We start from the raw sequence: 230,686 nt of genomic DNA, 5'->3' as shown, positions 1-230,686 counted from the left end.
TTATAAAGAATTATTGGTGGTACCAAATTTTTTGGATTATTGGCAGTCCACTTTTCTTTTCCTTCTATTTTTATAAAACATCAAAAAATATTGTTATAAAAAAAAGTATTAAAATAATCGCTTTTTTCTTTTTACTTACTTCTTTTTTACTATTAATATTTAAATGGAATGCCCTTAACTACGGATTTATTAAAATTATAGACTTGCTTAGTTTGGCAGTGGTATTGTTTTTAGTATTTAGCTATTTTTTTGAACTTTTAAGATCTAACCAAATATTATACTTCTACAAGCTTATAAACTTATATATAAGCATTGGTATTTTATTATTTTGGTTAATAGTAACACCTATGACATTTTATGAAGTTTATTTCTATGATGCAGATTGGAACTTTATTATTTTAAAATGGCAAATATTCTTATTTGCAATTCTATTTATGTATACCATATTCACCATTGGATTAATTGTTTCTAAACCAGAAAAAGCGATAAAACCAAACGAGAAATTAAAATATTGAAAGAATTTTTTATAGCATATTATTCCATAATAATAAAAGCACTTGAAATTCTTGCTGCTGTTACAGGAATTATTTGTTTTAAAAAGTTTAAAGGTCATCATGAACGGTATTTTATATACTTTTTAATTTATATTTTATTTGTTGAAAATATTGGGTCTTATACTATATATATAAATAAGTATGAAAGTTTACGTTTTATAAAAGAATTAGTTGCTGGTACAATATTTCAAAAAAATTATTGGTGGTATCAAATATTTTGGGTTTCAGGTTCAGCATTGTTTTTATGTTTTTATTATTATAAAATAGAAAAGAATAAAAACGCTAAAAAAAATATTTCCAGATTGGGTTATGTATTTCTATTAATTTCAATACTTTTAATTGTTTTTAAGAGCCAAACTCTAAAAAATAATAATATTGAAATTTTAGATGTATTAAGTTTTATTACAATACTTTTATTAATTATTAATTATTTTTTTCAAACTTTAAACACAGAAAAAATTTTAAAATTCTATTACAACTTAACGTTTTATATAAGCTGTGGTTTTTTAATTTTTATAATTTTAATAACACCATTAACTTTTTTTGAAAGCTACTTTAATACCTCAGATTGGAATTTTATTATTTTAAAATGGCAGATAATGTTTTTTGCAAATGTATTTATGTATAGTACTTTTACCGTTGGATTAATTGTATCTAAACCCAATAAATTAATAACATAAATAAACTAAGAATTAGTGGTAGATTTTTTAACTAAGTATTTCAATTACATAACTTATGTATTTGAGTTTTTTGCCCTAATTGTTGCCGTTTTTTATTTTAAAAAATTTAAATACACATCTACTAGAGTTTTTATTTTTTATATAGCTTATGTAATGTTTGTAGAGCTTGTGGGTATTTCATTTTTTTATTTTAAATCATTTCCTATCACTAAATATTTAATTAGTTTAAACTTTTATTCTACTGCGTGGTATAACTTAGCTTGGTTATTTGGAAGTGTAATATTTGTGCTTTATTATATTCAAAAAGTATTAGAAAACAATACAAACAAATGGATAGTTAGAGTTTTAAACGTTATGTTTTTAGTAATAATGCTTAGTCATTTTTTGCTTTATCCTAATGTGTTTTTAAAAGAACATCATCCATTATATCAATTTTTAGGAGCTTTTTCAATATTAATCGCTTGTAGTATATATTTTTTAGAGTTTGTAAACTCAAATAAGTTACTAAACGCATTTAGCACTTTTAGCTTTTATGCTTTAAGTGCATTATTAATTTGGTGGTTAATTATAACTCCAATTCTATTTTTCAATATTTATAATACCGAAGCAGATTGGGATTTTGCAAATTTAAAACGACGCATTTTTGTTTTTGCCAATATCTTTATGTATTCTTGTTTTGCTATCGGTCTAATTATCTCTAAACCAAAGATAAATAAATGAATAACCTTTTATTAATTTTATTTCAACAACCTAAAGTTTCTACAGCTGCAGAACGCTATTTATTAATTTATATGATAGGCGTTTTAATTATTGTAACCACTTTAGTTATTCTATTTTTTATTGTTTTTCAAAAACGAAAAAACAAATTATTAATTGATAAAATCAAACAACAACAAGCTTTTGAAGAAGAGTTGTCTAATGCACAAACCGAAATTCAAGAGCAAACTTTAAAAAATATTGGTTGGGAATTACATGATAATGTAGGTCAATTATTGGCAGCTGCAAGTATGCAAATGAATATTTTAAAAACACAAATTAGTGAAGAGGTAAAGGATAACTTCTCTGAGGCAGCAAGTACGGTAAAAGAAAGTTTAAAAGAAGTACGTATGTTATCACGATCTTTAAATAATGAGGTGATATTAAATATAGGATTTGAACAGTCTATTACTAACGAATTAAATAGGCTTAAAAAAATGAAATTCGCTTCGGCAGAATTACAAGTTAAAGGAGATGTTGTTCCGTTTGCAAATAAAAAACATGAAATTATTGTATTTAGAATTTTACAAGAATTCTTTTCTAATACAGTAAAATATTCTGAAGCTAAAAACCTTAGCGTAATTTTAAATTATAAACCAGAAAAGCTAATAATTACTGCTAGTGATGATGGCATTGGTTTCGATATGTCAACTATTAAAAAAGGTTCAGGATTACTAAACATGAAAAGTCGTGCAGAGTTAATAAATACAACTTATAATTTAACCTCTAAAGTTGGAGAAGGCACAATGTTAAGTCTTGAATACCCTTACGAGCACGTAGATTAATTATAACCACTTTAAAAACCTTTTTATTTTTTTTAATTTTCCGTTATACGGTGCGTAGCGTAGCGATATATCTAACCAATTAGCTTTTTTTACAACTGGTTTTTTATGTGAAAAAGTATCAAAAGATAGTTTACCATGATAAGCACCAATACCACTATTACCAACACCTCCAAAAGGTAACCTGTGGTTTGCAAAATGTACAACGGTGTCGTTAATACAACCACCACCAAATGAGAATTTTTCTATTAATTTTTTAGCATCGTTTGTTTTTGTAGTAAATATATACAGCGATAATGGTTTATTATAGCTAGTAATTATAGTTTCAATTTTGGTTTTATCTTTAAAAGAAATTACGGGTAAAATAGGACCAAATATTTCATCTTTCATAACTTCACTATCACGATTTGGCTCATCTATTACTGTTGGAGAAATGTAAAGCGATTTTTCATTTACTTCACCACCAATAATGCAGTTTTCATTTTCTAACATTTTAGTTAAACGCTTAAAGTTTTTAGTATTTACAATACGACAAAAATCTTTAGAGTTTTCTGGGTTTTTTGAATATGCATTTTCAATTTCAATTTTAATTGCTTTATAAAACGATGCTTTTACACTGTCGTGAATTAATATATAATCTGGAGCAATACAAGTTTGTCCTGCATTTAAAAATTTACCCCAAACAATACGTTTTGCGGTGAGTTTAATATTTGCTGTTTGATCTATTATACATGGATTTTTCCCGCCTAATTCTAAAGTAACCGGTGTAAGATTCTCGGCAGCAGCTTTGGCTACAATTTTTCCTACGTTAACGCTTCCTGTAAAAAAAATATAATCCCAACGTTGTTTTAATAATGTTGTAGAAACATCAACGCCACCTTCTACAACGGTAACATGTTCTGGTTTAAATACGTTAGATATTATTTGTTTTAATAGAGCAGAAGTATGCGGAGTCAATTCGCTGGGTTTTAAAATAGCAGTATTTCCAGCTGCTATAGCGGCAATTAATGGCGCCATTGCTAATTGGTAAGGATAATTCCATGGTGCTATAATTAAAGTTTGTCCATAAGGCTCTGAGTATAAAATATCTGTAGAAGGGAAATTAATTAAACTAGGAAGTACCCATTTTGGTTTAGACCATTTTTCTAGATTTTTAATCATATGGTCCAACTCTGATAGTACTACAGATGTTTCTGTTAAAACTGTCTCAAAAGCAGGTTTATTAAAGTCTTTGGCTAAAGCTTCAATAATTTTACTGTCTTGGTTTACAAGTTCAGCCTTTAATTGTTTTAAAGATTTTTTTCTAAAGGCTACATTTTTAGTTTCTTCGGTTTTAAAATAGCTTTTTTGAGATTGGAGTAATTCAGGAATCATAAAAAATAATTAGTACTCCTAAGTTAGTAAATATTTTATAAGGTGTAAATTATGTAGTGCTAATCTATACAAGCATTCCAAATTGCATCGTTAGGTAATGGCGCGGTAATATCTAAATCAATTTTAGAAACAGGATGTATAAACTTTATGTTTCTAGCATGTAAACTTATACTAGCATCTTTATTACTGCGGTCAAAACCATATTTTAAATCACCTTTAATTGGTGAGCCAATACTTGAAAGTTGCACACGTATTTGGTGATGGCGTCCAGTTTCTAAGTTAACTTCAAGTAAAATATAGTTATCTAAAACCTTAATGGTTTTATAGTGTAAAATTGCTTTTTTACTGTCTGGAACTTCTTTTATATGTGCTCTAGACTTATTGTTTTTAGGATTTTTTTTAAGCCAATGTATTAAAGTATCCTTTTCCTTTTTTGGTTTATTTTTTACTAAAGCCCAATAGGTTTTTGAGATATCTTTTGATACAAACAATTTGTTTAAGCGTGGTAAAGCCTTACTGGTTTTAGAGAATATTACTAATCCTGTTGTTGGTCTATCTAGCCTATGTACAGTTCCTAAATAGACATTTCCTGGCTTATTATATTTTTCTGCAAGATATTCTTTAACAACGTCGCTTAAAGGCTTATCTCCAGTTTTATCACCTTGTACAATATCGCCCGCACGTTTATTAACCACAATTATGTGGTTGTCTTCGTAAATAACTTGAAGATTATTTTTATTTGATAGTACTTTTTCTAAAAATTTAGTCACAAATACAAGAATAATAATTTGCTAACTGCTTAATATTGCTCACTATCATTAGGGAAATCACCAGATTTTACATCTTCACCATATTGTGTAAATGCATTGGTCATTTCTTCATATAAATTCATGTAACGACGTAAAAAACGCGGATTAAATTCATGCGTCATTCCTACCATATCATGTGTTACTAATACTTGGCCATCTACACCAGCTCCAGCACCAATACCAATTACTGGTATAGAAACACTTTGGGCAACTTCTTGTGCTAATTTTGCAGGAATTTTTTCTAAAACAATAGCAAAACATCCTGCTTTCTCAAGCATTAAAGCATCTTCTTTAAGGCGTTGAGCTTCTTGCTCTTCTTTTGCTCTAACGGTATAGGTTCCAAATTTATAAATAGATTGTGGCGTTAAACCTAAATGTCCCATTACAGGAATTCCAGCATGAAGAATACGTTTTATAGACTCTTTTACTTCTTTTCCACCTTCCATTTTTACGGCATGTCCACCAGACTCTTTCATGATTCTAATGGCAGAACGTAAAGCTTCTTTAGGGTCACTTTGGTAGCTACCAAAAGGTAAATCTACAACAACAAGTGCACGTTCTATAGCACGAATAACAGAAGATGCATGGTAAATCATTTGATCTAATGTTATAGGTAAAGTGGTTTCGTGTCCTGCCATAACATTACTGGCAGAATCTCCTACTAATATAACATCAATACCAGCGCCATCAACAATTTTGGCCATGGTATAATCGTATGCTGTTAACATGGAAATTTTCTCTCCACGTTTTTTCATATCGATTAAAGATTTAACGGTAACTCTTTTGTATTCTTTTTTTGCTACAGACATTTAATTTAAATTAAGATAGACTGTAAAAATACTAAATTTACGATATATAGCGCTATTTTTATTTAATTCTGAAAAACAGTACATTGCATTTATATATTTAATAATTATGAAATATCTACCTGTAGTTTTAGCTTTTTTTTTAATAACCAGTAGCAAGGCTCAATCTAAAACAGAGTCCAATTCAAATTTAGAAGTAAAACAAGTAATAGAACGTTTTTTTGAAGGTTTTCATAAGCAAGACACTACAATATTAAAATCTGTAATTTATAAACAGTTACAGTTGCAAACTATAAATAAAGATAATAATGGAGTCGTACAGTTGTCTACAACAAAATACTCTAATTTTTTAAAGTCAATAATGTCAATACCAGAATTTCAGGAGTTTAATGAGAAAATTTTAAATTATACCATAAAAATTGATGGTAATATGGCAAATGTTTGGACAGATTATGAGTTTTGGTTTAATGGCCAACTTAGCCATTGCGGTGTAAACTCATTTCAATTAATAAAAACAAGTGATGGTTGGAAAATATTTTATATAGTAGATACTCGCCGACAAAAGGGATGTAGTAACTAAAAAATAAATATCAAAAAATAAAATTAATAATATACCGTAATTTCTAAAATTTACTGTTAGTATTAACAATCTGCCATATTCACACGTATAGCCAAGCCACCTTCACTAGTTTCTTTGTATTTGTTATTCATGTCTTTAGCAGTTTCCCACATAGTATCAACCACTTTGTCTAAAGGCACTTTTACATTCTTAGGGTCAGTTTCTAAAGCAAGTTCTGCAGCATTAATAGCTTTAATTGCGCCCATAGAGTTTCTTTCTATACATGGTATTTGAACTAAACCACCAATAGGGTCACAAGTTAAACCTAAGTGGTGTTCCATTGCAATTTCTGCAGCAATCATTACTTGTTCTGGAGTACCACCAAGTACTTCTGTTAAAGCTCCAGCTGCCATGGCGCTAGACACACCAATCTCTGCTTGGCAGCCACCCATGGCGGCAGATATTGTGGCTCCTTTTTTAAAGATACTTCCTATTTCTCCAGCAACTAATAAAAATTGTTTAATATGTTTAAAATCGGCATTATGGTTTTCAATAACCATATAGTACATTAATACAGCTGGAATTACTCCAGCACTACCATTTGTAGGCGCAGTAACTACACGACCAAGAGAAGCATTAACTTCGTTTACAGATAAAGCAAAGCAGCTAACCCATTTTAAAATTTGACGAAATTTAACTTCACTTTGTCTAATAGATTGTAACCAATCTTTAGAGGTAACATAAGGCACTTCAATATTTAATTTTTTATGCATATCAAAAGCACGACGGCGTACATTTAATCCGCCAGGTAAAGTACCTTCAGTATGGCAACCAATAAACATACAGTCTAACATAGTTTGCCAGATGCGTTGTAGCTCATGATCTATAGTTTCATCATCTCTAAGAGAGCGTTCATTTTCTAAAACAATTTCAGAAATAGATTTGTTTTCGGTGTTACAAAAGTTTAAAAGCTGTGTTGCGGTGTGACTTGGAAAAGGAAATTCTTTTATTAATTCTTTATTTTCGGCATCAACAGTACGTTCTTCTTTTATAACAAAACCGCCACCAATAGAATAAAACGTAGATTGATGAATTTCGGTATTTAAGCTAAAAGCAGTAAATGTAATGGCATTAGAGTGAAACGGAAGAAACACACGGTTAAAAATAATTTCAGAGTTTTTATCGAAATCTATTATCTTTTCATTTCCTAAAACCAGTTTTTCTGTATTTTCTATAGAGGCAATAATAATATCTATAGTATCTGTAGGTATATATTCTGGATCGCTTCCGCTTAAACCTAACATTACTGCTAAGTCTGTGGCATGACCTTTACCGGTTAATGATAGAGAGCCATATAAATCTACCTGAATTCGTGTAATATCCTTAAAAACATCATCTTGTTTTAATTCGTGCAACCATCTTTCTGCAGCACGCCACGGTCCTAAAGTGTGAGAACTCGATGGTCCAACACCAATTTTAAGCATATCAAAAACCGAAATACATTCCATAATTTATGTTCCTTTTTATAATCCCGCAAATATAGGTTTTTGCTTTCTATCGTATTTTAAAATACTTCACAATTTTTTTAATTTCTGACAACCTGTCATATTTTTTTCAATGGCATAATCATTGACTTAATGCTACCGTAAATAATTAATAAAATTAAGTTTCGCTTTTAAATTGAAAACATTCAGCATTAAAGCGAAAAAACATAAAAACAAAACATAAAACTATGAGTAAGATTATTGGAATCGATTTAGGAACTACCAACTCTTGCGTTTCTGTAATGGAAGGTAACGAGCCAGTAGTTATCCCAAATGCTGAAGGTAAAAGAACAACACCATCAGTAATCGCCTTTGTTGAAGGTGGAGAAATTAAAGTTGGAGATCCAGCTAAAAGACAAGCAGTAACAAACCCTACAAAAACAGTTTATTCTATTAAACGTTTTATGGGTAACAAATACTCTGAGTCTAAAAATGAAGCAGAACGTGTACCATATAAAGTTGTAAAAGGAGATAACGATACACCACGTGTTGATGTTGATGGCCGTTTATATACGCCACAAGAGTTATCTGCAATGGTATTACAAAAAATGAAAAAAACAGCTGAAGATTACTTAGGAACTTCAGTAGGAGAAGCAGTTATTACTGTACCAGCATATTTTAACGATGCACAACGTCAAGCTACAAAAGAAGCTGGTGAAATTGCAGGTTTAAAAGTACGTCGTATTATCAACGAGCCAACAGCAGCAGCTTTAGCTTATGGTATGGACAAAAAAGGAACAGACCAAAAAATAGTAGTATTTGATTTTGGTGGAGGAACACATGATGTTTCTATATTAGAGTTAGGTGATGGTGTTTTTGAAGTATTATCTACAGATGGTGATACTCACTTAGGTGGTGATGATGTTGATGAAAAAATCATTAACTGGTTAGCAGATGAGTTTAACGCTGAAGAGTCTATGGATTTACGTAATGATCCAATGTCTTTACAACGTTTAAAAGAAGCAGCAGAAAAAGCTAAGATTGAATTATCATCTTCTGAGCAAACAGAAATTAATTTACCATATATTACTGCTACTGCAAGCGGACCAAAACACTTAGTACGTACATTAACACGTTCTAAATTTGAGCAATTAATCGATGATTTAGTAAAAAGAACGATCGAGCCTTGCCAAACAGCATTAAAATCTGCAGGATTATCAAAATCTGATATCGACGAAATTATATTAGTTGGTGGATCTACACGTATTCCAGCAGTACAACAAGCAGTAGAAAAATTCTTTGGAAAAGCGCCAAGTAAAGGTGTAAACCCAGACGAAGTTGTTTCTTTAGGAGCAGCAATTCAAGGTGGAGTTTTAACTGGAGATGTTAAAGATGTATTACTTTTAGATGTAACACCTTTATCATTAGGTATTGAGACAATGGGTAATGTAATGACAAAACTTATTGAGGCAAATACTACAATTCCTACTAAAAAGTCACAAGTATTCTCTACAGCAGCAGATAATCAACCATCTGTAGAAATTCACGTATTACAAGGTGAACGTGCAATGGCTGGAGATAATAAAACAATTGGACGTTTTCACTTAGATGGTATTCCACCAGCACAAAGAGGTGTACCACAAATTGAAGTAACGTTTGATATTGATGCTAACGGAATTATTAAAGTATCTGCTACAGATAAAGCAACAAATAAATCTCAAGATATTCGTATCGAGGCATCTTCTGGTTTAACTGAAGAAGAAATACAGAAAATGAAAGCAGATGCTGAAGCCAATGCAGAAGCAGATGCAAAAGCAGCAGAAAATGCTAAAAAATTAAATGAAGCAGATTCTATGATTTTCCAAACGGAAAAACAATTAGAAGAGTTTGGTGATAAATTATCTGCAGATAAAAAAGCACCAATAGAAGAAGCTTTAACAGAATTAAAAGCTGCTTACGAAACTAAAGATATAGCTGTAATCGAGCCAGCGTTAGAAAAAATTAACGAAGCTTGGAAAGTAGCAAGTGAAGAAATGTATAAAGCACAGCAAGAAGCTCAAGGTGGAGCACCTAATGGTGGACCAACAGATGCAGGCGCTGGAGCAAAAGGTCAAGCAGCAGACTCTACAGATGATGTAGAAGATGTAGATTTTGAAGAAGTAAAATAAGCAGAGAACCAATTTTGCTTAGCAAAACTGTGTGAATCGCTTATGCTCAGATTGACTGAGTAGCTCTTCAAGAGATATTAAATATTAAAAAACGCAATCATTAATTTGATTGCGTTTTTTTGTTAAAATCAATATTTAGTTTAATCGTTAATGTTTGTAAAAAACTATGCATGCATAATAAATTATTGATTATATTTGTTCAAATAAAATCAACAAAATGCAAACTAAACTCACACAACTTTTAAATATAAAATACCCAATAATTCAAGCACCAATGTTCCTGGTTTCTAATGTAGCAATGGTTACAGAAGCTATGAAAGGTGGTATTGCAGGCTGTATTCCAGCTCTTAATTATAGAACTTTAGATGAGTTACGTGCAGCAATTAGAGAATTAAAAGCAAATAAAGTTGAAGGTGGCTCTTTTGGGTTTAACCTTATTGTAAATAAATCTAATATTAAATATAAAGGACAATTAGAAGTTTTATGCGAAGAAGGTTGCGATTTTATTATTACTTCTCTTGGTAGTCCAGAAGAAACTATAAAACAAGCACACAAAGTAGGCATTAAAGTTATTTGTGATGTAACCGATTTACGTTTTGCACAAAAGGTAGAAAGTTTAGGTGCAGATGCAGCAATTGCTGTAAATAACGAAGCTGGTGGTCATAGAGGGAATTTATCTCCACAACAATTAACAAATCAATTAAGCGAAGCATTAACTATTCCGGTAATTTCTGCTGGTGGAGTAGGTTGCAAAGCAGATATAGATAAAATGCTTAGTTATGGAGCAGAAGGCGTTAGTGTTGGAAGTCCGTTTATAGCATCAGTAGAAGCAGGAGTTACAGACGAGTACAAACAAGCCTGTGTAGATTATGGCGCTAAAGATATTGTAATGACTCAACGTATTTCTGGTACACCATGTACAGTAATAAATACACCTTATGTTCAAAAAATAGGAACAAAAGAATCTTGGCTTGAATCTATTTTAAACAAAAATAAAAAATTGAAAAAATGGGTTAAAATGATTCGTTTTTCAATAGGTATGAAAGCTACCGAAAACGCTGCTAAAAAAGCAACTTATAAAACAGTTTGGGTTGCAGGACCAAGTATAGAGCATACCAAGGAAATTTTACCAGTAAAAGCGATTATAGACAATTTAGTAAAATAGTAGCTTGTTATATTTATTATTTAAACCTTCTTTTTAAAAAAAACAAATTTTAAATAAGCTAAAAACTCTTTAAATAGAACAATCATTTCTCAATCAAAGTTTTTATTTTTAGCCTAGCGATTAAAATAGACAATGAAAAAAATAGGAATGTTTTTTATAGTATTATTGGTAGTATTTATACTACTAGTATATTGGTCGTTGTCTAGTACAGATAAAGTTTTTGAAAAAGCCGATATATTAAATATAGATAATATAGAAACATTTAATTTTAAATCTATAGACTCTGTAGTTATTAGCGCTAGTACATTATACAAAGCAAACACTGTAAAAACAATCATGCAAGGCGAGCAATATCGTAAGGCATGGGAAACACCAATAAAAGTACCGGTTGTATTTTTAGACTCTTTAAAAGGAGGAATGGAAGTAATAAAAAAAGGTGGAGGAAAACAAACACACTCTTTAAAATTACAATGTGAAAATGGCGTAAAATATACTTTAAGAAGTATAAATAAAGATCCAAAAGCACTAATTCCAGACTTTGCTCGTACTTTAGGTTTAGAAAATATTGTTGTTGATGGTATTTCGGCACAACATCCATATGGTGCTGTATTAGCTTCAGAAATTGCAAAATCTGCAAATATTTTAAGTACTCAGCCTAAAATTGTATTTGTACCAAAACAAAAAGTATTAAAAAAATACAATAAGAAATTTGGTAACAGATTATACTTATTAGAATATGAGACCGATAGCCATAAAAACTGGACAGATTATAGTAGTGTAACAGAAATTGTTGAAACAGACGATTTACAAAAGCTAAAACTTAAAAAAGAAAATAAAGTTGCAATAGATAAATCTGCATTAATAAGAGTGCGCTTGTTTGATTTTCTTATTGGCGATTGGGACAGGCATGCCAAACAATACGGCTGGGTTATTAAAAAAGTAGAAAATAATTATACAGCAATACCATTAGCAGGTGATCGTGATAATGCTTTTTTTAAAACCGAAGGTATAATACCAAGCATTTTAGCAAACAAGCATATTGTTCCAGAGTTACAATCGTTTGAAAAAGAAATTAACTTCATGCCAGGTTTAGTTTATCCGTTTGATCGTTATTTTTTACTTAATACCAAAGAATCGCTTTTTATAACCGAAGCAAAATTTCTTCAAAATCAAATTACAGATAGCGTTTTAAACAATGCTTTAAAGATTTGGCCTAAAGAAATCACTGCTATAGATGGTAATGAAATTATTGAAAAAATAAAAGCCAGAAGAACAAATTTAGTAGCTTATGCTAAAGAATTAAAAAAAGTAATAGACGAAAAAGGTGTGGTAACAGAAGCTTTAAAAGGCTCTGAAAAATTAAATTTACCAGAAAACTTATTGCATTGTTTTGAATGTAAATAAACTTTTTTTTTGTAAATTAGAATACACTTAGTTTTATATACTATAGCATATAAGTGAGTTTTTAAATATTTTGTTTATGGATAATTTTTGGATGGCAATAACAGCATTATTAATTTTTGTAACATTTATTTTTCTGTATTGGAAACTTACACGAGAATATGGCAAAAATGAATTTGGCTCAAAATTATGGAGACATTGGCCAACACGACTTTCTTATTGGCAAGGCGCTATTTTATATAGTGTAGGTTTTACTTTTATAACTGTATCTGTATTAAAATGGATAAATGTTTTACCTTATTAATAATTATTTAGTTACAGTCTAAAAATAAATCGTTTTTAAGCGAATGCCATTCTCTTTTTAAAATACCATAGCAACAAGTACTGCGTCTAAAACCATCACTCATAATTTTATTTTCACGCAAAATACCTTCAAAAACACCTCCAATTTTTTCTACAGCTTTTCTAGATTTTAAATTTCGTTCGTCTATTCTAAACTCTACTTTTTCAAAATTCATGTTTTCAAAAGCATACTTTAACATTAAATATTTAATATTTTTATTTAATCCTGTACCTTGAAATTCTGTGCCTAACCATGTCCAGCCAATATGTAAAACTTTATCAGTATAATTTATTAAACCAAAACGAGTTGAGCCTGCATAAGTTTTAAATTTTTTATCGTAAATAATAAATGGTATCGCTTTTTTATTTTCATATTCTGCAAGAGCAATATCTACATATGCTTTGTACTTTTCAGGAGTCGAAATATCGCTTGGAGAATAAAAAATAATATGCTCTTGGTTTGCAATGCTCGTAAGTTCTTTAAAATTATTTAAAGTAAGTAAAGTAAGTTTTGCTCTATTGTTTTCTAAAATCATAGAATAAAAAAGTTTCTATAAAGCTAAAAAATTAAACAAGACTATTAATAATTTCTACATTAACAACATGTTTACCTTTAAAAGGAATAATATTTAAGTTGCTTTTAAATAGTGTTTTAGCGAATTTAGTTTCTTGAGCAATTCGTTCTTCATTTAAATATTCGTCTTCAGTACCATAAATTAAAGATACTTTAGCAGTTAAATGTTTAAAGTCTTCAGCAATTAATTCTTTAGGTATACCACCAGAATGTAAAACCAATTGCGCACAATTAAATTCACGATTTTTCACATATCTAGTTGCAACACTCACACCTTGAGAATACCCAAAAACAATAATATTTTTATCGCTAGGTATATTTTCTTCAGCTAAAATAGCATCAAAATATTCCATTATATTTTCAGTTTCGGCTAAAGTGTTTTCTTTTGTTAGCCAGCTTGCACCAACATGCTTAAAACCTTTTTGGTAGTATAAACTAGTAGCTTGTGGAGCAATAATATAATTTTCTTTTTCATTTAATCCATTAAAATAACGAATAAAGTATTTGCTTAAATAACCCATACCGTGGCAAACAAACCACACATTTTTAGTAGAATTAGTTAATGTATTTAAAGTAGCGTATGGTTTTTTTGTTGTGTAAATTATTTCCTTTCGGGTAGATTGCATTGTGCTTATGTTTCGTATTTTTGGAGTTGTAAAAATACAGTAAATAGATGAACTTATCTAAAGACGAAATACTAGCAAAAGCAAACATTGCCAGCAAAAATACCTTAATGGAAACTTTAAACATTGAAATGGTAGATTTTGGAGATAACTTTTTAATAGCAAGAATGCCAGTAACACCACGAGTACATCAACCAGACGGCGTATTACACGGTGGAGCAACAGCAGCTTTAGCAGAAAGTGTTGGTAGTTTTGCGTCGCATATTTTTATAGATACAGAAAAAATGTTTGTACGTGGTTTAGAAATCACTGCAAATCACTTAAAAAGTATAAAAGAAGGTTTTGTTTATGCAAAAGCAACCTTTTTACATAAAGGACGCACAACACAATTGTTAGATATTCGTGTAACAGATGAAGCCGATAATTTAATATCTATTTGTAGATTATCAACAATATCATTGCCTAAAAAAAAGTAGGTTTTCGCTTTCGCGGAAATATAAAAACTCTTGAAAATGTTAGACAAAGATTTTTTTGAAATAGCCCAAAATCATTTTAATGAAGCATTACCATTTGTATTGTACAAAAAGCCTAATGCAGCAATAGTAAAAGGACTTTTTCAAGAAAATGATGATATTTATAAGTCTATAGATTTATTAGAAAGTGGTTTTGTGTTTTCTCCTTTTGATAATGAAAAAGAGACTATTTTAATTCCTGAAAACAAGTCTCAAACCTTAGAAACAAATTTTAAAACAAAGGAAGAAGACGTTAGTAATAAAGACTTAGAGAATACTATAGATCATGAAGCAAAAAACAATCATGAAAATTTAGTTTTTAAAAGTCTGCAAAGTATAGAATCTGGTATTTTACAAAAAGTTGTAGTTTCAAGAAAAAAAATAATTCCACTTAAAGAAAAAAATGCAATAACATTATTTTCAAGATTATTAAACACATATCCAAAAGCTTTTGTTTACTGTTGGTATCATCCTAAAATAGGGTTGTGGCTTGGTGCAACACCAGAAACATTGTTAACAGTAACAGGAAATAGATTTACAACAATGGCTTTGGCAGGAACACAAAAATTTAAAGGCGATAAAAACCCAAAATGGGAAGCTAAAGAAATTGAAGAACAGCAATTGGTAACAAATTTTATAGTAGAAAATTTAAAAACTTCTGTAACTAATTTTAGCGTAGCTAATGTAGAAACAATTAAGGCAGGAAATTTATTACATTTAAGAACTAAAATTTCCGGTATTTTAAATTCAAACTTAAAAACAATTGTAAACGCATTACATCCAACTCCAGCAGTTTGTGGTTTACCAAAAGAACCAGCAAAGCAATTTATTTTACAGCATGAAAACTACAATCGAGAATTTTATACTGGTTTTTTAGGAGAATTAAATATAACCGAAAAAAAATCAAGAAATAACAATAGGCGTAACGTAGAAAATAATGCTTATACCTCTGTAAAAAAAGTTTCTAACTTGTTTGTAAACTTACGTTGTATGCAACTTACAGATGTAAATGCTACTATTTATGTTGGTGGCGGAATTACCAAAGACTCTATTCCAGAAAAAGAATGGGAAGAAACAGTTAACAAAACTCAAACCATGAAAAAGGTGCTGTTTTAATATGGTTTAAAATAGTGAATATTGTATTTTTGTAGTTAGATGAAATACCCAAAAATACCACTCGCACAAACCGTTGTTCAGCTTTTAAAAGCTAAAAACATACAACATATTGTATTATCTCCAGGTAGCCGTAATGCACCATTAACTATTGGTTTTACTTACAACACATTTTTTAAATGTTATAGTGTTGTAGATGAGCGTTGTGCCGCTTTTTTTGCTATGGGTATTGCACAGCAAATACAACAGCCTGTTGCAGTTGTATGTACATCTGGTAGTGCACTTTTAAATTATTATCCTGCCGTTGCAGAAGCTTTTTATAGTAATATTCCTTTAGTCGTTTTAAGTGCCGATAGACCTAAACATTTAATAGGCATTGGTGATGGGCAAACTATAAATCAAGAACATGTTTTTAAAAATCATATTTTATATTCGGCAAATTTAAAGCAGGATTTAAATGAAGAAAACAAGCTCGAAAAAGATAACTTACCAATAATTAAAAGTATTGAAAATAAAATAGAAAAATATCTAGAATTACAGGAGACCATTCAAAATTATAATGAAAAGGAGATTAATACAGCATTAAATATATCTATATCTAAAAATGGCCCAGTACATGTAAATATTCCGTTTAATGAGCCATTATACGATATTGTAGAAGAGCTAACTGTGTCACCACAGCTAATGCCTATTAAAGAAAGTAATTTAGAAATAGAAAATTTAGAAGCTTTCAAAACAATTTGGAAAGCTTCAAAACGAAAATTAGTTTTGGTAGGTGTAAATCAACCAAACAGTGTAGCGCAAAAACACCTTGATAGTTTAGCAGAAGATGATAGTGTTTTGGTACTTACAGAAACGACTTCAAACATTCATCACCATAAGTTTATTCCAGGAATAGATAAGTTAATAGGAGCTTTTAATCAAGATGATTTTAAAAAATTACAACCAGAAATATTACTTACTTTTGGAGGTTTAATAGTCTCAAAAAAAATAAAAAAATTTTTAAGAGAATTTAAACCCAAACACCATTGGCATGTAGGAGAACATAATGCAAACGATACCTTCTTTGTACTTGACAAAGTTTTTAAAACTTCGGTAAATACATTTTTTTCTAATTTTTTAGAGAATACAACCACAGTTAAAAGTGACTTCAATCCATATTGGTTAGCACAATTTAATAACCGAAGAAAAAATCATAAAACATATATGGAAGCAATTCCATTTTCAGACTTTCAGGTTTTTAATCAATTATTAAGTACAATTCCAGATAATTCAATTTTACAAGTTGGTAACAGCTCAGCAATTAGGTACACGCAGCTTTTCGACTTAAATAAGACTATAAAAGTATTTTGTAATAGAGGAACCAGTGGTATAGATGGTAGCACAAGTACTGCAATAGGTACAGCAGCCATAGCACAAGAACAAACAGTATTTATAACAGGAGATTTAAGTTTTTTTTACGATAGCAATGCACTGTGGAATAAATATATACCTAATAACTTTAGAATTATTGTAATTAATAATAGTGGTGGCGGTATTTTTAGAATACTACCAGGACATAAAAACACCAGTAATTTTGATGAGTTTTTTGAAACAAAACATAATCTAACAGCTAAGCAATTATGTAGTATGTTTAATTTTGAATACGCCCAAGCTAGTAGTGAAATAGACTTAACTGAAAATTTACAGCATTTTTATACAAAAAGTGAAAAACCTAAGTTATTAGAAGTGTTTACTCCAAGTAAAATTAATGATGAAATTCTCCTTAATTATTTTAGTAAAATAAAGTAGCTTACCGAAAGTTTTTTCTTTTTGTCGATATATTACTTATAATATATTGTTGTGTTAAAATTTTTAGATTAAAAAAATTGTATATTTAAAAGAAATTTAAAACAACTTAAAACTATAATTATGAGTAAAAGAGACGACCTTATTACTAAATATGCTGCAGATCTTAAAGACAAGTGTGGTGTAAATCCCGATATGGATTTTTTAACTAAAGTTACAATTGGTTGTGGTCCTTCAATTTATAACAGAGATGCAGCTACAGTTTCTGGATCTGATGAAAAAGAATTAGCGACAGTTAAAAACAACTTTCTAATTAAAAAATTAGGCTTAAGTGATAGTGATGATTTAGACAAAGCTATTGATTCTGTTATAGAAACTTACGGTCGATCTAACAAGACTAAGTATAGAGCTGTAATTTATTATTTACTAGCTAAGCATTTTAAAAAAGAGTCTGTTTACAAATAGAATTATCTTTATAAAATATTAAAAACGCTGTAATTCATATTATAGCGTTTTTTTTATATTTAAATTTCAAATTTTATAGATTAAAAAAAATCTAATTTGATTTTTAATATTAGTACTTTTGCAAAATGATTAATATAGGAGAATACAATACTTTAGAAATTCTAAGAGATACAGAGCCAGGATTATTTCTTGGAGACGAAGATGGTAACGAGGTGTTACTGCCTAACCGTTATGTAGAAGACGTGTTTAAAGTAGGAGATGATGTAGAAGTATTTATTTACTTAGATAATGATGAGCGCTTAGTAGCAGTAACAGATGAGCCATACATAACAAGAGGTGATTTTGCAGTTTTACGTTGTAATGCAGTTAACGATTACGGCGCATTTTTAGATTGGGGAATGGTAAAAGAATTATTTTGCCCATTTAAAGAACAAGCCTTTAAAATGAAAAAAGGAGGTTGGTATTTGGTACATTGTTATTTAGACGAAAAAACAGAAAGGCTTGTAGCGTCAAGTAAGACTAATAGGTTTTTAGATAATACAACATTAACAGTAGCAGAGTTTGATAAGGTAGATTTAATAGTCTCACATCCAAGTGATATAGGGATGAATGTTATTGTAAATGGTAAACACACAGGATTAATTTATAAGGATAATATTTTTCAGGAAATTAGTGTAGGTGATAGATTAGAAGGTATCGTTAAAAAAATTAGACCAGGAAACAAGCTAGATATTGCCTTAGGAGAAATAGGGTATAGAAATATAGAGCCTAATGCTAAGAAAATATTAGAAACTTTAGAAGACAATAGCGGTTTTTTACCATTACACGATAAATCTTCTCCAGAAGCAATAAAAGAGACTCTAGAAATGAGTAAAAAGAATTTTAAAAAGGCCATTGGTACACTTTATAAGCAAAAGCAAATCACTATTCAAAACGATGGTATAAAATTAGTTTAATAAATAAAAAAAAGCTGCTAGATAAAATCTAACAGCTAGTGTAGGTAGGGCAAAAAATATATTGGGTTACTTATTCTATTAAACTTTTGGTAACTGTTTTAAAAGTCCAGTTAAAAGCTTCTTTAAAATCTTTAGTTATAAAAAAAGGTTTTGATGTAAAACGTTTTTCTATTTCAACATTCATATTATCATATTCATTATTATAAGTAATAGAGCAAAAAGATTCTAAATTCTCTAATTTGTCACTATACTTTTTAATATCTAAAGGGTTTACAGAAAATCTATTAATTCTATTTGTAATTATTCCAAAAGCTTTTTTACTTGAAAAAAACGATTTAGATAAATTAATAAATGTTTCCGAAGCAGATAAATCAATATGTTCTCCTTCGTTAAATTCTGTAACTACAAAATATTCAAAGAAATAAATACTACCAATAGGTAAATGGTGTGTTTCTTCAATATATTTCGATAGACTAGAGTCAATTAGTCTCATCTTGAGGGGTTTATAAAATAGATTAATAACTCTACAAAGGTATTTTACAAATCATTATTTCTGTTTTTATAAAAACCCAAAACAATAAACATCGTTAAAAGGTGTTAAATAATCGATAAAATACATGTTTTAATAAGCAATTGGTTTTGTAATATTAAAAGCGATGTATAATTAAATTAAATAATTCTATTTTTTAATGTATAATTATAAGTTTAAAATTAGTACAGAACATCCTAAATTATGTATTTTTAATGCCGATTAATACAAAATAAAATATGAGCGAGATAACATGGACAAAGGTTAGAGATTATGAAGATATAACCTATAAAAAATCTAATGGTGTAGCAAGAATAGCATTTAATAGACCAGATGTGAGAAATGCATTTAGACCAAAAACTACAAAAGAACTTTACGATGCCTTTTATGATGCGCAAGAAGATACAAGTATTGGTGTAGTGTTACTTTCTGCTGAAGGTCCTTCAAGTAAAGATGGAATATACTCATTTTGTTCTGGTGGCGATCAAAAAGCTCGAGGTCATCAAGGTTATGTTGGTGAAGATGGTTACCATAGATTAAACATATTAGAAGTTCAAAGACTTATTCGTTTTATGCCAAAAGCTGTAATCGCTGTTGTTCCAGGTTGGGCTGTTGGTGGTGGTCATAGTTTACATGTGGTTTGCGATTTAACTTTAGCAAGTAAAGAACATGCCATTTTTAAGCAAACAGATGCAGATGTTACTAGCTTTGATGGTGGTTATGGGTCTGCATACTTAGCAAAAATGGTAGGTCAAAAAAAGGCTAGAGAAATCTTTTTCTTAGGAAGAAATTATAACGCTCAAGAAGCTTACGAAATGGGTATGGTAAATGCCGTAATACCTCATGATGAGTTAGAAACTACTGCATACCAATGGGCTCAGGAGATTTTAGAAAAATCACCAACATCTATTAAAATGCTAAAATTTGCAATGAATTTAACAGATGATGGTATGGTAGGACAACAAGTGTTTGCTGGAGAAGCAACACGTTTAGCATACATGACAGATGAAGCAAAAGAAGGTAGAGATGCGTTTTTAGAAAAACGCAAGCCTAACTTTCCAAAACAGTGGATTCCATAACAAGTAGTAAATGAAAAATATTTCAATTTGGTTGTCTGCAATCCGTTTAAGAACATTACCACTATCCATTTCAGGAATAATTGTAGCAGGTAGTTTGGCAGAGTATAATGGTGTTTTTGATGGCTTAATATTTACACTAGCAATTGCAGCTACTTTAAGTTATCAAATATTATCAAACTTAGCTAACGATTATGGTGATTTCGAAAAAGGTACAGATAACGACCAAGATAGAGTTGGGCCAACCAGAGCAATACAAAGTGGAAACATCACGCAATATGAAATGTTTCATGCTATTAGATTAAATATTTTAATATGTATAGTGCTCACTATATTTTTAATATTTACTGCTTTTGGTGTAAAACACTTATTATTATCGCTTTTATTTTTCTTTTTAGCTTTTCTCTCTGTTAGAGCAGCTATGAAATATACTATGGGAGATAAAGCTTTTGGTTATAAAGGGCTTGGAGATATTTATGTATTTATATTTTTTGGTTTAATAAGTGTTATTGGTTGTTATGTACTATTTGCAAAACAGTTTGATCATGTAACTATACTTCCTGCAATTACAATAGGTTTATTAAGTGCTGGCGTATTAAATTTAAATAATATGAGAGATGCTATTGGAGATTTAAAATCTAATAAAATCACTTTAGCTGTAAGGTTAGGTTTTGATAATGCAAAAAAATATCATTACTTTTTAATTTTAGGCGGCATAGTAGCATCTTTCTTTTTTGGAATGTTATACTATGTTTCACCATTTAATCTAATATTTTTTATAGCATACATCCCATTGTTTTTACATTTAAAAAGAGTAAAAGCAATTACAAATCCTGTAGATTTTGATCCAGAACTAAAAAAACTAGCACTGTCTACAGTTTTATTAGCACTTTTACTTGGTGCCGGACATTTACTATAAAATATGAAAGCAGTTTACCATAAACATATTTTAAATTTTAAAATGCCAAGCGGTACATCACGAGGTATTTTAAAAACCAAAGAAACTTGGTTTATAATAATAAAAACCGAAGAAAATACCGGTATTGGCGAGTGTGGTATACTTAGAGGTTTATCTATAGACGATAGGCCAGACTACCAGCAACAATTAGAGTATACTTGTAAAAATATTGATAAAGGTTTAGAGTATTTATTAGAAAAAAACTCAGCATTTCCTAGTATACAAATAGGTTTAGAAATGGCTTTTAAATCTTTAAAGGCTCAAGATAAATTTATACTTTATCCTTCAGCTTTTACCCAAGGTCAAGCAGCAATAAACATTAATGGACTAATTTGGATGGGTACAAAAGCGTTTATGAAAGACCAAATTAAAAACAAAATTGAATCTGGTTTTAATTGTATTAAGCTTAAAATTGGAGCTATAGATTTTAATACAGAATTAGAAATATTAAAAGATATTAGAAAACATTTCCGCGAAAGCGATATAGAGTTAAGAGTAGATGCTAATGGTGCTTTTAAACCAACCGAAGCATTAGAAAAGTTAAAGCAACTATCACAGTATAACCTTCATTCTATAGAGCAACCAATAGCTGTAAAACAGTTTGATGAAATGGCTACGCTTTGCGAACAAACACCTTTACCAATTGCTTTAGATGAAGAGCTAATAGGTGTATTTTCTAAACACGATAAAAAACAATTATTACAAACTATAAAACCTCAATATATTATTTTAAAACCTAGTTTTATTGGTGGTTTTAACGGTACAGACCAATGGATTGAATTGGCAGAAAATAATAATATAAATTGGTGGATTACAAGTGCTCTTGAAAGTAATGTAGGTTTAAATGCAATAGCACAATATACTTACAAAAAAAACACAACAATGCCACAAGGCTTAGGTACTGGCAGTTTATTTACAAATAATTTTGATTCGCCATTACAAGTAAAAAATGGTACATTGCAATACAATCCAAATTTACCTTGGAATTTTAATTTATAATTTATGTATATAGCTCAAGCATATAAAGTAATGCACGAATGGTGGCGTTACTTATTAGGAATAATTATCGCTGTAATTGGTGTATTTATATTTTCGCTTCCACATTTAGCAGCCATTTTTGTAAAAAAAATGGAAGCAAACGTAGATTTAGCAAGATTAGATGATACTAATTATCTATTAAGTCTTTTTGATGCTAATACAAATCTGGTATTTATTTTATTACCATTTGCTGGCGGATTAATTTTTCTATTATTAGCTGTGAAATTTTTACACGCTCAAACTATAACATCTCTAACTACAGCAAGAAAAAAAATAGATTGGAAACGTATTTGGTTTGCTTTCTTTTTTTGGGGAATACTATCTTCTGGAATGGTACTTTTAGATTACTTTTTATCTCCAGATAGTTATTTAAATAATTTTGAGTTAAATAGATTTTTAATTTTAGCAGTAATCGCAATTATACTAATTCCTTTTCAAACCAGTTTTGAGGAGTATTTATTTAGAGGCTATTTAATGCAAGGTTTAGGTGTTATAGCAAAAAACAAATGGGTGCCATTAATTTTAACTTCTGTTATATTTGGTATGTTACACATTGCAAATCCTGAGGTAGAAAAATTAGGTTACTCTATTATGGTCTACTACATTGGTACAGGATTATTTTTAGGTATTATAACACTTATGGATGAAGGTATGGAGCTTGCTTTAGGTTTTCATGCTGCCAATAATTTATTCACAGCATTATTGGTAACAGCAAATTGGACGGCATTTCAAACACATTCTATATTTAAAGATGTTGCAGAACCAGAACTTGGTTTTTTAGATTTAATATTACCTGTATTTATAATTTTTCCAATTTTAATTCTAATATTTAGTCGTCTTTATAAATGGACTAATTGGAAAGAAAAACTTTTTGGAAAAGTAATAGAACCACCAAAAGAAAACTATAAAATTTTAGATTAAAGTGGTACCACATTATACTAAAACACACGAAAACTTTAAACTTAACGGAAAGCATTACAATGCCCAAACATTAAAAACGCTAAGCGAAACATTTTTAAAAGGTGATGTTTTATATAAAAAAGATATAGGAGCGTTTCTTTTAAACTGGTTAGATAATAAAGACTTAATTGCATTAAAAACATCAGGCTCTACAGGAAAACCTAAAACAATAACTATTAGTAAACAACGCATGATTAATTCTGCAATTGCTACTAGAGATTTTTTTAATTTAAAACCAGGAGATAAAGCACTTTTATGTTTACCAGCGCATTATATTGCTGGCAAAATGATGTTAGTTAGAGCACTAATAATTGGTTTAGAAATAGATAGTATAGAACCCAAATCTAAATTAATAATAGATAAATCTAAAACGTATAATTTTGCAGCAATGGTACCGTTACAATTGCAAAGCAATTTAAATTCTATAGATAATATAAAAACCTTAATTGTTGGTGGAGCAAAAGTATCAACAGCATTAACAAGAACACTACAAGATTTAAAAACAACTGTTTTTGAAACTTATGGGATGACAGAAACGGTATCTCATATAGCCTTAAAGCAATTAAATAATTTTGAAGCGCAACAGGCTTCGGGCGTATTTAAAACGTTACCAGGAGTTACTATTTCTCAAAATGAAAATAATTGCTTAGAAATTGAAGCACCTTTGCTTTCTTCGGAAAAAGTAATTACAAACGATGTAGTAAAACTTCATACAAAACAGACTTTCGAGTGGTTAGGTAGGTTTGACAATGTTATAAATTCTGGCGGAATAAAAGTATTTCCAGAACAAATAGAAAATACACTTCAAGAAAAAATTAGTAATCGCTTTTTTATAGCTTCAGAAGAAGATGAAAAATTAGGAAACCGTATAATTTTAGTTGTTGAAGGAGAAAAGGATTCTATTATTTCTTCAGTGTTTAATGATTTAGAACCTTATAAAAAACCAAAATACATTTACTATTTAGATGCTTTTGCCGAAACTACTTCTGGTAAAATTCAAAGGTCAAAAACATTACAACTATTAAAAAAGTAGTGTTTACTCACTAAAAGTAACCGTTTACTCATTGGGTATTTTTTAAAACAAGCTTTGGTTATAGTTTTATTTTAAACTTTAAAACCATAGCATCATGAAATACATTCTAAACTTTCTATTTGTAAGCTTTTTTGTAATACAATTACAAGCACAACAAAAAACAATTTCTGGTATAATTACAGACGAAACAGGTATACCACTTCCTGGAGTTACAATAGTTGAAAAAGGTACCACAAATGGTACACAAACAAATTTTGATGGAAAATATACTATTAATGCAACAGCAGGTAATATTTTGTTATACAGCTTTATTGGTTATGTAAGAGAAGAACGTACTGTTGGTGAGCATTCTACAATTAGTTTTTCTATGCAACCAGATAAAAACAGTTTAGATGAAGTTGTTGTTATGGCATATTCTAATAAAAGAAGAAATCGTGCTAAACCAACTTCTGCAGCGCAATTAGTTGCCAATAATAACCATGTAGTTAATACACTTCAAGGTAAAGTGTCTGGTGTAAGCGTTCAAAATGCTTCAAAATCTCAAAAAAAAGATACTAATTCTATTGTTATAAGAGGCACTAATTCTATAAATGGTAATGTAGAGCCTATGGTTATTATAGATGGTAAACCTTCTACACAAGAAGCTTTAAGAAAACTAAAAGCTAAAAAAGTAAAAGAAATTAAAATATTAAAAGATGCTGGAGCAACAGCTATTTATGGAAATAGAGGCGCAAACGGTGTTATATTAGTAAGTACAAAAAAAGGAAACTATACCATGCCAGATGTGCATAAAATAGCTAACGAATCATATACTAAAATTCATGAAAATAAATTTAAATTAACAAACACATCTGCATTATCTACATTTTCTATAGACGTTGATAAAGCATCGTATAGTAATGTTAGACGCATGATAAATAATGCACAGCATATTCCGGCAGATGCTGTTAAAATTGAAGAAATGATTAATTATTTTAATTATAATTATTCACAACCAAAAGATGAACATCCTTTTGCTATTCATACCGAAGTAGCACAAACACCATGGAACAACCAAACCAAACTTGTTAAAATAGGATTACAAGGTAAAACCTATGAGAATAAAGAGCTTCCAGCTGCAAACCTTACTTTTTTAATAGATGTTTCTGGCTCTATGAGTCACGAATTAAAATTATTAAAATCTGCTTTTAAGCTATTAGTAGATCAATTAAGAGATAAAGACAAAGTATCTATTGTAGTATATGCTGGAGCAGCAGGCGTTGTTTTAGAGCCAACCTCAGGAAAAGATAAAAAGAAAATTTTAAAGGCTTTAAATAAATTACAATCTGGCGGTTCTACAGCTGGTGGAGCTGGAATAAATCTAGCTTATAAATTAGCTGAAGAAAATTTTAATAAAAACGGAAATAATAGAGTGATTTTAGCTACAGATGGTGATTTTAATGTTGGAGCATCTAGTAATCAGGCAATGGAAGATTTAATTGTTGAAAAAAGAAAATCTGGTGTGTTTTTATCTGTTTTAGGCTTTGGTTACGGGAATTATAAAGATGATAAATTAGAAACTTTAGCAGATAAAGGTAATGGTAACCACGCTTATATTGATACTATGCAAGAAGCTAAATTAATTTTTGGAAAAGAGTTTGGTGGTACACTATTTACCATAGCAAAAGACGTTAAAATTCAAGTAGAATTTAATCCTACAAAAGTTCAGGCTTATAGATTAATAGGGTATGAAAATAGATTATTAGCTAATGAAGATTTTATAGATGATACTAAAGATGCTGGAGAATTAGGTAGTGGTCACAAGGTTACTGCTTTATATGAAGTAATCCCGGTTGGTGTTGAAAGCAAATATATAAAAGGAGAAACACAATTAAAATATACAAAAACAGTAGAGCAGAAGCAATATTCTAATGAATTATTAACAGTAAAGTTTAGATATAAAAAACCAGATGAAGATACTAGTATAGAAATGGTACACGTAGCTACAGACAAAACAACAGAAGCATCAGTAGATATGAAGTTTGCATCGGCAGTGGCTTTATTTGGTATGCAATTAAGAGAATCTCAATTTGATAATAATTCAAATTTAGACACTGTTATAAAACTTGCAAAACAAGGTAGAGGTGAAGATGAAGATGGTTATAGAGCAGAGTTTATAAGGTTAGTAAAATCGTCTCAAAGTATATAAAAAGGCACAGTAAAAAAAGCATTTAATTTTTAAATGCTTTTTTTACAATGTTTATAAAATAAAACCGAAGCTAACGTACCAATCAACGAAAAACCACTCATAATAGCAAAAACATGTCTTAATCCCAAAGCTCCTGGGTTTTTATCTAAAAAATAGCCCATTAATGGTCCTGCAAATATATCTGGTGTGTAGCCTATAATAGAAACGACACCAACGGCAGTACCTGTAATTGCAATAGGAATTTTACTTTCTTCAAAAGCAGCAAAATATAAAACTCTAGCAGAATATACGCCTAAAGCCATTGTGCCAATTGAGAGTACGAAGAGTAATGTAAGATTTTCATTAATTATTCCGCTAGCAAAAAGCGCGCTTGTTAATAGCATTATAATAAAACCAATTACAATCCATAAAGATGCTCTGGTTCTATCGGCAAGTAAGCCTATAATCACACCAATTAGAGGTCTTAAATACAATAAGTAAGTACCAACTTTTGCAGCTTCAATTTTATTATATTTCATAACATCTTCTGCATATTGACTAAATAAATCTGTCATTTTATAACTAAAATAAGCACAAAGTATAATAATCATTAAAAGCCAAATGGCTTTAAATTTTAATACTTGTTTAATGTTTTTTAAAGTTGGCTGATTAAAGTTTTTGTTAGAAATGTTATTTGGTAATTTTCGTAATAGAAAAAACACTAATAAAGAAACAAGAACAACAGCTACAGAAAAATAAATTATAACTTGTTTAAACGCTAAGCGTCGCTCTGTTATAGAAGTAATCTCAATATCTGTAGAAATAAACATAGAAAAAACATAAACACCAACCGAACCAAACAAGGCGGCAACAAGTCCACGTCCACCATCTAAAAAGCCAAAAGCGAGGCCTTGTTTTTGTGTTCCTCCCCAAATTCTAGTAGCTTTAATCATTGCAGCCCAAAACAAAAAAATAGTAGTAAAACCCCAAAAACCATATAAAATATGGAGGTTAACTAAATCTGGGTATGTAGAAAGGTAAAAGCCTCCAAGTGCTGTTAGTAATAAAGCCACAGACATAAGTGTATGTGGTTTAAATTTATCTGCAATTGGTCCGCCAAATAAATAAGAAAAAAAAGCAACCAAACCGTAAACTGAAAAACAACTTCCTAGTTCGGTTTGACTTATATTAAAAGCCTCTAGAAACGTTGTTCTAAAGATCCTGACAATAACAAAAGGTAATATAAAAACTGCCTCACCAGCTAGTATAAGTAACAAGATTATAAAAACTGGTGATTTAGATTTCTTTTTCATAATATTAAACCTGTAAAACACCCATATTAAAAGGTTTCTCTATAGGAGCATGATTAGCAGCCTCAATACCCATAGAAATCCAGGTTCTTGTATCTAATGGATCTATTATAGCATCTGTCCATAAACGTGAAGCAGCATAATATGGAGAGACTTGATTGTCATATCTATCTTTTATTTTAGAGAATAACTCTTCTTCCTTTTCAGGTGTAATTTCTTCGCCTTTTTTTAGTAAAGAAGCTTTTTCAATTTGTAATAAAACCTTTGCAGCACTATTACCACTCATAACAGCCAATTCTGCACTTGGCCATGCAGCAATTAACCTTGGGTCGTATGCTTTACCACACATTGCGTAGTTTCCTGCACCGTAACTATTACCAACAACAATTGTAAATTTTGGTACCACACTATTACTTACTGCATTTACCATTTTGGCACCATCTTTTATAATACCACCATGTTCACTTTTACTACCAACCATAAAGCCGGTAACATCTTGTAGGAATACTAATGGAATTTTTTTCTGGTTACAATTAGCAATAAAACGAGTAGCTTTATCTGCGCTATCGTTGTAAATAACACCACCAAATTGCATTTCTCCTTTTTTAGTTTTTACTAATTTTCTTTGATTTGCAACAATACCAACTGCCCAACCATCTATTCTTGCATAAGCTGTAATAATAGTTTGACCATAGCCTTTTTTATATTCATCATATTCGCCATTATCTACCAATCTTGAAATAATTTCAAGCATGTCATATTGGTCGGCTCTTGATTTAGGTAAAATACCGTAAATGTCTTCAGGATTCTCTTTAGGTTTTTTAGCTTCAACTCTATTAAAACCTGCAGTATCGTGATCTCCAATTTTATCTATTAATCTTTTAATAGTATCTAAAGCATCCTTATCATCCTTAGCTTTATAATCTGTAACACCAGAAATCTCACAGTGAGTTGTAGCACCACCAAGTGTTTCGTTATCTATAGTTTCTCCAATAGCAGCTTTAACCAAATAGCTACCAGCAAGAAAAATACTTCCTGTTTTATCAACAATCAAAGCTTCGTCACTCATTATAGGTAAGTAAGCGCCACCAGCAACACAACTTCCCATAACAGCGGCAATTTGTGTAATGCCCATACTACTCATTACTGCATTATTTCTAAAAATTCTTCCAAAGTGTTCTTTATCTGGAAATATTTCATCTTGTAATGGTAAATAAACACCAGCACTATCTACTAAATAAATAATAGGTAATTTGTTTTCTATTGCAATTTCTTGAGCACGTAAATTCTTTTTACCAGTAATAGGAAACCAAGCTCCAGCTTTTACTGTAGCATCATTGGCAACTACTATGCATTGCTTACCACTTACATATCCTATTTTTACAACAACACCACCAGATGGGCATCCACCGTGTTCTTCGTACATACCATCACCTACAAAAGCTCCAATTTCAATACTTTTACGCTTACTGTCTAATAAATAATCAATACGTTCTCTAGCAGTTAGTTTTCCTTTTTCGTGATGCTTATCTATTCTTTTTTGGCCACCACCAAGTTTAACTTTTGCAAAGCGATTACGTAAATCTGAAACTAGTAATTTATTATAATCTTCGTTTTTGTTGAAGTTGATATCCATGTATTTAAATTTTTAAGCTAAAATACAAAGTTTAATCACAATAAAAATAGTTAATAAAGTATTAAACACCGCGACATTATATTCTATGGAAACTAAATTGATTATATTTGAGATAAACAAAAGTATTTATGAAAAAAGTAATTGCATTTGCAGGAAGTAATAGTAAAGCATCTATAAACAAACAGTTAGCAACTTATACAGCTAATAAATTAGAAGATATAACAGTAAAAATTTTAGATTTAAACGATTATAATTTACCGTTATATGGTATAGATTTAGAAAATGATCAAGGCATTCCAAAAGATGCACATTCGTTTTTAAAAGAAATAAAATCGTCTGATGGAGTAATTATCTCTTTAGCAGAACACAACGGTGCTTATACAACAGCATTTAAAAATACTATGGATTGGTTATCTAGAATTGAAAATAATTTTTGGGATAATAAACCAATGTTACTAATGGCCACATCACCAGGAAAACGCGGTGGACAATCTGTGTTAACTATGGCTAATGATAGATTTCCAAGACATGGCGCAAAAATTATAGAAACATTTTCTTTGCCTTCTTTTTACGAAAACTTTTCAAGTGAAGGTATAAAAGATCAAAATTTAAATGCAGAATTAGAAAACGCATTAACTAATTTTAAAAATAATATGTAATGGGAGATATTTCAAAAGAAATACAATCTTCATTTCCTAGCAACGATTTAAAAGCTTATATAAATATATTATATACAGCAAGTTGGATAAATAGTGCACAACAAAAGTTGTTAAAACCTTATAATATTTCTGCACAACAATATAATATTTTAAGAATTTTAAGAGGAGCAAAGAAACCTTTAAAAGTGCAAACAGTAAAAAGTAGAATGGTTCAACGTTCGCCAAATGTTACGAGGTTAATGGATAAGTTATTTGCTAAAGATTTAATAGATAGAGTATCTTCTACTACAGATAGAAGAGTTGTTAATATAAGTATAACAGCTTTAGGTTTAGATTTATTAGCAGAAATAGACAAAAAATGGAATCCAAAATTCCTTGAAAATTTAAATGAAGAGGAAGCAGGCCAGTTAAGTGATTTGCTCGATAAAATAAGATAAAACCTATAAAAAATAAAAAAGACTATTATGAAAACAATTCTACATAAAGCAAATAGTCGAGGTCACGCAAACCATGGATGGTTACAAGCTAATTACTCGTTTAGTTTTGCAAATTATTATAATCCTGATAAATTACATTTTGGAGCGTTAAGAGTTTTAAATGATGATATAATTGCTCCCAAAATGGGGTTTGGTACACATCCTCATGATAATATGGAGATAATTACCATTCCTATAAGTGGAGAATTAAAGCATAAAGACTCTATGGCTAATGAGTGGTTATCTGTTATTCCAGGAGAAGTACAAGTAATGTCTGCAGGATCAGGTTTACAGCATTCAGAAATTAACGGAAGTCTTACAAGTCATTTAAATTTATTTCAAATATGGATAATTCCAAATAAAAAAAATGTTACACCAAGATACGACCAAAAACATTTTAGTTTAGAAGGCCGAAAGGATAAGTTTCAAACCATTGTGTCCTCAATAGATAATGATGACGATGGATTAAAAATTCATCAAGATGCCAAAATTTCTAGAGTAGATATTTCAAAAGAAAAAACATTAGAGTATAAAACCATTTCAAAAAATCACGGTGTATATATAATGAATGTAAACGGAAGCATATCTATAAGTAACACAAACTTAAATTCAAGAGATGCAATAGCAATTTCAAATACAAATAATTTTTTAATAACAGCCAAAACTAATTCAGAAATACTTTTAATTGAAGTCCCAATGCTTTAAACAAGGTAATTAACTATTAAAAACACAGTAATTACGATGCTTTTTTTATAAAAAAAACGATATTTGTAATCCCTTTAAAATATAAAATATGGCAATGAATAAAAATACAGTGTTAGCATGGGCTACCACTATAATGATAATAGTAGGATTAGGTTTAATAGCAATGGGAGCTTTTAAATATCAAGAAGTAGCTGGTTGGGGATTCGCGGCAGTTGGTGTTGGTTTTTTTGCAATAGCCTGGGTTTTTAACGCTTTAAAAGGAAGAGTATAAATTATGAGTGACGATAAAAAAATAATATTTTCAATGTCTGGTGTAACCAAGACATTTCCAAGTGCAAACACACCAGTTCTTAAAAACATTTATTTAAGTTTTTTCTATGGTGCTAAAATTGGTATTCTAGGTCTTAACGGCTCAGGTAAATCTACCTTATTAAAAATTATAGCAGGAGTAGATAAAAACTATCAAGGAGACGTTGTTTTTTCTCAGGATTACTCTGTAGGTTATTTAGAACAAGAACCACAGCTTGATGAGAATAAAACGGTAATGGAAGTTGTTCGTGAAGGTGCAGCAGAAACTGTAGCTATTTTAGATGAGTATAATTCTATTAACGATCAATTTGCTTTAGAAGAAGTTTATAGCGATGCAGATAAAATGGAAAAGCTTATGGCTAGGCAAGCAGTGCTTCAGGATGAAATTGATGCCGCTAATGCTTGGGAGTTAGATACAAAGTTAGAAATTGCAATGGATGCTTTACGTACTCCAGATGGTGATAAAAAAATAGCAGTTTTATCTGGAGGAGAAAGAAGACGTGTAGCTTTATGTCGTTTACTATTACAAGAACCAGATGTATTATTGTTAGATGAGCCAACAAACCACTTAGATGCAGAATCTGTACACTGGTTAGAGCACCACTTAGCGCAATATAAAGGAACTGTAATTGCAGTAACGCACGATAGATACTTTTTAGATAATGTTGCAGGATGGATTTTAGAATTAGATAGAGGTGAAGGAATCCCTTGGAAAGGAAACTACTCATCTTGGTTAGACCAAAAGTCTAAACGTATGGCTCAAGAAAGCAAAACAGCATCTAAAAGACAAAAAACATTAGAGCGTGAGCTAGAATGGGTTAAACAAGGCGCAAAAGGAAGACAAACAAAACAAAAGGCGCGTTTAAAAAATTACGACAAGTTAATGAGTCAAGATCAAAAACAGCTTGACGAAAAACTTGAAATATATATTCCTAATGGACCACGTTTAGGAACAAATGTTATAGAAGCCAAAAATGTTGCCAAAGCGTATGACGATAAGTTATTATACGACGATTTAAACTTTAATTTACCACAAGCAGGAATAGTTGGTGTTATTGGTCCAAATGGTGCTGGTAAAACCACTATTTTTAAAATGATAATGGGTGAAGAAACTCCAGATAAAGGAGAGTTTATAGTTGGTGAAACAGCTAAAATAGCTTACGTTGACCAAAAGCATTCTAATATAGATTCAGAAAAAACAATTTGGCAAAACTTTAGTGACGAGCAAGAGTTAGTAATGATGGGAGGAAAGCAAGTAAATTCTCGTGCTTACTTAAGTCGTTTTAATTTCAGCGGAAGTGAACAAAACAAAAAAGTAAAGTTATTATCTGGTGGTGAGCGTAACCGTTTACATTTAGCAATGACGCTTAAAGAAGAAGGAAACGTATTACTGTTAGATGAGCCAACAAACGATTTAGATGTAAATACACTAAGAGCGCTTGAAGAAGGCTTAGAAAACTTTGCAGGTTGTGCAGTTGTAATTAGTCACGATAGATGGTTTTTAGATAGAATTTGTACACATATTTTAGCTTTCGAAGGTGATAGTCAAGTGTATTTCTTTGAAGGTGGATTTAGTGAATATGAAGAAAATAAAAAGAAACGTCTTGGTGGAGATTTAATGCCAAAACGTATTAAATATAAAAAGCTAATTAGATAATTATATTTATAATACAACAAAAAAAAGAGCAGGCTTTATATAAAGTCTGCTCTTTTTTTATTGGTATAAATGTCCGTCTGTGAAATCTTCGTATTTAGTAGAAGCTTTTTTCTTAAGTAAATTTAAACGTTTACTTTCTTTTTCAAGCTTTCTTTTTTGTTTTCTAATTTTTATTTTCTGTAATGCTACTCCTAAAATTAAAAATAAAAAAACAACAAAAACTCCAATTAGTATAGAAGAATTAGTTTGGAGGCTAATCATCATATTGGTTATTTCGTTTATTAAGTTTTTTTCTATTTCTTAAACTAATAATTAATAATAAAAATACCGCACATAAGGCTAGTGATAAAACTATAGTTATTTTTTTGGAAAAAATTTCCTCAAAAAAAGAGACAAGAAAAAATTGTAGGTCAAAAATTATGGATGTCATTGATAATTAGCGAATTGATTTCTCAAATATATAATAATTATCTTTAAAAACTATGTTTTTTTCGTTAAACGGTAATTTTTATTTCATTTTAATTATTTGAGTACCATTCTAATTGAGTGACTTTTATATCTTTATTTTTAGAATTAACTATAGATTTAAATTGTTCTACGTCACTATAGCCTTCTGTTCCTCTATAATGGTAAGGAAAGACCTCTAGAGGCTTAAAGCTTAAAACTGCATCCGCAGCACTTTCTACAGTCATTGTATATGGTAAATTCATACAAATAAATGCTTTATCTATATTTTGTAAAGCACGCATTTCAGGAATATCTTCAGTATCTCCAGAAATATAAACACGTTCTTTACCAAAAGTAAAAACATAACCGTTTCCTCTACCTTTTGGGTGAAATTGTAAAGCTTCTTCCCTTAAATTATACATAGGTATAGCCTCAATATTAAAAGTTTCAAATTTTTCTTTAGCACCATTAATCATGGTAGTTGTGATAGCTTTTATATGTTCTGGCAAATTTTCATAAACAGCTTCAGGAGCAATTACTTTGGCATCACCTAAATCTAAAGATTCAAGAGTGTTTAAATGTAAGTGATCGCTGTGAATATCTGTAATAACAACATAATCTGGCTTCTTAAATGTTTCAAAAGCGTCCTTTCCACCAGTAGGATCAATGTATATTGTTTTGTTGTCATACTCTAAAACCATTGTTGCGTGTTCTATTGGAGAAATTTTTAATTCAGGTATCTCTTCAACATCAATATCTTTATTATTTGTTTTTGCATCATTTTTACAAGCCATCAAACAAATGGCTAAAACAAGAATTAGGTAGTTTTTCATTTTGTATATATAAGAGTTATTAGATTTGTTAAAGATAATTTCTTTATTTCAGAAAGTAAAATTGTAACATTTAAATTAAAGTTAATACATATAAGTATGCAATTTTATTTTAAAAATAGATTTTTTTAACGAAATTGCTTAGCATAAAATGTACAACCTTAAAACTAAAAATACCTTATGTCTGACGATTTTGACTTACTAGAAACAAATTCAAACGAAAAAACAGAAAAAGTAGATGTTAATTGGGGAAAAGCTATAGATACCATGAAGTCTAAGCTTGCTCAAGAAGACGATCCAGAAAGCCGTCAAAAAATTCTTAACGCAACATTAGACGATGTTGTAAACATGGCAGAAAAAGATCGCACCACACTTTTAGATGCGATTAAAGACTTAACAGATTATCAAGATGAGGTTGGTATATTGTTCGAGCGTTTTTCTTCTTTAAACGAAACCGAACAAAAAGTAATAGACGATGCACAAAAAGCATTAGAACGAGCAAAGGTTGAACTTGAAGACGCACAAAACAAACCAGACACCTGGTGGAATAACCTTTGGGGACGTAAAAGCAAAATCGCAAAAGCAGAACAAGCATTAAAAGATGCAGAGAAAGTTAGAGCAGGAGCAGACAATAAGGCAAAAGCAATGTTTCAAGAGCGTATAGAAAGCGCAGATGTACAAACATTATTAAGCGAGTTATCATACAAATCTCAAGCAGCAGTAACGCGTTTAAAAAACCGTGAAGTAGAGATTAAAGAAGTAGAAGAAAAACTTAAAGACGCTATTGTAGAAGCATCTAAAAACCATACAAAAGCCTTAGAGAAAAAGAAAGAAACCGAAGCGAAGCTAGAAGAGCAATACGCTTTACTTAAACAAGCACGTCAAGCACTAGAAGAAATAGTAGATAAACAATCTGCCGAATACTCAGAAGCCTTATCAAAAGTTACCACTTTAGAGCAAAAAGTAGAAGAGTTAGAAGGACTTAAAAACGCTTACACAACACTAGCCGCTTCAAAAGACAGTTTCGTGCATAAACATAATTTAACCATTAAAGTATTAACATCTTTACGTAGTAATTTACAAACGCATCGTGCAAAATTAAAAAGTGATACAGACGAGCGTTTAAAATATTACGATGGTTATGTAGTGGCTTTAAAAGCAAGAACAGACCAAGAATTCGCAGCAATTTTAGAACATTTAGGTGTTAAAACCGATGAGCATATTGGAGAAACACTAGCATCTATGCATACCGCAAGTGCAAAAGCAAGACAAGAAATGATGGACAACATTCCAGTTCACGAAAAAGTAATGCAAGGCGTTTACGGTAGTTATGCAGAAGCTTTAAGCGAGATTCGTGCAAAAGATGTAGACATCCAAAAGAACTTTGCAGAACGTTACGGTATAGACATGAAAGAAATTTTCGAAGACTATTACGCAGCAGATGCAAACGCACCTTCAGGCGATGGAGATAATGCTCCAGCACCAAAAAAGGAAGACACAAGCAACGACGATTTGCTAGGATAAAATAATGATGGCGTTACCTACTTTTGCTTTTAATGGCAAAAGTAGGTCAGGCTTTCACTACTCGCTCTCTGTGAGGAGCTCAAACAAGCCGTTCAATCCTTAACGCATATGCGATTAAGTGTAAGGAAACAAGTAAGGACTTTTTACTTCTAACTATTAACTTTTCACTAAAAGAAATGTCAATAAACCACATAGTAACACCATTAGACTCAGCTGTTTTAGACAGTAAAGAACAATACGTGTTCTATCATAAAAAAGTAGATTTTGCATTAAAAGAACTCATTACAAGTGTGCAATTCAACACATTATGCACAGTACAAGAAATGACGTATTTTAAACAATACTGCGACCTACTATTATATTCTATCGAAGCCATGCGTGTAAAATACATGTACGACGATGAAGATAATATGAAGGTAGATTTAACAGATTCTGGTTTCCCAAACTACTTAGAGTTTCGTTATCTGTACAACGATTTATCGCTACGCGATAATTACTTAAATAAATTAAAAGACGTAAGCGAATTACAAGAAGAGTTTTTAACGCAATTAATGCATAAAAAGGAACCTGTAAGACGCGACAAACTCTTTCAAGCAGCATCCATTGTTTATTACACTTCTGTAGAACAAAAATATATATTCAATCGTTTTGTACAAGGTAAAATAATAGAAGCAGAAGCAGGAAGTCAAGCAGAATATATGGTAAGTTGGAGTTTTTACGACGTGGCATTAAACAGACCATTTATCTGTTTTATGTATTTCTATTACGATGGTAAAAACCCAGAAAGTATAAAAGAAGAACTTTACGATACACTAAAAAACGTTGCAGACAGAAAAATGCCGTTAGACACTATGGCTTATGGTATAGACAGACGATTAAAAGACGTAAAACCTAAACACATAAAACGTATAGATTTAGGGCCATTCCATAACATTTTTGCAAAAGACGAAAATATTTTAACGCACAGTATTTTAGAAAGCATAGCTAAAAAAGAAATACCATTAGAATCCTATGCATTATCTCTAAAAATAGATGAGGTTTTATCTGGTAGTGAATTTAAAGAAGGTGGCTATTTTAGTAAACAAACCTTACAGAAATGGAGCGATGTAATAAAGCAAAACTACGTGTTTGCACCACATCGTATCATTCAATTATTATACAACAAAAATCCTGAAATTATGAACAAGTTGGCAAAACCACCTTTTCAAGTAGCAGATCTTAAGATGAAATAAAAAAGTTTATGTGTAACTTCTGCTTTAATATAGAATATGAAAAATTTGCAACACAAATAGATTTTGTCGAATTTGATTTATTGTTAAATAAAAAGTTAGAAGCAAAAATATTAGTTGTATTAGGTCTAAGAGAGCATCGCAAATTAGTTTCAGATTACATATATAAGTGTACAAAGTGTGATGTTATTTGGTGTTTATCAAGTCCAGATAATGCGTGGAGAGGTTACTTCTTAAAAGAAAGAAATGCTAATAAATTAATAAAGAAACTAAAAGATAATCAAGAAAAAAAGGACAAAGGATGTTTAATGGTGCTATGCATTACAATTATTATCATCTTAATTCTTGCTTTCATATAATTTAAAAAACATGGAGCATAACTCTACTTTCCCTATAAAACAAAACGAATTAAACATGCTTCGAGACGAAGCTAGTGGTTACCTAAAAAGTATACAATGGGAACAAGGCGCAAGAGCTAAAAATAAAGATAAAGACGCAAAAGATGAATCTATTTTATTGTATTTATCTCGTGCCAATAATGGAAGTGGAGCGACTCAGGTAACTTCGGTGTCAAAAACCATATTAGCTTTAAAAAAGCGATTATTACCAGATTCTATTGCCATTCCTGTGCATTTAAATCAAACATTATACGCAGTTCAAGAAGGTATAGCATTAGGTATTTGGGTGAAAGATAGTTATTACGATGCTTCAGGTTTATCTGGTTTGCATGAGCGTAGAAGTGCTTTAGATAGTAACGGAAAACGAGAATACGAAAGTAAAATGCATACAGCAACAGCATTTATGCTGTTTTCTATGGCTTACAATGTGCTTCATAATTTAAAACCACATGCATCAGACGATTTATCTGTAATGAAACAAAAATTTGCTGGACTTCCAGAAGTTTCGTTTATGTCACCATTAAAAGGTATTGCGTGTAGTTTATTTTACTACGATAAATATTTAGGACATCCAGAAATAATAAAAACCGATAAAGATGTAGTAGATTTTACAGTGGTTTATTTCGAGGCATTAATAGATGAAATTCAACTACGTAAAAGCAGCTTAGAGTATACTGAAACCATTGTCGATAGAACCTATAAATTAGAAAATAGCGATTTTGCCATTTCAGGTTGGGACAACGTATTTGCAGGAACAGCAAAAAGCGTTGAATTTAATAAAATACAATTCGAACAAATAGTAGGAAACAGAGATGCAAAGCACTTTGCAAGACGTTTAACAGAACGTATGCTAAGCTACGATTTCGAGGCTAAAAAGAATCCGTTTCAAGAGCTTGGTGGTTTTATGCCAGTGTTTATGGGTTACGGTATTCCTGGAACAGGAAAAAGTATGCTTATTGCAGCCATTGCAACACGATTAAAAGAACATTGCGATAATTTAGATATTCCGTTTTTATTTCATCCAATGCCAGATACTTTAATAAGTACATTTCAAGGTGGAAGTGCAGAGAAAATGGTAGAATGGATGAAACCAATGCAAGATCCTTCAAAATTAATTTTTGCACCAATTGATGATGCCGAAAATAATTTACAAGAAAGAACAGCACAAGGTGTTTCGGCAGGTGTAAAAGAAGTTATTGGTGTTTTTCTGCGTTATACAGAAGGCGCTTACGCTGTAAATTATGGTAATAGCTCAATTGGCTTATTCACCAATTTACCAGAAATGTTAGATAAAGCGGTAATTTCTCGTGTACAAGGTCGATTTAAAATTGATGGTGCAAGAACAGAGCACGATTTCTTAGACCAAGACCACTTATGGTGGCGAAAACTTGAGCAAACCATGCCAGAATTTATAAATATGAAAAGCCCAAGTGATTACGAATATTTAAAAGCGCAAGGTTTAGCAAAAAACATGGGAGATATTTTAAATACTATAGAAAAACCAACCGAAGCTAGAGTTTTAGAAGCTTACCATAAAGCCGAAAAGCAAAACAAGGTTAACGAGCATGAATTTTTTGCTAATTTATATTTAGAGATTCAAAAAATATTTCCATTCTTTTCTTCAAGAGATGTTAGAAATATTCAATCGGCAATATCATTACGTTTAACCGATTTTGATTTAGAACAAGATTGGTTTGATAATCCAGAAATTTATTTCAAAAAAGATTACAATACCAAGTTAAATATGCTTCAGGAATTAATGAAGCAAAACATGAAAGGTTTAGATTTTTCTGAAATTAGAAGACAAGAAGTTGTACGTTATTTAGATAATGTGGCAACCATTGCAGATACCGATTTTAAACGAAAAGTTGATGCACGCGTAAATCAATTAAATATTGAAACCAAAGCAAGAGAACAGTTTGGGAAATAGAATAAAAAATATAACAACAAGAACCTTACATAAAGGTTGGGCAACTTTAAGCGAAATTTTTTTCGATTATAAAATGAGTTCTGGCGAATGGACGCATAAACGGAGAGAATCTTACAATCGTGGTGATGGCGCAACAATTTTATTATATAATAAAGAAAAGCAAACTGTAATTTTGGTAAAACAGTTTAGAGTTTCGGCATATTTAAACCAACATAAAACTGGTTTTATACTAGAAACTTGTGCAGGGATGTTAGATGACGATACACCAGAAACCTGCATAATTAGAGAAGTAGAAGAAGAAACGGGTTATAAATTACCTAAAGTCACCAAGATTTTTGATGCCTATTCATCACCAGGCGCATTAACCGAGAAACTTCACTATTTTGTTGGAGAATATTCCAGTGATATGAAAGTGAGCTCTGGTGGTGGCGTTGAAAGTGAACAGGAAGATATCGAAATTATAGAGATGCCTTTTAAAACAGCTTTAAAAAGCATTGAAACTGGAGAAATAGCAGATGCTAAAACCATTATTTTATTACAGTATTTACAAATAAATAATTTGTTATAGTTTGTATTTAATATAAAATAAATCCTTTGTGCAAATTAAACTTTGAGTAATTAAATTAAGATTACCGCTTTCGCGGAAATAAAATGGATAAATTAAAACAAGCAAATCTTTATAGAAGCGAACTTATTCCTATTAGCGGTAAGCTAGTAGAACGTTATAATAAGTGCTTAGTAAAACTTGGTTTTTTACCAACAAAACTCACTACATTTTCTATAGATGGAAAAGGTTGGAGTCCAGAAATAGCAGAAGAAAAACAAAATTTGCATTATCTTAATAATGGTGAGGCAAATATGCACGCTATTATAATTTCACCATTACAAAAAGGCAAACCCGTTTACGTACCATTTCACACGTTTGATCGTGAAATGATGCAACATGTATTTAGAACACACGAAGCTAAAATTAATAATATAACTCGAGACAGTGCAATTTGTTTAGATTTTGATCAAAATATAGACGCGTTTTACGAACCGTTAGATGTTTTAAAATACGATGTTGTTACTATAAATTTTCATTTAATAGATAATTTAGATACCATACAAAAAGACCAATTAGAGCTTGTAGCAAAATTTAAGCACGGTAATAATTTTATAGACGAAGACATTCATGCGCAATTACTAGAATCAGCTAAAAAATATGGCGATTTAAGAACACGAGATTTAAAGTTGCATGAAATTCAGTTTACAACAAGTTCATTCTACACAAAAGCTTTTGGCGGTGTTTATGTATTACGAGATTTTATAAAAGAAATTGTAGTTTTTGAAGATAAAAAATGGCATAAAGAAGCAATAAAAGATACAACTCATGATGTGTTAATATACCATATCTCGCAACCAGAATTAATGGATAAATTACGAGATCATATAATTATAGAATATGATTTAGAAAAAGAGATTAAAACACCAAGATATGAGCGTATAAAAAAGTTTGTTTTTGCCGAAGCTATAAAAGAAGCACAACATCCATTTACTAATATTTTAAACGATAAAGTGTTATATAAAAGCTATTTAAATAAGCTTAATATAGAAAGTAGAAAACGTGTAATGAGCGTAGAACGTTATCTGGAAAAATTAGAAGTAAGTAACGAATTTAAAATTGCAGATATTGTAGATGTTAAGTTTTTTGAGGCTTTACATAAACCACACTCATCTTTACACGCAAAGCATCAAGACTTAATATGGAAGCTATTAATAAATGTTTCTGCTAAAGATGTTTTATTTTTATATTGGTATGATAAAGAACAATTTTATAAAACATACGAGACTTGGAACGACTCTTTAAAAGATTGGGTAATAGAAGAAATTAGTAACAATATTTAATGTTTTGCTACTTATAAGTAAATAGATTTTACGTCATAGCGCAGAATAACAAAACATAATATCATAAAAAAACTACTCAAATGACAATAGAAATTATAATATTCATCGCATCAATTCTTTTTGGAATACTACTATATTGGAGAGAATCTAAGAGTAATAAAATTTATAAATTTTTCAATAAGCTGTTTTATTCTAAAGAGCTACAAATGAAAGACGATAGTAAAAAAGGCTTTTTATATCAGCAGTCCTTTTTAATGCGATTGGTTTATATTGGTGTTTTGTTTTTAATTGGTGTATTAGTTTTAAGATTAATAATTCCAATAGATATGTACACCATTCAACTATTTATTGCTAGTATATCTGGAACATTAATCGGTACGTATTTAGCTAATTTTGTCTTTAAATCTTCAGAAGTTATGGATGAAAAAGGAGATTCACTTTTCGATGCAGTAAAAGACACTGTAGATAAAGGTAAAGACTTTATTAAAGATCTTGAAACTAAAGACACAAAAGCAGTGCAAGAAGCAAAAAAAGAAATTAAGGAAGAACCAAAAACTCCTAAAAAAAGTGCAAGACAACGATTAAAAGATAAAGGACATTTGTAATTCTGTACTTGATTCTGAACCTATAGAAATTAAATAACAACTAAACAGATTCCTGCTTACGCAGGGAAATATTATGATAAAAAATTACTGGAATAAAGGCGGAAAACAAAAGCGAATAGTCATTGTACTAAGTCTAATAATTGTAGCATTATTATTCTTTATGCGTGATGATTACCAACCAGCATTATTATTTATTAGAAAATTTATTTTCATCATATTACTTTGTGCTATCGTGTTGTTTTTTGGGTTAAAAACATTTAGAAAGCAAGCCGAAACAGGAAAGCGTATTTTAATACTAGCTATTTTGGCTGTATTTTTTGGTGCGTTATATTTTGTAGGTTGGAGTATGCAGTTATACGATTATATGAAAACCTATAACGTGTTTAACGACTTAAATAAAATTGAAATACATGATTTACCATTAACACAAAACGAACGCATACAACCATTAAAAAATATCCATTCTATGGGAAACGAAAGTGTTGGTGAAACTAAAGATGTTTCTTTACCACATTTAGTTAGAGTAGATGGACAAAATAAATGGACCATGGCCATACAACCAACCGAGAAGTATTACTGGCAAGGTATGCGTGATAATACCGAAGAGGTTTTTGCCGTTTCAAGTACAACGCCATTTCCGCGTTTTTCTAACGAGAATAGAATACCAGTAACATTTTCTATTGGCGAATCGTTAAAATTTAGTAGAAACACTTACAATGCAGTTGTGCAACGTTTTAATCCTTGGATGCTTATAAATTATGAACCAAGCGATACGTATTACATGAAAAACGATACAGGTCAATGGGTTGAAGTTGTAAGTTTAATAAAATGGAAAGGTTTCTTTTTTCCTTATCCAAGTTTTGGTGGTGTTATGGTTATTGAAAACGGTGAGCATGATGTAAACGATTATATTGAACGTATAACAATAGGTAAAGGACAATACATTGCACCAAATGAAATGAAAAATTATCCATACCTAACAAAACAAAATACATTAGCAGAAAAAGTATCAAGACTTCAAGCAGAATCGCTTAAATTTTTAGGTGGTTTTAGCGACCCATTACCATGGAATATGGAAACTGCAGTTAAAATTCCAGATTTAGCAGACGACCAAAACCAACAACCATTTGTAACCGATTTTAATTTTGAAGATACCAAAATAGACGCTTATAGCGGTTTATACCATTGGTTCGGTTTAGAGCCAGTAGGCGATGAGCGCACAAGTTTAACATACAGTGTTTTTATTCCTGCCGATGGTACAGATAAACTGTTTTATTATGATCACGCAGCAAAAAAACAAGGTTATGCAGGAGTGTCTGCAATGCCATTAAAGGTTATAGAATCTCGTAAAGAATTTGATTGGACAGTAAATAAACCGGTAGAGTTTAGACCTTATATTAAGAATATTGCAGGAAGAAAGCGATTGTTTTTTCTAGGAACAATAGCCGCTATTCGTGAAGGATCAGATAATTTTGATGGTTCTGCAACACCAGATTTAGCCTTAATAGATAGCGAATATCGTGATGTTGTATGGATAGATGTTAAACATCCAAGCGGTTGGGAAAAAGAAGTTTATAACCAATTAAATGAAGCTTGGAGATCAAGCGAAGGTATTGAAGAATATTTTGTTGAAGACACTAAGATTATTGATGTTGTTGGAGATGAATTAGAATCAATTACTATAGAAAATTTAAACGAAGACAATACAGAAGAAACTGTTGAGTCCTTACAACGTAAAGTAGATTCTATTAAAAAACTAAAAAAAGAAGAAGAAATAAAGCGTTTAAAAAAAGAATTAGACTCTTTAAAAGGTATTTAAATTATGAAAAAAGCTTTACCATTTATAGTAATTTTAGCAAGTATTGGGTTAATATTTGTAAATATTTTAGACTCTGAAGCCTTCGATAAACAATTCTGGCTTCGCACCGTTTCTAGTGTTTTATTAATTGTAGCTATGATATTTACTATACGTTCTCAAAATGCATCAGAGGATTAATTTATAAATCGAAATATTCCATCTTTATATTACAACGTTCGTACGGGCAATCTTTTTCTACATCAATATCTTTAAAGCCAAATTTTCTATATAAATAGATCGCATTTTCAAGCTTTGTGTTAGAGTAGAGAAGGAGTCTGTTAAAATTATTGTTTTTAGCAAAATCAATACCATATTGTAATAGCTTTTGCCCAATTTTAAAACCTCTATGTTTAGGAGAAACAGCCATTTTTGTTAGCTCATAAGCATTATCTTCTTTTAAAGGCATTAAAGCAAATGTACCAACAATTGTATCTTCTATTTTAGCGAAAAAAATAAAACCACCTTTGTTAATTATATACTGGTCTGGATTTGTGAGTACTTCTCTATCAAAAGGTTCGACATAAAAAAAAGTTTCTAACCACTCTATATTTAAGGCATAGAAATCTTTTGAATAGTTTTTGTTAAAAGGAATAATATTAACGTCCATTAGCTCTAATAAAATCGGTTATTAAGTAAGAAATTAATTTTCCAACTTGAGTTGCTGTTTTATTGGTTGGTGCAGCTTCACAAATATGCAAATATTTGGCGTTTTTATCACTACCAAAAAAATGAACAAATTGTCGTGTTTTGTTAACAGAAAAACCAGAAGGTGTTTTAGCACTACTTGGTATATTAATTATAGCATCGCAATCTATTTCAATACCAAAACTACTTTTAGAAATAAATTTTAAAGCTTTTTTCATTTGCGGCTTAAATTTAAGTGTTTTTTCTACTTCTAATTCTTCAAAAGTATTGTATTTAATTCTTTTTTCGGCATTTAAAGCTGTATCAAAAATAGCTTGTGAAGTATAGTTTTTATGTAAGCCAAAAATAAAATACCTATTTAAAAAGCCTTCTGCGAAAGCGTAACTAAAACCATTTCCGCTATGTCTGCCTTCTAATGCTCTAAAATCTGTATGCGCATCAAAATTAATAACATTTATTTTTTTGTTTAATGCTAACGATGTGCCTTTTATGTTTCCATATGCGTTATTATGACCGCCACCAATTATTATAGGTTTTTTGCCTGCTTTAATAATTTTACAAATTATATCTGTTACATCTTTATCTATTTCTTCTGTTATTTTTGCTGCTTTTTTTAAATCTGAACTATTTGTATTTTTTAAATTAGAAATTAATTTTAACTCTTTTGAAAAATCTAAATAACCTAACAAAAGCACTTTTTCGGCATTATTTTCTTGGTTAAATTGAGTATTTAACAAAATTTTAATTGTTGCTTCCCATGCCTTATTAGTACCCGTATTTCCTTGGTTTGCAAATACTCCAATGTCTTCTGGTAAACCTAATATTACATATTTAACGTCTAAATTTTTTAACTCACCGTATATGTTATCATACGTGGATAAATATTTTATGCGTTCACCAAATTTAATTTCGCCATTGCGTTTATTAATAATGTTTTTAGCTTTGTTTGCTTTATATAAAACAAGTTTACTCATTTAATAATTGTTTTGAGAAATTAAAGTATTTTAAAAATAGAAATATAATTAATAATTAAAAGAATCAAAGATTATTCTTAAACATTTAAATTATGGCAAATTCAGGAAACACAGGATTAAAAGTAGCTTTAGGTATTGCAATTGCATTATTTATTGGCGTTGGCGTATTTTCATCTTCTTTATACAAGGAAAAACAAGAAAATGAAAAAGTATTAGCTCAAGAAAAAAATAAAGTTATAAAAGAACTTAATGAAATGGCAAATCGCTATGATGTTGCAATGAGCGAAAATACAGTGGCAAACCAAAATTTGGTTGAAGCAAAAGAGCGTATTGAAGGATTAATAGACTCATTAAAAGTTTCTGAAACGAACTTAAAAAGCTTATGGAAATACAAAAATAAATATCTTGCTTTACAAGATGAAATGACTGTTATTTTAACGGAAAACGATAAGCTAAAAGTTGAAAATCAATTACTAGCAACTGCGTCTGACAGTTTAAAAATACAATTAGAAGAGCGTACAACTTTTACAGATTCTTTATTAGTGCAAAACACAGCTTTAGCAGATGTTGTTGAAAGTGCAGCAGTTTTAACAGCAAATAGTATGAAGGTAAATGGAGTTATAGAACGTTCATCTGGAAAACAAATTCCTACAGAAAGAGCAAGAAGAAGTGATAAAATAAGAGTTTGTTTTACAGTTGCTAAAAATAGATTAGTAGAGGCTGGAGATAAAGAATTATTTGTACAAGTTATAGACCCAAAAAATAATATTTTAGGTTTAAATAGTCAGGTTAATTTTGGCGAAGAATCTTTAAACTATAGTTTAATTAGTAAATTTAATTACGAAAATAACAGCATAGATATTTGCGAATTTATTGCAAAGACAGATGAGGACACAGATTTTGAATCAGGTGTTTATAAAGTAAATGTTTTTAACGGAAAAGAATTAGTCGCAAATTCACAATTTTCTTTAAAGTAGATTTAGTCGCATATTTTTACTTAAAAAAACTGAAACTTAATAGTTTCAGTTTTTTTTTATTTTGATAATTGCTTAATACAAGCTTCTCTAATTTTCCATAAGGTTTCAAAAGACAATGACTTATTATTTATTTTCTGCCATTTGCTTATAAAATCTTTATGTAATGTTACTTTATAAGTTCCAATTTGATTAGGACTTATTTCTATTTCTTTAATTAAATCTTTTTTAAATGATGTATTAGATGTTTGAGTACTTGTAATATCTAAAATATTATTATTAACTTTTAAATAGGTATGCGCTTCTGGTATGTAGTCTAGATTAAAAGTATTTAAAATAGAACCAATGCCTTTGGTGTTATTTTCATTCATTTTATAAATGCCAATAAAGAGTTTTACGCTGTCTTGGTTGTTTTCTAAAGCTACGGCCTTTAAAAACGCATGTTTTGTTGAGCAAGTTCCTTTATTTTCTTTTAAAATCGCTTGATAATCACTTCGGTTTTTAGTTCTACCATACGGTAAAGCTTTAATAGCATTAGATAATGAATTAAAATCTGTAAGCCCAATTGATTTGCTTAAAAGTGAACAGGTGGCATTACTTTTAATGTTAAAATTAAATAAGTGATCCATTTATTATTACTTGATCTATATTATTTTCGCCAAAAGAATATGGTAAATAGTTATAACTAGGAACAGGTTTAGTTATAATTAAGTTTGCTTTTTTACCTTTTGTAATACTACCATAATTGTTAGCAATTCCCATTGCATAAGCTCCATTTATTGTTGCTGCATTAATGGCTTCTTCTGGAGTTAATTTCATTTTTATGCACGCAGTACTTACAACAAAATTCATGTTTCCAGATGGTGTAGAACCAGGATTATAGTCTGTAGCCAATGCTAATGGTAAGCCTGCATCAATTATTTTTCGTCCAGGAGTGTAAGGTATACTTAAAAAATATGAGCAAGAAGGTAAAGCCACTGGCATAGTTTCACTGTTTTTTAAAGCTTTAATGTCTTCATTATTTAATTCTTCTAAATGGTCTACACTTAAAGCATTATGTTTTACAGCTAAAGCAACACCACCAAAAGCATTAAATTGGTTAACATGAATTTTAGCACGCAAGTGATATTGTTTTGCAGCATTTAAAATTTGTGTTGTATCATCTAAAGAAAAATAGCCTTTTTCACAAAAAACATCAACATAATCTGCAAGATTTTGTTTAGCTATTTTAGGCAGCATGTCATTAATTATTAAATTAATATAATCTTGTTTATTTTCTTTATAAATTTTAGGAACAGCATGTGCACCTAAAAATGTTGCTTTTATTTTAATGGGAGCGTTTTGCTTTATTCTTTTAATAACGCGTAGCATTTTAATTTCGGCTTCTGTAGATAAACCGTAACCAGATTTAATTTCTAAAGCACCAGTGCCTAATTTCATTATTTTGTTTACTCTATCTATAGATTGGTTGTACAATTCATCTTCAGTAGTGTTTTTAAGTGTTTCAGCACTATTTAAAATACCGCCACCACGTTTTGCAATGTCTTCGTAGCTTAAGCCATTAATTCTATCTACAAATTCTTGTTCACGATTTCCAGCATAAACAATATGTGAATGAGAATCGCACCATGTTGGAAGCACTATTTTATTTTTGGCATCTATAACTTTATCAGCCTTAATACCAATTGAATCTTCCATTTTACCAAAATCTACTATAGTATCGTCAATTATTAAAACAAACGCATTTTTTATACTTGGCAGCGTTTTCATTGCTTCACCACTAACTTTGGTAACCTTTATATCTCTTACTTGTAAAAGTTCTTTAATATTTATTATAAGTGTTGACATGTTTTTTTAGAATTTAAGAGAAATTTAAGGTATATATTTTTACTGCAGCAAATACCATAAAAATAATTCCTGCTAAGCTAATTAGCCAATTGTATTTTTTAAAAATAAATCGAGATATAAAATAGATAATTAACGTAAATAATCCGATAAAAGCAGGTGTCCACTTCACTAATACTCCTTCTATACCAGTGTAGTTGTAATTAGCTGTAAATGTAATTGTTAAGGTAATTATCTCTGTAATTATAATAGCGATAATATTATGTTTAGGGTTATTAAGTAGTGTATTCATAGGATCAAATATAGATAAAATGCACATAATTGAACGTCTGTACAGTTTGTGTTTTGTATCGTTTATTGTATTGTTTACAACGAAAAATAATTTTTAGTGTCTATAATATAATTACATTGATAAAGTAAATGTGTAATAGAAATATAAGTTGCTAATATATTTCATAAAAATAAAGTATGAAACCATACTATCAAGAGAGTTTTGATTTTATAAATTCTTTTTCACCAATATCTGAATCTGTATTTGAAAGATTATATGATTCTGCTAAATACCGAGAAGTTAATAAGAACACTAAATTATTAAATTTAGGTAACATATCTCAAAAAATATACTTTGTGACAAAAGGTATTGTAAGGTCTTATATGAGTTTTGATAACGGAAAAGAAGTTACAAAAGCACTTTACGACTCTAAGATGTTTTTTGCTTCTTTTAATTCTGTTTTAAATAAAAAACCGTCTGATACAATATATGAAGCAATAACAGATTGTCATATTTTTGAAATAGATTTTGATTTTTTCAAACGTTTATGTGCAGAAAATGTATCAGTTTTAATGTTATATACTAAATTTTTAGAGTTTCTTATTTTAGAAAAAGAAAAAGTCTTTTTACAGGTTACAACTAAAACTGCGAAAGAACGCTATTTAGAATTAAGAGAACGTATTCCTGATTTAGATAATATTATGCCACAATACGAAATTGCAGCTTGTTTAGGAATTACTGCTGTACAATTAAGTAGAATTAGATCTAAACTTAATACTATAATTAACTAAGTTTAACCTATGTTAATGTGAGATAAATTAAAAAGTTTTAAACTTGTGTATTGATATTTATTATTATCCCTTATAATAACTAACTAATAAAACCAAAAAAACCAATTGAAGTAATTCAATTGGTTTTTTAAATTATACAGTTTTTTTCTATTTTAAACCGCTTACCATGTTTTCTGGTCTTACCCATTCGTCATACTCCTCGGCAGTTACATAACCTAAGTTTATAGCTTCGGTTTTTAATGTAGTACCATTTTTATGGGCTGTATTTGCAATTTCAGCAGCTTTATAATATCCAATTTTAGTATTTAAAGCAGTAACTAACATTAGAGAGTTATTTAATAATTGTGTAATTACTTCGTGGTTTGGCTCAATACCACTTGCACAATGCTCTGTAAAACTCACACAAGCATCACCAATAAGTTGCGCACTTTGTAAAATGTTAGCAGCCATCATTGGTTTAAATACATTTAACTCGTAATGCCCTTGAGTACCTCCAATTGTAACAGCAACATCGTTACCCATTACTTGTGCACAAACCATTGTTAAGGCTTCACATTGTGTAGGGTTTACTTTTCCTGGCATAATAGAACTTCCAGGTTCGTTTGCTGGTATAATTATTTCACCAATTCCAGATCTTGGTCCAGAAGCCATCATTCTAATATCGTTTGCAATTTTATTTAGAGATACAGCTATTTGTTTTAAAGCACCATGTGTTTCTACAATAGCATCATGAGCAGCTAAAGCTTCAAATTTATTTTCGGCAGTAATAAAAGGTAAGTTTGTAAATTTAGCAATGTATTTTGCTACAAGAACATCGTATCCTTTAGGTGTGTTTAATCCTGTACCAACAGCAGTTCCTCCAAGAGCTAACTCAGCTAAATGTGGTAATGTATTTTCTAATGCTTTTAAACCATGGTCTAATTGTGATACGTAACCAGAAAATTCTTGGCCTAATGTTAATGGTGTTGCATCCATTAAGTGTGTTCTACCAATTTTTACAACATCTTTAAAAGCTTGAGCTTTATCGTTTAATGCGTTACGTAATTTTATAACACCAGGAATAGTATTTTCTACTACTTTTTTATAAGCGGCAATATGCATTCCTGTTGGAAAGGTATCGTTAGAAGATTGTGATTTGTTTACATCATCATTTGGTTGTATAGTTTTTTCACCTTCGCCAATAGTTTTTCCTGCTATTTGGTGTGCTCTATTTGCAATAACTTCGTTCACGTTCATGTTAGATTGTGTACCAGAACCTGTTTGCCAAATTACCAACGGAAATTCATCATCATGTTTTCCTTCTAAAATTTCATCGCAAACTTGTGCAATTAAATCACGCTTATTATTATCTAAAACACCTAATTCTGCATTAGTATAAGCTGCAGCTTTTTTTAAATAAGCAAAACCATAAACTACTTCTAATGGCATAGAAGCAGCAGTGCCTATTTTAAAATTATTTCTAGAGCGTTCTGTTTGTGCTCCCCAAAGTTTATTTGCAGGCACTTTAACATCGCCCATTGTATCTTTCTCTATTCTAAATTCCATGTTTTTTGGTTTATTTTAGGTACACAAAATTACAAAATTAAAGTGTATTTTCGCTTAATAAATTATATCAATGAATATCGTTTTTTTAGTTTTTGGTACTGACTATAAAAATTACCAACAAGCTTTATTTTCTATGTTAACTTTTCTTTCTAAAATGAAAGAAGAAGACCATATTATAGTTTTAACAGATACTCCAGAATATTTTAAGGTAATTGAAGAGCATATAACTATTTCATTATTAAATGAAGAACTTCTTAACACTTGGAAAGGAGATTACAACTTTTTTTGGCGTATTAAAATTAAAGCACTTCAGTTAGTTGAAAAAGACTTTGGAGGCAAGCCTTTTATTTATTTAGATGCAGATACTTTTTTATTTAATGATTTAAATAAAATAAAAAAAGGTTTAGCTCAAGGTTATAACTTTATGCATTTAAATGAAGGTAAACTTAGTGAACTAAGTTCTAAAACCGAAAAGCGCATGTGGAAACAACTAAAAAACACTGTGCACGCAAATGTTTTGGTAGATGAAAGCTCATGTATGTGGAATGCCGGTGTTATTGCTATTGGTACAAAAATTAAAGAAACACTACAATTAAGTTTAGATATTTGTGATAGTATGTGTGCACAAAATGTAACACCACGACTAATAGAACAATTCGCATTTTCACTAGCTTTAAATAAAGAAAACAAGCTTATTGAAGCAGATGATACTATTGGTCATTATTGGGGTAATAAAATACAATGGAATGAGAAAATATCTGCTTTTTTTAATGAAAATTTATTGAAAAATATCTCTTTAAAATCTCAAATTAAATTACTTGATGATTTTAAATTTGATGCACTTCCTGTTAATATTAAAGTACCAAATACTAGAAAGCGATTAAACACAAAAATTGAACATTGGTTTCCTAATAAATATGAAATTTATATTAAAAGGTAAAACCAATTTTAATGCCTCCCCATTTTGCAGATGAACCAGAATTAAATTCCTTCGTTATAAAATAACGAGAATACTCAAAAAACAAAGTCCTTGTTTTTAATATAAAACCATAAGAATATTGTCCAGTTAAGCGTTTAACTTCGCCAGATGAAATTGTGTATGTGCTAGAATTATTAAACATACCACCTTGTAGTGTAGCATCGTAAACAACTGCAGTACCAATAGATTGCAAAAAGCCATAAAATTTAAATTTTTTAGCACTGTTTTTTATTGTAAACGGTTTATCTATAATGCCAAAAGTAGCATTTAAACCTAAAGATGCATTTGTAAATAATGTACCAGCTTTAATGTTAGATTGAGCTTGTAAAGACAAAAAAGAAGCTACTGTAATGATTTGTTTTTCTAAACCAATTTCATAGTTTATTACAATATCGTTTTTAATTTGATTTTTCCATCCTTTAGGAATTTTATTGCCAGTCCATTTATGTATTCCCACCTGCATATCTTCACCAAAAGCTGCAGGACCAATAATACCTAAATTAAATGAAGAGAAAAGTCTTAGTTTTTTATTTGTATTAACAGTAATAATCATACTTTTAAGCATGATTGCAGATGCAAATGGTCGATCTCCAAACTGAATGTTTTCACTTACATAATCATCTGGAGTAAAACCTATATGCTCTAATGCTAAACCGTATTTTTTTATTGAATTTTTTGGTTTGAAGAAAAGAAAATTAATAGGATTTTTTTTTAAGCTTTTTAAGAAGAGTTCAAAATTATAACCTTGTGTATAGTTTTCGTCTCCATTTGCAAAATAATCGTTTTCATAATTAAAACGAAAATAAGAGGCATTATCTATATCTCTAAAAGAAACTAAATTATCTATTTTTTGAGCATTACTAAATGTAAGGCACGTGATAGTAATTATAAAAAATGTAAATAGTTTTTTCATAATCTATTTACGGTTTTATAATAACTGTGGTTTTATTTAATTATTAAAATTTATATTTTTTATTATAAAATTGAATATAGTTAACAACTATGTTAATAATTACAAAGTTTATATTGTATAAAAAAACAGTTTAACTTATCTTTGCTGCAAGATTTAAAACAAGACACATCAATTATGTTCGAATTTGACCAATATTTAGGCTTTTTAGCATTTTTAACTATCTTAACCATAGGATTTTGGTTAATGATTTTTTTATTAACTTTTGTAATTCCTTATTGGATTGGAGGAAGTTTAATTGAGCGTCTTAAAGAAATTAAAGAAGAAAGAGACGCAAAGAAAAAAGCTTAATTAGCTTTTAAAATATAAAAAAAAGGGAAACTTATAAGTTTCCCTTTTTTTGTTTCCCAACGTTGGGACTTAAGTTTGAAAGCTATTAACCTTCAAACTCATCGCCACCAACATCATTATTTTGTTGTCTTTGTCTTCTGTCTTTTTTCTGATTGAATCTATAAGTAAACGATAAGTTAAAGCTACGTTCTCTCCATTGAAACTCACTCTCGCTCATAAATGTTGGAGTAGTAGTGGTTTGAGATCTTACTCGGCTATTAAATAAATCACTTACATTAAAAGCTATAGATGCTTTTTCGTTAAATAAATCTTTACTAAATGCTAAGTTTGCAGAGAATATACCATCTCTTTCGTTTTGGGCATCTGCACTTGGACCTCTATAAACTAAACGAGTTTGCCAATCTATTTGTCCTGGTAAAGTGTATTTGTTATTTAACCTAGCAAACCAAGATGTATTTGTGTTTCCTAAGTTTAAACCATTTGGTGTAATACCTTCAGTTTCATTTTGGAAAATATTAAAGTTAGCATTAATATTCCATTTTCTAGATGGTCTATACCCTAAAGTGAACTCGAAACCTAAGCGCTCTTCTGTTGCTAAGTTTATAGGTGTTCTATTAATTACAGGAAGTTCTTCTCCGTCAACAATAACAGTTTGCCCAGTATCAAAGCTTACAAAGTTAAAAACATCTGTTGCTCTTGAGAAATAAGCTGAGGCATCTAAAGTATATTTTCCAAAACGTTTTACATATCCAACATCTACCGTACCAGAATAACTTGGTGTTAAACTTGGGTTACCTTGAAATACACTAGTTACACTCGAACGTGATGGGAAAGGATTTACAAAACGAGATCTTGGTCTTCTTAAACGACGGTTATATGCTAATGTTACATTTTCGCTATCACTTAATTCATAACTAAGATTTACTGTTGGGAAAAATCCAGAATATTGATTTTTTACAAAACTACCAGATGTTGGTTGGTCTAAGGTAATTTGAGTATCCTCAAATCGAAGTCCTAATAAATATGAGAATTTCCCTATTTTACTTCCAAATTGTGTATAAAAAGCTGTAAGATACTCTCTATAATTAAAAAGGTTACTTAAGTTATTATCAACTTCAAATTGGTTTGTTGTTTCGTTTAAAAATTCTACTGTATAATCTGTACTTTGATTATTAAAGTTACCACGATATCCTATTTCAAATTGAGATTTTTCTCCTATAGGTAATACGTAATCTGTTTGTAATAAAATACGTTCTTGATCTTCTAGAGTTGCAACTTTTTCTGAGTCTAACCCATTTACATTAACTAAAGAGTTTTCATCTTCAGAGCTTTCTTCATATTGAAAATCAAATGTAAATTTATGTCCGCTAGTATCAAATTGCTTATCAAAATTAACAGCGTATTGTATTGTTTTATCATCTTCAAATTCTGGATCTAAACGTAGTGTAGAAGAGGTTAAGTTTCTATTACTATCAAATTGATTTAATAGATTTTCTGTATTACTTTCATTATCACTTTCACTATATAAAATAGAAGTTGTTAATGATGCAGAATCATTTATATACCATTCTACTCCAAAGTTTGTGTTAAATCCTTTTCTAATACGGTCGAACTCACTAGATTCTTCAACAAATGTATCTGGATTATCTACTATTAAATTACCATCATCATCAAACTCTTTATTAAAATTAGTTCTAGAATCGCTAGTGTTTCCTGGTATTTCTCTGTAATTATAACTTGTAGTATTAAATATATTTAAATCTCCAGTTCTATAGTTTATGTTTCCAGATAATCCTGCAGAAGGATTATAGCCTGCATTTGCTGTAATTGCACCATTTAAACCTTGTAATTTACTACGGCGTAAAATTATATTTAAAATACCTCCAGTACCTTCGGCATCATATCTTGCTGATGGTGAAGTGATAACTTCAACTCTTTCTATAGATTCTGCAGGTAACTGTCTTAAAGCATCTGTTGAGTTTAAACCTACTAAACCAGATGGTTTACCATTAATTAAAATGGTAACATTTTCGTTTCCTCTTAAAGCTACATTACCTTCAACATCTACAGATACAGATGGTACATTGTCTAATACATCACTAACAGTTCCGCCTCTAACCGTTAGATCTTTTCCAACATTGTATATTTTTTTATCTAGTTTTATTTCAACTGTTGTTTTTTCAGCAATAATTTCTACTTCTGCTAAAGCAGTAGCATCTTCAGATAAGTATATGGTTCCAAAATTTTCATCTTTTGAGATTACTTTCTTTTCAATTGTACTTGATTTAAACCCAATATATTCAAATGATATAGAATAAGTTCCTGTTTCGACTTCAACATTAAATTCTCCGTTTTCATTGGTAATACCACCAGTTGCTAATTTTCCTGGTATATTACTTTTAATAACTACAGTAGCATATTCTAATGGTGTTTTTGTAGCTTGATCTAGAATTTTACCCGTTAATTTTACTTCGTCTTGGGCATGTAAGGTAAATACACCTAAAAAAATAAATAGGGTGTAATAAAAAATTTTGTTCATAAAATTGGTAGTTTCTTTTGTGATTTTTTTAGTTAGATTACAAAAGTACCTCAAGGTTTAACCGCCTTTGGTTAAAACTTTGTTAAATAAAAAAACCTTGAAATAATCAAGGTTTGTTTATTGTTAAGATGATATTTCAAAAATTTTTTTTGATTGTTTTCCTATTACTGCTTTTTGGCCATTTATTACAATAGGACGCTCTATAAGTTCTTGGTGTTCTATCATAATCTCAATATATTCTTGGTCTGTAAATTCTACACCACTTTTAATTAAATGCTCGAATTTTTCTTTCCAAAGTGGCTCGTTAGTTCTTATAATTTCTAATGGAGAAATTTTTAAGATGTTAATTATTTTTTGAAGCTTAATAGCATCAAGAGGTTTGTCTTGATATTTTATTTTTTGTGTATCATGTTTACTAGTTTCTAAGATTTCTAAACATGAATTAGAATTTTTAGAATCTGGATTGTGATATATTACTATCATTCTGGTTTTAGGGATTAATTATTGCTATCAATTATTATAATGTTAGTTAAGGGTAACATTGTTTTATCTCATATAATAGTATTTATTAGTTCTGTTGGTCTTCCAATTACTGCTTTATCATTATTTACAACTATTGGTCTTTCTATTAATTTTGGGTGTTTTACAAGTATAGAAATAATTGCATCATTTGATAGGGCTTTGCCTTTAAAGTTTTCTTTCCAAATACTTTCGTTTTTTCGTACTAAATCTATAGGCTCTATCCCTAATTTTTTAATAATACTAGTGAGTTCTTTTTCACCAATATTATCATTAAGATATTTTACAACTTCAAATTCTTTATTTGAAGTTTCTAAAACGGCTAAACCTTGTCGAGATTTACTACATCTTGGATTGTGGTAAATTTTTATCATTAGTATTTTTTTTAATTGTTTTAAAGATATTACAAAAAATTATAATTGGTTAGAATCTGATGACTGTTGTCCCATAGACATTAAATATGATTTTAAAAATGGAGTAATGTCTCCATCCATTACGCTATCAACATTACCTGTTTCAAAACCTGTTCTAACATCTTTTACTAACTTGTAGGGATGCATAACGTAGTTTCTAATTTGGCTTCCCCACTCAATTTTCATCTTTGCAGCTTCAATATCTTCGCGTTGCGATAATTGTTTTTGTAATTCAATTTCATATAATTGAGATTTAAGCATTTGTAATGCTCTGGCTCTATTATCGTGTTGCGATCTTGTTTCGCTACATGAAATTTGTATACCAGATGGTTTGTGCGTTAATTGTACTTTAGTTTCAACTTTATTAACGTTTTGTCCGCCAGCGCCACTTGAGCGTGCAGTTGTAATTTCTATATCAGCTGGATTAATTTCAATTTCTATAGAATCATCTACTAATGGATATACGTAAACAGAAGCAAAACTAGTATGCCGTTTGGCATTACTATCAAAAGGAGAGATTCGTACTAATCTATGTACACCATTTTCACCTTTTAACCATCCAAAGGCATAATCGCCTTCAATTTCTAATGTCACAGTTTTAATACCCGCAACATCACCTTCTTGAAAATTAAGTTCTTTTACTTTAAAGTTGTTTTTTTCTGCATACATTAAATACATACGCATTAACATTTGAGCCCAATCACAACTTTCTGTACCACCAGCTCCAGCTGTAATTTGTAAAACTGCACTTAAACTATCACCTTCTTCAGATAGCATATTTTTAAACTCCAATTCTTCAATTAAAGTTTGCGCTTTTAAAAACCTATTATTTACATCTTGGGCAGTAGCCTCATCTTCTTTATAGAACTCATAAATAACCTCTAAGTCTTCTATAAATGTTTTTGCAGTATTGTAGTCTTCAATCCATTTTTTTTTACCTCTTAAGCTTTTCATTATAGTTTCTGCAGCTTTAGAGTCTTCCCAAAAATCAGGATTAAAAGTTTGTTCTTCTTCGTTGCTAATTTCTATTAGTTTAGCATCTATGTCAAAGATATTGCCTTAACAAAGTTAGGCGGTTTGAGAGATCTTTAATTTGATCTTGTGTTATCATTATTTTTAAAAATTTTAAAACAAAAATAGAATTATTACAATGATATGAAAATTATTACCTCCTTATTTTATAGTTTTATAAATTAAAAAAATAAAAATGATTATAGATTTAAGAAGTGATACGGTAACAAAACCTACAAAAGAAATGCTTGAAGTTATGTTAGAAGCAAGAGTAGGAGACGATGTTTATAAAGAAGATGAAACAACTAATGAGCTTGAAACTAAAATAGCAAAAATGTTTGGGAAAACCCATGGTTTATTTTTTCCAAGTGGTACTATGGCAAACCAAACAGCGATAAAGTTGCATACAAATCCTGGAGATCAAGTTATTTGCGATAAATATGCACATATTTTTAATTACGAAGGTGGTGGCGCATCTTTTAATAGTGGAGTTTCTTGTAAGTTAATAAATGGCAATCGAGGTATGTTTACAGCAGAGCAAGTAATAGAAGCCATTAATCCTCCAGATTTTTATCACAGTCCATTAACAACATTAGTTGAGATTGAAAATACAACAAATAAAGGTGGTGGTGCTTGTTGGGATTTTACAGAAATTTTAAAAATTAGAGAAGTTTGTGATACAAACAATTTAGGACTTCATTTAGATGGCGCTAGATTATGGAATGCATTAGTTGAAAAAAATGAAACTCCAAAAGATTTTGGAAATGTATTTGATACTATATCTGTATGTTTAAGTAAAGGGCTTGGGTGTCCAGTAGGTTCTGTACTTATTGGTGATGAGAAATTCATGAAAAACGCTATAAGAATTAGAAAGATTCTTGGTGGTGGAATGCGTCAAATTGGTTATTTGGCAGCAGCAGGAATATATGCTTTAGATAATAACTTTACTAGATTAATTAAAGATCATAATAAAGCCAAAGAAATAGCCTCGGTTTTAACAAATTGTTCATATATAAATAATGTTGAATTAGTAGAAACAAACATTGTTATTTTTAGTTTAGCTAAAGAAATTGACGAAACAAAATTTATAGAATTACTAGAACGAAAATCTATTCGAATTAGCAATTTAGGAAGTGGAAAAATGAGAATTGTAACGCACTTAGATTATACCGATAAAATGCATGATAAATTGCTAGAAACATTAAAAACTCTTAAGGTTGGTTAGTTGTAAATAATTGATTGTCATCTGGTTATTGAGTTAAATAAAATTTTAACGAGGTTTATTGCATTTCGTCGAAATATTAAGGAAACTTTAACAAATTAAATAAGATTCTGTTTGATAACATATAATTTTATCGGAAATTAGTAAACATGGCTGATGGTAAACATTAGTTAATTAATCTTTAAAATAACCATAAAACTTTCAAAAATGAAAAAAGTATTACTAACAATTTTATCTTTTGTAGTCTGCACAATTGCATTTGCACAAGATTTACCAACAAACCCAGATCCGGGAAAATGTTACAAGCGATGTGTGACGCCTGATGTATGGGTAAATCAAGATGTGACTATACAAGTTGCGCCAGCGTACAAAAAGTTAAAAGTTGTACCAGCACAGTATAGAACAGAAAATGAAGAAGTAGTAGTTCAGTCTGCTGGTCAAGAATTATCAGTAGTACCAGCTCAATACGAAACTCAAACTTTCGAAGTAGAAGTACAAGGTCCATCTCAAAGACTTGAAAAAGTTGCTGGATCTACAGATACTACAACTGAAGAAATGATTGTTCAACCAGGTTATCAAGAATTAACAGTAGTACCAGCAAAGTACGAAACTCAAAATTTTGATGTAACAACTTCTGAAGGAGGACAAACTTTAGCTGTAATACCAGCAAAATTAGGAACTGAAAACTTTGAAGTAGTTGTACAAGAAGCTAGTCAGAGATTAGAAGTAGTACCTGCTAAATATGAAACAAGAACAGAAACTGTAATTGTTCAGCAAGCATACCAAAAACTAGAATCTATTCCTGCACAATATGAAACAAGAACAGAAACTGTTGTTGTTACAGAAGCTGGACAGCGTATGGAAGTAGTACCTGCTAAGTGGGGAACAGAAACTGTTGAAGTTGTTGTGCAACCTGCATCTTCTAGATTAGAAATAGTACCAGCTCAATATGGTACAGAAACTGTTGAAGTTGTTGTTAGCGAAGCTAGCCAACGTTTAGAAGTTATTCCTGCTAAATGGGGAACAGAAACTTTATCTTATAAGAAAAGAGAATATGGTTCTACATTAACTGTAGTTCCAGCAAAGTTTTCTTCAGATTACCAAGTAATAGAAACTAAGCCTGCTACAGCTAAATGGGGTATGAGTGATACACCTGCTGCAGATTGTGCTTCAAGTGATCCTAATGATTGTAGATACTGGTGTTACAAAAATGTACCAGCTCAAAACATAACTGTAAATACAACTACTTTAGCAGCAGATGCTCAAGTAATTACTAAGCCAGGATGTGATACTGCTACTAATAATGGTGAAGATTGTGGTATGGGAACTTATACTAGAAGAGTTGTACAAACTCCAGCAACAACAAGAGTCATAGAAATTCCTGCTGTAACTAAAACAGTTAAAAAAACGGTTATGACTCAGCCTCCAACAACAAGAGTAATAGAAATTCCAGCTGTAACTAAAACAATTAAAAAAACTGTTTTAGTTGCTCCAGCAACAACAAGAGTAATTGATATTCCTGCAGTAACTAAAGAGGTTACAAGAAGAGTTATGGTAACTCCTCCAACAACAAGAGTAATTGATGTACCAGCGGTAACTAAAGAAGTTAAAAGAACTGTTATGGTAACGCCTCCAACTACAAGAGTAGTAGAGATTCCTGCAGTAACTAAAACAATGAAGCGTACTGTAGTTGCAACACCAGCAACAACAAGAGTAACAGAGATTCCTGCTACAACTAAAACTATGAAGCGTACTGTAATGGCAACGCCTCCAACTTCTAGAGCAATTGATATTCCTGCAAAAACAACAGTAATTAGAAAATCTGTTCTTTCTCCAGAAACTACAAGAGCAGTTGAAATTCCAGCAGTAACTAAAACAATGAAGCGTACAGTAATGGTTACGCCTCCAACAACTAGAGTAATTGAAGTCCCTCAAAAAACAGCTACTTTAAAGAAAACTGTTTTAGCTAACGATGCTAGAGTAGAAGAAGTAACAATACCTGCTGTTAACAAAACTGTAACTAAAGAAGTTTTACAAACAAAAGGTGGTTTAACAACTTGGGCTGAAGTAGATTGTAAATTAGTAGAGTATAACAGTCTTAATATAAACTGGGATTTAGGTTCTGCTACATTAACTCCAGCAGCAAGAGCAGAAATTGATAGAGTATTAATACCTGTATTAGCAGATGGTGTTTCAGTAGAAATTGCATCTCACACAGATTCTAGAGGTTCTAAAGCGTCTAACCGTTCTTTATCTGAAAGAAGAGCACAAGCAGTAACTAACTACTTAATTTCAAAAGGAATTAATTCTTCAAGAATTGTTTCTAATGGATTTGGTGAGTCTAGATTATTAAACAATTGTTCAGATGGTGTTTCTTGTACAGAAAGAGATCATAGAGTAAACAGAAGAACTCAATTTAGAGTTATTGATGCTAATTAAGATAAAGTAATCTTATTTCATTATAATAAAAAAGGAAACCGAAAGGTTTCCTTTTTTTATTAAATTTTTAACTACACTTTTTACGTTTAAAATCTGTGTAGTTTTTTTTTATTTAAACATATCCATACCTGGTATATTAGGCATACCTTCTTTAGTTACCGCAGCAATTTCAGTTTCATTAACTTCTGTAGCACGAGCAATGGCTTTATTTAGTGTAAGAATTAAATAATCTTCTAATTGTTCTTTATCCTCTAAAAGAGAATCGTCTATAGCTATAGATTTAATACTTCTATTGGCAGTAATAGTAACATTTAATAAATTATCGTTACTTTTTTCATCAATTAAAACACTATCTAAACGCGTTTTTGTTTCTTCAACTTTCTTTTGGGTTTCTTTTAATTTGCCCATCATTCCCATTAAATCTCCAAACATAATTTTCTTTTTTAAATTAATTTTAATACAAATTTATTAAAATCAATGGTTAATAACCAATAGCATATCTATTATAAAATTTAGAGTTTTTATTTCTATAAAACTTACTTTTGTAAATTCTAAAAATAAATTACTCATGATATTAAATAATGAAGCTTTAATAAAAGAACCAAAAGCTAAAAAAATAGAAAAAAAATTAGAATGTCATAATGATGTAAGAATAGACAATTATTTTTGGATGAATGATAGAGAAAATCAAGAGGTAATCGATCATTTAAACGCAGAAAACAACTACACAAAATCTATTTTAAAACATACAGAAGCCTTTCAAAAAGAATTATTTGAGGAGATGAAGGGTAGAATAAAAGAAGACGATACTTCAGTTCCATATAAATTAAATGGTTATTGGTACATAACTAAATATGAAAAAGGAAAAGATTATCCAATTTATACAAGAAAAAAAGAAAGCTTAGAGTCAAAAGAAGAAATAATTTTCGATTGTAATGAAATGGCCAAAGGTCATGCTTACTTTAAACTTGGAGGTATTTCAATTAGTCCAGATAATACAATGGCTAGTTTTTCTATAGATACAGTAAGTCGTAGACAATATACTCTACAAGTAAAAAATTTAGTGACAGGCGAAATTTTTTCAGATAAAATAGAAAATACCACAGGAAGTTCAACTTGGGCAAACGATAATAAAACTTTGTTTTATACAAAAAAAGATGCTGTTACTTTACGCTCAAATAAAATTTATAAACATAAATTATATACTAAAGAAGAAGATGACATATTAGTATTTCATGAAGAAGATGAAACCTTTAATGCCTTTGTGTATAAAACAAAATCTAAAAAATATATTGTAATAGGATGTTCAAGTACATTAACATCAGAATATCGTTTTTTAGACGCTAATACTCCAGACGCTGAGTTTAAAATATTTCAAGAGCGAGAACGTAAGTTAGAATACTCTATAGCCCATTATGATGATAGTTTTTATATAATTACAAATAATAATGAAGCTACAAATTTCAAATTACAAAAAACATCTATACATGCTACAGAAAAGTCAAATTGGGTAGACGTATTACCACATAGAGAAGAAGTATTATTAGAAGATATAGAGATTTTTAAAAATTATTTAGTTGTAAATGAGAGAGAAAATGGTTTAAATAAAATAAGAATTATAAGTTGGGATAAAACAGAAGACTATTACTTAGATTTTAACAGTGAAACCTATACAGCAAGTTTAGGTAATAACCCAGATTTTAACAGCAATACACTTAGGTACAGTTACAACTCATTAACAACACCAAGCTCTGTAATAGATTATAATTTTTCAACAAAAAAAAGTGAAGTAAAAAAAGAACAAGAAGTATTAGATAAGAATTTCGATAAAAATAATTATACATCACAACGTGTATGGGCTACAGCAAAAGATAATACAAAAATACCAATGTCTATTGTTTATAAAAAAGGAATAGAATTAAATGGAGAAAATCCAGTATTACAATATGCTTATGGCTCTTATGGTTCTACAATAGATCCATATTTTTCAACCATAAGATTAAGTTTACTAGATCGTGGTTTTATATATGTAATTGCTCATGTTCGAGGTAGCGAATATTTAGGCCGTGAATGGTACGAAAATGGAAAACTATTAAAAAAAATAAATACGTTTACAGATTTTATAGACTGTTCTAAATATTTAATTGAAAATAAATACACATCACCAAAGCATTTATACGCAATGGGTGGCAGCGCAGGAGGTTTATTAATTGGCGCAGTTATAAATATAAATCCAGAGCTATATAATGGTGTAATTGCAGCAGTACCATTTGTAGATGTAGTTACAACAATGCTAGATGATACTATACCATTAACCACAGGAGAATATGATGAATGGGGAAACCCAAATGAAGAAACGTATTATAAATACATGAAATCATATTCACCATACGATAATGTTGCGGCTAAAAACTATCCAAATATTTTAGTAACAACAGGACTTCATGATTCGCAAGTACAGTATTTTGAACCAGCAAAATGGGTAGCAAAATTAAGAGAATTAAAAACAGATAAAAATAAATTAATTTTTCATATCGATATGGAAGCGGGTCATGGCGGTGCTTCTGGAAGATTTGAAAGTTTAAAAGAAGTTGCATTAGAATATGCTTTTTTATTAGATTTAGAAGAAATAGCCCATTAAAAATAATTTTCTTATTTTTGCGAGGTTTTTGGTTACAATTCTAACTAAAGTAACAGATCAAATATTGTTTATGGCACAAAACAAACAAGTTTTTGAAAATGTATTAGACTTAATTGGTAATACACCTTTGATAAAACTAAATAAAATGACATCAGAGTACAAAGCTGATTTTTTCGCAAAAGTAGAAGCTTTCAATCCAGGTCACTCATCAAAAGATAGAATAGCGCTTTATATTATTGAGCAGGCTGAAAAGCAAGGCATCATTAAACCGGGTGACACTATAATAGAAACTACTTCTGGTAATACAGGATTTAGTATAGCTATGGTTAGTGTAATTAAAGGTTATGATTGCATATTAGCAGTAAGCTCTAAATCTTCGGCAGATAAAATAGACATGCTTAAAAACATGGGAGCCAAAGTTTACGTTTGCCCAGCAAATGTAAGTGCAGATGACCCAAGATCTTACTATCAAGTAGCAAAACGTTTACATGATGAAATAAAAGGTTCGGTTTATATCAACCAATATTTCAATCAATTAAACATAGATGCTCACTATGCAACTACAGGTCCAGAGATTTGGAATCAAACTAATGGTGAAATTACACATTTGGTAGCTTGTAGTGGTACAGGAGGAACCATTTCTGGTACAGCAAAATATTTAAAAGAACAAAACCCTAATATTAAAGTAATAGGAGTAGATGCTTTTGGTTCTGTAATAAAAAAATATCATGAAACTAGAGAGTTTGATGATAAAGAAATTTATCCATACCGTATTGAAGGTTTAGGTAAAAACTTAATACCAACAGCTACAGATTTTGATGCAATAGATAAATTTATAAAAGTAACAGACGAAGAAAGTGCTCACACAGCACGTGAAATTGCTAAAACCGAAGGTTTATTTGTAGGTTACACCTCTGGTGCAGCAATGCAAGCAGTAAAACAATTAGTTGAAGCAGGAGAATTTAAAGCAACAGACAAAGTAGTTGTTATATTTCCAGATCACGGTTCACGATACATGAGTAAAGTATACAGTGATAAATGGATGAGTGATCAAGGCTTTTTTGATAGTAAAAATGAAGAAGCAGCACAGAGCATTCAATATATAAAATAATACATATTATTATGTAACATAAGCTGATGCACTACGTATCAGCTTTTTTTTGTTAACAATAGTATATAAAAATAATAGGCAAAAAACACAGAATTATGTAGTTTTGTAAATTCTGAACTAACGAAATAGCATTAATGAAAGATTTATTTGAAAAAATATACAGAGATAAAGGACCATTAGGTAAATGGGCTGAACAAGCAGAAGGTTATTTTGTTTTTCCTAAATTAGAAGGTGAAATTTCCAATAGAATGAAATTTCAAGGAAAAGAAGTTATTACTTGGAGTATTAACGATTATTTAGGTTTAGCAAATCATCCAGAAGTTCGTAAAGTAGATGCAGAAGCAGCTGCAGAATATGGTTCTGCTTACCCAATGGGAGCAAGAATGATGTCTGGTCACACAGAGTTACATGAGCAATTACAAAATGAATTAGCAGAGTTTGTAAGCAAAGAAGCAGCTTACCTTTTAAACTTTGGTTATCAAGGTATGGTTTCTACTGTAGATGCATTAGTTTCTAAAGATGATATTATTGTTTATGATGTAGACGCTCACGCATGTATTATAGATGGAGTTCGTTTGCATATGGGTAAACGTTTTACTTACAAACACAATGATGTAGAAAGTCTAGAAAAAAATCTAGAGCGTGCTACAAAAATGGCAGAACAAACAGGTGGAGGAATTTTAGTGATTTCTGAAGGTGTTTTTGGAATGCGTGGTGAACAAGGTCGTTTAAAAGAAATAGTTGCACTTAAAGAAAAGTATAATTTTAGGTTATTTGTTGACGATGCTCACGGTTTTGGAACCTTAGGTAAAACTGGTGCAGGAGCAGGAGAAGAGCAAGGAGTACAAGATGGTATAGATGTTTATTTTGCAACCTTTGCTAAATCTTTAGCAAGTACAGGAGCATTTATAGCTGCCGATCAAGAGATTATAGACTACTTAAAATATAACTTAAGATCTCAAATGTTCGCAAAGTCACTACAAATGCAATTAGTTGTAGGTGCTTTAAAACGTTTAGATATGTTGCGTACAATGCCAGAGTTAAAAGAAAACTTATGGAAAATTGTAAACGCATTACAATCTGGATTAACAGAAAGAGGTTTTGATATTGGAACCACACAAAGTTGTGTAACACCAGTATACCTTAATGGTAGTATTCCTGAAGCAATGGCTTTAGTAAAAGATTTAAGAGAAAACTATGGTATATTTTGTTCTATAGTAGTGTATCCAGTTATTCCTAAAGGATTAATTTTATTACGTATGATACCTACAGCTACACATACTATTGAAGATGTAAATGAAACTCTAGATGCTTTTGATGCTATTAGATCGCGTTTAGAAAATGGTACTTATAAAAGAATGTCTGCTGCTTTAATGAAAGCAATGGGTGAATAATATATTTAAGAATACAATAAAAAAAATCCGATTCGTTAGAATCGGATTTTTTTTTTAATACGTTTAGTAAGTTATATCTTTTCTAAAAGTTTTTCTACGCTTTACAACAACAGGATCAAAATGCTTCCAAATTTTATGTATGGCTTCATTATCTTCTAATTCTGGAGTTCTATAGCAGTTTATAATTCCTTTTTCAGTAAATATTTCATAATATTCATTAAAAATAACAGCATGAATACCTTTGTTTTGATATTCTGGATGTACACCAATTAAATAGAAAACAACGTCTTTACTATTTTTTTTAGCGTTTAATAGTTTTAAAAAACCAAAAGGAAAAAGTTTACCTTTCATTTTTTGTAAAGCATGAGCAAATCTAGGCATTACAATAGCAAAGGCAACCATCTCATCATGCTCGTCTACTACAAATTTAATGTATTCAGGATTTATAAATGAAATAAATTTTTTCTTAAAATAGGCTTTTTGTATATCAGTAATTTCAACAAAAGAGGATAAAGACGCGTAAGAGCTATTAAATAAATCGAACATCTTATCTGCATAAGGCATAACTTCTTCAGTTTTTGTAAACTTTAAAGCTTTTAATTTATAGCGCCTTTTTATTAATTCCTGAGCTTTTTTAAAGAATTCAGGTTTAACATTTTTAAACGGGAATCTACTTTCAGAATAAGATTTTTCAACAGTATAGCCTAGAGCTTCATAATGTTTTACATAATATTCATGGTTGTACCAAGTAATCATATTACTTATCTCTTCAAAACCTTCGGTCATTACTCCAACTTTATCTAAGTTAGAAAAACCTACAGGACCTTCTGTATACTCTAAATTATGTTGTTTTCCTATAGAAACTACTTGTTCTAAAAGTGCTTTAGATACTTCTAAATCATCAATAAAATCAAACCAACCAAATCGCATTTTCTTTTGGTTTTGATTTTTTACTTCTAGCCAATTAATTATAGCTGCAACTCGACCTACAATTTTTCCGTTTTTATATGCTAAAAAGAAAGTAGCTTCAGCATCATTAAAAATTGGGTTTTTATCCTTACTAAAAGTTTCTAATTCTTGATTTATAATAGGAGGAACCCAATATTTAGAATCTTTATAAAGCGAAAAAGGAAAAGTTACAAAAGCTTTAAGCTCTTTTTTAGTTTTAGCTGGTTTTACTGTAATCATATATTAATCTTCATCATCAAAATCGATGTCTTGTAATTCTTTTTTACGTTTTTTATCGCCACCAGAACCATCTTTGTCTTTATTTTTCTTCTTATTTCTTCTTTTATTGGCTCTACGTTCTGCTTCTTCTTCGGCAGAAGTACCATTGTCAAGACCTGGATCTTTATGGAAATCTAAACGGTAAGATACACCAAAGTTTACACTAAAAACTGATGGAGTATCTTTAGTATTAAAGGTTAGTGCAGTATCTAATTGAAAGTTTTTATTCCATAAATATGCGCCTCCAAATCTAAATAAATTATCTGCATAAAAATCACTTTTTATACCTTGAGTTTCTCCAAATAAAACCCATTGATCACTTATAGACTTGGTAAGTGTTAATATATATTGAAATTCGAAAGGGTTTACTGGTTCGCCATTTACAAATACTTCACCTCCAGTATCAGATTTTGTTTTTGTAAACGGTCTATTTCCAATAAAATTCATTACAAAAACCCAACCACTAGAAAAATTGTTTTGAGTAGCTATCATGATTTTAGGACTAAAACCACTAACTCCTGGTGGCGTATATGGGTTGTCTTCTGTATCATAATTACCGCCAACATAAACTGCAACAGCAGGAATTAAATCTCCCCATTTAAAGCGTTTATTCGCATGGTAGCTATATAGATTTGGTTTTTCTTCTCCTTTGTTTTTATAAGGATCATAAACTAAATATTTTGCACCTAAAGTAAGTGTTTTAAAATTTGCACGTTTTTGTTCTGTAGTTATAAATGAGCGATAATCTGTTCTGGTATCGTTTTGGTAAGAACCTTCTAAATTAATTTCTAATTGTGGTAATAACAAGCCATATCTAGCAGCAAAGTCAATACCAAAACCTTTATCTTCTCTCTTTAAAGGTGTGTGTTCTTCGTTAACTGTATAAGGTCCAGCTTCAAACTGTACAACATTTGTACCTACAGAAAAAGCCGATCTAGATACTCCAGGTCTATTAGAATTTATAACTTCGGTATATTGGGCATTAGCCATATAAACAAAAGCAAACAGAAATATTAAAAGATAAATTTGTCTTAGACGCATAAGTGATAGGTTTGCCTCAAATATAGAGATTTTATATTTTTTTTAGGTATTAATAATTAAAATTAAAGCCTAACTATTGTATTTTTGTACAGCAATTATTGAAGTAGATTATGTTAAAAATATTATTAATTATATTACTTGTTTATTTTGGTGTTAAAATTCTCTCTAGACTTTTTGCACCTGTATTACTTAAATACTTATCTAACAAAGCTGCCGAGCGTTTTGGAGGTCAGTTTAGAGATTTTGGTAATCAAAAACAGCAATCACCAAGACAAAAAGAAGGTGAGATTTCTATAGAAAAAATGCCAAATAAAAAAGAATCTAATACTACAGTTGGGGAATATGTTGATTACGAAGAGATTGATTAAGTAGTAATTTCATTTTACTTACAACACTTTTCTAAAAAATTATGATTAATTTTCACTTTCATAATTTCAAACTATTTTATGCAACCACCGTTTAAAAAACTCCTACCACATTTATTAGTATTTATTGGTTTTATAATCCTTTCTTTGGCTTATTTTAGTCCAGTTTTACAAGGAAAACAAATTTTGCAAAGTGATATCGTTCAATATAACGGTATGGCAAAACAGCAGCGTGATTTTAAAGCTGCTACTGGACAAGAAACCTATTGGACTAATAGTGCTTTTGGTGGTATGCCTACGTATCAATTAGGAGCAAGATACCCTCATAATTACATTAAAAAATTAGACTCTGCATTACGTTTTTTACCAAGACCTGCAGATTATCTTTTTCTGTATTTTCTAGGATTTTACATACTGCTAATAAGTTTAAAAGTAGATTTTAAATTGGCAGCACTTGGAGCTTTAGCTTTTGGTTTTTCTACATATTTAGTAATTATTTTAGGAGTAGGCCATAATAGTAAAGCACATGCTATTGCTTATATGCCTCTAGTTTTAAGCGGAATTATTCTCACCTTTAGAAAAAAGTATATTCTTGGCTTTTTGGTCACTGCTATCGCTATGGGATTAGAGTTAGTTGCTAACCATTTTCAAATGACTTACTATTTGTTAATACTAGTAATTATATTAGGTATTGCATACTTAATAGATGCTTATAAAAAGCAAATATTACCACATTATTTTAAATCTGTTGGTATTATGGTTGTAGCTGTTATTCTTGCTATAGGAATGAATGCTACAAATATTTTAGCCACACAAGAATATGTGAAAGAAAGTACCAGAGGAAAAAGTGAATTAACCATAAACCCAGATGGCTCTCCAAAACCAGTAGCTACAGGATTACCAAAAGAAAAGATTACAGAATATAGTTACGGGTTTTTAGAAACATTTAATTTATACATTCCAAGACTTTTAGGTGGAGGAATGAGTGAAAATGTAGGTAAAGATTCTGCTTTTTACGATTTCTATATTTCTCAAGGAGCATCGCCATTGCAAGCTAAAGACGCAGTAAAAACGGCACCGCTTTATTGGGGAAGTCAACCTATTGTTGAAGCTCCAGCGTATGTAGGAGCAGTAGTTCTTTTTCTTTTTGTTTTTGCTTTATTTTTAATTAAAGGACGATTAAAATGGTGGATTGTTGGAGGCGCAGTAATTTCATTACTACTATCCTACGGAAAGAATTTAGAATTTTTAACCAACTTTTTTATAGATTATGTTCCTTTTTACGATAAGTTTAGAGCAGTAACTTCTATACAAGTAATTTTAGAATTATGTATACCAATACTTGCAATTTTTGGTTTAACTCGATTATTTAACAATTTTGAAAAAGAAGAACAAAAAAAGAAAGCTTTACTGTATAGTGTTAGTATAACAGCAGGATTAGCTGTAATATTTCTTTTATTTAGATATACTGGAATTTTAGATTTTGAAGGCGGAAGAGATGCTAGTTTTAAACAAAATTATGGTCCAGATTTTTTAAACGCTATAGTTGAAGACCGAAAATCTATTTTCACCACAGATACATTAAGATCATTAATATTAGTTTTATTATCTGGAAGTATTATTTACCTGTTTATAAATAAAAAAATATCTGAAGTAAAAGTTATTATTGCTTTTGCAGCACTTATAATTTTCGATTTAGTTGGTGTAGATAGGCGTTATGTTAATACCGAAAATTTTGTATCTGCAAGACAAGTATCACAACCGTTTCAAGCCAATGCAGCAGATGCCCAAATTTTAAATGATAAAGAAAACTTTAGAGTGTTTGATGTTGCTTCTGGTGGAGCAAAAGCATCATTTTTCCATAATTCATTAACAGGATATCATGCAGCAAAATTAAAACGTTATGATGAGTTATTCGATTTTTATATTGCTCAAAATAATTTGAATGTTTTAAATATGCTAAATACTAAGTATATTATAGCTCCAGACGAATCACAAAAACCGTATCCATATTTAAATAAAGATGCAAATGGAAATGCTTGGTTTATTGAAGATTTAAAGAAAGTAAATTCTGCAAATGAAGAAATTACAAGTTTAGCAAATTTAGATACTAAAAAAGAAGCGGTTTACACTAATGAAGAAACATTAAATTCAAAATATAAAGTAGATTCTTTAGCATCAATTTCTGTTTTAGAATATAAGCCTAACTATATTAAATACGAATCTAAAAACCTAAATGATGGTTATGCAGTTTTTTCAGAAATATATTATAAAGAAGGATGGCATGCATACATAGATGGTACTAAAGCACCTTTTAACCGTGTTAATTATGTACTTAGAGGTATGCAAATTCCAAAAGGAAGGCATATTATAGAGTTTAAATTTGAACCAGAAGTTGTGCAACAAGGTATTACAATCTCACTAGCAAGCTCTGGAGTATTGTTACTTTTAATTATAGGCGGATTATTTTACAGTTTGAAACAAAAAAATGAAGAATAAAAAGGTTTTAATTATTACATATTATTGGCCACCAGCTGGAGGACCAGGCGTACAACGTTGGCTAAAATTTGTAAAATATTTGCCAGAATTTGGCGTAGAACCTATTGTTTATTGTCCTTATAATCCTATTTATCCTCAGGTTGATGAGAGTCTTCTAGATGAAGTACCTGAGAATATTACCATTTTAAAGCAACCTATTAGAGAACCATACAAGCTAGCTAATTTTTTTTCTAAACAGTCTAAAACAATTAGTAAAGGCATAATTCCAGAAAACGAAAAACAAGGACTGTTGCAAAAAGCAATGCTTTATATTCGTGGCAATTTTTTTATACCTGATGCACGAAAAGGTTGGGTTAAACCATCGTTTAAATATCTATCTACTTATATTTCAGATTTTGATATAGATACTATTATAACTACTGGTCCGCCACATAGTTTACACTTAATAGGATTAAAATTAAAAGAAAAATACAGTGATTTAAATTGGATTGCAGATTTTAGAGATCCATGGACAACTATTGGCTATCATAAACAACTAAAATTAACAAAAGCTTCTAAAAAGAAACATAAAATTCTTGAAAAAGCAGTTTTAAACTGTGCTAACCAAATTTTAGTAACGAGTAATAATACTAAAAAAGAATTTGAAGCAATTACCAATAATCCAATAACTGTTATTACAAATGGTTATGATAACGAAAACATAGAAAGTGTACCTTTAGATAAAGCATTTACATTTTCACATATTGGGTCTTTACTTTCAAAAAGAAATCCTGAAAATCTTTGGAAGATATTTAAAGAATTAATTAATGAAAACGAAGCATTTAAAAAGGCGTTTAAGTTAGTATTAGTAGGTTCTGTTAGTGATACTATTTTAAAATCTATTGCAGCATATGGTTTAACCAATTTTTTAGATAATGTAGGCTATGTATCTCATAAAGAATCTGTTAAATACCAAAAAAAATCTCAAGTATTATTACTTATAGAAATAGATTCAATAGACACTAAGGCTATAATACCTGGAAAGTTATTTGAGTATATGGCTTCACAAAGACCAATTCTTGCCATTGGGCCAAAAGATACAGATGTAGAACGTATTTTAAAATCAACCAATAGTGGTAGCTATTTTAATTATAATAGTGATAACGATTTAAAAAATGAAATATTAAAACATTTTGAAGCCTTTAAGCATAACAATTTAAAAGTTAATGCTATAGGTTTAGAGCAATATAGTCGTAAAAATTTAACAAGAGAATTATCTAAAGTTATATTAAAGCCTGTTACGTAGTAGCATATTCTTCAGGTTTTAAATTTTAAAAATATATGGGAGTAGTTGTAAACCAATCTATTAAAAATACTATAATCACTTATATTGGTTTTGGTATTGGTGCAATTAACATCTTGTTTTTATTTACCAATTTTGTTAGTGATACCTATTTTGGTTTAATAACATTTATATTTTCTACGGCAAATATTTTAATGCCACTCATGGCATTTGGTGCACATAACACAATTATAAAATTTTATACTTCTTTTAAAACAAGGCAATCTCAAAACAATTTTTTAAGCTTAATGTTGTTATTGCCGTTGTTACTTATTATTCCTGGGATTTTAATAACTTATTTTTCTTTCGATTTTTTAAGTAACTGGTTGTCATCTCAAAATAGTATTGTAAAAAGTTATACATGGTATATTTTTATTAGTGCAATAGCCTTTGCATATTTCGAAATTTTTTATGCATGGAGTAGAGTGCAAATGCAAAGTGTTTTTGGAAATTTTATGAAAGAAGTATTTCATAGAATTACAACCACTATTTTATTAATTCTATTGTATTTTGGACTCCTTACGGCAGAAGAATTAGTACTTTGTATGGTTGCCGTTTATGTACTTAGAATGTTAATTATGAGTGCTTATGCCTTTAGTTTAAGGTTTCCTATTTTTAAAAGTTTTAAAATTTATAACGGAATTAAAATAATAAAATATGCAGCCTTAATAATTGTTGCAGGCTCTGTAGCCAATATGATTTTAGAAATAGATAAATTCATGATTGGTAAATATGTAACCATAGAAAATGTAGCGTATTACGGTGTTGCTATTTACATTGCAACAGTTATAGGAGTGCCAGCTAGAGCAATGCAGCAAATAACGTACCCATTAACAGCTAAGTTTTTAAATAATAAAAATAATAAAGAGTTAAGCCTACTTTATAGAAAAAGCTCATTAAACCTTTTTATTATTGGTGGCTTTATTTTTTTACTAATTATTTTAAATATAAATCAACTTTATAAACTTTTACCAACCGATTATAGCGAGGGTTTAATAGTTGTTTTTGTAATAGGTATATCAAAACTTTTTGATACTATTTTAGGAAATAATAATGCCATTTTATTTTATAGTGATTATTATAGAGTAGTATTATTAATGGGCGTGTTTTTAGTAATAGCTACCGTTTTATTAAATGTATATTTTATTCCAAACTATGGTATAAACGGAGCTTCTTATGCAACAGCACTAGCCATATTTTTATATAATATTATAAAACTAGGCTTTGTTCATTTTAAAATGAAAATGCAACCATTTACAGTAGCAACAGGTAAAACATTTTGTTTAATTATTGCATGTGTTTTAGCATTTTATTTTTGGGATTTTAGGTTTCATTCTTTATTAAATATTGCTGTAAAATCTCTGTTGCTAGCTATTTGTTATGGCTTTATTGTGTACAGGTTTAATCTTTCAGAAGATGTTACAAGCTTGATAAATAAACTTATAAAACGCTAAAAACCCTGCTAAAATGCTTTGGGAGCACATTATAACAGGATTTTATTTTTTCTGTGTAAATACAGAAAATTCTATATTTTAACCTCTACGGTTTCTTGAGTTTCTAGACGTACTTTTAGAACGTGAACTCGAGCTTCTAGAACTTTTACTTTGTACTTTACTACTTTTTCTAGGTGTAGATTTTACAGCACTTCTAGTTTGTTTTGTTCTAGTAGAACTAGGCCTTACATTTTTAGTTCTAGTACTTTTGGTTCTAACACTAGAACGCGTTATTGGTGTTGCCGCTTTTGTATTGCTTCTTACATTTCCACGCGTATTACTTTTTCTAGTTGTACTCCTTTTAGGTTTAGCATTACTATTATTACGTTGCCCACTAATAATAGCATTATTTCTTGTTCTAGATCTTGGAGCTGTAGCCGTATTATTACGCGTTCTAGATCTTGAGTTTGTAACATTTGCATTACTTCTTCTTGTATGGTTTGCTTTAACGCGGCCATTGGTTCTTGAAGCATAACTTCTATTTCTTACTACAGTATTTCCTCGTCTGCTTGCAACAGCAGTAGTTCTACGGTAGTTATTTCTATAAGGTCTATCGTATCTATAACGAATAGGTGTATAATATTGTCTGTATGGTCTATTATATACTACACAGTAATTTACAGGAGGAATAGCATAAAATCTATGCCAAGGTCTATAAACATAAGCTCTGTTGTAAACATTTATAAAACCAGTATAATGAGAAAATACATTATATGTATTATAGTGAACATATAAACCTCCAACACGAGAAATGTAACCTCTGTTATTATAGTTTATAAAAACATCACCAGCCTGTACAATTCTACCATAGTGGTCGTAAAATATTGGAGTATTTTCAATTTGAATAACGGCGCCAAACTCATCATACTGTACATAAGCGCTATAATCGTAACCCGTATTAAAACTAATATTTACATTATTGGTATTAACCGAAACACCAACATTTGGACCATAATTAGGCATATAGAAATCAAATTGACCATCTGCATAAACAGAGAATTCTATACCTTGTTCATTAAATATAAAAGATTTACCATAACCTCTATAAGCATTTGTAGTATTGGTTTCTATAGATTTTAGCGTGTTAGTATTGTCTGCATTTACAGTAAAACTCGTAAAAAGTAATGCTGAAAAAAAGTACATTAAATGTTTCATAATAATTCGTTTTTAAGATTGAATATTAAGTAAATTACAAGCATCGTGCCAAAATCGAAAAGGTGTATGTTTTGTAAACCGAAGAAATACACGTAGTTTCGCAGTATACTTATAATTAAGCAGTAAAATATGTCTTTTAAAAAATTGAATCCTGAAATTTTAGAAGCTTTAGAAACTAATGGTTTTGAAGCTCCAACACCTTTTCAAAAAAAAGTAATACCTATTATAAAAGGTGGTGCAAATGTTTTTTGTATTGGAAATAAAGGCTGCGGAAAAACAACAGCAATTATTATTAGTGTAATGCAAAAATTAAAAAGTAAAGCCATAGGTGATGCTCCTAGAGCTTTAATTTTAGTTGAAACTAAAGCTGATGCCTTAAAATTAAAAGAAGAATTTGAAAAATTTACAAGACGAACAGATTTAAGGATTTATACCGCTTACGACGAGCAAACTTTAGAGCAACAACGTGAAGAAGTTTATTATGGTCAAGATATTTTAATAGCTACGCCAAAACGCTTAAACAAGCTTTATTTATTAAATAGTTTAGATTTAAGCCAATTAAAAATGTACATTTTAGAAGATGCAGAATTTGCAGAAAAAGGCGCTTATTTTGCAGCAATAAACCGTATTCCAGAAAGTATAGACAAATGTCAATACCTAATATTTGCCGAAAAACTAACACCTAGATTAAAGCGTTTTGAAGACACCTTTATGTTTTTAGCTCAGGTAATAAAACAATAAAAAAAATCCCATAAGCCGTTAGGTTTATGGGATTTTTTAATTCTAAATAATTAAATATCTATTGTTTTGGTTTTACTGTTTTAATTTTTTTCTTTTTTAAAACTTTACCATCTTTTTTATAATAGTAGTGACCGTTATTTGTATTCCAGTTGCTACCTTGATTATTAGAGTGATTACCAGGACTAGTTTGTATTAAATTACCCTGATGTTTATTTCTAAAATTTACAAAACCAGTTGTTTTAATAATTTGCCCGAAACGGTTATACTTTATACGTAAACCACCAACTTGTGTTAACCACCCTTTACGGTTATATTTCATGTAAACACTGCCTAAACGTTTTACCTGGTTGTAACGGTTATAGTTTACAAATACATTACCAACACGTCTTACTTTACCATCGTTATCATGCGTTACAATTACACCGCGACTTCTTGGAGTAGAGTAAGTAACTTGAGTTCCTGGTGCACCAAATGTTCTATTAACACCACTACGTTTTGTGTTTGTATTTCTATAATAACCATCATTATAATTATTATGGTTAGATTCTATATTTGTATTAAAATCGAATGCGCCATCTAGAAAAATTAAAAATTCTACACCGCGCTCAATAAATTGAATAGGTTCTATAAAATTATAATTGTTATTACTAATTCTATTTTCTAATTGTTTAACTTTATTTAAAGATTTCTCTTTTTTTTCAGTTGCTGTTACGGTTGTTAATCCCATTAACAATCCTGTAAATAATAGTACTAATTTTTTCATAGTATTACGGTATTAAATTTATGCGTATTTCTGAGCGTTTCAGAAAAGCTTAAAAGCCTACGCGATTTGTTATATACGTTTTCAATATACGTGCCAAACTGTAAAAGTGTTATTTTTACTAGGTGTTTCAGCCTATTTTAAATAGAGTTTAGTTATTGTTTAAGTTTTTCAAAATTGGTTTTTTATACTATATTTACATGTAGAAACCAACCCAATGTCTTTAGAATATAAAAGCTGCAAAAACTGCGATTCTAATTTTAGAAGTAGTTATAAATACTGTCCAGAGTGTGGCATGAAATCTAAAGAAGAACTTACCTTAGGTGTACTCTTTTACAATACAATAAATAACTATTTACTTTACGACTCTAAGTTTTTTAAAAGTTTTATACCATTAATGCTTAAACCAGGTTTTTTGGCTAATAAATTTATAGCTGGAAAGCGTTTGTCTTTTTTACATCCTGCCCAATTGTACTTGTTTGTAACTTTTATTTTCTTTTTTATGTTCTCGTTTGTAACCAATAAGCAAGAATTAAAACTAAATCAAGAATTTAATAAAGCAACTACAGAAATTAAAAATGAATTAGAAGCTCAAAAAAGTGATTCTTTAAATAGAATAGAATTGTATAACACTTTAAAAAAAACACAGCAGTTTACAGGACAAAATGATAAAGTAATAGATTCTATTGTTGCAAATACAGATTTTAGTAAATCTAAAAATAAAATTAGTTTTGGTTACGATGTAAAAAAAGTAGATTCTTTATTAGATATTAATGCACCTAAAAATGATATTTATCTAGAAATGGGTATGCATGAAAACCCTTACTGGATAGAGAAAATAATCTATCCACAAGTTTTAAAATTTCATCAAGAGCAAAATATAGGAACCATTTGGAATTCTATGATAAAAGCAACGCCAATAGCTCTATTTATACTTTTACCAATATTCGCATTATTATTAAAAATTTTCTATTATAATAAAGGAAAATATGCATACCATTTAGTATTTACATTTTACTTTTTTTCTTATTTGTTTGTAGTATTTAGTATTCTTTTAATTGCCGATTTTATAACTACAGTACCAGGTTGGATAGATTTATTAATATTACTATCTACTTTTATATACTTGGTAATTGCATTAAAAAAGTTTTATAATCAAGGTTGGTTTTTAAGTTATTTAAAAAGTTCTTTAATTACTTTTTTCTTTTTAATATTTGTAATGCCTATAGCTTTTGTAGCACTTGGTTTTATTACTTTTTTACTATACTAAAAAGCAATTTAAAACATTATAATTTTTCTTTTAAATACTTTCCTGTTTCAGAGGTTTTTACTTTTATAATTTCTTCTGGTGTACCAAAAGCCACTAAATTACCACCGTTTTCTCCACCAGTTGGACCTAAATCTATAATGTGGTCTGCACATTTTATTAGTTCTAAATTATGTTCTACAACAATAATAGAATGTCCTTTTTCAATTAAAGCATTAAAAGATTTTAGTAGTTTTTGTATGTCATGAAAATGTAATCCTGTTGTAGGTTCATCAAAAATAAATAATGCAGTTTCTTTAGTGTTTCCTTTTCCTAAAAACGATGCTAATTTAATACGTTGTGCTTCACCACCAGAAAGTGTAGAGGAACTTTGACCTAAGGTTACATAACCTAAACCTACGTCTTGTAAAGGCTGTAATTTATTTTTAATTTTAGTAACATGATTGGTGTCAAAAAATGCAATGGCATCATCAATTGTCATGTTTAAAATATCGTCAATATTCTTATCGGCAAAAGTAACCTCAAGTACTTCTTTTTTAAAGCGTTTACCTTTACAGGTTTCGCATTCTAAATGCACATCGGCCATAAATTGCATTTCTATAGTTACTTCACCTTCACCTTTACAAGTTTCACAACGTCCGCCATCTACATTAAAACTAAAATGCTTGGCTGCATAATTTCTTATAGTACTAAGTTTTTGTTTGCTGTAAAGTGCTCTAATATCGTCGTATGCCTTTATATAAGTTACAGGATTTGATCTAGACGAGCGCCCAATAGGGTTTTGGTCTACAAATTCTATATGTTTTACGTTGCTATAATTCCCTTTTAATTCTGAAAATTGTCCTGGTTTATCACCAAAGCCTGTAAGTTCCTTTTGTATTGCAGGATATAATATTTTTTTAACTAATGTACTTTTTCCACTTCCTGAAACTCCTGTAATTACTGTTAGCATTCCTAATGGAAATGAAACATCAATATTTTTTAAATTGTTTTCGCGAGCACCTTTAATATCTATACTGTATTTAGAGGTTCTTCGTTTTTTTGGTACTTTAATTTTTAAAGATTCATTTAAATACTGTGCTGTTAAAGAGTTAGAAGCTAATATATCTTTAAAGGTTCCTGTTGCAACAACTTGACCTCCAAGTGTACCAGCTTCTGGTCCAATATCTATAATCTCGTCGGCTTCTTTCATTATATCTTCATCATGTTCAACAACAATAACAGTGTTTCCTAAGTCACGTAATGCTTTTAAAACTAAAATTAATCTTTCGGTATCTTTTGGGTGTAAACCAATACTAGGCTCATCTAAAATATACATAGAACCTACCAAGCTACTACCAAGGGAAGTTGCAAGGTTTATACGTTGGCTTTCTCCACCAGATAGTGTGTTAGATTTTCTGTTTAATGTTAAATAATCTAAACCAACATTAGATAGAAATTCTAATCGGTTTTCAATTTCTTTTAATAAGCGTTTTGCAATAGTTGTATCGTGGTCGTTTAACTCCAGTTGTTTAAAAAAGCTGGTAAGTTTATCTAGAGGCATTTCAACCAAATCTGTAAGTGTAGCATTACCAACTTTCACGTAATTAGCTTCTGGTCGTAAACGTTTACCGTCGCAAACTTTACATTTTGTTTTTCCTCTGTAACGGGATAACATAACGCGGTTTTGAATTTTGTAGGCTTTACTTTCTAATTCTGCAAAAAACGAATTTAAGCCTTCAAAATACTTATTGCCTTTCCAAATTAAATCTTTATTTTTTTGACTAAGTTCAAAATAAGGTTTGTGGATAGGAAAATCGAATTTATGCGAGTTATTAACCAATTGATCACGGTACCAACTCATACTTTCACCTCGCCAAGGAAAAATAGCATTGTCGTAAACAGATAATGCAGTATTTGGTATTACTAAATCATCGTCTATACCAATAACATCGCCATAGCCTTCGCATTTTGGACAAGCGCCGTAAGGATTATTAAAACTAAATAAATGAACATTTGGTTCTAGAAAAGTAATACCATCTAACTCAAACTTATTAGAGAATTGCTGCGTGGTATTATCGCTTAATTTTTCGATAAAGCATTCGCCTTTACCTTCAAAAAAAGCAGTTTGTATAGCATCAGCTAGGCGGTTATAAAAATCTTCATCATTTTTAGTTACAATTCTGTCTACAACTAAAAATAAATCTTTAGTATTTTCTGTAATAGCTTCTGCTTTATCTAAACGTAAAACTTCTCCGTTAGCTTTAATTCTAGCATAACCTTGTGCATTTAAAGCTTTTAGTTTGTCACTCATTTCACGACCTTCTTCCAAGTGAATAGGAGCGAGAAGTAGTAGTTTTTCTCCAGGAACAATAGATTTTATATAATTTAAAACATCTGTAACTGTGTCTTTTTTTACTTCTTGACCAGAAATTGGTGAATATGTTTTACCAATTCTTGCAAAAAGTAATTTTAGGTAATCGTAAATTTCTGTTGTTGTTCCTACTGTAGAGCGTGGGTTTGTAGAATTTACTTTTTGCTCTATAGCAATAGCGGGAGCAATACCTTTTATATAATCTACTTTAGGTTTATTAAGCCTACCTAAAAACTGCCTAGCATAACTGGAAAGGCTTTCTACATAGCGTCTTTGTCCTTCGGCATATAAAGTGTCGAATGCTAAACTAGACTTTCCAGACCCAGATAAACCGGTAATAACAACTAATTTATTTCTTGGAATTACAACATCAATATTTTTTAAGTTGTGCAATTTTGCACCTTTAATAATAATATTTTGTTTAGGATTTACTTCGGAAAGCTTAATATTCATAGGTATTTTAATCTAAAAGAAAAACAAAGGTAATACTTATATAGCATCTTATAAAAAAGTTTATTGTGCAATAAAATGTTAAAAATTATTTTTTTTTTGTTTTTTCGGAATGATTGTTGTTATATTTACGCTAATTATAATAAACTAATTCTCAAGCCTATAGTATAATATTACTTTTTTTTTTACAAACCCAAAGCTGAAGCCCTAACTTCTGCAATAAAAGTAATAATATGCGACAAGAACTTATATCTGATGCTACTTTAGTAAGTAGTTATATTAATGGCGACGAATCTTCACTAGAAGTTTTAATTAAAAGGCACAAACAACGTATTTATAGTTTTATTTACTCTAAAGTTTTTGATAGAGATGTCGCTGAAGATGTTTTTCAAGATACTTTTATAAAGGTTATACGTACCTTAAAAAAAGGTAAATATAATGAAGAAGGTAAGTTTTTACCTTGGGTTATGCGTATAGCTCATAATCTTGTTATTGATTATTTTAGAAAAAATAATCGTATGCCCAAGTTTGATAACGGTGGAGAATTTAGCATTTTCTCTGTATTAAGTGATTCTACATTAAACGCAGAAAAAGCAATTATTAAAGATCAAGTAGAAAGTGATGTTAGGCGCTTAATAGAAGAGTTACCAGGCGACCAAAAGGAAGTTTTAGTAATGCGTATGTATCAAGATATGAGTTTTAAAGAAATCTCTGAACGCACTGGAGTTAGTATAAACACTGCATTAGGGCGTATGAGATATGCATTAATTAACATGCGAAAAATTATAGAAAAACATAATATTATTTTAACAAATTAATATTTACAATATTAGAAAGAAAGTTGCGTTATATATTTGATTTTAAACAAACAAATACATGGCAAAACTTTACTCTAAGAATTCAAAAACGAACAAACAAATGAACCCAAAAGATGAGACAGTAAGTTTCATTCTTAATTATTCCAAGGCTTTAAGTGTTATAAATTATAAAAAAATGAAGTTTGAAGCGCTTCTGAATTAGACTAAAAAATCCTGATTTAATAAATCAGGATTTTTTTATTTATATCTTAATATATTATTTTTTAAGTTTCTTGTATGCTTTTAAAACTGTACTTCTACCAATAGTTTTAGTAATAATATCTTTTTCTAAATCCCAACCACGAGCTGGTGAATATTCTCTACCATACCAAATAATTTGAAGGTGTAAATCGTTCCAGGTTTCTTTAGGGAATAAACGCTTGGCATCTTTTTCGGTTTGAGCTACACTTTTTCCATTAGTTAAATTCCATCTATACATTAATCTGTGTATATGCGTATCTACAGGAAAAGCTGGTACTCCAAAAGCTTGAGACATAACTACACTTGCTGTTTTATGCCCAACGGCTGGTAAGGCTTCTAGAGCTTCAAAACTTTCTGGAACTTCACCATTATGCTTATCTATTAATATGTGAGACAATCCATGAATGCCTTTACTTTTCATTGGCGATAATCCACAAGGTCTTATTATTTCTTTTATTTCTTCAACACTCATTTTTATCATATCGTAAGGATTGTCTGCTTTTGCAAACAATAAAGGCGTAATTTGGTTTACTCTTACATCTGTACATTGCGCAGAAAGTAAAACAGCAACTAGTAAAGTGTATGGATCTTTGTGATCTAACGGAATAGGAATTTCTGGATATAATTCATTTAACGTATTTATAACGAAATCAACCTTTTCTTGTTTAGTCATTAATTGTATTTTTGATAAAAATTATTGAAAACTCAAAATTACAACTATGAATACATTAAAGCAAGGAGATAAAGTACCAGATTTTACAGTTAACGATCAAAGTGGAAATGCTATTTCATTAAGTGATTATAAAGGAAAAAAATTAATAGTATTTTTCTATCCTAAAGCAAGTACACCTGGTTGTACAGCAGAAGCTTGTAATCTTACAGATAATTATAAAGCATTACAAGATGAAGGTTATGAGATTTTAGGTGTTAGTGCAGATTCTCAAAAACGCCAGACTAATTTTAAAGAAAAATATAAATTCCCATTTCCACTTTTAGCAGATGAAGATAAAGAAGTTATTAATGCTTTTGGTGTTTGGGGAGAAAAGAAATTTATGGGTAAAACCTACGATGGTATCCATAGAAAAACCTTTTTAATAGATGAAAATGGAGTAGTGGAGCATGTAATTGATAAAGTGAAAACAAAAGATCATGCGGCACAAATATTAAGTTTATAGGTATAAATCTATAAATCATAAAAAAAGGAACTATTTTAAATAGTTCCTTTTTTTTTGTGCTTTATTTTTTATTAAGCCTCTGTACTTTCTTCCATGGTATGATACACGTTTTGCACATCATCATCTTCTTCAATTTTCTCTAATAGTTTTTCTACATCTGCTTGTTGTTCTGGAGTAATTTTTTTTGTGACTTGCGGTATACGTTCAAAGCCAGAAGATAATATTTCTATTTCACGTTTTTCTAATTCTGCTTGTATGGCTCCAAAACTTTCAAATGGAGCATAAATTAAAATACCGTCATCATCGGCAAAAACTTCTTCTGCACCAAAATCTATAAATTCTAGTTCTAATTCTTCAGGATCTAAGCCTTCTGCATTAATTCTAAAATTACAAGTATGGTCGAACATAAAAACTACAGAACCTGAAGTACCTAAACTACCATCACATTTATTAAAATAGCTACGTACATTTGCTACTGTTCTTGTATTGTTATCTGTAGCTGTTTCTACTAAAATGGCAATACCGTGTGGTGCATAACCTTCAAAAATTACTTCTTTATAATCACCTTGACCTTTTTCACTTGCTTTTTTTATAGCACGCTCAATATTGTCTTTTGGCATATTTACAGACTTCGCATTTTGAATTACTGCACGTAGTCTAGAATTAGAATCTGGATCTGGACCACCTTCTTTTACTGCCATTACAATATCTTTTCCAATACGTGTAAAGGCTTTACTCATAGCAGCCCAACGTTTCATTTTTCGTGCTTTACGAAATTCAAAAGCTCTTCCCATTTAAATATTTATATTTTTATAGTTTTTGTTATTTTAATTTGAAATGCTTTAAAAACAAAAACCTATTAGTAAATTATAGTATTTTGACAAATTTAAAAAAATCTCTTTAAAATTTAGTCTTTTGGTATGTGTCTCTCTAAAAACTTTGACTTTGTAGTTTCAAGTTTTTCTAACACTTTTTGTCGTTCTAAATTTAATTGATTATTTGTTTTATTGTAAGTGGTTCCTGCTTTATTTATTTCTTTAATTTTTTTGTTATAAGCATCTACCTGAGGTTTAGTTCTTTTTTTCTGTGGTGTTTTTTCTAATGTGTTTTTTATTGTTTTAAAATCTTCTTGTAAAATAAAAAAATCTGCTATTACAGGAATTTTATTTTCAGTTTCATCTATAAAAAAATCAAAAACTGCTTTTGTAGCTAAAATTATGCTTTTGTCATTTTTATAAGGTTCTATTGTTTTTAAAATTTCTAAGCCTTCTTTTGCAGTTTGGTTTAATGCATTTGCATTTTGTTGTATACCACTAACGTCGTTTTTATTTATAGCCTCCCATAAATAAACTTCATTTATATAGACTTTAAAAAAGATTAGATATAGTGCATTAGAGTGATTAAATACAGCATTAGATATGGTCATTTTCTTTCCTAAATCATTATCACTTTCAATAATATTGATATTATGTTTTGCTGCATATGCATAGAAATTTGCTTCATATTCTGCTTGAGAGTCTGCCATTTTTTTATCGGCTAATTCTTGAGCTAAAATGTAGGCTTCCATTAAATCGTAAGATTGTTCTGCAACAGCTTTCATGTCAATTATTTTGGCATAATCTTGTTTTAACAAACTCTCATTTAAACGTATGTGTTTTAAAACATTGCTCTTATAATCATCATTATTATAAGCTTTAGCTTTTTCAATTTTACTTATAGCTTTTTCTACAGTTTTGATAAGTGTTTTTCTTTTATTATTAATGTTACGGTCGCTTTTACTGTGTGCAACCGCTTTTGTGTATTTCCAAGTGCTTTTTGTTACAGTTTCAAGTTCTTCTCCTAAGAATTCTAAATATTCTACAGCGGTATTAAATTGTTGCGCATTACTTTGAAAAGAAATAAAAAATAATAAAATTATGCATGATTTTGTTAGTGTTTTCATGTGTTAGTTAGATGTTTGTGTTAGGTAATCTATTAATATATTAAGGGATTCTTTTATAACTATATCCTGAGATATTATTTTTTTTATTTTTTCGTTTTCTACTTTATCTTCTTCATTAAAGTTTATAATTTCCTGAGTAGATGTTGTATTAAATGTTTTAAAAAGAATAGGTGCTTTTGCATCACTATTAAACACATAATCCATTATTTTTTTTCGATTTTCTTTTTCAAGAGCAATACCTCTTAAGGATAATGGGTATTTTTCACCTTTGTTAAATAATAGTTTGTGTAATGTTTTATTAGTTGCTTTTATTTTAGAGAAGTTACTATCTAAAACTAAACGCGCTTTACTTTTTTCTGCAATACTTTTTACCCGTACTAATTTTAAAGGTTTATGCTTAAGTTTTATGATTGTAGAGTCGTTTTTTAGTGCGTAAGGTTTAAAACTTTCGGCAGTTTTAAAATTATCATATAGCGATGGAAACGTTATATGTGGTATAACACCTATGGATTGATGACTTTTACCTGTTGGTCTATAAAAAACATCTGTTGTTATTTTACTAAAACCGTGATTTTTATTGACGCTAAGCGGAAGAATTAATTGTGCGCTAGATTTACCATAGGTTTGAGAACCAACTATAATTGCACGATTATAATCTTGCATTGCAGCTGCAAAAAGCTCTGAAGCTGATGCACTAAATTCATTAACTATTATAAGTAATGGTTTGTTAAAAAATTGGCCTCTTTTATTATCTCTAATTGTAAAATTTTTATTGTCTTTAGATTGTATTATTGAAATTGGGCCACGATCTATAAACATACCAGATAATGCTATAGCTTCTTGCATAGATCCACCACCATTAAAACGTAAATCAAGAATTAATGCACTAATATTTTCTTTTTGAAGTTTATAAAGTTCTTTTGCAATATCACTAGTTAAACCTTGACCGTTAGGCGATTCTCTATCTGTATAAAAACTGGGTATTTTTATATAGCCTATTGTTTTATTTGAATTTAATAAAAAGCCTCTTACAGCATTATCTTCAACATTAATTTTACTTTTTACTAGTGTAATGTTTTGCAGTGTTCCATTTTTCTTTTTTAGAGAGAATGTGACTTTTTGATTGTTTTCGTCTTCTAAAAACATATTTACATCTTGATTAGAAACGCAAAGTATTTCTAGACTGTTTTTGTTTGAAGTTAAGGATTTTATAACATCATTTTCTTCAATTTTACCATTTTTAAATGCAGAACTTCCAGGAATTATATGTGCAACTACAATATCTCCAGTATTATTTTTTTGTGTTATTATACCAAAGGATTGTATACTTTTTGATAGTTGGTTTTCGTAAGTGGTTTTTTCGGTATTATTAAAAAAAGTTGAGTTAGGATCGTTAACTTGAACCATTGCATTTAAAAAGGCTTCTTCTGCAAAGCGCAAAATGCCATTACTTTTATTTAAAAACTCTTCTAATAAACATAATTCGTTATTTATAACTTTAGTTTTGGCTTCTGCTTCTAAAGTATTAAAATTAGCTTCTATGGTATTAATATCTTTTTGCTCCTCAATTAATTTTGAAATTATTTTATAACTAATTCTTTTTTTTAATCTTAATTCTTGGGCACTTTCAGTTTTACTATAGCTAAAGTCTTTACGTGGCGTAAATTGCAGCGTTAAATTTCCAGAATAATCAAGAGGTTCGTTTTTTAATGCTTCAATTTTCTTTTTTAAAGTATGTATTCTTTTTTCTAAAACTAGTGCATAATTATTTAGAAATTGGCAATTTGAATTTGAAATATAATTATCGAATTTTAGTTCTTCTGTTTTAAATTTTAAAATATCACTTTCTAGAAAATAGTCTTTTTCAGGATCTAAAATTTTAATAAATAATTTAAAAATACCTTGAGATGTACTATCATTAAGGCTTTTTGCAGAATAATGTTTTGCATTAATTAGGTTTTGTAGTGCATTTATTTGCTCACAAAAGTGCAAATTGTCTTGCGAAAAACTTAAAAGAGAGCAAAAAAAGAAAAAAAGAAGTGTTAGTTTTTTAATCATTTAAGGGATAACAGTAAAAACCGTAAAGTACAAAAAAAGAGTTATTTATAAAGTTTTAGTCTTTTTTATTACTCTTGTTCGTCTATAATATCTTCAATTGCTTTTGCTAATTCAATATCTTTTAAAGTAACACCATTCTCGTCATGTGTAGATAATGAGATGTTTAATGTATTGTAAACGTTTGCCCAATCTGGATGATGGTTTAATGCTTCGCACTCAAAAGCGATACGAGACATAACACTAAAACAGTCTTTAAAATCTTTAAATTCAAACTCTGTATGGATAGCATTATCTTTAAAATTCCAACCAGGAAGGTTTTGCAGGTGTTTTTCTATTTCTGTTTCTGTAAGCTTAGACATTTTCAATTTTTTTAAATTTATAAGCCTAAGTTAATAATTTAAAAGTATTAAACTTCTAATTCGTTTAAAATTTCGTTGCTATATAGTTGCAAATGTTTTGGTAACTTATTGTGTTTGCTCATTACTGCTAAATAGCGTTCATTATTTGTAGTGTATACGTTTTTTAACGATGGTTTACTGTATCCTAAACTTTGTATAATTTCTTTAAAAAAATCGTCGTGATGTACAAGGTCATTACTTCCTAAATGAAAAATACCATGTTTATTGCGATTAATAATGTAATGTATTTGTTGTGTTACTTTAGTATCTGTAGTAACATTCATTACCAGATTAGGAAATACCTCTATTGGTAAACCTTCTTTTATAAAGGCTTTTATTTCTTTAATTCTTGGTGATTGTGCACCAAAAACCATTGGTAATCTAAGTATGGTTGTATATTCTTTTGGTAGTCTAAGCAGCATGTTTTCAATTTTAATTTTAAAATGGCCGTACATGCTATGGCTTAATGTTTTGTCGTTTTCGTAGCTTGGGAATTTGCTATAGGCATCAAATACATTTGCTGAAGATAGAAACAAAAGTCGTGCATTATTTGCTACTATATATTCTATAATATGCGAATGTGCTAATACTTGTGCTGAAAAATTTCCGCGTAGTGCCGAAATAATTACAGTTGGTTTTAAGGCTTCTAAAATTTCGAAAATATCATCTTCTTCAACATTATATTGAAAGTAATGCTGGTTTTTATCAAAGCTATAATTGTCTGTTCTATAAGTGCCAAATGTTCTAAAATAGGAGCATAGTTCTTTATAAATTGCTTCGCCAATAAAACCACTGGCTCCAATTATTAAAATTCTATGTTTCTTATCTATTTCGTGCTTCATTAATACTATTTACTATTAAAAAATAGAACGTTTTGTTTTTGTAGTGAATTGTTCTAAAGCTTGCATTCCTATTAAAGAATTTCCTTTTTCATTTAATCCTGGTGCCCAAGTAACAATTACAAAATCGTTAGGTAAAAGAGCAACAATACCGCCACCAACACCACTTTTCCCAGGTAAACCAACCTCGAAAGCAAATTCTCCAGCTTCATCATAAAAACCACAGGTAAGCATAATTGCGTTAATACGTTTTACTTGATTTAATGTAAGGTGCTTTGTTTTATTTATACATTCTCCTCTGTGAGTAAATAAATAGAAAGCATTAGCCAGTTGCTTGCAACTCATTTCTATTGCGCATTGGTGAAAGTAAAAGTCTAAAACCTCTTCTACATCATTGTCGAGATTATTGTATGCTTTTAAAAGATTTGCAGCTGCATAGTTATTAAAACCAGTACGCTTCTCAGACGCGGCAACTTTTAAATTAAAATCTATAGTTTGATCGCCTGTAATTTCTCTAACATAATTTAAAAAGTCTTCTTTGGGATTTTTTAAATGTGTTACTAAAATATCTGCAATAACAATAGCACCAGCATTTATAAGTGGGTTTCTAGGTATGCCGTTTTCCTGTTCTAAAAGCGATAAGTGATTAAACGGGTTTCCAGATGGTTCTACATCTACACGTTGCCATAGATTTTTATTTTCGAAAGTAATAGCTTTAGATAGAGCTAATACTTTCGAAATACTTTGTATAGAAAATGGTACATCCCAATCTCCAGCGTGGTAATCTTTACCGCCTAAATGTTTTAAGTATATACCAAAATTAGAAGCACTTTGTTTTTCTAGTTCTGGAATGTAAGAAGCTACAGTACCTTTGTCTTTAGTGGTTTTTAAATCACTATAAATCTCATTTATAACTTCTTGAAAATCTATCATTAACTATTGTTGTTTGTAAAAAGGTAGTTTTACAACTGTTGCAGGCACTGCTTTTTTACGAATTTGAATATTAATTTTACTATTAACGTCTGTAAAAATAATTGGCACATAACCTAAACCAATACCTTGACCTAAGCTTGGAGACATTGTGCCAGATGTTACTTCACCTATTTTTTTACCTTGGTTATCTACAATATCATATCCTTGTCTTGGAATACCACGCTCGTCTAATTTAAAAGCAATAAGTTTACGGTCTACACCTTGGCGTTTTTGCTCTTCTAAAGCATCAGAGTTTGTAAAATCTTTTGTAAATTTTGTAATCCAACCTAAACCAGCTTCTAAAGGTGATGTAGTATCTGTAATATCATTACCGTAAAGGCAATATCCCATTTCTAGACGTAAAGTATCTCTGGCAGCTAAACCAATTGGTTTTGCACCAGCTTGTGTAACTTTATCCCAAATTTGTTTTACTTCATCATTTTTACAGTATATTTCAAAACCGCCACTACCAGTATATCCAGTTGCAGAAATAATTACATTTTCTATACCAGCAAAATCACCAACTATAAAATTGTAAAATTTAATTTCAGCTAAATCATGGCTAGATAAAGGTTGCATTTTTTCTACTGCGTTGGGACCTTGAATTGCTAATAAAGAATAATCTTCACTTAAATCTCGCATATCTGCATTTACATCATTTTTAGATGAAATCCAGTTCCAATCTTTTTCAATATTACTAGCATTAACAACTAGTAAATAGGTTTCTTCTTTTAACTTATATACAATTAAATCGTCTACAATACCACCATCATCATTTGGCATACAAGAATATTGTGCTTTACCAACAGTTAGTTTAGAAGCATCGTTACTACAAACTTTTTGTATTAAAGCAAGCGCATTTGGTCCTTCAATTAAAAATTCTCCCATGTGAGATACATCAAAAACACCACAATCCTTACGTACAGCTTCATGTTCTACATTAACACCATCGTATTGTACAGGCATATTATAACCAGCAAATGGTACCATTTTAGCATTTAAGGCTTCGTGTGTTTTTGTTAAGGCAGTATTTTTCATAGTCTTGTATTTTATTATTCCGCAAGTGCGTATTCTATTTTAGATTGATTTTGAAAAGCAAAAGTATTGAAAAATATCGATTTGACTTTCACTATAAATCGATAAAAAAAGTGTTAATTTCTTTAACGCTTTTAAGTATATATACTTATAAATGATTAATTTTCAACATCGAAAAAACTATATATAAATGAAAACTAAACGTTTACTCTTTTTTATACTTCTTGCAGTTAATATAATTTTCGCTCAAGATGGCAATCCTACAGATTATTTAAAACCAGAATTTCACAAAGGAAGACGAGATGCTTTAAGAGCAAAAATGCCAAAAAACAGTGTCGCTGTATTTTTTGCAAATCCTGTAAGAAATCGAGCTAACGATGTAGACTATATTTACCATCAAGATCCAGATTTTTATTACCTAACGGGTTATAAAGAACCTCATACTGCTTTAATTGTTTTTTCTCAAAACCAAACAGATAGTGATGGAAAACAAGTAAATGAAATTTTATTTGTACAAGAAAAAAATAAACAAGCCGAAATGTGGACAGGCTCTAGATTGGGAGTAGAAGGAGCTAAACAAAAACTTGGATTTAAAAACGTTTTAACAAGTAAAGACTTTTTAGATTTGGATATAGACTATTCTAAATTCGACAAAGTGTTTTTTCATAATTTTAATGATGATTACCGTGATTCTTCAAGAAATAAAGCAGATTTATACAACTTGATAAATACATTTAAAACACAAGTGAATTTTGAAAAAGATAAAGAGTCACCAATGGTGAAGCAAATAAAAACTATTATTAAAGCTACAGAAATAGAAAACAGTGCGAATGTAGCACAAAGAATAGGTGAAGTAATAACGCAATTTCCAGAGGTTAAAGAAGATGAAGAAATAATGCAATATGTAGAAGCCGAAAGTAATAGCATTAGAGATGAAATAAAAAAACAACTTATTAAAATTGATGCTAAGCCAGAAGAAAAAAATTACGATACCAGAAGTTTATCTACATATATGGCAGAGTTGAGAGAAATTAAAACAGCCGAAGAATTAGTATTATTAACCAAAGCGATTCGTATTTCTGCTCAAGGTCAAATTGAAGTTATGAAAGCCATGCATCCAGGCATGTCTGAAACCGAAATACAAGGTGTTCACGAATTTGTGTATAAAAAATATGGTAGTGAGTACGAAGGTTACCCAAGTATTGTTGGCGCAGGAAACAATGGTTGTGTTCTACACTATATAGAGAATACAAAAATGAAAGTTGAAGACGATTTAGTGCTTATGGATTTAGGAGCAGAGTATCACGGTTACACAGCAGATGTTACAAGAACAATTCCTGCCAATGGAACTTTTAGTAAAGAGCAACGCGCTATTTATGATATTGTCTTAGAAGCACAAAATGCAGGGATAGAAAAATGTCAAGTAGGAGAAGTGTTTTGGGCTAGTAATCAAGCTGCACAACAAGTAATTAATAAAGGTTTAGCTAGGTTAGGTATTATAGAAAATGAAAATGTAAAGCATAATTATTTACCTCACGGTACATCACACCATATAGGTTTAGATGTTCATGATCCAGGCACTTATGGACCTTTAGCAGCAAATCAAGTAATAACGGTAGAACCAGGTATTTATATACCAGAAGGAAGTGATTGCGACCCAAAATGGTGGCGTATTGCAGTTAGAATTGAAGATGATATTTTAATTACCGAAAAAGGACCCGTTAACCTTTCGGCTGAAGCACCAAGAAAGGCAGATGAAATAGAAAAACTAATGAAAAAGAAAAGTGCTTTAGACGATTTTAAACTACCTAAATTAGATTAAAAATAAAGTTATTATTCTGTCCATAAATAGCCACAGGAATAGGTTTTAGCATTACCAGAAATTATAACGCGGTTTTCTTTATTTATACATGATAAGTGTCCGCCGCGTTTAGAGAGCTGTATTGCTTCTAAACTATTTTTTTGTAAATATTTAGCCCAAAATGGTACTAAAGAGCAATGCGCAGAACCTGTAACAGGATCTTCTAAAATAGAAGCTTGTGGTGTAAAAAAGCGTGAAACAAAATCGCAAGTATTTCCTTTTGCAGTAACAATAACACCACCAGGATCTAAATTAATTTTATCGAAAACAGCGCGATTTACTTTAATATTTTCAATAGCTTTTTGTGAGTCGTATACTAAAACATAATCTCTTGATTTATATATAGCTTTAGGTTGAATGTTTATAGCATCTTTTATTATACTTGGTAAAGTTGCTTTAACAGGCATTCTAGATGGTAAATTTAAAGCGTAAGTATCATTATTTATTAATACCGTTAATTCTCCACTTAAAGTTTTAAATGTAATTTTATTTTCAGGATATTTTAAAATAGTTTTTATGCAATGTGCAGTAGCAAGTGTTGCATGACCACACAAATCCATTTCAATTTCAGGTGTAAACCAACGCAAATGAAATATGTTATCTGTTTTTACAAAAAAAGCAGTTTCTGCAACAGCATTTTCTTTAGTGATATTAAACAATGTTTTATCTGGTAACCAATAATCTAAAGGTACTACACAAGCAGGATTACCTCCAAAAATGGTATTAGTAAAAGCATCTATTTGGTAAAGTTCTAATTTCATACACTTTAAATATATAAAATATTGCTTTATAGATATATTTAAGTGCATTCTTAAAATTACTATAATTATATATTAAAAGCGCGTTAAACCTGTATTAAAATGGAGTTAAACACTTTAAAATATTACTGTTACAGGTTTTATTATAATTACTTTTAGAATATGGAAAATATATTAGTAGCAGGTGCAAACGGCACCACAGGAAAACAAATAGTAAATCTTTTAAACGAATCGCAATACTTTAATCCTATTGCAATGGTTAGAAAAGAAGAGCAACAAGAACAATTTAAAGCTAAAAATATTGACACCGTTTTAGCCGATTTAGAAAAGAATGTAGACCATGCTTTTAATAATGTAGATAAAGTAATATTTGCAGCAGGATCTGGAGGTAAAAAAGTTAAAGAAGTTGATGAAAATGGTGCTAAAAAAATGATTGATGCTTCAAAAAACACAAACGTAAGAAAGTTTGTTATGTTAAGTTCTATGGGTGCAGATAATCCAGAACAAGCAGAAGATCTTCAAGAGTATTTAAAAGCAAAACATAATGCAGACGTTTATTTAAAAAATAGTGGTTTAGATTATACTATTGTTAGACCAGGAACTTTAACAAACGATAAAGCAACAGATAAGATTGAGCTTCAAGAAAAATTAAATAAAAGCGGTGAAATTAGTAGGGCAGATGTGGCACAAACTTTAGTGAGAACTCTAAAAGATGATATTTCAAGCCATGCAACTTTTGAAATTATAAAAGGCGATACACTTATTGGTAAAGCATTAGAGCCAGTTGCTGTATAATTAGCTTCAATAAATAGATAAAAAAAAGAGAAGTCATTGACTTCTCTTTTTTTTATCTATTAATACTATAAATATTACTCTACTGTAACATCAAAAGTAACTTCAATATCTGTTTCTCCACCAGCGTCACTAGCTCCTGTGTTAGGTTTTGTTGGTTCGTGACGTAATGTAAATGTTAAGGTTCCAGCACTAGCAGTTAAAGCTTCTAAATCAAACGTTGTACCTAAAGGGTTGCCATCTGTATCAAAACTTGTATACGTTGTACTTATGTCAAGGTTTCCGCCAACAGTATAGAAAAATTGGTGTTCAACGCTTTCTTCTTCAACTTCTTCTGTAATAACTTCTGCAGGATCTTCAGTTTCGTTTAATAATTCAATTGTACCATTATAAGTTGTTCCTGCAGTTAAATTTCCAGAAACAGTTACCGTTGGTAAATTTGGTCCATCACCATCTAAATCTTGGCTAGAATACTCAACTACAGTTCCTCCACCAACAGGTGTTAATGTTACATTAATTGTTGTAATTAATTCTTCTTCGTTAACAGGAACTATTGCTATAGCATCATCATCATCTGAACATGAAACAGTTAATAAAGAAGTAAATAAGATTGCTGCTAAAATTTGTATTTTTTTCATTTGTTTTGTGTTAATAGTTAATTTTAAGATTTATTAAAAAATTTCTACCTAAATCGTCTGCATAATAACGTAAGCGATTTAAGTAATTTCGGTAGGATTTATTAAAAATATTAGAAACATCAAAACCTACCGTTATTGCTGTTCCTTTGTTAATTTTAAAATCTATACTAGAACTAAAATTTAATAAATGGTAAGCATCTGGTGGTGTACTTACATCTACAGTTTCCATTGTTCCGGTTTCGGGAACAAAGACTTCAAAATTATTATTAGGGTATTCGTTTTGTTCAAAAACATAATCACTTTGTAATTTTAATCTCAGATTATTAAGTTTTGAATTTTTGTAAATAACCTCATTTTTAATATTTACTGGAGGAATATTTATTAAAGCTTCATCTCTTGTTTTATCGTAACCTTTTACTAAAGAAAACTGGTGATTATATTGAAAATTATTTGCAAAATTATAAGCGGCATCAATATCTAAACCTATAAGTTGCGCATTTGTTTGCCTATATTCCCAAACTTGAAAATTACCTCTAATGGTTTGAGAAACTCCAGTTGGCTCTATAACAATAAAATCGTTTATAAAATTAATATAAGGATTTATAGAAAAGTTAAAAACATTACTTTCTCGTTGTAGCGTTAATGAAATTTTGTTTGCTGTTTCAGATTTAAATTGCAAATCTCCATATTCTATTCTTGAAGCAGAGTGGTGCAGTCCTTCGCTAAAAAGCTCTGAAGGATTTGGTGCTCGTGAAGCTAAAGAGTAGTTAAACAATAACTTATATGTATTGTTAAATTTATATGTAAAACCTGCTGTTGCAGATGGATTGTAAAAATTTAATTTTGGATTCGCTAAAACTTGGTCTCCAAAATCTCCTTCAATAACAATATCTTGAAAAATTGTATCGTAATTTCTGCTTTCCCAAAACGATGTTCTATAAAACTTTAAAGCGTCTACATGCGTATAATCAAACCTGGCTCCAAGTTCTAGTAAAACCTTGTTATTAATTTCACTATTATAAACTGCATAAGCGCCTAAATCGTACTTATCGTAGTCTGGTATTAACCTACGAACACCAGTATTTGGATCTGCAAAATTGTTTTGATACTTAGCCATCACACCTGTTTTTAAGTTAGATTTATTAGATAATTTTGAGTCTAAATCAAAAAGTAAAGTGTGTGTTTGTAAATTTAAATCTAAAGATGGTTTGTCTTTATCATCGCCACGTCTAATATCAAATTCTAACCTTTTATTTTGTTGATAATCATATTGAAAACTTAATCTACCAAGGTTTTCTAATTTTTTAAAACCTTTTAAAGTTGCTAAATGATGTTCAACATCCTGTTTTGGTGCGTCTATATCGTAAGAAAAATCACTTACAAATAAAGGTTGAGGATTGTTAATTGCTCTAACTTGATCTTGTGCGCCACCTAAGTGCGATGCTCTTAATATTCCAATTTCACTTTTATATAACGAGTAATAAGCCTCGATACCGTAATTAAATTTATTTAAGCCACCACTTAAAGAAAAATTACGCTCAAAAACACCTGTATTACTTAAATTGTAATTTGGAGCTTCAAAATCACCAAACCTTTTTAAAGTACCTTGAGCTTTTGCAAACCAACCACTTTGAAAGCTTTTGGTAAGTTGTGAGGTTATTGTTCCTCCACGTCCATTTGATGCTCCTGTAATAATGGTTTTACCATATAAAGTATCTTTTACCGGTGCTTTTGCAGTTTCGGTTATAATAATACCACCAATAGCATTACCGCTATATTGTAATGCGCTTGCACCTTTAATTACTGTAATATTATCTACAGCATTAATATCAACATTTGGAGCATGTTCTGCTCCCCAATCTTGATCTTCCATTCTAACGCCATTATTCATCATAACAACACGGCTACTGTGTAAACCATTAATTAATGGTTTTACAATTGCATTTCCTGTATTTAAAGATGAAACACCAGAGACACCATTTAAAGCATCTCCTAAAGAAAAACTACTATAACGTTCTAATTCATCTTTTGAAATTTTACTTTCTAAAGTTGTATTTGTCTTGTTATTATAATGATTTCCTTTTATTATAATTTCATTTAACTCTTCTAGATGATGCTCTAGCCAAAACACTTTATTTAAATCTTTAGAGATATCAATATAGTGAGTTTGTGTTATGCAAAATGGATGAGATATTTGAATTGTATATTTGCTATCACATAAATTAGTAATAGAAAAAGTACCATCTGCATTAGCTAAAACAGTTTGGTTTGTTTCAATTATTTCAACCTTAGCATCAACCAAAGCTGTGTTGTCGTGACTGTCTATAATTTTTCCAGAGAATGTATTATTGCAGTTTTGTGAAATACCTGCAAAACATCCTATAAAAAATAATATTAGCGTTAAAAAGCGCATATGTTTTATGTGTAATTGAATTTTATTAATTATTAGTTTAGAAATAATTAATAAAGAATAAATATATAATCATGATATAACAGCGTTAAATTGCTGTAAATCATGTTATAAATTGTGTTTTAAATATGTTGAGAGAGAATTTCTCTTTATGAGAAAATATAGTGTGGTGGACCACGTTGTTTTATGTCAAAATAATTTTGACTGACTATGGACTTGTAAAAAGAATAAATACGTTTATTCTTATATTCTTGCTTAAGTATAGTTATTTTGTTAAAAACTAAAGCGTAAGCATTATTTAATTTAAATTTATAAAATTCACATTCAAAATCTGTAGCATGAATGTGAGTTGTAGATTTATCAACACAAACAACGTGTTCGTGAGATTCAAATACATGAAATGCTTTTACAACCGTAGGTAATGCAACAGCTAACACTAATAAAAGTGAAGCACATTTAATAATTATATGATTTTTAATTTTTTGCATTAATCTAAAAAGCGTCCTAAACCAAAACGGCGTAACATTTTTTTCTCAAACTCCCAGAAAAATTTGCCTTGACCTAAAAGCCAACCAATAGTTACTAGTAATATTTGATAGAAAATAAGCCCAATGATAATATATAAAACCCAGTATACAAATATATTTAAGTTTTCTTTAGTAATTCCTATAAATTTAATTATTGGTTTACCTACTAATACAGAGGAAGAACCAGTGATAGCAAATACAATAAATATTCTTATAATTTCCCAACGTTGTTTAACAATCCATTTATTTTCTAATTTCTTAAAAAGTAACAATGTAATTTTTAATAGAAAAAATGTAATTAACAAAGCAAATGCAATTTGAGCTGCTATATGATATTCTTTTCTAAATAACCCTGTTAATCTATATGCCGAATAAAAAAGTCCTAAAAGACCTAAAGCAGGAAAGAGTAATTGCCAATTCTCTGTTATTTCCCAACGCTTTTTAAATGCTTTCATGTATTAAATTTGGCAGCAAAGGTAATTAATTTGTGGGAACAACACCTCCTAAAAGGTTTTGGTTATATTGATTTTGAAAAAAAATGAAATAATTATAAAGTTTGTAGTTAACATCGTAACCGTAATCTATATTTGGTTGATAATCTATTTGCATTTCGTACAAATTAGGATTATAACGTTGTGGTCTTAATACCCTAGTATTCCATTCTACCACATAGCGTTGGTTTTTATTTTCTAAATAGTTTTGCGTATAGTAATTTTTTGGTTGCGCTCTAGTAGCTAACCAAGTACTAAAACCAGGTTCTATAATAATAATATCGTATTCAAGTTTATCGCTAGATATTGTTAAAGTATCTCCAACTTGAGCTTCTGCTTTTTGTATTGTATTAGAATTAGTAGTATCTGTAGTTTTACAGCTTATTATTAAAATAACAATAATTACAATGAGACTTATATTTTTCATGATTTTATTTTAAAAATACAAAATATATAGGAGTTGTATAAATAAAAAAGAGCCAAACAAAAGTTTGGCTCTTTTTTTATATTAAGTTTAAAGATTTATTTTCCACCAAAAAGGCCTCCAATTAATCCACCAAGACCACCTTTTTTCTTAGCGCTTCCAAGTACCATACCAGCAACATCATCTACAATACTACCATCACCATCTGAATCTAAAATTGATTCTAAAAAGCTTTGTTCTTTAGCTGCAGAACTTCCACCTAATAAACCACCTAATAAATCTCCAATACCGTTAGACGAGCTTACATTTTGTTGTTGCGCTTGTTTACCTAAAACACCCATTAAAATAGGAGCGGCTACTTTTAAAATATTACTAACAGATCCAGCATCAAGACCAGATTTTTCTCCTAATATTTTTTCAACACCTTGTTTTTTAGCACCTAGTACGTGACCTAGAATTTTATCTCCATCTTGCTTAACCTCTTCATCAACACCGCCACCAAATAATCCTCCAAGATTATCTAATATACTACCATCGTGCTTTCCTTGAATAGCTCCCATTAAACCTTCGGCTCCTTGAGGAGTTGCGGCGTTGCGTTGCATCGCTTTCATTAAAACAGGAAGTGCCATTGTTAATACACTACTTGTTTTGTTTGTATCGTTTCCTGTTGATCCAGCAACACCACTAATAATAGTTTTTCCTAAATCACTTTGTAATAAATCTAAAATTCCAGACATTCTAATAATTGTTTTAAGTTATAATTGTTTTGAAAAGGTACATAAAAAAAGCCTCAACGTTAAAATTGAGACTTTCATTTTATTTGAAATTTTATTTTTCACCGATTAAGTGTTAGTTTTTATCGACAAGCAACAGGTTTTTTATTTGTGATGCTAACTCTAAACCAATACGGTCTTGAGCTTCGTTAGTAGCTGCACCAATGTGTGGTGTTAATGAAACTTTAGGATTCATTAGTACTTGAACAGCTGGTTTTGGTTCGTCTTGAAAAGTATCTAATCCTGCAAAAGAAAGCTTACCGCTATCTAAAGCTTTTATTAATTCTACTTCGTTAACAACACCTCCACGAGCAGCATTTATTAATGCCGCACCATCTTTCATCATTTCAATTTCTTTAGCACCAATAACATAGTCTTTTTGTGCAGGTACGTGAAGTGTAATAAAATCTGACTGCTTTAAAACGTCTTCCATTGGTTGCGTTTCAATAGTAATATCTATAGATTGCCCATTAAAAAATTCAACTTTAATATCTGCTTTATCCAAAAATTTATCGCTTGCTATAACTTTCATTCCAACGCCTAAAGCGATATTTGCAACTTCTTGGCCAATACGTCCAAAACCTATTATACCCAAGGTTTTTCCTTTTAACTCAACTCCTTTAGCGTAATTTTTCTTTAGTTTTTTAAACTGAGTATCACCATCTAAAGGCATATTACGGTTTGCATCAAATAAATAACGAACACCTGTAAAAAGGTGAGCGAATACTAACTCTGCTACAGAGTGAGATGAGGCTGCTGGAGTATTTATTACATGTAAACCTTTGCCACGAGCATAATCTACATCTATATTATCCATACCAACGCCGCCACGACCAATAATTTTTAAACTTGGACAAGCATCTATTAAATCTTGTCTTACAGTTGTTGCGCTTCGTACTAAAAGTACAGTAATATTATTTTCGTTTATATAATTTATTAATTGTTCTTGAGCTACTGTTGTTGTAGAAACCTCAAAACCAGCTTCTTCTAAAGCGTTAATTCCACTTTGAGAAACACCATCGTTTGCTAATACTTTCATTTAAAAAAGGTCTTTATAAATTCCGTTATAACGGAAATAATTTTTATTTAATTTTTAATTACTATAAAATTATTAAGCTTTGCTTTCAAGCTCGCTCATAACTTCAACTAAAACTTTTACACTATCTAGAGATAATGCATTGTACATAGATGCTCTATATCCACCAACACTACGGTGACCATTAATACCATTAATTCCAGCTTCTTGTACCATGGCATCAAAAGTTTCTTTTAAATTTTCGTTTTCTAATGTAAAGGTTGCGTTCATTTTAGAACGGTCTTCTTTTGCTGCATAACCTTTAAATAGCGGATTTAAGTCTATTTCAGAATACATTAACGTTGCTTTCTTTTCATTTTCTTCTTCTATGGCTTTAATACCGCCTAAGTTTTTAAGCCACTCCATGGTTAGCATTGATGTGTACACTGCAAAAACTGGAGGAGTATTAAACATACTTCCTTTTTCTATATGTACTTTATAATCCATCATAGATGGTATTTTACGAGAAACTTTTCCTAAAATATCTTCTTTTACAACAACAAGAGTTGTTCCTGCTGGTCCCATATTTTTTTGTGCACCAGCATAGATTAAATCAAATTGAGAAAAATCTAAAGTTCTTGAAAAGATATCGCTACTCATATCGCAAACCATAGGAATATCTATTTTTGGAAAACTTTTCATTTGAGTACCAAAAATGGTATTGTTTGATGTACAGTGAAAATAATCGTAATCTGAAGGGACATCGAAACCTTTAGGAATATAATTATAATTTGCATTTTTTGAAGATGCTACCTCGTAAATATCATCGTAAATCTTGGCTTCTTTAATGGCTTTTGCACTCCAAGTCCCTGTATTTAAATAACCAGCACGTTTTTCTAATAAATTTAGCGCAACCATTAAAAATTGTGTACTAGCTCCGCCTTGTAAAAATAGAGCTTTGTAGCCTTTGCCTTCAAGACCTAAAAGCTCTAAAGCAAGTGCTCTGGCTTTTTCCATTACATCTACAAATGGCTTACTTCTATGGGATATTTCTATAAGTGATAATCCGTTATCAAAATCTAGTAAAGCTTCAGATGCTTTTAAAATTACTTCTTTTGGTAATACGCAAGGTCCTGCGCTAAAATTATGTCTTTTCATTGAAAAATTAATTTTTCATTTCCGATAAAGCGGAAATATTATGTTTGTAATAACAGTTACAAAGGTGCTAAATTATGTGCGCAATTTTGTTATAAATTTGATAATTTATCTGCTATAATTTTAACAAAAAAGCAATTGTGTCTTCATTATCTGCATAATCCCAAAGTTCTGGTTTTTGGGTGTTTCCAAATTTAATTTCTTCTTCTGTAAAATTATTAGCTACTATACATTGTATATTATCTGCTTCATTTTTTAATTTTGATTGAAGCGATTCTTTTGCGTCATAATACTCATAAAATACTGTGGCAATAGGTGAGGCAAAGCTTTTATCTTCTTTAATCATTAAAAAACCGTTTTCAAGCATATCAAACTCGCTCATTAAATATACGGCTTTATTGTAATCGTAATTATTTGCGTATTTTGCTTCGTTTATTATGGGATGCCATTTGTATATAGCTTCAAAAAAAGCATTAAAGTTATAGTTTTTTGGTACAAATAATTTTGAAACATTTCTACAGCCTAATCCATAGTATCTAAAAATATCTTCAGACAGTTGTTCTAATTCTACTTTAGTTTCATTACCAGTAAGAACTGCAACCGAATTTCTATTTTTTCTAATTATAGATGGCTTATCTTTAAAATAATACTCAAAATAACGTGCCGTATTATTGCTTCCTGTAGCAATTACTGCATCAAAGTTTTCAAGCTTTTCTTCAGTAAAATTAATTTTTTCTTTAAATTCTGGTTCTACATGTTCTAAATATTTTGCTAGAAATGGTAGCAAATGCTTATCGTTAGACGATTGCTTAACAAGTACAGCATGTCCTGAAATTAAAACAGATAAAAAATCATGAAAACCTACTAAAGGTATATTTCCAGCCATGATAATGGCTACTTTTTTTTGGTTAGTTGCTTCAAAATCATACGCTAATGTCCATTTGTTTAATTTACTATCTGTAAGTGAATTACACCAACCATTTATAGCGTATACAATATTTGTTTTTGTAAACCAACCGTTATGTTCTTGTGCTAGTTTAATTTGATGTTTAAAACCTTCAAAAAACAATTCGTTGTGAGGTATATTGTTTTTTTGCTCAAAATTTTCTGTTGAAAATTGTTTTAAAAAGGCTCCTAGTTTTGAGAAAGCGTTAATTCTTTGTTGTAATTCCATTTGGTATTTGCGTAAGACTTGTTTAGTCGTTATTTTTGCGCTGCAAAGTTAAGCAAACAAAAACGAATCTACTATGGCAATTATTATAACAGACGAATGTATAAACTGTGGTGCTTGTGAGCCAGAATGCCCAAATACCGCAATTTATGAAGGAGCAGACGATTGGCGTTATAAAGATGGTACAAGTTTAGAAGGTAGTTTAGTATTACCAGATGGAAAATCTGTAGATGCAGATGAAGCTCAAGAACCTTTAAGCGATGAGATTTACTATATAGTTCCAGACAAATGTACAGAGTGTAAAGGTTTTCACGAAGAACCACAATGTGCGGCAGTTTGTCCTGTGGATTGTTGTGTTCCAGATGACGATAATGTTGAAACTGATGCTGTTTTATTAGCAAAACAAAAATTTATGCATCCAGATGGATAAACAATAAGTACTATTTTTATTACAAATTAAAAAAGCCGATTGTTATTTAACAACCGGCTTTTTTCTTTTTCATTGCAATTTATTCTCTATCTGTCATTTCGAAAACTAAAAACTCCATAATTCTATCTGTAGTTGTAAAATCGAAATCATCATTTTCTGTATGAAAAGAAGAATAAAACACGGCGCCTTGACCTAAAATAAAAGTGAAAGCTAAGTCTTTATTTTCTGTAATTACTGTGTTGCTTCCATCACTGTAATCTACACTACCATTTAACCATGAAATAGTAGTTGCGGGATCATAAGAGTCAACAACTTGCCAAGAGGTTAAAAATTCGTCTATAACTACAGTATCGTCTATAGAGATTCCAAAATTTAGTAATAACCAAGCACTTAAATTTCCATCTAAAATTGTAGCATTTGTACTTAAAGATTGTCCGCTTCTACGCGGTGTATAAAATGATAAATAATTAGTATCATTATTAGTAATTGTATTTAATAAGCTCGACGACCAGTCTGTTACATACAAAAAACCACCATTGTTTACATAATCCATAAGGTTTTGTTCGTAAGTTAGGTTTTCTATATGCGAACTACAGTTTATAAATAAAATATCGTAAGATGCTAATAGGGTAGGATTAGACATTAAGTCTGAAAATGAAAAATCTACATTTGGTTCTAAAACAGGATTTCTATTTTGCATATCGTTTTTTGTACTAAAATGATTATGAATTAAGTTAGTATTTTTCCCTGTAGATGTGCCATTAATAATATCAAACAAAGGTTCTCCAGTAATTGGGTTTACCAAGCCAATACCGTAGAGAACACTTTCAATATTATCAAAACTTCCTGTTACAACTCCAATATTTGGTAGTGTTTCAACTTTGTAGTTCTCTAGAGAAGTGTTTTCTTCAACATTTATTTGTTTTTCAGTAGAAAATAAACCTTTTGTAAATTTTAAATCATAACTTCCTTTTTCTAAAGAGAGGTTAAAAACTCCTTCAGCATTAGTGGTTGTTTGGTAAAAAACTTCACCATTAATACTTGCTTGAACTTTAGCATTCACAATTGGATCTAAATCATTTGGAGCTAAAAACTTGCCAGTAATGATAAAGCTTTCAATTGTAGACTCTGGCTTTTCATCTTTACTACATGAAAAGATTAGTAAAAGACATAAAAATGCAAATAGATTTTTCATAAAGGTTGGTTTTAAATTGTTGATAATAAATTGCTTAGTGAGGCTTTATATATAATTATAACAATTTACTTGTAAAAAGTCCTACTATTAAAAATTATTATGTTGCCTAATAACTGAAGATTTAAAGAATTAACTACATTTGCAAACACTTAAAAAAATTAAAACAATAAGATTTCCATTCACAAGGAGATGTAAATATTTTTTCAATGAAAGCAGGAATTGTAGGCTTACCAAACGTAGGAAAATCCACATTATTTAATTGTTTATCTAATGCAAAAGCACAAAGTGCAAACTTTCCTTTTTGTACTATAGAACCAAATATTGGCGTAGTAAACGTGCCAGACCCAAGACTTCAAAAATTAGAAGAATTAGTTAATCCGGAACGTGTTATGCCAGCAACTGTTGAGATTGTTGATATTGCAGGTTTAGTAAAAGGAGCAAGTAAAGGAGAAGGTTTAGGTAATCAGTTTTTAGCAAATATTCGTGAAACTGATGCTATTTTACATGTGTTACGTTGTTTTAATAATGATAATATTGTGCATGTTGATGGTAGTGTAGATCCAATTCGTGATAAGGAAACTATTGATATCGAATTACAGTTAAAAGACTTAGATACAGTAGAAAAAAAGCTTGATAAAGTAAAACGTGCTGCAAAAACAGGAAATAAAGAAGCACAAAAAGAAGAAGCTGTACTTTTAAAACTTAAAGCAGGTTTAGAAGCAGGAAAATCTGTTAGAGCAATAGAGTTTACAGAAGATGAAGACAAAGAATTTGTAAAGCCAGCACAGTTAATTACAGATAAACCAGTAATGTATGTTTGTAATGTAGATGAAAATGCTGCAGTTAATGGAAATGATTATGTAGACCAAGTAAGAGAAGCTGTAAAAGATGAAAATGCAGAAGTTTTAGTACTTGCAGTTGGAACTGAAGCAGATATTACAGAATTAGACGACTACGAAGAACGCCAAATGTTTTTAGCAGATATAGGTTTAGATGAGCCAGGCTCTGCTAAATTAATTCGTTCTGCATATAAATTATTAAACCAGCAAACCTATTTTACAGCAGGTGTAAAAGAAGTAAGAGCTTGGACTATAAATATTGGAGCAACTGCACCGCAAGCTGCAGGTGTTATACATACCGATTTTGAAAAAGGTTTTATTAGAGCCGAAGTAATTGGTTATGATGATTATGTAACCTTTGGTAGCGAAGCAAAAGTAAAAGAAGCAGGTAAAATGAGAGTAGAAGGTAAATCATACGTTGTTAAAGATGGAGATGTTATGCATTTCCTATTCAATGTATAGTGAATTTTAACCATAAATAATTAAAAGCCAATGTTCTCAACAACATTGGCTTTTTATTGTTAATTACTTTCTTTAATGCCTATTTCATTTTTTATAGCGTTGTATTATATTAGCAACCTATCACGAAAATTTTCTCAATTCTATGTCTGAACAAACCAAATATACCGAAGATAATATACGCTCGTTAGATTGGAAAGAGCACATACGTATGCGTCCAGGTATGTATATTGGTAAGTTAGGTGATGGTTCATCGCCAGACGATGGTATCTATATACTTTTAAAAGAAGTTTTGGATAACTCGATAGATGAGTTTGTTATGGGTGCAGGAAAAACCATAGAAATTTCTGTTCAAGGTAGCAAAGTTATTGTTCGCGATTACGGGCGTGGTATACCATTAGGTAAAGTGGTAGACGTTGTATCTAAAATGAATACCGGTGGAAAGTACGACTCTAAAGCCTTTAAAAAATCTGTAGGATTAAATGGTGTTGGTACAAAAGCGGTAAATGCATTATCATCTTATTTTAGAGTAGAATCTTCTAGAGATGGTAAAAGTGCATCGGCAGATTTTGAACAAGGAAACCTTGTAAATCAAGAGTTTTTAGAAGAAACATCACGTAGAAAAGGAACGAAAGTATCTTTTATTCCGGATGAAATCATCTTTAAAAATTACAAATTCCGTAGTGAATATGTAGTTAAAATGCTTAAAAACTATGTGTACCTAAATCCAGGTTTAACCATAGTTTTTAATGGCGAAAAATATTACAGTGAAAACGGTTTAAAAGATCTTTTAGCTGAAAAAACAACAGAAACCGATTTACTATATCCAATTATTCATCTTCGTGGTGATGATATTGAAGTAGCTTTAACACACAGTAAAACGCAGTATAGCGAAGAATATAATAGTTTTGTAAACGGACAAAATACAACGCAAGGAGGAACACACTTAACAGCTTTTAGAGAAGCAGTTGTAAAAACCATTCGTGATTTTTATGGTAAACAATACGATGCGTCAGACATTAGAAAATCTATAATATCTGCCATAGCCATAAAAGTTATGGAACCTGTTTTTGAGAGTCAAACAAAAACAAAATTAGGATCTACAGACATGGGTGGCGATTTGCCAACAGTAAGAACCTATATTAACGATTTTTTAAAAACACACTTAGATAATTTTTTACATAAAAACCCTGATACTGCTGAGAAAATTCAACGTAAAATTCTTCAGGCAGAACGAGAACGTAAAGAATTATCTGGAATTAGAAAATTAGCAAAAGACAGAGCTAAAAAAGCGAGTTTGCATAACAAAAAACTACGCGATTGTCGTGTACATTTTGGTGATACTAAAAACGCAAGAAATTTAGAAACTACCTTGTTTATTACCGAGGGAGACTCAGCATCTGGTAGTATTACTAAATCAAGAGATGTAAATACGCAAGCCGTTTTTAGTTTAAAAGGAAAACCATTAAACTGCTATGGTTTAACAAAAAAAATAGTTTATGAAAACGAAGAGTTTAATCTCTTGCAAGCCGCATTAAATATAGAAGAGTCTTTAGAAGATTTACGTTATAATAATGTAGTAATAGCAACAGATGCCGATGTTGATGGTATGCACATTCGCTTATTATTAATAACGTTTTTTCTTCAGTTTTTTCCAGAAGTAATAAAAGAAGGACATTTATATATATTGCAAACACCATTATTTAGAGTACGTAATAAAAAGGAAACGATTTATTGTTATTCTGAAGAAGAACGCCGCGATGCTATAGAAAAATTAAAACCAAAACCAGAAATCACCCGATTTAAAGGTTTAGGTGAAATTTCGCCAGATGAATTTGTTCATTTTATTGGTGAAGACATTCGTTTAGATCCTGTAATGTTAGACGATAATATGTCTATAGACGAGTTATTGGCTTTTTATATGGGAAAAAACACACCAACAAGACAAGAATTTATTATTGATAATTTAAAGGTGGAATTAGATTTAATTGAGGAAGATAAATAAACCATTTGTCATTTCGTACTAGATACGAAATCCACAAAAGAAAAATAGATTTCTGCTTTAGCAGAAGTAATAAGTATGACTGAAGACCAAAACGACGACCTAACAAACGAAAATTTAGAAAATCAAGAACCACAAGAAACTATTACCAGGATTACTGGTATGTATAAAGAGTGGTTTTTAGATTACGCTTCGTATGTAATTTTAGAACGTGCAGTACCAGCAATTGAAGATGGTTTTAAACCTGTACAACGTCGTATCATGCACTCTATGAAGGATCTTGACGATGGGCGTTACAATAAAGTAGCTAATATTGTTGGTCATACCATGCAGTATCATCCGCACGGTGACGCCAGTATTGCAGATGCTATGGTGCAAATTGGTCAAAAAGATTTACTAATAGATACGCAAGGAAACTGGGGAAATATTTTAACCGGAGATCGTGCAGCAGCCTCAAGATATATTGAAGCTCGTATTTCAAAATTTGGTTTAGATGTTGTTTACAATCCTAAAATAACCGAGTGGCAACTAAGTTATGATGGTCGTAGAAAAGAACCAGTAAATTTACCGGTAATGTTTCCGCTATTATTAGCACAAGGCGGTGAAGGTATTGCTGTTGGTCTTTCAACAAAAATTTTACCTCATAATTTTATAGAGCTAATTGAGGCTTCAATAAAACACTTGCAAGGCAAACGTTTTACACTAGTTCCAGATTTTCCAACTGCAGGAATTGCAGATTTTTCTAATTATAACGATGGATTACGAGGAGGAAAAGTGCGTGTACGTGCAAAAATTTCTCAAGTAGATAAAACAACTTTAGCTATAACCGAAATTCCTTACGGTACAACAACATCATCGCTAATAGATTCTATTCTAAAAGCAAATGATAAAGGAAAAATTAAGATTAAAAAAATTGAAGACAATACTGCTGCCCAAGTAGAAATATTAATCCATTTACCTTCAGGTTTATCGCCAGATAAAACCATAGATGCTTTATATGCTTTTACAAGTTGTGAAAGTTCAATTTCACCATTAGGCTGTGTAATTGAAGATAATAAACCATTATTTATAGGCGTTACCGAGATGCTTAGGCGCTCTACAGATAACACTGTTCAATTATTAAAACAAGAATTAGAAATTAAACTTGGTGAGTTTGAAGAGCAATGGCACTTCGCAAGTTTAGAGCGTATTTTTATAGAAAATAGAATATATCGTGATATTGAAGAAGAAGAAACTTGGGATGGTGTTATAAATGCAATAGACAAAGGACTTCAGCCACATATAAAACATTTAAAAAGAGCGATAACAGTTGAAGATATTACACGTTTAACAGAAATTAGAATTAAACGTATTTCAAAATTTGATATTGATAAAGCACAGCAAAAAATTGATGCTTTAGAAGAGCAAATTGCAGAAGTAAAACACCATTTAGCAAACTTAATAGATTATGCTATTGCTTATTTTTCAAGACTTAAAAAAGAATACGGTGAAGGTAAAGAGCGTAAAACAGAAATTCGTGCTTTTGAAGATGTAGATGCTACAAAAGTAGTTATTAGAAACACGAAACTTTATGTAAATAGAGAAGAAGGTTTTATAGGTACATCGTTACGTCGTGATGAGTATGTTTGCGATTGTAGTGATATAGATGATATTATTGCATTTACAGCTTCTGGAAAAATGATGGTTACCAAAGTAGACTCTAAAACGTTTATAGGTAAAAATATAATTCACGTTGCTGTCTTTAAAAAGAAAGACAAACGCACCATTTATAATATGATTTATCGAGATGGTACTAAAGGTGCTAGTTATATTAAGCGTTTTGCAGTAACATCAATGACTCGTGATAGAGAATACGATTTAACTAATGGAAGTAAAGGCTCAAAACTTTGGTATTTTTCTGCAAACCCAAATGGTGAAGCCGAAGTTATTACAGTATTCCTACGTCAAGTAGGAAGTATAAAAAAATTAAAATGGGATATTGATTTTGCAGATATTTTAATAAAAGGCCGCTCAAGTAAAGGAAATGTAGTTACAAAATATGCAATTAAAAAAATAGAACTAAAAGAAGAAGGCGTGTCTACATTAAAACCAAGAAAAATTTGGTTTGATGATGCTGTGCAACGATTAAATGTAGATGGCCGTGGAGATTTAGTAGGAGAATTTAGAGGAGAAGATAAGCTATTAATAATAAACCAAAAAGGAATTGTAAAAACAGTAACACCAGAAGTAACATTACATTTTGATAGTGATATGATTGTTATGGAAAAGTGGATTCCTAAAAAACCTATCTCTGCAATTTATTATGATGGAGAAAAAGAAAAATATTATGTAAAGCGTTTTTTAATAGAAAATGAAGATAAAGAAGAATTGTTTATCTCAGACCATGAAAATTCACAACTAGAAATAGTATCTACAGATTGGCGACCAGTTGCAGAAATTGTATTTGCTAAAGAAAGAGGAAAAGATAGACGAGAAAACGAAGAAGTAAACATTGAAGAGTTTATTGCAGTAAAAGGTATATCTGCATTAGGAAACCAACTTACAAAATACAAAGTAAATCAAGTAAGTTTATTAGATCCTTTACCTTACGAAGCTCCAGAAGAAGTTCATGCTGAAGAATTGGAAGTTAGTGATGAAGTTGTTGTAGAAAACACATTACCAATAGATGTTCCAGAGGTAGAAAAATCTAAGTCGGAATTTATTAGTAAAGAGGAAAAAGCAAAAAAAGCTTTAGAAAGAGCAATTAAAAAGAAAAAAGAAAACTTGGATGATGATGAGCAAACATCGTTATTTTAAATTTAAAAATAATTAATTATTAGGTTTTGTTTTTCTTGTTTTGTTATTTAAAAACTCTACAAATAGAGAGAATGCAATAGCAAAATATAAATAGCCTTTAGGTATTGCTCCAACAGTTTTTCCAAATAAAGTTGTCTCACTTAAATGTGCAGCTTCAGTAATAAGCATAAAGCCAATTAAAATTAAAAAAGCTAAAGCTAAAATTTGAATACTAGGGTGACGCTCTATAAAAAGTCTTATTCTGTTTGCAAAACCAATCATCACAATAATAGAAATTACTACAGCAATAATCATTAGCACAAGGTTGTAATTATGATTTTCACTTAAACCATTAGTCATACCAACTGCTGTTAAAATAGAATCTATAGAAAAAATAAAATCTATAATCAAAATTTGAACTAACGCTTGTTTAAGCGATTTTATAATTTTTCCCTTAACAGAATCTTCGTCATGAGTTGGCGTTTCTACTTTTTCTTTAATTTCAGATGTGCTTTTATATATTAAAAACAAGCCACCAGTAAAAAGTATTATACTTTGCCAAGTTAATTCTATAGTTAGCCAACTAGATTCAAGAGTATAAAAAGGTTTAGAGAGTCCTATTAAAAACGATACAAAAAATAATAATATAATACGTTGCACCATGGCTAGAATAAGGCCAATATTTGTGGCTTTTTTGCGCTGGCTTTCTGGTAATTTGTTTGCTGCAATAGAAATAAAAATAATATTATCTATACCTAAAATAATTTCTAAAAAAGTTAATGTAAGTAATGCAAATATTGCATCTGTAGATAATAAGAAATCTAACATATTAGTTTATTTTTTTAAATTTATAAGCAGTTCCTTTTTGTTTTTGTGTTTTTCCAACATAACTATATTCAAACGTATAGCTAGAATCTGTAGTAGTTAATATTTTTAAATGAATATCATTTTTATCAACCATGCGTTTTGGGTTAATGGTTTTAAAAATAACTTCACAATCATTAATCCATCTAATTTTAGATTTCTGTACTTTTCCATCAAACTCTTCAATCTGTAAAGTATCATTTCTTATAATTTTACCTTGCTTTTCTACACCAGCATCTATGTAGCTAAAAGTAAAAATACCTGTTTTATAATCTGTACAATTTCTTTGTGGTTGTTGGCAACTGTAATTTAAAAATAAACTAAAAAAGATAATTAACAGGAAAAGTGCTTTTTTCATTTTGTAAAATGTGTTTAAGCAAAATTACAAAATGAAAAGCTTAAAATGTTATTTTTTTGCACTTGCTTAGAATCGCGTATTTAAAAATAAATAGGAGATAGTGCTTAATTTTCAAAATTTGAAAAACTACCATCTTTGTAAAAAATAATGATACGTTCGATTTCTTTTTTAGAATTTGAAGAAATTATTTTTTCAACAGAAATTTCTCTTGGTGCATTTTCGTTTTCAGATTTTGAAAATAAATCTTGATTTTCTTCAATTGGTTTTTTTTCAATTTTTGGTTTGTTATTTTCAACTGAAGGAAAATTTCCTTTCCCATTCATTAACCAATACAATTCTACTTCCGGAAAAGTGGAGAGTACTTTTAGTACAAATTCTAAACTTGGTTTATTTCTTCCAGAAAGAATGTGTGAAATACTAGAGCGTTGCACACCAATTTTTTCGGCAAAAGAAGAAGCGCTTTCACCGTAATAATCTATTACTTTTTTTAGTCTTTTAGTAAATTCTTGGTTGTTTATCATAGCGATACAAATGTAAACAATTTGTTTGAATTTATTTGTTTACATTTGTAAAACTATTGATTTTTATATCAAAATTTAGACGTTTACAAAGCTTCTTTTATTAAATAATCACTTTAAGTATAGTTTGTTAAACATCTGATTAATAATTTAATAAATTATATTTTAGATATTTTATAGTTTTTTATAATTACTAAAGTTTTGAAATCTTAAAAAAAGCTAATTTTTGGTTACATCTGTAAATTACATTTGTAACAATTTGTGTTTACATTTGTAAAATAGATATTGTTTACATTTGTAACATAAAAATATCTAATGAAAAACTCACTCTTAAAAAACCTTTATATTAAACATAAAGAAACCAGTTTGTCTGGTAGATATATTCATACAAAATCTATTGCTCCTCTTTTAAATAAGCATAGTAAATTTTTTAAAATAGAAACTATAGGTCAATCTGTTTTAAGTGAAAATATATACTCTATAACTCTTGGTACTGGACCAAATAAAATACTAATGTGGTCTCAAATGCATGGTAATGAATCTACGACTACAAAGGCGTTATTTGATTTATTAAACCTCTTTAGTGAAGACAAGTCTAATAACATACTTAAAAACTGTACTATTCTTATTGTGCCTATTTTAAATCCAGATGGCGCTTTAGCTTATACGCGATTAAACGCTAATAATGTAGATTTAAATAGAGATGCGCAAGCCTTATCGCAACCCGAAAGTGTTGTTTTAAACACTCTTTTTAATGATTTTAAACCTCATTTTTGCTTTAATCTTCATGGACAACGCACTATTTTTAGTGCAGGAAACACTAATAGTACTGCAAGTTTGTCTTTTTTGTCTCCAGCTCAAGATCAAGAATGCACCATTACAGACAATCGAAAGGTCGCTATGTCTTTAATTGTTAAGATTAATAACATGCTTCAGGAAGAGTTGCCTAATCAAGTAGGAACCTACGATGATGCTTATAATATAAATTGTGTTGGCGATGCTTTTCAAAGCTTAAATGTACCTACAGTACTTTTTGAAGCTGGACATTGTAAAAACGATTACAATAGAGAAGAAGTAAGGCGTTATGTGTTTCAGTCTTATTTGGTAGCTTTAAATGCTATTGCAAATAACCAAATTGAGTTGTTAGATTTTGAAGATTATTTAAATATTCCTGAAAATAAAAAGCTTTTTTATGATATAATTATTAAAAACGTACTTGTTAATAATAGGCATATTGATATTGCAGTGCACTATGAAGAGCGATTAATTGACGAAAAAGTAAACTTTATACCAAAAATTTCAAAAATTGATAATTTAGATGGCTTTTTTGCTCATAAGTATATTGAAGCCAATGGTTATAAGGCTCTTGAGCACTTGGTTGATGTTCCGCAAATAGGCAGCGAAATCGATTTCGTAATCATCGACAATGTAAAATTATTATTAAATGTTGAGTAATCTTAAATTTTAGTATAGAATATTCATTAAAAATGTATTATTTTTGCTTTTTATTTAATAAAATAATCAAAATGGCAAAATTTAAATTAGACGAAATCGATCATCAAATACTTGATATGTTGATTGATAATACTAGAGTTCCTTTTACAGATATCGCAAAAAAACTGTTAATATCTGCAGGAACTGTGCATGTAAGAGTGAAAAAAATGGAAGATGCAGGAATTATTAAAGGTTCTTCGTTAACATTAGACTACAAAAAACTAGGATATTCTTTTATAGCTTATGTTGGAGTGTTTTTACAAAATACTTCACAAACAAAATTTGTTTTAGAGCGTATAAATGAGATTCCATTTGTTACTGTAGCACACGTTACTACTGGTAAATTTAATATTTTTTGCAAAATTAGAGCAAGAGACACAGAGCATGCTAAAGATGTTATTTTTAGGCTTGACGATATCGATGGTGTTTATCGTACAGAAACAATGATTTCTTTAGAAGAAAGCTTAAACGATAAAAAACGTTTAATGCACGATATTTTCAATACTTTATAAGTTTTATAATACAATTTTAAAGTCCTTTAGTTATATTGCTAAAGGACTTTTTTTTTATTTTAATTTATGAAAGCAGCAGATTTAAACGATACGGAGTATATACCTTATTTTCAAACTTATATTAATAAGTTAGGAGATTTAGTTTTATTAGATAGCTTAGAAGATGGTTTAGAAAAAACTATTAATTTTTTTCAATCTATTCCTGAAGATAAGCATGAGTATAGGTATGCAGAAGGCAAATGGACAATTAAAGAAATTATAAATCATTTAATTGATTCTGAAAGGGTTTTTTGTTACCGTGCATTGCGTTTTTCTAGAAACGACACAACGCCATTATCCGGTTTCGATCATGATGATTATGTGCTTAATAGCAATGCAAACAAGCGAACTGTTAAAGCTTTACTTGAAGAATATTCTTTAATAAGGCAAGCAACAATTAAAATGTTTCAAACTTTTGATTCAAGCGTTTTAAAATTAAAAGGTCAAGCGGGTAGTGGTACGGTTTCGGTTAGAGCATTAGGTTTTTTAATAGCTGGTCATGAAAAACACCACTGCCAAATTGTTGAAGAGCGTTATTTGTAAATTAATCTTCGGTATTAATGTCGTTAAAAGATTCGTCTATTAAAATATGTCCATCTTCATTTAATACCAAATCATCTTTATCTCCAAAATTAGCCATTGTGTAGTGTAATTTGCTGCCAACTTTTACTAGATAAATGGTGTCTTCGGTTTTTATTTCGACCGCTTCAATTGTTTCATTCTTATGGTTGTCGAAAACAAGAATATCATCATCTCCATAACCATCAGGAAATTTTTGTGTTAGTAGTTGTAACACTTCTGGAGTAAGTTTTTTATAGTCTACAATAACTCTACGCATAACAATTAAATTTTTAGTTAGTGCTTAAGTTTAGTATTAAATTAATTAGCTCTATAAAATTACAAATTTTTGTTATACCAAATACTACATATTATAAAAATTAAAAGCTTCTAAAATATGTTTTTCTTCTACTATGCAATTAATCTTAGGTTTACCAATAGCCTCGAGTAATACAAAGTTTACATTGCCGTGTTCGTTTTTCTTGTCGTATTTTAACAAATCTATAATAGGAGCGTAGTCTGTTTCATTAAACGTTACATGGCCATAAACAGCTTTTAATATGGTTTTAATATTATTATTAAGGTCTTTAGAAAAATCACAATAAATTGTTGATAGGTAATTTGCTAAAATTATTCCAACAGCAATAGCTTCACCATGTAACAATCGTTTTTTATCGTCGGTATTCATAAAATACGATTCTATGGCATGACCAAGAGTATGGCCGTAATTTAAAGTTTTTCTTAAACCATGCTCTTCAGGATCTTGCTCTACAATATCTTTTTTTATAATTATAGATTCGTATATTAAAGAATCTAAATCTTCAATTGTAGATTGAGATAAATCTTGAAGTTTATTCCAGTAAGATTCATCATGTATTAATCCATGTTTAAGCATTTCGGCTAAACCAGAACGCATTTCTAATTGTGGTAATGTGTTAAGAAAAGACGTGTCTACAACAATTAATTGCGGTGTGTTTATTACGCCAATTTGATTTTTTAAATGACCTAAATCAATACCGGTTTTACCGCCAATAGAGGCGTCTACCATGGCAAGTAAAGAGGTTGGTATATTTATAAAATCTATACCACGCTTAAAAGTAGAAGCTACAAAGCCACCTAAATCTGTAACAACGCCGCCACCTATATTTATAATAACACTTTTTCTATCTGCTCCATATTCAGATAAAGCTTCCCAAAGACCCAAGCAAATATCTAGATTTTTTTGCTCTTCTCCAGGTTCGATTTCTAGAATATCATACGCTATGTCGGCATTAATTTTTGCTAAAAAAAATGGCACACAATCAATATTTGTGTTAGTATCTGCCAAAATGTAAACTTTAGAATAGTTAGCTTCTTTTAGATGGTTGTTTAGTGCAGTATATCCTTCGTCATTAAAAAAAATGGTATAATCTTGAGTGGTAATTGGCGTCATTTAAAGCTTTTTTTTTGTGTTGTAAAAATAAGGAGTTTTTAAAGAAATATGATAGACATCAATTATATTTGCGTAAATTTTTTTTAGCATATGAATACCGAAAAAATCTTTAATAACACCAAAATTGCTTTTGCTTTAAAAAGTAATGCAGAATTAGATCGTGCTTATTATTTATTTAAAATGATAGCCAATAGGCCTTTGGTGAAAATTGGTACCGCACTTACAAATTTTGCCTTAAAATTAAGGTTACCTGTAATTGGTTTGATACGTATTACGGTTTTCGATCATTTTTGTGGTGGTGTTAACGAGAAAGATTGTATACCAACTATAGATAGAATGTATGGAGCTAGAGTGTGTTCTGTATTAGATTATTCGGTTGAAGGAAAAGCTTCAGAAAATCAATTTGATGATGCAACAGAGCGTTTAATTAAAATTATTGAATTTTCAGAAAAAAAAGACGCAATGCCTATTGTGGTTTTTAAACCTACAGCATTAGGTAGGTTTTATTTATTTCAGAAAAAAGGAGAAGGTAAAACCTTAACGACAGAAGAGGAAGCAGAGTGGCAAAGAATAATTGGAAGACTAGATAGACTTTGTAAATTATCAAAATTTAAAGACGTTGAAGTTTTAATTGATGCTGAAGAAAGCTGGATGCAAGATACAGCAGATGAGATTGTTGAATTAATGATGGAGCGTTATAATAAAGAGGTGCCATATGTTTACAATACCTTACAAACTTACCGTTGGGATCGCTTTGATTTTTTAAAAGCTTCTCACGAAAGAGCAAAGAGAAAAGGGTATAAATTAGGCTATAAAATTGTACGTGGCGCATATATGGAAAAAGAGCGAGAACGTGCAATTGAAAAAGGGTATGAGTCTCCAATTTGTAGAGATAAAAAAACAACAGATGACAATTTTAATAAATGTCAAAAGTATATTTTAGAAAATATTGAGGATATTTCCATTTTTGTTGGTACTCATAATGAGGAAAGTACATATTTAGCAATGCAACAAATGGAGTTATTGAATATTAATAAAGAAGATAACCGTGTGTGGTTTGGCCAGCTTTATGGTATGAGTGATCATATTAGTTTTAACCTGGCAGCAAAAGGATATAATGTTGCAAAATATTTACCGTTTGGGCCAGTGAAAGATGTTATGCCTTATTTAATTAGAAGAGCAGAAGAGAACACATCGGTTGCTGGGCAAACCAGTAGAGAGTTAACTTTGCTTGATAAAGAAAGAAAGAGAAGAAGAGCTTAGTTAGTAAATTTTATTGTTTTTATAAAAGCTTTCTCTTTGCAGTTTTCTATTATTAAAGCTGTTTCTTTCTGTTCTATTTCACCTTCTACAAAATATATTCCGCAAGGTTTTTTTCTGCTTTCACTTTTAGAAAAATTTATATCACCTTTATATAAAATATAATTTATTTGAGTGGTGTCAATACTTTTATTTTTCATAAAGTCTTGAGCTTCTATGCTATAGATTAGTTGTTTTGAATTAATACTTTTTAAAACTCTTGCGTCTGGGCCGTAATCAAATTTACAAGATGCTTTTCTACCATTAAGAAAAAATGCTAGTAGTACTAAGCCAATGGCGAAGCCGCCAAAATAATATCCAAATCTTTTAAGTAATTGCATTAAAGAGAGTTTTTAGTCATCGTTATAGTGATGAGCTATCGTTTTGCAAAATTCGTTAATTAAACCGATTTATAATAGAAAAAGTTTAAATTGTTATTTAAAAAATAAGCAAGTTAACATCATTATATTTTAAATCAAACCATTCGCCAACAGCTCGGCTTGTTAATATACCATGGTAAAAATATAATCCGTTCTTTAGGCCGCGATCCATTCTTAAAGAATGTTCTAAACCGCCATCTTCGGCGATTTTTAGTAAATAAGGAGTAAAAATATTGCTAATAGATGCAGAAGCGGTTCTAGAAAAACGTGCAGGAATATTTGGTACACAATAGTGTGTTACTCCATGTTTTTTAAATGTTGGACTTTTATGAGATGTTACTTCGCTAGTCTCAAAACAGCCTCCCATATCTATACTTACATCAATAACTACAGAGCCTTTTTTCATTTGTTCAACCATTGTTTCGCTAACTATAACTGGAGATCTGTCTTTTCCACGAACGGCTCCAATTACAACATCGCACCTTTTTAATGCTTTGTTTAAATACTTTGGTTGTATGGTAGATGTGTATAATGTACGGCCTAAATTGGCTTGAACGCATCGTAGTTTAGTTATAGAATTATCAAATATTTTAACATTAGCACCTAGACCAATTGCACTTCTTGCAGCAAATTCGCCTACTGTTCCAGCGCCTAAAATAACTACTTCTACAGGTGGAACACCACTTATGTTTCCAAATAATAATCCGTTTCCTTCGTTAGAATTACTTAATAACTCTGAAGCTATTAAAACAGATGCAGTTCCTGCAATTTCACTAAGAGCTCTAACAGCTGGATATGCACCGTCATCATCTCTAATAAACTCGAAAGCTAGTGCAGTAATACGTTTAGTGGCTAAAGTTTCAAAATATTTTTTACTCTGTGTTTTCAATTGCAGAGCAGAAATTAAAATAGTTTGAGGATTTATTAGTTTTAGTTCTTCTATAGTTGGAGGTTCAACTTTTAAAATCATTGGGCAAGCGTAAACTTTTGCAATGTCGTTTGTTATTTCTGCTCCATTTTCGCTATACTCTTTGTCGCTAAATTTAGAACCTTCTCCAGCTCCAGATTCTATAAGTACTCTATGGCCATTATTTACAATAGCAGAAACGGCGTCTGGTGTTAAGCATACGCGTTTTTCTTGAAAGGAAGTTTCTTTTGGTATACCAATAAATAAAGAGCTTTTGCCTTTTAATATCTCTAAAGTTTCTTCTTGAGGAAGTAATTGTGCTTTTGAAAAAGGTGTAATGGATTCTGCCATTTTAATTATTATATTTTATAAAAAATTAAAATACGAATAAATTATTTGATAATGAGAAGTACTAATTAAAAATACTGCTTAATTTTCCCCCAAATAGTTTTTGGTTTAAACATTAACTCGTCTTCTAGCTCTTGGGTAGTTTTATTAATAGTATTGACAGTGTTGAACATGTGAGACCTCATAAGGTATATTGAAGGAATAACAACTGCCATTACCGGTACTAAATGAATTAATTGAAATTCATCTATATATTCCATGTCATCATTTAATGCTCCAATTATTTGATAAGTAAACATTGCGATTGGTACAAGTAAAGCGTGGTACCACCAATGTCTGCATGTGAAGAACCAAATAAATAGTAAAAGTACTGGGACGACTTTCATTAATATAGACCAAATTCCTACACGAGCATCTTCATAAAAACCGCTTTCGTAAGTAAAAAACCAAGTTTCCCAAGTTTTAGTTTCTGGTATATATTCGTAAGTATAAAAAATAAAGGGAGTAATTGCTATTATTGTAGCAAAAATACTCCCTAGTATAATACTCTTGTTAAACTTTAATTTATCCGTGTTTACGTATTTTAAGTTTTGCTTTGTCAACTCCTGTGTGCGTTTGCTCATTTAAATCGATAATGTTTGTCGCGTTTGCAGTGAATAATACACCACCAAAGATAGCTAATGCTAATACATACTTTTTTGTTTTCATAATGTTAGGGTTTATAAGGGATTAAATTAATTAATTACTCAAATCTATATAAAATCCTAACTGATATAACGCGTAAATGTTAAAAATATGTTAAAAAAACGTTTTTATAAAATTTTAATTACGGTAAAAACCGTAAACGTTCCAAATGTACACTTTTTTACGACAAAAAAAAGTGGTCATTTTTTTTTATTCATTAACCAATGTTAATAATCTTTTGTTTGCCTCTGGACTTGTAATTACTATTCTATTGTATTTTTCATGAAGTAATGACTCGACTATATTTGGCCACTCTATTAATACCCACGCGTTCTTGTCTAAATAATCTTCTATACCAAAATCGTATAATTCTTCTTCGTTCTCAATTCTATATAAATCGAAATGATAAATAGGAGTTGAATTAGTAGAGTATTCGTTTACTAATGAAAATGTAGGGCTACTTACAATATCGTTACTACCAAGTGCTTTAACTATTGCATTAATTAATGTGGTTTTACCCATGCCCATTTCTGCATCAAATAAAAGTATTTTTGAAGTGCTAGCGTCAATAATTTTTTTAGCAATATTATCTATCTCTTTTAAAGTGTATGTTTCTCGCATTAAAACATTTTTTTTGCAAAATTAGTTTATTTCGGATTTAATACTACAAAAGGTATAATCATTTCTTCAAGAGAAACGCCGCCATGTTGGTATGTATTACGATAATAGCTTACGTAATGATTATAATTATTTGGGTAAGCAAAAAACAAATCGCTTTTAGCAAAAATAAAAGAACTATTCATAGATAAAGATGGTAGATGAATTGTTTTAGGGTCTTTTGCTGCTAATACATCTTTGGTTTCGTAGCTTAAACTTCTGCCTGTTTTATAGCGTAGATTTAAGCTAGTATCTCTGTCTCCAATAACTTTTGATGGGTTTTTTACATTAATAGTACCATGATCTGTAGTTAGTATAAGTTTGAAGCCCATTTGTTGTGCGTGTTGTATCATCTCTAATAAAGGAGAGTTTTTAAACCAGCTTTGGGTTAGCGATCTGTAAGCTTTATCGTTAGAGGCTAACTCTTTTACTACGTCCATTTCTGTTTTAGAATGAGATAACATGTCTACAAAATTGTAAACAACTACAGTAAGGTCGTTTTCTTTAAGACCTTTAAAATTGTCTGCTAATTTTTTTCCATCTTTTAAATTAGTAATTTTATAATACTCATGTTTAAGGTTTGAAAGTCCTAAACGTTTCATTTGCGCATTTAAAAAATCGGCTTCATGAAGATTTTTTCCACCTTCATCTGTATCGTTTTTCCAGTATTCTGGGTGAAGTTTTTCCATGTCACTTGGCATTAAGCCAGAAAAAATAGCGTTTCTTGCATATTGTGTAGCTGTTGGTAGTATGCTATAAAAAGGAGTTTCAGTTTCTTTTTTGTAATGATTGCTTACTATAGGTTCGAAGGCTTTCCATTGGTCGTAACGTAAATTATCTATAACAACTAATAGTGTAGGTTGTTCTTTGCTAAGTTCTGGAACAATTTTATCTTTAAATAACACGTGAGATAAAGTAGGCGCGTCTGTATTAGGTTCAAACCAACTTGGGTATTCTTTATCTATAAATTTTCCGAATTGAATATTTGCCTCATTTTTTTGTGATTCTAAAATCTCAAACATGCCAGTGTCTTCAATATCTTCTAGTTGCATTTCCCAATAAATAAGTTTTTGGTATAAGGCAGCCCATTCACTATAAGAATTTACCATAGACATATCCATAGCAATTTTTCTAAACTCCTGTTGGTAATTAGAGGTTGTTTTTTCAGACACTAATCTTGAGTGATCCAAATTCTTTTTTAAACTTAATAGAATTTGGTTAGGGTTTACAGGTTTTATTAGGTAATCTGCAATTTTATTCCCAATGGCTTCTTCCATTATATATTCTTCTTCACTTTTTGTAATCATTACAACAGGAAGCGAAGCTTCTTTTTCTTTAATTTCATTTAGAGTTTCAAGACCTGTTAGTCCAGGCATGTTTTCGTCAAGAAAAACAATATCAAACTTTTGTTCGTCTAATATGTCTAGAGCTTCTGTGCCGCTATTGCATTTTGTAACAGCGTAATTTTTTTTCTCTAAAAAGAGAATATGAGGTTTAAGTAAATCTATTTCATCGTCAACCCAAAGTATATTTATTTTATCCATGTATATTTGTTGTATAATTTTTAGAAAAAAGTATCAGTTTGCAAACAAGTAACAAACTTAAAATATTAAACGACCCAATTTACGGATTTATTACTATCCCAAATTCTTTAATATTCGATTTAATAGAACATAAATATTTTCAACGTTTACGTCGCATAACGCAAATGGGAATGAGTTATTTGGTTTATCCAGGTGCGCATCATACCCGTTTTCATCATGCTATAGGTTGTATGCACTTAATGCAAAAAGCTGTACAAGTGCTTAGATTTAAGGGCGTTGAAATTAGCGAGGAAGAAAAAAATGCATTATTAGTTGCTATATTATTACATGATATTGGGCATGGTCCATTTTCTCATGCTATGGAGCACAGCATTGTAAATGGTGTGTCTCACGAGCATATTTCTATGCTTTTTATGGAAGTTTTAAATAAAGAATTTAACAACGATTTAACGTTGGCTATTAAAATTTTTAAAGGTGAGTATCATCGTAAATTTATGTGTCAATTAATTTCAAGTCAAATTGATATGGATCGTGCAGACTATTTAAAACGCGACAGTTTTTATACTGGTGTAGCTGAGGGTAATATTAATAGTGAACGTTTAATTACCATGTTAAATGTTAAAAATGATGAACTTGTAATAGAGATGAAAGGCATTTATTCTGTCGAGAAATTTTTAGTTGCTCGACGTTTAATGTACTGGCAAGTATATTTGCATAAAACAAGTTTGGTTGCAGAGCAGTTGTTAATACGTGTGCTTAAACGTGCTAAAGAACTAACAAAAAAAGGAGTTGTTTTAAATGCAAGTAAACCTCTTCAGTTTTTTTTGAAAAATGAAATAAATTTAAATGATTTTAATAAAGAGACTTTAAATACATTTTCTAAACTTGACGACTTTGATATTGTTTCAGCAATGAAAGAATGGCAAGACCACGACGATTTTATTTTGAAAAATTTATGTGGAATGATTATTAATAGAGATTTGTTAAAGGTTAAAATTAAAAAGAAACCAATTAAAGCAAATAAATTAGAAGAGTTTAAATCTAAATTAATATCAAAACATTCAATTTCTAATCAAGAAGCTGATTACTTTGTGTTTACGGGTGAAATATCTAATCAAGCTTACACACAAAAAAAACAAGGAATTAAAATTTTACATAAAAACGGAAACATAGAAGACTTAGTAAAAGCATCAGATCAACTTAACTTAAAAGCTTTATCTAAACCTGTAACCAAATATTATATATGTTATCCAAAGGAAAAATTGTGATTATTTTTTCTATTTTTGCGAAAGATGAAGTTTACAGCAGAACAAATAGCAGGTATTTTAGAAGGTGATATTGTAGGAGATTCACAAGTTGAAGTCTCTAAACTTTCTAAAATAGAAGAAGGCGTAGAAGGCGCTTTAACATTTTTGGCAAACCCAAAATATACACAATATATATATTCAACTAAAGCATCTATAGCTATAGTTAATAAGGATTTCGAGCCAGAACAAGAAGTACAACCAACATTAATAAAAGTTGAGGACGCTTATAAGTCATTTTCTAAATTATTAGAGTATTACAACCAGGTAAAGCTTAATAAATTTGGAATAGAGCAACCGTCTTCAATTTCAGAAACAGCTTCTTTAGGTAACGATGTATATGTTGGAGCCTTTACCTATATAGGAGATAATGTAACTATTGGCGATAATGTAAAAGTTTTCCCGAGTAGTTATATAGGAGATAATGTAACAATTGGAGACAATACTATAGTCTTTTCTGGAGCTAAAATTTATTCAGAATGTATAGTAGGTAATAATTGTGTTATAAACTCTGGCGCTATAATAGGAGCAGATGGTTTTGGCTTTGCGCCAAACGAAAAAGGAGAATATCATAAAGTACCACAAATAGGAAACGTAATATTAGAAGATTTTGTAGATATTGGTGCTGCAACTACAATAGATAGAGCTACTTTAGGCTCTACAGTAATTAAACGTGGTGTAAAATTAGACAACCAAATACAAATTGCACATAATGTTGAAATTGGAGAAAACACTGTAATTGCTGCTCAAACAGGAGTTGCGGGTTCAACAAAAATTGGTCAAAACTGTATTATTGGAGGTCAAGTAGGTATTGTTGGGCACATTACAATAGGTAATGGAGTGAAAATTCAAGCACAATCTGGTATAGGAAGAAATGTAAAAGATAACGAAGTGCTTCAAGGTTCGCCAGCGCTATCTTATGGTGATTATAACAAGTCATATGTATATTTTAAAAACTTACCAAAACTGGTAAAAACTATAAACGAATTAGAAAAAAAAGGAAATGGCAATAATTAATTCGGAAGTAAAACAAAAAACGATACAAAATGAAGTATCGTTATCTGGTGTTGGTTTACATACAGGTCAAGAAGTAACATTAACTTTTAAGCCTGCAGCTGCAAATACAGGTTTTGCTTTTAAACGTATAGATTTAGAAGGGAATCCGGTTATAGAAGCAGATGCAAACTATGTTACAAACACACAACGTGGCACTTGTTTAGAAAAGAATGGAGTAACCATTCAAACTTGTGAACATGTATTAGCAGCATTTGTAGGCTTAGATGTAGATAATGCAATTATAGAGTTAGACCAATCTGAACCACCAATAATGGATGGTTCTTCTAAGTTTTTTGTTGAAGCTATAGAAAATGCAGGTATTGTAGAATTAGATGCACAAAGAGAAGAATATGTTGTAAAAGACGTTATTTCTTATACAGACGAAGAGACAGGAAGTGAAATTCTTGTTATGCCAGCTAAAGAATACCAAGTAACTACAATGGTAGATTTTGGGACTAAAGTTTTAGGTACACAAAATGCAACTTTAAATAATATAAAAGATTTTAAAAGAGATATATCAGACTCAAGAACATTTAGTTTTTTACATGAGTTAGAGGCGCTTTTAGAACATGGTTTAATAAAAGGTGGTGATTTAAACAATGCTATTGTTTATGTAGATAAAGAATTGTCTCAAGAAACAATGGAAAAACTTAAAGTAGCCTTTAAAAAAGATAATATTGCTGTAAAACAAAATGGGATTTTAGATAACCTAACATTACATCACCCAAACGAAGCAGCTAGACATAAACTTTTAGACGTTATAGGGGATTTAGCATTAATAGGAACTCGAATTAGAGGAAAAGTAATTGCTAATAAACCAGGTCATTTTGTAAATACACAGTTTGCAAAAAAAATGTCTAAAATAATTAAAAACGAAAGACGTAATAATGTTCCAGAAATAGATTTAAACCAAAAACCATTAATGGATGTTGGTCAAATCATGGATATGCTACCACATAGGCAGCCATTTTTACTAATAGATAAAATATTTGAACTTACAGACCAAAAGGTAATAGGAATGAAAAATGTGACCATGAACGAAGAGTTCTTTAAAGGTCACTTTCCTGGAGCACCAGTTATGCCAGGTGTTTTAATTGTAGAAGCAATGGCACAAACAGGTGGTATTTTAGTTTTAAGTACAGTTCCAGATCCAGAAAACTACCTTACTTTCTTTATGAAAATAGATAAAGTAAAGTTCAAACAAAAAGTAGTGCCAGGCGATACCTTAATTTTTAAGTGTGAGTTAATTACTCCTATTAGACGAGGTATTTGTCACATGCAAGGTTATGCCTATGCAAATGGTAAACTATGTGCCGAAGCAGAATTAATGGCACAAATTTCTAAAGTTAAATAAAAACACAAAAAATGAACCAACCGTTAGCTTACGTTCATCCGGGCGCAAAAATTGCTAAAAATGTAGTAATTGAGCCCTTTACAACAATTAATAATAATGTTACTATTGGAGAAGGAACTTGGATAGGTAGTAATGTAACTATTATGGAAGGTGCACGTATTGGAAAAAATTGTAACATATTTCCTGGTGCTGTAATTTCAGCAGTACCTCAAGATTTAAAATATAATGATGAAGATACTTTAACCATTATTGGAGACAATGTAACAATTAGAGAATGTGTTACAATAAATCGTGGTACAACAGATAGAATGAAAACTGTTGTAGGCGATAATTGTTTAATTATGGCTTATTGTCATATTGCTCACGATTGTATTGTAGGGAATAATTGTATCTTTTCAAATAATAGTACACTAGCAGGACATATAACTATAGGTGATTATGTTATATTAGCAGGAATGACAGCAGTGCATCAATTTTGTTCTGTAGGAAATCACGCCTTTGTAACAGGTGGATCACTTGTAAGAAAAGATGTGCCACCATTTGTAAAAGCAGGAAGAGAACCTCTATCTTACGTTGGTATAAACTCTGTTGGTTTAAGACGAAGAGGTTATTCAACAGAAAAAATTAGAGAGATTCAGGATATATTTAGAATATTATATCAAAAAAATTATAATAACACACAAGCTTCAAATATTATAGAAGCAGAGATGGAAGCAACCACAGAACGTGATGAAATTCTTCAGTTTATTAAGAATTCTCATCGTGGAATAATGAAAGGTTATTTTAAATCAAATTAAAAAATAGAAATAAAATATTATGGCAAATACTTCAGATATAAGAAACGGTTTATGTATAAAATACAACAACGATATTTATAAAATAGTTGAGTTTCTTCATGTAAAACCAGGAAAAGGACCTGCATTTGTACGTACAAAAATGAAAAGCGTAACAAATGGTAAAGTGTTAGATAATACGTTTTCAGCAGGACATAAAATTGATGATGTTCGTGTAGAAACACATAAGTTTCAGTATTTATATAATGATGGAGAATTTTATCATTTTATGAATGAAGCAGATTATACACAAATTAGATTATTAGAATCTGCTTTAGATACGCCTCAATTAATGAAAGAAGGAGAAATTGTTACAGTAATTATTAATACTGAAGACAATATGCCGCTTTCTGTAGAAATGCCTGCAAGTGTTATATTAGAAGTAACAGCTACAGAGCCTGGAGTTAAAGGTAATACAGCAACAAATGCTACAAAACCAGCAACAGTAGAAACAGGAGCAGAGGTAAATGTACCTTTATTTATAAATGAAGGAGATAAAATTAAAGTTGAAACTGAAAAAGGAACTTACAAAGAGCGCGTTAAAGAATAATTTCCACAAAACCGTCTTTAGTTTGTAATTCTAGGAAACTAAATACTAAATTTTAATTGTTATGAAGTTTTCTAAACCGCATACTCTAAAAGAAATAGCACATTTAATAGATTGTAAATTTATTGGTGCAGATAATTTTCAAGTTCTAGGCATGAATGAGATTCATGTGGTAGAACCAGGAGATATTGTTTTTGTAGACCACCCTAAATATTACGATAAAGCGTTACAGTCTGCAGCTACTATTATTTTAATTAATAAAGAAGTAGAGTGCCCAGAAGGTAAAGCCTTATTAATAAGTGATGACCCATTTAGAGATTTTAATAAGTTAACATTACACTTTAAGCCATTTCAATCTTCAAATGTAAGCATTGCGGCTTCAGCAAAAATTGGAGAAAATACTGTAATTCAGCCTAATTGTTTTATTGGTAATAATGTTACAATTGGAGATAATTGTATAATTCATGCTAATGTTACAATTTATGATGATGCTGTAATAGGAAATAACGTGACTATTCACTCTGGTACCATTTTAGGAGCCAGTGCGTTTTATTATAAAAATAGACCAGAAGGTTTCGATCAATTACTGTCTGGAGGTAGAGTTGTAATAGAAAATAATGTAGATATTGGAGCACTTTGTACTATAGATAAAGGTGTTACTGGCGATACAACTATTGGAGAAGGATCAAAACTAGATAACCAAATTCAAATTGGTCACGATACAATAATTGGAAAAAAATGCCTTATTGCATCGCAAACAGGAATTGCTGGTTGTGTTGTAGTAGAAGATCAAGTTACTATTTGGGGTCAAGTAGGTGTTAAAAGCGGAATCACAATTTCAAAAGGAACAGTTTTATATGCACAATCTGGATTAGGGCATACCACAGAGCCAGATACAGCTTATTTTGGGTCTCCTGCAGTAGAAGCAAGAGAAAAATTTAAAGAAATGGCATACATTAAAAAAATTCCTGAAATTCTTAAAAAAATTAATAAATAGAGCTATGTCAGCAAAAGAAATAATAAAAAAGTTTTACGATACAGACTTGGCAAAAGACGATTCTGTAATAGATATGTTTCACGAAGACTGTGTTTTACATTGGAATAGTAGTCAAGGTTTTACCTCTTTAGATAAAAACGGAATAAACCATAAACTACAAGAAGTTAGAGAAGCTTTCACCTCTTTTAATTATAAGTTAAGTCATTTATTACAAGATGAAAACACTGTAACAGCAAGACATACTGTTTATGTTACAACTATAGAGAACCCAGAGCAAGAAGAACCATTGGCACATTTTATTTCTATTTGGGAAGTAAAAGATGGTAAAATATATAAGGGATATGAGATTAGTCAGCTATTAGACGATAGTACAGATAACATGACATCATTTTCTGAAATAAAAATTTAAAATACATTTAAAAATTCGCTATCAAAAACTTACTTTTGTAGCAATATTAAAAAAAATATTCAAATGAGCGTTTTAGTAAACAAAGATTCAAAAATAATAGTTCAAGGATTTACAGGTAGTGAAGGTACTTTTCACGCTGGACAAATGATTGAGTACGGTACAAATGTCGTAGGTGGTGTTACTCCAGGAAAAGGAGGACAAACACATTTAGACAAACCTGTTTTTAATACAGTAACAGAAGCTGTGGAAAAAGTAGGAGCAGATACAACAATTATTTTTGTACCACCAGCTTTTGCTGCTGATGCAATTATGGAAGCTGCCGATGCTGGAATCAAAGTAATTATTTGTATTACTGAAGGTATTCCTGTAGCAGATATGATTAAAGCTTCAGATTATATTAAAGATAAGGACTGTAGATTAGTTGGACCTAACTGTCCAGGAGTTATTACTCCAGGTGAAGCTAAAGTTGGTATCATGCCAGGTTTTGTATTTAAGCAAGGAAAAGTAGGTATTGTTTCTAAATCTGGAACTTTAACTTATGAAGCTGCAGACCAAGTTGTAAAACAAGGTTTAGGTATTACAACTGCTATTGGTATTGGTGGAGATCCAATTATTGGAACAACTACTAAAGAAGCTGTTGAGTTATTAATAAATGATGATGCTACAGAATGTGTAGTAATGATCGGAGAAATTGGAGGTCAGTTAGAAGCAGATGCTGCAAACTGGTACAAAAACTCAGGAAGTAAAAAACCAATTATAGGTTTTATAGCAGGAGAAACTGCACCAGCAGGTCGTACAATGGGACATGCAGGAGCAATTGTTGGTGGTAGTGATGATACTGCTCAAGCTAAAAAAGCAATTATGAGAGACTGCGGAATTCACGTTGTAGATTCTCCAGCAGAAATTGGAAAAAAGGTTGCTGAAGTTTTAGGATAACAGCTGCTTATTACAGACTTTTAATGTTAAAGTCTGTTAAAATAAATATAAACTAGAAACGTTATTAGTTCGTTGGCTTTAATTTAGCTAACGAACTTTTTTTTTAAACATATTCTAAATAAAAGGATTAGTTTAAAGAAAAAAAATATTTAGTAACCAAACACCAACCAAAATGAAACATTTAAAATTAGTTGTAATTTTTATGCTTGTAGCTTTTGTCTATAGTTGTAAAAAAGACAATGCATCAAGCAAAGATCTTGCTTACAAAACCGAAGCGCAAACCGATGCTAATGGGTTTAATTACGAAACTGTAGCTAACGATCCTACAGGCTTACGTCTTTATACTTTAGATAATGGTTTAAAAGTGTATTTAAGTAAAAATACCGATGAGCCAAAAATTCAAACTTACATCGCGGTAAGAGCAGGATCTAATTACGACCCTAAAGAGTCTACAGGTTTAGCGCACTATTTAGAGCATATGGTGTTTAAAGGAACAGACGAAATAGGAACTATAGATTGGGAAAAGGAAAAAGAGTATTTAGATAAAATATCAGAGCTTTATGAGCAACATAGAGCAGAAACAGATCCTGATAAAAAATTAGAACTATACCGTGAAATAGATAAAGTGTCTTTAGAAGCTTCAAACTATTCAGTAGCAAACGAATATGATAAAATGACAAGTTCATTAGGAGCGACAGGTACAAATGCGCACACTTGGTTCGAAGAAACTGTTTATAAAAATAAAATTCCGGCTAACGAATTAGGTAAATGGTTAGAGCTTGAAGAAGAACGCTTTAGTCAACTAGTATTGCGTTTATTTCATACAGAATTAGAAGCTGTATTCGAAGAGTTTAACCGTGGCCAAGATAACGATGGTAGAAAACGTTATGCAGCAATGTTAGAAGGTTTATTCCCAAATCATCCATACGGACAACAAAAAACTATAGGTACTGCAGAGCATTTAAAAAACCCATCTTTAGTAGATATAAATAATTATTTCGATAAATATTATGTGCCTAATAATATGGCTATGGTTTTAGTAGGAGATTTAGATTTTGACGAAACCATAAAAAAAGTAAACAACACATTTGGTAACTTAAAAAGAAAAGAAGTTACTCACCCAACACTACCAAAAGAAGAGCCAATTACTAGTGTAGTAACAAACGAAGTATTTGGGCCAACATCAGAAAGTATATCTATTGCATTTAGATCTAATGGAGTAAACACTAATGATGAAAAAATGGTAACACTATGTGACATGGTTTTAGCAAACGGTAATGCTGGTCTAATAGATTTAAATTTAAATCAAGAGCAATTAGTACAATACGCAGGTTGTAACACAACATTTTTAAACGATTATGGTTACCATAGTTTTAGTGGTTCACCAAAAGAAGGACAGTCTCTAGACGAAGTAAAAAGCTTAATTCTTGAGCAAATTGAAAAACTTAAAAAAGGAGAATTTGAAGATTGGATGATTGAAGCTGTTGTAAACGATTTGAAAAAATCTCAGTTAAGAGAGTACGAAAACAGTACAGCTTTAGCTACTGCTTATTTTAATGCTTTTATTCACCATGAAAAATGGGAAGATAAAGTTAAGTTTTTAGACGAGTTAAAAGCAGTATCAAAACAAGAATTAGTAGATTTTGCAAACAACTTTTATAAAGATAATTATGTTGTAACCTACAAGAGAAAAGGAGAAGATAGCAATATTGTAAAAGTTTCTAATCCTGGAATAACACCAGTTAATTTAAATAGAGATAAATCTTCGCAATACATTAAAGATTTCAACGCAAAACAATCACAGCCTATAACACCTAAATATGTAGACTATAGCTCAGCTATTAAAAAAACCAAAACAGATAGCGGATTAGAAGTGTCTTACATAGAAAACGAAACTAACGATTTATTCGATATGAATATCATTTTTGATATGGGAAGCGATAATGATAAAAAGTTAGGACTAGCAGTAGGTTATTTAGATTATTTAGGAACAGATAAATATTCAGCTGAAGAACTAAAGAAAGAATTTTACAAATTAGGTATCGATTATTTTGTAAATGCTCAAGGAGAACAAAGTTATGTAGGGCTTAGTGGTTTAAAAGAAAACTTACCTAAAGGTTTAGAGTTGCTAGAGCATTTATGGGAAAACGCTGTACCAAATAAAGAAGCCTATAATAAATATGTAGAGTCTATAGCAAAACAAAGATCAAACAACAAAACAAGTAAAGGTAGAATTTTACGTTCAGGCTTATTAAATTATGCTAAATATGGAGAAAATTCTAGATTACGTAATATTATTCCTATTAGCGAAATGCAAGAAATTAATCCTCAGGAATTAGTAGACTTAACTAAAGGACTAAAAGACTTTAAACAACGTGTTTTCTATTATGGTAAAGATGTAGATGCAGCAGTAAAAGCATTAAACGACTACCATAAAGTTTCAGGAGATTTAAACGAGTATCCAGAAGCAATGGCTTATTTAGAAAAAGAAACTGGAGGAAATGTGTACTTTGTAGATTATGATATGGTGCAAAGTGAAATGATGTTTTTAGCAAAAGGAGAACCATTTAAACCAGAAAACATGGCGGCTTCTACGTTGTTTAATACGTATTTTGGTGGCGGATTATCATCTATAGTTTTTCAAGAAATTAGAGAGTCTAAATCATTAGCTTATTCTGCATGGTCAAATTATGCAACAGCACGTAAAAAAGACGATGCAAATTATGTAATGGCTTACATTGGTACTCAGGCTAATAAAATGCCAGAAGCAGTAGATGCAATGATGAGTTTAATGAGTGATATGCCAGAATCTGAAGAGCAGTTTAATGCGGCAAAAGAATCTACATTAAAAAAATTAGCAGCACAACGTATTACCAAATCAAATATCTTCTGGAGTTATGAGAGATTGCAAAAATTAGGTATAAACGAAGACAATCGTGAAGCTATGTATAACGCTATAAAAGATATGACTATGGAAGACCTACGTGAGTTCTTTAATAAAAATATAAAAGGCGAAAATTACAATGTTATGGTAATAGGAAACAAAAAGGATATTAATTTTAAAGCACTTGAAAAATTAGGAAAAGTGCAAGAAATGGATGTTGATTACCTGTTTAATTACGAAAAACCTAAAGAAGTGAAATTATAACACTTTGTATAAGATTACTTGAGACACACAACTCAAGTAAGTTGTTAATCACCAAAAAACCTCATAGTTCTTTAGAATTTATGAGGTTTTTTAATATACAATAACATAGTAATTACTATATTTGAATTACAAAAAAACCAAAATAATTAATGAAACTTTTAGAAGGAAAAACAGCCATAATAACAGGAGCAAGCCGAGGTATTGGTAAAGGTATTGCACAAGTTTTTGCACAGCATGGTGCTAATGTAGCATTTACATACAGTTCTTCTGTAGAAGCTGCAAATGAATTAGAAAAAGAATTAAATACTTTAGGTATTAAAGCTAAAGGATATAAAAGTAATGCAGCAAATTTTAATGAAGCACAAACTTTAGCTGAAGATGTTTTAAAAGAATTTGGAACAATAGATGTTTTAATTAATAATGCAGGTATTACAAAAGATAATTTGTTAATGCGAATGGGTGAAGAAGACTTTGATAAAGTAATTGAAGTAAACTTAAAATCTGTTTTTAACATGACAAAAGCAGTACAACGTACAATGCTTAAGCAACGTAAAGGTTCAATAATTAATATGAGTTCTGTAGTAGGTGTTAAAGGTAACGCCGGACAAACAAATTATGCGGCTTCAAAAGCAGGAATTATAGGTTTTTCAAAATCTGTAGCTTTAGAGTTAGGGTCAAGAAATATTAGAAGTAATGTAATCGCTCCTGGTTTTATAGAAACCGAAATGACAGCTAAATTAGATGAAGACACTGTAAAAGGATGGCGCAACGCAATTCCTTTAAAACGTGGTGGTACACCAGAAGATATTGCAAATGCTTGTGTGTTTTTAGCAAGTGACATGTCTGCATATGTTACAGGACAAACCTTAAATGTTGATGGTGGAATGCTAACATAAATTAAGCATTGCATCCTAAAACTGGATGTTATTATTTAACTTAAAAAACTTAATGAGTTCTCAAACTCTTTTATATATAATAATTGCTGGAATTGTTGCTATTGCATTAGCACTTTTTCAATATAAATACAAAGCAAAAGGCGCATCTAAAACGAATGTGCTTTTTGCTTTTTTACGTTTTTTAAGCATTTTTGGTGTATTACTTTTATTAATAAACCCAAAATTTGAAAGTACTAAAGTATATACTGTAAAACCTAATTTGGTAATAGCTGTAGACAATTCAAACTCTATAAAACACTTAAATCAGGAAGAAAATGTAAAAAATATTTTAAACAGTTTAAAAACAAATAATACACTTTTAAACAAGTTTAATATAGATGTATTTTCCTTTGGGAAAACCTTAAATACTTCAGATTCTTTAACATTTATTGAAAAACAAACCAATGTAGACAAAGCGTTTGTAGAGCTAAATCAAATATATAAAAACACAATATCACCAACTATAATCATTTCCGATGGAAACCAAACCTATGGAAACGATTACGAATATTCTGCAAAAAAAATAAAGCAAAATTTATATCCTATTATTGTTGGAGATACAACACAGTATCAAGATTTAAAATTGCAACAACTTAATGTAAATAAGTATGCATTTTTAAAAAATAAGTTTCCTGTAGAAGCTATTTTAGTGTATTCTGGAGATCAGGATGTTAATACTAAGTTTGTAATAAACTCAGGAAACACTACGCTTTATTCTCAAAATATTAAGTTTTCAAAACAAAATAATTCAAGAATATTAAATTTCACTTTACCAGCAAATGCGGTTGGAGTAAAAAGTTATCGTGCATCTATTATTCCTATTAATTCAGAAAAAAATAAAATAAATAATAGTAAAAATTTCGCGGTAGAAGTTGTCGATGAAAAAACAAAAGTAGCGATTGTAGGTTCGGTTTTGCATCCAGATATTGGTATGTTTAAAAAAGCTATTGAAGCTAACGAGCAACGAGAAGTTGTATTTTTATCACCACAAGAAGCTATTAATCAATTAAATGATTTGCAATTAGTTATATTGTTTAATCCAAACAGTTTGTTTAAAGGTTTATATACTGAAATAGAAAAACAAAATAAGAATAAATTAGTAGTAGCTGGACCAAAAACAGATTTTGTATTTTTAAATAATGTAAGTGATAAATACGAGCAAGATATTACAACTCAAACCGAAGATTATCAACCAAGTTTAAACTCAAATTTCAATTCGTTTATAGTTGAAGATTTAAATTTCGAATCTTTTCCTCCATTACATTCAAATTTTGGAGAGCCAATATTTTCTGTTCCTTACCAAACAATATTATATAAAAAAGTAGGAGCAATAAATATAAACGAACCACTATTAGCGGTCATGGAAGCTAATGGAAAAAGAGAAGGTGTTTTATTTGGAGAGAATTTATGGAAATGGAGAGCGCAAAGTTTTGTTAACACAAAAAGCTTTGATGCATTCGATAATTTTATTGGAAAACTTGTACAATATTTAGCTTCTACAAAACGTAAAAACCGATTAGAAGTAGATTATCAATCTTTCTATCAAGGAAATAACAATGTGATACTTAGTGCTCAATTTTTTAATAAAAATTATGAGTTTGATGCTACAGAGCGTTTAAATATTACGGTTACAGATAAATCTACAAAAGTGTCTAAAACAGTACCGTTTATTCTAAAAAACAATAATTATCAAGTAGATTTAAGTGCTTTTCCTGCTGGAGATTATTCATTTACTGTTGATGCTTCAAGAGAGAAGCTATCTAAATCTGGTAGCTTTAAAATAATTGAATATAATGTTGAGCAACAATTTTTAAATTCTAATGCAAAAAAACTTATAAATATTGCTAATAATAGTCAAGGAAAACATTATTATGCAGATAATTTTAAAAACATAATAAACAATTTAAATAGCGATGATCGCTACAAACCAATTCAAAAAAGCTCAAAAAGTACGGTTCCTTTAATCGATTGGAAGTATTTACTTGCTTTAATAGTTTTAACGTTAGCTATTGAGTGGTTTTTAAGAAAATATAACGGACTAATATAATACTAAATACATATGGAAAAATTACCAAAATTAGGAATACCAGTAATTATAGGAATCATTATTCTAGTGATTTTAATAGCAAAATCTGCTGTAACAATAGGACCTGGTGAAGGTGGCGTTATTTTCGAGCGCTTAGGAAACGGTATAAATACAGATAAAACTTATGGAGAAGGTTTTCATATAGTTGCACCTTGGAACGATATGATTGTACGTAAAGTTCGCCAGCAATCAATCTCAGACCAAATGAATGTACTTTCTGTAAATGGATTAGAAGTAAAAGTTAATGGTACAATTTGGTACGAACCAGAGTACAGTAAATTAGGACTTTTAATAAAAACTAAAGGTGAAGATTACGAACGTGAATTATTAGATCCTGCAGTAAATGCAGCAGCAAGAAGTGTTGTTGGACGTTACACACCAGAGCAATTATATTCTAGTAAAAGAGATTTAATTGAGCAGGAAATTTTAGACGAAGTTACAAAGCTGTTAGAAGGGCAATACTTAAATGTGAAACGTGTTTTAGTTGAAGATGTACAATTACCACCAACTATTAGACAAGCAATCGAGCGTAAATTAAAGCAAGAACAAGAGTCTTTAGAATACGAATTTAGATTAGTTACAGCTAGTAAAGAAGCAGATAAACAACGTATTGAAGCTCAAGGTAAAGCAGATGCAAATAAAATTTTAAGCGCTTCTTTAACCGATAAAATTTTGCAAGACAAAGGTATTGAAGCTACAGTAAAGCTTTCAGAATCAAGTAATAGCAAAGTAATTGTTATTGGTTCTGGAGATACTGGAATGCCAATAATTTTAGGAAATCAATAATTGTTAACATTAATTTAATGTTTATTAATTAGGATTTTTGAAAATATTTTCACAATCTTTGTGAACACAAAAAAAGAAATGACTTTTATTCAATCACATCATCATCATTTTCATACTTGCACTCAAGCGAGCTGAAGATGTATTGACTAAAATCAACATATTTTTAAAAACCGTTTGAGTATATCAAGCGGTTTTTTGTTTTTATACATTTTACTAAATGATTTACTCAAACTTTTCAAAAGAAACTAAAACGTTAAAAAGAGACCAAAATGAGTAAATTAAAAATTGCAGTTCAAAAATCAGGACGATTAAACGAGGATTCAATGAAAATCCTTAAAGCTGTTGGTATTTCTATAGACAATGGTAAAGATCAATTAAAAGCTTCGGCTAAAAACTTTCCTTTAGAAATTTTTTACCTGCGTAATGGCGATATTCCACAATACCTTAAAGATGGAGTGGTAGACGTTGCTATTATTGGAGAAAATGTTTTAATAGAAAAAGGTAACGATATCAAAATTGCCGAAAAACTGGGCTTTTCATCTTGTAAAGTTTCTGTAGCCGTACCAAAAGCTGCAACATACAATTCGGTTAAAGATTTAGAAGGAAAACGTATTGCAACCTCTTATCCAAACACAGTAAATCAATTTTTAGATAAAAACGGAATTAAAGCTAATTTACATATCATTAATGGTTCGGTTGAAATTGCTCCAAATATTGGCTTAGCAGATGCTATTGTAGATATTGTTTCTAGTGGAAGCACATTATTTAAAAACGGTTTAAAAGAAGCAGAAGTTATTTTAAAATCTGAAGCCGTGTTGGCAGTTTCACCTAAAATTTCTGAAGACAATCAAGCTATTTTAAATAAATTACAATTTAGACTACAGTCTGTTTTAAAAGCAAGACAATCACGTTATGTGTTGTTAAATGCTCCAAATAATAAGGTTAACGATATTATTAATATTCTTCCAGGTATGAAAAGTCCAACGGTTTTGCCACTAGCAGAAGATGGTTGGAGTTCAATTCACTCTGTAATTAACAAAAATGATTTCTGGGAGATTATAGATGAATTAAAAGAAAATGGAGCAGAAGGCATCCTAGTTTGTCCAATCGAAAATATGGTGATATAAATGAGAACTATTAGCAATCCTAAACAATCCACTTGGTTAGATCTTTTAAAACGACCAACACAAACCGTTAACGATATTGAAACTACGGTTACACAAATTTTTGAAGACGTACAACGTAATGGAGACCAAGCAGTAGCAAAATACACGCAATTATTTGATGGTGCAGAATTAGCGTCAAATATCGTAACTACAGAAGAAATTGAGTTAGCAAGTTCTAAAATCTCAGAAGATTTAAAGCTAGCCATACAACAAGCAAAAACTAATATTGAAACTTTTCACAAAGCACAAAAAACTAAAAAAGTTAGTGTTGAAACTACTCAAGGCGTAAGCTGTTGGCAAGAAAAAAGAGCCATTCAAAAAGTTGGTATTTACATTCCTGCTGGTACAGCACCATTGTTTTCAACCGTTTTAATGTTAGCTGTTCCTGCGCAAATAGCAGGATGTAAGGAGATAGTATTATGTTCGCCTCCAAATAAGGAAGGAAAAATAGCTAATGAAATTTTATACGCAGCGCAATTATGTGGTGTAACCAAAATTATTAAAGTTGGTGGCATTCAAGCCATTGCCGGTTTAACCTTTGGGACAGCATCTATTCCTCAAGTTTATAAGATTTTTGGTCCAGGAAATCAGTTTGTTACTGTCGCTAAACAATTAGCAACCAAATATGGTGTGGCAATCGATATGCCAGCAGGTCCAAGTGAGTTATTGGTCGTTGCAGACGATACTGCAAAGGCTAGTTATGTGGCTTCAGATTTGTTATCTCAAGCAGAACATGGCGCAGATAGTCAAGTCATTTTGGTGTCTACATCTCAAAATTTCATTAACGCTGTAGCGGAAGAAATAAAGGTTCAAATAAAAGCACTTCCAAGACAAGGTATTGCTAAACAAGCGATAGAGAATTCAAAATCTATTTTAGTTGAAACTGATGCTATAGCATTAGATTTAATCAATCAATATGGACCAGAACACTTTATAGTGTGTACAAAAAATGATGATTTTTACGTTAACGGAATTGAAAACGCAGGATCTGTATTTATTGGTAATTATACACCAGAAAGTGCTGGAGATTATGCATCTGGTACCAATCACACCTTACCAACCAATGGGTTTAGTAAAGCGTATTCTGGAGTGAATTTAGATAGTTTTACTAAAGCAATTACATTTCAAAATATAACAAAACAAGGTTTGCTTAATATTGGGAATACTATTGAGTTAATGGCTGAAGCTGAAGGTTTACAAGCGCACAAAAATGCAGTAACTCTTCGTTTAAACGATTTAAAGTAACTATCTGTCACCTCGAGCGCAGTCGAGAGGTCACATTATTATAGAGATTAAATAGGTCTCGACTGCGCTCGACCTGATATAATGAAAATGAAACAAAATTTAAACATAAACAACCTAGTTAGAGCTAACATCAAAGCTTTAAAACCGTATTCATCAGCAAGAGATGAGTTTAAAGGTACAGCAGATGTGTTTTTAGATGCCAACGAAAATCCGTTTGGTGAGTTAAACCGTTATCCAGACCCTAAGCAAATAAAGATTAAAGAAAAACTATCAGAAATTAAATCTGTAGAAACCAATCAAATTTTTATAGGTAATGGTAGTGATGAAGTTATAGATTTAGCGTTTCGTATTTTTTGTGAACCAGGAAAAGATAAGGTGTTAACCTTTACGCCAACTTACGGAATGTACGATGTGTCTGCAAACATCAATAATATTGAGGTGATTAAACAACCTCTAATTAACGATTTTCAAATAAACCTAAATCAGCTACAACCGTATTTAGATGTTGAAGAGGTGAAAATCATTTTTATTTGTTCACCAAACAATCCAACAGGAAACACTATTAATACTGAAGATATTGAATATATTTTAGAGAATTTTAATGGTATCGTGATTGTAGACGAAGCTTATATCGATTTTAGCTCGCAAGCATCATTCATTAAAAATATAAATAAATACAACAATCTAATTGTAAGTCAAACCTTTAGTAAAGCTTGGGGATTAGCAGGTGTTAGAGTAGGCGTTGCCTATGCAAGTGAAGCAATTATTGAACTTTTTAATCGTGTAAAACCACCTTATAATGTAAGTACATTAAATCAAGAAGCAGTTTTAAATAGCTTAAATAATCAAATTGAAGTTGCTAAAAATATTGACACAATTCTTTCAGAAAGAAAGAAGTTAAAAGACGCTTTAAGTCAATTAGCTATCGTAAAAAAAATATACCCAACAGATGCTAACTTTTTATTAGTTGAAGTCGATAATGCTGATGAAACGTATCAATATTTAATCAATAAAAAAGTAATTATTAGAAACAGAAATACTCAAGTAGAGAATTGTATACGTATTACTGTTGGAACAAGTGAAGAAAATGAGAAATTAATTGAAAACCTTCAATTAATTTCGAAATCCTGAACTTGTTTCAGGAACTTTTAAAATAAAACTAAATGACAAATAATTACTATTGTTACATTTTAACAAATAAGAATAGAACTGTCTTGTATGTTGGTTATACAGAAAATATTCGTCAAAGAATAGAACAACATGAAAAAGGGAAAGGTTCTGTATTTACTAAAAAGTACAATGTATTCGATTTAATCCATTTAGAAAAATTTGAGTTAAAAAAAGAAGCAAAATCAAGAGAAAGACAACTTAAAAATTGGCATAGAGAATGGAAATTGGAACTTATTAAAGTTACTAATCCTAGTTTAAAAACATTAGAAATTAAATAAAAAGATCCTGAAATAAGTTCAGGATTGATTAACAAGTTAATCATGAAAAAAGTACTATTCATAGACAGAGACGGAACCTTGGTTTTAGAACCACCTGTAGATTATCAATTAGATAGTTTAGAGAAATTAGAGTTCTATCCAAAAGTGTTTCAATACATGGCTAAAATAGCTTCAGAGTTAGATTTTGAGCTAGTTATGGTAACCAATCAAGATGGTTTAGGGACAGATTCTTTTCCAGAAGACACCTTTTGGCCAGCGCAAAACAAAGTGATTTCAGCATTCGAAAAAGAAGGTGTTGTGTTTTCTGAAGTTTGTATAGACAAAACATTTCCGCATGAAAATGCCGAAACTCGTAAACCAAGAACTGGTTTGTTAACCAAGTATTTTGATAAAGCTGAATACGATTTAGAAAACAGTTTTGTTTTAGGTGACCGAATTACAGACATGGAATTAGCTAAAAATTTAGGTGCAAAAGGTATCTTTTTATCTGAAGATCCAGAATTAGGTGCAGATGAAATTGAAAGTTCAAAACAAGAAATTTTAAATTCTATTGCATTAACAAGCACAGATTGGAAAACTATTTACGAGTTTCTAAAATTAAATGATCGTGTTGCTGAAATCACGCGTAATACTAACGAAACCAAGATATATATTAAATTAAACCTTGATGGTTCTGGTAAAAATGAAATTGATACAGGTTTAAAGTTTTTTGATCACATGTTAGACCAAATTGGTCGTCATGGCGCAATGGATTTAACCATTAAAGTAGATGGCGATTTAGAGGTAGATGAGCACCACACCATTGAGGATACCATGATTGCTTTAGGCGAATTGTTTAATAAAGCCTTGGGTAATAAATTAGGTATTGAGCGTTACGGATTTTGCTTACCAATGGACGATTGTTTAGCGCAAGTAGCTGTTGACTTTGGAGGTAGAAACTGGTTAGAATGGGAAGCCGATTTTAAACGCGAAAAAATAGGAGATATGCCAACCGAAATGTTTTTCCACTTGTTTAAATCCTTTACAGATGGCGCAAAATGTAACTTAAATATTAAAGCAGAAGGCACAAACGAACATCACAAAATAGAAGGCATTTTTAAAGCCTTTGCAAAAGCAATGAAAATGGCTGTAAAACGTGATGCTAACAAAATGTTTTTACCATCAACTAAAGGAATGTTGTAATGAAATTAGTAATAATAGATTACGGAGCAGGTAATATAAAAAGTATTCAATTTGCCTTTAAACGCTTAGGTTACGATGCTATTTTATCTAACAATCCAGATGAAATTAAAGCAGCAGACAAAGTAATTTTTCCTGGTGTTGGTGAGGCAAGTTCTGCAATGCAAATGCTAAAAGAAAGCGGTTTAGACACTTTAATTCCAACTTTAAAACAACCCGTTTTAGGAATTTGTTTAGGCATGCAATTGATGTGTAAATCTTCAGAAGAAGGTAATACAAAAGGTTTAGGTATTTTTAATGTAGACGTCAAGCGTTTCAACAATACCGTTAAAGTGCCACAAATGGGATGGAATACGATAACAGATTTAAAAACGGAGTTGTTTAAAGATATTAAAGACGAGACTTTTATGTATTCTGTACATAGTTTTTATGCCGAAAATTGTAAAGAAAGCATTGCCACAACTACTTATAGTTTAGATTTTGCTTCAGCTTTACAAAAAGATAATTTTTATGGTGTACAATTTCATCCAGAAAAATCATCAGTAGTAGGAGAGCAAATATTAAAAAATTTTATAACGCTTTAGTTATTTTAGAAGAATAAAAAATGAAACTTAAATATCTTTTTATAGTTCTGGGATTAATAGGAATTACAATGCTTTTAGTAGCTTTTTATAAGTGTATAAACACTTTTGAATTTCTTTCAAAATCTAATGAAACTGAAGGTGAAATTATAGAAATAGTAAGTACGTTTAATGCCACAAATACAAGTGATCAGTCTTTAAGAGTGCTTTATAAGCCATTAATTAGGTTTTATGATTTAAAAGGAAATCCTATAGAATTTCATTCACCTATAGGAAGCAAATTGCCTAAAAACTATAATGTTGGAGATAAAATAACTATTCTTTATAATACACAAGACCCTAAAAAAGCTGTGATTAAAAGCTTCAGTTCTTTATGGTCTGAGAGTATACTATTAGGAATATTTGGAATAATTTTAATTAGCATCGCTATTGTTTTCTTTGTTTTATCAAAAAAAATAGCGCACGCTTAATATAAAAATGGATAAAAAAGCATTCAAAAATATTAGAACGCTTTTTTTATCTGAATTAGCATATAATAAATTATACTCTTAAAAATAATTAAGGGTTATTAACAAGTAAATTAATGAGAATAATACCAGCAATAGACATAATAGACGGAAAATGTGTACGCTTAACAAAAGGCGATTACAATACCACTAAAATCTACAATGAAAATCCACTAGAAGTTGCAAAACAGTTTGAAGGCGCAGGAATAGAGTATTTGCATATGGTCGATTTAGATGGTGCAAAAGCCGATCATGTTGTAAACTACAGAGTTTTAGAGCAAGTTGCATCTAAAACAAACTTAAGAATTGATTTTGGAGGTGGTTTAAAGTCTGATAATGATATTATTACAGCATTTAATTCTGGTGCAAAACAAATTACAGGCGGAAGTATTGCTGTAAAAAACAGAGATACTTTTGAGCGTTGGATTAGTAAATATGGTTCTCAAAAAATCATTTTAGGTGCTGACTGTAAAAACGAAAAAGTAGCTATAAGTGGTTGGTTAGAAGAGAGTAGTTTAGAGGTTATTCCGTTTATTAAAGAGTACCAAAAACAAGGAATTCAGTATGTGGTTTGTACAGATATTTCAAAAGATGGAATGTTACAAGGACCATCAATAGAGTTATATAAAAACATTATTCAGCAATGTTCAAACGGTAGTTCTGGTCAGTCTGTAAAACTTATTGCTTCAGGTGGAGTTACAACAATTGAAGATGTTGAAAAGCTTTCAGAAATAAATTGTGAAGGTGTTATTATTGGTAAAGCGATTTATGAAAACCGAATCACTTTAAAAGAACTAGAACGATTTTTATAATATGCTTACAAAACGAATTATACCATGTCTAGACATTAAAAACGGAAGAACCGTTAAAGGTGTCAATTTTGTAAATCTTCGTGATGCTGGAGATCCTGTAGAATTAGCAAAACAATATGCTGTAAAAGGTGCAGACGAGCTTGTTTTTCTAGATATTTCAGCAACTTTAGAAGGTAGAAAAACTATGATTGATATGGTTTTAAAAGTAGCAGAACAGGTTAATATTCCGTTTACAGTTGGTGGTGGAATTTCGTCTGTTGAAGATGTTGACATCCTTTTAAAATCTGGAGCAGATAAAGTGTCTGTAAATTCTTCAGCAGTAAAACGACCAGAATTGGTTAATGAGTTAGCAAATAAATTTGGTAGCCAATGTGTTGTGGTTGCTATAGATGCTAAGCAAATTGATGGTGAATGGATGGTACATTTAGCAGGAGGAAGTATTCCAACCAATTTAAATTTATTCGATTGGGCAAAAGAAGTTGAACGTAGAGGCGCAGGAGAGATTTTATTCACCTCAATGAATAACGATGGTACCAAAGCTGGTTTTGCAAATGATGCTTTAGCTAAGTTATCTGAAACATTAAATATACCAATTATAGCTTCAGGTGGAGCAGGAACAGTTCAGCATTTTGTGGATACATTTAAAGATGGAAAAGCAGATGCTGCATTGGCTGCAAGCGTATTTCATTTTGGTGAAATAGCAATTAAAGATTTAAAAGAAGCATTAAAAGACAACAATATAGCGGTAAGACTTTAAGTCGATATGCTGTACTCGTTTCAGCATCTCACAAAAAAATAAAGTCACCTCGAGCGCAGTCGAGAGGTTATTAAAATATTAAGGTCTAGACTGCGCTCGACCTGACAAAAGAAACTAAAAATGAACATAGATTTTAATAAAAACAACGACGGATTAGTGCCAGCAATAATCCAAGATGCCACAACAAAAAACGTGTTAATGTTGGGCTACATGAATGAAGAAGCATTTAATAAAACCAAAAACACAAAATTAGTTACCTTTTTTAGTAGAACTAAAAACCGTTTATGGACTAAAGGTGAAGAAAGCGGAAACGTTTTAAATCTAGTTGACATTAAATTAGATTGTGATAACGATACGTTATTAATTCAAGTTAACCCAAAAGGACCAACGTGTCACAAAGGAAGTGATACCTGTTGGAATGATACTAATGCTGAAAATTTTGGGTTTATTTCTAAATTAGAAAACACAATTGAAAGCCGTGTAAAAGCAGGAGATTCAGAAAAATCATATGTCGCTTCATTATTCGCCAAAGGCATAAATAAAGTGGCTCAAAAAGTAGGAGAGGAAGCTGTAGAAGTGGTTATTGAAGCAAAAGATGATAACGACAATTTGTTTTTAAACGAAAGTGCAGATTTATTGTTTCACTACTTAATGTTATTGCAAGCTAAAGGTTTTAAACTTAATGATGTGGTTAACGTTTTAAAAGGACGTGAGAAGAAATAAATTATTAAAGTCGCTAATTATTTTAGCGACTTTTTTAGTATTAACTTTATTTGTTTTCACTAATAATATCTAAAGTTTGCCTAATCCAATCTGTTTTAAAATCTAGAGTTATATCTGGTTTTATTCCTATACTTTCATATTGAAAATATTTATGAAAATTCATATCTGTAGGAGTAACAGAAAAATATTTTGAAGGTGTTGTATAGCTTCTTCCGTAATTTAATCCATATGCAATAACGCCAAATGTAGTTTGCCCTAAATGTGTTGCGTGCTTGAGTTTTTTTAATTTTAAAGTAAATTGCTCGCCATTGCTAGCTGTAAAAGCATTTGTTAATATATATACATTTTTATGTTTTAAAAGTTTTATAAAAGGATCTGAATATTTTTTATTTCCTCCGGTGTTACTTCTTAAATCTACTATTATATTTTTTGCTGTTAATTTGTTTTTAGTTTCTTCATAGAAAGCTAATAAATCTTTCTTTTTACTATTACTAAAATTGGCAAAATATAAATACTGTGTATTCTCATTAAGTTGTTTAAAAGTAAAAGATTTTTGATTCTTTTTAATAAATTCAACATCGCTTGTGCCTTTCTTTTTATAACTCCATAATCTTCCATTTTCAAACGTTAAACTCTTTAATAATCTAGGTGTTTTATTCTCAAGTTTGTAGTGATAAATATTGTATTTATTATTAATAGTTTTGTATGCGTAGAAACTTATATCTCCAATTTCCCATTGTTTTAAATTACTTTCAAGTATAACACCTATATATTGGTTTTTGTTATCATCATAATATATTCCAACTTTTAAAGATGTGCTGTAATTGTAAATACCTTCAATAGAATTAGTTTTCTTTTGGCTTAATTCGTTTTTTAAATCTTCAATATTTCTATCTGTTTCTGGGTGATTAAAATCAATTTTTCTAGTATTTGAGTTTATATCTAAAAAGGGTTGTTTTATAGATAAACTTAAATGGTTGTCATTAATTAGGTTTGTTTGTTTTAATAAAAGTTTAAAGCAGGCTTCTATAGCAATTGGTTGTTTCATTTGTAATGAAAGCATTTTATAAACAGTCTCAAAATTTTCTTTTTTATCTCCTTTTATTTGTTTTTTATAAGATGGCATTTTCTTTAATTTACTTACTATAAAATCTAAGTCGGCTTTACAATTGCAGGTTTCGTTTTGTGTGAAAGCGAATGAAATTCCGAAGAAAAAAATTGTGCCAAAAGCAATTAAATGTTTCATAATTAAAATGATTTGAATTAAAATTTATCTGTTGCTAATATATTTCAGATTGTATTATTAATTCAACTATAGTAGGTGTTTGGGGTGAAATGATACTATGCTGTGGTAAAATTTAAAGTGTTTTTTACTGTCTGCAAGTAAGTTTTAGAAACAGGTACTTTTATACCATGAGAAAGTATAAGAAAATGTTTCCCTTTACTTATTTCCCACGATTGAAAATGATAAGGATTAATAATATACGATCGATGTGTACGTTGCAATTTTGTAAAGTTGGTTTCTATATAAGATAGAGTATTTCGTATTATGCTTTTTTTTAAAACATTACCAGAAATGTATAATACTACAATATAATTGTCTGACGAATTTACAGCTATTAAATCGTTTAAATGAAGTTTTAAACTTTCGTAATTTCCTTCTCCTTGAATTTCTATTTTTCTATCTTCAATTTGTTTTTCATAGTATTTTCCAAAAGCATATCTACCAATTATAATAATTGGTAATATTATAGCTAAAGCAGGTAAGAATAGTGCTTTTAGCATATAGCCAAAAGAATGTGGGTTTGGCTGATTTTTAACCACAATATATAAATAGACAAATCTAGCTAACAAAATTGCTATTAGAGACAAACTGAATAAAAATAGTATTTCGTGTTGTAACAACCACCTTTTTGAATACTTCGTATTAAATAAATATTGTAAGGGAATAAATATTATATAAGATATTGTAGCAATTAAGCTGTAAATTGGAAGGAATTTGAGTTTTTCGTTATTATTAAACTCATTAATATCAAGAGGTTCTGTAAAATATAAAAACAAAAATACCCACAAACCTAAACTTATACCAATTATAAAATGGTGTTTAATTAATGGATCTAAAGGGTATTTAATTTGCAAAATAGTTATTATATAGAATAAAAAGCATCAGTTAAAAACTGATGCTTTTTTATAAAATTTCAATAGCTTAAGAAAGCCATCCTTTTTTTGTAGCATATTTTGAAAACCAAACTAAACCAATAGAAACTATAATAATCATTGGTGTCATAGCATTCGCCATTTTAATACCAAATGCTAAATAAGACATTTGTATAACAGCAGCTATTGCAGATAAAAGTAAAAGAAAGTAAGCCCATTTTTTTCTAAGTAATAAAGCAATACAACCTAATGCACCGCCAAAAACGGCAACTGCGTAAGCAATCATATACCAAGACGGTAAATTAGCATATAAATCTTGCATATCTTGTGGTAATTCTGCCATCATTTCAGCAGTCATTCCTATTTGAGCAAAATAGGCACCAACACCTAAAATATTCCAAATCAATGCAACAATAGTAATAATCCAAAACCAAATTGGTGGTTTTTGTGTAGAAATTGTACTCATAATTAAAAGTTTAGTTAGTTAATAAAAAGACAAGTTATAAATTTTTTGTTTAACGTTTGCATATAAGTTATTTTCGGGCAAAATATTAGGTGCAATTTTGAAAAAATTCTTCTACGTTATAAAAATTCAATATTTAGGCTACCGCTTTCACGGTTGGCAAAAACAACCAGATGTAAAAACGTTACATTTAATGGTAGACCGTACATTAAATTTTATATTAGAAGGAAAACGCTTTAAAAGTTTAGCTTCTGGAAGAACAGATGCCATGGTTTCTGCAGAAGAAACAGCAATAGAACTTTTTTTATATGAACCAATAAAAGATCAAAAGGCTTTTTTAAAGTTGTTTAATACTAATTTACCACAAGATATTAGGGCTTTAGAAATTACAGAAGTTGATGCTAAGTTTAATATTATTAATAACCCTAAAGTAAAAGAGTATATATATCTATTTGCTTTTGGAGATAAATTTCATCCTTTTTGTGCGCCAATACTAACAACTATTCTTGACGACTTAGATGTTGAAATAATGAAAAAAGGAGCAAAGCTCTTTGAAGGTGAACATTATTTAAAAACTTATTGTTATAAACCATCCAATAACGGGATTTATACGCGCGAGATACTTACTTGCGAAATTGTGGAGAACACAATATATACTGCTAATTTTTTTCCTAAAAAAAGCTATTTATTGCGTGTAAGAGGTAAAGGTTTTATGCGAAACCAAATACGTTTAATGATGGGAACATTAATAGATTTAGGTAAAGGAAAGCTAACTTTAGAGGATATAAAAACTTCGTTAGAGCCTGATAACACTATTAAAATGGAATATATTGCTCCAGCTTCAGGCTTAATACTAAAAAGTCTAAAATTCGATTAACTGTTAATTTAATTAACAGCAACTCTTTCTTCTTAACATAATTTAAGTTAATAACTTCTGGATACCGTTAAATGCAGTTAAACTGCTTTTTAACAGTTTTGTTTAATTGTATATTTACAATAGTTAGACAAAAATACAACTAAATAAATCAACCATGAGTTACTTAAATATACAAGACGAAAAATTAATTCCTGTAGTAATGGAATTAAATACACTATTAGCAGATTATCATTTATACTATCAAAAACTTAGAACATTCCATTGGAATGTGTTGGGTAAAAATTTTTTCGATTTACATATCAAGTTTGAAGAAATGTATAATGAGGCTCAAGTTAAAATTGATGAAATAGCAGAAAGAATTCTAACATTAAGGCATCATCCTGTAAGTAAATTAAGTGATTATTTAAAAATTTCATCTTTAAATGAAGCATCAGGAATGACTACAGATCAAGAAATGGTTGACATTTTATTAAATGATCATAAACTTATTTTACTACAAATGAGTAAAGTTTTAGAGGCTTCTGAAGCTGCTGGAGATGAAGGTACAATTGATTTAATTGGAGCTTATACAAGAGAATTAGAAAAGTCAAGTTGGATGTTAAATGCATGGTCTAAAAGTACTAACGATCAATTAAAACAAGATGAAGTTAAAAGTTAATTAAATACGTTTTTAAACTTAACTATCTCTTAACAATATAAAAACCAAAAATCATGACTGACGAATTAAATAAAGCATACGAACTCTTATCTAACAAGCTTATAGGCTGGTTAAATGCTATAATAAAAAACATACCAAATTTAATAATTGCAATAATTGTATTGGTTGTATTTTATTATGTAGCAAAATATGTTTCTAGGTTAGTAGGTAAGTTAGTTTCTAAAAAAGTGCACCAAGACTCATTAGTTAATATTATTACTAAAATGGTGGCAATAGTCATTATCGCTGCTGGTTTATTTTTAGCACTTGGCGTATTAAATCTTAGTAAAACATTAGAAACATTAATTGGAGCCGCAGGAGTCTCTGGACTGGTAATAGGTTTAGCATTACAAGGTACTTTAAGTAATACTTTTGCCGGTATAGTATTAAGTTTTAGAAAAAGTATAGAATTAGGTCACTGGGTAGAAACCAATGGTTTTGCTGGCGAAGTAGTAGAAATTAGTTTAAAAAACTTTGTAGTAAAAGAAGCAGATAATAAGCTAGTAATGATTCCTAATAAATCCATATTAGAGAATCCTGTTAAAAACTACTCGTTAACAAAAAAAATGAGAATCATTGTAAGTTGTGGTGTTGGCTACGAATCAGACTTAGAACAAGTTAAGCAGCTAACAAAAACAGCAATCGCGCAACAATTTACAAGCATAGAAAGTGAAGATGACGTAGAATTTTATTACCAAGAATTTGGAGATAGCTCAATAAATTTTATAACAAGATTTTGGATAAAAGGTAATAAAGCAAAAGATAGAATAACGGGACAAAGCGATGCTATAATTGCTATAAAAAAGGCATTTGATAAAGAAAATATTAATATTCCTTTCCCAATAAGAACGCTACAATTTGATAATAAATTAAATGTAGCTCAAGATATAGAACAAGAACAAGAATCAAACGAGGCAGAAGCCTAATCGATTATAAAAATCAATTATTAATAACCATTAAAACTAAAAAATTATGTTACGTTGGACAATCACATTTATTATTATCGCAATTATAGCTGGAGTCTTAGGATTTGGCGGAATTGCAGGAGGAGCAGCAGGAATTGCTAAAATATGTTTCTTCATATTTATTGTATTATTTATTTTATCTCTAATTAGAGGAAGAAGATAAGCTTTAAAAAAAATAAAAATTCAATGATTAATTTGTATTAATAACGTTTAGAAGCAAAAATTCACATAATTAATCATTACATTTAAATTATTAACCAATAAATCAAAACCAAAATGAAAAAATTATCTTATTTATTTTTATTGATGTTTTCAATGTCAATAGTATTAACCGGATGTAGAGAAGAATCAACAGGAGAAAAAGTCGAAGACGCAGTAGAAGACGTTGCAGACGATGTAGAAGATACTGTAGATTAATTCTACAAATTAAACATATTAATTAAAGTCTCAATTTCAAATTACTTGAAATTGAGACTTTTTTTTAATTTTACACTAACCCTAAACCCTAAAAATGATTTCTAAAAACGTACTAGAGTTTCTAAAAAAATTAGAAGAAAATAATAATCGAGAATGGTTTAATGAGCATAAACCAAAGTTTAAAAAACTTGAGACAGAAGTGAAAGCATTTTTTGCTGCTATAAACCAAAAACTAAATGTGCATGATGAAACAGATAAAGTCAAAGTTTTTAGAATTTATAGAGATGTGCGTTTCTCAAAAAATAAAACACCATATAAAACCCATTTTGGAGGTTCATTTCATAGAGTAAAACCTAGATTACGTGGTGGTTATTATTTTCAAATACAACCAAATAACCAAAGTTTTTTAGCAACTGGTTTCTGGAATCCATCAAAAGAAGATTTATTAAGAATTAGAAAGGAGTTTGAAATGGATGATGAAGAAATTAGAACAATAATAAATCAAGAGACATTTAAATCTGTTTGGGGAAACCTTGAAGGTGAAGAACTTAAAACAGCTCCAAAAGGCTTTGATAAAGAACACCAAGCCATAGATTTAATTAGAAAAAAGCAATTTATATTCACTAAAAAAATTACAGATAAAGAATTAGTAAGTAAAGATTTACTAACAATAATAGATGAGTCTTTTAAAACAATTCGCCCATATTTTGATTATATGAGCGATGTATTAACTACTAATTTAAATGGTGAGTCTCTAATAGATAATTAGTAATTTTATTTATTTTTACACTGCTAAAAGCACATTATCTTTTTCAAACAATTGGATGCTACTTTGTAAGCGTTGTATAACAATATTCATCATTCGTTTGTTTAAGGCCGAAGAATTTTTAATGTAAAGTAAATATTCTTCAGTTGTAAATTGCCCAATAACAATACCTTTAAGCGAGTTTCTAAACTTTATATCTTTATGTATGGCATTATCAATATAATGCAAGCGTCTTTCAGTGTTTAAATCATAAAAAACATTTTTATGTTTTGTAATGTAGTTTTTAAAAACTTCAATAAATAAGTCGTTTTGTAATTTAATAACAGGACGTAACGTTAGGTTTTGAAAACGCTCATCGCTACTCATATTGTCTGAAATTTTAATTGAAGAAATTGTAGGTCTAATTGCTAATAATTGTTGATCTCTTGAAGTCATAATTATAAGTGTTTTTATAAAAATATTAATTATGATAGTATAATCATTTCATATAGTAATTTCTTGTTAACCGTTTTATGAACAATTACCTTTATATAAAATAAAAAAACCATGAAGTTTGGAAAAGTAGAACATCCAGAATTAATAGATTTTAGTTTGCCAAAAGACCATAAAGACACTAAACGTGTGCTTAATTTGGTAAAAGATGATAATATACCAGACATTTATGTAGGTTGTGCAAAATGGAATAGAGCAGACTTAAAAGGTTTTTATCCTCGAGGCACAAAAGATGAGCTGGCTTATTATTCTTCACAATTTAATGCTATAGAATTAAACGCAACTTTCTATCGTATTTTTCCAGCAGAACAATTTGAAAAGTGGTATGAAAAAACACCTTCAAATTTTAAATTTTTTCCAAAACTTAATCAAGAAATTAGCCATTGGAAACGTTTACAAGATACAAATGCAGTTGTAGAAAATTACTTGTATAACGCTTCAAATTTAAAAGAAAAATTAGGTACTATATTTTTGCAAATGCATTCAAATTTTGCACCTAAAGATTATGATCGTGTTGTAGAATTTGTTGAAAATTGGCCTAAAACAATTCCGCTAGCGATTGAGTTTAGACATACAGATTGGTATAATACAGCAATAGCCCAAAAACTTTACAAATTACTAGAAGATAACAACATATCTAACATTATAGTAGACACTGCAGGACGTAGAGATATTATGCACATGCGTTTAACAAGCAGTACGGCTTTTATTCGTTACGTTGGTGCTAATCACCCAAGTGATTATACACGACTAGACGATTGGGTACAACGATTAAAAGAGTGGAAAACACAAGGAATAAAAGAAATAAACTTTTTTATACATCAAAATATAGAGAAAGAATCACCATTACTTTCTGCATATTTTATACAAAAACTTAATAATACATTAGGTTATAATTTAAAAATACCTAATGAAGATTTAAATAAAAATAATTCACAACAAAACTTATTTTAAATTATGAGATTTCATACAAGAAAATGGGTAAAACCCGAAGACTTAAACCCAAACGGAACGCTTTTTGGCGGTAGATTATTAGCTTGGATAGATGAGGAAGCTGCATTATACACAGTTGTACAGCTTGACAATCCTAAAATAGTGACTAAATACATGAGTGAAATTAGTTTTAACAGTAAAGCCTTAGAAGGTGATATTGTTGAAATAGGAATGGAAGTTAAAAAATTTGGCAGATCATCGATTACTTTAAAATGTGAAGTAAGAAACATGATGACACGAGAAACTATTATAACAGTAGAAGATATAATTATGGTAAACCTAGGAAAAGACGGTAAGCCAAAAGCTCACGGTAAAACCAAAGTTGAGTATGTAAAAGACAGGTTAAAATAACAATAACCTAAATTAAGCAGTATTAAGCTAAAGGCTTCAAGTATTTTTTGTCAACATAGAAAGTTCCAAAAGGAACTAAAGAACCTAAAAGTATAATAGCAAATGTTTTGGTATCCCATTTAAAAGTGCTTCTTAAAAAAATTGCCAATGCGATATAGGCAACAAACAATAAACCGTGCGGCATACCTAAAAGTTTTACAAATTCGTCGTTACCTTCTGGCATTCGCTTATATATTGAAGCGCCCATAAGTAATAAATAAGATACACCTTCTAAAAAAGCAACAATTCTAAACGTTTTAAGCATGAAATTTTAATTATAAATTAATGTTACAAATTTAAGAAAAGTAGCATTTGGTTTAATCATTTTGGTATTAATATTTATCTTTATAAAAATTAAAACCAAAACCATGCGAATATTAAAAACAACAGCATTAGTAGCTGCTTTTTTGTTAATGATTAATTGTTCAGATTCTAAAGAAGAAAAAACCACTACTTCTACAACAGAATTTAAAATTGATTACGAAAAATTTACTTTAGATAATGGTCTCGAAGTTATACTTCATGAGGACCACAGTGATCCAATTGTAGCTGTAGCAACGATGATGCATGTAGGTTCAAATAGAGAAAAACCAGGACGCACAGGTTTTGCTCACTTTTTTGAGCATATGAGTTTTAATGATAGTGAAAATGTGCCTGTTGGAGCCAATAGAAAAATGATACCAGAATGGGGAGGAAGTAGAAATGGTGGTACATCAAACGATTATACAGTATATTATGAAGTTGTGCCAAAAGACGCTTTCGAGAAAATTTTATGGATAGATTCAGACCGTTTTGGTTATATGATTAATACGGTAACAAAAGAAGCTTTAGAGCGTGAAAAACAAGTTGTAAAAAACGAAAAACGCCAACGTGTAGATAATGCAGCTTATGGTTATACAGATGAAATTAAACGTAAAAACCTTTACCCAGAAAATCATCCATATAACTGGACGGTTATTGGTGCATTACCAGATTTACAAGCAGCAACAATAGACGATGTAAAAGAATTCTACAAAAAATATTATGGTGCTAGTAATGCATCGCTTGTAATAGCAGGAGATATTGATATAGAAGAAACTAAAAAACTGGTAGAAAAATGGTTTGGTGAAATACCAAGCGGACCAAAAGTAGAAAGCTTACCACCTATGCCAGTAACTTTAGAGAAAACAAAATCGTTATATTTTGAAGATGGTTTTGCTAAATTACCAGAGTTACGCATCACATTTCCAACTGTAGAACAGTATAATAAAGACAAATATGCCTTAGAAATTCTTGGGCAAGTTTTAAGCGGAAGTAAAAAAGCACCATTATATAAAACAATAGTTGAAGAGCAAAAACTAGCACCTAGAGTTGGTACTTACCAAAGTAGTAGTGAACTTGCAGGTGAGTTTGTATTTAGAGTACGAGCAAATGCAGGTACAGATTTAGATAATGTAAAAAGTGCCATTGATGAAGGTTTACTTCGCTTTGAAAAAGAAGGTGTTAACGAAAAAGATTTAAAACGAATTAAAGCAGAGCTTGAAACTAGCTTATATAGAGGCGTTAGCACTGTTTTAAACAAAGCATTTCAACTGGTAGAAGATAACGAGTTTAAAGGTGATCCTAGTTATATTACCCAAACAGCAAAATTAACAAACGCTGTTACAGCAGAAGATGTTATGGCTGCTTACAACAAGTATTTAAAAGGAAAAAACTACGTAATGACAAGTGTTGTACCTAAAGGAAACTTAGATTTAGCAGTAGAAAATGCAGAGCAAGCAACCGTTTGGATTGAAGAAGTTAAAAAAGATGTAGCCAACGAAGAAGTAAGTCAAGGCGCAGAAGCTGTTTACGAAAAAACACCTTCTAAATATGATAGAAGCGAACCTGGTTACGGTGAGTTACCATTATTTAAATCTCCAGAAGTATGGACAAATGAGTTAAGTAACGGTATGGCAATTTATGGAATTGAAAACAACGAAGTACCTTTAGTACAGTTTGATATTACAATACCAGGAGGTCATTTATTAGATCCTGTAGAAAAATCTGGTGTAGCTAACTTATTAAGCGATATGCTTATGGAAGGTACAGCAACAAAAACGCCTGCAGATTTAGAAGAAGCTATAGGTTTATTAGGTGCTAATATTGGTATGTATTCTACAAACGAAGATTTCCATATTACAGGAAGTTGCTTAGCTAAGAATTTTGATGAAACCATAGCGTTAGTAAAAGAAATAATTTTACAACCACGTTGGGACGAAAAAGAATTTAGTCGTCTTAAAAAAGCATTAGAAACAAGTTTAAAAGGTAGAGAAGCTAACCCTAATAGTATAGCTACTTTAGCATATAATAAATTACTGTATGGTGATAACCATATTTTCGCTGTTCCAGGTTCAGGTACTCCAGAATCTACACAAGGTATTACTATAGAAGATTTAAAAAATTATTACGACAAATTATCTCCAAAAGAAGCAACATTTCATATTGCAGGTGCTTTAGCAGAATCTCAGGTAAAATCAACTTTAGAAACATTAAACGATTGGAATACAAAAAGCACAGAAATTCCAACCTATGCTATTCCAGAAACAAACGCTAAAAATCAATTGTATTTTATAGATTTTCCAGGTGCAAAACAGTCTGTAATTCGTATTGGTAAATTAGCATTATCTCAAGAAAATGAAGATGCAAATAACTTACGTTTTGCAAACGAAATAATTGGTGGTGGATCTAGCGGAAAATTATTTCAAACCTTAAGAATTGGTAAAGGTTATACTTATGGTGCATATTCAGGAATTACTAGCAATAAAGAAGTAGCGCCATTTACCGTTAGAACAAGCGTTAGAGCAAATGCAACATTAAAATCTTTAGAGATAATTAAAAATATGTTAGCAGACTATTCTGATGATTTTTCTAATACTGAAGTTGAATTAACTAGAAATAAAATTTTAAAAGGAAACACTAGAGCTTACGAAAGTTTAGGAGCACAATTAGGCATGTTACGAAACATTAGTAAATTTAATCTTTCACACACCTTTACAGAAGAAGATCAAGAAGAATTAGTAAATATGACTCTTGAAGACTATAAAACTATTATAGATAAATATTTAACTGAAGAAGATATGATTTATGTAGTTGTTGGTGATAAAGAAACACAATTTGAAGAAGTAAAAAAACTAGGAAAAAACATTGTTGAGCTGGATATTAATGGCAATAAAATTTAAAAATAAACGTTTGAAAATTAGCTGTTTAAATAGTGAATATTAACAGCAATTTATGACTAAGAATTATCACCTTTGGCACATAATTTGTAAGTTATAGAAACACTTTAATTTTAAATATAAAATATGAATAAAACATTGATTAATTTTATTGCAATAGTATTAATGTTTGTTGGCTCTATGTCATTTGCACAAAATGAATTGCCAATAAAACATAGTCAAGACATTGATCCTATAGCAGAATTACAAAATTCTAATCTACAAAAGCTTTTAGAAGCCGAAATCATGGCTAACCCTAAATGGAGACAACTTATTAGAAATAAAAAAATGTCTGTTGGTGTTGTAGATTTAACAGATGAAACTAATATAAAATACGCAGGTTTAAATGATGAGCATATGATGTATGCTGCAAGTTTACCAAAAATCGCCATTCTTTTAGCAGCTATGGATGCTATTGAAACAGGAGAATTAGTAGATACTAAAGAGGTAAGAAAAGACATGCGATTAATGATTAGTAAATCTAACAACGCAGCATCCACCAGAATGATAGATCGTGTAGGTTACGAAAAAATTGAATCTGTTTTACGCGCTCCCAAAACCAAACTTTACGATGAGGAAGTTGGTGGTGGTTTATGGGTTGGTAAACGTTACGCTTCTGGCGGAAGACGTTATCCAGATCCTATTAAAGGACTAAGTCATGCTGCAACAACAAAGCAAGTATGTAGTTTTTATTATCAATTAGCAATGGGAAACCTAATAAGTACAGACCGTTCTAAAGAAATGCTTGATATTATGAAAGATCCAGCATTACACCATAAGTTTGTAAACACATTAGATAAAATAGCACCTAATGCTACTATTTATAGAAAATCTGGTTCTTGGAAAAATTTTCATGCAGATTCTGCATTAGTTTGGGGACCAAAACGTAGATATATTATAGTGGCGCTAATAGACAATAATTTTGGCGAACAAATAACCAGAAATTTAGTAGTACCAATTGAGAAAGTGTTAAAAAAATCACGTTCTTTATTATAATAAATAAACTATAATTTAAAGTATAGTAGCCTTTGCTAAAAAAACTTTTTAATAAAACATTTGGACTAAGAGATGGTGAAATATACATCTCTTTTTTAATGCAGTTTTATATCTTTTTAATAATAACTGTGTTACTAATAGTTAAACCAACGGTAAATGCCCTTTTTGTAAATAAATTAGGAGCAGATAGTTTACCGTATGGTTATTTGTTAGTTGCAATGGTAGCTGTAATAACCACTATATTTTATAATAAAGCAATACGAGAGTTTTCGTTATTACGCGTAACAATAGTATCTTTAATAGTATTTAGTTTAGCGTTTATAGTTTTAAGTATAGTATTACATTTTAATGTGTTATTTAATTGGATACTATATTTTTATTATTTAAGTATTTCGTTATTTGCTGTAGTTGCTACGTCTCAATTCTGGATTTTAGCTAACATGGTTTTTAATGCCCGTGAAGCCAAACGGTTATTTGGTTTTATTGGAGCAGGAGCTATAGCTGGAGGCGTTTTTGGTGGTTACCTAACAAGTTTAATTGTTTCAACTTATGGTAACAAATTTGCTATTTTATTGGCTGCAATTTTAATATTATGCTGCATTCCAATTATAAAAAAAATCTGGACACTTCGTATACAAAAAATGACAACCTATGTGAGGAAACAACGTGTTTATAATGATACAAATGCGCAAGTATCTTCATTTAAACTTATACTAAAATCTAAACATTTAACTTATTTAGCATTAATAACGGGAATAAGTGTAATTGTAGCAAAGTTAATAGATTTTCAATTTAGTGATTTTGCAAATAAAGCCATATCAGATTCAGATGAATTGGCTTCATTTTTTGGTTTTTGGTTCTCTACATTTAATGTTATAGCCTTAGCGCTTCAGTTATTTGTAACTAATAGGTTTTTAAGTAAACTGGGCGTTTCATCTACATTATTAATTTTACCATTAGGCATTGCTTTAGGAAGTTTATTGTTTTTAACCTTTCCAGAATTATGGGTATTAGTTGTTATAAAAGGTATAGATGGGAGTTTTAAGCAATCGCTAAACAAAGCGGCTGTAGAATTGTCTATAATGCCTATTCCTTTAAATATTAAAAATCAAGCAAAGTCTTTTATAGATGTAGCTGTAGATAGTGTTGCTACTGGTGTTGCAGGTTTTTTATTAATATTTTTAATTAGAAAACTAGAGCTAAATACAGCTTATATAACCGTTATTATTTTACTTTTTGTATTTATCTGGATAATTTTAATTTATAGATTACGTGAAGCTTATTTTAATTCGTTTAGAGTTAATATTCAAAAAACATTAGTAGAACATGAAAAAGCACCTAAAAAACGTAAATACGAAACAACCCTAATAGCGGCAAGACGTATATTAAATTCTGGCGCAGAGGCCGAAATACTAAGTTTATTAAACCAGCTAACCACATATAAATTAATACCGTTAAAAGATAGTATTATAAGTTTACTAGATCATTCTTCAAATACAGTTAAAACGGAAGCTATAAAGCAATTGTTTCAATACGATAAAGGTACAGCACTTTATAAAGTTAAAGCGTTAGTAGAAGAAAAAGATGATGATTTAGTGTATACTGCTTTAAATTATATTATTCATCATTCGTATATAAATACCAATCAGTTTTTTGATGAATACTTAAACCATGAAACAGATTATATTTCTAATGCTGCTTTGTTGTGTCTTTCTATTGAAGCAAAAAATAATAAAAAACTATCTGTAAAATATAATTTACATTCTAGAATTGCAGATCGCGTACGTACGTTAAATACACCAGAAGGTTTTAGCCGTAAAGAAGCTGTTGGAGAATTGTTAATTACCATTGCGTACGCTGGAATAGAAAAGTTTTATCCGTTTATCACTGTACATTTAAATAACAGAAATCCTTATATAGTAAAACAAGCTATTAAGGCATCAGGTATTACCGCTAGCCAAAGATTTGTTGATGATTTACTTCATTTTTTACCAGAAAAAGAATTTAGAAAAACCGCTGTAAAAGCACTAAGAAATTATGGACTGGGTATTACAAAAACCATTCTTGAGTTTGATAAACATGAAGATTTACAAGACAATATTAAACAACATCTACCTAAAGTTGTAGGTTCGTTTAAATCTCAAAACTCGGTAAAAGTATTATTAAATTTACTTAAAAGTAATGATATTGTAATTCGTTTAGAATCATCAAAAAGTCTTTTAAAACTTAGAACAAAAAATCCAGATTTATTTTTTAATAAGCGCATTTTTAGAAGAGAAATTATAAGAGAAAGTAAATATTATAAATCTACTCTAGATGCTATAGCATCTATTCAAAACACTATTAATCAAGAAGTGGTTTTAGAACCTAAAAACGATAGTGATACCGAAATTTTAATAGCAAGACAAAGTTTAATAGATATTTTAGAAGAACAACTAGAAACCAGTTTGCAATGTATTTTTAAACTTTTAAGTCTTGTTTATGATGAAGCCGATATTGGCGTGACTTATTCTGGTTTATTAAGTGAGGTTAAAGAGGCTAGAGTAAATGCTTTAGAATTTTTAGATAATTTGCTAAATGCACAATTAAAATCTAAAGTTTTTCCTTTAGTAGAACATACTGTTTTTGCTGAAGATAATTTTGAATCTACAGTATTAAAACTAAATACTATACCAGAAAAAGCTTATTTGGCCATGTTACTTAAACGTAGAGGTAAGCGCGTTAAACTAGAGATATTACACCTCATTAAGGTGTTAGATGATAAAAGTTACGTCCCAATCGTGATGCCTTTAAAAAAGCATCGCAATAAGGACGTAAAATTCTTTGCATATTCAACAATTGAGAGCCTTACAGATGTAAGACGTTAATTATCTCCTGTATCGCCTTCGTCGTCTTTATCTTTAAAATTTTCATCTAATTTAGCATCAGAGTTTTCGTTATTTTTTTCAATAAGGTCGTCAATTTTACTAGCTAAATACATATGTGCTCCAGCAGAGTTTTTGTTTAGTACATTAGACATTAAACACACTATATATTTTGATCCCTTATTAGGGTGTTCTACAATAATAACAGAATTCATATAATTAAATACATTTCCTGCATAACTTTTGCAATCTGGATTTTTTTCTCTGTCACATTTATAATAACTGCCAGATTTAAAATATACAGCAGCACTATCTAATCTATTAGATTTTGCATAGCGTATACGTCTGTCTGTAGAGTAGAGTAAGCGTTTCATTTCTAAACTAGATTTGGTATCAATAATTTTACCTTGTTCTAATTTTACAAGCCATTTCATTAAACCTTTTGGCGTACCAATACTACCACCTTTTCTACCTACATATTTTCCTGCTGGTCTTGTAAACATGCCACCAAGTCTCCAATCATCTTCAGTAATACCTAATTCACGTAACGGTTGGTTAACTACAGTATTTGCTAAGCTTGTTAAGCTATCTCTTTTAGTGTTTTTAAAATAGTTTTCGCCTTCTTCTTCGGTTAAATTAACATAATCTGCACCAAAAGCGGCCATTAGCATGGCTTCGCGATACATTACACTTGCAGCACCATTATTACTAACCGAAACCATATGGTCTAACCATTCAAAAAGTGAAAATTTATCGCTAGCAACAACTTGTCTTTTAACCAATTTATCTTTTTCTATATCATAAATAGGTATGGTGTGGTGGTCTCCAGTTCCCCAATAACGAGCAGAAACTTTAATGTCTTTTAGGTACATAATTCTATCGTCCCAGTTTGGGCAAACCTTTGCCATTTGGGTAAATACAGCATTTAGCACTGCTATTTTACCAACACTACCAGGTTGATATCCAACATTTTCTCTGTGCGATGCGTATTTTAAATCATCTGGATTAGACATATCTAAAACTGCAACCGAGTAGTTTCCGCCAGGAATTAATCTTTTAATTTTACGCATAAAATCATCATCATCTACAAGTATAGTATTTAAACTATCTGTAGCACGAGAGGTTAAATTAAGTTTTATGTCTTCAAGTTTTTTATAGGCACCAAAAGGAATACGATTATAAGGCACACTATCTTCTTGCATTTTTTGCAGTTGATATAAACGTTTTATACCTGTACGTTGGTAACCATCTATTGGATAAGATATAAAGCCAAAAGAAATTAAAATACAAAGGCTAATGGTTATATAGAATAGTTTTTTCATGTATACGTATTATTTTTTTATAATTTTTCTGAAAGATTAATAGTTTGTTTTGAATCTGTATTTGGAGCAATAGAAGATAAATACTCAGAGCTTTTAGCTTGTTTATTTTCTACAAATGGTCTAATTTGAAACAACCATAATTTATTGTTTTTAAAACCAAATTCCACATCGTAAGCTTGATTAGATTCTTCACTATGTTTAGCCATAGTTTTTCTAATTTCTGAAGCTAAAGTTCTAATATCTTTAATGTTTTGTTGATTTAGTATTGGTGTTTCAAAACTAGTGGTGTATTGTTTAGTTCCGCCATAATCTGGTAGTCTAATGTAATCGCTTTGTCTTGCTGGAGCTAGTAGCACATTGGTTTTTGAAGTGATTAAGCGTGTTTCGGCACTTTGTCCATCTACAGCGCCACCAGCACCACGACTAAATGCAACGGTTAAATCTTCATCATTACCAGAGTTTATACCTTTAGTAATCATTACACCAGAATAATCTACATCTACACTAGGAATAATTAAAATTGAAGGAAAAACATTTTCGGGATTACTTAAATATTTTTGTCTCCATTTAAAGCTACGCTCTGTATAGGCACTTGCCCAAACGCGTTTAATACCTTTTATTATTTCATCTTCAGCTTTAATATTAAAAAGTGTAAGGTTTAATCCTGCACCAGTAAACTCTTTTAAATCTTCCATATTAGTATCACTTCGTAAAAACACAGGAACATTACCAATAGCATCTCCAAAGGCCGAAGCAAAGCTTGATTTCATATCATTTAAAAAAGCAGCCTCTAAAGGCATATTTATTATTGCTTTGTGCAAAACCTCTAACGCGTCTAATTGAAATTTCTCAACAACCTCATCACTTTTATTTGCTTCACGCATGGCTTTAGCTGTATTAAAAGTGCTATTTAAATATTGCCAATAGGTTTTATTTTGATTTGGCATTTGTTGGTCCATATGCGTTCTAAAAATTCCAAAAGGAATTATTATACCTTCAACAACTTGCTTTGGAAACATTTTTTTTAACGCTCCTAAATTGGCTGCTTTTGGTCCGCAAAGTTTACCAGAATCACTAGCGTCTACATCACGCATATTAATAACTTTAGAAACATCTAAACGTATTTGATCTACAGGAACAGCAATTACATTTTTATTTCTTTCCTTTTTATTGAAAAGATTTTTTTCGGTTGAAGACATATCATCTTCAGTTTTTAAAATTACATTTCCCTTGTTAGATACTGCATAAAATACTATTTCACCATTATGTTTTTTTAATTCTTTTAAGTTGTTATAAGACAACGCAGCATTTGGTATACCAAGGTTTCTGGCAAGTAGTTGTACGTGAGAAACCAAATTACCTTCAGACACGGTCATGATTCCTGTAACAGGTTTTAAATCGTGTGGTGGTTTTTCAAAAATGTATATTTTATTAGTGTTAACCTCAATATTATCTGGGTTACCATCAACAACAACTAATTCGCCATAGGCATAACCAGGATTTAAACCACGTATTGCACTTTGGTTTTCAATAGCCATAACACTATTATTTAAATGAGACGTTTTGGCAATAAAAGCACCAAACAAACTTACTGTTTCACCTAAATTTAATGCAACACTACTTCTTATACGATCGTCTATAAAACCATAAGATAAAGGCTCAAAAGCAGTATATTTATCTACAACATCTTGATAATTTGCTTTAACGGTAGATGCGCTCCACTCAACAACACTACGGCTTGTGGTTAGTAATTGGTTTAATTCATTTAAAGTTAAATTGTTTTGCGCAATTTTGTTATTGAGTGTATTTTCAATAGCATTATATTCCCAAATTTCAATTAAACCTGTTCCCATCGCAGCACAGGTTAGAGCATTAATTTTATCTAAACTTTCGCCAACGGTATTAATTTGCCAATTTTGAGTTTCGGTAAGTAAAGTATGTTCTAATTGATTTGATAAATCTAAAAGCTGAAGTCTATGTTTACTATTTTTATAGCTTAGTATATTTTCACGTATTTCGGTTAATATTGAAGCAATCTCAGAAACAAATGAAGCCGATGTTTTTTGGTTTTTGTTAGATGTTATAAACGCTTTAATTTTTAAAGTTGTTGGATTTGAAACCGGTAGTTTATTTAATTCCTTTTCTAATTTTGAAAAATCTATAGGAGAATAAAATTTATACATGGTTTCAACTAACTCATCAAAATCTTTTTTTAAATCATTAGGTATAGTGTTATTAGCCATATAATCCTTAACCAGTTTTATATCTGTAACTTCTGGTTGTCCATGAATTTTTATTCTAATATCCATGAAAGATTTTAAATCTTCAGATAGTGTTTTACTTTGACTACGCATTAGCTGTGCCACATTATCATCTCCATTATGTGGTATATCTTTTAAGGCTTGCCTTAGTAAATAGTACTTAGTGGTTATAATTTGCTCATCTTTTAATAACCATTCAAAAAAATCTTTTCCCCAAGCTTCTTCATCTTCACTTTGTATTGCTCCTCTATAAAATTGAGCTTTTTGCAAAACCCAACCATTATCTACACTTGCTAAGTACTTGCCTAGTTGATATTGTTTTAAACGACTATAATTATTGTTGTGGTCTAAAAAATCTTTTGGTTCTAAAGCTGCTATAATTTCACCAAAATATAAATTATTTGTCTTGCGTAAATCTAGAGCAGTGGTTTTAAATGCAGCATGTTGAATACCTCCACCAATATCGTCTGGGCATGGATCTCTAGGTTCTCTTTCTGTACCATCGTCACAAAACCATTTAATACGATGGTATGGACCACGAGGATCGTTTTTATAGGTTTCAATTAATTTTTTTATTTGTTTAGTTGTAAGCTGTTGCGCATTACCACTAAAATTGAATAGAATAATTAAAGCGAATAGTATTTTTTTTATCATTAGTTATTTTTTGATTTTATATAAAAAGAAATCTCATTTAATAATTTGAGTATATCAAATTACCTTAGTTTAAGAAATGTACATAATGTAATTGCTTTTGTCTTTAACATTTTAGTTAATGTATTCTTAATAGCCTAGTTTTTAAGATAAATTTATAAAACTATTATTTTGTAATATTTAGTTTTACATTAAATAATTAATAATATATATATCATGAAAAGCAATTCAGTAGTACTAATAGCAACTTTTTTAATGGCATTTTTTGGTTGCCAAGAAAAAGTTCAAAGCCAAGCTCCAAAAGCGGTACAAGAAGCATTTCAAGCTAAATATCCAGGAGAAAATGATCCAGATTGGGAAATTGATGCTCACGGAAATTACGAGTCGCACTTTAAGATAGATGGTATTAAATATCGAGCAGATTTTTCACCAAATGGAGATTGGATAGAAACCGAAACAAGTATTAAGAAAAAAGATTTACCAAAAGCAATTAAAAAAGCAATTAAAGAGAATTATGGAGATGAACATATTACCGAAGTAGAAAAAGTAGATTCTGCTACTAAAGGAGAGTTTTACGATGTTGAATTTAGGCGAAAAGGTAAAAACAAAGATGTTGAATATAGAGCATCTGGCGAAGAATTATAATTATAAAACTATTTTAAATAAAAAAGGATGGCTAAATAGCCATCCTTTTTTTCTTTATTCTTGACTTACATAAAATGCATGAATTACACCGGGTAACCAGCCTATTAAAGTAAGTATTAAGTTAATTAAAAATTTACTACCAATACCATGCTGCATTGCAACAGATAAAGGTGGTAATAATAAATTTAAAATAATTGTTAGTAGTGACATAAAAGGTTGTTTTTAAATTGCTTATCTTAAATATATTGAAAATTATAAGTATTAATAGGCATATTTAAGATATGTTTAACTCATAAAATACCTAATAAACAAACTTTAATAGCAAATGAGATAATAAACACTTTTTACTGTTTCTAAATTTACTTTAATCAAAAAAATTAAAAAAAATTATGATAAAGCCAAGAGAAAAAACACCAGAACTTACAATAAATTTAGTTAATGATAGTGTTTGGAAATTAAGTGAGCAAACACCAGAGCATTTTACAGTAATATTTTTTTATAGAGGAAAACATTGTCCAAAGTGTAAAGAGCAATTAGAAGAAGTACAAGAGCATATTGAAAAATTTTCTAAAAGAGGAATTAATGTAATTGCAATAAGTTCTGACACCGAAGCAGTAGCAAAACAAACCTATAAAGATTGGGAAATAGATGATATTCCTTTAGGCTATGGTTTTCCTATTGAAGAAGCCCGAAAATGGGGATTATTTATTTCTGAAGGAATAAAAAAAGAACCAGAATATTTTACTGAACCTGGATTGTTTTTATTAGATAAAGAACATAAAGTGTATTGGGAAGATATACAATCTATGCCTTTTGGAAGACCATCGTTAAGAGATATTTTAGGCGGAGTAGATTTTATATTAAAAGAAAATTATCCTGCAAGAGGAGAAGCATAACCAAAAAACAAAAAATATGACAGAAGTAAAAGCATACGGAACAGAAAGTAAAGAAGCAGATTTAAAACAAATAAAAATAGAACGTCGAGATCTTAAAGAAAATGATGTAGAAATAGAGATTCTATATTGTGGTGTTTGCCATAGTGATATTCATGCAGCAAAAAACGATTGGGGAAATACAACCTACACTTTAGTTCCTGGCCATGAAATAGTAGGTAAGGTAAAGCAGGTAGGAGATAAGGTTTCAAAATATAAAGAAGGAGACTTAGTTGGCGTTGGTTGTATGGTAGATTCTTGTCAAGAATGTAGCGCTTGTAAAGACGACTTAGAGCAATTTTGCGAAAAAGGTATGGTAGGTACTTACAACGGAAAAAACAAACATACAGGTAAGCAAACATTTGGAGGCTATTCTACAAGTATAACTGTGCGAGAAGAGTTTGTAGTTAGTGTACCAGAAAATTTAGATTTAAAAGCCGTAGCACCATTATTATGTGCTGGTATAACAACTTATTCACCTTTAAATCACTGGAATGTAAAAAAAGGAGATAAAGTAGGAATAATTGGTCTTGGTGGTTTAGGTCATATGGGTATAAAATTTGCTCACGCAATGGAAGCCGAAACATATATGATTACTACATCGCCAGATAAAGCAGATGATGCCAAGAAACTAGGAGCAGATGCTGTATTAATTTCTAAAAATGAAGATGAAATGAAAGAACACCATGGAACTTTCGATTTTTTATTAAATACAGTACCAGTAAAACATGATATAAACCCTTATTTGCAGTTGTTAAAAAGAGACTCAACAATGGTAATGGTAGGAGCAATTGAACCTTTAGAGCCTATGCATGGTGGTAATATTATAATGGGCAGAAAAAGAGTGGCTGGATCTTTAATTGGTGGTATTAAAGAAACTCAAGAAATGTTAGATTTCTGTGGAGATAATAATGTTACAAGTGAAATAGAACTTATTGATATTAAAGACATAAATAAAGCTTTTGAGCGTGTACAAGATAGTGATGTTAAATATCGCTTTGTTATAGATATGTCTAGTTTAAAATAAATAGTAATGAAATTATAATTAATGAGTGATTCCAAAAAATTTAAACTTATTCAATTACCAAAACTACTAGCAAAAGCTGGTAGTTCTTGGTTTAAAGGCAAACCTTTTGAGCGTAGTGCAATAGTAGCTTACTATGCAATACTATCCTTACCTGCATTAATAATTATTATTTTAAATATTGTTGGCGGTATTTGGGGAAGAGATATTGTGCAAGGCGAGTTATTAAACGAAATTACAAAAGCAATTGGTCCAGATGCGGCAGAGTCTATACGATTAATGATTGTGGAAAAAGGTAGTGAAACGACATCGGTTTTTGCTACTATTGTGGGTATTGGTACGCTAATTTACGGTTCTACAGGTGTATTTTTTCAGTTGCAATCTGCTTTAGATAATATTTGGGAAAGCGAATCAAACTTTGAAAACAGTATAGTAGAAACAATTGTAAGTCGGTTAAAAAGCTTTGGGTTCATTTTAATTATAGGGTTCTTGTTATTAACAAGTTTTATTTTAACCTCGTTATTAAGTACCTTTAATAAACGCCTAGAAAATATTTTACCAGAAAATCTATTAGATTTCTTATTCATATTCGATTTTTTAATATCTATTGGCTTTATATATGTGCTATTTGCTGCAATGTTTAAGTTTTTACCATCAGCAAAAATAAGTTGGAAAACCGTAAAAGTAGGAGCTTTGTTAACTACCATTCTATTTTTAATTGGTAAATATTTATTAGCTATTTATTTTAGTGAAATGGAACCTGGTTCAACTTATGGTGCTGCAGGATCCATAATTTTAATTATGTTATGGGTTTCGTATTCTTCATTAATACTATTGTTTGGAGCACATTTTACTAAAATATATTCAGATGAGTATGTAGATAACAAGAATGTTTCAAATCTTTTAAATAAAGCATTAAAAACATAAACAAATAGCAGCTTGTGCGCATTTAAAAAACATGTTAGCACATATACTATTTTGCATCCTAAGCTTTTCTTAAAGTGATTGGAAACGCTTTAAAAGATGTTTAATTTTATTTCAATCAAGAAAAAATAAAATAAAACTATGGAAAGAGATACTGAAAAAGGGTTTAAAACAATAAACCCAGCAACAGAACAAGTAATAAAAAGCTATACATACATGTCTAAAGAAGAAGCATTAAAAGCAGTAGAAAACTGTAATAATGCTTTTTTAAATTGGAAAACAGAATCTTTAGAAGATAGAGCAAAAATTATAAAAACTATTGGTGAGAAATTAAAAGCTAATAAGGATGATTTAGCGAATTTAATGACTACCGAAATGGGTAAACTAGTAAAGCAAAGTCACCAAGAAATTGAGCTTTGTGCTGGTATTTGCGAGTATACTGCAACTCAAGGTTTAAAAAAGTTAGAAGATGAAGAAAGAGAATTGCCAAATGGAGGCAAAGGTATTATTACGTACTCACCATTAGGTGTTATTTATGGTATTCAACCATGGAATTTTCCTTTATACCAAGTTATTCGTTACGCAATTGTAAACTTAATGGCAGGAAATGGTGTGTTGTTAAAACATGCTAAAAATGTTACTGGATGTGCACTTAAAATTCAAGAAATATTTAAAGAAGCAGATCTGCCAGAAAACCTATTTACAGTATTAATTATAGACCACGACACATCTGATGAAATTATAAAAAACGATTTTGTTAGAGGTGTAACTTTAACAGGTAGTTCTGGAGCAGGTAAAAAAATAGCAGAAAAAGCAGGTAAAGCCTTAAAGAAAACAGTATTAGAATTAGGTAGTAACGATGCCTATTTAGTACTTGATGATGCAAATATTGAAAAAGCAGTAAAAACCTGTGTACAAGGTCGAGTGTATAATAATGGAGAAACTTGTGTCGCAGCAAAACGTTTTATTGTTGTAGAAAGTGTATACGAAGATTTCAAAAAAGGGTTTGTAGAAGCCATGAGTAAGGTAACACATGGAGATCCAATGGATTCAAATTCTAAAATAGGACCAATGGCAAGAGAAGACTTAAGAGATAAAATTCACGATCAAGTAAAAGAAAGTGTAGATAAAGGAGCTAAAGTACTTTGTGGTGGTGAGATACCAGAAGAAAAAGGCTATTATTATCCTTCTACTGTTTTAGGTAATGTTACTCCAGGACAACCAGCTTACGATGATGAGTTATTTGGTCCTGTAGCATCACTAATTAAAGCAAAAGATAATGAAGACGCTATGCGCATTGCAAACGATAGTCGCTTTGGTTTAGGTGGTGGTATTTTCACAGAAGACGAAGATAAAGCTATAGACTTAGCTAAAAATCATTTCGATACAGGAATGGTAAATATAAATTCTTTTGGTTTAGCACACCCAAATATGCCTTTTGGTGGTATAAAAAATTCTGGATATGGTAGAGAACATGGAGGATTTGGTATTCATGAATTTGTAAACACAAAATCAATTTTATTAAATAATAAGAAATAAAAATTCTATTAATAATATTTTAAATCTGCAGAAACGCTTTCTGCAGATTTTTTTATATAAATATCTCAAACAAATCATAGGTGCTTTCTGTAAATAATGTAAGTATCTTTGTGAAAATTTTATCTGGTAATGGGCATTAGTAAAAACGACATTAAATCTCAAAAACAAATTCTTGCTAAACTAAATATAGAAGCGTTAAATCCTATGCAGGAAGAAGCACAGCTATCTATAAATTCTACAGCAAATACAGTGTTATTATCGCCTACAGGAACTGGTAAAACGGTTGCATTTTTGTTACCAACCATTGCAGAGTTAGATGCCAATGTAGAAAATATACAATTACTAATCTTGGTACCTTCTAGAGAATTAGCGATCCAAATAGAACAAGTTATTCGTGAAATGGGAACAGGATTTAAAGCAAATGCTGTTTATGGAGGAAGACCTTTTTCTAAAGATAAAATAGAATTAGCTCATGCGCCGGCAATTTTAATAGGAACTCCAGGACGTGTTGCCGATCATTTAAGGCGTGAAACTTTTATAATTGAAGATATAAAAACTTTAGTTTTAGATGAATTTGATAAATCTCTAGAAATTGGATTTGAAAAAGAAATGAGTGAAATTCTTGCCAGCTTACCAAACATAAAAAGGCGTGTTTTAACCTCAGCAACTCAGGATATGGAAATTCCTAAATTTGTTGGTTTAGAAAATGAAATTACTATTGATTATTTGGATACTAAAATTTCAAATTTAGAAATTAAAAAAGTGATTTCTCCAGATAAAAATAAGCTTCAAACCTTAGTAGATTTAATACACCAAATAGGAAATAAGCCAGGAATAATATTTTGTAATTTTAAAGATACAATACAATTTGTAAGTGATTTTTTAGAAGATAATAACATTCCGCATGGTACATTTTATGGTGGTTTAGAACAAATTGAAAGAGAACGTGCTCTTATAAAATTTAGAAACGGAACACATCAAATAATAATAGCAACAGATTTGGCAGCACGCGGTTTAGATATTCCAGAACTAAACTTTATTATTCATTACCAACTACCATTAAAAGCTGAAGAGTTTACACATAGAAATGGTAGAACTGCTAGAATGAATGCAAAAGGAACAGCTTATGTTTTACAATGGGAAAATGAATATTTACCAGAATTTATAACAACTTCTCAAGTTGAAAAGTTAAACGGAAAACATGCAAACATAAACAGTAATTGGTCAACATTATTTATTTCTGGAGGAAGAAAAGATAAAATTTCTAAAGGTGATATTGCGGGTTTATTTTTTAAACAAGGAAACCTGGAAAGAAACGAATTAGGTGTTATAGAACTTAAACAAGACTGTGCATTTGTAGCAGTTCCAAAAACTAAAGTAAATAGCATTATTACAAGTACAAACAATACACGTTTAAAAAAGAAAAAAGTTAGAGTAACACTTATTTAAATTCAATAAACTATTAATTGGGTGAATATTAAGACTATATACTTATGAGGTGTTGATATTTTTATATCTTTAATTAATAATAATTAAAGATATGGATGAAATTTATAAAATTATTACTTCAAGTGCTTTCTCAATTATAGCACCTTTAATTTTAGGGGTTTTAGCATCTTGGTATATTTCAAAACATTTTTTTTATAAAAAACAGCCTTCAGTTTTACAATTAGCAAAGCGATTAAAAAACACCAATTTTGGTAATTATTATAATCTTACTCAAGAAATTACTATACGCGTTTTAGAGACCAAATATTTTGGCAAATGGCATATAAAATCTAACGGAACAATTACAGATACTAAGCATAACTTATGTTGGATTCGTGCGCCTTGGGGAACCATATGGAACGGTAATGCATTTGAAGGAAAACCAATAGCTGTTAACTGGAGAGATGCAAGTAGTCTCTTTGGTGAAGGTATTTATAGAGAATATTATAAAAATACCAAAGAAATAAATGAGCTTGATATTAGCAAAAAAAATTATAAAAAAGGAAACTGTACAGTAACTTTTGCAAATAATAGTAATTGGAGATTGCCAACATCTCTAGAGTTAGAAACGTTACACTATAAAAATGCTATAGAAGTAAATAATAGAGATGAATATTCTAATGCGTTATTAGCACTTAAAACAGAATTGTTTCCTGGTTTTAAATTAAACCCAAAAAACTTTAATGTTTGGAGCGCAGACCAAGCAGGTTCTAATTGTGCCTGGATTTCAAATGAATTATACTGCCAATCTGATGAAAAGATTAGCAGTAATTTTTTTGTGCTTTTTGTTAGGTCAATTAGTAATAAAGAAATTGAAAAAGAAAGAAAACTACTTGTAAAACAAGTAGTAAGTTAATAGTTTAATTTTTTTTATTTAAACCTGCTCCTCTATATTTTCTCCAACTAGTACCTTTTGTACAAGGACAATCACTCATACCTTGTAGAAAATCAATTCCAATAGTTACAGCATGTGTACCAGAATTAAAACCAGATAAGTCGTTTATAGTTATTTGGTATGAATACGCTAAGTAAAAACCACTTTTCATTAAACCAGCCATTGGACCAATATTTAATGGTTTTCCAACTTGATCATTTAAAAAACGATACGATCCACCAATCCAGTAATAATCGCCTTTACGATTAAATTTTCTGTACTTAACATTTATATCAGTACTAGAACGTCCGTCATTATTATATCTTTGGTAAAAAATAGAAGGTTCAATTTCAGTGTTTTTCTTGGTTTGTATAATATAACCTGTATAGCCTTGAAAGTTTAATAACTTACTTGGTTCAATGCCCGTAAAAGCATCAATATCTTTCTCTAAAATGTTATTTGCATTAAAGCTTAAATAAAACATTTTGTAGCGGTATAATAAACCCACATCAAAGTTATTGTTATTAATAGATCTATCATCTGTTATACTTGGATCTACAATTGGCATTTCTTCTGTACCTTCAAAATTTTCAATATCAATTTTAAAACTATTAATATTATACGATAATCCAAAAGATAAATATTGTTGTGATTTATAATCTAAAACAATATGATGAGCAAAAGAAAATTTAGCTCCTTTTTGTCTAGTATTTCCGTTTTTATCATTGTACAAAGAGATACCAACTCCAGATTGATTGGCAATTCTAAAATCTGCATATAAAGCTTGATTGTCTGGTGCATTTTTTATTCCAACCCATTGTGTTAAACCATTAGCTCTAATTCTTAAATTATCTCCAATTCCTGCATAGGTAGGAGAAATAATAAAGTCATTATCTGCTAAATACTGTGTCCAAACAGGTAAATTAAGCTCTTGTGCGTAAGTATTAGAAACGATAAAAAGAACGATATACAGTGCTAATTTTTTCATAATAATAAGTTTTTAGTTCCTTTATCTATATAGTGTAAAATGTCCTACGTATTCTTTTTCTAACAGTTCGCTATTTGGTTTAACAACATACCAGTAATCACCAGTAGGAAGCTCGGTACCATTATAACGTCCATCCCAATATTGACCAACTCTATAAGTTGCAACTTTACGACCATAACGGTCAAAAATATCAAAAGTTAAATCTGGAAAATCGTCTACACAACCAGGAGCCCAAGTATCTGCAGTACCATCTCCATTTGGAGAGAAGTAATTAGGAATACAAGGTCCAATAATTTCTATTTCAATTGAAGCTTCATCTTGGCAGCCTAAACTATCTGTAACAATAACAGTATATGTACCAACTTGTGTTACAGTAAATTCATTTTCACTTCCATAATTTTCATTATTAAAAGTATAAGTATAACCACCAGTTCCACCGGTTGTTTGTGCTATAATTTCTCCAGGTTCATCACCTTCTATTAAATTTAAAGCAAGTGGTTGATAATTTTCTATAGTAAAAAAGTCTGTGTATTGTACACAACCATTGTTATGGGTAACTTCAATATAATGATCTGCGCCAGATGCGTAATCTACATTGTTAAATATATTACTTGTTTGAGACCCAATACCATCTAGAGAATAAGATAATACACTTGTATCTGTAATACTTTCATCTACATAAACTGTAACAGTATTACTTAATGTATTATCATCACATAGGTATTCTATTTCTATTGTTGGGTTAATTCTTACTGCTTCTGGAAAAGTAATATTCCATTCAGACTCACAACCTTGGTTATCTCTTACAAAAACAATATGATCACCACCATTTAAATTTGTAAAATCAAAAACGGTTTGTGTTGCTGTACCAACAGTATATGTACCGTTATAATCATCTAAAACAACACTGTAAGGTAGGCTTCCACCAGAAATGTCTATGCTAAAAACACCATTTGCTTCGCCTTCACAAGTTTCTTCAAACATAGAATCTGGAACAATTTGCAGAATTACCGGAACTGGATCTGTAATTGTAAAGGTATCTGTATAGAAACATCCTAATACGTCTTGTACGATAAATTGATAGGTTCCTGGCGCTAAGTTTTCAAATATATTAGTATCAAAAAATTGATCTAATTGTGGTGAAATTGCATATTTAATAATTCCTGTTCCGCCAGAAGCGTTAATTTCAATTCCACCATCATTACTTCCGCTACAGGTAATTTCATTAACAACAAAATCTACTTGTAATGGAGCACTAGGTTCTGTTATTGTTACAGTTTCAGACGTTGTTAAACAGTTATCGCTAATTACATTTACAGTATATGTTCCTGCTGCTAATCCAGTAAATGATGCTGGACTATCTGTTGTAGTAGTAATATTATTAGAAGCGTCTTCTAATTCGTAAGTGTAGTTTCCTAAACCACCTTGAGCGGTTGCAACAATACTTCCGTTAGTATCACCAGCACAGTTTATAGTTGGATTATCACTTTCTAAATTAATAACTAAATCTGGTAGAGTGTCAATAGTAATTTCATTAGAAACGTTTGCAACACAGCCATTAGCATCTCTAACATAATATTGGTATGTTCCTGGTGTAACAGCTATTGTGGTACTATTTGTAAAACTACCTAAAATATTAGCAAAATTACTTGTATTACTGTAACTGTAAATACCAGTTCCACCATTGGCAGATAAAGTAAGTTCGTAAGTTATTGGACAAGTTTGCGTACTAGAGTTAACTAAACTTGCAGCAATAGGCGTAGGTTCGTTTATAATAATAGTTGGTGAGTTTAATTCACAATTATAACCATCTGTAATAGTTACAGAATATGTTCCTGCACCTAAATTATTAAACACATTACTGTTTTGTGGTCCAGAAATACTAGTTGTTGGAGAATCTGTATTTAATGTATAAGTATAATTTGTGCCTTGTCCGCCAGTTACGTTACTAACTGTAATACTTGCATCTTGGTCTCCAAAACAATCTACAGTATTTGCACTAGCTGTAAATGTGGCGTTTATAGGTTGCGGAGTATTTAATGTAATACTTTCTGAAACTATACAACCTTCATTATCTCTCACATTCACGGTATATGTTCCTGCAGATAGGTTTTCGAAAGCTCCATTAGTACTGTACGGAACTGTTGCATCACCAGTTAATTCATATTCTAGATTTCCCCAACCACCAGAAGCTACTGCTGTAATTGTTCCTATATTATTATCGCAAGTAACATTAGAAGTTTCTGAAAGAGCTAATGTTAATGCTTGAGTTGGAGAAGCTATAACAACTGTTGAAATTGCAGAACAAAATGGACTTTCGGTTTCTATAATTTCTACTGAAAAAGTTCCTGCTTGCATTCCTGTTACAGTAAGCGGGTTTGTAGATGTGTTTGCATTTACAACACCAGTAACTGAAGTTCCAGAATCATTATAAACATTATAGGTATAAGCTCCAGAATAACCACTTACATTAATATCGAAAGTTCCAGAATTATCACCAAAACAAATAACAGCAGTTGGTGAGGTAGTAAATGTTGGAGCAGTGGCAGAAGCTAATGAAACAGTAACATCTTCTGTACAAGAAGTAACAGTATCTGTAACAGTTATAACATAAACACCTGAAGGTACTCCAGAGAATACATTTCCGCTTAAACTTATAGAGGCAGGATTTGGACTAATACTATAATTAAATGATCCAGAACCATTTAAAGCATCTATTGTAATTTCTCCATCATTATCATTACAAGTAGGTAATGCAGTTACACTTGGTGTAACAGTTATTGGAGCAGGAATATTAACAGTTACTGTATTACCACAACCATTAGCATCTTGAATCTCGATAGTATGCGTTCCTGAAAATAAATTTGAAATTGTAAACGGAGCATTTTGTGATTGAAAACTTCCTCCATTTATACTAAAACTATATGGAGCAATTCCTGGATTATCTAATGTAACATCAATTTCAAAATCACCTTCATCTGTAGTACATAAACTATCTATTACTGCAGAAATTACAGGAGAATCATCCATTGGTAATACAACTACTGGACTAGAAATAATACAACCATAAGCATCTATTACATGTACGTAATAGTTTCCAGCATTTTCATTAAATGTACTTGCTGTTGCCCACGCAGGATCTGTTGCTGTTGGAGTAGTAGCTGTTGTTGTTATTTGATATTGATAAGGTGCTGTTCCGTTTTGTGCCACAGCACTTATAACTCCAGAATTAGGGTTACAATTGGCATTTTGATCTACAGAAGTTGTTAAGCTTAACAGAAAAGCAGATTCTGTAATATTAAAAGGAGCTGTTACTATACCACAACCAGCATTTGTTCCTGAGGTTTCTGTTATTGAAACAAAATAGTTACCAAAAGGTAACGGACCTAAATTTGTTTGTGTAAAAGAACCATTAGCAGTAACAGTACCAGTTCCTGTAACACCTGTAGTTTGCAATGATAAAGAATCGAAAATTTCGAAAGAAATTGAAGTGTCTACACTATAAATACTGTTTACAGTAAAAGAAACATTTCCATCTGCACTACCTGTACAAGTAATATTATTTGCACTTACAGCATCTACTGTTAATGTAGAGTTTGTAGGTATTGGAGCCGTTGCTGGCTCGTAATAGCTACACATTGTAGATTCATCATAAACTATAAATGTATATGTTACTCCAGAAGTTAAACCTGTAAATGTGGCAGATTGACTTCCAGGACTATCTTCTGGTAACCATGTTCCTGCAGGATATACAGTACTTGGACCTTCGTAAATGCTAAAATAAAATGGACCTGTACTACTTAAAGTAGAGCCAACACTTACTTCTGCTTCACCACCAGTTGTACAATCTACAGTTGTAGTAATATCTATATCCAAATCTGTTGGAGGAGAAGCTACTAATACATCTTGTTGTAAAATAGAACATCCATTAGCATCAACTATATTAATTTCATATAAACCAAAATCTACAACATCAAAACTTACAGAGGTAGATCCTGTATTGTTTAATTCAGAATTTGAATATCCATTTGTTCCTGTAACAAAATAATTATAAGGAGCCGTTCCGCCAGTAACAGAAGTAACAATAACCGAACCTTGAGAAACACCACTACTTGTACATGTTATATCTACAGTATCAAAAGTCATTACTATAGGATCTGGCTCATTAATTGTAATGGTATCTGTTCCTGTACACGAATTAGCATCGGTTATAGTTACAGTATAGGTTCCTGCAGTTAAACCAGATGTTTGTGTGCCATAGTTGACACCAGTTGTATCGTTATTTACATTAATTGTAAATGGTGCTGTACCAACAGTATCATCAATAGTTATATCTATAGAGCCATTTGAATCTCCATTACAAATAACACTTTGTGATTCTACTACAGCACTTAATGCTGGAGGAGAAATTGGGTTTATGGTAATACTATTAGATTCTACAATACAGTTATTAGCATCTGTAATTTGAAATTGATATGTTCCTGGTGTTGAGGTTGCATAGTTAAATGTAGATGGAGTAGTACCTAAATTTGTATATGTACTACCATCTACAGAAACAGCGTAGGTATATGGTGCAGTTCCTGTAATTGTGCCCGAAATTTCAGCATCTGGTGTTGCAGTACAATCTAAATTTGAAGTTAATACTACATTTACAGTTGGAGTTGCAATAGGATCTATTGTAATAGATTCACTATAAATACAATCGTTTTCGTCTCTTACCTGAAATGTATAAGTATCTGGAGTTAAGCCAGAAAAAACGGTTCCTGTTTGGTATGCTGTAGCACTTGATGCAGGAGCAATAATTTGATATTCTAAAACACCTGTTCCTCCGGTAACACTTGAAATAGTAACATCTGCGGTGTTTGATGGACAAGTTATTGGTGAAATAGTAAAAGTTAAATCTGTTGGCGGATTTAAAGGATCTATTGTAATATCATTAGTTGTTTGTGTACAATTACTAGCGTCTTGAACAGTAATTGTATAAGTACCTGCAGTTAAATCTGAAAACACACTACTAGTCTGAAATGTAACACCATCGATACTATATTGGTAAGGCGCATTGCCACCTGAAACAGCAGTTACACTAATTGTCCCGTTAGTAGAACAGCTATAATCTGTTGTTAAAGTAGCCGTTGCATTAATAGGGTCACTTTCAGATATTGTTACCGTTTGAGGATCTGTGTTACAAACTGAGGCTCCAACAGTATATAATAAAACAACATCATAATTACCAACACCTAAACCAGTGAAAACTGGAGAATTAAAGAAGGTAACGCCACCATCTATACTGTATTCTATACTATTTCCGTTAGCGTTTGTTACATTAATCTCAATACTTCCCGTATCTAGTCCAGCACATGCAATATCATTTGCAATAACATTAAAGTCTGGTTCTGGTATAATATCTACAGTAATAGTAGTGTTTGCACTACAATTGTTAGAATCTACAACAGTAATGTCGTAAACTCCAGCAGTTGTAACTACAATCTCTGGTACAGTTTGAAAATCTGTTGTACTGTTTACAAAGTAAAAATATGGAGGTGTACCACCTTGAGGATATACTGTTATTTCACCTTCGGTACATGTTAACGGACTTGTAATTGCAGCTGTTGTTGTTAACAATGGTGGTTCTGTAATTGTTATATCTTCAGAGTAAGTACAACCATTTTCAGTTTCAACAGTAACTGTATAGTCTCCAGGATTTAAATTTTCAAAAGAATAAGTATTATCTACTATTGGTCCTACATTATTTACTAAAGTTCCGTTTTCAAATAGCTCGAACGAATATTGTGGATCTACATCATTTGCTGCTAAGTAAATACTACCTAATTCACCATGACATAATGGTTGTGTTATAATAGATGACACAGTGAAATTGCGTTCTCGAATTTGAACATCTAAAACACTAAAAATACATGGATTAGTATCTACACCAATTTGTTTAACATATACATTGTAAAATCCTGGTGTAGTTACTGTAAATTCATTACTAGTTTGAAATGTAACATTATCTAAACTGTATTCATAACCAGATGGTACATTGTTTACAGTAATAGTTCCTGGTGTTGTACAAATAATATCTGTTGAAACAACTGTAGGACTTAATAAGTTTTGATATACATTAAAGTAAAATTGAACAAAACAACCACCAGCATAGTTAATTGTTAATCTAAACTGTCCAGCGGTATCTGCAATGTAATCTGGTCCAGTTCCTACTTGATTCCATATACACGCATTATCCTCATTCGCACAATCTGAATTTGAAACGGCAGCACAACTTGATTCATCTAATTGCTCCCAAATTATAGAAGTAGAACCAGCAATGTTAGTTTGTATATCTCTAAAATCGTCTGCACCACATAAGAATATATTTGGTAGTAGCTTGCCATCGTTAGGACATGTAGCAACTTCATCTGCATAAGGAATTACAGGATTGTCTATTTCTCCACCGTAAAGCTCAACATTAAATTGTTGAGTAATAGATTGACATGGTGCTATAGCAGTATTGTAAACATAGTAAGTACCTGTTTCTGTAACCGTAATAGATTGATTTGTGCCAATAACAGGAGTACCTGTTGGACTTGTTGACCAAGAGTAAGAATCGTAACCATTTGCAGCAGTTAACTCTAAACTAGATCCACAAAGTATCTCATCTTGAATAAATTGGCAATCTAAATCGGTTAAAAAGTTTGTGGCTTGTGGAGTTAATAAACAACCAGTATTACTACTTAAACTTGGGTCGTCTGTAATTTCAAAGGTTGGATTATAAAATCCATTATAAGTAGCGAAAGCTTGATTGTTAATGATGTTTGAACAAGCATCGGCTAGTTGGTTGCAATTATCTACGACTTGAACTTCAATTCTTATTTCATAAACAGGATCGTTCTCTTCAACTAAATAATCTGCTACATCAAATATAATTTCTCTCGTATCAGGATCGTAACTTGCAACTGTTACACCTGGTGGTAAAACTAAATCTGTAGGATAATTAAATATAATATTTACAGGAAGTATATCTCTAATCTGTAAATTAGTTGCATTATCGTTTCCTGTATTTTGAAATCCAATAACATAATTTAAAGAAGAACCAAGCGTTACAGTTTGGCCGCCAATGTTATTTCCAGCATCATCTTCAACAATTTTAGTTAATACAATACTAGGTTCAATTATTTCTACTGCAAAAGCGAAAAAATATTGAAAATAAGTATCACCAGCAGTTTCTAATCTAACTACTGCAGAGGTCGCATCATTAGCTATTACAGAGTTTCCAGGATTTGGAATAGTCATTACTCCAGTATCAAACCCTAATGTGTTTGTACTATTTGGAACTCTATTATTTACAGGTGTAGCATCTAATTGTGTTACCGAACTATTAAAAAAGTTATTTACAGGACGATCTGCCGCAGATAAATTTACGCCATTTAATAGCATTTGATCTCCTAAAATAGGGCTATCACCTTCTAAGGTTGCAAAGGCAAAATTAGCTCTTACTGGAGCAGGAGCAGGTACGGTTCTAAAACCATCGATATTAATATCTGCTGTAGGGTTTTGTGAAGCACTAATTGCACTAAAACCATCAAAACTTGTTATCGATTTACCTGGTAAAGTTGGGTCTTCATAAACTACAAAAAGAGACCAACCAGCAGATTGTCCTGTACCATTATATGGGTTAAAAGTAGAAGTCTCTCCTGTTCCAGAAGAAACATTAGCAACGGTGTAAGTCCCTAAATCTGCACCAGAGCCAAATGCGGTAACAATATCTGTTACATCTGCATAACAAGCATAAGAAAAACTATTACCTCCATCTACAGAGTTTCCGTTTGCATCATAAATAATAGTACCTTGAATATCATTATATCCACCAGTAGGGCCTTTAAATTTTACATTTGTTATAGGCTCATTTCCCGGATTTACAGCTCCCCAATACAATCCTGCATATTTAATTAAATAACAGTTTGGATTTGGGATTTCTAAATCGGCACTAGATGAACTAAATGTTGTGTTATCTGAATCAATGTCAATATAATTCATATCGACATTATGATTATACACATTATTGTTATTAAAGGCGTTATTATCTGGACCCAGAATATTATTACCAATAAGAACAATATCACCTTTTAAATCTTCATCGAATCTTGGTGTAAATGGCTCGAAATTTTGCCCATATGATGATGCACAAAAGAACAAGAGTGAAACAATAAATAATGCTTTAACATAAGTAGGGATTTTCATGTTGTTTGTTTTTGGAACAATTTTATTTTTATCTAGTAGGCATTGCTAAAAACAAAATGAATTATTAATTTTCTATTTTTACGATTGACATTTTTTGGTTATATAATTTATTTCCTTTAGCGGTTAAGGATTTATTTGCGTTTTGTATATTATTAAACTTTTGATAGTATATATAATATTTACTTGAGTTTACATCATAAAAGAAATTTACATTCGACTCTCCAGACTGAATAACTTTTGTTACAAAGTCATTTCGTTTTTTAACATCACTATGCACTGCTATTACTAAGTAATAACCATTTTCTTCATTTTTAATATTTTTTAGAATTTGAATGTTTTTGCTTTGTTCTATGCCAAAATCAAAATCATCTTCTGTTAATTCTTCGTCACTTATTGTGGTATTCTTTTTAATGTTTTCTAATGCAGCTCTATCTATAGCATATCGCTCATCTTCATTATCGAATGAAGCACGTTTTATTCTTCTTCTACGCTCATACTCTGTAGAAATATTGATGTCTTTTAATTCTATATCTAGTTGGTTTTTTGCTTGAATAGCTTTGTTTTGTTCAAGTTCTAAGCGTCGTATTGTTTTTCTATAATATAAGTCTACATTATCAAGTGCAATTGTATTAGATTCACGATTTTCTTCATATAAATCTTTTAGTTTCTTGATGTCTTCGTTTCTATTTTTAATTACAACTTCTAAGTCTTCTTTTATTTTATTTAATCTATTATTTTCTTCTGTTATACTCTTAAATGGCTTAGCCTCTACGGTTATACCTTGCTCACTTAAATCATTTTCTTCTTTTAAGTCTTTAAGATCTTGATCTTTTATTTTAACAATAGCATCAAATCTTTTTAATAATTGATTTTGCTCAGATTTAGAATCTTCAGTTTTCTTTGTAATGGCAAGCATTGCTTTACCAAGTTCATCGGTTGGATTTAAAATTTCCTCATCTAAAACTTCAACGTCTGTAGGAAGCTCAGTTTGTTGTTCTGCAAGACGTTTTGCTTGAGCATCAGCTTCTGCTTTGGCTTGTTGTTCTGCAAGACGTTTTGCTTGTGCATCAGCTTCTTCCTTAGCTTGTTGTTCTGCAAGACGTTTTGCTTGTGCATCAGCTTCTGCTTTGGCTTGTTGTTCTGCAAGACGTTTCGCTTGCGCATCAGCTTCTGCTTTGGCTTGTTGTTCTGCAAGACGTTTCGCTTGCGCATCAGCTTCAGCCTTAGCTTGTTGTTCTGCAAGACGTTTCGCTTGTGCATCAGCTTCTGCCTTAGCTTGTTGTTCTGCAAGACGTTTCGCTTGTGCATCAGCTTCTGCTTTGGCTTGTTGTTCTGCAAGACGTTTCGCTTGTGCATCAGCTTCAGCCTTAGCTTGTTGTTCTGCAAGAAGTATTGCTTGCGCATCAGCTTCTGCCTTAGCTTGTTGTTCTGCTAGAAGTTTTGCTTGCTCATCGGCTTCTGCTTTGGCTTGTTGTTGTGCAATGGCATTTCTACTAGCACTTTGTTTTCTTTTAATATTAGCTCTTCTTCGTCGTGAATTATTATTAGAAAATAAGCCACTTATTTCGTCGCCACTACTATAATCGTATCTGTTATTATTTTTAAACCTAAAGGCTACAGAAATTTCATGTGAAGGACCAAACTCTGTTAAATCGCCAATGGCTTTTTCAAAATTATACTCAATAGCGATTTGCGGCGAGATATTTAGTCCTAATCCTCCAGAAGCTCCATATACAGTATTGTAACCAATTTGCGCCCAAATACCTTTAGGTACAGTAAGCATTGCTATTCCAGATAAAATGGTTTCGTCTTTTTTTATTTCCGTTTTAACTAAACCAGAAAATTTAGTTTCGTCAAAAAAACCATGAGTAGACAAGTATCCAGTATACATTAAATGACCTTGGATAGCTTGTTCTGGATTTTCTTCAATTATAGTAGAAGATGTAAAATTATAAGCGACAATATTATTTAGTGAAACACCAAAATCGAAAAAACCTGTCCCGTAATTTATTGCCGGATTTATAGTTAACAGAAAATTTTCTGAAACATTTTCTGTTGCAGGATCACTAAAGTTAGTAACAATTCTTCCTGTATTTAGTCCGCTTTTGTATGCGCCAATATTTAAACCAAATGTTAAATTGCTATCTCGTTGTAATCTTGCATTATAAGCAAAGTTTAATAAGCCGCCAAAAGTTGTAAGTACACCATAATTTTGTTGAAAAACACCTAATCCAGCACCAATATTTTCTCCAAATCGTCCTGAATAACTAGCTAAATAGGTTAGTGGTGCATCTTCAAACGCTGTCCATTCCCTTTTATTAGATACAGTTATGTATTTATTTTGTTCTCTTACAAAACTAAAGGTTGGATTTATTGTAAAGCGATTAAATGTTAAGGAGTTTCTAATTGGGATATTTAGGGCAACAACACCATCATTTATTTCTTCTTGAGAAAATAAAACCTGAAGAGAACTGGTAAATAATACTAAAACTATAAGTAGTGTTTTCATATTATTTAATTATTGTTATTGAACCTTTTTTTACTTGATTATCCTGTGTTGTTATTATATAATAAAACACTTGATTTATACTTGTTAGTTCTAAATCGTTTTCTGGCCAATTATTTAAATAGTCATTTGTTTGAAAAACTATTTTTCCACGATTGTCCATGATTAAAACTTCAGTATTTGTGCCTGTTACATATTTTGTAGGTAAAGTCCAAGTATCATTTATTGTATCTCCGTTAGGGCTAATTATATTAGGTATATTTTCTACATCTGGGAAAGGATTAAAAGCTTCAGTAACTTGAAAAGTAAATTCTCTAGAACCAAGGCACCCAGAGGTCTCGGTAACTACAACTGTGTAATTTCCAAAACTTGTTACATTATAACTATCTTGAGTAGCACCAGCTATTGGTGTGTTATCTAAATACCATTCAAATTCTGGATTATTAGCATTTGTTATAACGATTGCTTGTAAACTTTCTCCTTCTTCAAGAGTATTGGTTTCTTCAACATTTATAGAGCCATCAAATAACTCACTGGTTAACGTTATAGTTCCAGAAACTGAACAGTCTCCTAAATCTACTTGTACAGCGTATTCTCCAGAATCTAATGTGCTATACATTTGACTTGTTGCACCAGAAATTATTTCACCATCTTCAAACCATTGGTAACTATTGCCACTAATTGTACTTAAAATTGTTTCTCCTTGATCTGGGCAAAACGGATTGCCCAAACTAGATGAAATTCCTGCATCTGTTTCTCCAGCAACAACTTCGCTAATGGTTACTCTATTTGAAAATGAACTAGATGTACATGTGCCATAATCTGTTTCAACAAAATATGTTCCTTCTTGATTAACAGATAGAGTAGTGCCACTAGTAACAAAAACTGATGTTGTTGCGCTAGTTTCTTTATACCAATTATAGTTAAGCGTTGGATAATTTAATGGTGAATCGTTATTACCTGCTCCAGGATTATCTATAGTTAACAAATAACTACCACCAGAGCAATACGCTCCTGTTGATACTAAATTATTTATAGTAAAAGGAGAATCTTGTAATTTATAATATGCCGGAAAAGATTGTGAGCCACTACTTGTAGCAACTGGATTACTACTTTTAATTCTTATTCTATAATTTTCTCCAGCTGTAGTTGTTGGAATAGAAAAGTTTAAGGTTGCTGGTGAACTTGTTATTTCTCCAGGATTAGTTGTAAGTATTATTGTAGAATCATTAAAATCTCCATTAGCATTAGACATTTCTATACTAAATTGATTAGATGCATCTAATCCACTCTCAGGAGAGAAAACAAAGTTTGTAGCAAAGTTGTTAAAATCCTCATTTGCGCAAGCTTGATTAAACTCAACTAATTGAGGTGTTCCAATTACTATTTGTGCATTTATTTTTTGCTGTAAAATAAAAATAAATAAGCACATTAATAAATACAGTTGGTATTTTGTTTTATTGGTATACATTTGTCTTTGCTAATAATTTTCTATCCTATAGGCAATGTTTTAGCTTTTAAATTTAGAGGTTATGGTTAGCTAATATTTAAATTTAATACATATTGTATTTTGTGCATTAGTCTTCTCGAGAGGCTACAATTTGATTTATTCTTAATCTGTAGTCTGGACGTTTTAAATTGTGAGAGTCTATAAATGTTTCAGAGTCAGGTCCTTTTGAATATACATTGTTAAAAGCTCTACTTCCATACCAATTTTCTAAATCTTCATTGTTTGTATTGTCTTTTATAAAAATGTTTCCGTTACAATTATTAAAGTAAGAACTTGTAAACACAATTTTTTCTAAATTACTACTGTTAACTTTAATGTTATTATCTAAAATTACTGCTGGATTAAAACCGGAAATAACACTTTTATCAATTTTAAAAGTAACATCTTCACCAATAAAAATGGCTTCATTTACCAAACCTACTTTAATATCATATTCTAAATCATTAGTTATATTTATTAATGTTAAGTTTTTTGCATCAACTATGGTTTGACATTTATTAAAATCTGTATCTATTTTTAAATCATGATTTAAAACACGAAGTGCTCTAGAGGTTTCTGGACCAGAAATATATGGCGATTTTATAGCTAAAGAATTAATAATGTCGCACTGTGCACCATAATTAATGTCATAATCGTTAATTGTAGATTTATAAGAAACAAATTGATTTAGAGTTAAAGATCCTCCACGTATTTCAAATGAGTTTCCTTGACTATAGCTTACCATAACATTACTAAGTATGGTTTCTCTTCCTACACCAGCTAAAGTTAAAGCACTCAAGTATCCAAATCTCTTTGTTCTTTTTCCAGCATACTCAATTCTTACATAGTTTAATATTCCAGAATTACTTTCTAAATTATCACCACCATAACTTATATTTTTAGCTTCAGTAGTGTCTAAACCATATTCAACTTTTGCATCTTTATTTACAAAATTAGTTTGTGAGTCTCCTAAGATAATAATGCCTCCCCAATCGCCAGGTTTCTTTACGCTTCTATTAGAAGTAAATACAATTGGATCTGTTTCTCTACCATCTGCAATAATTTTAGATCCATTAGCTATAGTTAAAGATCCTTTGGTATCAAAGTCACCTAAAATAACTGTTCCTGGTTCTATTGTAAGAGTAGTACTGTCTGTAACAAATACATCACCTAATAAAAGATAGGTGTCACTTTTTCTAAGTTTTGTATCGTTCGTAATATTTCCTGTAAGTATTTGAGTTGGTTTATCGTACTCTACTTTATTAGGTCTAAACTCCGTCCAAGAATTTAACCAGTTTTCATAACCGGTGATTCCTTTTTCTTGTTGAGCGTTAATAATAGTACAAGTAAATAGTAATATTATTAATGTTATGTAGTTTTTTCTCATCATGGTTAAGTGCTTTATAGATTATTTGGGAAATAATTTATAGTTCAATTTTAATTAAAATTCGTATGAAATACAAATAATATCGACAAAATGCATTTTTTTTAATAAAAAGTGCGTTTTTTCTTACGATATTAAGGTGTTCTTTTCTTCATTTATTGAGTTTATTAAAATTTATGTTATGATTTTAAAAATTAATCTACTTTAAAGTCGTTATAAGTATGTAGCGATTTTAAAGTTTGTTCGTAAAATAATATAGCGGCTATTAAATCTTTAGAATCTGAATATGGTAGTATAGATTTTTGAAATTGAATAGTACTATCAAAATATTCTTGTGATGCTTTTTCGTTTGCTTCTAAAGCTTTTTTATTTTCTTTAGTTTCTGGTATTCCTAAACTACTCATGGTAACATTAGGTTTAGTAGCAAAAGCAATATTTGGAAGAATATTTACGATAACTTCAATACGTTCTGTATATAATGTTAATAAATCTCCTTTAGGAAGTCTTTTTAATTCTTCTAAGCTATGATACTTACTAATACTTACCTTACCAGTAATTAATCTGTTTTTTAATTTATCTTTTTGTGCATAACCGATACTTAATATCATAAAAAAAATAACGGTAAAAAAAGTAGTTCTTGCTTTCATTGTTAGGATGTTTTTCACTTGTAATCACAACAAATCTATATAAATTATTAATTATTCCAATACTTTTAGAGCTTTTTTTTTGATTTTTTTTATCGAACAAAAGATGTTTTTATCGGATAAACTGCATAATCATTGGATAAAACGCCGATTTTCACGATGTAAAGCTATGTATTGAATTATTCAGTAAATTATTACAAAAAAAATAAAATCTGTAAAATTTGATGAAAAATTAAAAATATCAAAGGTTGATTTTTAACGTTTTAGACTATGTAAAAGTGATGTTTTTAAAAAAAGTAAATACTCTTTTTGTTTTATTAAAACGTTAATTTATTCTGAAGTTATAATACTATATTTATAAATGCCTAATTTTTACTTATTTATCAATTTTAAGAAGCTAGAAAATGTATTTTAAAAAATAAAAATTAAAATAACATTTTAAACAAGTAAATAGTAGGATCACGATAATAAACTACAAATTAAAGTAATTTACACTGTGTGTTTATTTTTTTCCTTAACCGTATTTACACCCCAATCTGCGATAGCTTGCACTACAGGAATTAAAGTTTTACCAAAATCGGTTAACGAATATTCTACCTTTAAAGGTGGTTTAGAAGTGTACACTTTTCTTTTTACAATACCATCTTCTTCTAAAGTTTTTAATTGTAAACTCAATGTACGCTCTGTAACTGTTGGCATTTCTTTTCTTAATTCATTATATCGAAGTGTTTTATTAATTAAATGAAACATAATTACCGTTTTCCATTTTCCTCCAATAATTCCCATAGTTAGACTCGCGCAACATGGATATTCCTTTCCTTTAAACGTATACATAATTTTTTTAAGTATTAAATCTTTGGCAAAGATAGAATACTATATTTATTTATACAACTATACTTTTTATAGTAAATTTAACATTTTACTAAATGTGTTGATATTGTTGAGTTTACATCATTTTTAACTATAATAATTTGTACTATCCTTTTTGACCGTTATTGTGTGTATTGCATACTACAATTACATTTGTACTATACTTTTTATAGTATAATTGAAAAATCAACTTAATAAAAATATATACAAATGAATTTAACTGAAACATTAAACTGGAGATACACAACTAAAGAATTTGACCCAACAAAAAAAATATCTGAAGCAGATATGGCAAAAGTCAAAAACTTATTAAGAATGAGCCCATCGAGTGTAAACTTACAACCTTGGCATTTTATAGTTGCAGAAACTACTGAAGGTAAAGCTCGCATGGCTAAAGGAACACAAGGTTTCTTTCATTTTAATGAGCCTAAAGTTACCAACGCTTCAGCAGTCGTATTATTCTGCTCAAAAATTGATGCAGATGATGCCTATTACCAACATATTGCAGAAACTGAAGATAAAAATGGAAGGTTTCCAAATGAAGACATTAAAAACGGATTCCTAGGTGCTGTTAAAACATTTGCAGGAATTCATAAATACGATTTAAAAGATTTACAACATTGGATGGAAAAACAAGTTTACTTAAACATAGGAAGCTTTTTATTAGGTGTTGCGAGTTTAGGTATTGATGCTACTCCAATGGAAGGAATAGATGTTAAAGCATTAGATGAAGAGTTTGGTTTAAGAGAAAAAGGTTTCACAGCTTTAGTTGCTGTGTCTATAGGTTACAGAGCAGAATCTGACTTTAATTCAACTGATAAAACACCAAAATCTAGATTGCCAGAAAGTGAATTATTCACAGAAATATAATTAGTATTTAAATTTAATACCATGAAAAAAAATATTTTAATCGCATTAGCACTAGTAGCAGGTATTTTTGCAAAGGCGCAAACACCAACAACAGATAATATTAAGTCTATAAACGAAGTAGTAACTGCAGATACTGTAGAATGGGGTTGGTTAAATCCGCTACGAGGCGATAAAAGTCCAGCAGCAGGTAAACTTTGGGGAGACAGAACTAAAAACGAACCAGCAGGTTTTTTAGTAAAATTCAATAAAGGGTTTTCTTCGCCAGCACACATTCACAACATTACGTATCGTGGTGTGGTAATTAAAGGTTTATTGCATAATGATGACGAACAAGCCGAAAAACAATGGCTACCAGCTGGATCTTATTGGCAGCAACCAGCAGGAGAAGCACATATTACTGCAGCAGATGGTGAAGAAAATATGGCATTTTTAGATATACAGGAAGGACCATATTTAGTACAACCAACAGACGAAGCTTTTGATAATGGAGAAAGACCTGTTAATGTTGATAAAACGAATTTAGTTTGGTTAAACGCTAATGATATAGAATGGATTTCAGAAAAAAGTAATGTAGAAACTGCTTTTTTATGGGGAAGCCACGAAAAAAATCAATTACGTGCTTCTTTAATAAAATTACCAGCTGGTTTTAAAGGAAAAATTAAAAATTTAAGTCCAAATTTTAGAGCTGTTGTAATTTCTGGAGGAATTTCACACCAGTTTTTTAAAAAAGAAGCTAAAAAGGAATTAAACGCACCATCTTATTTCGGAGCAGAAGAAAATGCAACTTCAATTATTTCAGCAGAAAAAGAAACGGTGCTTTATATTAGAAGTAACGGAAATTATAAAGTGATTTCAAAATAACTTTTAATTTCAAAAATATAATTAAACCCCAAGTATCGATTAATATTAGACGAAGCCACCAAATATTTAATATTATGTGTGGCTTTTTCAATTCATAATATAATTTGATTATCAAAGCTAAATGCAGAAACTAGTAGTTATCGATATTCAAAAAAGAATCTAAAAAATTAGATATGAAAACAATAACAAATACAAATGCACTAGAACAAGCACGTGCACTTACACAACCAGCTCGCGAAGCTTCATTAAAACGTGAACCTTCTGTATCTCATTTTTGGAATAGCAACAGAAAATTACTAGAAGAAGCATGGGTAATATGGGAAATGGAAAACAAAGACAATTTACTAATTCCTGATGAATCGCTGCTTGATCCAAAATTGCGAAAAGTAATAAATGACGCTTGGGAAAACCCAGAAAAAGAAAATGCTGTTGCCGATTTATGGGAAGAAATTATTCCAGGTGTTTATGTAGCACAGTTTTTTGATGTAGAACGTTTAGCAGAATTCCGTAAGTATTTAGAAGCTGTCGTTAATTCTGAAATTCCTAAGCGTGCACCTTATGGCATACAATTAAATCGTTATGGAATGATGTTAGATGAGCGTTCTGAAGGTCATTTAGCTGCACCAAATTTCCAAGCCTTTTATAACGACATGATGGATCGTTTTATGCGTCCAATTGCACGTTTATTGCTTGGTACTTATGGTTACGATAACCAAACGTTTGGTTTTTCAATTCAATATAATCCAGATAAGGATAAAGATTTACATGCACACACAGATGCTTCAGCAGCGACTTTAAATATTAATATTAACTTACCCGATGAAGTATTTACAGGATCTGAAGTTGATTTCTATGATAAAGCTTCAGGAAAAACAGTGCAAGCCATTTTTGAACCAGGAAAAGCAATCCTTCACAGAGGTAATGTGCCACATGCTACACATCTAATTACTAGCGGACAACGTAGTAACTTGGTTGTTTGGTTATACGGAGATCAAATGCAAATTCCTCGTGGTAGCACTAGTAGCTACGGAAATATCAACAGTAACACAACCAAAGATGTTGCATTAGAAAACGTTACAGCGCGCCAACGTTGGAGCTTACCAGATGCACCAAAAGATACAGCTGCACCGTTTTAAAAAGAATAAAAAATAGAATACATCGCAATAAAAGCAGAATGTCAGTTCGAGTGATTTTTCTTCAGAAGAATTTCTGAAGAAAAATAGTATCGAAAACTTCTCTCTAATAGACATTTCAATAAAACACAACAAAAATGAAAACCATATTAATCACAGGAAGTACAGACGGTATAGGAAAACTTACTGCTCTCAAACTAGCCATAGAAGGCCATAAAGTATATATTCATGGTAGAAGCAAAGCTAAAGTAGACAGCGTTATTACCGAAATAAAAAATGCTTCAAATAACGAAAATATCAAAGGATTTATTGCCGATTTTTCAGATTTAAATGCTGTAAAACAAATGGCAGCACGAATTAAAAATGAAGTATCAAGTTTAGATATTTTAATAAACAATGCCGGAATTTTTAAAACATCTTCGGAAAAAACAAAGGACGGATTAGATATTAGAATGGCTGTTAACTATTTAGCGCCTTATATTTTAACGGAGTCTATTTTGCCTGTTTTAGAAAAAGGTACAAATACAAGAATTGTTAATTTAAGTTCTGCAGCACAATCTACCGTTAAAAAAGGTATTCTTACTGGAGTTGTAACTATTAACGCAAGTGATGCTTATGCACAAAGTAAATTGGCATTAACCATGTGGAGTTTTTATTTTGCAAAACAACACCCTAATATCACTACAATTGCTGTTAATCCTGGTTCTTTATTAAATACCAAAATGGCTAAAGAAGCTTACGGACAACATTGGTCTCCAGCAGAAAAAGGTGTAGATATTCTTTATGATTTAGCCATGTCTGAGGCAAATAAAAACGAGTCAGGCAAGTATTTTGATAATGATAAAGGTAGCTTTAGTAATGCACATCCTGATGCTTATGATGAGGCTAAAATTAAAACATTATTAGAGGTCACAAGTACTTTAGTTTAGAAGTTAAATTTAATTGTTAAATTATAGAAAATTAATTTTTTAGTTAAAAGATATTCAAGTTCTTGCTAAATTAAATTTTCAAATTAATGGATAACCTAATAACTTTCTCAATAGCAGTTTTTACTGCTTTTTTTGCCATAACAAACCCGATTTCTAATATGACGGTTTTTTTATCTTTAACGCAAGGTGCAGACAAAAAAACAAAGCATGACATTAACAGGCGATCAAATATTATAGCATTTGCTATTGTTGCAGTTTTTGTGTTATTAGGAAAATATATTTTTGAGTTATTTAATATTAGTATTCCTGCATTTAAAATTACAGGCGGAATATTAATATTTTTTATTGGCTTTGATATGTTACAATCAAAACGTTCTAACGTAAAAAGCCTTAAACATGTTCATGTAGATGAAGATATTGCAGTTTCACCTTTAGCAATTCCTATTTTGGCTGGTCCAGGAACTATTGTTACTGCAATGAATTTTGTTGCCAATGTAGAAACTGTGCATATAATAATTGTAATTCTTATTTTTGGTTTAATGAGTTTACTAACGTATTTCACTTTTAGATTAAGTGATTTAATTGTTAGAATTGTAGGGAAAAATGTGATTTCTGTAATAGGAAAGATTATGGGTTTAATTATTGCTATTATTGGTACAGGAATGATTATAAACGGAATAAAACTTTCTTTTGATTTTATAACATAAATCTAATTTACTACTGTTATTATGAAAAAAATTCTAATTCTCTTTGCGCATCCAAAGCTTGAAAAATCAAGAGTTAATTTAGCTTTAATAAATCATATTAAAGATAAAGAAAATGTGACAATTCATGATTTGTATGAAGAGTATCCAGATTTTCATATAGACGTTCCTAGAGAGCAAAAATTATTAGAATCGCACGATATAATTATATGGCACCATCCTTTTTACTGGTATAGTTGTCCGCCATTAATGAAACAATGGATTGATATGGTTTTAGAGTTTAATTGGGCTTATGGTCCAGAAGGTAAAGCGCTACACAATAAAACATGTTTAAATGCTATAACAACTGGAGGTTCTAAAGAAGTGTATTGTTCAGCCGGATATAATAGTTTTACTGTTGAACAATTTCTACGTCCTTTTGAGCAAACGGCTAATTTATGTGGTATGACTTATTATCCGCCATTTGCAGTTATGGGAACACATAATCTTTCTGATGAAAAATTAAACGATTACAAAATTAATTATGGAAAATTAATCGATTTACTTCAAAACAATTTAGCAATAAACGATTTTGAGAAAAAATCTTTTATTAACGATATACCACAACTAAAAATCTCTTAATTATATGACAGGAAGTTTACTTTTTGAAGCTATCATGTTTTTGCTTGGAGCCATTATTTGTGTCTCTATAGCAAAGCGATTAGGTTTAAGTTCGGTTATTGGTTACTTATTAGCAGGTGTATTAATTGGGCCTTATGTTTTAGGTTTTATTGGAGAAGAAGGCGAAGATATATTGCATTTTGCAGAATTTGGAGTCGTCATGATGCTGTTTCTTATTGGATTAGAAATTGAACCTAAAAATTTCTGGAACATGCGGAAAACCATACTTGGTATGGGAGGAATACAAGTAGGAGGTACCATGTTATTATCCTATTTGTTATTTACTTTTTTAGGATACGATTGGGAAGTCGCTTTAGTGATTTCTATGGCTGTAGCATTATCATCTACAGCAATTGCTATGCAAACCATAAAAGAAAAAGGTTTGATGGAAACTACTTTTGGAACTTCGGCATTTTCCATTTTATTGTTTCAGGATATTATAGTGATTTTCATGATTGGTATAATGCCATTATTATCTAATTCTAATACAGAAACAGAAACCAATGTACATACTGAGTCTGTTAGTCTAATTGAAAGTTTACCTTTAGGACTTCAAACAATAGCCATTATACTATCGGTTGTAGTAATTATTGCTTTAGGGCGTTATGTCATTGTACCAATGCTAAGAAAAGTTGCAAAAACAGATGTAAGAGAATTACTTATTGCTGCAGCGTTTTTAATTGTTTTTGGTATTTCATTTATTATGGAATTGGTAGGGATAAGTCCAGCTTTAGGTGCTTTTTTAGGTGGTGTAGTATTATCTAACAGTGAGTTTAAACACGAATTAGAAAGCACTCTAGAACCTTTTAAAAACTTACTTTTAGGTTTGTTTTTTATGGCAGTTGGCGCTTCAATAAACTTTATAGTTATTGCCAAAAGTCCGCTTACTATTGGTGGTGTTTTAATTGCTATAATTATATTAAAAGCGGTAGTTTTATTTGTTACCGGTCGTGTATTTAATTTAAAATTAGACCAAAAACTGCTATTAACTTTTAGCTTATCACAAGTTGGAGAATTTGCTTTTGTATTGTTGTCTTTTGCTTTCGGTTTACATATTTTAGAACAAGAGGAAATGGATATGCTGTTGGTAATTACAGCTTTAAGTATGGCTTTAACACCCATAATTAGTATTGTAAACGAGCGTTTTATTCTGCCTAAAGTTGGTACTAAAGAGTCTATTAAACGTCCAATGGATCATATTGCAAAATCACAAAAAATAATTTTAGTTGGTTTTGGTAATTTTGGAAGTACGGTAGGTCGTTTTTTAAGATCACATGGCGTAGAAGCTACTATTTTAGATCAAGATTCAAACCGAGTAGATTTTCTTCGGAAAATGGGATTCGAAGTGTATTATGGAGATGCTACACGTTTAGATTTATTAGAGTCTGCAGGTATTGCTGAAGCAAAAATAGTAATTATTGCTACTAATAGATTAAGTGTAACTAAGGCAATTACTAAAATTGTAAATGAAAAATATCCACACATCGAGCTCATGATTAGAACTAAAAATAGAGAAGATGCTTACGAGTTATTAAATCTTGGTCATGAAAATTTTTATCGTGAATCTTTGGATACTTCATTGGCATTAGCTAGTGATGTTTTACATAAATTAGGTTTTAGAAAATATACTTTAAAGCGACAAGTAAAAAACTTTATTAAGTATGACGAAACAAGTTTAAGGCGCTTAGCAAAAGCACCAAAACGTGATGAGGAATATATATTTAAAGCCAGAAAAGAACTTAAAGAACAAGAAGAATTATTAGATGCAGACTTTAAAAGAGGTATTGTAGACTTTGACAATCATTGGGATAGTGACCATATTAGAAAAGCTTTAGAAAAATCTAATACAAAAATGTAATGCAAAAAAAAGTACCGCAAATTGTTTTCGATTCTAAAAAACCAAAAAATAGTGGTATTGAAATTTTAACCATTGAAGGTCTTACCTCTCGTAAAACCGAAATTATAGACCATAATCCAGAAAAAGCACATCAATTAGCTTTTCACATGATTGTTTTTTACACGCAGGGAGAAAGCAAGCAATTGGTAGATTTTGTATGGCATCCTGTAAAGAAAAATACCATTATCCATCTATCTAAAGGGCAAATAAATGCCTTTCAATTTACTAAAAAATTAAAGGGTTATATTTTATTATTTACGGAAACTTATTTAAAAAATCAGATAAATAATTTACCAAAAAATGAATATTTAAGGTTGTTTAATACGCATTTATTTTCACCAAGTATTCAAGTGCCACAAGATTCTAATATTACACGTTATTTTGATTTGTTTTATGAGGAGTATAACAACCATACAGAAGATTTAAATCAGCAAAACACCTATAAATCATTATATTCTATCATTTTCTCCAAGTTAGAAGGCTTAAAGCAATTTCAGCCTTATCATTTAAAACAATCTAAGAAAGTTAATATCTTTTTAGATTTTAAAGCACTTCTAGAGCTTCATTTTAAAGCCAGTAGAAATGCAGATTTTTATGCTGAAAAACTTCATATTACTTACAAACATTTAAACACTATCTGTAAAGACATTCTTTCTATAACAGCAAAACAATATATAGATCGTTTTATAATACTTGAAGCCAAAAGATTGCTTATAAATTCAGATATTAAAAGTTCAGAACTTGCGTACGATTTAGGTTTTCAAGAACCCACAAACTTTGTAAAATACTTCAAAAAACATACAGGTTTTACGCCAAACAACTTTAAAAAGAACTATTTGTAAGTTCAGGTTCTATATTTACCATTTTTGCACTCATATTTATCTTTAGCATATTACATGTTTATAAGATATTTGTTTGAAAACCAAATAAATGTCAGACGTTAGATCATGCCCAAAGTGTGGCGCTAAAGCAAAATACAAATTAAAAGGAAATATTGAATCTTTTGAAGCATTGCAAGATGACGAGCTTTTAAAAAAAGTTGTTCAGCTAAAAAAAGCAATGCAAAAATTTAAAGAAAAAGCAGAAGTTTTAGAAAAGGAGTTAGTTATATTAAAACAAAAACAATCGAATACCTAATATCACAGACACAATGAAAATAGCAATAACATCAGTAAACGGACAATTAGGATCTGCAATAGCTATGCAACTTATTTCTAAAATAGGAAAAGAAAATGTTATTGGTATTGCTAGAACTCCAAAAAAAGCCGAGCATTTAGGAATAGAAATTAGAAAAGGCGATTATAATAGTTTACAGCAATTTAACGAAGCTTTAAAAGGTGTTGATGCGGTTTTATTAATATCTGGAATGGATGCTCCTGAAAAAAGAATTCAACAACATAGAAACGTTATTGAAGCAGCAAAAAACAACAGTGTAAAAAAAATAGTGTACACAAGCATAGTAGGAGCAGAGGAGAATAATGCTTTTAGTCCAGTTGTGCAAAGTAATAGACAAACCGAAAAAGATATTCAAAACTCAGGTTTAGATTGGGTTATTGGAAGAAACGGAATTTATATTGAGCCAGATTTAGAATATATTGAAACCTATGCAAAAGAAGGTGAAATAAGAAATTGTGCAGGTGATGGAAAATGCACTTACACAAGTAGAACAGAGTTAGGCTTTGCTTATACAAATATGCTAACCGAAGCTAAACATAGCCAGAAAATCTATAATTTAGTTGGAGAGGCAATTACCCAAACACAATTAGCTAATTATATAAATGAAGTTTACAATACCAATTTGGTTTATAAACCGGTTTCAATTGATGCTTATAAAACGGAAAGAATAGCAGAGTTAGGTGACTTTATGGGTACAATAATAGCAGGTATTTACCAAGGGATCAGAAGTGGAGCAAACCATGTAACTTCAGATTTTGAAACAGCTTCAAGTAGAGCACACAAATCTGCCTTACAAATTATAAAAGACTTTAAAATTGCGAATTAAATAAATAAAATATGTTCATTTATTGCGTTTAAAAAAATCTTATTCAGAAGCATATAAAATCAAGCAAACGCCAATCATAATCCCTAATAATGGAACCATTTTTTTGCGTTTGTTTTTCTCTTTAAAAACCAATCCGCCAATTACAACAGCAATTATAATTTGACTACGTTTTATGGCAGAAAGTAGCATAATTAATGCATCAGGATCTTGTAGCGCTTTAAAGTAAAAATAATCTGCAGATTGTAATAAAATACCAACAGCTATAATAGACCATCTAAAGGTAAATGCTTTACGTTTTTCGGCATAAGGAAACCACGTTATGGTTAAGATTACCAATAAAATTATAATGGTGTATAAGCAAAACCAAAACTGTAAAGTTTGTGGATTTAAACTTAAATTCTGAATTAAAAATTTATCATATAATCCACTAGAAGCACCTAAAAAAGTAGCTCCAATAATGGCAAAAACCCATTTGTTGCGTTTAAAATTTATGCCTTCTTTTTTACCAATTCTAGAATATAATATCACAGAGAAAATAATAAGAAAAAATCCAATCCATTGGTAAGCATTTGGACTTTCTTTATAAATTAATATAGCACCAATAAACGTAAAAAATGGTCCCGCAGATCGTATAGGAGTAACAATTGTTATGGGTAAATGTTTTAAAGCCTGATAAGCTAACACCCAAGAACTAGCCATTATCATAGATTTTATAAAAATAAAACCATGTGTTGTTGTTGTAATATTTTGAAAGTTGTAACCTCGTTCTAGAGCATATTCTGGATTAAATTTTGAAAACAAATAAAAACCAGCTATAAATAAAAATCCGCTAGAAACAGTTCCTAAAAGTACCGGAAACACTTCATTTCCTTGTACAGCATGTTTTTTACACAAGTTGTGTAATCCTAAAAAAAGTGCTGCTAATAAGCCTAAATACATCCACATGGCGCGAATATACTTTATTGTAGTGTTTTGTTTATAAATCTATTTTCAAAATTTCAAAAAAACTAAAATCAAAACACTAACAAAATGTTAAAAAGAAACTATAATTAACAGATATAAAAATAATATTAACTCATATACTATTTCAAGTATTTGCTATCAAATAATATAATTAAATTAGGGATATACACACATATTTCACCAATAATTAATTATATATCATGGCAAAAAAATCAACAGGAAAACACTCCGAAACACAAAAGATAAAAGATCTTGAGGCAAATCGTGTAGATTATGATAATAGCGCGATGACAACCAACCAAGGTTTAAAAGTTAATGATACTAATAATTCATTAAAATCTGGCGAGCGTGGCTCAACATTACTCGAAGATTTTTTATTAAGAGAAAAAATTACACATTTCGACCACGAACGTATCCCAGAACGAATAGTTCATGCTAGAGGTAGTGGTGCTCATGGTTATTTTGAGCTTACAAAAAGCATAAAACAATATAGTAAAGCAGGAATATTTAATGATACAGAACGTAAAACACCAGTATTTGTTCGTTTTTCTACTGTAGCAGGTTCTAAAGGTTCTCCAGATTTAGCTAGAGATGTTAGAGGTTTTGCTGTTAAGTTTTATACAGAAGAAGGAACTTGGGATTTAGTTGGTAATAACATGCCAATTTTCTTTATTCAAGACGCTATGAAATTTCCAGATTTAATTCACTCTGTAAAACCAGAACCAAATAATGAAATTCCTCAGGCAGCTTCTGCACACGATACATTTTACGATTTTGTTTCGCATACAACCGAAACTTTACACAATCACATTTGGGCAATGAGTGATCGTGCCATTCCAAGAAGTTTAAGAATGATGGAAGGTTTTGGTATTCATACTTTTAGATTGATAAACGATAAAAACGAATCACATTTTGTAAAATTTCACTGGAAACCAAAATTAGGTACACATTCTGTTACTTGGGATGAAGCGGTTAAAATAAATGGAGCTGATGCCGATTTCCATAGGCGTGATTTATGGGAAGCCATTGACGCTGGTCATTTTCCAGAATGGGAATTAGGTATTCAAGTTGTACCAGAAGCAGATGAGCATAAATTCGATTTTGACTTGTTAGACCCAACAAAATTAATTCCAGAAGAATTAGTACCTGTTGAAATTATAGGAAAAATGGTTTTAAATAGAAATCCAGATAACTTTTTTGCAGAAACAGAACAAGTCGCATTTTTACCAGGACATATTGTTCCGGGAATCGATTTTACAAACGATCCATTATTACAAGGTAGATTGTTTTCTTATCGAGACACGCAGTTGTCAAGATTAGGAACACCAAATTTCCATCAAATACCAATAAATAAGCCTGTAACAAAAGTTCATAACAATGAGCGAGATGGGCATATGCAAATGGATATTCCTAAAGGTCAAGGCGCTTATTTCCCAAATACTTTAATGGGAGGTTGCCCACATCTTAATGCTATGGCAAATGGAGGTTTTACACATTATGAAGAGCGTATTGATGCTAAAAAAATAAGAGGTAGAAGCGAAAGTTTTAGCGATCATTTTTCTCAACCCGCTTTATTTTATAGAAGTTTATCAGATTGGGAAAAAGAACACGTTGCAGGTGCTTATTCTTTTGAGCTAGGAAAATGTACGCAAAAGTATATCAAAGAGCGTATGTTGTGGCTTATTAATAAAATTGATAATGATTTAGCTAAAACTGTAGCTGAGAATATAGGCTTAGAAGTACCAAAAAGTATTGAAGAGCCAATTAATCAAGCTATTGGTGCAGATGCAGATGTTGAAAAACATCAACCAGGCGATGCCAAAAATTATTTAGATAAAGATGAAGCATTAAGTCAAGCTAATACTAAATTTGATTCTATTGAAACAAGACAAATTGCAGTACTTGTTGCAAATGGTTTTGATATGAAAGCCTTTAAGAAAATGAAATCGCTTTTAGAAGATGAAGGTGCGATGCTTAAATTAATTGCTCCTCATGGCGGTACAGTAAAATGTAGCGAAGCTATGGATCATGATGTTGATGCAGCAATTTCTACAACCGAAAGTGTTCTGTTTGATGCTATTTATATACCAGGAGGAAAAGATGCAATTAAAAAACTTATAGATACACCAAAGTATACCAAATTTTTAAATGAAGCATTTAAGCACTGTAAAGCTATTGCTGCAGATGATGAAGCTGAAAATTTAATAGATAATACTTTTATTAAAGATTATAAAGATGATGGAGCAGTATTTATTAACGAAGAGCCTAAAGCATTTAGAGATGCTATTGCTAAACATAGGTATTGGGAAAGGCGTGATGTTGCAGCTAAAGTTCCTGCATAACAATGTAAATATAAATAAAAAAAAGGCTGCTTATTTAAGCGGCCTTTTTTATTTAAATAACTAAACAATTACTCTGCTTTGCTTTTGTCGTATTTCATAAAAATATTAATCCAAATATTTCTAGATAACCTTAAAATTATAGGTAAGCAAAGAAGCATAAACAATATTAAAATAATGTAAGAAGTTAATAAAGACAGTTCTAAAACTATATATGAAAGAAATAAAGAAAAACCACCAAAAATTAAACCAACAGGATAGCTAACATACATTGCTCCAAAAAAGAAAGAGGGTTCAATTTGGTATTTTGTGTTACAATGGCTGCATTGCTCTTCCATTGTTAAAGTACTAGTTACTTTGTATGGATTTTGTACAGAATACATACTTTCATTTTGACAAACAGGACAACTTCCTGTGAGAATACTGTTTATTTTTGTCCCTTTTAATAACTTCATAATCAATAATTTTAATTATAAAATACGTTTTAAGTAAATTTTACATGACAAAATTAATATTATTCACGCTTTATTCTATTGCTTAAACGATGCAGCTATTTGTATATTTGGGACATATTTAGTTTTTATGAAAAATTTACCTGTTTTAAGTATAAATCAATTTGAGCAGCAAGAAAGTCTTACTAACTTTTATAGCAATGATTTAAGTGCACATTTAAAGCAAAATGCTAAAATTGTACATAAACCACATAGTCATGATTTTTATCTATGTGTATGCTTTACTGCTGGAGAAGGCCTGCATGAAATAGATTTTAATAGCTATAATATAACAAGAGGTAGTGTGTTTTTTTTACGTCCAGGTCAAACACATCGGTGGCATTTTACAAGACCAGCAAAAGGATTTATTTTTTTTCATTCTGCTGCATTTTTTCATTTTCAGTTTACTAATATTAATTTAAATCAATTTCCATTTTATTTTTCATTAGAGAATCCGCCAATGCTTCAACTTAATGATTTTCAGTTAAATAGTATTGTATCTCATTTTAGTGATATTAATACTGAATATCAAGGGAAGCTAGCTTATAAAAAAGAAAAAATAGCGAGTTTAATAAACTTAGCATATATAGATTTATCAAGATATTACACAGCAAATGTTTCAAAAAAAGATGTAGTATCCTCTTCATATTTAAGTATTTTAAAGGCTTTAGAATTAGAAATTGAAATGCATTTTAAAACCGAAAAAACAGTTCAGTTTTATGCATATGCTTTAAATATTACGGCTAAACATTTAAACAGGGTAACAAGAGCGACAATTAATAAAACAGCTTCAGAGTTTATTTTGGATCGGGTAATTTTAGAAGCAAAACGATTAATAGTTCACTCTAATAACTCTTTGTCTTTAATAGCAGAATCATTAGGTTATTTTGATTATGCGCATTTTTCAAAATTATTTAAATCTAAAGTTGGTATTACAGCTATAGCATTTAAAAGAAAACACACAGATTAAAAGTAATTTGCGTCTATATCTTTTTTGTCTTCAGGATTTGTTTCTGAAATGAACTTCATAAAAAGATAAATAGATAAAAAATGGGAGGTAAGTATAAGTACCGTAAAAGTTCTATTATAAAAATAAAACTCATTAATAGGAGAAATTGCAATATTAAATATGGTTGCTATACAAGAAGCTAAAATAATAACGGTATTATTATAATTATTATTAAGGTAAATAGTTGCAGAAATAGCGGCATAAATAAATAAGCAAGCAGCACATAATAGTACATATAGTGTTGTGAATTCTGGAATATAGCTTAAAATTAAATCTATAACAGAATAAATAATGTATCCAACTAGTAGGCAACCTATAATAACAGATAGAGAAATTATTCTTTTCAAGTGAAACTTGTAGATGTATTTTTTAAGTATAACACTATATAACACTAAATACGCACATGTTATTAAGGTTATTATAGCAAAATATTTTTCAAAAGAATATATTGCAAGGTAATTTAAAACAATAAGCATTAATAGTACAATTATAAATAAAGGATTTGCATTTTTTTTTACTGTACTTATATATTTAATTAAAATTGTTACAACTACTATAGGTGAGATATATAAAAGTTTCTCTTTTTCCATTGTAATACTCATAACAATACATATTATGAGAGTTATAAAAAATATTACATCAAAAAAGTTAAACCTTTTATTAAGCATTAAAACAAGCTAATTCCATAATTACTATTCATTAAATTTAATAAAATTTATTATAAAATCACTTTATTTAAAAGAAATTAAAAAAAAAGGTTATCCTGTATGAATAACCTTTTTTAAATACAATGTTTAAAGTTTATTTTAAACTCTCTAGTAATTTTTCTGCCACTAACTCAGACGATGCTGGATTTTGACCAGTAATTAAATTACCATCTTGAATAGCGTAAGCTGCCCAATTTTCTTTTTTAGAATAAATTCCGCCATTTTCATTTAGCATGTCTTCTACTAAAAATGGTACAACGTCTGTTAAACCAACAGCATCTTCTTCAGAGTTTGTGAACCCTGTTACTTTTTTACCTTTTACTAATGGTTCTCCATCTGTTCCTTTTACACCTTTTAATGCAGCAGGAGCGTGGCATACAAATGCTACAGGTTTATCTTGAGCGTTGAATTTTTCGATTAAAGCAATTGACGTTTCATCGTTTGCTAAATCCCATAATGGTCCGTGACCACCTGGATAAAACACAGCATCGAAGTCGTCTGCATTTAAATCGGCTAGCTTATGTGTATTAGCAATTAAGGCTTTAGCTTCTTCATCTTTATTGTAACGCTCAGTATCTTCTGTTGCAGCATCTGGTGAGTCGCTACTTGGATCTATTGGTGCAGCACCACCATTTGGTGTTGCAATAGTAATTTTAGCGCCTTTGTCTAATAATGTGTAATATGGGTTTGCAAATTCTTCAACCCAAAATCCTGTTTTCTTTCCTGTGTCTCCTAATTTATCGTGAGATGTTAATACAAATAATACGTTCATATCTTTTTCTTTTTTGGTTTTTATTTTTTCTTCTGAAACGTTTTCAGAAGGTGTTTCTTTTGTTTGATCTTTACAACCTGAAGCTGTAATAATGGTTAGCGCTAAGGCTACCGTTTTTATTATTTTCATTTAAATAATTATAAAATTAGTAAGCCATTTTTACTATTTTCTCTACTTTATCTGGCGATAAACTTTGGTGTTCACCTAATCCTGTCCAACCACGATTTGTAAAACGTTCAGAGATTTTTTCTGCGGTTCCTTCGTAATCTTCTGTGTAGTCTGATAGTTTCGTGTCAATACCTAAGTCATGGAAAAAAGCAATTGTTTTTTCAATTGCAGCATAGGCTTTATCATCTGTGCTACCTTCAGTTATACTCCAAACACGTTCAGCATATTGTGCTAATTTTTCCTTTTTAGACTCAAAATTAAATTTGTAATGGCTTGGTGCAATTACTGCTAAAGTACGTGCGTGATCAATACCAAATAAAGCAGTTAACTCGTGACCAATAGCGTGTACAGCCCAATCGGTTGGTACGCCTTTTTGTATTAATCCATTTAAAGCCATAGTACAACTCCACATAAAGTTTGAAGCTGCTTTGTAATCTGTTGGGTCTTTTAAAACCGTTGGTGCTACTTCAATTAAGGTTTGTAAAATGCTTTCTGCAAAACGGTCTTGTAAAAGAGCTCCAATTGGATACGTCATGTATTGTTCTAAAACGTGTGTAAACGCATCGGTTAAACCATTTGCTAATTGACGTTCTGGAATAGACGTAATGACTTGCGGATCTAAAATAGAGAACTCAGGAAATAAACCAGGTCCACCCATTGCAAGTTTTTCTTTAGTTTCTTCGCGAGTGATTACTGCTCCAGAATTCATTTCAGATCCTGTTGCTGGTAAGGTTAATACAGTACCAAAAGGCATGCCTTTTTCAGTTCTAATATTTTTGGTTAAAATATCCCAAGGTGTATCGCCATCGTAAACTGCTGCTGCAGATAAAAATTTAGTTCCGTCAATTACAGATCCACCACCAACAGCTAGTAAATACGTAATGTTTTCATCTTTTATTACTTTTAAAGCTTCCATTAGTTTAGCGTATTCTGGATTTGCAGGAATACCTCCGAACTCAGTCACATCAACGTCTGCTAAAGCAGTTTTTACTTGGTCGTAAATTCCGTTTTTCTTAATACTTCCGCCTCCATAAAGTAATAATACTTTAGCATCTGCAGGAATTTCTTCTTTTACTTTTTCTATTGTGTCCTTTCCAAAAATAATTTTGGTTGGGTTTTTAAAATCAAAATTGTTCATTTTCTTTTTCGGTTTTAGTTGTTATATTTTTACTATCATTTTTCCTTTGTTTTTACCTTCAAATAAATCGATAAAAGCTTGAGGAATATTATCGAAACCATCAACGATAGTTTCGGTATAGGTTAATTTTTCTTCGGCTAACCAACCTGCTAATTTTTGCATGGCATCAGGGAATTTTTCAGCATAATTGCTTACTATAAAGCCTTGCATTAATGCACTGTTTTTTACTAAAAATGGTTGCACGCTTATACTTTTAGGTAATTCAGTTTCATTATAAACCGAAATGGCACCACAAATAATAATTCGTGCAAATTGATTAATACTGAATAAAACAGCATCAGAAATTGGTCCGCCAACGTTATCAAAATACACATCTACACCATTTGGCGCAGCTTCTGCAATTGCAGATTTCATGTCTTCTGTGGTGTTATAATTGATACCTTCATCAAAACCGAATTTACTTTTTAGCATCTCGATTTTTTCATCTGTACCAGCAATACCAATAACACGTAAGCCTAGTATTTTTGCTATTTGTCCAACAACACTACCAACAGCACCTGCAGCTCCTGAGACTACAATAGTTTCATCTTTTTTAGGTTTTCCTATTTCGGTTAAGCCTAAATAAGCTGTTAAACCTGTCATTCCTAAAACACCTAAATAAGTACTCAAAGGTGCTTTTTTTGGATCTACTTTATTTAAATCTTCACCATTAGACACTTGTTGTGTTGACCAATTTAACATACCAGAAACGTAATCTCCAACTTGGAATTTTTCGTTTTTAGATTCTAAAACTTTAGCCACAACACCAGAGTGAACAGGTTCGTTTAATTTAAAAGGTTCTACATAAGATTTTGCATCGCTCATTCTTCCTCTTAAATATGGGTCAACCGAAACATAGGCTGCTTCTAATAAAATCTCTCCATCTGAAATGGTTAGTGATTTATCTTCTTCTACAAATTCAAAATTTGAAAGTGTAGGTTTTCCTTCGGGTCTACTTTTTAATTTTATCGTTTTCATATGTTTTTTTATTCAATTACGGTTACCATCTTGTCCATAGGTTTTCTAACCTTTTCAAGATTTACTAACCAATCTTCATCTTCTTTTCTATAACCAACTGGTAATAACACAGCGCTACGTAATCCTTTTGCGCGTAGTCCTAGAATTTGATCTACAGCTTCTGCATCAAAACCTTCCATTGGTGTTGTGTCTACACCTTCGTAAGCAGCAGCAACTATAGCATGAGCAAAAGCAATGTACGCTTGTTTTGCAGCATGGTTAAAGTTTTCTTCTGCATCTTTTTGAGGATATGAGTTTAATAATTGTTGGCGATAGTTTTCCCAACCTTCGTTTTTAAAGCCACGAACATCATTAGTTAAATCGAACATATAATTAATGCGCTCTTTTGTGTAAGTATCCCAAGCGGCAAAAATGAATAGGTGCGAACAGTCTGTAATTACAGATTGATTCCAGCCAACTTCTCTTATTTTTTCTTTAATGTCTTTATTTTTAATTACTATAATCTCAAAAGGCTGTAAACCTGATGATGTTGGAGCTAAGCGTGCAGCTTCTAAAATACGTTCTATTTTATCTTCGGAAACTTTCTCACCATTCATGGCTTTTGCTGCGTATCTCCAATTTAATTTGTCTAATAATTCCATAGTTTTTTTAGTTGTTTTTTGTGATTCGTTTTATATCGTTTGAAGTAATAATGACTTCAGAATAATTTTTGCTATTTGCCAGATTAATCATGGCTTTTGCCATACGTTTTGGATTTGTTATTTTGTATTTCTTTAATTTCCCGAAGAATAAAGGCTGAATAACTCTAAATATAGCTTTTCCAATGTCTTCTAAAGTGCGACTTTCTTCACGATTTCCACCAATTAATGACGGTTGAAAAATGAACGTTTTTTTAATGTCTTGCTTTAACACATCGCGTTCCATTTCGCCTTTTGTTTTATTGTAAAACACGCTACTTTTTGCATCTGCACCTAATGCTGAAATAACCAAAAAAGTCTCAATACCATTAGCTTTAGCTAATTTTGCTGCTGAAACAGGAATACCATAATCTATTTTTTTGTACAAGTCTTTATCTGGTGTTTTGGCTTTGGTTGTGCCAATACAACAGAAAACTTGATCGCCAGTAAAATTGTTTTTAAACTGTTCTATTTCTAATAAATCACCTATAAATTGAGTGACTTTACTAGGTAAACCTTCAATTTTAGAACGCGAAAATAACTTGATGCTTTCGTAACGCTCATCATCAATAAGCTGGTCTAACAATAAACCACCTGTTAATCCTGATGCGCCTAATATAATTGCTGTTTTTTTCATGTTATTGACATACTTTTATACTGCTCCATGCAGATTGATAGGCTTCTTCTAAATGCGCTTTATCTAATGTAAAAACACCACGTTTTTGGATAATCATTAAAAACGATAACGGATTTATAGCATAAGCATATAGTAAATAGTCTGATAATGGTTTTATAATGCCTTCTTGTCTGCCACGTTCCCAAAGGTCGAGTAGTGGTTGTAAGTGTTTAATACCTTCTTGTCTGCTTTGTTCATCAATCATTGGTGTGTTATCACATTGTGCTAAAAACATCGCATTTTCACATTCTTTAAGTTTAAAGTCTGCAATACGATTCCAAATCAATTTAAAACCAGCTTCAACAGGCATTGTTTCATCATACGTTGCAAAGGCGTATTTTGTGTATTCGGCTTTAACTTCAACGTAAGTTTTATTAACAAGGTCTTGTTTATTTTCAAAATACAGATAAATTGTAGCAGGTGAGACGTTTGCCATTTTAGCAATTTTACTCATTGGTGTTGCGTGAAAACCGTTGTTGTTTACCAACTCGATTGTCGCTTTTATTAAAGCGTTGCGTTTATCTATACTTTTTTGAAGTTTTGCCATTTCTGTTTAAATTCTAATACAAAGATATGTAAAAATGAATGTTCATTCTTTTTTTTAACAAAGGTTTATACTTTGATTAAATACTTCGTTAAACTTTTAAAAATTAGTCGTTAAAAAACAATCTATATTATAGTTTTGTGTAAAAAGAAACCAAAATTACTATGAGCAAACAACACCTTTTAACACCTTATAAAAAAAATATTACACTAAATAATAGAGTGGTAATGGCACCAATGACACGTAGTCGTGCAGATAATGATGCTAAAGCACCAACTAACGATTTACACGGTTTGTATTATGAACAGCGTGCATCGGCTGGATTAATAATTACCGAAGGCTCTCAAGTGTCAAAACAAGCTGTTGGTTATATAAACACACCAGGTATACATACCGAAGCACAAGTAGAAGGTTGGAAAAAAGTAACCAAACGTGTACACGATAAAGGCGGAAAAATATTTATACAGTTATGGCATGTTGGACGCATGTCTCATCCAGATTTTCACGATGGTGACCTGCCAGTTTCGGCTTCAGCCATAAATCCTAACGCTAAATCGTTTACACCAGATGGTTTTAAGGATACGGTTACACCAAAAACAATGACTATTGAAGAAATCAAACAAACGGTTAAAGATTTTCAAGATGCTGCAGTAAATGCAGTAAAAGCTGGTTTTGATGGTGTAGAAATACATTCGTCTAACGGTTATTTGTTTCAGCAATTTTTTAATGGCTGTTCAAACGAAAGAACGGATGAATATGGAGGTTCTATTGAAAATAGAGCGCGTTTCTTTTTTGAGGTTTTAGACGCTATAAAAGAAGTGATTCCGCAGGAAAAAATAGGAGCACGTTTTAATCCGTCGTTACATGGTATGTCTGGAATTACGGTAGATGAAGAGACTATTCCAACATTTGAATACATCATTAAAAAGTTAAACGATTACAACTTAGCGTATATTCATTTATCTGAACCTTTTACAGATGTATCTGATGTGCCTTTTGCTGTAACAGAAATTGCAAAACATTTTAGACCATTATATAATGGAACTTTAATTATTAATACCGATTTTGATCAAGACAAAGGAAACGAGGTTTTAGAAGCTGGTAATGCCGATTTAGTTGCTTACGGAAAACCATTTATTTCTAATCCAGATTTAGTAGAACGTTTTGAAAATAATATTGAATTAGCAGATTGGGATAAAGACACATTTTACACCACAGGACCTGAAGGTTACACAGATTACCCAAAGGCATAATGTCAATAAATAATAAACAAAAAAAGCGTCTAAATTAATTTTTAGGCGCTTTTTTAATGATTATAAAATATTGTTTTATAATTAATTAACACCTCTTTGTAAACGTAAAGATTTAAATGTTATAAATAGTATTGTGTAAATAAATAATAGTAATAAATACCAAGTATTAGATACTAAATCTAAGTAATCTATTTTACCAAAAGAGAAACTTAAAATCATTAAAACTTGTGCTCCATAAGGTAAAATACCTTGTACAATACAAGCAAAAATATCTAAAATTGAAGCTGTTTTTTTATTGTCTAAGCCATACTCATCGTTAATGGTTTTAGCAATTGGACCAGCAATAATTATTGACACGGTATTATTGGCAATTGCCATGTTTATAGTGCCAACTAATGCGGCAATTCCTAATTGTGCAGATGTCTTGTTTTTTATAAGTTTTTTAATATTATTTAATATGTAATCTATTCCTCCGTTTTTAGAAACTAAAGCAGCCAAACCACCAGTTAATAGCGATAGTAAGAATATTTCGGTCATGCTTGTAAAACCAGTGTAGGCTAGTTTTGTAGATTCTATAAGCGTGAAATCGCCATAAATAATCCCTAAAAGTCCGCCAGCAATAACGCCTAAAAGCAAAGTAACAAACACATTAATACCAATTATAGATAATATTATCACTAATAAATAAGGTAATATTTTAACTATAGAATAGGTGTAAACCGTGGTGTCTTCAATATTAGTTTCTAACCCTAAACCTTGAAAAATTAAAATTGCAATTGTAAATAAAGCTGCTGGTAGCGCAATTTTAATATTCTGTTTAAATTTATCGCTCATTTTACAGCCTAGCGATTGGGTAGCAGCAATGGTAGTATCTGATATTACAGATAAATTATCACCAAACATACTTCCGCCTAAAAGTGCGCCACAAAGTATTGCTAAATCTACACTGCTTTTATCTGCAAAACCTATAACAATAGGTGCTAAAGCTACAATAGCACCAACTGAAGTTCCTGTAGAAACCGATAAAAATGCAGCAATTACAAACACACCAAGGTAAATGTATTGTATGGCAATAAAGTCTAATCCTAAATTCACAATAGCATCAACACTTCCTGTAGCTTTGGTAATGGTAGCAAAAGCACCTGCTAACAAATAGATTAAACACATGGTTAAAATCTTATCATCGCCACAACCTTTTAAAAGGGTTTCAATTTTAGAATTAATTGATTGTCTAAACATTAAAAACGCGACTATAATACCTACTATAACTGCAATTGGCGCAGGAAGTGCATAAAAATCATTTTGATAAATTCCAACACCTAAAAACGTAAATACAAATACGAATAGCGGAATTAAAGCTGTAAATTTTGGAGTAATTTGTTGTGGACTTGCCATTTTTCTTTTTCATTTTAAAAAGGAAATAGCAATCAAAAAATAAGAAATATGAGTTAACATTTGTTCCAATTAATTGGCTTATCTATTTAGCACCTTGCTCGTTATTGCAGGTTGCTATCTCCTTTTAGAGATTCTTGATAATTATTTTTAAGTCTGCAAAAGTAGGGCAGAAAGCAATACGTAATTCTTAAAAAGTGTTAATTTTTTAATATTATTTTTCAGGTAATTAGTAAGTCTTTACTAATTTTATTTATATATTAGTAAAACAAAACTAATTCTATTTTTGAAAACAAAAAGTAAATTAAAAGCAATTTCATTATTTAATAGCAACGGTATTGCTAATGTTTCTATGAAGCAAATTGCTGATGTACTTAACATTAGCGCTGGTAATTTAAGTTATCACTATAAAAATAAAGCTGTACTATTAGCTTCAATTTATGAAGATATGTATGCAGAAACGCTAGATTTTATTCTACCAGAAAACACATACATTACCTTATTTCATTTTGAAGAAATGATGCTAAAATTTTCGAATTTACAGCAACGCTATTCGTTTTTTTTTAATGATGTTGTTCATATTATAAAAACCTATCCAAAAATAGCAAAACAGTACGAACAGTCTAACTTAACACGGTTTAAAGAAGCTAGAAAATTAATAGACTATTATATAGAAACTAAACGTTTAAAACCCGAAAATGATATTATAAATTATAATAAAACCATTCATACTATTTGGATGATAAGTACATTTTGGCAAGCTCAAAAACTTGCTATACAATCACCAAAATATAGTATTAATAAATGCGAATCTATTACTATGCTTTGGCAACTATTGTTACCACATTTAACCCAAAAAGGCACAGAAGAATACCTACAACTAAAACAATTTGTAAACAGAACTAACTAAATTTTATCCCTTATGAGAACCATTGAATCATTATTAGCAGAATATGCAGAAAGCCACCAAAAAAAATTAAACATTGCCATACATTATATTTGTGTACCGCTCATATTTTTTAGCTTAATTGGCCTATTAGCATCCATACCATTACCTAATAGCATCACTAATACGTTGCCAGTAAGTATTTTACCATACGCACATCTTGGAACAGTTATTATTATTTTGGGTTTAATTTATTATTTACGCTTATCGGTTGTATTATTTATTGGAATGCTTCTATTTTCTGCACTTGTTTTATTTTTTATACACCAAATAGAATTATTGCAATTAGCTCCTTTGTGGCTAATTATGCTAATTATTTTTATTGTAGCATGGATTGGTCAATTTATTGGGCATAATCACGAAGGCAAAAAACCATCGTTTATTAAAGATTTACAGTTTTTAATGATTGGTCCAGCATGGACTATGAGCCATTTACTTGATGCATTAGGCATAAAATATTAGTAGTGATTTATTTGTTTTAAATAGCTGGTAATTAGTTTTTTATAAAGTTGTTTTTACTTTAATAGCTGTATATTTGAGTAACCAACAAATATATTATTCTCGTTTTGAAGCTATTAAAAAACAAGATTGCTATTCTCTTTTTTTGTTTTTCCTGTTCTGTAATAAGTCAGGAAACGCTTTCAAGCGAAGCTGCGTATAGTAAATACCAAGCACTGCAACACCAAATAAAAGAGAATAATTTAAAGTTTAGTGATGAAACATATTGGGCTTATTATTTTGAAATAAACGATTTAGTAAAACAATTTAAAAACAATCACGAGCTTGTATTACTACATTATTACAAGTGCGCTTATAATTTTAGATACTTGGGCTTGCCAAAAGAAGCTATAAAAAACTACAAAGCTTTTTTTAAATATTATGAAACCAATACTCAATTTTTTTCTGAAGCAGAATTAAGCAACTTTCGGCATTACCGTGCGCAATCTTATGGTTATTTAGCAGATAGTTACGCTAAAGCAGCATATTTAGATAGTGCTAATATGGTGCATAAAAAAAATATAGAATTTACAAAGGCAGATAAAAATTTAAATAGGGCTTCAGCATTAAACAATTACGGCCTTTTTTTCTATTGGAATAAAAAAGAATTAGATTCTGCATTAATCTATTTTAATAAATCCTTTCAGCTTACAAAAGCTTTAAAACCTGTTGATCACTTGCTTGGTAGCGTAAGAGATAATATAGCAGATGTTTATGTAGAACAAGGTAAAATTGCAGAAGCCAATGCTTTGTACAAGGAAAATTTCGAATTCTACAAAACCTCAAGAATTAAAGCAGCAAATGCATTTAGTGAAAGCCGAATTGATTATAAACGTTTTGCAGCCGCAGGATTTCAACTAATAGATACAGCTATAATTTTAGAAGACTTTAAAAGTGTAGATACTGTATTACAACAAATGCATAAACTACTTTATAACCCAGAAAAAAAAGCCAATGCAAGTTCACGATTGTATTATTTACAAGGCAAAGAATTAGTATTACTGGCTAAAAACCAGCCAAATGAAGCCTATTTATGGTCAAAAAAAGTAAAACAATTATCAGACAGTATCGTTGCTATAGAAAACAATAAAAAAAGCACAATAAAAAATGCAATAAGTGATGTCGCTTTTCAACGTTTAAAAGCCAGACACATTTTTGAAAAACAGGAAAAAGAAAGCAAAATTAAAAATCAGAGATTAAAACTTTGGATTATCTCTATCTCATCAATTTCAATTTTCAGTTTTTTAGCATTCTTATATTTTAGTCGTAAACAACACCTTATAAATGCTAAAAACAAACAAAAAATAGCAGAGTTACAAAACGAAAAACTAAACTCTCAAATCGAATCGAAACAACGAGACTTATCAGACTTTGCCATTAATTTAACCCAAAATCAAGAATGGGCAAAAGCACTTGCTACCAAATTAGAGCATTTAAAAACAACCAAAGGCAGAGAAAGAAAAAAACTGTTCGATGCGTTTGAGCAAGACATACAAAATAAAATAACGTTTGATGTTGATACTAAAGATTTCTACCAACGTTTAGATACTTTAAACGATGCATTTTATAGTAAACTTCAAAATCAATATCCAGATCTTAGTAAAACCGAAAAACGTTTATGCTCTTTAATAAGACTAAAAATAGAAAGCTATGAAATTGCAGCACTTCAAAACATAACTTTAGCTTCATTAAATACCAGTCGATACCGTTTAAGAAAAAAATTAAATCTTGATAAAGATGAAGATTTAAATGATTTCATTCAAAGTTTATAAACAGTAGCAATCCTTTATTTTACAGGTGTTTCAAGCCTGAAAAATGCAACTTGTACACTATTTGTCTATGGTTTAAATAGTTGATTAATAGGTAATTGTGTATAAATTAGACATAACAAAACAAGACGTGATCAATCTTGTTTTACGCTATTAATCATTTCTATTAACAAAAAAACAAGTATTATGAAAACATGTATTTTAGGTTTACTATTTTTAGGTCTAACCAGCCAGGCATTTGCCCAAGACGAATTAGCATTAAATACCACGACACCAGATTTAGAGTCACGTTTTACAAAAACTAAAAGTAAAGCAACAAAAACAACTCAAATATCTAAACGCATTTCTGCGTTTCAAAAAGTAGTATCAAATTACGATATTACTTCAAAGCAAATTTATACACCTAAAAAACCAGCAACCTATACCGTTGTGTTTAAAGAGGCAAATAATGTAATTACCAATGTGTATAATAAAAAAGGCGAAGTAATTGCCAGTAAACAAAAGTTTGAAAATGTGCGTTTGCCAGATCATATAAGTGTAGCTATCTTAAAAAAATATCCAAACTGGTCTGTTAAATCTGTAAAATGCACAATAGAGCTTAAAGAGAATGTTCAAGAAAATATTAGTTACAAAATTAAAATAACTAATGGTAAACAGAGCAAAGTAATTAAAGCATAGACTAAGCACATAATATCCCTTAAGTTAATAGTATAGCAGGCAACAGTAGTTGCCTGTTTTTTTTGTGTTATACTTAGGGTTTAATTAACAAATTATTAGATTAAAAATTTAAGCTGTTCTTTAACTTTGTAATGTAATTAAAAGAAGAAAATCCTTATGATTAAAAAGGATTAAGAATCTCACCTTATGGCAGTAAAAAACACATTATATTCTATATTAGATTTAGCACTAGTTTCACAAAACCATAGTTTAAAAGAAACATTTAATAATACTTTAAAATTAGCACAAAGTGCCGAAGCTTTTGGTTATAATCGCTATTGGCTGGCAGAGCATCACAATTCCCATAATATAGCCAGTAGTGCAACCTCTATTTTAATAGGTTATGTCGCTCAAGGCACAAATACTTTGCGAGTAGGTTCTGGTGGTATTATGTTACCAAACCATTCGCCATTAATAATTGCAGAACAATTTGGAACATTAGGATCGCTTTATCCAAACAGAATAGATTTAGGTTTAGGCAGAGCGCCAGGAACCGATAGAGAAACCGCTCAAGCCATAAGGCCAGATTTTATGCAGGCAGCACAATCATTCCCTAATGAGTTAGAAAAAATACAAGGCTATTTTTCTGCTGAAAACACCAAATCTAAAGTTCGTGCAACAGTTGCCGAAGGTGTAAACGTACCCGTTTATATTTTAGGTTCGAGTACAGATAGTGCACATTTAGCAGCCAAAAAAGGACTGCCTTATGCCTTTGCAAGCCATTTTGCAACCGCTCATTTATTGGATGCTTTAAGTATTTATCGTAACGAATTTAAGCCTTCCAAAGCTTTAGAAAAGCCATATGTAATAGCAGGTGTAAATATTATTATTGCAGATACAGATGAAGAAGCCCAAAGGCTATCAACCTCATTAATTCGTATGATTGTTGGTCTCTTTACAGGAAAACGTGATTTTGTACAACCACCAACAGATATGACTAACGATTATAGAGAAGTTATGCAAAATCCACAAGTACATCAAATGCTTAAATATTCTTTTATAGGAAGTAAAGCAACTGTAAAAGCTCAAGTAAAAGCATTTATTGAAAATACTCAGGCAGACGAATTAATAGCCGTAACAAATATTTATAGCATAAACGATAGAATAAAATCGTATAAACTATTTGCCGAAATTATGACCGAATTGAATAGTGAATCATAATTTTTAGAGTGTAATTTAATAGCACTAATAGCTGCACATCTAAATTACTCTAACGAAGCCATAATTAGCTTGTACATAATTACTCGATATCAGTTTAAAGACGTTATATCTGCAATTATGTCTAATATCGCTAAAAAGCGCTATTACGCAAATTGTTATAAAATGTACTATAATGTTCTGCGTTATGTAACTTGAGCTTTGGCTAAAAGCGAAAGTATAATACATCATTTCCTTTATTTTTTTCTTGACAAATGTATCTTCTTCAATATTAATGGAATACTCTTTGCCCGAAGCGACGATAGGAGTGAAGTGGAAATGTGTATGGAATGGAATATTAAGATGTTAAGGTTAAGGCTTTTTCCTTTGCAGCTTTAAGTCTATACGGTTTTGATTTAGAGTTTATATGACTATTAATAGAATCATCAATTAATAAGTTAATATAAAATAAGTCAGATTCAGATTTTATTAAAGATTGTTTAATTTCATTTAAGACAGCTTGTACCTTTACAAAATCCTCTTCCTTAATTGAAAGATTTGAAATTAACATTTTATAGAAACCTCTATAATAATTAGACTCGAATTTATCAAATTCTTTATTGTAAATAATATCAAATAATTCAGTTAAATCTTGAATGTCGCTTATGTTATTAAAGCTAGAATATTTCATGCCATGAAAAGAAGGAGTAAAGCCTTTTTTTAAGTTTTTTAAGATAAATTTGAAGGCTTCAGAATCATTTAAATTCAATAAGACATCTAAAGCGTTTATAGTATATCTTTCATTTCCACTTTCTAAATATTCAATTGCCTTTTCTTTACAAAAAGGAATATTAATATTTAGTTTTTGCATTAGTTCAATTGAGCTCCAAAATTGATAACTTTCGTTATCAACACATAACTCTTTTAAAATTAAAGTGTCATTGGTACAATTGACATAATCTTCTAGTTTTTTACTTTCATGAAAAATTGATTTACCTTTTAATAAGTGTTTTCTTATTGATTGATATGTCATTTCCAATTGGTTTGATAATGCATAGCTAATATGTTTAGACATTGATAAACCAATTAATTCTTTTGATTTTATATTTTCTGTAACTTGTTTATCAAACAAATACTTGTTGTTAATTAAATTATATAAATGATCAAAGCTTTCATCTATTTCACCTGATTTATCAAATTCATAGAACTCTATACTATTTAGTAAGAAATCTTGCGGTAATTCAAAATCAAATAGCTTTTGAAAATAAAAAATAGTCTCTAATTTTTTATAGTTTCTTAAATAATAAAACGAAGAATCACCTGATGAATGTGCAACTTCGTTAAAGTCTATTTGAGGCACTTCTTTTAAAGCCCATTCTTTAATATTGTTTATTTGCTTTTTTGATATCCTGAAATCTCTATTGTTACTTTTATACTGCTCAATAGTTTGTCTAATTTTCTTAATAATAATAAAATCATCATTATCGATTATTTTCATTATATCATCAAATGTTATAGGATTGTCATTTCTAGAATAAATGTATTTATCAATAATACTAATTGAGGTATCTATAACATTACCATGTCCATTTTTATCATACCAGTCTCTTCTAATTTTATGCAAATCGCTTCCAGTAATAGAATTACCATTATTTTCAAAGACTGTTTTTATTTCATTTTGTAATTTGTCTTTGTCAAAAAGAATATCAAAGTTTTCTTGAATATGTTTTTTGAAATTAATTTGATATAGTTTTGCCTTCTCATTTGTAAAAACGGGCTCTTTGAAATTTACACCTTTCGCTTCCATTAAATCATTAAACTTTACAGCTAAATCTCGACTATTGGAATTACCAATATTATTTCTAAAATATTCAATCTCTTGATTCGGTAATTTTTTTTCAAATAAAACTTCAACTAATTGATTAATATTATTTTCATTTACTAATTCAGCTACAAAAAATCTTATATTGTCAATCTCCTTTTTTTCAATTAAATAATTTAGCGCAACATCTTCAGTATTACTTTTTCTAATTATTTTAATTAAAAATTGTCTATTCATATGAAAACTATAGTCCTCATTAATTTGACCTAATAAGTGCGTTATAAATGTTTTATCAGCTTTAATAAATGTTGAACATTTTTCAATTAGTTCATCTTCGAAATTATCATAGTAGGATACTTTACCATCATTGTTAAAGTAATATTTAAATATGTCCAAGAAGTCTTTAGAGCTAGAAAGTCTTAATATTAATTTATTAATAATATACTTATTACCTCTAATTACTTCATCTTCATCTTTACGTTTTATATAACCATTAGCCATCAAAAACTCATCTTTCAAAAATTGACTATAGATATCAATATTTTCTTCGTCATGAATTAAAGACAATAAGCTATTGTTTAGTTTTTTATTTGTTTCTGTTTTAAAAAGCTCATAAATAATGGACATATATTTTGAGTCATCCTTTGCCAAATTAAACTTTTGAATTATTCTCAAAATTTCAGATTTTGCATCAATCGGAAAATCAATTGAATTTAATTTTTTTAATAGGAATGATTTTAATTCTTCTTGATCAAAAGAAGAATTAGTAAAGTAGCCCAACAAATTTAATGCAGAATATAATACTCTAAAGTGGTAATCTTTATATGTTGAAATTATATTAATTAAGTAATCGAAATTTTCTTTACAATCTCCAAAAACCCCAATTTCACTTACTTCAAAAGTTCTTCGAGTACTAATCCATAAAGTCTTATTAATACATTCTTCTTCAAAATATTCCTGAAAAACCTCTATTCTTATATTTTTATTTAATCTGTTTGAATCTGATTTAAATAACAACTCTATTTGATTACTTTTTAACCAACTTAATAATTCTATATAGTTAGGTTTGTCAATATCCATTATATCAAGTAAAAATGTTAATGAATTGAATAAAGAAGGATGAACAGATTGTGTTTTATCTATTTTAATAAAATCTAGAATTTCAGAAAAATCTTTATCTACAAGACACTTTGCGACAAAATATTCTTGTATTTGCCTATGTATAAAACTCCAGTAACTAGAGTCTTCATTTTTAATAAGGAAAGGATTTTCAATGAACTCATCATATTCATCACCAACAATTTCATAAAGTTCCTCATCAGTAGCATAATTTTTTTGCATTAATTCATTTACTAATGATAGTAGTTTTAATAATTTGATTGATTTTGGTTTATTAAGTACAGTTCGTTTAATTACCTTACTCTTATGATTATCTAGAGCCTTATCAATATAAAGTTCCCATATTTGAGAAGTGTTCTGTGGTATGTTTCTATTTTCGTTGTAATATTCTGCAAAGAGATTGAGAAAAAAAGGTGTATCAATATTTTCAAAAAACTTTTCATCTATATTTCTAATATTAAACTTTTTTTCTAAAATAGATTTAGATTGACTGACAGTAATTGATTTCAACATAAAAGGTTGAAAACCAGATATTTTAGCTAAATATTTACTGTAAATATTAGTTCTACAACTAATTACATACTTTATATTTCTATTCTTATTTTTTGATATAAAATTCTCAAATTCAGAAATAAAATCTTGAATATCAGCGATTTCATCAAGTCCATCTAAAACAAATATAACTTGTGAAAATTTTTTCCAATCATCATTATTTATTAGTTCATCAAAAGATATGGTCTTTCTATAATATTTTAAATTAATGAAAAATGGAATAACCCCAGTTTCTTCTTTTTCATTCCAAAGTAAATTGAAGAGATTATTAAGTTCTGTGGTTTTACCAACTCCAGGATTTCCTAAAAGAATAATTTTATTATATGACATTATTCCAGCCCTTAATGTAATATCATTTTCATCATTAATAAATGAAGTAATATCAGAGCCATCATATTTCGTTATATATCTTTTTTCGTAAAATTTCATCTATTCTCTTTTAAAATTTTCGAGTTTTAACTGTCCAAGGTAATTTGAATTATTTGTTTTCTGAGAAAACTCATATCCAATTGAACCACGTGATGAATTGTTATCAACTCCTAATGGAGGAGCAGATGTAGTGTCAGGAGCAAACATCGAAGAATTAAAAACATATTTACGATGATATATTTGACTTATCCTATTTGATAGTAAATCAATATCAATTATTTGATAACCTGGTTGAAATATATCTATTTGCTCATCAGGCTTATTTAAAGCCGCTCTTCCTCTGAATCCATGACAACCATTCATAGGAGTAAATAAATATTCTGATTTTATACTGTGATGATGACCATACAAAAATAAGTCTACGTCTTTGTTGATTAAAAATCTTTTAACTTCTTCTTTTTCTGTGTATTCTTCTATAGAATGATGAAAAAGACAAATTACTTTGTCAAGATCTACACCTTGATTTAATTGTTTTAATTTTTCTATAGCCCAATAAAACTGCTTAATTCCGACATAATGATTATTTAATTTTGAATCTTTTAATTGGCATGTAGAACATCTCCAAGAATCATTTATTAAGATAAATCCTATATTAGAATTTGATACTTTATCGTTGAAGAGATAAGTTGATTCATTATTGGTGAACTCATAATTTATAGTTTCCTTATGGAATTTTTTCTCAAATTCTTTAAATGTTTGTATCCTCTTATTTGTTGAATTAAAAGTCCTTTCGTTTAATTTGAGTTGTTCTTTGATAGTATCTTTGGATAATTTTTCTTTTAATGATTTTTCATCAACCCAAAGAATACCGTTTTCATCAATATCATGATTCCCTGGAATAAATAAAAAATTTTCATTTCCTAAACCAAGAAACGAAGAAATAGGCTTAATAAATACCTTTTCGAAAATTTCATAAGGAGAGTCAAATCCCTCGAATTCTTTCATACCTAACAATGAATGACCTCCTTTGTCAACTAAATCACCTGTAATAACTATTAAATCAATATTATTAGTTGAATGAAAATCAGCAAGGTCATTTATTAGTGCTTCAAGATAATTATCATGAAACTCATCAAAGTTATCTTCGGATAAATGTATGTCAGATAGATGTACTATTCTCATTTAATTTATAAAATCATAAATATAAAAAAATGACAGTCAAAATGGTCTCTAGACCTCATAAAATTTTGATAAAACAATAGGTGAGTGGAGCGTCCATATTTTAGGCTATACAAATGCAATGATCCAGTGGATGATTGTATTTGTATATAATATTTTACTAAAATATCGTTTCAAATCATATTTGCCTAAATTAGTTCTATTTTACATAATATAGAAATAGCTTCTTAAAAAAAATGATAATAACCAGAATAGAATAAAACTTCAAATGTGTTCGTAAATCTAGTAAAAATTCGATTTCATGAAATTTATGGTCTCATGACAAGCTCACGAGAATCGCGTGTATAAAAAATGATGATGGATTATACAGCATATTAAAATTATAAGCTAAACAAAACGATATAGTTTAATTAGTTAAATATTAAATATTCAATTTTAACTAAACATATTCTTGGCTATTTTATATGGTATAGAATTATAACTGCACATCTAAATTATGCTAACGAAGCCACAATTAGCTTGACATAATTACTATCGATATAACTCTACGACGTTATATCTGCAATTATGTCAAATATCGCCCAAAAACGCTATTACGCTAATTGCTATAAAATGTACTATAATTAATATTATGTAAAATAGAATATGTTTAACTACTGTTCTATTTAGCAACTTGCATACTTTCCGCGTAAAATAAAAAGGTATAATGCTATTAAAGTATTCTTAAAATATGGCCTATTATTTTCAGCTGCTTTAATTATTCTGTAACTTTAGTAGAGATTTAAAAAGCATACGTGCTTATTGCAAACTAAAAAATTATAATCATGAAAACTCTATTTCTATTTATTGCATTAGGTTTCACAATGATTTTTAATGCAAATAATTCTGTAAATAAATCTACTGAAACTACAAACGAAATCTCTGAACTTTTAACCTTTGATGGTTTTGAAGGCGGACATTATTTTTTTACAAATACGCAAAACCAAGCCATGTCTTTCGATTATATTTTAAAAGACACCAATTATACTAAGGGTTTAAAAAACGGAAAACATCTTGGTGAAACGTTTAAAGTAACTTACATTAAAGTAAAATCTCATAATTTTAATAATACAATTAAAGATTTAGAACTTTATAATTAAACGATTAAATCGGCTTCGGTTTGGTTTAAATATGCCTTTGTAAAATACTTACTCAAAAACGCATCGGTATTATTATAAAAAAGCTTGTCTATGGCTTCTACAAACGGTTGTCCTACCATTAAATCGTCTAATTCTTGTATGGTAAATTGTGTTTCATCTGGTAAATTAATGACATTAAAACCTACATAATCTTCTAATACATAATGGTTTAAAGCTTCAAGTATTTTTGCTCTAAATGCAGGTAAATCTGCCGCTGTACTATAATGGTCAAAAGGATCTACAATACCGTCATTATCACTACCTAAACAAACAGTCTTCCACGCCTCTACTTCGTCTATTTTAGAGGTTGTTCTGGTTTTATTTACGGTTCTTATATAATTTAAATTGACTTTAACTATATGAAAAACATTTGTTAAAAATAGCTGTACATGTAGTTTTTTGGTCGTTTCGGCATCTGCTTTTTTTAATAATTTTCTAAACCTGTTTCCTGGCATTCTGCCATCGTGCATGCAAATACCAATTAAACCATCAGACTTAAAAATTTCAACAATATCCTCATCGGTTAAATTAATATCCCACAAACTCACGTATGAGTTTTTATCTAATTTAAAATTGTCTTTTTTATGTAACGCATCGTCTAAAGTCTTAATACCGCTTATTGCTGTATGACTACTAATAATGGGTACATTATCATGTAATGCTTCACTTTTTTCTCTAAAATGAGCTAACATATTGTAATAGCTTTTTCGTGCTAAAACAGACATGTGTTTAATGTCTATTAAAATACGTTGTCCGTTTTCTCGAGATAATAAATGATCGGAAATTAAAATGGCTCCAAAACTAGAAATGCCTAAATCTTGACCTAAAGTTTGGTCAAAAATATCTGAAAATCCAGGATCAAACGTGCCTTTACCATCCATAAAGCTTTTAGCATGGCCAACTAATAAGTTATTAAAATGGTGTGCAAAGGTTATAAAAAACGGAGGAAACATTTCCTTTTTTAGCGCTTCAATATTTTCAATAAACGCCAATTTTAGCTTGTTTTGGCGCTCTAATGGTAAAGATTCTATTTTTTCGGTTTCAAACAAATCGGTTTTATTATAAACACCCAAACCATGCATGCCTTCAATGGTCATAATACCACAAATAGTATCATTCGCTTGCATTTCTAAAAAATGCTCGTAGTTTTTTACAAGCTGAAATTTAGGATTTACACCACTAAAACTTTGTTGAGATGTGCTTCCGTTAGCATGTAATAAAAACTGGTATTCAAAAATATAATCATTAAAATAATCTATGGTATCAATACTATTATCGTGAATAGGATCTATTAACCGACTTGCCGTTTTAATTGAAATGCCTGCAAGTAACGAGACAATTTTTTTATCTACAGCAATATTTTTTGAATTGAACTGTTTCCCGAAAATTAAACCTAATATAAACCGATGAACTCCAGTACTTTTTTTAAATGGTCTTACGGGCTTTAAAAATTGTTTTTCAATGGGATAAACCGAGCAGAATATTAACCTATTATTACCTTTAAAGCAACTATCTAAATTAGACTGTGAATAGGTAGCCATTTTTTTTAGCACCAGATTAATAATCCATTTTCTTACACTTATTTGTTTAAAATAATCTTTAGGTTCTTTATTTTTAAAATAATCCCAAATGTCTTTAATATTGGCAGGATTGCCGTAAGGCTTTAAACTTGGATGATTGTGTAAATCGGAAATAGGCTTGTTACTCATTGCTGTTTAAAGAGTTATAAAAATTCACAACTAAAAGTACAAAAAATATGTGAGGAAGAAGATTTACAGACTACAGAATAAAACTCACAATTTTTGGTTAAAAGGGATTTTGCTACAAGATTTTTTTCTATCTTTAAGTATAACTATAAAACGAATAATATGACAGTGAACTATGAATATGATGGCGTAACAGCTAGTCAAGAACTAGAAGCCTATGTAAACGGAAAATTAGAGAAATTATTTAATAAATATGAATTTGTAGTACGCGCCGATGTGTTTTTTAAAACTGAAAATACCAGCGATAGAAATTCTAAAATGAAAACCTCTATTAGACTAAGTGCTCCAGGACCTAGATTGTTTGCAGAAAACGCAACAGATTCTTTTCATAAGAGTTCTGCAGAAGTTATAAATGCTTTAGAGCGACAACTTGATAAACGAAAAGATGCAATGCAAACGCATTAATCACTAGATACTAAATATTAAAAAAGCCGCTATTTAAGCGGCTTTTTTATGTATATAAAGTATTTGTTATTACACATCAAACCTGTAATAGCCACATTTTAAATAAGCGCCTTCTGGAAATCCAATAGGATGGTCGCTATCGTGGTAAGTTTTTAAAATACAGTCTGATGTTCTACTGCTTTCGCGTAAAACTTGTGCATTGATATCAAAAAACGTTTGAGCTAATACTCTTGATGAACAAGAAGCTAATACTAATAATCCTTTTTTAGCAGTAAGCTGTACGCCTAATTGTGCTAATTGTGCATATTTTTTCTTTGCTAGTTCTATTTCGCTTTGCTGCTTTGCAAAACTTGGCGGATCTATAACTACAACATCAAACGTTTGCTTGTTTTTTATTAGCTTTTTTAAAGCTACAAAGGCATCGTCTGCAATGGTTTTATGAGTTCCTGAGTAATTATTTAATTTACCGTTTTGGTAAGCAATGTCTAGCGCTTGTTTACTTATATCTAAACTGGTAACTTCTTTAGCTCCATTAGCTAATGCATGTACCGAAAAACCACCTGCGTAGCTAAATACATCAAGTACTGTTTTGCCTTTACTCCACTCGCCTACTTGTTTTCTGTTAGCACGATGGTCTAAAAAATAACCGGTTTTGTGTCCTTTAATTACATTTGCCGAAAAATGAACACCATGCTCTATAAACTGTATAACTTCGTTAGGTAAAGTACCATAAACAACTGCTCCGTTTTTAATATTATGAAGTTTTGATTGTTCTAAGCTTCGGCTTAATCTAATAACTATAGTTTGTGCATTACTAACAGTTTGTAAGCTTTCTAAAATACCATCTAAATACGGAAGCCATATTTCAGAATATAACTTTACTACTAAAACATGTGCATAAACATCTGCTATTAAACCTGGGAAACCATCATTTTCACCAAATAATAAGCGGTAGCTGTTTGTATTGGTTTGCAATAAACCACTACGCTTAGCAAATGCTGCTTCTATTTTTTGCTTAAAAAAAGCGTTATCTATTGTGGCTGGAGTATTACCACTATGTAGCATTTTTATACGAATTGGAGAATTAGCATCGTATAAACCTAAGCCTATAACTTTGTTTTTATTTTTACTAAAAATTATGGCTAAATCACCACTATTAGCATCGGTATTTACTTTTGTAATATTATCACTAAAAACCCAAGGATGACCTTGTAATACAAACTGCTCTCCTTTTGCATTTAGCTTGATTGCTAATCGCTTAGGGCTATAAGTTAAAGTATTGCTTTTAATATTTAAAGACATGGAATTATAAAGTTAATTCCTTTATTTTTATACCTAAAGCCTTTTCTAGTTCTGCAACTTTTTTAAGTTCACTTGGTAAGACTAAAGCTATAGATTCTCCTTTTTTTCCAGCTCTTGCTGTTCTTCCACTTCTATGTGTGTAATATTCTATATGTTCTGGTAATTGGTGGTGAATTATAAATGCTAAATTATTTACATCTATACCACGCGCGGAAACATCTGTAGATATTAAAATTTGTAAGTTGGTGTTTTTAAAAGCACGCATAACTTTATCACGTTCTTTTTGCGTCATGTCACCTTCTAAAGCATCAACATTAAAACCTTCTTTTTGTAATTGTTGTTTTAAAGCTTGTGTTCCTGCTTTTGTTCTACAAAAAATAATACCACGCTCATCTGCTCTATCGTCTAGCAAACGCATAATAGTATGTGCTTTATCAACAATTGGTGTTTGTACAAAATGGTGCGAAATATTTGCGTTTACTATGCTATTTCGGTTAACCTCTACTCTAGCCGCATCTTTAGAAATATAACGGTTTACAATAGCTTTTAAATCGGTAGGCATTGTTGCAGAGAACAACCAAGTATTTCTGGCGCTTTTTGTAGTAGCGTCTAAAATTATATTTAAATCTTTTTTAAAACCCATACTTAACATTTCGTCTGCTTCATCAAGCACAAGCGTATTAATATGTTTTAAATCGATTATATTTTTATCTAATAAATCTACTAAACGTCCTGGTGTAGCAACAATAATGTGTGTTGGACGCTTTAAATTACTAATTTGAATATCTATTTTCTCGCCACCGTAAACACCTTCAACAAAAATCTTTTTGTCGTTGTATTTGGTGAACTTAAAAAGTTGCTTTTTTATTTGTTGTACTAATTCACGTGTTGGTGCTATTATTAAGCCTTGAACACTTTTTTTATTAGCATCAACTTTGTGTAAAACAGGTAAGCCATAAGCTGCAGTTTTTCCTGTTCCAGTTTGTGCTAAGCCAACAAAATCTACTTTAGATTTTATTAAAATTGGAATCGCTTGTTCTTGAATTTCTGTTGGCGTTTTTATATCCAACTCCTTAAGCGATTTTATATAGTTTTTGTGTATTCCTAAGTCTCTGAAAGTACTCATTTTTAGATTTTTTTGTCTGGTCGAGCGCAGTCGAGACCTTATTATAAATAATATAAAACCTAAGCGTCCCGACTGCACTCGACGAGACTATATTTGTAATTGTAAAATAAGTATGCTAAAAGCTACTTATTGTATTAATCTTCTGGTGGATACCCGTGAATTTCTTCAAACATCTCATCGAAATTAGCACGTAAATAAGCGTTTAATTTCTTTTTGTAATCATCTTTTAACCATTCTACAAAGTTAAAAGTACTTTTACTTATGCATTTTGTGTAACGTTGTATACGGTAATCTATATCGTCTTTTAGCATTTTTGCTAAGCCTAAAGCATCCCATAAATCTTCACTGTTTTCTATACACATTTTAGCATGATGCTTTATCGAGCGCTCTAAAATTACTTTGGACGAATCACCTTCTCTTACAGATCTAATGTACATGGCTTTAACATCAAAATACACATCTTCAGACTTAGCAAATTCTGCTCTAAGTTCTTCAGGCATTTCATACCTAAAGTTTTCTTCTAAATCTTCATCACTTAAAATACCATCTAAGTAAAAGTTTGGAGATCTAAATATTTTGTGCCAATCTAAGTCGCTTCCCCAAGGTCCAAAACGGTGAAGGTTGTTACCTAAATCTATAACAGTAAATTTGTTTTTATTCTTTAAAATACGCGATCCACGACCAATCATTTGGTAGTAAAGCGTTAAAGATTTTGTTGCTCTGTTTAAAATAATACAATCTACAGTAGGTTCATCAAATCCAGTTGTTAAAATACTTACCGAAGTTAATACGGCATCTGGTGTTTCTTTAAACCATTTTAAAATAGCTTTACGCTCTTTTTTTGTATTATTATTATCTAGGTGAGCAATTGGGTAACCTGCTCGCCTAAAGGTATCATAAACGTGTAACGATGTATTAATACCGTTGTTAAATATTAAGGTTTTCTTTCCTTTACAGCGTTCTTCGTAAGCTTGAATAAGCTTAGTAAGCATGTCTGTATTTGTATATAAATCTTCAGATGATTTTACAGTATAATCACCATTTGCACCAACAATTAAAGAGGTTAAACCTACGTTGTAAGAAAATACTTCGGCACGTGCCAGAAACTCATTATCTATTAAAGATTGAATAGTTTCTCCAACAATAAGCTCATCATAATTATCCTTCATTGGAAGGTTAATATTACTACTTAATGGTGTTGCTGTTACTCCTAAAATAAAAGATTTCTCAAAAAATTTAAATAGCTTGGTAAATGAGTTGTAGTGCGCCTCATCAATAATAACTAAACCAATATCACTAATGTCAAGTTTGTTATCATTTAACCTATTATTTAAGGTTTCAACCATAGCAACAAAGCAATTAAAATCACCTTGATCACTTAAATCTGCCTTAGAATCTACAATTTTATTACTAACACCAAATTCAGACAGCATATTAGAAGTTTGCTTACAAAGCTCAATTCTATGTGTCATTACTAAAACTTGCTTTTTATGATGTTTTAAATATTGGCGAACAATTTCAGAGAAAATAACTGTTTTTCCACCACCAGTTGGTAATTGATACAATAAATGGTAATCCTCAGGCGCTTCTTCAAAACACTTGAAAATTTTATTAATTGCACCTTGTTGGTAGCTATATAAACTTTTGCCTTCTTGTCTTTCTTCTAATTCTAAAGCTGTGACTTTCATTAATGGTAAATAAGATTTTGAGATGTGCAAAAATACAACGAATTAAAGGCTTTTGACGAATATTTTTAAAAAAATTTAAAATGTTTACATTCGTAATCTCTTATGAAAGACTTTTTTACTAGCTTACAAGCCCAATTTTGTGGCTTTTACAATACACCGCATTTATTTTTAAATCCTGTAAATGGTATGCAACCATTACGTTTACCAAAACAAAAAACACCTGTTTTTAGTGGTAGCGGTTTAGAGCGAATTAGATTAGGACAACGTGTAGAACGTTTTGTTACTACCGAGCTACTTTTAAATAAAAATATTTCAATTTTAACCGAAAACCCTCAAATACAAACTAAAAACAATCAAACTATAGGTGAATTGGATTGTTTGTTTTTAGACAACAACCAGCCAATACACTTAGAAATTCAATTTAAATTCTATTTGTATGATGAAACACTTGGTGACACAGAAATAGATTGCTGCATTGGACCAATGCGTCGTGATAGCTTAATAGAAAAACTAAACAAGCTTAAATTAAAACAATTACCACTACTCTATGCGCCAGAAACTAAAGTATTGTTGGATAGTTTAAATTTTAAAGCTGGAGATTTTAATCAAAAAATTTACTTTAAAGCACAATTATTTATTCCTTTTGGAAAAGAAATACAGTTAAAAACTTTAAATCCAGAATGCATTTATGGCTTTTATTTTAAGTATTCAGAATTACCACAATTTGAAAACTGTAAATTTTACATTCCTAAAAAAACCGATTGGTTAGTAGATGTAAATCCAAATGTAGCTTGGAAAAACTATAATAATATACTCCCAGAACTAAATACATTTAAAACAGAAAAGTATTCGCCAATGTTATGGTTAAAAAATAAAAATGGTGAAATAAACAAGTGTTTTGTAGTCGCTTGGCAATAGCGTTACAAAAACCGTTAATAACTCTCTAAAAATAAGCTTTAGCAATACAGTGTAAAGTCTTATTTTGCGTCTCCAAATTCTATTAAATTAATGAAAGTCTGTATTGCCGAAAAACCTTCTGTAGCAAGAGAAATTGCCGCTGTTCTTGGTGCCAAAACAAAACGTGATGGTTACTACGAAGGCAATGGCTATGCAGTAACTTACACTTTTGGACACCTTTGTACACTTAAAGAACCTAGCGATTATAAACCTTATTGGAAAAGTTGGGATTTAAACAACTTACCAATGCTGCCAGAACGTTTTGAGACCAAGGTTTCTAAAGATTCTGGTATAAAAAAACAATTTAATATTGTTAAAGGATTATTTGAAAAAGCAGATGTTGTTATAAACTGTGGTGATGCCGGTCAAGAAGGAGAACTTATACAACGTTGGGTTTTAAACCAAGCAAATTATAAAGGTAAAGTAGAAAGACTTTGGATTTCATCACTTACTACCGAAGCGATAAAAGAAGGTTTTAATAATTTAAAACCAGCCAGCGATTACGATAATTTATACTATGCAGGATTTTCTCGTGCTATTGGCGACTGGCTGTTAGGCATGAATGCTACAAGACTTTATACCGTAAAACATGGTGGTTACAAACAAGTACTCTCTGTTGGTCGTGTGCAAACACCAACATTGGCCATGTTAGTGAATCGTTTTAAAGAAATTGAAAATTTTAAACCACAACCTTATTGGGAGCTACAAACATTATATCGTGATACTTTATTTAGTTATGAAGAAGGTAGATTTTTAAAAGTTGAAGATGGAGAAAAACTTGCTAATATTGTTAAAACGCATGATTTTGAAATCGTCTCTATTGCAAAAAAAGCAGGTAATGAATACGCGCCAAAACTATTCGATTTAACAGGTTTACAAGTGTATTGTAATACTAAGTTTGGCTTTAGTGCAGATGAAACCTTAAAAATAGTACAAAAACTATACGAACAAAAAGTAGTAACCTATCCAAGAGTAGATACAACATTTCTACCTAACGATGTGTACCCAAAAGTACCAGCGATATTAAAAAACCTAACTAAATACGCTACTTTAACACAACCTCTTCAAGGAAAAAAACTAAAAAAAACCAAAAAGGTTTTTGATGATAGTAAGGTAACAGATCACCATGCCATAATCCCAACAGGACAAGAAATGAACTTGCAATACAACCAGCAGCAGGTTTACGATATTATTGTACGTCGTTTTATAGCCGTGTTTTATCCAGAATGTAAAGTATCAAACACTACTGTTATTGGTAAAGCCGAAAAAGTAAAGTTTAAAACTACAGGAAAAGAGATTTTAGAAAAAGGCTGGAGAATTGTATTTGAAACTCCTGGAAAACCTACAAAGGAAACAGGAATGTTACCTACGTTCGAAAAAGGTGAAAAAGGACCACACGAACCATCATTTTTAGAAAAACAAACCAAGCCACCAAATCAATATACAGAAGCTTCTCTCCTACGTGCTATGGAAACCGCAGGAAAACAAGTAGATAATGATGAGCTTCGTGAAATAATGAAAGAAAATGGCATTGGTAGACCATCTACACGTGCCAATATTATTGAAACTCTTTTTAGAAGAAAATACATAAAGCGAAATAAAAAGCAAGTATTACCAACAGTTACAGGTATTCAATTAATAGATACCATTCAAAATGAGTTACTAAAATCTGCAGAACTCACAGGAAAATGGGAAAAGCAATTAAAAGATATTGAAAAAGGAGAATTTAGTGCTGTAAGCTTTATAAAACAAATGAAGCAAATGGTAGATCGCTTAGTTTACGAAGTAAGAAGCGAAACTAGAAAAGCAAACATAACCTCTATAAACAACAAGCCTGCTGGAGCAAAAAAGAAAAAAGCTACAAAAAAAGCGGCCGGAATAGCTTCTCAAAAA

At 30.3% G+C, this 230,686-nt stretch carries 211 protein-coding genes and 1 riboswitch (2 of these 212 only partly in view); of the genes, 122 read left to right on the top strand and 89 right to left on the bottom strand.

Annotated elements, in window-relative coordinates:
* The 4 genes from BM549_RS01565 to BM549_RS01550 all read left to right on the top strand — a co-directional run.
* A protein-coding gene (locus tag BM549_RS01565) for a hypothetical protein (protein ID WP_290468648.1) crosses the window boundary here: on the top strand, window positions 1-515 show its 3' portion. 229 nt of this gene lie to the left of the window's left edge; the window shows 515 of its 744 coding nt (coding positions 230-744); its start codon lies beyond the left edge, outside the window; its stop codon occupies window positions 513-515.
* Entirely contained in the window at window positions 512-1,234 is a 723-nt protein-coding gene (locus BM549_RS01560; protein WP_290468647.1) for a hypothetical protein, read from the top strand. Before BM549_RS01565 ends, BM549_RS01560 begins: the two co-directional genes overlap by 4 nt.
* A 153-nt stretch (window positions 1,235-1,387) precedes the next feature.
* A complete protein-coding gene (locus BM549_RS01555) occupies window positions 1,388-1,954 on the top strand; it encodes a hypothetical protein (RefSeq protein ID WP_290468646.1) in 567 nt (188 codons plus the stop codon).
* Window positions 1,951-2,775, top strand: a complete 825-nt coding sequence (locus BM549_RS01550) for a histidine kinase (protein ID WP_290468645.1) — start codon at window positions 1,951-1,953, stop codon at window positions 2,773-2,775. The genes BM549_RS01555 and BM549_RS01550 overlap by 4 nt, the downstream gene beginning before the upstream one ends.
* On the opposite strand, the gene BM549_RS01545 is transcribed toward BM549_RS01550, so the two are convergent.
* Genes BM549_RS01545 through panB form a run of 3 tightly spaced genes read right to left on the bottom strand, consistent with a single transcriptional unit; the run spans window position 2,776 to window position 5,764 of the window.
* The gene (locus tag BM549_RS01545) at window positions 2,776-4,146 is read right to left on the bottom strand and encodes an aldehyde dehydrogenase (protein WP_290468644.1); all 1,371 of its coding nucleotides are present in this window, start codon (window positions 4,144-4,146) and stop codon (window positions 2,776-2,778) included.
* 59 nt (window positions 4,147-4,205) lie between these two features.
* A complete protein-coding gene (locus tag BM549_RS01540; protein ID WP_290468643.1) occupies window positions 4,206-4,916 on the bottom strand; it encodes an RluA family pseudouridine synthase in 711 nt (236 codons plus the stop codon).
* 29 nt (window positions 4,917-4,945) lie between these two features.
* On the bottom strand, window positions 4,946-5,764 hold the full coding sequence (gene panB / locus BM549_RS01535; protein ID WP_290468642.1) for a 3-methyl-2-oxobutanoate hydroxymethyltransferase: 819 nt from the start codon (window positions 5,762-5,764) through the stop codon (window positions 4,946-4,948).
* Between the two features lie 106 nt (window positions 5,765-5,870).
* Here panB and BM549_RS01530 point away from each other — a divergent pair, with 106 nt between their 5' ends.
* Window positions 5,871-6,341 carry a nuclear transport factor 2 family protein gene (locus BM549_RS01530; RefSeq protein WP_290468641.1) on the top strand — a complete coding sequence of 157 codons (471 nt, stop codon included), beginning with the start codon at window positions 5,871-5,873 and terminating at the stop codon, window positions 6,339-6,341.
* 62 nt (window positions 6,342-6,403) lie between these two features.
* On the opposite strand, the gene BM549_RS01525 is transcribed toward BM549_RS01530, so the two are convergent.
* Complete coding sequence (locus tag BM549_RS01525; protein WP_290468640.1) at window positions 6,404-7,828, bottom strand: L-serine ammonia-lyase; 1,425 nt, start codon at window positions 7,826-7,828, stop codon at window positions 6,404-6,406.
* A 224-nt stretch (window positions 7,829-8,052) separates the two neighbouring features.
* On the opposite strand from BM549_RS01525, the gene dnaK reads away from it, so the two are divergent.
* The 4 genes from dnaK (at window position 8,053) to BM549_RS01505 (ending at window position 12,842) form a co-directional block, all read left to right on the top strand.
* The gene (gene dnaK / locus BM549_RS01520; RefSeq protein WP_290468639.1) at window positions 8,053-9,972 is read left to right on the top strand and encodes a molecular chaperone DnaK; all 1,920 of its coding nucleotides are present in this window, start codon (window positions 8,053-8,055) and stop codon (window positions 9,970-9,972) included.
* A gap of 217 nt (window positions 9,973-10,189) precedes the next feature.
* Window positions 10,190-11,137 carry a nitronate monooxygenase gene (locus tag BM549_RS01515; protein WP_290468638.1) on the top strand — a complete coding sequence of 316 codons (948 nt, stop codon included), beginning with the start codon at window positions 10,190-10,192 and terminating at the stop codon, window positions 11,135-11,137.
* A gap of 132 nt (window positions 11,138-11,269) precedes the next feature.
* Window positions 11,270-12,541, top strand: a complete 1,272-nt coding sequence (locus BM549_RS01510) for a hypothetical protein (protein ID WP_290468637.1) — start codon at window positions 11,270-11,272, stop codon at window positions 12,539-12,541.
* 76 nt (window positions 12,542-12,617) lie between these two features.
* Entirely contained in the window at window positions 12,618-12,842 is a 225-nt protein-coding gene (locus tag BM549_RS01505) for a hypothetical protein (RefSeq protein WP_290468636.1), read from the top strand.
* Between the two features lie 7 nt (window positions 12,843-12,849).
* Here the strand turns inward: BM549_RS01505 and BM549_RS01500 are convergent, their stop codons facing one another.
* Both BM549_RS01500 and BM549_RS01495 read right to left on the bottom strand, forming a co-directional pair.
* The gene (locus tag BM549_RS01500) at window positions 12,850-13,416 is read right to left on the bottom strand and encodes a GNAT family protein (RefSeq protein ID WP_290468635.1); all 567 of its coding nucleotides are present in this window, start codon (window positions 13,414-13,416) and stop codon (window positions 12,850-12,852) included.
* Between the two features lie 31 nt (window positions 13,417-13,447).
* Entirely contained in the window at window positions 13,448-14,080 is a 633-nt protein-coding gene (locus tag BM549_RS01495) for an esterase (protein WP_290468634.1), read from the bottom strand.
* A gap of 47 nt (window positions 14,081-14,127) precedes the next feature.
* Here BM549_RS01495 and BM549_RS01490 point away from each other — a divergent pair, with 47 nt between their 5' ends.
* The 5 genes from BM549_RS01490 (at window position 14,128) to BM549_RS01470 (ending at window position 18,911) form a co-directional block, all read left to right on the top strand.
* Window positions 14,128-14,553, top strand: coding sequence for a hotdog fold thioesterase (locus BM549_RS01490; protein WP_290468633.1), 426 nt, complete (start codon window positions 14,128-14,130; stop codon window positions 14,551-14,553).
* Between the two features lie 36 nt (window positions 14,554-14,589).
* The gene (locus BM549_RS01485) at window positions 14,590-15,705 is read left to right on the top strand and encodes a chorismate-binding protein (RefSeq protein WP_290468632.1); all 1,116 of its coding nucleotides are present in this window, start codon (window positions 14,590-14,592) and stop codon (window positions 15,703-15,705) included.
* 39 nt (window positions 15,706-15,744) lie between these two features.
* Window positions 15,745-17,493 (top strand): 2-succinyl-5-enolpyruvyl-6-hydroxy-3-cyclohexene-1-carboxylate synthase, encoded by a 1,749-nt coding sequence (menD, locus tag BM549_RS01480; RefSeq protein WP_290468631.1) that lies wholly within the window; start codon window positions 15,745-15,747, stop codon window positions 17,491-17,493.
* Between the two features lie 120 nt (window positions 17,494-17,613).
* On the top strand, window positions 17,614-17,955 hold the full coding sequence (locus tag BM549_RS01475; RefSeq protein WP_013870932.1) for a DUF2853 family protein: 342 nt from the start codon (window positions 17,614-17,616) through the stop codon (window positions 17,953-17,955).
* A 125-nt stretch (window positions 17,956-18,080) separates the two neighbouring features.
* Window positions 18,081-18,911 (top strand): S1-like domain-containing RNA-binding protein, encoded by an 831-nt coding sequence (locus BM549_RS01470; protein ID WP_290468630.1) that lies wholly within the window; start codon window positions 18,081-18,083, stop codon window positions 18,909-18,911.
* A gap of 70 nt (window positions 18,912-18,981) precedes the next feature.
* Here BM549_RS01470 and BM549_RS01465 read toward each other — a convergent pair whose 3' ends face one another.
* The gene (locus BM549_RS01465) at window positions 18,982-19,404 is read right to left on the bottom strand and encodes a hypothetical protein (RefSeq protein WP_290468629.1); all 423 of its coding nucleotides are present in this window, start codon (window positions 19,402-19,404) and stop codon (window positions 18,982-18,984) included.
* A 275-nt stretch (window positions 19,405-19,679) separates the two neighbouring features.
* On the opposite strand from BM549_RS01465, the gene BM549_RS01460 reads away from it, so the two are divergent.
* The 6 genes from BM549_RS01460 to BM549_RS01435 all read left to right on the top strand — a co-directional run bounded on the left by BM549_RS01460 (window position 19,680) and on the right by BM549_RS01435 (window position 26,693).
* Entirely contained in the window at window positions 19,680-20,519 is an 840-nt protein-coding gene (locus BM549_RS01460; RefSeq protein WP_290468628.1) for a 1,4-dihydroxy-2-naphthoyl-CoA synthase, read from the top strand.
* A gap of 10 nt (window positions 20,520-20,529) precedes the next feature.
* Window positions 20,530-21,435 carry a 1,4-dihydroxy-2-naphthoate octaprenyltransferase gene (gene menA / locus BM549_RS01455; protein ID WP_290468627.1) on the top strand — a complete coding sequence of 302 codons (906 nt, stop codon included), beginning with the start codon at window positions 20,530-20,532 and terminating at the stop codon, window positions 21,433-21,435.
* A 3-nt stretch (window positions 21,436-21,438) separates the two neighbouring features.
* Window positions 21,439-22,473, top strand: coding sequence for an o-succinylbenzoate synthase (locus BM549_RS01450; protein ID WP_290468626.1), 1,035 nt, complete (start codon window positions 21,439-21,441; stop codon window positions 22,471-22,473).
* A 3-nt stretch (window positions 22,474-22,476) separates the two neighbouring features.
* On the top strand, window positions 22,477-23,433 hold the full coding sequence (locus BM549_RS01445; RefSeq protein WP_013870938.1) for a type II CAAX endopeptidase family protein: 957 nt from the start codon (window positions 22,477-22,479) through the stop codon (window positions 23,431-23,433).
* Window position 23,434: 1 nt separating this feature from the next.
* On the top strand, window positions 23,435-24,505 hold the full coding sequence (locus BM549_RS01440; protein ID WP_290468625.1) for an AMP-binding protein: 1,071 nt from the start codon (window positions 23,435-23,437) through the stop codon (window positions 24,503-24,505).
* A gap of 94 nt (window positions 24,506-24,599) precedes the next feature.
* A complete protein-coding gene (locus BM549_RS01435; protein WP_290468624.1) occupies window positions 24,600-26,693 on the top strand; it encodes a von Willebrand factor type A domain-containing protein in 2,094 nt (697 codons plus the stop codon).
* 29 nt (window positions 26,694-26,722) lie between these two features.
* Here BM549_RS01435 and BM549_RS01430 read toward each other — a convergent pair whose 3' ends face one another.
* Both BM549_RS01430 and BM549_RS01425 read right to left on the bottom strand, forming a co-directional pair.
* Window positions 26,723-27,985 (bottom strand): nitrate/nitrite transporter, encoded by a 1,263-nt coding sequence (locus tag BM549_RS01430; protein WP_290468623.1) that lies wholly within the window; start codon window positions 27,983-27,985, stop codon window positions 26,723-26,725.
* 4 nt (window positions 27,986-27,989) lie between these two features.
* A complete protein-coding gene (locus BM549_RS01425; RefSeq protein WP_013870942.1) occupies window positions 27,990-29,618 on the bottom strand; it encodes an acyl-CoA carboxylase subunit beta in 1,629 nt (542 codons plus the stop codon).
* Window positions 29,619-29,746: 128 nt separating this feature from the next.
* Here BM549_RS01425 and BM549_RS01420 point away from each other — a divergent pair, with 128 nt between their 5' ends.
* The 5 genes from BM549_RS01420 to ettA all read left to right on the top strand — a co-directional run bounded on the left by BM549_RS01420 (window position 29,747) and on the right by ettA (window position 33,424).
* A complete protein-coding gene (locus tag BM549_RS01420; RefSeq protein ID WP_290468622.1) occupies window positions 29,747-30,277 on the top strand; it encodes an NADPH-dependent FMN reductase in 531 nt (176 codons plus the stop codon).
* Entirely contained in the window at window positions 30,277-30,714 is a 438-nt protein-coding gene (locus BM549_RS01415; RefSeq protein ID WP_290468621.1) for a MarR family transcriptional regulator, read from the top strand. The genes BM549_RS01420 and BM549_RS01415 overlap by 1 nt, the downstream gene beginning before the upstream one ends.
* 27 nt (window positions 30,715-30,741) lie before the next feature.
* Complete coding sequence (locus BM549_RS01410) at window positions 30,742-31,458, top strand: pirin family protein (RefSeq protein ID WP_290468620.1); 717 nt, start codon at window positions 30,742-30,744, stop codon at window positions 31,456-31,458.
* An 88-nt stretch (window positions 31,459-31,546) separates the two neighbouring features.
* The gene (locus BM549_RS01405; RefSeq protein WP_013870946.1) at window positions 31,547-31,729 is read left to right on the top strand and encodes a CAL67264 family membrane protein; all 183 of its coding nucleotides are present in this window, start codon (window positions 31,547-31,549) and stop codon (window positions 31,727-31,729) included.
* Between the two features lie 3 nt (window positions 31,730-31,732).
* Window positions 31,733-33,424, top strand: a complete 1,692-nt coding sequence (gene ettA, locus BM549_RS01400; protein ID WP_290468619.1) for an energy-dependent translational throttle protein EttA — start codon at window positions 31,733-31,735, stop codon at window positions 33,422-33,424.
* Between the two features lie 57 nt (window positions 33,425-33,481).
* On the opposite strand, the gene BM549_RS01395 is transcribed toward ettA, so the two are convergent.
* Both BM549_RS01395 and BM549_RS01390 read right to left on the bottom strand, forming a co-directional pair.
* The gene (locus tag BM549_RS01395; RefSeq protein ID WP_290468618.1) at window positions 33,482-33,688 is read right to left on the bottom strand and encodes a hypothetical protein; all 207 of its coding nucleotides are present in this window, start codon (window positions 33,686-33,688) and stop codon (window positions 33,482-33,484) included.
* 254 nt (window positions 33,689-33,942) lie between these two features.
* Window positions 33,943-34,704: an MBL fold metallo-hydrolase gene (locus BM549_RS01390; RefSeq protein ID WP_290468617.1), complete on the bottom strand. Its 762-nt coding sequence runs from the start codon at window positions 34,702-34,704 to the stop codon at window positions 33,943-33,945.
* Window positions 34,705-34,881: 177 nt separating this feature from the next.
* Here BM549_RS01390 and BM549_RS01385 point away from each other — a divergent pair, with 177 nt between their 5' ends.
* From BM549_RS01385 to BM549_RS01345, 9 genes are all read left to right on the top strand, one after another.
* Entirely contained in the window at window positions 34,882-36,225 is a 1,344-nt protein-coding gene (locus BM549_RS01385) for a microtubule-binding protein (protein ID WP_290468616.1), read from the top strand.
* Window positions 36,226-36,401: 176 nt separating this feature from the next.
* On the top strand, window positions 36,402-37,457 hold the full coding sequence (locus BM549_RS01380; protein ID WP_290468615.1) for a hypothetical protein: 1,056 nt from the start codon (window positions 36,402-36,404) through the stop codon (window positions 37,455-37,457).
* A gap of 8 nt (window positions 37,458-37,465) precedes the next feature.
* Window positions 37,466-37,813, top strand: coding sequence for a hypothetical protein (locus tag BM549_RS01375; RefSeq protein ID WP_290468614.1), 348 nt, complete (start codon window positions 37,466-37,468; stop codon window positions 37,811-37,813).
* Between the two features lie 10 nt (window positions 37,814-37,823).
* Window positions 37,824-39,782, top strand: coding sequence for an AAA family ATPase (locus tag BM549_RS01370; protein WP_290468613.1), 1,959 nt, complete (start codon window positions 37,824-37,826; stop codon window positions 39,780-39,782).
* Window positions 39,772-40,350, top strand: coding sequence for an NUDIX domain-containing protein (locus tag BM549_RS01365; RefSeq protein ID WP_290468612.1), 579 nt, complete (start codon window positions 39,772-39,774; stop codon window positions 40,348-40,350). Before BM549_RS01370 ends, BM549_RS01365 begins: the two co-directional genes overlap by 11 nt.
* An 83-nt stretch (window positions 40,351-40,433) precedes the next feature.
* The gene (locus BM549_RS01360; RefSeq protein WP_290468611.1) at window positions 40,434-41,669 is read left to right on the top strand and encodes a DUF6638 family protein; all 1,236 of its coding nucleotides are present in this window, start codon (window positions 40,434-40,436) and stop codon (window positions 41,667-41,669) included.
* Between the two features lie 80 nt (window positions 41,670-41,749).
* Window positions 41,750-42,274, top strand: coding sequence for a hypothetical protein (locus tag BM549_RS01355; RefSeq protein WP_290468610.1), 525 nt, complete (start codon window positions 41,750-41,752; stop codon window positions 42,272-42,274).
* A 73-nt stretch (window positions 42,275-42,347) separates the two neighbouring features.
* Window positions 42,348-44,093 carry a hypothetical protein gene (locus tag BM549_RS01350; RefSeq protein ID WP_290468609.1) on the top strand — a complete coding sequence of 582 codons (1,746 nt, stop codon included), beginning with the start codon at window positions 42,348-42,350 and terminating at the stop codon, window positions 44,091-44,093.
* Between the two features lie 3 nt (window positions 44,094-44,096).
* Window positions 44,097-44,270: a hypothetical protein gene (locus tag BM549_RS01345; RefSeq protein ID WP_290468608.1), complete on the top strand. Its 174-nt coding sequence runs from the start codon at window positions 44,097-44,099 to the stop codon at window positions 44,268-44,270.
* A gap of 1 nt (window position 44,271) precedes the next feature.
* On the opposite strand, the gene BM549_RS01340 is transcribed toward BM549_RS01345, so the two are convergent.
* Together BM549_RS01340 and BM549_RS01335 are read right to left on the bottom strand one after the other, a co-directional pair.
* Entirely contained in the window at window positions 44,272-44,739 is a 468-nt protein-coding gene (locus tag BM549_RS01340; protein WP_290468607.1) for a GNAT family N-acetyltransferase, read from the bottom strand.
* Entirely contained in the window at window positions 44,729-45,751 is a 1,023-nt protein-coding gene (locus BM549_RS01335; protein WP_290468606.1) for a formimidoylglutamase, read from the bottom strand. The genes BM549_RS01340 and BM549_RS01335 overlap by 11 nt, the downstream gene beginning before the upstream one ends.
* Before the next feature lie 92 nt (window positions 45,752-45,843).
* Here BM549_RS01335 and BM549_RS01330 point away from each other — a divergent pair, with 92 nt between their 5' ends.
* Window positions 45,844-46,728, top strand: a complete 885-nt coding sequence (locus BM549_RS01330) for a chromosome partitioning protein ParA (RefSeq protein WP_290468605.1) — start codon at window positions 45,844-45,846, stop codon at window positions 46,726-46,728.
* A gap of 56 nt (window positions 46,729-46,784) precedes the next feature.
* Here the strand turns inward: BM549_RS01330 and BM549_RS01325 are convergent, their stop codons facing one another.
* From BM549_RS01325 to BM549_RS01315, 3 genes are read right to left on the bottom strand one after another with little or no spacing between them, the layout of a single operon-like run.
* Complete coding sequence (locus BM549_RS01325) at window positions 46,785-47,354, bottom strand: hypothetical protein (protein ID WP_290468604.1); 570 nt, start codon at window positions 47,352-47,354, stop codon at window positions 46,785-46,787.
* Complete coding sequence (hutI, locus tag BM549_RS01320; RefSeq protein ID WP_290468603.1) at window positions 47,338-48,573, bottom strand: imidazolonepropionase; 1,236 nt, start codon at window positions 48,571-48,573, stop codon at window positions 47,338-47,340. Before hutI ends, BM549_RS01325 begins: the two co-directional genes overlap by 17 nt.
* A 13-nt stretch (window positions 48,574-48,586) precedes the next feature.
* Window positions 48,587-48,862 (bottom strand): hypothetical protein, encoded by a 276-nt coding sequence (locus BM549_RS01315; protein ID WP_290468602.1) that lies wholly within the window; start codon window positions 48,860-48,862, stop codon window positions 48,587-48,589.
* Window positions 48,863-49,038: 176 nt separating this feature from the next.
* Between BM549_RS01315 and BM549_RS01310 the strand changes: the two genes are divergently transcribed.
* Entirely contained in the window at window positions 49,039-49,632 is a 594-nt protein-coding gene (locus tag BM549_RS01310) for a Crp/Fnr family transcriptional regulator (protein WP_290468601.1), read from the top strand.
* 147 nt (window positions 49,633-49,779) lie between these two features.
* Here BM549_RS01310 and fumC read toward each other — a convergent pair whose 3' ends face one another.
* Window positions 49,780-51,177 carry a class II fumarate hydratase gene (gene fumC / locus BM549_RS01305; protein WP_290468600.1) on the bottom strand — a complete coding sequence of 466 codons (1,398 nt, stop codon included), beginning with the start codon at window positions 51,175-51,177 and terminating at the stop codon, window positions 49,780-49,782.
* A 70-nt stretch (window positions 51,178-51,247) separates the two neighbouring features.
* Here fumC and BM549_RS01300 point away from each other — a divergent pair, with 70 nt between their 5' ends.
* On the top strand, window positions 51,248-52,117 hold the full coding sequence (locus tag BM549_RS01300) for a hypothetical protein (protein WP_290468599.1): 870 nt from the start codon (window positions 51,248-51,250) through the stop codon (window positions 52,115-52,117).
* Here the strand turns inward: BM549_RS01300 and BM549_RS01295 are convergent.
* On the bottom strand, window positions 52,107-53,069 hold the full coding sequence (locus tag BM549_RS01295; protein WP_290468598.1) for a lipid A deacylase LpxR family protein: 963 nt from the start codon (window positions 53,067-53,069) through the stop codon (window positions 52,107-52,109). The two genes, BM549_RS01300 and BM549_RS01295, sit on opposite strands and share 11 nt — an antisense overlap.
* Window positions 53,070-53,243: 174 nt before the next feature.
* Here BM549_RS01295 and BM549_RS01290 point away from each other — a divergent pair, with 174 nt between their 5' ends.
* Complete coding sequence (locus tag BM549_RS01290) at window positions 53,244-53,417, top strand: hypothetical protein (protein WP_290468597.1); 174 nt, start codon at window positions 53,244-53,246, stop codon at window positions 53,415-53,417.
* Window positions 53,418-53,502: 85 nt separating this feature from the next.
* On the opposite strand, the gene BM549_RS01285 is transcribed toward BM549_RS01290, so the two are convergent.
* From BM549_RS01285 to prfB, 4 genes are all read right to left on the bottom strand, one after another.
* Window positions 53,503-55,956: a TonB-dependent receptor gene (locus tag BM549_RS01285; RefSeq protein WP_290468596.1), complete on the bottom strand. Its 2,454-nt coding sequence runs from the start codon at window positions 55,954-55,956 to the stop codon at window positions 53,503-53,505.
* A gap of 123 nt (window positions 55,957-56,079) precedes the next feature.
* Window positions 56,080-56,439: an ArsC/Spx/MgsR family protein gene (locus BM549_RS01280; RefSeq protein WP_290468595.1), complete on the bottom strand. Its 360-nt coding sequence runs from the start codon at window positions 56,437-56,439 to the stop codon at window positions 56,080-56,082.
* 68 nt (window positions 56,440-56,507) lie between these two features.
* On the bottom strand, window positions 56,508-56,849 hold the full coding sequence (gene arsC, locus BM549_RS01275) for an arsenate reductase (glutaredoxin) (RefSeq protein ID WP_290468594.1): 342 nt from the start codon (window positions 56,847-56,849) through the stop codon (window positions 56,508-56,510).
* A 39-nt stretch (window positions 56,850-56,888) separates the two neighbouring features.
* Window positions 56,889-57,999, bottom strand: a protein-coding gene (prfB, locus tag BM549_RS01270) for a peptide chain release factor 2 (protein WP_290468593.1) whose coding sequence is annotated in 2 segments (ribosomal slippage) — window positions 56,889-57,935 and window positions 57,937-57,999 — 1,110 coding nt in all. Because the reading frame shifts where the segments join, the coding sequence is not laid out codon by codon here.
* A gap of 96 nt (window positions 58,000-58,095) precedes the next feature.
* Between prfB and BM549_RS01265 the strand changes: the two genes are divergently transcribed.
* Window positions 58,096-59,124, top strand: coding sequence for a low specificity L-threonine aldolase (locus BM549_RS01265; protein ID WP_290468592.1), 1,029 nt, complete (start codon window positions 58,096-58,098; stop codon window positions 59,122-59,124).
* A 204-nt stretch (window positions 59,125-59,328) separates the two neighbouring features.
* Window positions 59,329-61,560 (top strand): OmpA family protein, encoded by a 2,232-nt coding sequence (locus BM549_RS01260; RefSeq protein ID WP_290468591.1) that lies wholly within the window; start codon window positions 59,329-59,331, stop codon window positions 61,558-61,560.
* Between the two features lie 108 nt (window positions 61,561-61,668).
* Here BM549_RS01260 and BM549_RS01255 read toward each other — a convergent pair whose 3' ends face one another.
* The gene (locus BM549_RS01255) at window positions 61,669-61,992 is read right to left on the bottom strand and encodes a YbaB/EbfC family nucleoid-associated protein (protein ID WP_290468590.1); all 324 of its coding nucleotides are present in this window, start codon (window positions 61,990-61,992) and stop codon (window positions 61,669-61,671) included.
* Window positions 61,993-62,128: 136 nt separating this feature from the next.
* Here BM549_RS01255 and BM549_RS01250 point away from each other — a divergent pair, with 136 nt between their 5' ends.
* From BM549_RS01250 to BM549_RS01240, 3 genes are all read left to right on the top strand, one after another.
* Window positions 62,129-64,201, top strand: coding sequence for a S9 family peptidase (locus tag BM549_RS01250; protein ID WP_290468589.1), 2,073 nt, complete (start codon window positions 62,129-62,131; stop codon window positions 64,199-64,201).
* Window positions 64,202-64,271: 70 nt separating this feature from the next.
* Window positions 64,272-65,312, top strand: coding sequence for a PLP-dependent cysteine synthase family protein (locus BM549_RS01245; RefSeq protein ID WP_013870981.1), 1,041 nt, complete (start codon window positions 64,272-64,274; stop codon window positions 65,310-65,312).
* A gap of 134 nt (window positions 65,313-65,446) precedes the next feature.
* On the top strand, window positions 65,447-66,706 hold the full coding sequence (locus BM549_RS01240) for an aminotransferase class I/II-fold pyridoxal phosphate-dependent enzyme (RefSeq protein ID WP_290468588.1): 1,260 nt from the start codon (window positions 65,447-65,449) through the stop codon (window positions 66,704-66,706).
* 63 nt (window positions 66,707-66,769) lie between these two features.
* On the opposite strand, the gene BM549_RS01235 is transcribed toward BM549_RS01240, so the two are convergent.
* Window positions 66,770-67,894 (bottom strand): GTP cyclohydrolase, encoded by a 1,125-nt coding sequence (locus BM549_RS01235; RefSeq protein ID WP_290468587.1) that lies wholly within the window; start codon window positions 67,892-67,894, stop codon window positions 66,770-66,772.
* Between the two features lie 3 nt (window positions 67,895-67,897).
* Window positions 67,898-68,974 carry a transporter gene (locus BM549_RS01230; RefSeq protein WP_290468586.1) on the bottom strand — a complete coding sequence of 359 codons (1,077 nt, stop codon included), beginning with the start codon at window positions 68,972-68,974 and terminating at the stop codon, window positions 67,898-67,900.
* A gap of 110 nt (window positions 68,975-69,084) precedes the next feature.
* Between BM549_RS01230 and BM549_RS01225 the strand changes: the two genes are divergently transcribed.
* The 4 genes from BM549_RS01225 to BM549_RS01210 all read left to right on the top strand — a co-directional run bounded on the left by BM549_RS01225 (window position 69,085) and on the right by BM549_RS01210 (window position 74,613).
* On the top strand, window positions 69,085-69,342 hold the full coding sequence (locus BM549_RS01225) for a DUF4834 family protein (RefSeq protein ID WP_290468585.1): 258 nt from the start codon (window positions 69,085-69,087) through the stop codon (window positions 69,340-69,342).
* Window positions 69,343-69,420: 78 nt separating this feature from the next.
* On the top strand, window positions 69,421-71,838 hold the full coding sequence (locus tag BM549_RS01220; RefSeq protein ID WP_290468584.1) for a YfhO family protein: 2,418 nt from the start codon (window positions 69,421-69,423) through the stop codon (window positions 71,836-71,838).
* A complete protein-coding gene (locus BM549_RS01215) occupies window positions 71,828-73,123 on the top strand; it encodes a glycosyltransferase family 4 protein (protein WP_290468583.1) in 1,296 nt (431 codons plus the stop codon). The genes BM549_RS01220 and BM549_RS01215 overlap by 11 nt, the downstream gene beginning before the upstream one ends.
* A 35-nt stretch (window positions 73,124-73,158) precedes the next feature.
* Window positions 73,159-74,613: a lipopolysaccharide biosynthesis protein gene (locus BM549_RS01210; RefSeq protein ID WP_290468582.1), complete on the top strand. Its 1,455-nt coding sequence runs from the start codon at window positions 73,159-73,161 to the stop codon at window positions 74,611-74,613.
* Window positions 74,614-74,691: 78 nt separating this feature from the next.
* On the opposite strand, the gene BM549_RS01205 is transcribed toward BM549_RS01210, so the two are convergent.
* Entirely contained in the window at window positions 74,692-75,807 is a 1,116-nt protein-coding gene (locus tag BM549_RS01205; protein WP_290468581.1) for a hypothetical protein, read from the bottom strand.
* 129 nt (window positions 75,808-75,936) lie between these two features.
* Between BM549_RS01205 and BM549_RS01200 the strand changes: the two genes are divergently transcribed.
* Window positions 75,937-76,548 carry a DEAD/DEAH box helicase gene (locus BM549_RS01200; RefSeq protein ID WP_290468580.1) on the top strand — a complete coding sequence of 204 codons (612 nt, stop codon included), beginning with the start codon at window positions 75,937-75,939 and terminating at the stop codon, window positions 76,546-76,548.
* Between the two features lie 58 nt (window positions 76,549-76,606).
* Here the strand turns inward: BM549_RS01200 and BM549_RS01195 are convergent, their stop codons facing one another.
* On the bottom strand, window positions 76,607-77,311 hold the full coding sequence (locus BM549_RS01195; RefSeq protein ID WP_290468579.1) for a hypothetical protein: 705 nt from the start codon (window positions 77,309-77,311) through the stop codon (window positions 76,607-76,609).
* A 214-nt stretch (window positions 77,312-77,525) separates the two neighbouring features.
* On the opposite strand from BM549_RS01195, the gene BM549_RS01190 reads away from it, so the two are divergent.
* Window positions 77,526-78,578 (top strand): DUF3667 domain-containing protein, encoded by a 1,053-nt coding sequence (locus BM549_RS01190; protein WP_290468578.1) that lies wholly within the window; start codon window positions 77,526-77,528, stop codon window positions 78,576-78,578.
* 16 nt (window positions 78,579-78,594) lie between these two features.
* Here the strand turns inward: BM549_RS01190 and uvrA are convergent, their stop codons facing one another.
* Window positions 78,595-81,381 (bottom strand): excinuclease ABC subunit UvrA, encoded by a 2,787-nt coding sequence (uvrA, locus tag BM549_RS01185; protein ID WP_290468577.1) that lies wholly within the window; start codon window positions 81,379-81,381, stop codon window positions 78,595-78,597.
* Between the two features lie 230 nt (window positions 81,382-81,611).
* Between uvrA and BM549_RS01180 the strand changes: the two genes are divergently transcribed.
* Complete coding sequence (locus tag BM549_RS01180; protein WP_290468576.1) at window positions 81,612-82,196, top strand: sigma-70 family RNA polymerase sigma factor; 585 nt, start codon at window positions 81,612-81,614, stop codon at window positions 82,194-82,196.
* Between the two features lie 256 nt (window positions 82,197-82,452).
* On the opposite strand, the gene nth is transcribed toward BM549_RS01180, so the two are convergent.
* Window positions 82,453-83,109, bottom strand: coding sequence for an endonuclease III (nth, locus tag BM549_RS01175; RefSeq protein WP_290468575.1), 657 nt, complete (start codon window positions 83,107-83,109; stop codon window positions 82,453-82,455).
* Between the two features lie 46 nt (window positions 83,110-83,155).
* Here nth and bcp point away from each other — a divergent pair, with 46 nt between their 5' ends.
* Window positions 83,156-83,611 (top strand): thioredoxin-dependent thiol peroxidase, encoded by a 456-nt coding sequence (gene bcp / locus BM549_RS01170; protein ID WP_013870997.1) that lies wholly within the window; start codon window positions 83,156-83,158, stop codon window positions 83,609-83,611.
* Between the two features lie 71 nt (window positions 83,612-83,682).
* Here bcp and BM549_RS01165 read toward each other — a convergent pair whose 3' ends face one another.
* From BM549_RS01165 to gcvT, 7 genes are all read right to left on the bottom strand, one after another.
* Window positions 83,683-84,405 carry a YebC/PmpR family DNA-binding transcriptional regulator gene (locus tag BM549_RS01165; RefSeq protein ID WP_290468574.1) on the bottom strand — a complete coding sequence of 241 codons (723 nt, stop codon included), beginning with the start codon at window positions 84,403-84,405 and terminating at the stop codon, window positions 83,683-83,685.
* A gap of 113 nt (window positions 84,406-84,518) precedes the next feature.
* Window positions 84,519-85,553, bottom strand: a complete 1,035-nt coding sequence (locus BM549_RS01160; RefSeq protein ID WP_290468573.1) for a hypothetical protein — start codon at window positions 85,551-85,553, stop codon at window positions 84,519-84,521.
* 3 nt (window positions 85,554-85,556) lie between these two features.
* A complete protein-coding gene (locus BM549_RS01155) occupies window positions 85,557-87,611 on the bottom strand; it encodes a S41 family peptidase (protein ID WP_290468572.1) in 2,055 nt (684 codons plus the stop codon).
* Window positions 87,612-87,679: 68 nt separating this feature from the next.
* Entirely contained in the window at window positions 87,680-87,970 is a 291-nt protein-coding gene (locus BM549_RS01150; RefSeq protein WP_290468571.1) for a 4a-hydroxytetrahydrobiopterin dehydratase, read from the bottom strand.
* A 47-nt stretch (window positions 87,971-88,017) separates the two neighbouring features.
* Entirely contained in the window at window positions 88,018-88,851 is an 834-nt protein-coding gene (locus BM549_RS01145; protein WP_290468570.1) for a sugar nucleotide-binding protein, read from the bottom strand.
* 15 nt (window positions 88,852-88,866) lie between these two features.
* Window positions 88,867-89,781, bottom strand: a complete 915-nt coding sequence (locus tag BM549_RS01140; RefSeq protein WP_290468569.1) for a glutaminase — start codon at window positions 89,779-89,781, stop codon at window positions 88,867-88,869.
* Between the two features lie 3 nt (window positions 89,782-89,784).
* Window positions 89,785-90,858, bottom strand: a complete 1,074-nt coding sequence (gene gcvT, locus BM549_RS01135; RefSeq protein ID WP_290468568.1) for a glycine cleavage system aminomethyltransferase GcvT — start codon at window positions 90,856-90,858, stop codon at window positions 89,785-89,787.
* A 187-nt stretch (window positions 90,859-91,045) separates the two neighbouring features.
* Here gcvT and BM549_RS01130 point away from each other — a divergent pair, with 187 nt between their 5' ends.
* The gene (locus BM549_RS01130; RefSeq protein WP_290468567.1) at window positions 91,046-92,677 is read left to right on the top strand and encodes an aminopeptidase P N-terminal domain-containing protein; all 1,632 of its coding nucleotides are present in this window, start codon (window positions 91,046-91,048) and stop codon (window positions 92,675-92,677) included.
* 11 nt (window positions 92,678-92,688) lie between these two features.
* Here BM549_RS01130 and BM549_RS01125 read toward each other — a convergent pair whose 3' ends face one another.
* The gene (locus BM549_RS01125; protein WP_290468566.1) at window positions 92,689-93,477 is read right to left on the bottom strand and encodes a PhzF family phenazine biosynthesis protein; all 789 of its coding nucleotides are present in this window, start codon (window positions 93,475-93,477) and stop codon (window positions 92,689-92,691) included.
* A 159-nt stretch (window positions 93,478-93,636) separates the two neighbouring features.
* Here BM549_RS01125 and BM549_RS01120 point away from each other — a divergent pair, with 159 nt between their 5' ends.
* A complete protein-coding gene (locus tag BM549_RS01120) occupies window positions 93,637-94,269 on the top strand; it encodes an SDR family oxidoreductase (protein ID WP_290468565.1) in 633 nt (210 codons plus the stop codon).
* 74 nt (window positions 94,270-94,343) lie between these two features.
* Here the strand turns inward: BM549_RS01120 and BM549_RS01115 are convergent, their stop codons facing one another.
* The 9 genes from BM549_RS01115 to BM549_RS01075 form a co-directional block, all read right to left on the bottom strand.
* Window positions 94,344-94,904, bottom strand: coding sequence for a type 1 periplasmic binding fold superfamily protein (locus BM549_RS01115; protein ID WP_290468564.1), 561 nt, complete (start codon window positions 94,902-94,904; stop codon window positions 94,344-94,346).
* A gap of 10 nt (window positions 94,905-94,914) precedes the next feature.
* The gene (locus BM549_RS01110; RefSeq protein ID WP_290468563.1) at window positions 94,915-97,317 is read right to left on the bottom strand and encodes a TonB-dependent receptor; all 2,403 of its coding nucleotides are present in this window, start codon (window positions 97,315-97,317) and stop codon (window positions 94,915-94,917) included.
* Between the two features lie 146 nt (window positions 97,318-97,463).
* Window positions 97,464-97,802 carry a hypothetical protein gene (locus tag BM549_RS01105; protein ID WP_013871010.1) on the bottom strand — a complete coding sequence of 113 codons (339 nt, stop codon included), beginning with the start codon at window positions 97,800-97,802 and terminating at the stop codon, window positions 97,464-97,466.
* The gene (locus BM549_RS01100; RefSeq protein WP_290468562.1) at window positions 97,802-98,296 is read right to left on the bottom strand and encodes a DUF6787 family protein; all 495 of its coding nucleotides are present in this window, start codon (window positions 98,294-98,296) and stop codon (window positions 97,802-97,804) included. Before BM549_RS01100 ends, BM549_RS01105 begins: the two co-directional genes overlap by 1 nt.
* Before the next feature lie 25 nt (window positions 98,297-98,321).
* Window positions 98,322-98,759, bottom strand: coding sequence for a DUF6146 family protein (locus BM549_RS01095; protein ID WP_290468561.1), 438 nt, complete (start codon window positions 98,757-98,759; stop codon window positions 98,322-98,324).
* A gap of 95 nt (window positions 98,760-98,854) precedes the next feature.
* Window positions 98,855-99,493, bottom strand: coding sequence for a DUF937 domain-containing protein (locus tag BM549_RS01090; RefSeq protein WP_290468560.1), 639 nt, complete (start codon window positions 99,491-99,493; stop codon window positions 98,855-98,857).
* Between the two features lie 112 nt (window positions 99,494-99,605).
* Window positions 99,606-100,568 (bottom strand): D-2-hydroxyacid dehydrogenase, encoded by a 963-nt coding sequence (locus BM549_RS01085; RefSeq protein ID WP_290468559.1) that lies wholly within the window; start codon window positions 100,566-100,568, stop codon window positions 99,606-99,608.
* Window positions 100,569-100,640: 72 nt separating this feature from the next.
* Window positions 100,641-101,702, bottom strand: a complete 1,062-nt coding sequence (serC, locus tag BM549_RS01080; RefSeq protein WP_290468558.1) for a 3-phosphoserine/phosphohydroxythreonine transaminase — start codon at window positions 101,700-101,702, stop codon at window positions 100,641-100,643.
* 112 nt (window positions 101,703-101,814) lie between these two features.
* Window positions 101,815-102,873, bottom strand: coding sequence for an acyl-CoA reductase (locus tag BM549_RS01075; protein WP_290468557.1), 1,059 nt, complete (start codon window positions 102,871-102,873; stop codon window positions 101,815-101,817).
* 73 nt (window positions 102,874-102,946) lie between these two features.
* On the opposite strand from BM549_RS01075, the gene BM549_RS01070 reads away from it, so the two are divergent.
* Window positions 102,947-103,300 carry a 4Fe-4S dicluster domain-containing protein gene (locus BM549_RS01070; RefSeq protein ID WP_290468556.1) on the top strand — a complete coding sequence of 118 codons (354 nt, stop codon included), beginning with the start codon at window positions 102,947-102,949 and terminating at the stop codon, window positions 103,298-103,300.
* Window positions 103,301-103,379: 79 nt separating this feature from the next.
* Here BM549_RS01070 and BM549_RS01065 read toward each other — a convergent pair whose 3' ends face one another.
* Window positions 103,380-104,495, bottom strand: a complete 1,116-nt coding sequence (locus BM549_RS01065; protein ID WP_290468555.1) for a carboxypeptidase-like regulatory domain-containing protein — start codon at window positions 104,493-104,495, stop codon at window positions 103,380-103,382.
* Window positions 104,496-104,701: 206 nt separating this feature from the next.
* Between BM549_RS01065 and ychF the strand changes: the two genes are divergently transcribed.
* The 3 genes from ychF (at window position 104,702) to BM549_RS01050 (ending at window position 110,591) form a co-directional block, all read left to right on the top strand.
* On the top strand, window positions 104,702-105,796 hold the full coding sequence (gene ychF, locus BM549_RS01060) for a redox-regulated ATPase YchF (protein WP_290468554.1): 1,095 nt from the start codon (window positions 104,702-104,704) through the stop codon (window positions 105,794-105,796).
* A 142-nt stretch (window positions 105,797-105,938) separates the two neighbouring features.
* On the top strand, window positions 105,939-107,798 hold the full coding sequence (locus tag BM549_RS01055) for a DNA topoisomerase IV subunit B (RefSeq protein WP_290468553.1): 1,860 nt from the start codon (window positions 105,939-105,941) through the stop codon (window positions 107,796-107,798).
* A 75-nt stretch (window positions 107,799-107,873) separates the two neighbouring features.
* Window positions 107,874-110,591 carry a DNA gyrase/topoisomerase IV subunit A gene (locus BM549_RS01050; RefSeq protein WP_290468552.1) on the top strand — a complete coding sequence of 906 codons (2,718 nt, stop codon included), beginning with the start codon at window positions 107,874-107,876 and terminating at the stop codon, window positions 110,589-110,591.
* A gap of 12 nt (window positions 110,592-110,603) precedes the next feature.
* Here BM549_RS01050 and BM549_RS01045 read toward each other — a convergent pair whose 3' ends face one another.
* From BM549_RS01045 to BM549_RS01035, 3 genes are all read right to left on the bottom strand, one after another.
* Window positions 110,604-111,398 (bottom strand): TerC family protein, encoded by a 795-nt coding sequence (locus BM549_RS01045; RefSeq protein ID WP_290468551.1) that lies wholly within the window; start codon window positions 111,396-111,398, stop codon window positions 110,604-110,606.
* Between the two features lies 1 nt (window position 111,399).
* On the bottom strand, window positions 111,400-111,792 hold the full coding sequence (locus BM549_RS01040; RefSeq protein WP_290468550.1) for a DNA topoisomerase IV: 393 nt from the start codon (window positions 111,790-111,792) through the stop codon (window positions 111,400-111,402).
* A 104-nt stretch (window positions 111,793-111,896) separates the two neighbouring features.
* Window positions 111,897-112,313, bottom strand: a complete 417-nt coding sequence (locus BM549_RS01035; protein WP_290468549.1) for a helix-turn-helix transcriptional regulator — start codon at window positions 112,311-112,313, stop codon at window positions 111,897-111,899.
* Between the two features lie 312 nt (window positions 112,314-112,625).
* On the opposite strand from BM549_RS01035, the gene BM549_RS01030 reads away from it, so the two are divergent.
* The 3 genes from BM549_RS01030 (at window position 112,626) to BM549_RS01020 (ending at window position 114,898) form a co-directional block, all read left to right on the top strand.
* Window positions 112,626-113,765: a DUF2817 domain-containing protein gene (locus BM549_RS01030; RefSeq protein WP_290468548.1), complete on the top strand. Its 1,140-nt coding sequence runs from the start codon at window positions 112,626-112,628 to the stop codon at window positions 113,763-113,765.
* A 71-nt stretch (window positions 113,766-113,836) separates the two neighbouring features.
* Window positions 113,837-114,316 carry a winged helix-turn-helix transcriptional regulator gene (locus tag BM549_RS01025; RefSeq protein ID WP_290468547.1) on the top strand — a complete coding sequence of 160 codons (480 nt, stop codon included), beginning with the start codon at window positions 113,837-113,839 and terminating at the stop codon, window positions 114,314-114,316.
* A 66-nt stretch (window positions 114,317-114,382) separates the two neighbouring features.
* Window positions 114,383-114,898, top strand: coding sequence for a DinB family protein (locus tag BM549_RS01020; RefSeq protein ID WP_290468546.1), 516 nt, complete (start codon window positions 114,383-114,385; stop codon window positions 114,896-114,898).
* Between the two features lies 1 nt (window position 114,899).
* Here the strand turns inward: BM549_RS01020 and BM549_RS01015 are convergent, their stop codons facing one another.
* Window positions 114,900-115,193 (bottom strand): hypothetical protein, encoded by a 294-nt coding sequence (locus BM549_RS01015; protein WP_290468545.1) that lies wholly within the window; start codon window positions 115,191-115,193, stop codon window positions 114,900-114,902.
* 84 nt (window positions 115,194-115,277) lie between these two features.
* Window positions 115,278-116,345, bottom strand: coding sequence for a 3-dehydroquinate synthase (gene aroB, locus BM549_RS01010; RefSeq protein WP_290468544.1), 1,068 nt, complete (start codon window positions 116,343-116,345; stop codon window positions 115,278-115,280).
* A gap of 90 nt (window positions 116,346-116,435) precedes the next feature.
* Here aroB and BM549_RS01005 point away from each other — a divergent pair, with 90 nt between their 5' ends.
* Window positions 116,436-117,608: a proline dehydrogenase family protein gene (locus BM549_RS01005; RefSeq protein WP_290468543.1), complete on the top strand. Its 1,173-nt coding sequence runs from the start codon at window positions 116,436-116,438 to the stop codon at window positions 117,606-117,608.
* On the opposite strand, the gene BM549_RS01000 is transcribed toward BM549_RS01005, so the two are convergent.
* The 6 genes from BM549_RS01000 to BM549_RS00975 form a co-directional block, all read right to left on the bottom strand.
* A complete protein-coding gene (locus BM549_RS01000) occupies window positions 117,605-117,985 on the bottom strand; it encodes a DUF4258 domain-containing protein (RefSeq protein WP_290468542.1) in 381 nt (126 codons plus the stop codon). The genes BM549_RS01005 and BM549_RS01000 overlap by 4 nt on opposite strands.
* 97 nt (window positions 117,986-118,082) lie before the next feature.
* Window positions 118,083-119,282, bottom strand: coding sequence for an alanine dehydrogenase (locus BM549_RS00995; RefSeq protein ID WP_290468541.1), 1,200 nt, complete (start codon window positions 119,280-119,282; stop codon window positions 118,083-118,085).
* 65 nt (window positions 119,283-119,347) lie between these two features.
* On the bottom strand, window positions 119,348-119,902 hold the full coding sequence (locus BM549_RS00990; protein ID WP_290468540.1) for a hypothetical protein: 555 nt from the start codon (window positions 119,900-119,902) through the stop codon (window positions 119,348-119,350).
* Window positions 119,844-119,987 carry a hypothetical protein gene (locus tag BM549_RS00985; RefSeq protein ID WP_013871035.1) on the bottom strand — a complete coding sequence of 48 codons (144 nt, stop codon included), beginning with the start codon at window positions 119,985-119,987 and terminating at the stop codon, window positions 119,844-119,846. The genes BM549_RS00990 and BM549_RS00985 overlap by 59 nt, the downstream gene beginning before the upstream one ends.
* 186 nt (window positions 119,988-120,173) lie before the next feature.
* Window positions 120,174-120,584, bottom strand: a complete 411-nt coding sequence (tsaE, locus tag BM549_RS00980) for a tRNA (adenosine(37)-N6)-threonylcarbamoyltransferase complex ATPase subunit type 1 TsaE (RefSeq protein ID WP_290468539.1) — start codon at window positions 120,582-120,584, stop codon at window positions 120,174-120,176.
* Between the two features lie 26 nt (window positions 120,585-120,610).
* Window positions 120,611-122,164 carry a bifunctional response regulator/alkaline phosphatase family protein gene (locus BM549_RS00975; RefSeq protein WP_290468538.1) on the bottom strand — a complete coding sequence of 518 codons (1,554 nt, stop codon included), beginning with the start codon at window positions 122,162-122,164 and terminating at the stop codon, window positions 120,611-120,613.
* A gap of 38 nt (window positions 122,165-122,202) precedes the next feature.
* On the opposite strand from BM549_RS00975, the gene BM549_RS00970 reads away from it, so the two are divergent.
* The 22 genes from BM549_RS00970 to hisIE all read left to right on the top strand — a co-directional run bounded on the left by BM549_RS00970 (window position 122,203) and on the right by hisIE (window position 144,972).
* Window positions 122,203-123,432 (top strand): HD domain-containing protein, encoded by a 1,230-nt coding sequence (locus tag BM549_RS00970; RefSeq protein ID WP_290468537.1) that lies wholly within the window; start codon window positions 122,203-122,205, stop codon window positions 123,430-123,432.
* Between the two features lie 24 nt (window positions 123,433-123,456).
* The gene (lpxD, locus tag BM549_RS00965) at window positions 123,457-124,485 is read left to right on the top strand and encodes a UDP-3-O-(3-hydroxymyristoyl)glucosamine N-acyltransferase (protein ID WP_290468536.1); all 1,029 of its coding nucleotides are present in this window, start codon (window positions 123,457-123,459) and stop codon (window positions 124,483-124,485) included.
* On the top strand, window positions 124,472-125,878 hold the full coding sequence (locus tag BM549_RS00960) for a bifunctional UDP-3-O-[3-hydroxymyristoyl] N-acetylglucosamine deacetylase/3-hydroxyacyl-ACP dehydratase (protein WP_290468535.1): 1,407 nt from the start codon (window positions 124,472-124,474) through the stop codon (window positions 125,876-125,878). The genes lpxD and BM549_RS00960 overlap by 14 nt, the downstream gene beginning before the upstream one ends.
* 11 nt (window positions 125,879-125,889) lie before the next feature.
* A complete protein-coding gene (gene lpxA, locus BM549_RS00955) occupies window positions 125,890-126,675 on the top strand; it encodes an acyl-ACP--UDP-N-acetylglucosamine O-acyltransferase (protein ID WP_013871041.1) in 786 nt (261 codons plus the stop codon).
* Window positions 126,676-126,694: 19 nt separating this feature from the next.
* On the top strand, window positions 126,695-127,261 hold the full coding sequence (gene efp / locus BM549_RS00950; RefSeq protein WP_013871042.1) for an elongation factor P: 567 nt from the start codon (window positions 126,695-126,697) through the stop codon (window positions 127,259-127,261).
* 61 nt (window positions 127,262-127,322) lie between these two features.
* A complete protein-coding gene (locus tag BM549_RS00945) occupies window positions 127,323-128,255 on the top strand; it encodes a UDP-3-O-(3-hydroxymyristoyl)glucosamine N-acyltransferase (RefSeq protein ID WP_290468534.1) in 933 nt (310 codons plus the stop codon).
* 4 nt (window positions 128,256-128,259) lie between these two features.
* On the top strand, window positions 128,260-128,664 hold the full coding sequence (locus tag BM549_RS00940; protein ID WP_013871044.1) for a nuclear transport factor 2 family protein: 405 nt from the start codon (window positions 128,260-128,262) through the stop codon (window positions 128,662-128,664).
* 63 nt (window positions 128,665-128,727) lie between these two features.
* Window positions 128,728-129,600, top strand: a complete 873-nt coding sequence (gene sucD / locus BM549_RS00935) for a succinate--CoA ligase subunit alpha (protein ID WP_290468533.1) — start codon at window positions 128,728-128,730, stop codon at window positions 129,598-129,600.
* Window positions 129,601-129,772: 172 nt separating this feature from the next.
* Window positions 129,773-132,748 carry a pitrilysin family protein gene (locus tag BM549_RS00930; protein WP_290468532.1) on the top strand — a complete coding sequence of 992 codons (2,976 nt, stop codon included), beginning with the start codon at window positions 129,773-129,775 and terminating at the stop codon, window positions 132,746-132,748.
* Window positions 132,749-132,897: 149 nt separating this feature from the next.
* Window positions 132,898-133,644 carry a 3-oxoacyl-[acyl-carrier-protein] reductase gene (fabG, locus tag BM549_RS00925; RefSeq protein WP_290468531.1) on the top strand — a complete coding sequence of 249 codons (747 nt, stop codon included), beginning with the start codon at window positions 132,898-132,900 and terminating at the stop codon, window positions 133,642-133,644.
* 52 nt (window positions 133,645-133,696) lie between these two features.
* On the top strand, window positions 133,697-135,730 hold the full coding sequence (locus BM549_RS00920; protein WP_290468530.1) for a VWA domain-containing protein: 2,034 nt from the start codon (window positions 133,697-133,699) through the stop codon (window positions 135,728-135,730).
* Window positions 135,731-135,742: 12 nt separating this feature from the next.
* Window positions 135,743-136,555: a prohibitin family protein gene (locus tag BM549_RS00915; RefSeq protein ID WP_013871049.1), complete on the top strand. Its 813-nt coding sequence runs from the start codon at window positions 135,743-135,745 to the stop codon at window positions 136,553-136,555.
* A 269-nt stretch (window positions 136,556-136,824) separates the two neighbouring features.
* On the top strand, window positions 136,825-137,682 hold the full coding sequence (gene hisG, locus BM549_RS00910; protein ID WP_290468529.1) for an ATP phosphoribosyltransferase: 858 nt from the start codon (window positions 136,825-136,827) through the stop codon (window positions 137,680-137,682).
* Window positions 137,683-138,966, top strand: coding sequence for a histidinol dehydrogenase (hisD, locus tag BM549_RS00905; RefSeq protein WP_290468528.1), 1,284 nt, complete (start codon window positions 137,683-137,685; stop codon window positions 138,964-138,966). It abuts the gene before it with no gap.
* 81 nt (window positions 138,967-139,047) lie between these two features.
* Window positions 139,048-140,097 carry a histidinol-phosphate transaminase gene (gene hisC / locus BM549_RS00900; RefSeq protein ID WP_290468527.1) on the top strand — a complete coding sequence of 350 codons (1,050 nt, stop codon included), beginning with the start codon at window positions 139,048-139,050 and terminating at the stop codon, window positions 140,095-140,097.
* A gap of 32 nt (window positions 140,098-140,129) precedes the next feature.
* A complete protein-coding gene (locus BM549_RS00895; RefSeq protein ID WP_290468526.1) occupies window positions 140,130-140,414 on the top strand; it encodes a GIY-YIG nuclease family protein in 285 nt (94 codons plus the stop codon).
* Between the two features lie 42 nt (window positions 140,415-140,456).
* Window positions 140,457-141,596 (top strand): bifunctional histidinol-phosphatase/imidazoleglycerol-phosphate dehydratase HisB, encoded by a 1,140-nt coding sequence (gene hisB / locus BM549_RS00890; RefSeq protein ID WP_290468525.1) that lies wholly within the window; start codon window positions 140,457-140,459, stop codon window positions 141,594-141,596.
* The gene (gene hisH, locus BM549_RS00885; RefSeq protein ID WP_290468524.1) at window positions 141,596-142,177 is read left to right on the top strand and encodes an imidazole glycerol phosphate synthase subunit HisH; all 582 of its coding nucleotides are present in this window, start codon (window positions 141,596-141,598) and stop codon (window positions 142,175-142,177) included. Before hisB ends, hisH begins: the two co-directional genes overlap by 1 nt.
* Before the next feature lie 20 nt (window positions 142,178-142,197).
* Complete coding sequence (locus BM549_RS00880; RefSeq protein WP_013871056.1) at window positions 142,198-142,644, top strand: DUF3592 domain-containing protein; 447 nt, start codon at window positions 142,198-142,200, stop codon at window positions 142,642-142,644.
* Window positions 142,645-142,757: 113 nt separating this feature from the next.
* A complete protein-coding gene (hisA, locus tag BM549_RS00875) occupies window positions 142,758-143,492 on the top strand; it encodes a 1-(5-phosphoribosyl)-5-[(5-phosphoribosylamino)methylideneamino]imidazole-4-carboxamide isomerase (RefSeq protein WP_290468523.1) in 735 nt (244 codons plus the stop codon).
* 1 nt (window position 143,493) lies between these two features.
* On the top strand, window positions 143,494-144,249 hold the full coding sequence (gene hisF, locus BM549_RS00870) for an imidazole glycerol phosphate synthase subunit HisF (RefSeq protein WP_290468522.1): 756 nt from the start codon (window positions 143,494-143,496) through the stop codon (window positions 144,247-144,249).
* Between the two features lie 120 nt (window positions 144,250-144,369).
* Window positions 144,370-144,972: a bifunctional phosphoribosyl-AMP cyclohydrolase/phosphoribosyl-ATP diphosphatase HisIE gene (hisIE, locus tag BM549_RS00865; protein ID WP_290468521.1), complete on the top strand. Its 603-nt coding sequence runs from the start codon at window positions 144,370-144,372 to the stop codon at window positions 144,970-144,972.
* A gap of 46 nt (window positions 144,973-145,018) precedes the next feature.
* On the opposite strand, the gene BM549_RS00860 is transcribed toward hisIE, so the two are convergent.
* The 3 genes from BM549_RS00860 to BM549_RS00850 form a co-directional block, all read right to left on the bottom strand.
* Window positions 145,019-146,218 carry a S41 family peptidase gene (locus BM549_RS00860; protein ID WP_290468520.1) on the bottom strand — a complete coding sequence of 400 codons (1,200 nt, stop codon included), beginning with the start codon at window positions 146,216-146,218 and terminating at the stop codon, window positions 145,019-145,021.
* Window positions 146,219-146,313: 95 nt separating this feature from the next.
* Window positions 146,314-147,111, bottom strand: coding sequence for a LytTR family DNA-binding domain-containing protein (locus tag BM549_RS00855; protein ID WP_290468519.1), 798 nt, complete (start codon window positions 147,109-147,111; stop codon window positions 146,314-146,316).
* A 67-nt stretch (window positions 147,112-147,178) separates the two neighbouring features.
* Window positions 147,179-147,595 (bottom strand): hypothetical protein, encoded by a 417-nt coding sequence (locus tag BM549_RS00850; protein ID WP_013871062.1) that lies wholly within the window; start codon window positions 147,593-147,595, stop codon window positions 147,179-147,181.
* Between the two features lie 97 nt (window positions 147,596-147,692).
* Here BM549_RS00850 and BM549_RS00845 point away from each other — a divergent pair, with 97 nt between their 5' ends.
* The 5 genes from BM549_RS00845 to BM549_RS00825 all read left to right on the top strand — a co-directional run bounded on the left by BM549_RS00845 (window position 147,693) and on the right by BM549_RS00825 (window position 151,317).
* Window positions 147,693-148,469 (top strand): tRNA pseudouridine(38-40) synthase TruA, encoded by a 777-nt coding sequence (locus BM549_RS00845; protein WP_290468518.1) that lies wholly within the window; start codon window positions 147,693-147,695, stop codon window positions 148,467-148,469.
* 154 nt (window positions 148,470-148,623) lie between these two features.
* Window positions 148,624-149,127: a ferritin-like domain-containing protein gene (locus tag BM549_RS00840; RefSeq protein WP_013871064.1), complete on the top strand. Its 504-nt coding sequence runs from the start codon at window positions 148,624-148,626 to the stop codon at window positions 149,125-149,127.
* Between the two features lie 53 nt (window positions 149,128-149,180).
* Window positions 149,181-150,092 carry a mechanosensitive ion channel family protein gene (locus tag BM549_RS00835; RefSeq protein ID WP_290468517.1) on the top strand — a complete coding sequence of 304 codons (912 nt, stop codon included), beginning with the start codon at window positions 149,181-149,183 and terminating at the stop codon, window positions 150,090-150,092.
* 46 nt (window positions 150,093-150,138) lie between these two features.
* Window positions 150,139-150,294, top strand: coding sequence for a DUF1328 family protein (locus tag BM549_RS00830; RefSeq protein WP_013871066.1), 156 nt, complete (start codon window positions 150,139-150,141; stop codon window positions 150,292-150,294).
* Between the two features lie 348 nt (window positions 150,295-150,642).
* A complete protein-coding gene (locus tag BM549_RS00825; protein WP_290468516.1) occupies window positions 150,643-151,317 on the top strand; it encodes a DUF2461 domain-containing protein in 675 nt (224 codons plus the stop codon).
* 15 nt (window positions 151,318-151,332) lie between these two features.
* Here the strand turns inward: BM549_RS00825 and BM549_RS00820 are convergent, their stop codons facing one another.
* Window positions 151,333-151,749: a hypothetical protein gene (locus BM549_RS00820; protein ID WP_013871069.1), complete on the bottom strand. Its 417-nt coding sequence runs from the start codon at window positions 151,747-151,749 to the stop codon at window positions 151,333-151,335.
* Between the two features lie 111 nt (window positions 151,750-151,860).
* Between BM549_RS00820 and BM549_RS00815 the strand changes: the two genes are divergently transcribed.
* Together BM549_RS00815 and BM549_RS00810 are read left to right on the top strand one after the other, a co-directional pair.
* Window positions 151,861-152,760, top strand: a complete 900-nt coding sequence (locus tag BM549_RS00815) for a DUF72 domain-containing protein (RefSeq protein WP_290468515.1) — start codon at window positions 151,861-151,863, stop codon at window positions 152,758-152,760.
* A gap of 3 nt (window positions 152,761-152,763) precedes the next feature.
* Entirely contained in the window at window positions 152,764-153,150 is a 387-nt protein-coding gene (locus BM549_RS00810; protein WP_013871071.1) for a hotdog domain-containing protein, read from the top strand.
* A 22-nt stretch (window positions 153,151-153,172) separates the two neighbouring features.
* Here the strand turns inward: BM549_RS00810 and BM549_RS00805 are convergent, their stop codons facing one another.
* Window positions 153,173-153,454 (bottom strand): DUF3817 domain-containing protein, encoded by a 282-nt coding sequence (locus BM549_RS00805; protein WP_290468514.1) that lies wholly within the window; start codon window positions 153,452-153,454, stop codon window positions 153,173-153,175.
* A gap of 103 nt (window positions 153,455-153,557) precedes the next feature.
* Here BM549_RS00805 and BM549_RS00800 point away from each other — a divergent pair, with 103 nt between their 5' ends.
* The 3 genes from BM549_RS00800 (at window position 153,558) to BM549_RS00790 (ending at window position 160,288) form a co-directional block, all read left to right on the top strand.
* A complete protein-coding gene (locus tag BM549_RS00800) occupies window positions 153,558-156,389 on the top strand; it encodes a pitrilysin family protein (protein WP_290468513.1) in 2,832 nt (943 codons plus the stop codon).
* A 123-nt stretch (window positions 156,390-156,512) separates the two neighbouring features.
* Window positions 156,513-157,421 carry a serine hydrolase gene (locus BM549_RS00795; RefSeq protein ID WP_290468512.1) on the top strand — a complete coding sequence of 303 codons (909 nt, stop codon included), beginning with the start codon at window positions 156,513-156,515 and terminating at the stop codon, window positions 157,419-157,421.
* A 32-nt stretch (window positions 157,422-157,453) separates the two neighbouring features.
* Window positions 157,454-160,288, top strand: a complete 2,835-nt coding sequence (locus BM549_RS00790; protein ID WP_290468511.1) for an Npt1/Npt2 family nucleotide transporter — start codon at window positions 157,454-157,456, stop codon at window positions 160,286-160,288.
* On the opposite strand, the gene BM549_RS00785 is transcribed toward BM549_RS00790, so the two are convergent.
* A complete protein-coding gene (locus tag BM549_RS00785; protein WP_290468510.1) occupies window positions 160,285-161,607 on the bottom strand; it encodes a serine hydrolase in 1,323 nt (440 codons plus the stop codon). The two genes, BM549_RS00790 and BM549_RS00785, sit on opposite strands and share 4 nt — an antisense overlap.
* Before the next feature lie 17 nt (window positions 161,608-161,624).
* On the bottom strand, window positions 161,625-164,522 hold the full coding sequence (locus BM549_RS00780) for a PEP/pyruvate-binding domain-containing protein (protein ID WP_290468509.1): 2,898 nt from the start codon (window positions 164,520-164,522) through the stop codon (window positions 161,625-161,627).
* Window positions 164,523-164,735: 213 nt separating this feature from the next.
* On the opposite strand from BM549_RS00780, the gene BM549_RS00775 reads away from it, so the two are divergent.
* A complete protein-coding gene (locus tag BM549_RS00775) occupies window positions 164,736-165,164 on the top strand; it encodes a PepSY-like domain-containing protein (protein WP_290468508.1) in 429 nt (142 codons plus the stop codon).
* Between the two features lie 54 nt (window positions 165,165-165,218).
* Here BM549_RS00775 and BM549_RS00770 read toward each other — a convergent pair whose 3' ends face one another.
* Window positions 165,219-165,374 (bottom strand): YqaE/Pmp3 family membrane protein, encoded by a 156-nt coding sequence (locus BM549_RS00770; RefSeq protein ID WP_290468507.1) that lies wholly within the window; start codon window positions 165,372-165,374, stop codon window positions 165,219-165,221.
* 179 nt (window positions 165,375-165,553) lie between these two features.
* Here BM549_RS00770 and BM549_RS00765 point away from each other — a divergent pair, with 179 nt between their 5' ends.
* The 6 genes from BM549_RS00765 (at window position 165,554) to BM549_RS00740 (ending at window position 171,927) form a co-directional block, all read left to right on the top strand.
* Window positions 165,554-166,060: a redoxin domain-containing protein gene (locus BM549_RS00765; protein WP_290468506.1), complete on the top strand. Its 507-nt coding sequence runs from the start codon at window positions 165,554-165,556 to the stop codon at window positions 166,058-166,060.
* 16 nt (window positions 166,061-166,076) lie between these two features.
* The gene (locus BM549_RS00760; RefSeq protein ID WP_290468505.1) at window positions 166,077-167,123 is read left to right on the top strand and encodes an NAD(P)-dependent alcohol dehydrogenase; all 1,047 of its coding nucleotides are present in this window, start codon (window positions 166,077-166,079) and stop codon (window positions 167,121-167,123) included.
* 21 nt (window positions 167,124-167,144) lie between these two features.
* Window positions 167,145-168,047 (top strand): YihY/virulence factor BrkB family protein, encoded by a 903-nt coding sequence (locus tag BM549_RS00755; protein ID WP_290468504.1) that lies wholly within the window; start codon window positions 167,145-167,147, stop codon window positions 168,045-168,047.
* A 138-nt stretch (window positions 168,048-168,185) separates the two neighbouring features.
* Window positions 168,186-169,583, top strand: a complete 1,398-nt coding sequence (locus BM549_RS00750) for an NAD-dependent succinate-semialdehyde dehydrogenase (protein WP_290468503.1) — start codon at window positions 168,186-168,188, stop codon at window positions 169,581-169,583.
* 129 nt (window positions 169,584-169,712) lie between these two features.
* Window positions 169,713-171,032 carry a DEAD/DEAH box helicase gene (locus BM549_RS00745; protein WP_290468502.1) on the top strand — a complete coding sequence of 440 codons (1,320 nt, stop codon included), beginning with the start codon at window positions 169,713-169,715 and terminating at the stop codon, window positions 171,030-171,032.
* 91 nt (window positions 171,033-171,123) lie between these two features.
* Window positions 171,124-171,927, top strand: a complete 804-nt coding sequence (locus BM549_RS00740) for a DUF1566 domain-containing protein (protein WP_290468501.1) — start codon at window positions 171,124-171,126, stop codon at window positions 171,925-171,927.
* A 4-nt stretch (window positions 171,928-171,931) separates the two neighbouring features.
* Here BM549_RS00740 and BM549_RS00735 read toward each other — a convergent pair whose 3' ends face one another.
* The 7 genes from BM549_RS00735 to BM549_RS00705 all read right to left on the bottom strand — a co-directional run bounded on the left by BM549_RS00735 (window position 171,932) and on the right by BM549_RS00705 (window position 188,025).
* Complete coding sequence (locus tag BM549_RS00735) at window positions 171,932-172,933, bottom strand: type IX secretion system membrane protein PorP/SprF (protein ID WP_290468500.1); 1,002 nt, start codon at window positions 172,931-172,933, stop codon at window positions 171,932-171,934.
* A gap of 21 nt (window positions 172,934-172,954) precedes the next feature.
* Window positions 172,955-181,168, bottom strand: coding sequence for a T9SS type B sorting domain-containing protein (locus BM549_RS00730; RefSeq protein ID WP_290468499.1), 8,214 nt, complete (start codon window positions 181,166-181,168; stop codon window positions 172,955-172,957).
* 64 nt (window positions 181,169-181,232) lie between these two features.
* Entirely contained in the window at window positions 181,233-183,677 is a 2,445-nt protein-coding gene (locus tag BM549_RS00725) for a PorP/SprF family type IX secretion system membrane protein (protein WP_290468498.1), read from the bottom strand.
* 1 nt (window position 183,678) lies between these two features.
* Window positions 183,679-185,145 carry a gliding motility-associated C-terminal domain-containing protein gene (locus BM549_RS00720; RefSeq protein ID WP_290468497.1) on the bottom strand — a complete coding sequence of 489 codons (1,467 nt, stop codon included), beginning with the start codon at window positions 185,143-185,145 and terminating at the stop codon, window positions 183,679-183,681.
* A gap of 106 nt (window positions 185,146-185,251) precedes the next feature.
* Window positions 185,252-186,553 carry a hypothetical protein gene (locus tag BM549_RS00715; RefSeq protein ID WP_290468496.1) on the bottom strand — a complete coding sequence of 434 codons (1,302 nt, stop codon included), beginning with the start codon at window positions 186,551-186,553 and terminating at the stop codon, window positions 185,252-185,254.
* Window positions 186,554-186,741: 188 nt separating this feature from the next.
* Entirely contained in the window at window positions 186,742-187,194 is a 453-nt protein-coding gene (locus tag BM549_RS00710; RefSeq protein WP_290468495.1) for a hypothetical protein, read from the bottom strand.
* Window positions 187,195-187,680: 486 nt separating this feature from the next.
* Window positions 187,681-188,025, bottom strand: coding sequence for a helix-turn-helix domain-containing protein (locus BM549_RS00705; RefSeq protein ID WP_290468494.1), 345 nt, complete (start codon window positions 188,023-188,025; stop codon window positions 187,681-187,683).
* Window positions 188,026-188,271: 246 nt separating this feature from the next.
* On the opposite strand from BM549_RS00705, the gene nfsB reads away from it, so the two are divergent.
* From nfsB to BM549_RS00655, 10 genes are all read left to right on the top strand, one after another.
* Window positions 188,272-188,931 (top strand): oxygen-insensitive NAD(P)H nitroreductase, encoded by a 660-nt coding sequence (gene nfsB, locus BM549_RS00700; RefSeq protein ID WP_290468493.1) that lies wholly within the window; start codon window positions 188,272-188,274, stop codon window positions 188,929-188,931.
* Window positions 188,932-188,952: 21 nt separating this feature from the next.
* A complete protein-coding gene (locus BM549_RS00695; protein WP_290468492.1) occupies window positions 188,953-189,792 on the top strand; it encodes a DUF4437 domain-containing protein in 840 nt (279 codons plus the stop codon).
* A 173-nt stretch (window positions 189,793-189,965) separates the two neighbouring features.
* The gene (locus BM549_RS00690; RefSeq protein WP_290468491.1) at window positions 189,966-190,928 is read left to right on the top strand and encodes a 2OG-Fe(II) oxygenase; all 963 of its coding nucleotides are present in this window, start codon (window positions 189,966-189,968) and stop codon (window positions 190,926-190,928) included.
* A 134-nt stretch (window positions 190,929-191,062) separates the two neighbouring features.
* Window positions 191,063-191,854 (top strand): SDR family NAD(P)-dependent oxidoreductase, encoded by a 792-nt coding sequence (locus BM549_RS00685; RefSeq protein ID WP_290468490.1) that lies wholly within the window; start codon window positions 191,063-191,065, stop codon window positions 191,852-191,854.
* An 86-nt stretch (window positions 191,855-191,940) separates the two neighbouring features.
* Window positions 191,941-192,561: a MarC family protein gene (locus BM549_RS00680; protein ID WP_290468489.1), complete on the top strand. Its 621-nt coding sequence runs from the start codon at window positions 191,941-191,943 to the stop codon at window positions 192,559-192,561.
* A 21-nt stretch (window positions 192,562-192,582) separates the two neighbouring features.
* Window positions 192,583-193,179 (top strand): NAD(P)H-dependent oxidoreductase, encoded by a 597-nt coding sequence (locus BM549_RS00675; protein WP_290468488.1) that lies wholly within the window; start codon window positions 192,583-192,585, stop codon window positions 193,177-193,179.
* 4 nt (window positions 193,180-193,183) lie between these two features.
* On the top strand, window positions 193,184-195,076 hold the full coding sequence (locus tag BM549_RS00670) for a monovalent cation:proton antiporter-2 (CPA2) family protein (RefSeq protein ID WP_290468487.1): 1,893 nt from the start codon (window positions 193,184-193,186) through the stop codon (window positions 195,074-195,076).
* Window positions 195,076-195,957 (top strand): AraC family transcriptional regulator, encoded by an 882-nt coding sequence (locus BM549_RS00665; RefSeq protein WP_290468486.1) that lies wholly within the window; start codon window positions 195,076-195,078, stop codon window positions 195,955-195,957. The genes BM549_RS00670 and BM549_RS00665 overlap by 1 nt, the downstream gene beginning before the upstream one ends.
* 88 nt (window positions 195,958-196,045) lie before the next feature.
* The gene (locus BM549_RS00660) at window positions 196,046-196,252 is read left to right on the top strand and encodes a hypothetical protein (RefSeq protein WP_290468485.1); all 207 of its coding nucleotides are present in this window, start codon (window positions 196,046-196,048) and stop codon (window positions 196,250-196,252) included.
* Between the two features lie 13 nt (window positions 196,253-196,265).
* Entirely contained in the window at window positions 196,266-197,117 is an 852-nt protein-coding gene (locus BM549_RS00655; protein WP_290468484.1) for an NAD(P)H-binding protein, read from the top strand.
* 39 nt (window positions 197,118-197,156) lie between these two features.
* Here the strand turns inward: BM549_RS00655 and BM549_RS00650 are convergent, their stop codons facing one another.
* Window positions 197,157-198,062 carry a DMT family transporter gene (locus BM549_RS00650; protein ID WP_290468483.1) on the bottom strand — a complete coding sequence of 302 codons (906 nt, stop codon included), beginning with the start codon at window positions 198,060-198,062 and terminating at the stop codon, window positions 197,157-197,159.
* 218 nt (window positions 198,063-198,280) lie between these two features.
* Between BM549_RS00650 and BM549_RS00645 the strand changes: the two genes are divergently transcribed.
* Complete coding sequence (locus BM549_RS00645) at window positions 198,281-200,422, top strand: catalase (protein WP_290468482.1); 2,142 nt, start codon at window positions 198,281-198,283, stop codon at window positions 200,420-200,422.
* 68 nt (window positions 200,423-200,490) lie between these two features.
* Here the strand turns inward: BM549_RS00645 and BM549_RS00640 are convergent, their stop codons facing one another.
* The gene (locus BM549_RS00640; protein WP_290468481.1) at window positions 200,491-200,874 is read right to left on the bottom strand and encodes a DUF983 domain-containing protein; all 384 of its coding nucleotides are present in this window, start codon (window positions 200,872-200,874) and stop codon (window positions 200,491-200,493) included.
* A 127-nt stretch (window positions 200,875-201,001) separates the two neighbouring features.
* On the opposite strand from BM549_RS00640, the gene BM549_RS00635 reads away from it, so the two are divergent.
* Complete coding sequence (locus tag BM549_RS00635; RefSeq protein ID WP_290468480.1) at window positions 201,002-201,880, top strand: AraC family transcriptional regulator; 879 nt, start codon at window positions 201,002-201,004, stop codon at window positions 201,878-201,880.
* Here the strand turns inward: BM549_RS00635 and BM549_RS00630 are convergent.
* The 7 genes from BM549_RS00630 to BM549_RS00600 form a co-directional block, all read right to left on the bottom strand.
* The gene (locus BM549_RS00630; RefSeq protein WP_290468479.1) at window positions 201,877-202,509 is read right to left on the bottom strand and encodes a hypothetical protein; all 633 of its coding nucleotides are present in this window, start codon (window positions 202,507-202,509) and stop codon (window positions 201,877-201,879) included. The genes BM549_RS00635 and BM549_RS00630 overlap by 4 nt on opposite strands.
* A 211-nt stretch (window positions 202,510-202,720) precedes the next feature.
* Window positions 202,721-203,527, bottom strand: coding sequence for a type 1 glutamine amidotransferase domain-containing protein (locus BM549_RS00625; protein WP_290468478.1), 807 nt, complete (start codon window positions 203,525-203,527; stop codon window positions 202,721-202,723).
* A 16-nt stretch (window positions 203,528-203,543) separates the two neighbouring features.
* Complete coding sequence (locus BM549_RS00620; protein WP_290468477.1) at window positions 203,544-204,704, bottom strand: iron-containing alcohol dehydrogenase; 1,161 nt, start codon at window positions 204,702-204,704, stop codon at window positions 203,544-203,546.
* Window positions 204,705-204,725: 21 nt separating this feature from the next.
* Window positions 204,726-205,721 carry an NADP-dependent oxidoreductase gene (locus BM549_RS00615; RefSeq protein ID WP_290468476.1) on the bottom strand — a complete coding sequence of 332 codons (996 nt, stop codon included), beginning with the start codon at window positions 205,719-205,721 and terminating at the stop codon, window positions 204,726-204,728.
* Window positions 205,722-205,729: 8 nt separating this feature from the next.
* A complete protein-coding gene (locus BM549_RS00610; protein ID WP_290468475.1) occupies window positions 205,730-206,362 on the bottom strand; it encodes a nitroreductase family protein in 633 nt (210 codons plus the stop codon).
* A 7-nt stretch (window positions 206,363-206,369) separates the two neighbouring features.
* Complete coding sequence (locus BM549_RS00605; protein ID WP_290468474.1) at window positions 206,370-207,035, bottom strand: NAD(P)H-binding protein; 666 nt, start codon at window positions 207,033-207,035, stop codon at window positions 206,370-206,372.
* Window position 207,036: 1 nt separating this feature from the next.
* Window positions 207,037-207,621, bottom strand: coding sequence for a TetR/AcrR family transcriptional regulator (locus BM549_RS00600; protein WP_290468473.1), 585 nt, complete (start codon window positions 207,619-207,621; stop codon window positions 207,037-207,039).
* A gap of 161 nt (window positions 207,622-207,782) precedes the next feature.
* Between BM549_RS00600 and BM549_RS00595 the strand changes: the two genes are divergently transcribed.
* On the top strand, window positions 207,783-208,871 hold the full coding sequence (locus tag BM549_RS00595; RefSeq protein ID WP_290468472.1) for an alkene reductase: 1,089 nt from the start codon (window positions 207,783-207,785) through the stop codon (window positions 208,869-208,871).
* 81 nt (window positions 208,872-208,952) lie between these two features.
* On the opposite strand, the gene BM549_RS00590 is transcribed toward BM549_RS00595, so the two are convergent.
* Window positions 208,953-210,266, bottom strand: a complete 1,314-nt coding sequence (locus BM549_RS00590) for a Na+/H+ antiporter NhaC family protein (RefSeq protein ID WP_290468471.1) — start codon at window positions 210,264-210,266, stop codon at window positions 208,953-208,955.
* Window positions 210,267-210,315: 49 nt separating this feature from the next.
* Window positions 210,316-210,412: riboswitch (SAM-I-IV-variant riboswitch) on the bottom strand.
* A 137-nt stretch (window positions 210,413-210,549) separates the two neighbouring features.
* Here BM549_RS00590 and BM549_RS00585 point away from each other — a divergent pair.
* The 5 genes from BM549_RS00585 (at window position 210,550) to BM549_RS00565 (ending at window position 215,354) form a co-directional block, all read left to right on the top strand.
* Complete coding sequence (locus tag BM549_RS00585) at window positions 210,550-211,173, top strand: TetR/AcrR family transcriptional regulator (RefSeq protein ID WP_290468470.1); 624 nt, start codon at window positions 210,550-210,552, stop codon at window positions 211,171-211,173.
* A gap of 12 nt (window positions 211,174-211,185) precedes the next feature.
* Complete coding sequence (locus BM549_RS00580) at window positions 211,186-211,671, top strand: DUF962 domain-containing protein (protein ID WP_290468469.1); 486 nt, start codon at window positions 211,186-211,188, stop codon at window positions 211,669-211,671.
* A gap of 104 nt (window positions 211,672-211,775) precedes the next feature.
* Window positions 211,776-213,479, top strand: a complete 1,704-nt coding sequence (locus tag BM549_RS00575; RefSeq protein WP_290468468.1) for a tetratricopeptide repeat protein — start codon at window positions 211,776-211,778, stop codon at window positions 213,477-213,479.
* Window positions 213,480-213,662: 183 nt separating this feature from the next.
* On the top strand, window positions 213,663-214,154 hold the full coding sequence (locus BM549_RS00570) for a hypothetical protein (protein ID WP_290468467.1): 492 nt from the start codon (window positions 213,663-213,665) through the stop codon (window positions 214,152-214,154).
* Window positions 214,155-214,340: 186 nt separating this feature from the next.
* Window positions 214,341-215,354 (top strand): LLM class flavin-dependent oxidoreductase, encoded by a 1,014-nt coding sequence (locus tag BM549_RS00565; protein ID WP_290468466.1) that lies wholly within the window; start codon window positions 214,341-214,343, stop codon window positions 215,352-215,354.
* A gap of 334 nt (window positions 215,355-215,688) precedes the next feature.
* Here the strand turns inward: BM549_RS00565 and BM549_RS00560 are convergent, their stop codons facing one another.
* On the bottom strand, window positions 215,689-219,252 hold the full coding sequence (locus tag BM549_RS00560) for an NACHT domain-containing NTPase (protein ID WP_290468465.1): 3,564 nt from the start codon (window positions 219,250-219,252) through the stop codon (window positions 215,689-215,691).
* Window positions 219,253-220,374, bottom strand: coding sequence for a metallophosphoesterase (locus BM549_RS00555; RefSeq protein WP_290468464.1), 1,122 nt, complete (start codon window positions 220,372-220,374; stop codon window positions 219,253-219,255).
* A gap of 821 nt (window positions 220,375-221,195) precedes the next feature.
* On the opposite strand from BM549_RS00555, the gene BM549_RS00550 reads away from it, so the two are divergent.
* Window positions 221,196-221,510, top strand: a complete 315-nt coding sequence (locus BM549_RS00550) for a hypothetical protein (RefSeq protein ID WP_290468463.1) — start codon at window positions 221,196-221,198, stop codon at window positions 221,508-221,510.
* On the opposite strand, the gene BM549_RS00545 is transcribed toward BM549_RS00550, so the two are convergent.
* Entirely contained in the window at window positions 221,507-223,258 is a 1,752-nt protein-coding gene (locus BM549_RS00545) for a hypothetical protein (RefSeq protein ID WP_290468462.1), read from the bottom strand. The genes BM549_RS00550 and BM549_RS00545 overlap by 4 nt on opposite strands.
* Before the next feature lie 159 nt (window positions 223,259-223,417).
* On the opposite strand from BM549_RS00545, the gene raiA reads away from it, so the two are divergent.
* Complete coding sequence (gene raiA / locus BM549_RS00540; protein ID WP_013871144.1) at window positions 223,418-223,720, top strand: ribosome-associated translation inhibitor RaiA; 303 nt, start codon at window positions 223,418-223,420, stop codon at window positions 223,718-223,720.
* Between the two features lie 69 nt (window positions 223,721-223,789).
* Here raiA and BM549_RS00535 read toward each other — a convergent pair whose 3' ends face one another.
* The 3 genes from BM549_RS00535 to BM549_RS00525 all read right to left on the bottom strand — a co-directional run bounded on the left by BM549_RS00535 (window position 223,790) and on the right by BM549_RS00525 (window position 227,836).
* Window positions 223,790-225,022 (bottom strand): class I SAM-dependent rRNA methyltransferase, encoded by a 1,233-nt coding sequence (locus BM549_RS00535; protein WP_290468461.1) that lies wholly within the window; start codon window positions 225,020-225,022, stop codon window positions 223,790-223,792.
* Window positions 225,023-225,026: 4 nt separating this feature from the next.
* Complete coding sequence (locus BM549_RS00530) at window positions 225,027-226,148, bottom strand: DEAD/DEAH box helicase (protein ID WP_013871146.1); 1,122 nt, start codon at window positions 226,146-226,148, stop codon at window positions 225,027-225,029.
* Window positions 226,149-226,282: 134 nt separating this feature from the next.
* The gene (locus BM549_RS00525; protein ID WP_290468460.1) at window positions 226,283-227,836 is read right to left on the bottom strand and encodes a DEAD/DEAH box helicase; all 1,554 of its coding nucleotides are present in this window, start codon (window positions 227,834-227,836) and stop codon (window positions 226,283-226,285) included.
* 102 nt (window positions 227,837-227,938) lie between these two features.
* Between BM549_RS00525 and BM549_RS00520 the strand changes: the two genes are divergently transcribed.
* Together BM549_RS00520 and BM549_RS00515 are read left to right on the top strand one after the other, a co-directional pair.
* Window positions 227,939-228,754 carry a DUF1853 family protein gene (locus BM549_RS00520; RefSeq protein ID WP_290468459.1) on the top strand — a complete coding sequence of 272 codons (816 nt, stop codon included), beginning with the start codon at window positions 227,939-227,941 and terminating at the stop codon, window positions 228,752-228,754.
* Between the two features lie 90 nt (window positions 228,755-228,844).
* A protein-coding gene (locus BM549_RS00515; protein WP_290468458.1) for a type IA DNA topoisomerase crosses the window boundary here: on the top strand, window positions 228,845-230,686 show its 5' portion. The gene runs 456 nt beyond the window's last position; the window shows 1,842 of its 2,298 coding nt (coding positions 1-1,842); it begins with the start codon at window positions 228,845-228,847; its stop codon lies beyond the right edge, outside the window.

Source organism: Lacinutrix sp. MedPE-SW (assembly GCF_001874145.1).
Taxonomy (GTDB): Bacteria; Bacteroidota; Bacteroidia; order Flavobacteriales; family Flavobacteriaceae; genus Lacinutrix.
This window is presented reverse-complemented; position numbering and strand designations above follow the sequence as displayed.

What these genes read in the sequence shown, in the direction of transcription:
- BM549_RS00735 (WP_290468500.1), bottom strand. Translation starts at nt 172,933, where the DNA reads ATGAAAAAATTAGCACTGTATATCGTTCTTTTTATCGTTTCTAATACT.
- BM549_RS01265 (WP_290468592.1), top strand. Translation starts at nt 58,096, where the DNA reads ATGATTATAGATTTAAGAAGTGATACGGTAACAAAACCTACAAAAGAA.
- BM549_RS01530 (WP_290468641.1), top strand. Translation starts at nt 5,871, where the DNA reads ATGAAATATCTACCTGTAGTTTTAGCTTTTTTTTTAATAACCAGTAGC.
- hisC (WP_290468527.1), top strand. Translation starts at nt 139,048, where the DNA reads ATGAAAATGAAACAAAATTTAAACATAAACAACCTAGTTAGAGCTAAC.
- BM549_RS01140 (WP_290468569.1), bottom strand. Translation starts at nt 89,781, where the DNA reads ATGATAGATTTTCAAGAAGTTATAAATGAGATTTATAGTGATTTAAAA.
- BM549_RS00725 (WP_290468498.1), bottom strand. Translation starts at nt 183,677, where the DNA reads ATGAAAACACTACTTATAGTTTTAGTATTATTTACCAGTTCTCTTCAG.
- BM549_RS01260 (WP_290468591.1), top strand. Translation starts at nt 59,329, where the DNA reads ATGAAAAAAGTATTACTAACAATTTTATCTTTTGTAGTCTGCACAATT.
- BM549_RS00625 (WP_290468478.1), bottom strand. Translation starts at nt 203,527, where the DNA reads ATGAAAATAATAAAAACGGTAGCCTTAGCGCTAACCATTATTACAGCT.
- BM549_RS01550 (WP_290468645.1), top strand. Translation starts at nt 1,951, where the DNA reads ATGAATAACCTTTTATTAATTTTATTTCAACAACCTAAAGTTTCTACA.
- BM549_RS00770 (WP_290468507.1), bottom strand. Translation starts at nt 165,374, where the DNA reads ATGTCACTACTAACAATTATTTTAAATTTATTATTACCACCTTTATCT.
- BM549_RS01155 (WP_290468572.1), bottom strand. Translation starts at nt 87,611, where the DNA reads ATGATTAAAAAACTAACACTTCTTTTTTTCTTTTTTTGCTCTCTTTTA.
- BM549_RS00570 (WP_290468467.1), top strand. Translation starts at nt 213,663, where the DNA reads ATGAAAACATGTATTTTAGGTTTACTATTTTTAGGTCTAACCAGCCAG.
- hisA (WP_290468523.1), top strand. Translation starts at nt 142,758, where the DNA reads ATGAGAATAATACCAGCAATAGACATAATAGACGGAAAATGTGTACGC.
- BM549_RS01555 (WP_290468646.1), top strand. Translation starts at nt 1,388, where the DNA reads ATGTTTGTAGAGCTTGTGGGTATTTCATTTTTTTATTTTAAATCATTT.
- BM549_RS01165 (WP_290468574.1), bottom strand. Translation starts at nt 84,405, where the DNA reads ATGGGAAGAGCTTTTGAATTTCGTAAAGCACGAAAAATGAAACGTTGG.
- BM549_RS01070 (WP_290468556.1), top strand. Translation starts at nt 102,947, where the DNA reads ATGGCAATTATTATAACAGACGAATGTATAAACTGTGGTGCTTGTGAG.
- hisIE (WP_290468521.1), top strand. Translation starts at nt 144,370, where the DNA reads ATGAACATAGATTTTAATAAAAACAACGACGGATTAGTGCCAGCAATA.
- BM549_RS00860 (WP_290468520.1), bottom strand. Translation starts at nt 146,218, where the DNA reads ATGAAACATTTAATTGCTTTTGGCACAATTTTTTTCTTCGGAATTTCA.
- menD (WP_290468631.1), top strand. Translation starts at nt 15,745, where the DNA reads ATGAAATACCCAAAAATACCACTCGCACAAACCGTTGTTCAGCTTTTA.
- BM549_RS00780 (WP_290468509.1), bottom strand. Translation starts at nt 164,522, where the DNA reads ATGATAAAAAAAATACTATTCGCTTTAATTATTCTATTCAATTTTAGT.
- BM549_RS00520 (WP_290468459.1), top strand. Translation starts at nt 227,939, where the DNA reads ATGAAAGACTTTTTTACTAGCTTACAAGCCCAATTTTGTGGCTTTTAC.
- BM549_RS01495 (WP_290468634.1), bottom strand. Translation starts at nt 14,080, where the DNA reads ATGCAATCTACCCGAAAGGAAATAATTTACACAACAAAAAAACCATAC.
- BM549_RS00640 (WP_290468481.1), bottom strand. Translation starts at nt 200,874, where the DNA reads ATGAAGTTATTAAAAGGGACAAAAATAAACAGTATTCTCACAGGAAGT.
- BM549_RS01210 (WP_290468582.1), top strand. Translation starts at nt 73,159, where the DNA reads ATGGGAGTAGTTGTAAACCAATCTATTAAAAATACTATAATCACTTAT.
- BM549_RS01370 (WP_290468613.1), top strand. Translation starts at nt 37,824, where the DNA reads ATGGAGCATAACTCTACTTTCCCTATAAAACAAAACGAATTAAACATG.
- hisB (WP_290468525.1), top strand. Translation starts at nt 140,457, where the DNA reads ATGAAAAAAGTACTATTCATAGACAGAGACGGAACCTTGGTTTTAGAA.
- BM549_RS00785 (WP_290468510.1), bottom strand. Translation starts at nt 161,607, where the DNA reads ATGAAAAAACTATTCTATATAACCATTAGCCTTTGTATTTTAATTTCT.
- BM549_RS00530 (WP_013871146.1), bottom strand. Translation starts at nt 226,148, where the DNA reads ATGAGTACTTTCAGAGACTTAGGAATACACAAAAACTATATAAAATCG.
- BM549_RS00800 (WP_290468513.1), top strand. Translation starts at nt 153,558, where the DNA reads ATGCGAATATTAAAAACAACAGCATTAGTAGCTGCTTTTTTGTTAATG.
- ettA (WP_290468619.1), top strand. Translation starts at nt 31,733, where the DNA reads ATGAGTGACGATAAAAAAATAATATTTTCAATGTCTGGTGTAACCAAG.
- BM549_RS01525 (WP_290468640.1), bottom strand. Translation starts at nt 7,828, where the DNA reads ATGGAATGTATTTCGGTTTTTGATATGCTTAAAATTGGTGTTGGACCA.
- BM549_RS00720 (WP_290468497.1), bottom strand. Translation starts at nt 185,145, where the DNA reads ATGTATACCAATAAAACAAAATACCAACTGTATTTATTAATGTGCTTA.
- BM549_RS00695 (WP_290468492.1), top strand. Translation starts at nt 188,953, where the DNA reads ATGAAAAAAAATATTTTAATCGCATTAGCACTAGTAGCAGGTATTTTT.
- BM549_RS01195 (WP_290468579.1), bottom strand. Translation starts at nt 77,311, where the DNA reads ATGAAAAAATTAGTACTATTATTTACAGGATTGTTAATGGGATTAACA.
- BM549_RS00840 (WP_013871064.1), top strand. Translation starts at nt 148,624, where the DNA reads ATGAGTTACTTAAATATACAAGACGAAAAATTAATTCCTGTAGTAATG.
- BM549_RS00635 (WP_290468480.1), top strand. Translation starts at nt 201,002, where the DNA reads ATGAAAAATTTACCTGTTTTAAGTATAAATCAATTTGAGCAGCAAGAA.
- bcp (WP_013870997.1), top strand. Translation starts at nt 83,156, where the DNA reads ATGAATACATTAAAGCAAGGAGATAAAGTACCAGATTTTACAGTTAAC.
- BM549_RS01160 (WP_290468573.1), bottom strand. Translation starts at nt 85,553, where the DNA reads ATGAAAACACTAACAAAATCATGCATAATTTTATTATTTTTTATTTCT.
- BM549_RS01115 (WP_290468564.1), bottom strand. Translation starts at nt 94,904, where the DNA reads ATGAAAAAAATACAAATTTTAGCAGCAATCTTATTTACTTCTTTATTA.
- BM549_RS01255 (WP_290468590.1), bottom strand. Translation starts at nt 61,992, where the DNA reads ATGTTTGGAGATTTAATGGGAATGATGGGCAAATTAAAAGAAACCCAA.
- BM549_RS00710 (WP_290468495.1), bottom strand. Translation starts at nt 187,194, where the DNA reads ATGAAAGCAAGAACTACTTTTTTTACCGTTATTTTTTTTATGATATTA.
- BM549_RS00990 (WP_290468540.1), bottom strand. Translation starts at nt 119,902, where the DNA reads ATGAGCAAACGCACACAGGAGTTGACAAAGCAAAACTTAAAATACGTA.
- BM549_RS00590 (WP_290468471.1), bottom strand. Translation starts at nt 210,266, where the DNA reads ATGGCAAGTCCACAACAAATTACTCCAAAATTTACAGCTTTAATTCCG.
- BM549_RS01005 (WP_290468543.1), top strand. Translation starts at nt 116,436, where the DNA reads ATGAATACCGAAAAAATCTTTAATAACACCAAAATTGCTTTTGCTTTA.
- BM549_RS00555 (WP_290468464.1), bottom strand. Translation starts at nt 220,374, where the DNA reads ATGAGAATAGTACATCTATCTGACATACATTTATCCGAAGATAACTTT.
- BM549_RS01315 (WP_290468602.1), bottom strand. Translation starts at nt 48,862, where the DNA reads ATGAATACACTACTTAATAACCCTAAACATAATATTATCGCTATTATA.
- BM549_RS00630 (WP_290468479.1), bottom strand. Translation starts at nt 202,509, where the DNA reads ATGGAAAAAGAGAAACTTTTATATATCTCACCTATAGTAGTTGTAACA.
- BM549_RS00655 (WP_290468484.1), top strand. Translation starts at nt 196,266, where the DNA reads ATGAAAATAGCAATAACATCAGTAAACGGACAATTAGGATCTGCAATA.
- BM549_RS00650 (WP_290468483.1), bottom strand. Translation starts at nt 198,062, where the DNA reads ATGTGGATGTATTTAGGCTTATTAGCAGCACTTTTTTTAGGATTACAC.
- BM549_RS00535 (WP_290468461.1), bottom strand. Translation starts at nt 225,022, where the DNA reads ATGTCTTTAAATATTAAAAGCAATACTTTAACTTATAGCCCTAAGCGA.
- dnaK (WP_290468639.1), top strand. Translation starts at nt 8,053, where the DNA reads ATGAGTAAGATTATTGGAATCGATTTAGGAACTACCAACTCTTGCGTT.
- BM549_RS01225 (WP_290468585.1), top strand. Translation starts at nt 69,085, where the DNA reads ATGTTAAAAATATTATTAATTATATTACTTGTTTATTTTGGTGTTAAA.
- lpxD (WP_290468536.1), top strand. Translation starts at nt 123,457, where the DNA reads ATGAAGTTTACAGCAGAACAAATAGCAGGTATTTTAGAAGGTGATATT.
- hisG (WP_290468529.1), top strand. Translation starts at nt 136,825, where the DNA reads ATGAGTAAATTAAAAATTGCAGTTCAAAAATCAGGACGATTAAACGAG.
- BM549_RS01020 (WP_290468546.1), top strand. Translation starts at nt 114,383, where the DNA reads ATGAAAGCAGCAGATTTAAACGATACGGAGTATATACCTTATTTTCAA.
- BM549_RS00685 (WP_290468490.1), top strand. Translation starts at nt 191,063, where the DNA reads ATGAAAACCATATTAATCACAGGAAGTACAGACGGTATAGGAAAACTT.
- arsC (WP_290468594.1), bottom strand. Translation starts at nt 56,849, where the DNA reads ATGATAAAAATTTACCACAATCCAAGATGTAGTAAATCTCGACAAGGT.
- hisF (WP_290468522.1), top strand. Translation starts at nt 143,494, where the DNA reads ATGCTTACAAAACGAATTATACCATGTCTAGACATTAAAAACGGAAGA.
- BM549_RS00550 (WP_290468463.1), top strand. Translation starts at nt 221,196, where the DNA reads ATGAAAACTCTATTTCTATTTATTGCATTAGGTTTCACAATGATTTTT.
- BM549_RS00675 (WP_290468488.1), top strand. Translation starts at nt 192,583, where the DNA reads ATGAAAAAAATTCTAATTCTCTTTGCGCATCCAAAGCTTGAAAAATCA.
- BM549_RS01410 (WP_290468620.1), top strand. Translation starts at nt 30,742, where the DNA reads ATGAAAACAATTCTACATAAAGCAAATAGTCGAGGTCACGCAAACCAT.
- BM549_RS01515 (WP_290468638.1), top strand. Translation starts at nt 10,190, where the DNA reads ATGCAAACTAAACTCACACAACTTTTAAATATAAAATACCCAATAATT.
- BM549_RS00680 (WP_290468489.1), top strand. Translation starts at nt 191,941, where the DNA reads ATGGATAACCTAATAACTTTCTCAATAGCAGTTTTTACTGCTTTTTTT.
- BM549_RS00565 (WP_290468466.1), top strand. Translation starts at nt 214,341, where the DNA reads ATGGCAGTAAAAAACACATTATATTCTATATTAGATTTAGCACTAGTT.
- BM549_RS01380 (WP_290468615.1), top strand. Translation starts at nt 36,402, where the DNA reads ATGTCAATAAACCACATAGTAACACCATTAGACTCAGCTGTTTTAGAC.
- BM549_RS01050 (WP_290468552.1), top strand. Translation starts at nt 107,874, where the DNA reads ATGACTGAAGACCAAAACGACGACCTAACAAACGAAAATTTAGAAAAT.
- BM549_RS00620 (WP_290468477.1), bottom strand. Translation starts at nt 204,704, where the DNA reads ATGAACAATTTTGATTTTAAAAACCCAACCAAAATTATTTTTGGAAAG.
- efp (WP_013871042.1), top strand. Translation starts at nt 126,695, where the DNA reads ATGGCAAATACTTCAGATATAAGAAACGGTTTATGTATAAAATACAAC.
- BM549_RS00595 (WP_290468472.1), top strand. Translation starts at nt 207,783, where the DNA reads ATGAGCAAACAACACCTTTTAACACCTTATAAAAAAAATATTACACTA.
- BM549_RS01085 (WP_290468559.1), bottom strand. Translation starts at nt 100,568, where the DNA reads ATGAAAGTATTAGCAAACGATGGTGTTTCTCAAAGTGGAATTAACGCT.
- BM549_RS01505 (WP_290468636.1), top strand. Translation starts at nt 12,618, where the DNA reads ATGGATAATTTTTGGATGGCAATAACAGCATTATTAATTTTTGTAACA.
- BM549_RS00810 (WP_013871071.1), top strand. Translation starts at nt 152,764, where the DNA reads ATGAGATTTCATACAAGAAAATGGGTAAAACCCGAAGACTTAAACCCA.
- BM549_RS01375 (WP_290468614.1), top strand. Translation starts at nt 37,466, where the DNA reads ATGTGTAACTTCTGCTTTAATATAGAATATGAAAAATTTGCAACACAA.
- sucD (WP_290468533.1), top strand. Translation starts at nt 128,728, where the DNA reads ATGAGCGTTTTAGTAAACAAAGATTCAAAAATAATAGTTCAAGGATTT.
- BM549_RS01425 (WP_013870942.1), bottom strand. Translation starts at nt 29,618, where the DNA reads ATGGATATCAACTTCAACAAAAACGAAGATTATAATAAATTACTAGTT.
- nfsB (WP_290468493.1), top strand. Translation starts at nt 188,272, where the DNA reads ATGAATTTAACTGAAACATTAAACTGGAGATACACAACTAAAGAATTT.
- BM549_RS01485 (WP_290468632.1), top strand. Translation starts at nt 14,590, where the DNA reads ATGTTAGACAAAGATTTTTTTGAAATAGCCCAAAATCATTTTAATGAA.
- BM549_RS00755 (WP_290468504.1), top strand. Translation starts at nt 167,145, where the DNA reads ATGAGTGATTCCAAAAAATTTAAACTTATTCAATTACCAAAACTACTA.
- BM549_RS01045 (WP_290468551.1), bottom strand. Translation starts at nt 111,398, where the DNA reads ATGTTAGATTTCTTATTATCTACAGATGCAATATTTGCATTACTTACA.
- BM549_RS00945 (WP_290468534.1), top strand. Translation starts at nt 127,323, where the DNA reads ATGAAGTTTTCTAAACCGCATACTCTAAAAGAAATAGCACATTTAATA.
- BM549_RS01075 (WP_290468557.1), bottom strand. Translation starts at nt 102,873, where the DNA reads ATGGAATTACAACAAAGAATTAACGCTTTCTCAAAACTAGGAGCCTTT.
- ychF (WP_290468554.1), top strand. Translation starts at nt 104,702, where the DNA reads ATGAAAGCAGGAATTGTAGGCTTACCAAACGTAGGAAAATCCACATTA.
- BM549_RS01310 (WP_290468601.1), top strand. Translation starts at nt 49,039, where the DNA reads ATGAAACCATACTATCAAGAGAGTTTTGATTTTATAAATTCTTTTTCA.
- BM549_RS00795 (WP_290468512.1), top strand. Translation starts at nt 156,513, where the DNA reads ATGAATAAAACATTGATTAATTTTATTGCAATAGTATTAATGTTTGTT.
- BM549_RS01390 (WP_290468617.1), bottom strand. Translation starts at nt 34,704, where the DNA reads ATGAAAAACTACCTAATTCTTGTTTTAGCCATTTGTTTGATGGCTTGT.
- BM549_RS01295 (WP_290468598.1), bottom strand. Translation starts at nt 53,069, where the DNA reads ATGAAAAAACTATTTACATTTTTTATAATTACTATCACGTGCCTTACA.
- BM549_RS01125 (WP_290468566.1), bottom strand. Translation starts at nt 93,477, where the DNA reads ATGAAATTAGAACTTTACCAAATAGATGCTTTTACTAATACCATTTTT.
- BM549_RS00775 (WP_290468508.1), top strand. Translation starts at nt 164,736, where the DNA reads ATGAAAAGCAATTCAGTAGTACTAATAGCAACTTTTTTAATGGCATTT.
- BM549_RS00915 (WP_013871049.1), top strand. Translation starts at nt 135,743, where the DNA reads ATGGAAAAATTACCAAAATTAGGAATACCAGTAATTATAGGAATCATT.
- BM549_RS01180 (WP_290468576.1), top strand. Translation starts at nt 81,612, where the DNA reads ATGCGACAAGAACTTATATCTGATGCTACTTTAGTAAGTAGTTATATT.
- BM549_RS01290 (WP_290468597.1), top strand. Translation starts at nt 53,244, where the DNA reads ATGTTCGAATTTGACCAATATTTAGGCTTTTTAGCATTTTTAACTATC.
- BM549_RS00995 (WP_290468541.1), bottom strand. Translation starts at nt 119,282, where the DNA reads ATGGCAGAATCCATTACACCTTTTTCAAAAGCACAATTACTTCCTCAA.
- BM549_RS00740 (WP_290468501.1), top strand. Translation starts at nt 171,124, where the DNA reads ATGGATGAAATTTATAAAATTATTACTTCAAGTGCTTTCTCAATTATA.
- raiA (WP_013871144.1), top strand. Translation starts at nt 223,418, where the DNA reads ATGACAGTGAACTATGAATATGATGGCGTAACAGCTAGTCAAGAACTA.
- BM549_RS01325 (WP_290468604.1), bottom strand. Translation starts at nt 47,354, where the DNA reads ATGGATCACTTATTTAATTTTAACATTAAAAGTAATGCCACCTGTTCA.
- BM549_RS01150 (WP_290468571.1), bottom strand. Translation starts at nt 87,970, where the DNA reads ATGTCTAAGCTTACAGAAACAGAAATAGAAAAACACCTGCAAAACCTT.
- BM549_RS01510 (WP_290468637.1), top strand. Translation starts at nt 11,270, where the DNA reads ATGAAAAAAATAGGAATGTTTTTTATAGTATTATTGGTAGTATTTATA.
- BM549_RS01395 (WP_290468618.1), bottom strand. Translation starts at nt 33,688, where the DNA reads ATGATGATTAGCCTCCAAACTAATTCTTCTATACTAATTGGAGTTTTT.
- BM549_RS01240 (WP_290468588.1), top strand. Translation starts at nt 65,447, where the DNA reads ATGAAAGATTTATTTGAAAAAATATACAGAGATAAAGGACCATTAGGT.
- BM549_RS00835 (WP_290468517.1), top strand. Translation starts at nt 149,181, where the DNA reads ATGACTGACGAATTAAATAAAGCATACGAACTCTTATCTAACAAGCTT.
- BM549_RS00580 (WP_290468469.1), top strand. Translation starts at nt 211,186, where the DNA reads ATGAGAACCATTGAATCATTATTAGCAGAATATGCAGAAAGCCACCAA.
- BM549_RS01450 (WP_290468626.1), top strand. Translation starts at nt 21,439, where the DNA reads ATGAAAGCAGTTTACCATAAACATATTTTAAATTTTAAAATGCCAAGC.
- BM549_RS01500 (WP_290468635.1), bottom strand. Translation starts at nt 13,416, where the DNA reads ATGATTTTAGAAAACAATAGAGCAAAACTTACTTTACTTACTTTAAAT.
- BM549_RS00730 (WP_290468499.1), bottom strand. Translation starts at nt 181,168, where the DNA reads ATGAAAATCCCTACTTATGTTAAAGCATTATTTATTGTTTCACTCTTG.
- BM549_RS01345 (WP_290468608.1), top strand. Translation starts at nt 44,097, where the DNA reads ATGAAAAAAGCTTTACCATTTATAGTAATTTTAGCAAGTATTGGGTTA.
- BM549_RS01460 (WP_290468628.1), top strand. Translation starts at nt 19,680, where the DNA reads ATGAGCGAGATAACATGGACAAAGGTTAGAGATTATGAAGATATAACC.
- BM549_RS00765 (WP_290468506.1), top strand. Translation starts at nt 165,554, where the DNA reads ATGATAAAGCCAAGAGAAAAAACACCAGAACTTACAATAAATTTAGTT.
- BM549_RS01110 (WP_290468563.1), bottom strand. Translation starts at nt 97,317, where the DNA reads ATGCGCTTTTTAACGCTAATATTATTTTTTATAGGATGTTTTGCAGGT.
- BM549_RS01015 (WP_290468545.1), bottom strand. Translation starts at nt 115,193, where the DNA reads ATGCGTAGAGTTATTGTAGACTATAAAAAACTTACTCCAGAAGTGTTA.
- BM549_RS01475 (WP_013870932.1), top strand. Translation starts at nt 17,614, where the DNA reads ATGAGTAAAAGAGACGACCTTATTACTAAATATGCTGCAGATCTTAAA.
- BM549_RS01250 (WP_290468589.1), top strand. Translation starts at nt 62,129, where the DNA reads ATGATATTAAATAATGAAGCTTTAATAAAAGAACCAAAAGCTAAAAAA.
- BM549_RS01285 (WP_290468596.1), bottom strand. Translation starts at nt 55,956, where the DNA reads ATGAACAAAATTTTTTATTACACCCTATTTATTTTTTTAGGTGTATTT.
- BM549_RS00880 (WP_013871056.1), top strand. Translation starts at nt 142,198, where the DNA reads ATGAAACTTAAATATCTTTTTATAGTTCTGGGATTAATAGGAATTACA.
- BM549_RS00960 (WP_290468535.1), top strand. Translation starts at nt 124,472, where the DNA reads ATGGCAATAATTAATTCGGAAGTAAAACAAAAAACGATACAAAATGAA.
- BM549_RS00560 (WP_290468465.1), bottom strand. Translation starts at nt 219,252, where the DNA reads ATGAAATTTTACGAAAAAAGATATATAACGAAATATGATGGCTCTGAT.
- BM549_RS01430 (WP_290468623.1), bottom strand. Translation starts at nt 27,985, where the DNA reads ATGAAAAAGAAATCTAAATCACCAGTTTTTATAATCTTGTTACTTATA.
- BM549_RS01000 (WP_290468542.1), bottom strand. Translation starts at nt 117,985, where the DNA reads ATGCAATTACTTAAAAGATTTGGATATTATTTTGGCGGCTTCGCCATT.
- BM549_RS01100 (WP_290468562.1), bottom strand. Translation starts at nt 98,296, where the DNA reads ATGAAAGCATTTAAAAAGCGTTGGGAAATAACAGAGAATTGGCAATTA.
- BM549_RS00545 (WP_290468462.1), bottom strand. Translation starts at nt 223,258, where the DNA reads ATGAGTAACAAGCCTATTTCCGATTTACACAATCATCCAAGTTTAAAG.
- BM549_RS01090 (WP_290468560.1), bottom strand. Translation starts at nt 99,493, where the DNA reads ATGTCTGGAATTTTAGATTTATTACAAAGTGATTTAGGAAAAACTATT.
- BM549_RS01470 (WP_290468630.1), top strand. Translation starts at nt 18,081, where the DNA reads ATGATTAATATAGGAGAATACAATACTTTAGAAATTCTAAGAGATACA.
- BM549_RS01220 (WP_290468584.1), top strand. Translation starts at nt 69,421, where the DNA reads ATGCAACCACCGTTTAAAAAACTCCTACCACATTTATTAGTATTTATT.
- BM549_RS00660 (WP_290468485.1), top strand. Translation starts at nt 196,046, where the DNA reads ATGTCAGACGTTAGATCATGCCCAAAGTGTGGCGCTAAAGCAAAATAC.
- BM549_RS01490 (WP_290468633.1), top strand. Translation starts at nt 14,128, where the DNA reads ATGAACTTATCTAAAGACGAAATACTAGCAAAAGCAAACATTGCCAGC.
- BM549_RS00815 (WP_290468515.1), top strand. Translation starts at nt 151,861, where the DNA reads ATGAAGTTTGGAAAAGTAGAACATCCAGAATTAATAGATTTTAGTTTG.
- BM549_RS00850 (WP_013871062.1), bottom strand. Translation starts at nt 147,595, where the DNA reads ATGAGTACAATTTCTACACAAAAACCACCAATTTGGTTTTGGATTATT.
- hutI (WP_290468603.1), bottom strand. Translation starts at nt 48,573, where the DNA reads ATGTCAACACTTATAATAAATATTAAAGAACTTTTACAAGTAAGAGAT.
- BM549_RS01545 (WP_290468644.1), bottom strand. Translation starts at nt 4,146, where the DNA reads ATGATTCCTGAATTACTCCAATCTCAAAAAAGCTATTTTAAAACCGAA.
- BM549_RS00525 (WP_290468460.1), bottom strand. Translation starts at nt 227,836, where the DNA reads ATGAAAGTCACAGCTTTAGAATTAGAAGAAAGACAAGAAGGCAAAAGT.
- nth (WP_290468575.1), bottom strand. Translation starts at nt 83,109, where the DNA reads ATGACTAAACAAGAAAAGGTTGATTTCGTTATAAATACGTTAAATGAA.
- BM549_RS01340 (WP_290468607.1), bottom strand. Translation starts at nt 44,739, where the DNA reads ATGGACGTTAATATTATTCCTTTTAACAAAAACTATTCAAAAGATTTC.
- BM549_RS00610 (WP_290468475.1), bottom strand. Translation starts at nt 206,362, where the DNA reads ATGGAATTATTAGACAAATTAAATTGGAGATACGCAGCAAAAGCCATG.
- BM549_RS01385 (WP_290468616.1), top strand. Translation starts at nt 34,882, where the DNA reads ATGTCTGACGATTTTGACTTACTAGAAACAAATTCAAACGAAAAAACA.
- BM549_RS01190 (WP_290468578.1), top strand. Translation starts at nt 77,526, where the DNA reads ATGTCTTTAGAATATAAAAGCTGCAAAAACTGCGATTCTAATTTTAGA.
- BM549_RS01065 (WP_290468555.1), bottom strand. Translation starts at nt 104,495, where the DNA reads ATGAAAAATCTATTTGCATTTTTATGTCTTTTACTAATCTTTTCATGT.
- BM549_RS01205 (WP_290468581.1), bottom strand. Translation starts at nt 75,807, where the DNA reads ATGAAACATTTAATGTACTTTTTTTCAGCATTACTTTTTACGAGTTTT.
- BM549_RS01035 (WP_290468549.1), bottom strand. Translation starts at nt 112,313, where the DNA reads ATGATAAACAACCAAGAATTTACTAAAAGACTAAAAAAAGTAATAGAT.
- BM549_RS00665 (WP_290468486.1), top strand. Translation starts at nt 195,076, where the DNA reads ATGCAAAAAAAAGTACCGCAAATTGTTTTCGATTCTAAAAAACCAAAA.
- BM549_RS00705 (WP_290468494.1), bottom strand. Translation starts at nt 188,025, where the DNA reads ATGTATACGTTTAAAGGAAAGGAATATCCATGTTGCGCGAGTCTAACT.
- BM549_RS01405 (WP_013870946.1), top strand. Translation starts at nt 31,547, where the DNA reads ATGGCAATGAATAAAAATACAGTGTTAGCATGGGCTACCACTATAATG.
- BM549_RS00715 (WP_290468496.1), bottom strand. Translation starts at nt 186,553, where the DNA reads ATGATGAGAAAAAACTACATAACATTAATAATATTACTATTTACTTGT.
- BM549_RS01355 (WP_290468610.1), top strand. Translation starts at nt 41,750, where the DNA reads ATGACAATAGAAATTATAATATTCATCGCATCAATTCTTTTTGGAATA.
- tsaE (WP_290468539.1), bottom strand. Translation starts at nt 120,584, where the DNA reads ATGCGAGAAACATACACTTTAAAAGAGATAGATAATATTGCTAAAAAA.
- BM549_RS01245 (WP_013870981.1), top strand. Translation starts at nt 64,272, where the DNA reads ATGGCACAAAACAAACAAGTTTTTGAAAATGTATTAGACTTAATTGGT.
- BM549_RS01200 (WP_290468580.1), top strand. Translation starts at nt 75,937, where the DNA reads ATGTCTTTTAAAAAATTGAATCCTGAAATTTTAGAAGCTTTAGAAACT.
- BM549_RS00940 (WP_013871044.1), top strand. Translation starts at nt 128,260, where the DNA reads ATGTCAGCAAAAGAAATAATAAAAAAGTTTTACGATACAGACTTGGCA.
- BM549_RS00820 (WP_013871069.1), bottom strand. Translation starts at nt 151,749, where the DNA reads ATGACTTCAAGAGATCAACAATTATTAGCAATTAGACCTACAATTTCT.
- BM549_RS01055 (WP_290468553.1), top strand. Translation starts at nt 105,939, where the DNA reads ATGTCTGAACAAACCAAATATACCGAAGATAATATACGCTCGTTAGAT.
- BM549_RS01095 (WP_290468561.1), bottom strand. Translation starts at nt 98,759, where the DNA reads ATGAAAAATATAAGTCTCATTGTAATTATTGTTATTTTAATAATAAGC.
- BM549_RS00750 (WP_290468503.1), top strand. Translation starts at nt 168,186, where the DNA reads ATGGAAAGAGATACTGAAAAAGGGTTTAAAACAATAAACCCAGCAACA.
- BM549_RS01120 (WP_290468565.1), top strand. Translation starts at nt 93,637, where the DNA reads ATGGAAAATATATTAGTAGCAGGTGCAAACGGCACCACAGGAAAACAA.
- BM549_RS00830 (WP_013871066.1), top strand. Translation starts at nt 150,139, where the DNA reads ATGTTACGTTGGACAATCACATTTATTATTATCGCAATTATAGCTGGA.
- menA (WP_290468627.1), top strand. Translation starts at nt 20,530, where the DNA reads ATGAAAAATATTTCAATTTGGTTGTCTGCAATCCGTTTAAGAACATTA.
- fabG (WP_290468531.1), top strand. Translation starts at nt 132,898, where the DNA reads ATGAAACTTTTAGAAGGAAAAACAGCCATAATAACAGGAGCAAGCCGA.
- BM549_RS01330 (WP_290468605.1), top strand. Translation starts at nt 45,844, where the DNA reads ATGGCAAATTCAGGAAACACAGGATTAAAAGTAGCTTTAGGTATTGCA.
- BM549_RS01280 (WP_290468595.1), bottom strand. Translation starts at nt 56,439, where the DNA reads ATGATAGTAATATATCACAATCCAGATTCTAAAAATTCTAATTCATGT.
- hisD (WP_290468528.1), top strand. Translation starts at nt 137,683, where the DNA reads ATGAGAACTATTAGCAATCCTAAACAATCCACTTGGTTAGATCTTTTA.
- BM549_RS01130 (WP_290468567.1), top strand. Translation starts at nt 91,046, where the DNA reads ATGAAAACTAAACGTTTACTCTTTTTTATACTTCTTGCAGTTAATATA.
- aroB (WP_290468544.1), bottom strand. Translation starts at nt 116,345, where the DNA reads ATGACGCCAATTACCACTCAAGATTATACCATTTTTTTTAATGACGAA.
- BM549_RS01030 (WP_290468548.1), top strand. Translation starts at nt 112,626, where the DNA reads ATGAAAAACTCACTCTTAAAAAACCTTTATATTAAACATAAAGAAACC.
- serC (WP_290468558.1), bottom strand. Translation starts at nt 101,702, where the DNA reads ATGAAAAGACATAATTTTAGCGCAGGACCTTGCGTATTACCAAAAGAA.
- BM549_RS01335 (WP_290468606.1), bottom strand. Translation starts at nt 45,751, where the DNA reads ATGAGTAAACTTGTTTTATATAAAGCAAACAAAGCTAAAAACATTATT.
- BM549_RS01465 (WP_290468629.1), bottom strand. Translation starts at nt 19,404, where the DNA reads ATGAGACTAATTGACTCTAGTCTATCGAAATATATTGAAGAAACACAC.
- BM549_RS01435 (WP_290468624.1), top strand. Translation starts at nt 24,600, where the DNA reads ATGAAATACATTCTAAACTTTCTATTTGTAAGCTTTTTTGTAATACAA.
- fumC (WP_290468600.1), bottom strand. Translation starts at nt 51,177, where the DNA reads ATGGAATTTAGAATAGAGAAAGATACAATGGGCGATGTTAAAGTGCCT.
- BM549_RS01420 (WP_290468622.1), top strand. Translation starts at nt 29,747, where the DNA reads ATGAAAAAAGTAATTGCATTTGCAGGAAGTAATAGTAAAGCATCTATA.
- uvrA (WP_290468577.1), bottom strand. Translation starts at nt 81,381, where the DNA reads ATGAATATTAAGCTTTCCGAAGTAAATCCTAAACAAAATATTATTATT.
- BM549_RS00805 (WP_290468514.1), bottom strand. Translation starts at nt 153,454, where the DNA reads ATGCTTAAAACGTTTAGAATTGTTGCTTTTTTAGAAGGTGTATCTTAT.
- BM549_RS01105 (WP_013871010.1), bottom strand. Translation starts at nt 97,802, where the DNA reads ATGCAAAAAATTAAAAATCATATAATTATTAAATGTGCTTCACTTTTA.
- BM549_RS00670 (WP_290468487.1), top strand. Translation starts at nt 193,184, where the DNA reads ATGACAGGAAGTTTACTTTTTGAAGCTATCATGTTTTTGCTTGGAGCC.
- BM549_RS00690 (WP_290468491.1), top strand. Translation starts at nt 189,966, where the DNA reads ATGAAAACAATAACAAATACAAATGCACTAGAACAAGCACGTGCACTT.
- BM549_RS00920 (WP_290468530.1), top strand. Translation starts at nt 133,697, where the DNA reads ATGAGTTCTCAAACTCTTTTATATATAATAATTGCTGGAATTGTTGCT.
- BM549_RS01360 (WP_290468611.1), top strand. Translation starts at nt 40,434, where the DNA reads ATGGATAAATTAAAACAAGCAAATCTTTATAGAAGCGAACTTATTCCT.
- BM549_RS00605 (WP_290468474.1), bottom strand. Translation starts at nt 207,035, where the DNA reads ATGAAAAAAACAGCAATTATATTAGGCGCATCAGGATTAACAGGTGGT.
- BM549_RS00745 (WP_290468502.1), top strand. Translation starts at nt 169,713, where the DNA reads ATGGGCATTAGTAAAAACGACATTAAATCTCAAAAACAAATTCTTGCT.
- panB (WP_290468642.1), bottom strand. Translation starts at nt 5,764, where the DNA reads ATGTCTGTAGCAAAAAAAGAATACAAAAGAGTTACCGTTAAATCTTTA.
- BM549_RS00825 (WP_290468516.1), top strand. Translation starts at nt 150,643, where the DNA reads ATGATTTCTAAAAACGTACTAGAGTTTCTAAAAAAATTAGAAGAAAAT.
- BM549_RS01215 (WP_290468583.1), top strand. Translation starts at nt 71,828, where the DNA reads ATGAAGAATAAAAAGGTTTTAATTATTACATATTATTGGCCACCAGCT.
- BM549_RS00985 (WP_013871035.1), bottom strand. Translation starts at nt 119,987, where the DNA reads ATGAAAACAAAAAAGTATGTATTAGCATTAGCTATCTTTGGTGGTGTA.
- lpxA (WP_013871041.1), top strand. Translation starts at nt 125,890, where the DNA reads ATGAACCAACCGTTAGCTTACGTTCATCCGGGCGCAAAAATTGCTAAA.
- BM549_RS01350 (WP_290468609.1), top strand. Translation starts at nt 42,348, where the DNA reads ATGATAAAAAATTACTGGAATAAAGGCGGAAAACAAAAGCGAATAGTC.
- BM549_RS00760 (WP_290468505.1), top strand. Translation starts at nt 166,077, where the DNA reads ATGACAGAAGTAAAAGCATACGGAACAGAAAGTAAAGAAGCAGATTTA.
- BM549_RS01145 (WP_290468570.1), bottom strand. Translation starts at nt 88,851, where the DNA reads ATGAAGCACGAAATAGATAAGAAACATAGAATTTTAATAATTGGAGCC.
- BM549_RS01025 (WP_290468547.1), top strand. Translation starts at nt 113,837, where the DNA reads ATGGCAAAATTTAAATTAGACGAAATCGATCATCAAATACTTGATATG.
- BM549_RS01445 (WP_013870938.1), top strand. Translation starts at nt 22,477, where the DNA reads ATGTATATAGCTCAAGCATATAAAGTAATGCACGAATGGTGGCGTTAC.
- BM549_RS01040 (WP_290468550.1), bottom strand. Translation starts at nt 111,792, where the DNA reads ATGAAAAAAGCACTTTTCCTGTTAATTATCTTTTTTAGTTTATTTTTA.
- BM549_RS00645 (WP_290468482.1), top strand. Translation starts at nt 198,281, where the DNA reads ATGGCAAAAAAATCAACAGGAAAACACTCCGAAACACAAAAGATAAAA.
- BM549_RS00930 (WP_290468532.1), top strand. Translation starts at nt 129,773, where the DNA reads ATGAAACATTTAAAATTAGTTGTAATTTTTATGCTTGTAGCTTTTGTC.
- BM549_RS00975 (WP_290468538.1), bottom strand. Translation starts at nt 122,164, where the DNA reads ATGGATAAAATAAATATACTTTGGGTTGACGATGAAATAGATTTACTT.
- BM549_RS01300 (WP_290468599.1), top strand. Translation starts at nt 51,248, where the DNA reads ATGAATATCGTTTTTTTAGTTTTTGGTACTGACTATAAAAATTACCAA.
- hisH (WP_290468524.1), top strand. Translation starts at nt 141,596, where the DNA reads ATGAAATTAGTAATAATAGATTACGGAGCAGGTAATATAAAAAGTATT.
- BM549_RS01230 (WP_290468586.1), bottom strand. Translation starts at nt 68,974, where the DNA reads ATGCGTCTAAGACAAATTTATCTTTTAATATTTCTGTTTGCTTTTGTT.
- BM549_RS00895 (WP_290468526.1), top strand. Translation starts at nt 140,130, where the DNA reads ATGACAAATAATTACTATTGTTACATTTTAACAAATAAGAATAGAACT.
- BM549_RS01415 (WP_290468621.1), top strand. Translation starts at nt 30,277, where the DNA reads ATGGGAGATATTTCAAAAGAAATACAATCTTCATTTCCTAGCAACGAT.
- BM549_RS00600 (WP_290468473.1), bottom strand. Translation starts at nt 207,621, where the DNA reads ATGGCAAAACTTCAAAAAAGTATAGATAAACGCAACGCTTTAATAAAA.
- BM549_RS00615 (WP_290468476.1), bottom strand. Translation starts at nt 205,721, where the DNA reads ATGAAAACGATAAAATTAAAAAGTAGACCCGAAGGAAAACCTACACTT.
- BM549_RS01235 (WP_290468587.1), bottom strand. Translation starts at nt 67,894, where the DNA reads ATGATTACAGTAAAACCAGCTAAAACTAAAAAAGAGCTTAAAGCTTTT.
- gcvT (WP_290468568.1), bottom strand. Translation starts at nt 90,858, where the DNA reads ATGAAAAATACTGCCTTAACAAAAACACACGAAGCCTTAAATGCTAAA.